The following is a 230,686-nucleotide window of genomic DNA, read 5'->3' on the forward strand; positions in this document are numbered from 1 at the left end:
GTGATCAACAGTAGACGGTCGGATGACCGCACTCTCCGTACCACCAGCAAGTACGGGCCAATGTCAGATCCCCGGGGACGTTAACGCTGGTTAGACGTATCAGGATTTTCCGTTTGACATCCTGATACCCCATACGCCTTGCCGGGGCCTCCGGAATAATGATGTTGAGTATCAGTGCCTCAGACCGCGCTCGGTCAGAAGCGCTCCGATGCGAGCAACAACGTCCGGTATGGTCAGCTCGGTTGTATCCAGAGTAATGGCATCACGAGCTGCCACCAGCGGTGCGACGGCGCGTTGCATGTCACGCTCGTCACGCGTCTGGATTTCCTTCAGAAGGTCTGGCAGGCTAGCATGACTGCCGCTTGATTGCAATTGCGCCTGGCGGCGACGCGCCCGCTCCTCGGCACTTGCCGTAAGAAATATTTTCAATGAGGCCTGAGGAAACACCACGGTTCCCATATCGCGCCCATCGGCTACCAGTCCGGGTGGCCTGGCAAAATCCCGCTGACGCTTGAGAAGGGCATCACGTACCGGTGGCATCGAGGCAACTTCCGAAGCCCATCCACCTACGTGTTCCTTGCGGATTTCGTGTGAAACGTCTTCTTCTTCCAGTAACACCTGCGCCCCGCCCTCGCATGGCAGGAAGGCGACATTCAGTTCACGTGCTACCTGCGCCAGGGCTGCCGTATCGGAAAAATTGACACCCTGACGTTCGGCAGCCAGTGCAGTGAGGCGATAGAGCGCCCCGGAATCAAGAAGATGCCAGCCAAGCTCATCGGCAACCAATCGGCTGATGGTCCCCTTGCCGGCGCCACCCGGCCCATCGAGCGTCAGCACAGGTACGTCGCTCATGAGTCCACCGTCTGTTCTTCCACCCGCAGCCCGATGCGATTGACCAGCTGCAAAAAATCCGGGAACGATGTCGCTACGTTGGCACAATCCTCGATGAGGATATCCTCCCCGGCACGCAGAGCTGCCACGGTAAAGGCCATGGCAATGCGATGGTCTCCCAGACTGTCGACTCGACCACCACCATAATGACCACCGGTAATATCAATGCCGTCTTCGTAGAGCGTATGTTCAACGCCCAGCACCGTCAGACCATCAGCCATCGCCTGCAATCGATCGGACTCCTTGACTCTCAGCTCGGATGCCTCACGCAGCCGTGTCACCCCTTCGGCATTGGCGGCAGCGATAAACAGTACCGGCAACTCATCAATCGCCAGCGGCACCTGATCCACCGGGATATCGATACCCTTTAACCTGGAGTGTCGTACCCGGATATCGGCTACCGGCTCGCCGCCGACCTCTCGCTGATCAAGGAGTTCCAGGTTGGCACCCATCTGACGCAGGATGTTGATGACACCGATTCGGGTCGGATTGATGCCGACATGCTCAAGCACCAGGTCGGCTTCCGGCGTAATAGCCGCAGCCACCAGAAAGAAAGCAGCCGAGGAAATATCTGCCGGCACATCGATTGGTCCTGCGGTCAGTCGGCCACCGCCCTCGATGATCGCCTGATCCCCCTCACGCCGCACCGGATAACCGAAACCGGTCAGCATACGCTCGGTATGATCCCGAGTCGTGGCCGGTTCACGCACCCGAGTCGTTCCTTCGGCATACATGCCGGCCAGCAACAGGCAGGATTTTACCTGGGCACTGGCCATCGGCATGTCGTAATCGATGCCGCGCAGCCCTTGTTTACCATGGATACTCAGTGGTGGGCGCCCACCTTCGGCAGTCTCGATGGAAGCGCCCATCAGTCGCAATGGCTGGGCAACCCGATCCATCGGTCGCCGGGTCAGGGAGGCATCTCCGGTCAGGGTGGTGGTGAAGGACTGGCCTGCCAACAACCCGGAAAAAAGACGCATGGCCGTACCCGAGTTACCAAGATAGAGCGCCCCGGCCGGCTGCTTCAGACCATGCAACCCCACACCATGAATGACTACACGCCCCTGGTGTGGTCCTTCAATGGCTACCCCCATTTCACGAAAAGCCTGCAGGGTCGCCAGACTGTCCTCTCCTTCCAGAAACCCTTCGACTTCAGTCACGCCTTCGGCCAGTGCTCCAAGCATGATGGCGCGATGCGACATCGACTTGTCGCCGGGTACCCGGATCCGGCCCTGCACCTTGCCTCCATGAGCCGCCCGATAGCGAATATTGCGTTGTTCCATGGCCTGATAGCTCTTCTGATTCAATAGCGTGTCGAAATAGTGTCGCGCATGACTCGCACGTGACAGGATACTCAGCATGGCGTCGCCATCGCCTGATTCGACGGCTTGACGTAATTGCTTTACCCCTGATTCGAATTCATTCAGCGCCGCAAGCACAGCATCCCGATTGGCCAGATAGATATCCCGCCACATTACCGGATCACTGCCGGCAATTCGTGTGAAATCGCGAAACCCGCCAGCCGCGTAGCGGAATATTTCAAGGCGCTCATCCCGTCGCGCCAGCCCATCAACCAGAGAAAAGGCCAGCAGATGTGGCAAATGACTGGTGCGAGCCAGTACAGCGTCATGGTGCTCAACGGAAAGCGTTTCCACCTCGGCACCACAAGCACGCCAGAGTTTCTCCACGCGAGTGACGGCCGTGGGCGCCGTCTGATCAACCGGCGTCAGAATCACGCGATGACGACAGTAAAGCTCAGCGTTGGCGGCACTGACACCGCTGCGCTCCGAACCGGCAATGGGATGACCGGGAACCAGCCAGGAGGGCATCTCGCCAAGTCGACGAATAATCGCCTCACACATGGCGCCTTTGGTACTGCCCACATCAGTCATGACCTGATCCGGTCTCACTGATGGGGCCAGGTGCCCCACCAGCTCCGGGAGCGTCATAACCGGTACGGCCAGCACCACCAGGGAAGCGCTGGAAAGCATGGCCTGTGGCTCGGTATGCCCTTCATCAATCAGCTGCATCTCAAGGGCAGTCGCTACACTGTCCTTGTCACGATCACAGCCAAGCAGCCGACCCTGGTAACCGTTTTTTCGAAGCGCGGCCAGCAGCGATGAGCCGATCAATCCCAAGCCGATGACCAGAATGCCCTGTTCATCCGGCAGCTTCACCGTCGTACTCCCGGAACTCAAAGCACCCCCACCGGATAGGAACCCAGCATGCGAATTTCGGCAGCACGCAGGCGCACCTCTTCAAGAGCCGCACGTACCAGTGGATCATCCTGGTGGCCCTTGAAGTCGATGAAAAAGACATAATTCCATACGCCGTGCCGGGAAGGTCGGCTTTCCAATCGAGTCATGTCGATACTGTGTCGATGGAAAGGTTCAAGCAGATCATGCAATGCGCCGGGCTGATTGCGCATGGCAGCCACCAGCGAGGTCTTGTCCTCTCCGCTGGGCGGCACATCATGGTTGCCGATAATCAGAAAGCGAGTCGAATTATCCGGCAGGTCTTCGATCTTTTCAGCCAGATGGCTGAGCTCATAACGCCGCGCCGCCATATCACCGGCAATGGCAGCACTGTGCCACTCGCTGCGCACCAGTCGCGCGGCCTCTGCATTGGAGGACACTGCTACACGCTCGGCATGGGGGTAATGGGCATCGAGCCACTTGCGGCACTGGGCCAGCGACTGAGCGTGCGAATAAATGCGCGAAATGCGATCGCGGCGGGTATTTTCACCCACCAGCAGGTGATGATGAATACGCAGCACCACCTCTCCGCATATGCGCAGCGAGGTATCCATGAAGGAGTCGAGGGTATTATTGACCACCCCTTCGGTCGAATTTTCGACTGGCACTACACCATAGTGAGCAGCCCCGGATTCCACCTCACGGAAGACTTCATCGATGGCCGGCAGGGGTATATCCACAGCACTGTCGCCGAAGTGCTTGAGCGCCGCCTGTTGAGTAAAGGTGCCTTCGGGGCCGAGATAAGCTACCCGGATGGGCTGCTCCAGTGCCAGGCAGGCGGACATCATTTCCCGAAAGAGGCGCGCCAGCTCCTCGCTGGGCAATGGGCCCGGGTTGAGCGCCATGACGCGCTTGAGCACCTGAGCTTCACGCTCGGGACGATAAAACAGGGCCTCGGGATCCTCGGCCAGCTTGACCCGGGCCACCGACTGAGCACATTGAGCACGTTCGCTGATCAGCCGAATCAGCTCGCTGTCGATATGATCGATACGCTGGCGCAGTTGCTCAAGGTTGGCCCCATCGGACTGCTCACCACTGGAATGATCGTGCATTGTCGGACTCCGCAGGCTAACCGTGGCGCTGCTCGAAATCGCGCATGAAATCGATCAGGTGATCGACTCCGGCTTCAGGCATGGCGTTATAGATACTGGCACGCATCCCCCCCACACTGCGATGGCCCTTCAGATTGAGCAATCCTGCTACTTCAGCTTTTTCAAGGAAAACCGAATTCAGCGATTCATCGGCCAGCACAAAGGGAACATTCATTTGCGAGCGATTGGCAGGAGCAATCGGGTTGCTATAAAAACTACTGGCATCGATGGCGCCGTAAAGCTTTGATGCCTTGCGTGCATTGACTTGAGCCATGGCTTCGACACCACCCTGCGCCTTCAGCCAGTCAAACACCAGGCCGGAAAGATACCAGGCATAAGTGGCCGGCGTATTCAGCATCGAACCATTATCAGCAAAGGCTTTCCATTTCAGCAGGGTCGGCGCTTCCGGGCAGGCCTGTTCGAGCAGATCATTACGTACGATAACGATCACGATGCCGGCCGGACCGATATTCTTCTGCGCCCCGGCATAGATGACACCATAGCGGGAAATATCGATCGGTTTTGACAGAATCGAGGAGGACATGTCGCAGACCAGCGGCACCTCGACTTCCGGAGTGTAATCCATCTGCAGCCCACCGATGGTCTCATTCTCACAGTAATGCAGGTAGGCGGCATTTGCGGAAAGAGAGAGCTCGGAGGGCGATGGCGCAGCCGTATAGCGATTATCGCTCGCGGAAGCGGCAACATGAGCACCACCGAGATGCTCTGCCTCGCGAATCGCCTTCTGCGACCAGATGCCGGTATCCAGATAGTTGCCGGTGCCGCCCTTGCCCAACAGATTCAGCGGGACACCGGCGAACTGCATTGTCGCCCCACCCTGCATGAACAGCACGCTGTAGTTGTCAGGCACCGCCAGCAGTTCACGCAGGTCGGCTTCGGCGCGCTCGGCAATGGCCATGAAGTCGCTGCTGCGATGACTCATTTCCATGACCGACAGCCCCTTGCTCTGATAATCGAGCATTTCGTGCTGTGCGCGTTCGAGAACAGCCGTGGGCAACATCGCCGGGCCAGAGCAGAAATTGAAATGTCGTGTCATGTGCAGTCGATCCACCGAAAAATCCCTGCCCGCTCTGCGGGCAGCTTCATTCATGCAGTACCGGCCGGGGCTGCCAGCCCCGGCACGCTATTACTCTTCAACCTCGCTGGCCTCGGATGCGTCACCTGCGCCTTCCGGAGTGTCGCTCTCTTCGACCGCCTCATCTACCAATGCTTCTTCGTCTTCCGCGGGCTCATCCAGGCGTACCGTGGAAACCAGTCGCTCCGCATCACTCATGCGAATCAGGGTCACGCCCTGAGTATTGCGCGAGCTGCGCGAGACTTCACCGACCCGGGTGCGTACCAGCGTTCCCCGGTCACTGATCAGCATCATCTCATCGCTCTCGCCGACCTGGATGGCTGCCACCAGCTCACCATTGCGCGTGGTGGTCTGCATGGCAATCACACCCTGACCGCCGCGGCCACGCAGCGGAAATTCTTCAAGGCGGGTCCGCTTGCCGTAACCATGGACAGAAGCTGTCAGGATATAGCACTCGCCTTCCTGATGGCCGTTGCCGGTTGCATCACTATCGTCGCTGGCGTCATCGTCGGCGGCTTCGTCGATCACGGTAGTGCGCGGGATAATCAGGCTGATGATCCTGGCACCATCGCTCAGGCGCATGCCACGCACCCCGCGAGCCGTACGTCCCATCGAACGTACGTCATTTTCATCGAAACGAATGGCCTTGCCATTGGAAGACAACAACATCACATGATCCGAACCACTGGTGACGGCAGCACCCACCAGCCGATCACCCTCATCGAGATCAAGTGCAATCAATCCGGCACTGCGAGGCCGGGAGAACTGATCCAGCGAGGTTCGCTTGACTGTACCGTTGGCGGTAGCAAAGAAAATGAAGCTGTCAGCACGATACTCACGCACGGGCAGTACTGCGGTTATCCACTCACCCTCATCAAGCGAGAGCAGATTGACCAGCGGTCGGCCTCGTGAACCACGGCTGGCCTGAGGCATTTCATAGACCTTGAGCCAGTAAACCTTGCCACGATCCGAGAACAGCAGAACGGTGTCGTGCGTGGATGCCACCAGAAGGTGCTCGATGACATCTTCGTCCTTCATGCTGGTTGCAGATTTACCGCGCCCGCCACGCTTCTGCGCATGATAGTCCGATAGAGGCTGACTCTTGGCGTAGCCCGAGCGCGATATCGTAACCACCATGTCTTCTTCGTTGATCAGATCCTCGATGGTCAGATCGCGCCGGCTGGCCTGAATTTCGGTGAGCCGGTCATCGCCGAACTGGTTACGAATAGCGTCGAGTTCTTCGCGGATGACTTCCATCAGCCGATCCGCTGACGCCAGAATGTGCGTCAGTTCGGCAATGGTATCGAGAATGCCCTTGTACTCTTCAAGCAGCTTCTCGGTTTCCAGTCCGGTCAGGCGATGCAGACGCAGATCCAGAATGGCCTGTGCCTGAGCGGGTGAAAGCTGATAAAGCGTCCGGTCTTCAGCAAGACCATACTGGGCTTCAAGCTCCTCGGGACGGCAGGAGGACGCACCGGCCCGATCAAGCATGTCGATCACCTGCCCTGGCGCCCACTGTCGGGCAATCAGCTGCTCTTTCGCTTCCGCCGCGCTCGGCGAAGCCTTGATCAGCTCGATCACTTCATCGATGTTGGAGAGTGCTACGGTCAGACCTTCCAGAATATGACCGCGCTCGCGCGCCTTTTTGAGCTCGTAAAGCGTGCGCCGGGTCACCACCTCGCGACGATGGCGAATGAAGGCTTCCAGCAGGTTCTTGAGATTGTGCGTCCGGGGCTGGCCGCTTTCGAGGGCGACAATGTTGATACCGAAAACCGTTTCCAGCTGGGTCTGGGCAAACAGGTTGTTGACGACGACATCGCCCGACTCACCGCGCCGGGTCTCGATAACCACCCGCAGCCCTTCCTTGTCGGACTCATCGCGCAGCTCGGCAATGCCTTCGATACGCTTGTCCTTGACCAGCTCGGCAATCTTTTCGATCAGCCGTGCCTTGTTGACCTGATAGGGCAGCTCGGTAATGACGATGTGATCGCGGCCGGTGCGGTCATCATGCTCGATGGTATGGCGCGCCCGTACATAAACCCGGCCACGACCGGTGCGATAGGCATCCAGTATGCCCGCGCGCCCGTTGATAATACCGCCGGTCGGAAAATCCGGACCGGGGATATATTCCATCAGATCATCGATGGAGAGCGTGTGGTCATCAATCAGGGCCAGGCAGGCATCGATGACTTCGCGCATGTTATGCGGCGGCACATTGGTCGCCATCCCCACTGCAATACCGGAGGCCCCGTTAACCAGCAGGTTCGGCACCCGGGTTGGCAGCACTTCGGGAATACGCTCGGTGCCATCGTAGTTGTCGACCCAGTCGACAGTATCCTTCTCCAGATCAGAAAGCAGTTCGTGCGACAACCGGGCCATTCGCACCTCGGTATAACGCATCGCCGCAGCACTATCGCCATCGATCGAGCCGAAGTTGCCCTGGCCATCGACGAGCACATAACGCATCGAGAAATCCTGCGCCATGCGTACGATGGTGTCATAGACCGCACTGTCGCCGTGAGGATGGTACTTACCGATGACATCGCCGACGACACGGGCCGATTTCTTGTAGGCCTTGTTCCAGTCATTGCCAAGCTCGTGCATGGCATATAGCACACGCCGATGCACCGGCTTGAGCCCATCACGGACATCAGGCAGTGCCCGCCCGATGATGACGCTCATGGCGTAATCGAGATACGACTGCTTGAGCTCGTCCTCGATATTGACTGGCAGAATCTCTCTGGCGATCTCACCCATGGGTCGTCAAATCCTGGTTCGGTGATCCAAGTAATTCGGCTGCCTGAAGCACAAGGTGCTTGAGCGACAGAGGCCGCTCGGAGGCGCTGACAGCGCACGGTATGCCGTCGGTATTTCGGGCAGGAACCGTTGCTTACAGCATTGCGATGGTAACACATAACACCTCCCGACCGGGCATGCTCCTGGGCAATGACATGGACCATCGATCAACGCCATCATGCTCGCCCCGAAGCGATGTGTTGTGTATCGTCACGCTGGCCCCGGCCACCCTCGTTGGCTCATAATGGGCGCTCTTGATGGAAGGACACCATGTGGTTCAAGCATTTACATCTCTATCGCCTGCACGAAAACGGCGCGTGGTCATTCGACGCCCTGCAGGACGCACTAACAGCACACGCCTTTGCGCCGGTTACGGCTCACCAGGCCCGCACACATGGCTGGACGGCGCCTGCCGGCCGCCACAGCGAACAGCTTCTACATGAGGTCAGTGGACATCGTCTGCTGAGCCTGATGCGTCAGGAACGTCTACTGCCGCCTGCCGTGATCAGGGAAACGCTGGAAGAGCGCGCTGCCGAACAGGAAGCCGCGCAGGGCTATCCCCCGGGGCGCCGGGAAAAACAGGTCCTCAAGGAAAGGATCATCGAAGAACTGCTGCCTCAGGCATTCACTCGCAGCAATCGCACTGATCTCTGGTGGGACACCCACCGCGGCCTGATCGGCATCAACGCTTCGAGCTCGAAACGCGCCGAACAGGCACTTGACGCCCTTCGCCAGTCACTCGGCAGCCTGCAGGTAACGCCCCTGGCCGTAGCGACACCCCCCGGTCGTACCATGACCGGTTGGCTGTCGGATCCCTCTGCCAGACCCGAGGGGTTACTGCTCGGTGATCAGATAGAACTGCGTTCAAGAGCTGATGACGATGGCGTCCTGCGTGCACGCAGCATCGATCCGGATGGTGAGGAGATACGAACCGCACTGGAAGTCGGTCGTCAGGTCAGTCGCCTGTCGATCGCGCTCGAAGGACAGCTGAGTCTGATTCTACAGGAAGATCTGGCACTGAAATCCCTGCGCTTTGATGATGCGCTCATCGACGAAGCCAGCGATAGCAGCGACAGTGATAATCCGATCATGAGCATGGAGACGGAATTCGTGCTCATGGCTCAGGTACTTTCCAATGCCGTTGAGCAGTTGACCCAATGGCTGGGCGGCGAAGCCGAGGCGATACCCGCGACATCATGACCGAACAGTTCGACCTCGAGGCCGATGTAGCCGAGAATTTCGACGCCATTCGTCCCTTCTACGACGATGAGGTGCCGGCCATACTGGCGCGGCTGACACACAACGACGAGTTCGTGGATACCGTCGCTCGCTACCGTCTGTCCAGACTGTTCAGACACTGCCGTCCGCTGGCGCGCTTTCTGGCGCGTCAGGGGCTGCGGCGAGCCATACGTGGTGTCAATTCCATCCGCGATTTCCAGCGTCATATTGCGGTCTACATGGATCGCATGATCGATCAGACGACCGAAACCTTTGAGGTGGCAGGTCTGGAGCAACTGGCAGATGACACCGCCTATCTTTTCATCGGCAATCATCGGGACATTGCCCTCGATCCGGCGTTCGTCAATTACGCACTCTATCAGGCCGGACGCGATACGGTGCGTATCGCCATCGGCGATAACCTGCTGCAGAAGCCGTTTGTCACTGACCTGATGAGGCTCAACAAAAGCTTTATTGTCCCACGCTCCTCCCGTGGCAAGCGTGAAATGATTGCTGCCTATCAACAGCTCTCCTGTTATATCCGCCATTCGCTGATCGCGGAGAACCATTCGGTATGGCTGGCTCAGCGCGAGGGTCGCGCCAAGAATGGAGTCGATCGTACCGATGCCGCCATCATCAAGATGCTGGGCATGGCCCGACGCCAGCGCAATCGTGACGCCCTGATCGGTGAGTCGATCCGCGAGCTGCGTCTGGTACCGGTTTCGATCAGCTATGAATACGATCCCTGTGACATGCAGAAGGCACGTGAACTCAAGGCCGTCAATGAGGGGGGACGCTATGAGAAGACTGCCTATGAAGACATTCTCTCGATTGCTGCCGGCATTACCGGTAACAAGGGACGGGTTCGACTGGTCTTCGGCACACCAGTAGGTACCGCTGAAGACACTCTGGAGTCACTGACTGCAGAGATCGATCGTCAGGTCATGGCTGGCTACACCCTCTTCCCCAGCCACTATCTGGCCCTGGAAGCTACCGGCCACGCGCCCGATCTGATCGATCACGCGGCCATCACCGACGCTGATCGTCAACGCTTCCAGGCGCGTCTGGCGGAAGTTCCTGCGGAGCTGCGTGACTACTGGCTGTGCCAGTATGCCAACCCGGTACTTAATCGCGCCGGTTACGAGCCTCTCTGATCCATTTTCATTCAGGCCGCTGCGATAATGATTATCGCGGCGGCCTTTTGGCATGTCAGCAAGCTGTCTGCAGGCCCGGGGATGTTCACTTGCGCCAAAAGGTCGGCGTCAACAGCACCAGTACGGTCAAAATCTCCAGACGGCCCATCAGCATACCGAGGCAGAGCATCCATTTGGCAGCATCAGGCAGTGAAGAGAAATTACCAGCAGGCCCTATGGTACTGCCAAGCCCTGGCCCCACATTGGCCACCGCGGTCGCTGCACCGGAAAGCGCTGTTACCAGATCCAGCCCCATCATGGCCAGGCCCAGGGTCAGCGCCCCCACGGTAAAGAAGAAGAAAAAGGAAAAGGCGATAACCGCTCGCACCACTTCATCGGTCAGCATCCGCCCATTATAGCGCTGGGCAAACACACCATTGGCATGCACCAGATGGCGCAACTGGTTGATCAGCATGATCAGACCGATCTGAAAACGAAAGATCTTCATGCCCCCACTGGTTGAACCCGAGCAGCCACCGATGAAGGTCAGATAAAAGAAGATGCCCACTGCAAACGGCCCCCACAGGGTGTAATCGTCCGAGGCATAACCGGTCGTGGTCACTACCGAAACCACGTTAAAGGCCACCGACGTCACTGCCTCGAAGGGCGGCACACCACGCATCATGCGATAAATACTCAACAGCGCAATTGAAACGGCCAGCAGCAGCAATAGTCCACGCACCTGCTGGTCCTGCCAGATAGCCAGCGACCTTTGGCGCAGCATCTGAATATAGAGCACGAAAGGCAGTGCACCGCAGAGCATGAAGATGACACCCAGCCAGAGAATCAGAGGCTGGTCAGCGTAGAGACCGAAAGAGGCGTCATAGTTGGCAAACCCTCCTGTGGCGACCGAACTCATGGCGTGCACCACAGCATCCAGCGGCGTCATGCCGGCGAGGAAGTAGCTGAATCCGGCCAGTAACGAAAATCCCAGATAGACCAGTCCGATGGCCTTGGCCACCGTGTTCGCTCGCGGCAGTATCTTGTCCGACCAATCCGAGGATTCCGTCTGGAAAAGTCGCATTCCCCCGACCTGCAGAAATGGCAGGATAGCGATCGCCATGACGATAATGCCGATACCGCCCAGCCACTGCATGAGTCCACGCCAGAGCTTGATACCATCGGAAAGATGATCGATGCCTACCAGCACCGTACTACCGGTCGTGGTAATGGCCGACACGGTTTCAAAAACCGCATCCGTAGGGGATAGATGGGTTGCGCCCAGCATCAGGGGCAGGCTGGCAAAGGCCGACAGCACCACCCAGCTCGAGGTCGTCAGGATAAACATCTGACGGGGACGCAACTCGACCGACACATGGCGGGTTGCAAAAAGCAGCAGCCCGGCCGTGCCGACAGTAATACCGAATGCTGTAACAAACGCCATCACATCCGGGCTGTGCTCCAGCACCAGCAGCACCAGCGGCAATAGCATGATGGCCGCCAGGACCAGTAACAGCACGGCCAGAATGCGCAAGACAGGTCCGATTCCGGTCGGATGGCGCAGCGAAAGCAGGCGCGACATGATTTTCCCCTGACAGCCTATATCGGGCCCCATCCGCCGCGCCACGGCGATCGGGCCGAGCCACTATACGCCCTCGCAGCGTCCAACGCAGCCCTGAAAGCCGGTACTGTTACACAACGTCAGCCCGCATCTTCCTGTGGTAGCAGAAGATTGAGCACCATGGCCGTCAATCCACCGGTTGCGACACCCGAGGAAAGCACATTGGCGATCATTTCAGGCAAATGCTGCAGAAATTGCGGCACCTGAGCCACACCCAATCCCATTGCCAGCGAAACCGCCAGGATCAGCAACGCACGACGATCCAGTCGCACCCCAGCCAGTATATTGATGCCCGCAGCCGCGACCGAGCCGAACATTACAATGGTCGCCCCACCCAGCACCGGTTCGGGCATCTGCTGGATAACGCCAGCCACCGGAGGCAGCAGGCCCAGCACGACCAGCATCAGTGCCACACACATGCCGACATAACGGCTGGCAACGCCGGTCAGTTGAATGACCCCGTTGTTCTGCGCAAAGGTGGAACTGGGAAAACTGTTGAGTGCCCCCGCTACCAGCGAACCGAAGCCGTTGGCCAGCACGCCACCTCGTATACGGCGCATCCACGAGTCACCTTCAACCGGCTCATTGGAAATGGCACTGGTGGCAGTAATATCGCCGATCGCTTCCAGCGAAGTGACGACATAAATCACCAGCAATGGCACAAACAGGCTCCATGAAAAGCCCAGTCCATAATGCAGGGGAAGTGGCCACTGCCACAGCGGTTGCTGTGCCAGGCCATCAAATGACAGCCGCCCCTGCCAGGCCGCCAGCACATACCCGACCAGTAGCGCAATAATGATGGCTCCGGTGCGCACCCAGGGCGAGCGCGATCGGTTGAGCAGTACGATAACGGCCAATACGGTACCCGAAAGCAGCAGATTACGCTGGGTGGCGAAGGTATCGCTATCAAGCGCCGCCTGCCCGCCACCCATGCTGATCAGCCCGACCCGGATCAGGGTCAGACCGATCAGCAGCACCACGATACCGGTCACCAGCGGCGTGATGACCCGTCGTAGCAATGGCAGAATGCGCGACAACCCCATTTCCACGAAAGAGCCCACCATCAGGGTGCCAAAAATAGCGCCCAGGACACCGGCCACCGATGCCCCGCCCTGAAGCATCGCGGTACCGGCACCGATGATCGGCCCCAGAAAATTGAAACTGGTGCCCTGGACGGTGAGAAGCCCGGAACCCAGTGGCCCGGGGCGCCAGCACTGTACGAAGGTTGCCAGCCCCGACACCAGCAGGGACATCGAAATGATCATGCCGGTGTCATGAGCCGGCACCTGCAAGGCCTGACAGATCAATAGTGCCGGTGTGATGATCGGCACGATGATCGCCATCAGATGCTGAATGGCGACCAGCAACAGCGCCGGAAGACGTGGACGATCCTCGAGACCGTACAGCAGCGATATGGGGCGATGCTGTTCGCTGTCACTGGCAGTATCGTGCAAGGCATGCTGAGAGTCGCTGTCGCGGGTCATGAGGCCTTCAATCCGTTGGCTACCGATGACGGAGAGACGCGCAGGGCGCAGCAACCGTCACAAAACGCGGCATTCTAGCGCTACACTGCTCACAACTGAATGGGCAATCCCCACCCGGGCTGATTGTTCAGCGCTTACCACTTTCACCAGCCGACAGAATTGCTCACAGGCCGACGACGAACAGCCGCCAACACAAGGCTCCTGGAAGCCATCACCGCTGTGCTATCGTCGTGCCCATTCATATTGAACAAGGACAGGAGCCCGACATGAGCAGCGAAATCCAGCTCAATCGCGAAATTCAGGAACTGCGCGGCTTCATCAAGAAGCTGCTGCAGGATCCCGCCATTCTCAATCGCTCCATGGAGATCGCCCGGGCACACTTTGGCGAAAGTGAAGCGGATGCCAGAATTGCCGATGAACTCTCCCGGGCAACCAGTATCAAGATCCCCCAGGATGCGAAGGATCACACACCTGCGGATCGACTCTTCCTGGAAGTGCTCAAGGAAGTGGTTGAAGAGGAAAAAGCGCTGTATTGAATGGAAAAGCCGGCATCAGCCGGCTTTCTTTCAATTATAAAATCAGGTGTCTGATGCTTGCTCACAACCTTTTGGCCTGTAATCTTGAGCTATATCTGTTGAACAGGACCAGCTCCCTTCAGCACTTCTTTCATACTCCAGTTTTTTGCCCTGGATATCAGGACTCACGCCACTGCTGGCAAAGGTAAATACCAGAGTCGCCGTATCACTAGGCCCCACAACCTTATCTGTAGGTGTAAAGGAAATGGTGCCCAGCTCATTGGCATCCTCTTTAATACCTAAAGTGCCTGAATCAGAACCATCAGTAAGACTAAGCTGCTGCCCTCGCAGGATCGTTTCTTCAGCACTGGTCTGAATGCCTCTCAAGGTAGCCAAACCGGAAGCTGCCTCCGATCTCGCCACATAATCCTGATAGCGCGGAATCGCAATGGCCGCCAATACCCCGATAATGGCCACTACAATCATCAATTCAATCAGCGTAAAACCGCCCTGACCGCGTTTCATCAATCCCTTCCCCTGTTGGTCAATATATGCCGTTTCCATGATGCGCCTGACAGGATAACGGTATAAGAACCTTCGACATCGCCTCCTGATGCCGGCGGTACACATCACCTGATAACGGCGGGCCTCGAGCGACCTTTAGCCATGCTGCATCCGGTCGATAACAGGGGAGTCACTTCACTGATTCGGCCGGATATTCGTTCATGCCCGACACATCCATTGCCTCAACTTCCCCACTGCGAGGTCTTGCACGACGACTGGTCGAGGATGGTCTGCTCAGCGAAGCAGCGGCCCGTCAGGCGCACGAGGCGGCCGATGCCGAGGAATGCCCGCTGCTGCATTACATCACTCGTGAGGGTCTGGTCGGGACACGCGAGGCCGCACTGGCGACAGCATGGGAGTACGGTCTGGCCTGCGTGGATCTGGAAGCGATTCCGCTTGTCAACCTGCCGGATCTGACCGGAATGAGCGAAAGCCTGCTACGCCGGTTGGGCGCGCTACCACTGGCTCGGCATCCGCACCGTCTGGTCATGGCCATCGATACACCCTCGGCCCTGCCCCGCCTCGATGAATTGCAATTCAGCACCGGTCTCTCGGTCGAAGCTGTACTGGCGCCGGTGGATCAGCTCGGCCGGTACCTGGAGCAGTACCTTGAACTGCATGGCGAGGGTGCCATGGCGCTGTTGGGTAACAGCGAATCGCTGGACGCTCTGACGCTGGAGGACGATCAGGAAAACGAAGGGGTGGATGCCGCAATTAGCGACAAGGACGATGCCCCGGTGGTCCGCTTCGTCAAACAGTTGATGCTCGATGCGATTCGGCGCGGTGCATCGGATGTGCACTTTGAGCCCTACGAGACCAGCTTCCGGGTGCGCTTTCGTATTGACGGGTTGCTCATCGAAGCAGCCCGGCCGCCGATCGGGCTGCGCAGCCGAATTACTACCCGACTCAAGGTGCTGGCTCGTCTCGATATTTCCGAACGCCGTCTACCGCAGGATGGCACGATCAAGATGCGGCTCTCGGCCAGGCGCAGTGTCGACTTTCGTGTCAATACGCTGCCCACCCTGTCAGGGGAAAAGATTGTTCTGCGCCTGCTTGATCCGGCCGAAGCCCGGCTGGGCATCGAGGCGTTGGGCTTTCTTCCGGAGCAACAGGCCTGTTATGAAGCGGCCCTTGCTCGCCCCCAGGGCATGATTCTGGTTACCGGGCCCACTGGCAGCGGCAAAACGGTCACGCTGTACACGGGCCTGAACATTCTCAATACCGAAGAACGCAACATCGCCACTGCCGAGGATCCGGTCGAGTTGCGTCTCGAGGGGATCAATCAGGTCAACGTCCAGCCGCGTATCGGGCTCGATTTCGCCAATGCCCTGCGTGCTTTTTTGCGTCAGGATCCGGATGTCGTAATGGTCGGCGAAATACGCGATCTTGAAACCGCCGAGGTAGCGGTCAAGGCTGCCCAGACCGGCCACCTGGTACTCTCTACCCTGCACACCAACTCTGCTGCAGAAACCCTGACACGCCTTCGCAACATGGGCGTGGCGGCTTTCAATATTGCCAGCTCGGTCTCGTTGATCATCGCCCAACGTCTTGCCAGACGCTTGTGTTCATACTGCCGTGAACCGGTGGAAATACCCGTGCAGGTACTTCGTGAGGCGGGCGCCAGTGATGAGGAAATCCATCAGGCCACACTCTATCAGGCGCATGGTTGCGATCGCTGTACCAATGGCTATCGGGGGCGCGTGGGAATTTATGAGGTCATGCCCATTTCTGCCACCATGAGCCGATTGATCATGCAGGAAGTCAGTGCCGCGGAACTGGCCGAACAGGCCCATCGGGAAGGAAGAGACGATTTGCGTCGCAGCGGCCTGCGCAAGGTACTGGCCGGCGAAACGACGCTGGAAGAAATCAATCGAATTACCAGCCATTGAGGAAGACGGCGTCATGACCTCTCGTACAGGCCAGCCCCGCGCACGAGCGAAGGACCGCCACCGCATCATCGTCTGGAAATGGCAGGGACGAAATACCCGCGGCAAGCGAATACATGGAGAGATGGCAGCCACCGAAGAGAACGAAGTCCGTCGCCATCTCGCTCAACAGGGTATCAGTCTGCGTCGAATAAGCCGCAAACGCTCGCTACCGATCATTGGCAATCGCATCCGCAGTGGTGATATCACCCTGTTTGCCCGGCAGATGGCCACAATGATTCGTGCCGGCATTCCTTTGCTGCAGTCCTTTTCAGCGGTTGCCAACAGTACCACCAACCCTGCGCTGCGCCATTTCATCGAAACCCTGCACCAGGACGTTTCCAGTGGCATGAATTTTTCCAGCGCACTGGCCAAACACCCCGGTCATATCGATGACCTGTTCGTACACCTGGTAGCCGCTGGCGAGCAGGCCGGGGCGCTGGACCGGATGCTGGAAAGAATTGCCATCTACAAGGAACGACTGGACACACTGCGCTCGCGGGTCATGAAGGCCATGTACTATCCTGCCTCGGTCATTGCTGTCGGGCTTGGCGTCACTGCCCTGCTATTGATCAAGGTAGTCCCGCAGTTCGAAACCATGTTTTCGAGTTTCGGCGCTGAATTGCCGATGCCAACGCAGATCACCATCGAGCTGTCGGAGACGGCGCAAGCCTGGTGGTGGCAGATCTGCCTCGCCCTGCTGGGCGGCGTCGTTCTGTTGCGCTCGCTGCTGCGTCGTTCCCCTGTGCTGGCCATGCGCCTGAGTCGGCTGGCGCTTGGATTACCGATACTCGGTGGCATTCTGGAAAAATCGGCCATTGCGCGGTTTGCACGTACGCTTTCCACCAGTTTTGCGGCCGGCGTACCCTTGATGGAGGCGCTCGATACCGCTTCCGGCGCCTGCGGCAATCAGGTATTTGCCCGTGCCGTGAGTGATATCCGCACTGACGTCAGCAACGGTCAGCAGCTCCATGCTGCCATGCGCAACACCAACCTGTTTTCACCCATGTCACTGCAGATGGTGGCCATTGGAGAAGAAGCCGGCTCGCTGGATGACATGCTTGACCGGGTCGCCGAATTCCACGAAGCCGAGGTGGAGAATCGCGTGGATACGCTCACCTCATTACTGGAACCCTTCATTATCGTAGTGCTGGGTACTCTGGTGGGAGGACTTGTGATGTCGATGTACCTCCCGGTCTTCGAACTCGGCAATGCCATCTGAGCCGCTATCCCGATAGCAACAGCATCTATCGGTGCTGTTCGAATCACTCGCTTTCGCTGCGGAGATCGCTTTTGACATCCCTGACGACACTGCCGCCCTGGCCGCTATTGTGTGTACTGATCCTGGTCGCACTGGCCGTGGGGAGTTTTCTTAACGTGGTGATTACACGCCTGCCAGTCATTCTGATGCGCGGATGGCGCGCCGAGGCGCGAGAAGCCCTGGAACTACCGCCGGAATCGCTCCCCCGCTTCAATCTGCTCACCCCCGGCTCTCTCTGCCCCCACTGTGAGCATCCCATTACCTGGCATGACAATCTCCCCTTGCTGGGTTATCTCAAGCGGCGTGGACGTTGTGCTCATTGTCACGGCCGGATCAGCCTGCAGTATCCACTGGTCGAGCTGACCACTCTGGCGCTGACACTGGTTGTGGTCTGGCAGCAGGGGCTGGGCATGGACAGTCTCGCCATTCTTGCAGCCTGTCTGATGTTACTGGTGCTGGGCGTCATCGATCTGCGCACGCAGCTGCTACCGGACATTCTCACCCAGCCACTATTGTGGGGCGGGCTGCTCTATCACCTTGTCTTTGCGCCTTCCGGATTGACGGAGGCCATCATTGGCGCCGTCGCAGGCTATCTGGTGCTATGGTCGCTGTACTGGCTGTTTCGGCTACTGACTCGTCGTGAAGGCATGGGCCAGGGCGACTTCAAGCTGCTGGCTGCGTTGGGCGCCTGGTGTGGCTGGCCCTCGCTCCCTCTGCTGCTGGTCATAGCCACTCTGCTTGGATCCATCTATGGGATCGGATTACAGCTGCTGCGCCCGGCTACGCGAGGTCAGCCTATTGCTTTCGGGCCCTTCCTGGTTATTGCCGGCTGGCTGATGCTGCTTTGCGGTCCGACGCTGATGGCGGCTTACATGAGTACGCTGGGCTTGTAGACTGCTCGCCACAATCGCTTGTGTCATGAGTTTCAGGGAGAAAGGCCCATGCTGATCGTGGGACTGACCGGGGGTATCGCTTCAGGCAAAAGTACCGTTGCTCGCCGCTTTGGAGAGCTGGGTGCTGCCTGGCTGGATGCAGACGACATTGCCCGCGAAATCGTGGCGCCCGGAGAGCCGGCTCTCGATGAGATCCGTGATCAATTCGGTGCGGGCATGATCAATGCTGAGGGCCAGCTCGATCGTGCCCGATTGCGCCAGTGCATCTTCAGGGACGAAAAACGACGCAAGGTACTGGAAGCCATTACACACCCAAGAATACGCGAGCGGATCGTGACCCGGCTGGAGCAGTTTCGTCAGAATGGCGCTGATTACGCCTTGCTGGTCTCGCCGCTGCTATTGGAAACTGATCAACATCGGCTGGTAAACCGGGTACTGGTCGTGGATGTTGACGAAGCGCTTCAGCTTTCACGAACCCTGCAACGTGACGGAGTCGATGCCGAGCATGTCCGGTCCATCATTGCCGCGCAGCTGCCACGCGAGACCCGGCTGGCCGAGGCCGACGATATTATCGACAACCGTGGTAACGAACAGACACTGGATGAGCAGGTAAAACGACTCGACACCCTGTACCGACAACTTGCCCACGATCTCTCTACGGCAAGCAGTGAATAATGATGTGGCACCTGAAGCCTCATCTGTCTCTACAGAGTGCAACAGAAAGGAAATAACGCCATGACACGTAAAACCCCCGACGGAAAACCCATTGTGACCTGCCCGCACTGTAGTCGTGAGGTGGTCTGGTCCTCCGAAAACCAGTGGCGTCCCTTCTGCTCCAAACGCTGCAAGATGATCGATCTGGGCGCATGGGCCGATGAATCCCATCGCATCGCCGGAGAACCAGCGATGGATGAAGCCAATCTGGATGCCCTGATCGATCAGCTCGAGCGAAGTGGAGAGTCGAATCGCTGATGCCGGGGTGCGCCTGCCATCAGGAGCGCACCGTATCCGGATACCAGTAATCCCGAATTGAAGCGATGCCCTGAGCACCCACCGCGCGCGCCCGATCACTATCATGTCGGGTCACTCCACCCAGCGCATAGACCGGCATCGCCGCATATTCCACCAGTTGCTGGAAATCATGCCATCCCATGGTAATGGCGCCCGGGTGGCTGGGTGTCTCGCGCAATGGGGACAGCGTAATGAAATCGCAGCTCACACGCGCGGCCTGCTCCACCTGTGCCTGATCATGCGCTGAAGCAGACAGCCACTTGTCAGCCGCAATCGGGCGCCGCTCAAGCCCAAGCAGCGCCGTACTGGGCAGATGGATGCCATCGGCATCGATCCGTTCGAGCAGTTCCGGGCCACCATTGAGAATCAGCCTTGCCCCGTGCTGACGGCAGAGCGCCAGCGCCCGCTCGGCACGCTCCTGCCAGCGATCAGCTTCCAGTGTCTTGGCTCGCAGCTGCACCAGCCGGATGCCATCCTCACCGAGTGCCCGAGCCAGTTTCCGCTCGAAGTGAGCATCCTCCTCCTCTTCACCGGTAATCAGATAGTAGCGAGGCAGCATCACTGACCGAATGATGGGATGGTTGGCCTCAGGAAAAGGATAACGCTCAAGATCACCTACCTCGACCCAGCGTACTGCCTGACCTTCCCGGCCCCAGGGCTCGCCCTCGTAATCATGGGTCTCCCAGACATCCAGCAGAATATGCTTATCGGGGTATTCATGATGCACACGAATCAAGGGCTGAGCACGCCCAATGGTGACGCCCAGCTCTTCGGCAAGTTCGCGTCGCAACGCTTCCAGACCGGTTTCGAATGGAGCCAGCTTGCCACCAGGAAACTCCCACAAACCGCCCTGATCGGCTATCGAGGGGCGCCTGGCGATCAGCACCTGACCCCGCTCGTTGAAAATGGCCGCTGCTGCGACATGAACCCGTCTTTTCGGCATGATCCCGATCTACCTGCCTGCTTGAACTGTTTTAAAATACGGAAGTGCCCAACCCGGGCCTGCCAATGGCGCCGTCACCGCTCAACTGCGGTAATCGGCGTTGATCGAAACGTAATCGTGCGATAGATCCGAGGTCCAGACCCGAGCCTTCTGATTGCCCCGACCAAGCCGGATGGTAATCACGATATCCTCCTTCGCCATCTCGGTAGCGCCTGCCTCTTCGGTATAATCCGCGGCACGCCCACCCTTCTCGGCGATGGTGACACCATTAAGATCGATCCCGATCCTCTCAACGTCCAGTTGCTCGACCGGTGCCTTGCCCACAGCCATCAAAAGCCTGCCCCAATTGGCATCACTGGCATAGAGTGCAGTTTTTACCAGCGGCGAATGCGCCACGCTGAAGGCCACCTCCAGCGCTTCCTCTTCGCTTCGGGCCTGTTCGACATCGATGGTTACGAACTTGGTAGCGCCTTCGCCATCACGCACGATGGCATGCGCAAGCGTCTGCAGCACCTTTATCAACGCGTCACGAAACGCTGCAATATCTTCCTCATTCAGGAGGGCCGAGCCGCACCCGGTAGCGACCAGCGTACAGGCGTCATTGGTCGAAGTATCGGAATCAATGGTAATCCGGTTGAAGGAGTGTTCTACCCCTTCGCGCAACAATTGCTGCAGCCGCACAGGCTCGATGGCAGCATCAGTGGCCAGAAAAGCCAGCATGGTGGCCATATTCGGGCGGATCATACCGGCGCCCTTGGCAATACCATTGAGGGTCACCGTGCCACTGCTCAGTGCCACCTGTGTCGTGGCCCCCTTGGGGCGCGTGTCAGTCGTCAGGATGCCCTCGGCAGCTGCGGACCAGCCACTGGCATTCAGCGCACTTAAAGCACCATCGAGACCACCGCGAATGCGTTCAACCGGCAGCGGCTCTCCGATGACGCCGGTAGAGTAAGGCAGCACGCTTTCCGGCAACACCTCAACCCGCTCGGCCAGAGCGGCGCAACAGTCACGAGCAGCAGCTATCCCGGCCTCACCATTACCGGCATTGGCATTACCGGTATTGATCAACAGATAGCGCGGCGTAGCCACGGTCAGATGCTGCTGAGCGACACGTACCGGTGCAGCACGAAATGCATTGCGCGTGAAGGTGGCCGCGGCGTGCGCACCCTCGCAAATTTCGATTACCACCAGATCCCGCTGACCGGGACGCTTGATTCCCGCCATTGCCGTGCCCAGACGGATACCGGCAATTTCGGGCATCTCCGGAAAGCGGGCTTCACCTGTGGCCATACTGTTTCCCCCTGGTTGACGCTCGGGCCACGCTCAGCTCAAGCGCCCGTGACACTGCTTGTATTTCTTGCCGGAACCACAAGGACAGGGATCGTTACGCCCCACCTTGGGAGTATCACGACGTACCGTCTGCTGACTGGCATCACCCACCTCGCCGGCGGCGGCAACTGCATCATTATTGAGGGGCACCTCGGCTTCTTCCTCGAGTGCGGCCAGAGCTTCATCCTCACGCGTCATGGCGCTACCGGCCTTTTCACGCTCAAGGGACTCACGACGCTCGCGTTCGAGCTCCTCGACTTCATTTTGCTGACGCACCTGAACATGGGAGAGGATGCGCACTACATCAGACTTGATGTTGTGCAGCAGAGTCTGGAACAGAGCAAAAGCCTCTCGCTTGTACTCCTGCTTGGGATTGCGCTGAGCATAACCACGCAGGTGAATACCCCGGCGCAGGTTATCCATTGCCTGCAGATGCTCCTTCCAGCGGGTATCGAGCACCTGAAGCATGACCTGCTTCTCGAAACGACGCATCATTTCCGGGCCAACGGCGACTTCCTTTTCGGCCCAGGATTTGCGCAGCTGCTCCTGTAGACGCTCGCGCAGGACCTCTTCGTGGAAACCATTTTCCTGTTCGGCCCATTGGGTCACCGGCGCCTCGAGCCCGAAATCCTGGCGCAGATGCTGCTCCAGTCCCTCAAGATCCCACTGTTCCGGCAGACTCTGGGGGGGCACAAAATCTGAAATCGCAGTATCAAGCACTTCCACACGCAGATTCTGCACGTTCTCCGAGATATCATCGGAAGCCAGAATATCATTACGCTGCTCGTAAACGACTCGGCGCTGATCGTTGGCAACATCGTCATACTCGAGCAACTGCTTGCGAATATCGAAGTTGCGTCCCTCAACCTTTTTCTGTGCACGTTCGACGGCATTGGAAACCATGCGATGCTCGATTGCCTCGCCCTTTTCCAGGCCCAATGCGCCCATCATGCGCTGTACCCGTTCGGAGCCGAACAACCGCATCAGGTTATCTTCCAGTGACAGGAAGAACCGGGTTGAACCGGGATCCCCCTGGCGGCCCGAACGGCCACGCAGCTGGTTATCGATACGCCGGGATTCGTGCCGTTCCGAACCAATCACATGCAGACCACCCGCTTCGAGTACAGCATCATGGCGACGCTGCCAATCGGCGCGAATGGCCTCGATCTGTTCATCGGAAGGGTTATCAAGCTGAGCCACCTCGTTCTTCCAGCTACCGCCCAGCATGATGTCGGTACCGCGTCCCGCCATATTGGTGGCGATGGTCACCGTCCCCGGGCGCCCGGCCTGGGCGATGATATCTGCCTCACGTGCGTGTTGTTTGGCGTTGAGCACGTTATGCGGGACCTGTTGCTGACGCATCATGCCCGACAGTATCTCGGAACTTTCGATCGAGGCTGTGCCCACCAGCACCGGACGATTCTCGGCCATCTTCTCCTTGATGTCCTCGATGATCGCCTCGAACTTTTCGGTCGTGCTCATGTAGACCAGATCATTGAGATCCTTGCGCGCCATCGGCCGATTGGTAGGGATCACCAGAACATCGAGTCCATAAATCTGCTGAAACTCGAAGGCTTCGGTATCAGCAGTGCCGGTCATGCCGGAAAGCTTGTCGTAGAGTCGGAAGTAATTCTGGAATGTCGTCGAGGCGAGTGTCTGACTCTCTTTTTGCACCTCGACGCTTTCCTTCGCCTCGACTGCCTGATGTAATCCCTCCGACCAGCGCCGACCAGGCATGGAACGGCCGGTATGCTCATCAACAATGATCACTTCACCGTTGTTGACCACGTAATCGACATCGCGATGAAAGAGGTGCCTGGCCCGCAGTGCGGCATGAACATGATGCAGCAGGCCGAGGTTCTGCGCGGCATAAAGGGACTCGTTCTCATCAAGCAGATTTTCGCGCTGCATGACCATCTCGACCGACTGGTGGCCACGTTCGGTCAGCTCTACCTGCTTTTGCTTCTCATCCATGGTGAAGTCCCCGGACTCGGGGTCTTCTTCGTCTTCGCAGGGCTTGAGCTCACCCACCAGGCGATTGATGACATTATAAAGAGTGGTGTCTTCTTCAACCGGCCCGGAAATGATCAGAGGCGTACGCGCTTCATCAATCAGGATCGAGTCAACCTCATCAATGATGGCGTAGTGAAGAGTGCGCTGAACCTTGTCCTCGAGCGAAAACGCCATGTTGTCGCGCAGATAGTCGAAGCCAAACTCGTTGTTGGTGCCATAGGTAATATCCGAGCCATAGGCAGCACGCTTCTCTTCGGAGTTCTGGCCCGAATAGATCACCCCGACACTCAGGCCGAGAAATTCGTAGAGTGGCCGCATCCAGTCGGCGTCGCGACTCGCCAGATAGTCATTGACGGTAACGACATGCACTCCGAGCCCGGAGAGCGCATTAAGATACACCGCCAGGGTAGCGACAAGTGTCTTCCCCTCACCGGTCTTCATCTCGGCGATACGCCCCTCATGCAGAGCGATCCCGCCAATCATCTGCACATCGAACTGGCGCATGCCCATGACGCGCTGACTGGCTTCACGCACTGTCGCGAAAGCTTCGGGGAGCAGCTTGTCGAGGGTTTCACCCTGTGCCAGCCGATCACGGAACTGCTGCGTGCGGCCCTGCAGATCGGCGTCGCTCAACGCCTGAAGCTCGGTTTCCAGCGCATTGATGCGCGTCACCATCTTGCTCATGCGCTTGACTTCGCGCTCGTTCTTGCTGCCGACCAGTTTGCGTACCAGTGTGTTCAACATCGAAAAAATGTCCTGTAATGACGTGACTCGATTGCGTAAAGGAAGAGGGCCTTACGAAACGAGTGGCGGCCCACGACGGCACAGGCAGTCACTATCCGCCGTCATGGGCAGTAAATGCATGGCAGCAAGGCGCGGTGGAATCAGACGGCGCAGGGAAGTCGGCAAACGCCGCAGCGGGTATCCTCGGCGACGCTGCACTGCCCGACGGCGAGACACTGCCCGAATGGCCGCGGGTGTATGAAAGCAGATGCGAAACAGTCGATCAGTAACCAGCTCGGTACGAGCCTGCCCCAACCCGATAGGCAGCAGGCAGCCGATGAGCAATCCGGCAAGCCACCATCGGGATAGGGAATGACGACGCGTACGTATCGTGCCATCGGGCCGTGTCATACTGTCTTTGAAACCATCGGACATGGTAGATTGAGCGGAACCTGAATCTGGTGCAGCAAGCAAGCCCATGAGTATAAAGGCTAAAGCCGGACGCGCCCAGTCCGCAGCAAATCTGTTCAGTCATCGCGGCTCTCTGGCACCGCTGATTCGCACGGCACAATTGCTGGCCGAAGCGCAGCAGCACCTCGATGCCCACCTTCCTGAAGAGTTGCAGGGCCATGTCGCTGTGGGGGGATACCAGGATGGCCGACTGACTCTGATGACCGATCGCGCCGTCTGGCTGACATGGTTGCGTTTCGAACAGCGCCGGCTACTGTCACTGCTGCAGCAGATACGGGGGCTGGAAACCCTGCAGGGGCTGCAACTCAAGGTACGCCCCATTCGACCGCTCTATCAGCCGGTTCATCAGCCTCGCCATCTTCCTGCCGAAGCCGCCGAACAGCTGCGCCTTTGCGCCAGCGATACCAGTGATCGGAACCTTCGCCAAGCGCTGGAACGGCTTGCCAGTCATGGCGAACAGGATAACGATCCCTGATAAGTTCTGATCCCGACATGAAAAAGGCGCCGACATAATGCCGGCGCCTGGTGGCAAGCACAGAACCCATACAATGACTTACATGGCCATGGCAGGCTCGGAGTAGGAAATCGGAGAGGTTTCACGATCCTCGAATGTTACGATTTCCCAGGCATCCTGATGTTTGAGCAGTGCTCTGGCCAGCTGGTTATTCAGCCCGTGGCCAGACTTGAAGCCACGAAACTCACCAATCAGGCTATGTCCCAGCTGGTAGAGATCGCCGATGGCATCCAGCACCTTGTGGCGGACAAACTCATCCTCATAGCGCAAGCCGTCCTCATTGAGGATGCGGTACTCGTCAACCACGATGGCATTATCCAGACTACCGCCCAGTGCCAGGTTCTGAGAGCGCAGGAACTCAAGATCGCGCATGAAACCAAAGGTGCGTGCACGGCTGACCTCCTTCACGAAGGAAGTCGTGGAAAAATCCACACTGGTAGACTGCTTCTGGGATTCGAATACCGGGTGATCGAAATCGATCGTAAAACTGACCCTGAAGCCATCATAGGGCCGAAAGCTGGCCCACTTGTCCCCATCGTTGACCGTCAGCTCGCGCTTGATCCGAATAAAGCGCTTGGCAGCGTCCTGTTCGGCAATACCGGCAGACTGAATCAGAAATACAAAGGGGCCGGCACTGCCATCCATGATCGGCACTTCCGGCTCGCTCAGTTCAACATAAGCATTGTCGATACCGAGCCCGGCAAAGGCCGACATCAGATGCTCCACTGTCGCCACCCGCGCGCTGTTGACCGATAGAGCCGTGCACATGGTGGTATCCTGCACATTGTCCGGATGGGCGGGTACTTCAACCATTGGTTCCAGATCAGTGCGCACGAAAACAATCCCGGTATTAACGGGGGCCGGACGCAGGGTCAGATAGACCTTTTTGCCGGAATGCAGCCCGACACCGGTCGCCCGGATAATATTTTGAAGCGTTCTTTGACGGATCATAGGTTCGCTGCCACGCAGGAAAGCATTCAAACGAATGTTTGTATAATAACAGCTGGCTGGTGCAACAACAACGAACAGTGTTCGATATTCAGTGATTAATTGTTATTGCCATAAAAACTCGGGGCCCCGGCAACGGGGCCCCGCAGCACTGCATATACCACGCTTCAGTCAGCCTGACGCCGCAGGAAAGCCGGGATATCGAGATAGTCATCCAGCTCCTGAGACTTGCGCCGCTTGTCTCGAGAGGCCTGCTGCTCGCGTGCCTGCTCCTTTTCACGCTGCTGCTGGCGCGCGACGGCCGGCTGCTGGGACAGCTTGCGGTAATCCGCCTGCTCACCACGCACACTCTGCGTTTCACGCTGGCCGGAACGTTCCACTCGGCCATCGAGACCAGCGGCTACCACAGTGACCCGAAGTTCGTCGCTCATATCCATGTCGATGGCAGTGCCTACCACAATGGTCGCGTCCTGAGAGGCGAACTCCTGAACTGTGGCACCAACGTCATTGAATTCGCCAATCGACAGATCAGGGCCTGCCGTAATATTGACCAGAATGCCGCGCGCGCCGTTGAGATCGATATCCTCGAGCAATGGACTGCGAATGGCCTTCTCGGCAGCTTCCCGGGCCCGGTTTTCGCCGGTTGCAGAGCCAGTACCCATCATCGCCATGCCCATCTCGGACATGACAGTGCGCACGTCGGCAAAGTCGACGTTAATGATGCCCGGAGAAGTAATCAGCTCGGCAATGCCCTGTACGGCACCAAGCAATACATCATTGGCTGCACTGAAAGCGGTCAACAGGCTGGCATTCTTGCCCAGCACCGTTAGCAGCTTCTCATTGGGGATGGTAATCAGCGAATCAACGTGCTCGGAGAGCTCTTTCATGCCCTCTTCGGCAGCACGCTGGCGCTTGGGCCCCTCGAACGGGAACGGTCGTGTCACCACCGCTACGGTCAGGATGCCCAGTTCCTTGGCGACCTGGGCCACCACGGGGGCGCCGCCAGTACCGGTGCCACCCCCCATGCCGGCGGTAATAAAGACCATGTCCGCGCCATTGAGCAGCTCGGAAATACGCTCACGGTCTTCCATGGCCGCCTGACGGCCGACTTCGGGATTGGCACCAGCCCCAAGCCCCTTGGTAATTTCGCTGCCCAACTGCAGTACCGTTTTGGCAGCAACTCGCTTGAGGGCCTGCGCATCGGTGTTCGCGCAGATGAATTCAACGCCCTCGATATTACTCTCGACCATATGGTTGACGGCATTACCGCCGCCGCCGCCAACGCCGATCACCTTGATAACTGCGCTGCTGGAGGGTGCGTTATCTACCAGCTCAAACATAATACCCATCTCCCGGATCGCGCATGACGCGACCTCATCAGAAATTTCCCCTGAACCAGCCCCGGATTCGCGACAGTGCCGAAGGCAGGGAATCCGTCATGTGGCGCTCGGAGTGACCGCGTCGAGAATGCTCATCCCCGCGCGACTGGGTAATTCCACGCGAGTGTGATGCGTTGTTCATGCCGTAGAGTAACAAACCCACCCCCGTGGAATAAATCGGATTGCGAACCACATCCGCCAGACCGCGCACATTCTGCGGGCAGGCGATGCGGACCGGCATATGGAATATTTCCTCTGCCAGTTCTCCGACCCCTTCCATTCGCGAGGTCCCTCCAGTCAGCACGATACCGGCTGCCACCAGATCCTCATAGCCGCTTCGACGCAGCTCTTCGCGCACCAGGGTAAACAGTTCTTCGTAACGCGGTTCAACCACCTGAGCAAGCGCCTGCCGGGAAAGATCCCGAGCCGGGCGATCTCCAACACTGGGCACCTTGATCAGTTCATCACTGCTGGCCATCTGTGTCAGTGCACAGGCGTATTTGACCTTGATGTCCTCTGCATACTGGGTAGGGGTGCGCAAGGCCATGGCAATGTCATTGGTCACCTGATCCCCTGCAATGGGGATAACAGCCGTATGACGAATGGCCCCCTCGGTAAAGACCGCGATATCGGTAGTACCTCCCCCGATATCAACCATGCACACACCCAGTTCCCGTTCGTCTTCGGTCAGCACGGCGTGGCTCGAAGCCAGTTGTTCGAGGATGATGTCATCCACTTCAAGACCGCAACGACGAACACATTTTTCTATGTTCTGAACTGCGTTGAGAGCAGCAGTAACCAGATGCACCCGAGCCTCGAGGCGCACACCGGACATGCCCAGTGGCTCACGAATACCCTCCTGGGCATCAATGGCATACTCCTGCGGCAGCACATGAAGAATACGCTGCCCTTCCATGATGGCCCGGGCACGGGCGGAATCGATGACCCTGTCAATATCCGAAGGCGTCACCTCACGTTCCTTGATCGCCACGACGCCATCGGAGTTCATGGAGCTGATGTGACTACCGGCAATGCCGACAAAAACGGAATGAATATCGCAGCCTGCCATCAGCTCGGCTTCTTCGACCGCACGCTGAATGGATTGCACGGTAGATTCAATATTGATCACCACACCCTTTTTCATTCCACGTGAGGGATGTGAGCCAATACCGGCGATCTCTATACCGCCATCATCGGTCGGTTGACCGACAATCGCCACGACCTTGGACGTTCCGATATCCAGCCCGACGACCATATTGGAAGCGTTGGATTGTCCTGCCATAGGTCGGGCCTACTCCTATTGATCAATCATTTCGAAAACGTGCATCAGACTTCCCATTGTCGTCCACGAATTACCGCAATGACATTGACGCAGGGACGTAAAAAGATTTTCCGAGAATACGGCCATTTGCCCTCGAAAGAAATACCTGTATGGCTCCCAACACATAAAGTTACAGCTGTTGCCAACCGTTAATTGCCATGAGTGTCATTGAGCATTGTTATCAGCATCGTCAACAGGGGCACTCTGACCATGCCAGGCAACGGCCAGGCCATTGGGATAGCGCAAATCAAGGTAACGAATATCGTCGGCTCGCTTCTTCAACCCTCGTTGCCATGCTGTCATGAAACGCAGAATGCGCTCATCACTGTCAGTGCGGCCTACCATGACCCAAAAGCTGTCATTAATCTGAAAACGCCATGCCCCACGCGCCTCGAGACGCAGCTGGGTAATCTGCACATCCAGAGGTGAGAGGGTCTTTTTCAACTGATCAAACCACGCCAGAACCTCGGGGCCACTTCCCCTGGGGCCGGCAAGATTGGGAAGGTCTCCTACCTGCCGTATCGGTCCAGCCCTGAAGGGATTACCTTCTGTATTGAGCAGCGAATCGTCATTCCACCAGGCCACGGGGCGCTGTTCATAAAGCTCGAAAGTCAGTGCATTCGGCCAGCGCCGGGTGACCCGGGCATCCCGAATCCAGGGAATCGCCCTGGCACCTCGACGCATTTGATCAAGATCCACTGACAACCAGGTCTGCCCCTGGATCAGAGGAGTAAGACGCTGTTGCAGATAGCGCGCTGAAACGTGATGCAAATCGCCACGGATCGACACCCGCTCGATCGGCGTATCCAGCCACAACCAGAGCGTACGCCCGCCTGCGCCAAGCAGCGCAATAATGAGAATCAGCCCCAGCAGGCGATTGGATGTACTACTCGCCATTGGGCAGTCCACCGGCATGATACGCGATCAGGATCGCCCTCCCCTGCCTGGAGTGACATCGCAACATCGCTGCTGTCATGCCAGCTCCAGACGCTCGAGATCGAGTTCGCAACCGGCCAGCGCAGCGCTGATCCCGCTGATGTCTCCAGCTCCCTGGGTGACCAGAATATCGCCCGGCAGCAGCACATTACCCAGTAGGGTAGCCAACGCCTGGCGACTCTCAACAAACAGTGGATCGACCTGACCACGCTGTCGAATCGAACCGGCCAGGGTACGGCTATCAGCTCCTTTCAGCGGCGTTTCTCCGGCACTGTAGACATCCAGCAACAGCAGAGTATCCACGCCGGAGAGTACACGCACGAAATCTTCGAACAGATCATGGGTGCGGGAATAGCGGTGCGGTTGATAAAGCATTACCAGTCGGCGCTGCGGCCAACCGGCACGAATGGCTCGAATCACCATATCCACTTCTCGCGGATGGTGACCATAATCATCCACCAGCATGACCGGCTCACTGACAGCATGCTCCCCGCGAGAAGTAGCATGGCTGCCGGAAAGTGAGAAATGTCCCTGCACCTGAAAGCGGCGGCCTACACCGGCAAAGCTCGCCAGTGCTCTGATAATGGCGGCATCAGCCACGCCGGCATCGGTGGCGACCGCTACTGCAGCCAACGCATTGAGCGCATTATGCTCACCCGGCATGTTCAAACGAATTTCCAATGGTGCGTGCCCAGGGGGGCGGCGAGCCGTAAAGCTGACTTCACCCCCCTGCTGACGGAAATTCTCAAGACGATAGTCCGCCTGGTCATCGAAACCATAGGTCACGAACTGACGCTGCACCCTGGGCAGCAACGCACGCACTATAGGGTCATCGAGACAGAGAATCGCCAAACCATAGAACGGCAGGTTATGAAGGAATTCCAGGAAGGTATCCTGCAGCCGAACAAAATCACCTTCATAGGTGCCCATGTGATCGGCATCGATATTGGTCACAACGGCCATCATGGGCTGAAGATGAAGAAATGAGGCATCCGATTCATCGGCCTCGGCTACCAGATATTCACCCTCCCCCAGACGGGCGTTGGTCCCGGCACTGGTCAGGCGCCCACCGATAACGAAGGTCGGATCCAGTCCACCCTCAGCGAGCAGAGTCGCGGTCAGACTGGTTGTTGTGGTCTTGCCATGCGTGCCGGCCACGGCAATCCCGTTACGAAAGCGCATCAGTTCCGCCAGCATTTCAGCGCGCCGAACCAACGGCACACGATGTTCACGCGCCCAGTTCACTTCGGGATTGGAAGTATCAATGGCACTGGACACCACAACCACATCGGCATCGACGACATTTTCGGCACGATGACCGATGGTGACCCGAACACCACATTGACGTAGATGAGCTGTTACCGGCGACTCCTTCAGATCACTGCCACTGACCCGAAAACCCTGATTGCACAATACTTCTGCGATGCCGCACATTCCCGCGCCACCGATGCCGACGAAATGAATGCCTCTGATGCGGCGCATACCGCTGCGGGCATGGGTCTCAATGCTCAAAGCCTATCTCCATACAGCCGCGGGTCATGATCGTTACCGCCTCCAATTGGGCTTTGTCGCGCGCCCGATGAGCCATACTGGCCAGAACCGATGGACACAACAGCTCCACCAGCAGGGCATACAATGCTTCTACACTCATATCCCGCTGCTGGATGAGTCGTGCACCACCACCGTCAACCAGATACCTTGCATTGGTGGTCTGATGATCATCCACCGCATGAGGAAAGGGCACCAGCAATGCAGGCTTACCGGCCGCTGCCAGCTCCGTCACCGTAAGCGCCCCGCTGCGGCAAATCACCAGATCGGCCCAGTCATAACACGCCGCCATATCCTCGATGAAGGCACTGACCTCTGCCTCAACCCCGAATGCGTCATAGCGTTCGCGGGTGGCTTCCTCCTTGTTGCGACCCGCCTGATGACGGATCACCGGGCGTATTTCAGGCGCAAACCGTGCTATTGCTTCGGGCAGGCGTTCATTCAACGCCACCGCTCCAAGCGAGCCCCCCATGACCAGAACATGCAACGGCCGGTTGTCCAGGTCGTGGCGTTCGCGCGGATGCTCACCTACAGCAGCAATCTCGGGACGTACCGGATTACCGATCACCTCGGGCGTCACTGCCGATGGAAAGGCACCCGGGAAGGCGGCATAAACCCGCTGTGCCAGACGTGCCAGGCAACGGTTGGTCATGCCTGCTACAGCATTCTGTTCATGAATGATCAACGGAACCCCGACCAATCGAGCAGCCAGCCCACCCGGCCCACTGGCAAATCCGCCCAATCCGACTACCAATCGAACATCCAGTTTCCGGATCAGTCGTCTCGCTTCCAGCACCGCCCTGCCCAGCCGTAATGGGGCCTTGAGCCAGCCGGCCACACCATTGCCACGCAGCCCCGACACGCTGACATGATGCAGCGGTATTTCCGCTTTCGGTACCAGGGTATTTTCAATTCCACGAGGCGTACCCAGCCAGTGCACCTCAACGCCTTCAGCCTGCAACGCCCTTGCAAGACTCAGTGCCGGTACGACATGGCCTCCCGTCCCCCCGGCCATGATCAGCACGCGCTGCGGTTCTGCTGCCGTGGTCATGATGCCCCCTCGGAAACGCTACGCTGCTGACGTTTCCGTGAAGCACGTCGACGGCCACGGTTTTCACCATCCACACGCAATAACAGCCCTGCCATTGCACCACTGATCATCAGGCTCGACCCGCCATAGCTCAATAGCGGCAGGGTCAATCCCTTGGTAGGCAGGATGCCGGCGTTGACTGCAATATTGATAAAGGCCTGCCCCCCGATGATCAATGAAAAGCCGTAACAGACATAAGCGGCAAAAAGCTGACCATTTTCCTCGGCGACCCGACCGACCCTGAAACCGCGATAAACCAGTAGTGCGAACAGTGCAACCACGGTCAGCGACCCCAGCATTCCCAGCTCTTCGGCCAGCACAGAGAATACGAAGTCGGTATGAGCCTCGGGCAGAAAGAACAGTTTCTGTACGCTATTACCCAACCCCAGACCGGTCCAGCCACCTCGACCAAAGGCAATCAGTGCCTGGGTGAGCTGATAGCCCGAGCTGTACTGATTCGCCCAGGGATCCAGAAAGCTGGTAATACGCTGCATGCGATAGGGTTCGGAAATGGCCATGAAGGCCCCCAGTGCAATCACCACTACCGAGAGCAGCAGAAAACGCCATAGTGACGCACCCGCCAACAGCAACATGCCCATGGCAGTGGCCAGCAGCACTACTGTAGTGCCGTAATCAGGCTCGAGGATCAGCAGCGCCCCCAGCGCAAGGGTGATCGACAGTGGTGCCAGAAACCCCCACCAGCTTCGTCGCAACCGGGTCAGGTGACGCTCCATGTAGCCGGCGACATAGATCACCATGCAGAACTTGGCCACTTCGGAAGGCTGTATATTGACCGGTCCAAGTGGTATCCAGCGGCGACTGCCATTGACCTCATGCCCGATCACCAGCACCACAGCCAGCAGAATCATGGCCAGCATCAGCAGCGCCGGCCCATTGCTGCGCCAGAGGGTGACAGGGAAACGCATGACGGTAAGCGCTACCAGTACACTCGCCAACACGAAAATACCGTGTCGGATACTGAAGTACCATGGATTGCCGGTCTGGCTGCTGGCGATCTCGGTCGAGGCAGAGGTCACCATGATCCAGCCTATGATAGGCAGGGCAATCAGTGGCAGTAACAGCCAACTGTCCAGCATATGGTGATCGGTAGATAAACGCTCCGACCAGGCGCGATCACCGGGCCGCAGAATCGACTTCATCGGACGTCTCCAGCGGACAGTTCGGGACGGGAAGACAGCCAGGCTCTGAAAGCCTCGCCACGAGCGATGTAGCTGGTGAACTGATCAAGACTGGCGCAGGCCGGCGACAGCAGCACCGCATCGCCCGCTTTTGCCTGTTGCCAGGCCTGCTCCATGGCTTCGTCCAGAGTCGCCACTTCAAGCACTGTCACCTGATCTGCAAGGGTATCGGCCATTAATGCGGCATCCCGACCGAACAGGATGGCGAGTCGACCATATTGCGCCATCACCGGTCCCAGAGGTGTGAAATCGGCCCCCTTTCCCACGCCGCCAGCCAACAGGATCAGGCGCCCTGACAGCGACGAACCGATCCCTTCAATGGCCGCCAGAGTCGCACCAACATTGGTGCCCTTGGAATCATTGATCCACTGGATGCCCTCATGCTCGACGACCCGTTCAGCGCGATGAGGCAAACCGGTAAAGCGATGCAGGACATGTCGCATTGCTTCAATGGCCCATCCGGCACGCGCGCCAATGGCCAGCGCCGCCAGCGCGTTGGCCAGATTATGACGACCCGGCATGCCGACTTCAGCAACGGGCATGATCGGCTCATCGCCATGACAGATCATCAACGCATCAAAACAGCGCAGGCCCCATTGTTCGGACGCCGGGGCAGCCAGAGTAAAGCTTGTATGGTCAGGTACCAACACGCCTGGAGTGGTCGCCGTATCATCCGCGTTATAAACGGCATGACCTGCCCCTTCGAAGATACGCTGCTTCGCATGGGCGTAGCCTGACAACCCGTCATGACGATCGAGATGGTCCTCGCTGAGGTTGAGATGACAGGCGATGTCCGCTCTCAATTGCGCGGTAGTTTCAAGCTGAAAGGAGGAGAGCTCCAGCACCATGACTTCGGCGTCGGGCGCCTCTCGCAGCAGATCGAGTGCCGGTGTGCCGAGGTTGCCACCGACCGCAGTCCTGCACCCTGCCTCGCGAGCCATCTCCCCAACCAGAGTGGTAACCGTGGACTTCGCATTGGAGCCGGTAATGGCAATCAGCAGCGGCGGCGCGGTCATGTTATCCAGCGCCCGCCGTAACAGCGTCATTTCACCGATGAGTCGATCGCGAATGCACGACAGGGCCGGCATACGAGGATCAACGCCGGGACTCAGCACAACCTCACGAAATCGTGCCATATCGAGCCGCTCCAGCGGACCGCAGTGAACGGCAACCCCGGGAAGCGCTGCTTTCAGCTCACCCAGCGCGGGTGGCACATCACGCGTATCGGCAATCTCGAACGGTTGTCGCAGATGGTGCAGGTGACGGGCAATGGCACGTCCGGAGAGGCCTGTCCCGATGACCAGTACCGGCGCGTCAGCGGTGCCTGTCATGACCTCATCATTCATGTCAGCGAATCTTCAGTGTCGACAGACCAAGCAGCACCAGGACTACTGTTACGATCCAGAAGCGCACGATTACGCGCGGTTCCGGCCAGCCCTTGAGCTCGAAGTGATGATGCAACGGGGCCATGCGAAAGACACGCCGACCGGTCATCTTGTAGAAACCGACCTGAATCATCACGGAAAGGGTTTCCATGACAAAGACTCCACCCATGATGAATAGCACGATCTCCTGACGAACGACCACGGCCACAACGCCCAACGCAGCCCCCAGAGCCAGCGCCCCGACATCTCCCATGAAGACCTGCGCCGGATAGGTATTGAACCAGAGAAAACCCAGTCCGGCCCCCATGATGGCACCACAGAAAACGGCCATTTCTCCTGCGCCCATCACGAAAGGAATATGCAGATATTCAGCGAATCGGGCATTACCGCTGGCATAGGCGAATACTGCCAGTCCCATGGCAACCAGCACGGTCGGCATGATCGCCAGACCATCAAGCCCGTCGGTCAGATTGACTGCATTGGAGCTCCCGACAATGACCAGATAGGTCAGCAGGATATAACCCAGACCCAGCTGGATCACGATCCCCTTGAAAAACGGCGCAATCAGACTCGTTTCCACTGGTGCTGCCGCAGTGAAATAGAGAATAACGGCAGCCACAAAGCCAATGGCGGATTGCCAGAAATATTTCCATTTTGCCGGCAGACCTCGAGGGTTCTTCTCGACAACCTTGCGATAATCATCAACCCAGCCAATGGCCCCGAAGCCCAGCGTCACCAACAGCACCAGCCAGATATAGTGGCTGGCCAGATCACCCCAGAGCAGTGTCGAGATAGCGATCGAAATCAGGATCATGGCGCCGCCCATGGTGGGCGTGCCTGCCTTGGAAAGATGTGATTGCGGACCGTTATCGCGGATAGCCTGACCAATCTGACGCTCGACCAATCGCCTGATCATCCAGGGGCCGATGATCAGACACAGCAACAGGGCTGTCAGCGTCGCCAGCACCATGCGCAGCGTCAGATAACCGAAAACGTTGAAGGCATCCTGGAAATTTGCCAGTAACTCGGCAATGAATAGCAGCATCTAAAGCGTTCACCTGATTATGTCGGTTCGAAGCGCGCTCACCAGACGATCCATGCCGGCACTGAGCGATCCCTTGATCAGGACACTGGCGCCTTCGGGTAGCCTTTCCCGAACGAACTCCGCCAGCGTCGACCACTGTTCAAAGTGGTGCCCCCCCTCACCAAAGGCCTCGCAGGCAGCACGTGCCGGCTCACCTACGGTCCCCATTACATCGATACCCAGCGCCCTGGCATGTTCACCGATCTCGCGATGCGCACTTTCACTGTAATCGCCCAGCTCACCCATCGCCCCCAACAGGCACCAGCGAGGGCCAGGGAGATCGGTCAGAGCCTCCAGGGCGGCCCTGACGGCGCCAGGATTGGCGTTATAGCTGTCATCCACCAGGCGACTGTTGTGTGGACCTGGCACCACGACCATACGTCTATTGACGGCCTCGGCACTTTCCAATCCCTGTTGCATGAGTATGGGGTCAATGCCCAGCGCATGAGCGACCGCAGCCGCGGCCAGCGCATTGAGCACGTTATGCCGCCCCATGAGCGTCAACTGTATGCGACCGCAATCCTGCCCATCGATAAAGAGCGTAAAAGCATATCGCCCCAGCGCATCACAGGCCATATCGCTGGCATATACCCGAGCGCGATCATCGAAGCCGAAATCGATGATCGTTGCTTCACCTGCCAACTGCTGCCAGATCGGGAAAAATCGATCATCACGATTCAATACCGCCACACCTCGAGTTCCCAGTCCGGCAAGAATCTCGCCCTTGGCCTGGGCAATATACCCCAACCCTCCGAACTCACCGACATGGGCGCCGGTCACATTGGTAATGACCGCCACATCAGGCCGCGTCAGAGCGGTGGTCCAGGCGATTTCACCCGAATGATTGGCGCCCAGTTCCAGCACCGCCCGCTGATGGCAGGATTTCAGTTCCAGCAGGGTCAGCGGTACACCAATATCGTTGTTGAGGTTGGCGCGAGTCATGTGAGTCGCACCGGCCAGCTGTAAAATGGCGCCGGTGAGAGCACGTACCGTGGTTTTGCCACTGTTACCGGTAATGGCGACCAGTTCCCTCCCCCAGTGGCGTCGCCGGGCAGCGCCCAGCATCCCCAAAGCGAGCCGGGTATCGGGTACGACCAGCTGTGGCAGATCGCTGATATGGTCATCGCGCCTATCCACGATCGCTGCCGAAGCCCCTCGCTCGAAAGCGGTCTGTAAAAACGCGTGACCATCGAACCGTTCACCGCGAAGAGCGAGGAACAGATCCCCCCGATCGAGTTGACGGGTATCGGTAATGATGCGCTCGATCACTTGCTCACCTGCCCCGTCGGGCACATCAGCACCCAGCGCAGTGGCCACTTCAGCAAGTGTGTTCAGACCGGTGTCGTTATCCATGCTGCTTTCGCTCATCGGCTGATGCCGAGTGCCAGAACTCGTTGACCACCTCCAGATCACTGAAAGGGTGTCGTACCCCTGCGATCTCCTGCCAGGTTTCATGCCCCTTGCCTGCAATCAGCACGACGTCTTCAGGGGCAGCCCGAGACAATACCGTGTGAATCGCCTGTCGACGATCACCAATTTCAAGCGCCTTGTCGGGATTCTGCAGCCCTTCCAGCATGGTCCGGCGAATATCCGCCGGGGACTCACTACGCGGATTGTCATCAGTAATAACCACATGATCGGCGAGCCGTTCGGCACAGGCAGCCATCAGCGCCCGCTTGCCGTCATCGCGATCTCCGCCACACCCTACAAGGCACCACAGCTGGCCACGGGCATGAGGACGCAGTGCTATCAACGCCTTTTCGAGTGCATCCGGCGTATGCGCGTAATCCACGACTGCCACCGGGGAATCGGGCACACTCAGACGCTGCATGCGGCCAGGCACTGGCGTCAATTGAGGCAGTACCGTTTCCAGCGCGGCCAGCGGCACTCCAAGACCATGAAGCGTAGCCGCTGCAAGCAATGCATTATCCAGATTGAAGCGTCCCATCAGAGGCAATGAAAGCTGCCACTCGCCTTCTGGTGTCACGACTTCGGCATGCAGTCCTGTCTCGTGCGGGTGCCAGCTGCGAATCCGGAAATCGGCGTTATCATTACTGCCCACCCGGAGAATACGCACGCCATCACCAACACCAGCCAGCATCAGCCCTGATAGCGGATCATCGCCATTGACCACCGCCAGTTCCAACTCCTCGCGCTGAAACAACCGGGCCTTGGCAGCCGCATAGGCCGCCATGCTGCGGTGATAATCAAGATGATCACGGCTGAGATTGGTAAACACCGCGGCACGCAACCGACAGCCTGAAAGTCGTTGCTGATCAAGCGCATGCGAGGAAGCCTCCAATGCAACCCGGGTCGCGCCCTGATCGGCCAGCCGGCGCAGTGTTGCCTGCAATGCAATCGCATCCGGCGTGGTCAAACCGGCTTCTCCCAGCTTGCCCGGGCGCCCCGCCCCCAGCGTACCGATCACACCAGCAGGCCGATCGAGCAGCTCCGACAGTACGGCGATATAGTGCGTTACCGAGCTCTTGCCATTGGTACCGGTCACCCCGATCTGTTCGAGTTCACAGGGAACTTCACAGGCCAGTGCCGCCAACCGACCAAGCTGGGCGTCCAATCCTTCGATAACTGCAATGGTCTCGTCACTGAGCGGCCAGGGCGCATGGGCCAATATCAGTTCAGCACCGTTCTCCAGCGCCTGAAGAATATAATCACGCCCATCGACCCGGGTCCCGGGGATGGCCACGAATACATCTCCCGGCTCAACCCGCCGCGAGTCCAGCCGAAGTCGGGCGGTGGGGCCAAGCGAAGGCCAGGTCCGCTCCGGCCACAGGCTCACCAGCGCTCGCTCGAGCGCGCTACCGGTTTGGACTGCAGTCATTTCAGGGTACCTCCTTTGCACCGGCTGCCTTTGCTGCCTTGACCCGTTCCTTCGGCGACCGCCAATCGGTGCGGGTCTGTTCATCCGGGGGCACATCCAGCATGCGCAGCGCCTTGCCGGCGACCCGCGAAAAGATCGGAGCCGCCACCAACCCCCCGTAATACTCCTCTCCCTTGGGATCGTCGATGGAGATTACGGTAATGATGCGCGGGTTGCTGACCGGAGCGATGCCGACAAAATTGGAACGGTAGGCTTCAGTCTGATAACCGGAATCTCCCACCTTGCGAACCGTGCCGGTCTTGCCGGCAATCCGATAACCATCGACCCGGGCACGCGAGCCACCACCATAGGGGCCCACGACGGTTTCCATCATTTTCAATACCTGATGGGCCGTCTTCGGGGAGACCAGTTGCTGCCCCTTTGGCGACTTGTCGATCTTGAGCAGGGAGGGTGGCACGCGGCGACCATCATTGGTAATCGTGGTGTACGCACTGGCCAGCTGCAGGGCCGATACCGAAACACCATAGCCATAGGCCATGGTCGCCCGCTTGGCCTTGGACCAGTTGTAGGGCGCAGGCAGGCTGCCCGACGCTTCACCCGGGAAGCCAAGCTGGGGTGACTGACCCAGATGCATTTTGTTGTACATGTTCCAGATGGTGTCCTCGGGCAGCGCCAAGGCCAGGTGAGTCATACCGATATTGGAGGACTTGGTGATAACGCCGGTCAGCGTCAGCATGCCGAAGTTGCGGACGTCACGGATGGTATAGCCATCCACCATCATCCAGCCGGGATTGGTATCGATCAGACTTTGGGGCGTGTACTTGCCATTGTGAAGTATCGCCGTCATAGCCAGCGGCTTCATCACTGAGCCGGGTTCAAAAGCATCGGTGATACCCCGGGCCCTCAACCCCGCAACATTCATGTTGGCGCGATTATTGGGGTTGTAGGAGGGAGAACTGGCCATGGCGAGCACCTCACCGGTGTGGGCATCCATCATGACCAGCGTACCGGCCTCGGCATGGTGCTCCTGCACCGCGGCCTTGAGCTCACGATAGGCCATGTACTGAATGCGCAGATTCAGCGCGAGTTTGAGCTCCCCGCCGGGGTGTGGCTCCTTGATCAGATGCAGATCCCGCACCAGATGGCCACGCCGATCCTTGAGCACCCGACGCTGGCCTGGGGAACCAGTCAGGTAGCGATCATAGGCCAGCTCCAGCCCTTCCTGGCCATGATCATCGATATTCGTGATACCGATCAGTTGGGCAACCACCTCACCTGCCGGGTAATAGCGCTTGTATTCATGGCGCCCGTAAACGCCGGGAATGTCCATGTCCAGCACCTTGTTGGCCGGCTGAGGCGTCACTTCGCGCCGAAGATACATGAACTCCTTGTCGCGATAGCGATTGACGCGATCAATGAACTTCGAGGCAGGTTCCCCCAGGGCCTGAGCCAGGCGGGTGAGCTGCACCGGATCCCTGGGTAATTGCTGAGGATTGGCCCACAGAGTGATAACCGGCGTCGATACTGCCAGAGGACTGCCCTCGCTATCGACGATCATCCCACGGTGAGCATCGATCTCTTCGGTGCGCAGTGTTCGCGCATCACCCTGTCCCTGCAGGAACTGGTGGTCCAGCACCTGCAAATAGACAATACGCCCGGCCAGCACCAGCATTCCCAGCAACACCAGAGCCACCATGACGCGAAAGCGCCACACGGGTGCCGCACTGACATGGCTGGCAGCCGACCGGGACTGGCGGGGCTCACCACTCTGACCACGACGCTCATTAACGCCACGACGCCTGGGTGTATTGCCTTCGCTCATGGACGCATGACCCGAGTGTTATCAACGTCCGGCACATGCATGGACAACCGATCACGCGCCAGATTCTCGATACGCGATGGCGTGGACCAGGTACTCTCTTCCAGCAACAGTCGACTCCAGGTGGCCTGCAACTGATCGTGACGACGCTCCATGTGCTGTAACCGCGAGTACTGTACTCGGGTCAGGTGAGCACTGGCGATGGCTGCCAGCGCACTGAGCACGACCGCCAATAACAACACGCCAATTACGACATGACCGGTTCTGAACCGAAAATGGAATGGCCAGCGCCCCCAGCGAGAGCCGGAGCGTCGATTACGAGAAGAGACAGCAGATCGAGCCGAGCGTTCGGTCATGATCGCTCCGTCTCCAGTTTGCGTGCGACTCGCATGACAGCACTGCGCGCGCGTGGATTTTCCGCGACTTCTTCCTCATTCGGATAACGGGCTCGCCCAACCGGCTCGAGACGACGGTCAAGCTGATCCTCACGCAAGGGCAGCCCCCGTGGCAGATGGGCATCGCCCCTGGACTGGTCACGGATGAAGCGCTTGACCAGCCGATCTTCCAGCGAATGAAAACTGATGACCACCAGATGACCACCAGGCGCCAGCGCTTCGAGCGCTGCTGTCAGCGCTTGCTCAAGCTGTCCCAACTCATCATTGATGTGAATACGAATGGCCTGAAAGGCCCGGGTAGCCGGATGACGCCCCTTCTCCCAGGCAGGATGCGCTGCCTTGAGCAGCTCCGCCAATTCAACGGTTCGGGTAATGGGAGATTGCTGACGTCGCTCAACCACCGCCCTTGCCAGTCGCCGGGCAAAACGCTCTTCCCCGAGGCGTTTGAAAACATCGGCAATCTCTCGCTCACCGGCACGCCCCAGCCACTGCGCGGCGCTTTCGCCGCTATCCGGATCCATGCGCATATCCAGCGGTCCATCGCGCATGAAGCTGAAACCACGACTGCCGTCATCAAGCTGTGGTGACGAGACACCGATATCCAGCAGGACACCGGCCAGCTTCCCGTGAACGTCATGACGGCGAGCTGCCTCTGTCAACTGAGCAAAGGAAGTACGTTCAATGACAAAGCGGGCGTCATCAATATCGGCTGCGGCTGCACAGGCCTCGGGGTCGCGATCGAGCGCCAGCAGACGCCCTTCGGAAGCCAGGCGGGAGAGGATGGCACGACTGTGGCCACCACGACCAAAGGTGCCATCAAGATAGGCGCCGCGAGGGTCATGAATCAGCGCATCCACCGCACCTTCAAGCAGGACACTGGCATGCGCGCGTGCCTGGTCGGCGCGTGGCTGTCGGGACATGAACGACTCGCGAGCTGTAAAAACGTAATGCCTGTAAATAGGTGGGAGTCGGCCTGTAAGCCGGGTTCTGTCAAGAACAGTCATTCCTCTGGGACATTCGTCACCGAATGCCTCAAGCAACCTACCCGAACCCGGTGCGGGCCACACCATGGGGTTCCTATTCGGTCTTGCTCCGGATGGGGTTTACCTTGCCACGACCTGTTACCAGGCGCGCGGTGCGCTCTTACCGCACCCTTTCACCCTTGCCGTCAGCGCTGTGCGCTGCTTGGGCGGTCTACTCTCTGCTGCACTTTCCGTCGGCTCGCGCCGCCCAGGGGTTACCTGGCATCCTGCCCTGTGGAGCCCGGACTTTCCTCCCCCGAATTCAGAAGAATTCGGCAGCGACTGTCCGGCCAACTCCCAGGCGCGCAAGAATATCAGTGCCTGCACGCCTGTCCAAGAGGATAACCCATTTTATTACGCCGCCTCACAAGCGGGCTGCAATAATTACAGAATGTCACACACTACCTTCGCGTAGCGTCAGCACTCGCTGATACCACTCCCCCTTGCGCCCTCCCATCAATCGGGAGGCGATGGCCGCCGCCTGTTTGCTGCCCACGCCTTCATCCAGCAGGGTCATCAGCAGTTGCTCCGCTTCCAGTGAAGCGTGCTCCTCATGTTTCCTTTCCGGGGCCGGCGCCACCATGACCACGAACTCACCCCGAGTCTGATTGTCATCGGACGCCATATGCTGCTGGAGCTGAAAAGCGCTTCCGACAAGAAAGGTTTCAAAGGTCTTGGTCAGCTCACGCGCCACAACCACCTCTCGCTCGCCGAAGATTGCCGCAATATCTTCCAGCAGCGCCACAATCCGATGGGGTGCCTCATAAAAGACCAGTGTGGCGGTCATGCCGGACAGCGCATTCAAGCGGTTGCGCCGCGTGCCGGAACGTGCCGGCAGAAAGCCCTCGAAAAGAAAGCGATCCGTCGGCAGGCCCGCGGCAGATAGTGCTGTTACCAACGCACATGGCCCGGGTATTGGCACCACTCGCAAACCGGCATCACGCAGGGCACGTACCACCCGATATCCCGGATCGGAGATCAGGGGCGTACCGGCATCACTGATCAGAGCCACTTGCTGACCAGCAGCCACAATCTCCCTGAGCTTTTCGACGCGCGCTGCTTCATTGTGGTCATGCAACGACATCAGACTCACCTGCAGTCCCAGATGGGAGAGCAGCCGCGAGCTATGCCGCGTATCCTCGGCAGCGACAAGATCCACCTGTCCGAGTACCTCGACCGCACGCGCAGAAAGATCATCGAGGTTACCAATCGGTGTGGCAACCACGTACAATGCGCCCTCACCAGGTTCAGACATGGTTGGCTTCCCGAGTTGAAGTGACTGAAAAAGAGCCTGATGGCAACGGACGTATCAGGATGCGCCCGAGACGAACCGACCCTGTCCGCGCTTGTGTGGTCAGGACAGGACGGCGGCCCCGCCGCCAAGGACAAGGCAGACAAGGGGAAACGACCCATGCGCACCTCGCTGCGACGCCTGGCCGGCGTCATGCTGGCAACCCTGCTGCTGGCCGGTTGCGCCAGCACCTCCTCGATCGTGGATCGTTTCAATGGACCATCGGCTGACACGCTTCTTCAGCAGGCACGCCAGCAACAGGGTGCTCAGGCTGCTGCCACTCGGCTACAGGCGGCGCAGATTCTAGCACGCCAGGGCGATAACGCGCAGGCGTTGCGCGTGGCCAACGAGCTTGATCGGCAACAGCTCGATAACAGCAAGCGCATTGAGTGGGCACTACTCACTTCCCGTATCGCTCTTGATCAGGAAGATCCGGGCAGCGCTCTGAAGGCGACATCACTGCTGGATGAGATCGGTTCTGCCATCAATGTTGATGATCGCAATACGCTACGTCAGCGACGCGGTCTGGCGCAGGCCATGCAGGGCGATGCCCGCTCGGCGGCCATGACACTGATCAGACTTCAGCAGGACACCGACAATACAGCGCTCAACGATACCATCTGGCAGCAGCTCTCTCGTCTGGATGCACGCCAGCTTGGCGAACTGGCCGAACAGGGCGGCCCGCTGGCCCGAGGCTGGGTCGAATTGGCTCAGCTACGACGCAGTCGCAGTGGCGATATCGCGGGACTGTTCAATGCGATCCAGCAATGGCAACAGGCCAATGCCAGCCATCCTGCCGCTCGTCGTCTGCCGACCGACCTGACCCAGCTACAGTCACTGAAAGGCAGGGAGATTCATCAGGTTGCCGTTTTCCTTCCACGCAGCGGTCCGCTTTCCACCGTTGCCAACGCACTGCGCGAAGGCATGGAAGCACGTGCCGCAACGGCGCGCACCGAAGGCGAACAGGTGCCAGAACTCTCCTTTTACGACAGTGCCAGCGCCAATCTTCAATCACTCTACGGCAAGGCTATGATGGATGGCGCTCAGGTCGTGATCGGCCCACTCGACAAGAGCAAGGTGTCACAGCTGGAGACCCGTAGCGACGTGCCGATTCAGACCCTGGCACTGAACTATGGCACCCATGATCACAACACGGCTTCCGGGCTCTACGAATATGGTCTATCGGCCGAAGACGAGGCGCGTCAGGCAGCTCATCAGGCACGTCTCGACGGTCACTCACAGGCCGGCATCATGGTGCCGGATAATGACTGGGGCTCGCGGGTACTGGATGCCTTTCGCCAACAGTGGCAGCAGGAAGGCGGACAGATCGCGTCCATCGTGAATTATGATCCAAAGGGCTCCGTCGCCAGCAGTACTCGCACGCTGCTTAAATCCGGCCAGAGCAAACCCGATATGCTCTTTCTGCTGGCCCTGCCCGACTATGCACGCCAGATACCGCCTACCCTGAAATATCTCTATGCCGGAGATCTACCGGTCTACGCGACGTCACATGCCTACGCGGGCACACCGCAGCCCCGGCTGGACAGCGATCTTGATGGTGTGAAGTTTGTCGATATTCCCTGGCAAATCCCTGATGTTGCTGCAGGTGGCGCAGACGCTGTGCCATTTGCCACGACCCGGCAACAACTGCTGCAGGGCAATGAGAACAATCCCGGGCTACTCAAGCTGCATGCCATGGGAGTCGATGCCTTCGAGCTGGCGCGTCGGCTACCCATCTTCAGCGCAACATCAAACAATGTCATGCAGGGTGCCACAGGCAAGCTCTCACCCCGGGATGATGGCCGCATTATCCGCACGCTCCCCTGGGCTGTTTTCCGCAATGGTGAGCCCGGGCTGCCGGGTCTATCGGGACTTTCGCCCGACACTGCCCGGTGAACGGACACCCCCCTTCACAGCGTCGCCGTCAGGGTCATGACATCGAAGCCCTGACGGCACGCTGGCTCAGTCAGCGCGGACTTCGCGAAGTAGCTCGCAATCAGCACGCCCGCGGTGGCGAGATCGATCTGATCATGCGTGACGGCGATACGCTCGTCTTTGTCGAGGTTCGCTATCGACGCTGCACACAATACGGCACGGCGCTGGAAACCATCACACCTGCCAAGCAGCGTCGAATCATCAGAGCCGCGCGTTTTTATCTGGCTCGCGAGCGGTTATCATGCGCCTGTCGGTTCGATGTAGTCGGCGTTACCGGAACGCCGGAGGCACTCGAATTCGACTGGATCAGCGCGGCTTTTGACGCCTTCTGATACGGCACGTCACCGCCATGCCCCCAACCTCTCATCGTGAGTCGTCATGGATTTCCAGGAACGCATCCTGCATCACTTCAACGACAGCATCGACGCCAAGACCTACGCCAGCGAGGTGCTGCCACCCTTCATCGAGGCCGCCAGCCAAATGATGGTTCAGGCCCTGATCAACGACGGCAAGATTCTGGCCTGCGGCAATGGCGGCAGTGCGGGTGACAGCCAGCATTTTTCCGCCGAGCTGCTCAATCGCTTCGAGCGTGAACGCCCCAGCCTACCGGCCCTGGCACTGACCACCGACACATCAACGTTGACGTCGATCGCCAACGACTACAGCTATAACGATGTCTTTTCGAAACAGATCAGAGCCCTGGGACAACCCGGTGATATCCTGCTGGCCATCTCTACCAGCGGTAATTCCGCCAATGTGGTACAGGCCATTCAGGCGGCTCACGACCGTGAAATGAGTGTGGTGGCCTTGACCGGTCGCGATGGCGGCAACATGGCTTCGCTGCTGGGCCAGGAAGATTGCGAGATCCGTGTTCCTGCAACTTCGACGGCACGCATTCAGGAAGTCCATTTGCTGGTACTGCACTGCCTGTGCGACCTCATTGACCATCAATTGTTCGGCAACGATGAATAAACAGCCATGACCATTTCACTGCCCAGGCATCTGCTGCTCATCTCACTGCTTGCATTGGCACCATTGACCGGCTGCTCGACCATTACCGGAGACCATGGCTACGGCTTTCGTCCTGCCTATGCCGTCGAACAGGACCAGACTATTGCCCAGACACTCTGGCAAAACATTGATGACAACCCGGCATTGGCTTCCGGTCATATCAATGTGGATGTTTACAACACGCGCGTATTGCTGACCGGGCAAGTGCCGGATGCAGCCGCCAGGGAGCAGGTGGAAAAACTTGCGCGTCAGATTTCACACGTGCGCGACGTTCGTGACGAACTCATGGTGGGTCCCAATACGTCGATGGGACAACGCCTGCACGATACCTGGCTGACCTCGAAGATCAAAGCCCGAATGGCCGCCAGCGAAAACATCGATGCCGATCGCATCAGGGTGACGACCGAGAACGGGGTGGTCTATCTGATGGGGCTGGTGCGCCCGGAGGAAGCCAATACCGTCGTCAGCATCGTGCGCGATGTCGATGGCGTACAGCGCATCGTCAAGGTATTCGAGTACATCTGACAGGACAGAGTAGAGAACAAAGGGCCGCAAAAGCGGCCCCGGCAGGTGTAATAACGCTCACTTGATGACGCGAAGCGACGGACGCCCCTTGCGAGGTGGATGATCATCATCCTTCTCTTCGTCACCAGCGCTCTCTTCTGAAGCACCACCCTCGATACTTTCAAGATGAGCGCCACCGCTTTCTTCATTCTCTCCCGAAGAATCATTTTCTTCAGGAGCCGGCATGACAGGCTCCTGCCCAAACACCATGCCGATGCCATTCTCGCGAGCATAGATGGCGATCAGCGCCTCGATCGGCACCTGCACATCCATCGGCTGACCACCAAAACGGGCATTGAAGGCGATCATGTCGTTTTCCATGAACAGATCGCGAATGGCGTCAGGATTGATATTGAGCACAATCTGACCATTCTGTACGAACTGCTCCGGTACAATGACCCCCGGCTGACGTGCGTCAACCACAATATAAGGTGTCTGGTCGTTATCCAGCAGCCACTGATACAGGGCTCGGGTCAGATAGGGACGACTGGAAAGCATGCGCCACCTCCTGTGGTCTTTTCCAATGCGCGTCGGTCGGCATTGCCATGCCTGCCGACCACGCTCGCTCAATCAAACGGGTTACAGTCGCTGCATTCGGCCGCAAACGATCATCAGGCGCGCAATTCCCGCTCCGACTCCAGCAGAGAAGTCCGAAATGCATCGCGGGAGAAAAGACGTTCCATATACTCCATCAGCGGCGCTACCTGATTTTCGGGAAGCTCAACACCCAGCGATGGCAAACGCCAGAGAATGGGCGCAATACAACAATCTACCAGCGAAAACTCTTCGCTCATGAAAAAAGGCAGATCCTCGAAAATGGGACTGATGCCGACCATGCTTTCACGCAGTTCCTTGCGAGCCTGCTCCACTTCCCGGCGATTGCTCTCGGAAGAGGTAATGGTGGTGACCATCGGGCACCATTCCCGTTCGATGCGATGCATCCACAGGCGGCTCTGTGCACGCGCCACCGGGTAAACAGGCAATAACGGCGGATGAGGGAAACGCTCATCCAGATATTCCATCATGACCCGGGACTCATAGAGCACCAGATCACGATCGATCAGTGTTGGCACACTGTTGTAGGGGTTGAGATCGGCCAGCTCTGCCGGATGATGCTCCTCATTCACTTCGAGGATATCAACAGCGATCCCCTTCTCGGCCAAAACGATTCTGACGCGATGACTGTAATGGTCGTCGCTACCTGTGTAGAAGGTCATCGACGAACGTTTGGCCACAACACCCATAAAACTGTCCTCACATGGATCCAGGCAGCGATAATAGCACGTACAAGGGAAGGCGTGTTCGGCCCGGAAGAGTGGATAATGGTCGGAGAGCCGGAAACAAAAACGCCCGGAGCAGAAAACCCCGGGCGCTGGTAACGGCGAAGCGGATCAGCGCTTGGAGAACTGCGGGCGACGACGCGCCTTGCGCAGGCCCACTTTCTTGCGCTCGACCATACGCGCATCACGAGTGACATAACCGGCGCTGCGCAACGGACGACGCAGCTCTTCGTTATAGTCAATCAGTGCGCGAGTGATGCCGTGGCGAATAGCGCCAGCCTGAGCCGAACCACCACCGCCTTCAACGGTCACGTAGATATCGAACTGTTCGCTCAACTCGGTGAGCTCCAGCGGCTGACGTACTACCATCTGAGCGGTGACGCGACCGAAATATTCATTCAGCTCACGCTGATTGATAGTGATTTTACCGCTACCCGGGCGCAGGAAAACCCGTGCGGTAGAAGTCTTGCGGCGGCCGGTACCGTAATATTGCTGCTGTGCCATGATCGATCTTCCTTAAAGAGAGAGAGCCTGAGGTTGCTGAGCGGCGTGCGGATGCTCGGCGCCGGCGTAGACCTTGAGCTTGGAGTGCATGGCACGACCCAGCGGCCCTTTGGGCAGCATCCCCTTGACGGCAAACTCGATAACGCGCTCCGGCGCGTGATCGATCATCTGCTCGAAGTTCATCGAACGCAGACCACCGGGATATCCGGTGTGGCGGTAATACTGCTTCTGAGCTGCCTTCTTGCCGGTCACACGGACCTTTTCGGCATTGATCACGATGATGTAATCACCGGTATCGACGTGTGGCGTATATTCCGGCTTGTGCTTGCCGCGCAGACGGCGGGCGATCTCGGTCGCGAGGCGACCCAGCGTCTTGTCCGTGGCATCGACGACATACCAGTCGCGTTCCACGGTCTGCGGTTTGGCGCTGAACGTTTTCATGAAAAAATCACTCTGGTAAATACGTGGCTCACAAGGCGGTCAACGCCGCAGCCTGTGGCCAATCCCTATTTTTCTTGGTTGGCAGCCGATCGACCGCCAACAGCGAGGAGCGCGCATTATACAGAGTCACCGGTCCTGCGCGCAAACGCATTACGGTTTGTGCGGTAGCGCCAGATACTCCTTCGACCGCATCTCCTGCAACCTGGAAACGGTTCGCTCGAATTCGAAGGCCAGATCCCCGCCGTCATAGAGTGATTCGGGATCACATTCGGCACTCATCAGAAGCTTGACGCCCCGATCGTAGAACTCGTCCACCAGATTGATAAAGCGCCGTGACTGATTCTCCTTCTGGCTGCCCAGCCGGGGAACGCCGGAGAGCAGTACCGTATGGTACTCCCGCGCAAGCTCGATGTAGTCATTCTGACTGCGTGGTCCATCGCAAAGCATGCCGAAATCAAACCATGCCACGCCTTCACGCAGTCGCCGTGCAGTCAGTTGCCTATTGTTGATGGTCATGACCTGATCGCTCAGGCCTTCGCCCCCGGCCAGTCGTCGAAAACTCTCCATCAATTGCTGCTCGGCCTGCTCATCGGCCGGAGTATGAAAGACCTCAACCTGTTCCAGAGTACGCAACCGGTAATCCACCCCCGAATCGACATTGACGACTTCACAGTGACGATTGAGCAGGTCAATGGCCGGCAGAAAGCGCGAACGCTGCAAACCGTCCCTGTAGAGTTCATCGGGCACAATATTGGAGGTTGCTACCAGAACAACGCCCTGAGCAAACAAAGCCTCGAGCAGATTCGCCAGGATCATGGCATCGGTAATGTCCTTGACGAAGAATTCATCAAAACAGATCACTCGCGCTTCACGCGCCAGATTAGCGGCAATCAGGGTCAGCGGGTTCTTCTTGCCCTTGTGTACTTCAAGCTCACGATGAACCCGTTGCATGAAGCGATGAAAATGAGTACGCAGCTTGTCCTCGAAGGGAAGGTTGTCATGAAAGGTATCCATCAGCCAGGTCTTGCCACGGCCGACCCCACCCCAGAAATAAAGCCCACGAATCTCCGGTAATGTTGGCTGCGACGGTTTCTCCTGACGCCGACCGAACAACCCCGACATCTTCGCCTTCAGACCACCGCTTTCGGGATCGGGGTCCGGAGACGGTGGTGGCGCAGCGACCAGCTCATCGTAAAGCCTTTGAAGGTGCCTGACCGCCTCTTCCTGAGTGGGGTCGTACTGAAAATCGTCACGCTCAAGATCGAGACGGTACTGCTCCAGAGGTGGGCGCTTGCCGGATGGTGCTGTCATATCGCTTCACTGTTCGCTTAAGGCTACGGTGATGAGCCGTTAGTATAAGGGGGTGCTGGCGCCCTGTCGTTCACAAGCACATGGCAACCAGCGCGTGCAAGAAGGTGGTGACCGTTTTACAGTGGCCGCCGGATTTATCGATGAGGTCAACAAGGAGTTGCTCGTGTCCGATGGTACTACCCTGTGGAGCATTGCCCTGCTGTGCCTGGTGGCCGGCATTATTATTGGTGTCGTCGCCACGGTGTTACTGAAACGTTCAGGCTCGGGACAACAGCGTACCCGCCGGCGTCTGGCAGAAACCGAACTTGAGCTTGATCGCGTGCGAGAGCAGCTGGACCGACATTTCAGCAGTATCGGTGAAATGGCCAGAAACCTGGAGCGCCAGAGCAATACCCTGAGGCAGCAGATCGATCAGAGCGCCGAAACATTGCGCAATCATCGACAGACCCAACCTCAAACCGGGCCGACTCCGGAGAACAAGGGAGATGAGGATAGTGCTCCGCTCGACGCTCCCCGGGATTATGCAGCCAATGCCCATGGCACGCTGGACGAGAATTACATCTCTCGAACGCGGGCTCGCCATGACCAGCAGCCCGATCAACCCTCTCAGCCACCCCGCTATTGAGGCGTCTGTTCAGACAGGGTTGTCGATCTCCACAAAACGATGCTCGAGCCCGTAACGGCCGGCCAGCCACTCCCCCAGTGCATGGATACCATCACGCTCAGTGGCATGGTGGCCGGCAGCGGCATAGGTAATGCCCATTTCACGCGCCAGATGAGTAGTCCGTTCGGAAATCTCACCTGACACGAACGCATCCATGCCGGCGTCCGCAGCTGTCTGGATCATGTCCTGGGCCCCTCCGGTGCACCAGGCGATCCGACGGATCGGGCGCCGATGACCTTCAATGACCAGCGGCTTGCGCGCCAGCGCCTGCTCCAGCGCATCACTCAGACCATCAGTGTTCAGCCCGCGGTCGGTATGCCCATGGAACAGCAACCCCTCTCCCATCGGGCCATCCAGCGTACCCTCGACCGACCAGTTCAACCGCTTGCCCAGAAGGGCGTTGTTACCCAGTTCGACATGAGCATCAAGCGGCAGGTGCCAGGCCACCAGATTGATATCATGTGCCAGTAGCGTGGCCAATCGACGCTTTTTCATGCCGACCACCTCGACCGGCTCGTTTTTCCAGAAATAGCCATGATGCACCATGACCATATCGGCCTGCCATTCGACCGCCTGATCCAGCAGTGCCTGACAGGCCGTGACGCCTGTCATTATCCGGGTCACTCGCTCACGCCCCGCCACTTGCAGTCCATTGACCGTAAAATCGCGAAAACGCTGAGGTGCCATGAGGGTTGTCATATCGTCGAGCAGATCGCTCAAGGCTACTTCAACTGTCATTGTTACCATGCCTCCCGGACAGAAATGTAAGTGCAATGATAGACTGTAGCTGCCGAGCGGCCTGCGGACCTGCACAGCAGGACACCCTGGCGCCCCGAACATGACTACAGCGCCCATCGGGCAGGATGGGCACATGATTTTCGTCAAGCCGTGGGAGATGTCTGCATGCGCCGACTGTTGGTGCCCCTGATATGGCCGGTGCTGTGTGGTGTACTTCTGGCCATTGTGCTACTGGACCATCTTCCCAATCTGGTCGACACACCGACATCTCACAACCGTTCGTCCGAGTACGACGCCGGACAACAACCCCGCCGGAACGCTTCAACGACAAGGGCTCATTCCGATCCTGTCTCACGGCAGCCGCCGCGCATTCAGACTGCAGCCCCGCTCAAACGCGGTGATGCCCCCGCAGGTAGCTATGCGGATGCCGTCGCCAGAGCTGCCCCGGCAGTCGTCAACGTCTACTCATCGCGGCTGGTTGAACAGAACAAGCACCCCCTGATGTCGGATCCCTTTTTCAAGCAGTTCTTCAAAAAAGGCGACTCCAATCGGCAGCGCATGCTATCCAGCCTCGGCTCGGGCGTAATCGTCAGTTCCGATGGCTATATCCTGACCAATAACCACGTCATCAGTGGTGCCGACGAGATCCAGGTTGCCCTGCGTGATGGTCGGGAGACGCTGGCAAGGGTCATTGGTACCGATCCGGAGACGGATCTGGCCGTCCTCAAGATCGATCTTGACAATCTACCGGTCATCTCTCTGGCCGATTCCGCAAAATTGCGGATCGGCGATGTTGCTTTGGCAATCGGCAATCCCTTTGGTGTAGGGCAGACTGTCACCATGGGCATTATCAGCGCCGTAGGTCGTAATCATCTGGGATTGAACGCCTATGAAGATTTCATTCAGACCGATGCCGCCATCAATCCCGGTAACTCCGGGGGGGCGCTGGTCAATGCCGATGGCGCCCTGGTAGGCATCAATACGGCCATCTTTTCGCGCACCGGTGGCTCTCAGGGTATCGGCTTTGCCATCCCCACCGATCTTGCCCGCGATATCCTCAATGATATTGTCACCAAAGGGCGGGTTGTCCGTGGTTGGCTGGGGATCGAAGCACATGAGGTGCCATCGGCGCTGGCCAACTCACTCAACATCAACGCACCTCGAGGCGTCATAGTCTCGGATGTCGTCAATGGCAGCCCGGCCGACAAGGCCGGAGTAAAGCCTGGAGATGTCCTGCTATCGGTCGATGGCAAAACAATGCTTGATGCCCAGAGCGCCATGGTGGATGTCGCCGAGCTGGATCCCGGCGAAAAGCTGCCCTTGAAACTCTATCGCGATGGCAAGACGATTCAGGTCACGGTGACCGTCGGGATACGGCCACCCAACGCCCCATCGGGCGCTGCCAGTGAGAGTCATGCGGATGGAAGCACCACCCCCTCTCCCGGAGGGCAGTCCGCTACCCAATGATTTCGGGGTCTTCAGTGATCCTCGTCGATCCGGTTTTCAGCAGAGCGTGCGTGCGCTGTCAGCGACTCACCCCGGGCCAGCACGGAAGCCACACGCCCCAGCCGCGACGCGCCCTCACGAGAGCACTGAATCAACGATGAACGTTTCTGAAAGTCGTAGACACCCAGCGGTGAGGAGAAACGAGCTGACCCCGAAGTAGGCAATACGTGATTGGGACCGGCACAGTAATCACCCAGTACCTCAGCCGTATAGCGTCCCATGAAAATGGCGCCCGCATGGCGGATATCCCCGACTATCGCCTCCGGCTCCTCCACGGAAAGCTCCAGGTGTTCCGGCGCTACTCGATTGGCCAGTTCAATCGCCTCTTTCTCATCGGTCACTTCAATCAGCGCACCGCGACGTTTCAGCGAAGCCGCAATGATGTCACGGCGCTCCATGTCAGGCAGCAAACGCTCGATACTGGCCTCGACCGCATCAAGATGATGCCTGTCCCAGCTGACAAGAATCGATTGGGCATCCTCGTCATGCTCCGCCTGGGAAAACAGATCCATCGCCAGCCAGTCCGGATCGGTACCACCATCAGAGATGACAAGAATCTCCGAAGGCCCGGCAATCATGTCAATACCTACCAGGCCGAACACCGCACGCTTGGCAGTCGCCACGTAGATGTTACCGGGTCCCACGATCTTGTCGACCCGAGGCACGCTCTCGGTACCGTAAGCCAGAGCCGCTATAGCCTGAGCGCCACCTATGGTCAGCACTCGATCCACACCGGCCACATGAGCGGCTGCCAGCACCAGCTCATTGATCACGCCATCAGGCGTGGGAACCACCATGACGACTTCACTGACACCGGCCACCCTGGCCGGCACCACATTCATCAGCACCGAGGAAGGATAAGCCGCCTTGCCACCGGGCACATAAACCCCCACGCGATCCAGCGGTGTGACCTGCTGCCCCAGCAAGGTCCCATCCTCATCGGTCCAGGACCACGAGCCTGCACATTGGCGCTGATGGTAATCACGAATGCGTTGCTCGGCGGTCACCAGTGCTTCACGTTCAGCCTGACCAAGCTGCTCGAAAGCCGAGCTGAGTCTTGTGGCCTCAAGCGTCAGCTGCCCCATGTCCCGGGCATCCAGTCGATCGAAACGGCGCGTATATTCCAGCAGTGCTTCATCGCCACGATGACGAACCCCATGCAGAATCTCATCTACTCGCTGCTGAATTTCGGCACTGGAGACACTCTCCCAGTCCAGTAGCGCTGCCAGACGCTCGTTGAAATCTTCATCACGAGTAGAGAGTCGTGCTGGCCCCACTGACACGCTTCGGGAAGCCTGGTTATCGGACATGATCGATTTCTCTCACAGCTCCGGTCGTAGCCGGAACATGAAATGGACAGGACAATTCAGCCCACGGCTGATGCATCCGGATTGCGTACTTCGACAGCATGGCGCAACTGCTCGATCAGTGGCATCAGTCGCTCGTGCTGCATGGTCATCGAAGCCTTGTTGACCACCAACCGAGTCGTAATATCGGCAATCAACTCCCGTGGCGCCATACCATTGGCACGGAGGGTATTGCCGGTATCGACGATATCGACAATCTCATCGGCCAGATTCATCAATGGTGCCAGTTCCATCGCGCCGTAAAGCTTGATGACCTCGGCCTGGATACCCTGCTCGGCATAATAGCGTCGCGCCACGTTGACAAACTTGGTAGCCACCCGGCGCCGAGCCCGCCCCGGTGCCTGCCCCTCGATACCGGCAGTCATCAACCGGCAGCGGGAAATACGCAGATCCAGCGGCTCATAAAGGCCATCAACACCGTGTTCAAGCAGGACGTCGCGCCCGGCAACGCCCAGGTCAGCAGCCCCCAGCTGCACATAGGTCGGCACATCCACTGCGCGGATCACGACCAGCTTGACGTTATCCAGATTGGTATCGAACAGCAGCTTGCGGCTTTTATCCAGCGGCTCCGCGGGCTCGATACCCGCATCGGCCAGCAATGGCAGGGTCTCTTCGAGAATGCGTCCCTTCGACAGGGCGAAGATCAGCGGCTTGCTCATGATCGCTTGCGAACCTCTTGTGGCATCAGCGCGGCACGCGGCGAATGCGCGCCCCAAGCAGTTGCAGTTTTTCCTCGATACACTCGTAGCCACGATCGATGTGATAAATACGATCGACTACGGTCTCTCCTTCAGCCACCAGCGCTGCAATAACCAGACTTGCGGAAGCGCGCAGATCAGTGGCCATCACCGGGGCACCAGAGAGTTGCTCTACTCCGGTCACGATCGCGGTATTCCCCTCGAGCGTGATACCCGCGCCCATGCGATTGATTTCCTGGACATGCATGAAGCGATTTTCAAAAATGGTCTCGACGACTCGCCCGGTGCCTTCCGCAATCGCATTAAGCGCCACGAACTGGGCCTGCATATCGGTAGGAAATGCTGGATAGGGTGCCGTGCGTACACTTACGGCACGCGGTCGTCGACCCTGCATATCGAGTTCTATCCAGCCATCGCCAACCTCGATCTCCGCGCCGGCCTCTTCCAGCTTGAGCAACACGGTTTCCATGATATCGGCTCGGGCATTACGTACCCGGACCCGTCCTCGTGTCGCCGCCGCTGCGACCAGGAAAGTGCCGGTCTCGATACGATCCGGCATGACATCAAAGTGACCACCGTGCAGTCGTTCAACGCCATCAATGACGATCGTCCCGCTGCCCTGCCCCTCGATATGAGCGCCCATGGCGATCAGGCACTCGGCAAGATCAACCACTTCGGGTTCACGAGCAGCATTTTCAAGAATGGTGCGGCCCTCGGCCAGAGCAGCTGCCATCAGCAGATTTTCGGTACCGGTAACCGTCACGGTATCGAAGACGATATGCGCCCCTTTCAGACGGCCATCGGTACGTGCCCGGATGTAACCGCCTTCGACCCGAATATCGGCCCCCATCGCTTCCATGCCACGAATATGCAGATCAACCGGGCGGGTACCGATGGCACAACCGCCAGGCAGTGAGACATCAGCTGTCCCATAGTGCGCCAGCAGCGGCCCCAGTACCAGGATTGAAGCACGCATCTTCTTGACCAGGTCATAGGGGGCATGACAGTCACGTACCTGCCCACCCAGCTGGATGCTCATCTTTTCACCCAGCACGGGCTCAATCCCCATGCGGCCCAGCAACTCGACCGTGGTGGTAATGTCCTGCAGATGAGGAAGATTACCGATGGTCATCGGCTCAACAGTGAGCAGCGTGGCAGCCAGTATCGGCAATGCAGAATTCTTGGCGCCTGACGTCCAGACTTCACCGTCCAGCGGCCGACCGCCGCTGATGATCAGTTTATCCATTCCTGTTATCCGCCACGCTCAGTTGCGACCGTTATCGAGCGCAGCCCACTGCTCAGGTGTATAGGTCTTGATGCTGACTGCATGCAGGGCGCCGCTGGCGATCTCGTCGGAGAGCGCCCCATAAATCAACTGCTGTGCTTTCACTCGTGATAGTTCTGCAAAGCGTTCACTTACGGCGGTCACCTGAAAATTGCACCCTTCACCCTGAATGTGAAACTCGCAGTTATCGAGCTGATCACTCAGGCGTTGCTGCACTTCCTCGGGTTGCATGTGCTCTCCTCCTGCCCTCTATTACCGGGCATATCGACAAAATTGGCGCCTATGGTAAATGAAAAACCGCATGGCATGCGACTCACGCGCCGCTTGCTGCTACAGGAAGGATGAATATGAAGCGATCGCACCGCCACACGGCGATGCAATCGAAAAGACGGTCGTCAGCAGGTCTCGCTTTCAACCGGAAAGACTTCGCTCAGATCAGCCAGCTCGACCAGCTCATGCAAGCGTTCCGAAAGCACAATCCTCTCGACCGTGAGTGACAGTCGTTGCGCAGCCCGCATCCACTCGAGCATGACCGAAAGCATGGCACTGCTGATGCGATGAACCCCGCAGGCATTGAAGGTAACGGCACAGCTCTGCTGCTCGAGCCAGCTCACGCCTGTTCGAGCCAGTTCGGCAGCATCATCGAAGTCCGGGAAACCGATGACACTCAGAACCCCGTCTTCAGCCTGCAGACGAACCTCCTTGCGCTCCAGCAGGGTTTCCATCAGCTATCGTCGCCTCCCTTCTCGAGATCGACATCTTCCGGCGACCAGTTACTGATGACCTTGTCATAATCGCGATTATTGTCGCGCATGGCCTGGTCAAACTGATTGCGATAGGTCAGGCCGAGATTGATACCGTTGACGACCACGTTCACGACCTTCCACTGACCGTCACGCTGTTTCAGTGTATAGGAAACCGGATAATGTTCGCCGCTGTCGGAGACCACATCCATCTGCACGGTGGCCTGATCCTGATAGCGCTGCTGATCATTATCGAGCACATTGATCGATTTGTAGTTGAAGGTGACCAGCCCCTGGGCATAGGTATCGATCAGGGTCTGCTTGAAAACATCGGCAAAGCGCGAGCGCTGTTCGGGCGACGCAGGCCGGAAATATTTGCCCATGACGCTGGCCGCAGTATAACGCCAGTCGACAATCGGTCCGATGGTCTGCTCAACCACCTGCCCGAGCTCATCTCCATGCTGGCTGTAGTACTGCTGACGATCATCGATTTTCGACATCAGCTGCTGCACGCTTCCGCGCACCACCTGCTCCGGCGACTCCTGCTGATCGGCAGCCTGAGCCGCCCCCGCCATCAAACCGAACGAGAGCAGCAGCGTGGTCATGCAGCTTTTGACTAACATTCTCATCAGGGTCTCTCCTTGTACCGCCCATGCGGCTGCTATTTCGACATGTTGGACACGAACTGCTGGATCAGATTTTCCAGCACCAGTGCCGATTGGGTGTCCCGAATCGTGTCGCCATCCTTGAGATTATCCGGCGCCCCACCTGTGGACAAACCGATGTACTGCTCTCCCAGCAGCCCCGAGGTCAGGATGGCAGCCGTGGAGTCGGATGACAGCTTGCCCTGCAGGGAGTCATCGATCTGCATGGTGACCCGGCCATCCAGCCATTTCGAGTCCAGATCGATATTGGTGACATGACCTACCGTCACGCCGGCCACGGTGACCCGGGAACGCTCCTTCAGGCCACCGACGTTGCTGAAATTGGCATGCAGCGTGAAAGTATCGTTGGCTCGGGACAGATTCAGCCCACTGACCTGTAACCCCAGGAATACCAGTCCCAGAAAGCCGGCCAGCACGAATACACCGACGCCGCATTCAATCCATTTGGTGCGCGTCATCAGAACTCTCCAAACATCAGCGCGGTAAGTATGAAATCCAGACCCAGAACTGCCAGCGACCCATAGACCACTGTACGCGTGGTCGCCCGGGAAATGCCCTCTGAGGTCGGCACCAGATCATAGCCCTGAAACACGGCGATCCATGTCACGACCAGACCGAATACCACGCTCTTGGCCATACCGTTGAGCACATCATCCACGAAGTTGACACTGGACTGCATGTTGCTCCAGAACGAGCCACTATAGACGCCCAGCCAATCGACACCGACCAGATAGCCACCATAGATACCGATCACACCAAATATGGCGGTCAATAGTGGCAGCGAGATAAAGCCGGCCCAGAGTCTGGGCGCTACAACACGACGCAACGGATCGACACCGATCATTTCCATGCTGGTCAACTGTTCGGTCGCTTTCATGAGGCCGATTTCTGCTGTCAATGCCGATCCGGCGCGTCCGGCAAACAGCAGCGCCGACACAACCGGCGCGAGCTCACGCAGGAGCGATAGCGCCACCATCTGGCCCAGCGCCTCATCCGCACCGAAACTGACCAGCACGATATACCCCTGCAGAGCGATCACCATGCCGATGAAGAGGCTTGATACCAGAATGATCGGCAGTGACAACACGCCCACAAAGTGCATCTGGCGAGCCCACAGCCGAAAACCTTCGCGCCTGGGCAGATGGAAGAAGGCCTGAGCAAGGAAAACGGCACTGCGCCCCAGCGAGGCCAGAATATTCAGCGCCACATGACCCAGCCATGCCAGTCTGTCGATCATGGGGCCTCCCGCGAACCCAGGATATCCGTCGCAAAATCGGTGGCCGGATAGTGAAATGGCACCGGCCCATCGGGCTGGCCATGGATGAACTGGCTTACTCTGGGATCAGCCTCGGTGTTGAGTGAGTCAGGCGTACCACGCGCCATGACTCGGCCATCGGAAATGACGTAGACATAGTCGGCGATCGATAGCGTCTCCTTGATATCGTGTGACACCACGATCGCCGTCATCCTGAAAGCGTGATTGAGTTCACGAATCAGCTTGACCAGCACGCCCATGGAAATCGGATCCTGCCCCACAAACGGCTCGTCATACATGATCAGTTCGGGGTCCAGCGCAATGGCGCGGGCCAGCGCCACACGACGCGTCATGCCTCCTGACAATTCTGCAGGCGAGAGATTGCGCGCCCCCCTCAACCCGACTGCCTGAAGCTTGATCAGCACGAGATCACGGATCATCCGCTCAGGCAGATCGGTATGCACGCGAAGCGGAAAAGCGACGTTTTCGAACACACTCAGGTCCGAGAACAGAGCACCGCTCTGAAACAGCATTCCCATACGCCGACGCATATCGAACAAGGCACGGCGAGAAAGCCGGTGCACATCTTCATCCGCGATCTGTACCCGCCCGCGATCAGGCGTCAGCTGCCCACCGATCAACTTCAGCAGCGTCGTTTTGCCAGTACCACTGGGACCCATGATGGCCGTGATTCGGCCACGCGGAATCTCGAGATCGACCCCCGAGAAGATGGCCCGGTCGGCTCGCGTGAAATGGAGGTCTTCGACCCTGACCAGCGTTGAGTCGGTCATGCGACTCCCGAATTATTTACCGAATTAGCGAACATCGTATCCGAATTACCGTGACCGTAGCCAGTACTGCCTTGCAAAGGCCTGATATGACAAGTCTAATGCAGAGTAGAACAAGAGCCGGCCGCATGTCGCATGCCCCTTTGGGGCGTGTCGGTCTGCACCAGATACCTCTTTCCTGTCCGCACTATTGCGCTGCCATGACCGAAGCCATGACTCCTGACCCTGACCACGATTTTCGCGCCAGTGCCCGGCGCACCCTGACGCTCGAACAGCAGGCCATCGGCGAGTTGATCCCTCGCCTTGATGAGGCCTTCGACACCGCCTGCCGCCTGATCCTGTCGAGTCAGGGCCGGGTCGTGGTTACCGGTATGGGCAAGTCCGGGCACGTGGCTCACAAACTGGCCGCTACGCTTGCAAGCACCGGGACCCCGGCCTTTTTCATGCACGCAGCCGAGGCCAATCATGGGGATCTCGGGATGCTGACCGCCAGTGATATTTTGCTGGCACTGTCAAACTCTGGTGAGAGTACCGAGATCACCTCGCTGCTACCGCTGCTCAAGCGCAAGGGTATCCCCCTGATCGCCATGACCGGCCGCCCGGAGTCCACGCTGGCAAGTCATGCCGACGCACACCTCGACAACGGTGTTACCCAGGAAGCGTGCCCCCTCAACCTGGCGCCTACGTCTTCGACCACGGCAGCAATGGCGCTGGGGGATGCGCTGGCCATTGCGCTGCTGGAAGCACGCGGGTTCAGCGCCGAGGATTTTGCCCTTTCACATCCCGGAGGCGCATTGGGACGCCGTCTTCTGCTTCGGGTCGAGGATCTGATGCATACTGGCGATCGACTGCCCCGGGTAGCGTTGGGAAGCCCACTGCGTGACGCACTGCTGGAGATCACCCGCAAGGGGCTTGGCTTTACCTGCGTACTGGACCAGGACGGCCGGCTTGCCGGTATCTATACCGATGGCGATCTACGTCGTACGCTGGACAACCACAGCGATCTCGGCCACCTGCTCATTGATGATGTCATGACCCGCGGCGGCCAGACCATTGCTCGCGAACTGCTTGCTGCCGAAGCAGTCCGGATCATGGAAGATCACCGTATTACTGCACTGGCGGTGGTCGATGATCAGCAGCGCCCTGTTGGCGCACTGCATATGCACGACCTGCTGACCAGTGGCGTAGTCTGAGCGCCTGTTTCCCACTTTCCCGGAGCCCTGTCGATGTCCCGAACCGAATATAATCCCAGCCCTGAAGTGCTTGAACGCGCCGCTCGGGTACGTCTGCTGGCGCTTGATGTCGACGGTGTCATGACCGATGGCGGACTCAACTACACGGGTGATCCGCATGAGCACAAGCGCTTTCATGTACGCGATGGGCTGGGGCTCAAGCTGTTGCAACGCAGCAATATTGAAATCGCCATTATTACCGGCCGGAACTCATCAGCGGTAACCACCCGTGCCGAAGAACTGGGTATCGAGCATGTCTACCAGGGGTGTGAAGATAAATGGCAAGCGCTGAGCGAACTCCTTACCAGGCTTCGGCTGGAGGCCGATCAGGCGGCTTACTGTGGTGATGATCTGGTCGATCTGGCGGCCATCCGGCAGGCCGGGCTGGGCGTTACAGTCAACGATGCCCCCGGTGAAATTCGCCAGCATGCCGATTATGTCACTCTTACCCCCGGCGGCCACGGTGCAGTGCGAGAGATCTGTGAACTGATTCTGAAGGCTCGAGGTGAATGGGATGCCATCGTGGCCGAGTTCGCCTCCTGCTGATGAGTCCCTCCATTGCGCCTTTCGAGTGCGTTAGAATTCATCGCATCATTTCAGCGCGGCCTCATGATGCGGCCGCGCACGTTCACGACAGTGGCACGAGCACATGATAGCGACTCTCAAACGCCTAGCTCCACGATTCTGGCTGCTGCTGCTGCTGGTGGCGCTCGGTATCGGGCTGACCCTGATTGAACAGCGAGGGCGCCTGATGTCACCGACATTCAACGCTACCAGCGATGGCGAACAACCGGACTATTATCTGGAGAACGTGGAATACACCCGCTTCAACGCCCAGGGAGAGGCCGACCAAACGCTCTCATCACCACGGATTGCGCACACCCCTGATGATGATGTTACCCGCGCCCGCAGTCCGAATGTCATGCTGCTTGATAGCAGCGGACGTCACTGGCATGCCACCGGTAAGCAGGCCAGACTGAGTGGCACTGATGACACGCTGGTTCTGACGGGTGATGCGCGTTTGTTCGAACCCGATCGCCAGTGGCGTCTGGAAACCGATACGCTGCATTATGATCGCAATGACCGCCATGCCTGGAGTAACAGCGAGTCGTATTTCCACCGGGGCAACCAGCGTACTCGTGGCAATCGTTTCGATGCCTGGCTTGATCGGAAGGAGCTGGTCATCGATGGCGATGTCCATGGTTACTTTCCGATGACCACTCAATCAGACACGCCGTAAGGGCGCCTGTCTTTCCTGACAAAACCGACAAGGAATCCGACATGAAGCGACGCCTGCTGCTCTGCTCTGCTGCCCTGACGGCCGGTCTGATCGCTGCCGCACCGGTAGCGGCACTGGAGGGCGATGCCGAGAAACCCATCCAGGTCTCGGCAGATCGGCTACAGCTCGACGACAAGGCCGGTACCGCCGTCTATACCGGCAATGTTCAGATGGAACAGGGGTCGATGGAACTCGACGCAGCTACGGTCACCATCCGACGAGGCAACAATGGCGGCGTTTCACAGGTCACCGCCAAAGGTGGCGGGGGCAAGCGCGCCTATATCGAACAGAAACCCAACCCCACCGACCCTCTGGTGCGTGGCTGGGGCGACACCCTGATCTACCACGCTGATAGCCGGCGGGTGGAAATGATCGGCGATGCCGAGTTGCATCAGGGTGATGACACCTTCAACGGCGGCTACGTCCAGTATCATCTCGACACCCGCCAGGTAGACGCTCGCGGACGACAGAATGCCGATCAATCCGAGGGTAGCAGTGGCAAGAACGGTCGAGTACACATGACCCTGACGCCAAACACCGCCAGCAGCAACGACGGGGGAAGCAGCGGTCAATGAAGACGCTGAACGTTACGCATCTCGCCAAGAGCTTCAAGGGTCGGCGTGTGGTGCAGGACATCAGCCTGTCAATCCGACAGGGTGAAGTCGTCGGGCTGCTAGGGCCCAATGGCGCCGGCAAGACTACTTCCTTCTACATGATCGTGGGACTGATTCGCGCCGATGCCGGCCATGTCTCGATTGATGAGCTTGATCTCAGTCGCGAACCGATGCATCGACGTGCCCGCTCGGGTATTGGTTATCTTCCGCAGGAGGCCTCGATCTTTCGCAAGATGACGGTCGCCAACAATATCCGGGCGATACTGGAAACTCGCAAGGATCTTGATCGCGCCGGCCGCCAGCGACGCCTTGATCAGTTGCTGGAGGAATTCAGCATCACCCACATTCGCGATAACGTCGGCATGAGCCTTTCCGGCGGAGAGCGCCGACGTGTTGAAATCGCTCGGGCACTGGCCACGGAACCGGCTTTTATCCTTCTGGATGAACCCTTCGCAGGGGTTGATCCCATCTCGGTGGGAGAAATCAAGGGCATCATCCGGCAGTTGCGCACGCGCAATATCGGTGTATTGATCACCGACCACAACGTGCGTGAAACACTGGATATCTGTGACAACGCCTATATCGTCGGTGATGGCAAGATCATCGCCGAAGGCGATGCCAGCGCCATTCTCGCCAATCAACATGTGCGTGATGTCTATCTGGGGCACGAATTCCGACTCTGATCACTGCCAGGCGTGGCATGGAATTTGCTTCAAAAACCCCTTGTGGCTCTTGCATGGCATGAAGGGGCTCGATAGCGTGTCGTCAATGTACCAGTGACGAGCCCGCCATCATGTCCATGATGAAACCCTCCATGCAGCTTCGAATCGGCGCCCAGCTGAACATGACGCCGCAGTTGCAGCAGGCCATTGCCCTGTTGCAGCTGTCGACGCTCGATCTGCGTCAGGAGATTCAGCAGGCGCTGGAAAGCAATCCCCTGCTTGAGCTCGAGGAAGACTTCGACGAGCTGGAGCTCAGTGATCCCCGGGACGAGGAATGGGCGGAAGACATTCCCGATGAACTGGCGCTGGATAGTCAGTGGGAAGATATCTATCCCGACGCCGTCGGTAACGGCAGTGACCAGGCGCCCGATTTCGAACGCAACACAGCTGCCGAAACCCTGCAACAGCATCTTGGCGCGCAGTTGGCGCTGCTGACGCTCGACGAACGCGATCACCAGATGGCCGAAACCCTGATCGATGCACTCGATGACAGCGGCTATCTGAGCGTAACGCTGGACGAGCTCTGTCAGGGGCTGCGGGCCCAGGGTATGGCTGGACTGCGTGTCAGCGAACTTGAGCAGCTGCTGGTACGACTCCAGCAGTTCGAGCCCAGTGGGGTTTTTGCCCGCGATTTGCGCGAATGCCTGTTATTGCAGTTGGCACAGTTGCCTTCCGACACGCCTCATCTACCTCAGACAAGACGCCTGATTCGCCATTTCCTCGAAGCACTGGGACTGGATAACCGCAAGCTGCTACGACGCCGGCTGGGGGTAGACGATGAGACGCTCACCACCATCATTGCCACCATCCGCACCCTGGACCCTCGGCCGGGGCAACGTTTCGAAGGTGCCGAGCAGGGCTATATTGTTCCTGACCTGATTCTTCGTCGCAGCCCTCGTGACGGCTGGCAGCTCGAACTCAACCCCGATGCCCTGCCCCGCCTGCGTATTCAGCCCGACTATGCGGCGCTGATACGTCGTGCCGACAAGAGCGATGACAACAGCTTTCTCAAGCAACATCTACAGGAAGCCCGCTGGTTGATGAAAAGCCTGTCAAGCCGTAACGACACACTGCTCCGGGTAGGACGGGAAATCATGCTGCATCAGCAGGCATTTCTCGAGCACGGCGAAGAGGCCATGAAGCCCCTGGTTCTGGCCGATATCGCCAGCGCCGTCGAAATGCATGAATCCACCATTTCACGTGTTACCACGCGCAAGTATATTCACACCCCTCGTGGTGTCTTCGAACTCAAACACTTCTTCTCCAGTCATGTCGGACAGGAAGGAGAAGGCCATGCCAGTACGGCGATTCGAGCGCGGATCAAGAAGCTCATCAGCGACGAATCCCCCCGCAAGCCGCTTTCCGATGCACGCCTGGTATCGCTGCTGTCGGACAGCGGAATTACCGTCGCTAGACGAACCATCGCCAAATACCGTGAATCCATGGGTATTCCTTCGTCGAGTGAACGCAAGCGACTGGCATAAGCAGGGTAGGCACCCGAGCCAAAAGGTTTACAATCAACTTGTCACCTGTCGGAAAGGAGCGTGTCATGCAGGTCAATATTACCGGCCATCACATCGAACTGACCGATGCACTGCGAGACTATGTTCATCAGAAGCTGGCCAGGATAGAGCGACATCACGACAACATTACCAATGTGCAGGTCACTCTCTCGGTGGAAAAATCACGTCAGCAGGCTGCCTGTACCCTGCATGCTTCCGGCGCGGAGCTTCATGCCAACAGTGAACAGGATGATATGTATGCTGCCATCGATGCCCTGACCGACAAGCTGGACCGTCAGTTGGTCAAGCACAAGGAAAAGGTTCAGGCACGCGCCCAGGGCAACGGCAAGAACTGAACACCCTTGCAGAACCGGCAAGGCACAAGGAAGTCATGTCCCGGGCGGAACTTCGGGTCCGCCCGGGCATTCGAGGGAACACAAGGCCTGTTAACACTGACAAGACTCGCCGCACTGCTGCCTCCTGACCGTTCGAGCAGGCGCGAGAAGAGCCATTCGGTGAGCCACCATGACCCATGAACAATACCGCAGCAGTGGTTTTCGCAAGTCCCCGGAAAAAATACAGGCCAATGTGCAAAAGAACGTTGCATTACGCTCATGCGGCCTGTTACACCGCACATACCGCGCCGGCGTTTGCAGCCCCGTTGCCTGCGGCGCCAGGATTTCGCAAGCGTTGACAGGCTCCCGCACATCATGACGCTCGATCAGATCCTCCCGCCGGAACGCACCATGTTCGATGTGACCGGTGGCAGCAAGAAACGGGTGCTGGAATTCTTCAGCACCCTGATCGCCCAGAATACCCCCAGCATTGACGCCCAGGAGGTGTTCGGCCGGCTGATCAGCCGCGAGCGACTTGGCAGCACCGGCGTAGGTAATGGCGTCGCCATTCCCCATGCTCGCAACCCTCATTGCCGCCAGCCACTGGCCAGTTTCCTGAGTCTGGCCGATCCGATCGATTTCGATGCCATCGACGGGGAACCGGTCGATCTGATCTTCGTGCTGCTGGTGCCTGAAACTGCCGATGATACCCACCTGGCATTGCTGGCCCAGATTGCCGAGCTACTCAACTCGGACGAAACTCGCAAGGCACTACGCGCTGCCGAAAGCCAGCCAGCGCTTTATGAGACCCTGATCGGGGCCATCCGCCAGCAAAACGAGCGCAACTGATCATGCAACTGGTAATCATCAGTGGCCGATCCGGCTCCGGCAAATCGATCGCGCTGCAGGCGCTCGAGGATCTTGGCTTCTATGCCATCGATAATCTTCCAGCCATGTTGCTGGCACCGCTGATCGATGAACTCGAAGCTGGCAGCCCACACCGACGTCGGGTTGCGGTCAGCATTGACGCCCGCAACCTGCCGACCGCGCTGGAACAGTTCCCGGGCCTGCTGGAATCACTGACCGGACGCGGACTTGATTGCCAGGTGGTCTATCTCACTGCAGAACCCCGGGTTCTACTGGAACGCTACGCGGCAACACGCCGGCGTCATCCGCTGACACGCGAAAGCGACATGACGCTGGCAGAAGCCATTGAATCCGAGGAGCAGTTCCTCTCTCCGATCCGTCATACCGCCGATCTGGTTATCGACACCTCGAACCTGACCCTGCACGATCTGCGTAGCCGGATCAGTGAGCAGGTCGCTCGCGACAATTCCAGCCAGATGACGCTGACACTCGAGTCCTTCGGTTTCAAGCGTGGCGTTCCGCTGGATGCCGATCTGGTCTTTGATGCCCGCTGTCTGCCCAATCCCTACTGGGACCCACGCCTGCGCGGGTCCACGGGACAGGAACAGGCCGTTATCGATTTTCTCGAGCAATACCCCGATGTCGAGGATATGTTCATCGATATTCGACAATGGCTGGATCGCTGGTTGCCCGCCTATACCGCCAGTCGACGCAGTTATCTGACTGTTGCCATCGGCTGTACTGGCGGGCAGCATCGCTCGGTCTATCTGATCGAGCGGCTGGGTGCTTATCTGGCCGAACGGTTTCCTTCGGTACGTATCCGTCACCGCGAGCTGACAGTGCAGCGTACCCTTGGCAGGGCAAGTGATGGCTCGGCGTGAACTCACCCTGATCAATCGCCGCGGGCTCCATGCCCGGGCCGCCACCAGATTGGTACAGTGTTGTCAGCAGTTCGATGCCAGTGTCACCGTCTGGCATGGTGAGCGCCGGGCCGACGCCGCCAATATCATGGCTCTGATGATGCTGGCAGCGCCCTGTCATACCCTTTTGATTGTCGACACCGATGGCCCGGAAGCCGAAGCGGCGCTGGAAGCCATTACCCTGCTGATCGAGGCTCGCTTCGATGAAGACGGATAACGTTCGCCTCGGCTGATTCGGTTCCATGAGCTCACGCAGTTAGCGAACAGTGGTGCTAAACTGGCGTCCGTTCACGCCGGCTCGGGAATCCTCACGCATGAGCATGCAACCGGAAACACTCCAGCAACGTCTGGAACGCCTCAATGCGGCCCTGGAAGAAGGGGCGACCGGTCAGGTCAGACGCATGCTCAATCGCGGTCTGGCAGCGGTAGATGTCGCCCAGTTGCTGGAATCGACGCCACCACGGGAGCGCGAACAGCTCTGGGCAATGATCGAGCCTGAACTGCAGGGTGAGGTACTGCAGTATCTGGTCGATGATATCCAGACCGAATTCCTGGGCCGCATGAGCGTGGAACAACTGCTCTCCATCTCACGGCAGCTGGATACCGACGACAAGGCTGACCTGCTGCAACGCCTGCCCAATACCATGATCCAGCACGTGCTTGCGGGCATGGGTACGGCCGAACGCGAGCAGGTGGAGATGGTGCTCGCCTATCCGGAGGATACTGCCGGCGGGCTGATGGACACCGAGACCGTCACTATTCGTCCGGAAGTCTCTCTGGCTGTGGTACAGCGCTATCTGCGACGACACGAGCGGTTGCCTGAATCTACCGACACGCTACTGGTCGTTACACGTCGTCGCGAGCTGATCGGTCATCTTCCATTAACGCGGCTTTTGGTCAGTGACCCGGATATCACGGTTCGCGAGATCATGGAGACCGATCTTGTCACACTGACAGCGCTGACGCCGGAGGAAGAAGTGGCCAGCGTTTTCGAGCGCTTCGACCTGATCTCGGCGCCCGTTTTGAGTATCGATGGCAAACTGCTGGGGCGTATCACCATCGATGATGTAGTGGATGTCATTCGTGAGGGCGCCGGTCATACGATGATGAGTATGGCCGGGCTGGAAGATGACGAAGATACCTTCGCACCGGTACTACGTACCGGGCGTCGTCGAGCTGTCTGGCTGGGGATCAACCTGATCGCCGCCACCGTGGTCTCGTTAGCGATTGGTTTTTTCGAAGACACCATTCAACGCATTGCCGCACTGGCTGTGCTGATGCCGATCGTCTCCAGCATGGGCGGCATAGGCGGCTCACAGACACTCACCGTCATGATTCGAGGCATTGCTCTCGGGCACGTATCACGCGCCAACCTGCGCTGGCTGGTCGTGCGCGAACTGCTGGCCGGCAGTCTCAATGGCGTGATCTGGGCCTGTGTCGTCGCGATCATCGCCATCGTTCGTTTCGAAGATCTCCAACTGGGCGCCATTATCGCGCTGGCGATGGTGATCAATCTGATGACTGCCGCCCTGGTAGGCACCCTCATCCCGGTGATGCTCAAGCGACTGTCGATCGATCCCGCTCTTTCCGGCGGTGTCCTGCTGACGACCACGACCGATATTGTCGGTTTTGTCGCATTCCTTGGTCTGGCAACCGCCTTCTATACCTGACTCATCAACAGTGGCCGGATCATCCGGCCACCATCATGTCATCAATCAGCCAGCTGCCGGTATGAACGCTGCCACGGGTATCGATATCATTACCGATCGCACGCAACCCGGCGAACATATCCCGCAGATTACCTGCGATAGTGAACTCCTCGATCGGCCCGGCCATTTGACCATCAATCACTCGGAAACCCGCCGCCCCACGTGAATAATCCCCCGTGACCGCATTAACGCCCTGCCCCATCAATTCAGTCACGATCACGCCATTCCCCATCATGTTGAGCAATGTCTGCCATGGAGTCAGTTCGGCTTGCAGACGTACGTTGCGCGCGCCGCCAGCATTACCGGTGGTCGCCATGCCCAACCGTCGGGCGCTGTAAACCGAGAGCATATAGCTTTCCAGTCGACCATCGCGAATATAGTCATTGTCCCGGGTATAAACGCCATCACTATCGAAGGCGGCACTGGCCATGGCCCGTGGTTCGCGAGGGCGCTCGCCAATGGAAAGCCATTCCGGAAAAAGACGTTCGCCCAGTGCATCACACAGGAAGGAAGCATTGCGATAAATGGCACCACCGGCAATGGCATTGAGAAAACTGCCGATCAGACCACTGGCCAGTTCAGGGACAAACAATACGGGCATTCGACCGGTTTCGGGACGGCCGGCATCGAGACGGGCCATCGCTCTTTCAGCGGCCTTGCGTCCGACTGCTTCGGGATCACGCAGCCTGCTCGGGTCCCGCTCGGCTGTATAATCGTGATCGCGCTGCATCCCCTGACTGTCTCGCGCAATCATGATGCACGAGAGGGAGTGCTGGGTCCCCAGTTGACTGCCGATAAACCCGTGACTATTGCCATATACCGTGACCCCTTCACTGCTCGACAGGGTGGCGCCATCGCTGCTGTCGATACCATTGACGGCACAACCGGCCTGCTCGCAGCGTCGGGCCAGTTCAATGGCTTCATCGGTGGACAGCGCCCAGGGGTGATACAGCTCGAGATCGGGCAGATCACGTGCCATGAGTTTAGCATCGGCCAGACCCGCCGCCGGATCTTCACCGGTATAGCGAGCGATTTCGCACGCACGATCGATGGCATCGTACAGTGCGCTCTCGCTGGCATCGCTGGTCGAGGCACTCCCCTTGCGCTGGCCGATATAGACCGTCACACCGATCCCCTGATCACGGGCCATTTCGAGCGTCTCGACCCGATCATGCCGAATCGCAACTTCCACGCCCTGCTGCACGCCGGCACCGATCTCGCAAGCGTCGGCCCCGCGCCGGCTGGCATGATCGATCGCCATGCGAACGCGTGCTTCCAGCTCGGCCCGCTGTGCCTGTGCGTCGAATGCCTGACTCATGTTCACTCCTTCATACTGATTCCGAATCCGGCGAGACTGGTATACTCCCGGATATGATCCCAACCGACTGAACCGACGCCTCATGACTGATCATTTGCCGGACGAAGAATCCGAATACGCCGTACGCCCCAACAAGTCGCAACTCAAGCGCGAAATGGCCGAGCTGAAAGCTCTGGGCGAACAGATCATTGCCATGTCGGAGCGACAGCGTGCCCGGCTGCCCCTGTCTCCCGAACTGCTTGCCGCCATTGACGAGTACCATCGCATCCCATCGCGCGAGGCGCGCCGCCGACATCTGCAATATGTTGGCAAGGTGATGCGCAGCGAGGATGTTACCGGCATCCGCGATACCCTGAGCGCCATGGAGCGTGAGCAGCTGGGACGCGAGGTACACCTGCAACGACTCGAACAGTGGCGTGAACGCCTGATCGAGGAAGGCGACCCGGCCGTCACCGAGTTTGTCGAGCACTACCCTGCGGTCGATCTGCCATCACTGCGTCAGATCATGCGCAATGCCCGCCGAGAGCGCGACCGCGGCCAGCAGGGCAATAGCGCTCGCAAGCTGATGAAACTGCTGCGTGAGGCCGCCGGTATCTGATTCGATTACTGCTCGGCAGTGCCACCTACCGTGATTTCATCCAGACGCAGGGTCGGCTGTCCCACGCCCACCGGGACCGCCTGCCCCTCCTTGCCACACACACCGATACCGGTATCAAGTGCCAGGTTATTGCCAATCATCGACACCTGACTCATCGCCTCGGGGCCATTGCCGATCAGCGTAGCGCCCCGGACTGGAGCGGTGATTCGACCATTTTCGATCAGGTAGGCTTCACTGGCCGAAAAGACAAAGCGCCCCGAGGTAATATCTACCTGGCCGCCACCGAAGCTGACCGCATAAAGTCCACGCTCCACGCTGGCAATGATTTCCTCGGGAGAGTGCTCTCCGGGCAGCATGTAAGTGTTGGTCATGCGAGGCATGGGCATATGAGCGTAGGACTCGCGCCGAGCGTTGCCTGTCGGTTGCATGCCCATCAGCCGCGCATTGAGCTTGTCCTGCATGTAACCGGTCAACCGGCCATCCTCGATCAGTGGCGTACAGGCACCCGGCGTGCCTTCATCATCGATTGACAGTGAACCACGCCGCTCATCCAGCGTGGCATCGTCCACCACTGTCACACCACTTGCCGCCACCTGCTCACCGAGTCGTCCGGCAAAGGCTGAACTGCCCCGACGGTTGAAGTCGCCTTCCAGGCCATGCCCTACTGCCTCATGCAGCAGTACGCCGGGCCATCCGTTACCCAACACTACGGGCAGCTGACCAGCCGGTGCCTCAACTGCTTCAAGATTGACCAGTGCCTGACGCACCGCTTCACGTGCATATTCCTCGGCCACATTACGATCGCGCAACTCACGCATCGAAAAGCGCCCTCCGCCACCGGCACTACCGCGCTCGCGTCGACCGCTGCGTACTGCAATTACCGATACATTGAAACGCACCAGTGGTCGAATATCCGCTGCCAGCGTGCCATCGCTGGCGCGTACCATGACGACATCATGGGTACCGGCAAGTGAAACACTTACCTGAGTGATGGCCGGATCCGCAGCTCGAGCAATCTGATCGGCACGCTTGAGCATGGCCACCTTTTCTTCGGCACTCAGCGAGGCAAGTGGATCTGCCTGACCATAACGCAGAGCATGATCGTGGGCATGTGCCGGTACAATTCGCTGACGTTCACCACTGCGCACGATACCGCGCGCAATACGCCCGGTCTCGGCCAATGCCTCGGCAGTGATCTGGTTGGAATAGGCAAAGCCGCTCTGATCGCCACTCTGGGAACGTACGCCCACACCGCCATCGATATAATAGCCGGCATCACGCACTTCCCCGTCTTCCAGCGACCAGAGCTCACGCCAGGTTCGCTGAAAGAACAGATCGGCGAAATCGATACCGGGCCCCATTGCGTGCCCCAATCCCTGATCGAGGGTATCGAGATCCAGTCCGCCCGGCGTCAGCAGGATCGACGCAGCCTGCTGGAGCCGATCCGCAGGGGCAGTTTGGAGAGTATCCGTCATTGCGCGTCTTCCAGTTTGATCTGCGGTGAGGCCCAGGGGCCCCACACATGATAATAGATACGTGAAACACGACTGAGCCATGGCTCGAAAAGCTCATGAAACAGCCAGAGTACGCCGCCTACCTGCGGGGCGCCAATGGCAACCGCCGCCAGCGGCAGATTCTGGGTGACCGGCACGGTAACACCAAGCTGTCCATCCAGAGTCCGCGCCATGAGATTCACCTGACCATTCAGGGTAAAATGGGTCGCCGATCCGGCTACCTGAATCGGCCCTCGCGTCTCCAGGCGCCCCTGGTAGAGAGTCGCGTCCCCCTTGAGCGATCGAAATGAAATTCCCGAGTGCGTTACATCGCTGAAATTCAGACGCAGACGTTCAAAAAGGTTATCAAGATTGAGCAGGCTGACTACCCGAGCCAGATCGGAATTGATGGCAGTGATCCGTCCGTTGCCCAGGTTGACATCGAACTGTCCGGTGATCGCCGGAATGGCGAACTGCCAGGGGGCACCGGGCCAGGCGAGTTTGGCGTTGGCCTGCCCCTGCTCGGTGTGAATGGCATCCGGTAGCGAGAATGACTTCAGGGTCTTTCCCAGATCCTCGGCGTTCAGCTTCAGACGAGCTGTAGTCAGACTACGATCGCTACCCGAAGCCTCCCAGTTGACCTGGCCGCTTACCGTGGCATCCGGCATTTGCAGAGCAATCGAAGAAAAACCGAGCCGTTGTTCGCTGGCATGCCACTGGGCCGATAGTTTACCCAGCAGGGTCTTGTCCATCAGCAGACGATCGATACTGATTCTGCCAGGCGGCAGATTCTTCAGCCCTGGGGCGTAGTTGGTGGCCTTTTCAGCTGCGCTGGCATCATCGTCCCTATCATCCTTGCTGCGTTCTCCCATGCGCAGGAAGGGAGAAATATCCAGCCGGGAGAGATGAACATGAATCGGCAGATTCGGCCGATCTCGCCAGTCGACACTGCCCTTGAGAAAGGACCCTTCCATTTCGGCGTGCCAGTCATTGCCCCGTGCAGTCGCTGTCGCGCCCATCGAACCAATACATTGTACGCCCATCGACAGACAGTCGGTTCGAACAACAATATGCTCGATGGGCGCCACTTTTTGAGCGGGCGCGCGAGTACGCATACTCGGTCCCTGACGGCTGCTCTGGTCACCCAGCCTTGAAATGGCAGTCTGCCATGCCTGTAAATCGATACGCTCGGCGCGCCAGTAGACCTCCCAGTGCTGGGCAGCAGGCCAGTCGCCGATGTTAGAAGGCCAATGCTGCAGCCACACCTGACCCTGGTGGCTATCATTGCGCCAGCGAGCCTTGACACGATCAGCCACCTGCAGGGTGCCGCTGCCCTTGCCCAGATTGACCTTCAGCGACAAGGGCGTTTCAAGATCAGGCGCCTTCTGAAAAGGCGGTGGCAATTGCAGGGAGAGTCCCTTCAGGGAGGTATGCACATTGACGATCGGCCCCCCTGCTTCCAGGTCCAGACTGGCGGTATAGTCCACACCACCACTGATTAGCGGGATAATGGTTTCAATACCCAGCCAGCCGGCTACCCCAGCGGCCATGGCATGACCATGTGCCGTAATACGATTGTTACCCAGATCGACATTCACGTGAGAGACACTATCGAACACATGGGCAGTCAGCTTACCTGTGACATTGCTCTGCTCGTTGCGATAGCGATAAGCCAGTCGACCACTGATATCGGTGACGGTCAGATCCGACTGACGAAAATACATGCCCACCTGATCGAGGCGGATATTGCCATCCACGCGGGCTTCTTCCGGTCGATCAAGTGGTACCGTGACATTGAGCATACCGATCAATGGCCCGTGTGCCCGCCAGCTGGCAATGGTATCCGCCAGGGAAGCCTCCAGCGGCGCTGACTTGAGCACATCCAGCATTGCTCCGGCATCCCCACCTACTGCAGCCGAAGCCGTCAGCCGATTATCGTTCAGGTGTACCCGGGCGCCTCGGGAAACCAGTCCGTTCAGAATCGCATGATCCAGTTTGGCATCAATGGTTTCGCCATTAATTTCCAGATGGCCATTGATGCCTGTCAGTGCCGGCCAGCCATCAAGGTAATCGACACTGGCGTTGCGCGCGTCCAGCGATACCCGGATCCGATCCTGACCGGAAGCCTGTCGCTTGTTCAGTATCAATCCCAGGTCAATGGTCGCGCGCGGGACGTCCGCCCGATGCAGATGTTGCGATAGCCACTGCCGTGCCTCGGGATCGAGCGCATTGAGCGGTAACCAGTTGCGTGGCTGGTCACCGTGGACATTACGCAGCTCAAGATCGAGATTGAAACGCCTGGGGCCTTCGGAGGGCAATAAAAAGGCAAAACTGCCCCGAGCCGTGGCCTGATCGCGTGTCACCTGCAGATCTTCGCCACGCAACGTATAGCCCGTATCATTCCTCTGCCAGGTCAGGCGGGTCTCGAGCTTTGATAACTGCCAGCGCACAGGAAAGACACCGGGCAGGTCGAAAGTAGCCCTTTGCCCTGACAGTGTGAACACACCCTGACGCGGTGTGCCTTCAAGCCAACCGGAAATCGGTCCGATACCGGGAACATTGTCATACCCATGAGTCGTGACATTGACCAGCCCTGCGCGGACGTGCCACTGACCGTCATAATCCAGTGCAATGCCATTGAGACTACCGGAAGGTTTGAGATGCGCCACCGCCTGATGGGTATCACCTTCAAGCGGCAACAGTGGCAGAAATCTATCCAGTGGTGCCAGATCAAAGCCGGCGATCCTGAAATGCCACGTATCCCACTTTGAACCCGCCTCCAGAGAGAGCCGGTTCGGCAACAGGGAAGCATTACTGTTGGTCGGTCTGGCCTTGAGCTGGTTGATCCAGCCGTGCCAGCGGTCGCTCTCATCGCGTACCAGCAGGCCCCGACCGGCCAGCGTTGTCAGGGTCAGATCATGATCACCACGCCCCAACGCAAGTGATTGTAGATCGAGATCGAAACGGCTCTCATCAAGAGCCCCCTGCTGCCAATTCGCCCAGAGGCGCAACTTTCCGGATACTTCATCGAGGTGCCATGGCGTCTCTTCAAAACCTGCCAACAGCCACTGCCCCAGCCTCCCGGCCTGCGCGGCATCGACTGTCAGCTGCAACTGCCCCGTCAGCGCCTGGCGATTGGCGAATTCACCTACGACACTCAGAGCTGCCTGATCCTGACCTGCCAGATTGGCGCTACCCTGAAGGTGAGCTCCCTGGCCGGGATGAGTAATCGTCAGTTGCGGCACCATCAGCGTCTGACGACGATCGCCATCATGGAAGGTGAGACGGCCCTCACGGAGCACGCCCCGCTGACCCAGCAACTGATCGACCCAGCTACTGAGCTGCTCCGGGGCCAGGCCACCACCTGAATGACTATCCTGACGACCGGGCCACCAGCCCCAGCCACCGCTCGGCAGCCGATAGAGATCTACATCGGCACCTCGAATCACGACATCAGTGGTGACCGGTTGCCAGCGCTGCAAAGAGGCGAGCGTATCCAGTCTGGCCTGCAGATGCGTCACGCCCAGCATCGGCCGACCATTATTCCGACGATCGGCAACCCGGGCATCCTCCAGGCTGATGATCACATCCAGGCCCTCAAGCGTGATCTCAAGGTCCTGGTAATGCACCATCAACCGATCGGGCAGACCAAGTGCCTCCAGCAGATGGCGCTGAAGCGCAGGCTGATTGAGCACACCCATACGTAGCGCCACCACCGTTGCTGCGAGCAACGTCAGGATGGCGGCGAGCAGCAACAGGCTCCATCGCGCAATCGTTCGCAGCAACACCATGGTTACATCAGTACGATATCGTACTGCTCCTGGGAATAATGATGATCCACCCGGAAGCGGATGGGCTTGCCAATGAAGGCCTCCAGATCGGCCACTGCCGTCGACTCCTCATCCAGCAATCGATCCACCACTCGACGAGAGGCCGTGACCAGATAGGATTCAGGCGCGTATGCCCGCTCTTCGCGCATGATTTCGCGGAAGATTTCATAGCATACCGTTTCCGGGGTCCTCAGTGATCCTCTTCCTTCGCATACCGGACAGGGCTCACAGAGCACATGCTCCAGACTCTCACGCGTGCGCTTGCGGGTCAGTTGAACCAGGCCAAGCTCGGTGACACCACTGAGCTTGTTGCGTGCGTGATCACGTTCAAGCGCCTTTTCCAGTACGCGCAATACCTGCCGCTGATGCTCGGGATCGAGCATATCGATGAAATCGATGATGATGATGCCACCCAGGTTACGCAGTCGCAGTTGCCGGGCAATCGCTGTCGCCGCCTCGAGGTTGGTCTTGAAGATGGTCTCCTCGAAATTGCGATGTCCCACAAACGCACCGGTATTGATGTCGATGGTGGTCATTGCCTCGGTCTGATCGATCACCAGATAGCCACCCGATTTAAGCGACGTGCGGCGGCATAGCGACCTTGCGAGTTCATCTTCGACGGAAAAAAGGTCAAAGATCGGCCGCTCGCCGGTATACAACTCGATGCGAGGTGCGACACGGGGCATGAAATCATGGGCAAACTGCAACAGGCGCTCGAAGTTCTCCCGGGAATCGATGCGGATGCGCTCAATGTCATCTCGCACCGTATCGCGCAGAGTACGCGAGGCCAGACAGAGGTCTTCATAAAGCAGTGCCGGAGCTGAACTATCGCGTCGACGCTGCTCGATGCGCTGCCACAGACGCAGGAGAAACTGCATGTCGCTGACCACCGACTCACGCTCGGCGCCTTCGGCGGCGGTACGAATAATAAAGCCACCGGCCATGTCGCTGGCGTACTCTTCGCGACAGGCTTCCACCAGGCTACGCAGTCGATCCCGCTCGGCCACATCCTCGATACGCTGTGACACCCCGTTATGAGAGGTGCCAGGCATATAGACCAGATAGCGTGAAGGGATCGATAGCTGGGTGGTCAGACGTGCCCCTTTGGTGCCGATCGGGTCCTTGACGACCTGAACTACCAGTGCCTGACCTTCACGAATCAATTCCCCAATGGGCACGGTCTCACTGTGCTGAGTGCCCGGTGGCATGATCTCCTGGGCGTGAATGAAAGCCGCACGCTCCAGGCCGATATCAACGAAGGCTGCCTGCATGCCGGGCAGCACACGGGCCACGATACCAAGATAGATGTTGCTGACGATTCCCCGACGCCGCTGACGCTCGATCCATGCTTCCTGCACTACACCACTTTCGATTACCGCAACCCGGGTCTCCATGGGTGTCATGTTGATGAGGATTTCACCGCTCATGCAGGCATCCTTGGTCGGAGCGTTTCACCGGCGCATGCGACGCCGACGCGGGTCAGGCCGATCGAGGGGGTTGCCAGATCGCGATGCCCTGACGAATCAGCAGTTCAGCCGTTTCACAAAGCGGCAGACCTACCACGGCCGAATAGCTACCGCTGAGTCTTTGAATAAAGGCAGCGGCCAATCCCTGAATGGCATAACCGCCGGCCTTGTCCTGTCCCTCACCGGTCGCCAGGTAGGCATCGATGCATGCTGCATCAAGCTCGGCCACGGTCACCTCGCTGATGACGCATTCGCTCAGCAGGCCTGCCGGCCCCGCTACAGCGACCGCCGATAATACCTGATGTGTCCGTCCTGATAGTGCCTCGAGCATCTGACGGGCTCTATCATCACCGCCCGGCTTGCCGAGAATGACGCCCTCGAGTGAAAGTGCCGTATCAGCGCCCAGTACCACACCATTCGGTGCTTTCCGCAACCCGGCTCGGGCCTTCTCGCAGGCCATGCGACGGACATACGCCATCGGCGCCTCATCCAGTTCGGGCGTTTCATCAATATCCATGGGCATGACCTGGCAGGAGACACCGATCGTTTCCAGCAGCATGCGACGCCGTGGCGAGGCGGAGGCCAGAATCAGCTGTTCTGACATGGCGTTTGCTCCCGAATCGGATACAGGATATCCATTAGCGGAAACGCCGTCGGACATGCTGCATCAACGTGAAGAACCAGGGCCACAGTACGCCCCCGATGACAGCGGCATAAACAAATTCCAGATGCAGACTCGCCACGTCGAAAACCACTCGCAGCCATTGATCGATCAACTGAATCAGGCCCAGCACAATGGTAATCAGCGCCGCCTGCTGCCACAACGAATAGACCCTTAACCGACTGTAAAGCAGCAGACACAACCAGGTGAGCAATGACATCAGCAAGGCATTCTGTCCCAGTGGCGACCCTTCAAGCAGATCCAGTAGCAAGCCGAAGATGAAGCCGTAAAAGACACCTACCCGCTGGGGCGCCACAATACACCAGAAGGCCAGCATCATGCCCAGCCAGTCGGGGCGCCACAACAGCCACTCTTCGGGCAGCGGCATCACCTGCAACAGTAATGCCAGTACCAGCGAGGCCCAGATGACAGGCAGCGACTCAGGGCGAACGGCCATCACTGCCTCCCGAGTGATCAGTACTGGGCTGGATGATTTGCAGGGCAATACTCACGGCAGCCGGGTCAAGCTGTTCATGCTGACGTTTGGGCACCGACCGAGCAAACAGCATCAGAAACTGGCGTGAACGATCAAGCCGGGCAATGGGCGCGGCTTCGACATGCGCAAAGGGGCCACCGGGGTTACGCCTGACCTCGCTGACCCGGGCTACCGGATAGCCCTCCGGAAAACGATCGGCCATGCCTGAGGTCACCAGCAGATCACCTTCACGAATGTCGGTGTTATTGGGCACATTCATCACATTCAGGGTATTGGACTGGCCAGCCCCCTGTGCAATGAAGCGCAGACCATTGCGATTGATCTGTACCGGCACGGCATGACTGGCATCGGTAATCAGCAATACCCGGCTGGTATAACGCGACACCGAGGTAACCTGCCCCACCAGACCGGAGGCATCCACTACCGGCTGACCGATATAAGCACCATCCACCCTGCCGCGATCGACCACCATCTGATGAAGAAAGGGGTCATTGTCGAGCGTCATCAGCTCGGCCGTCATCCAGGGGATGTTCTGGCGTGGTGTGGCATGCAGCAGCTGGCGCAAACGAACATTCTCAGCCGATAGACTGGCCATTCGCTGCACGCGTTGGGAAAGGGTCAACAGCTGGCGATGCAGCTGACGATTTTCCTCGATCAGCTCACTCTGGCTCGAAACGATTCGGGATGCCCAGTTAAGCCCACGCGATGGCAGGCTGACCACCCACTGAATCGGGGTGGTCACCGTTGCCGCGTGACCCCGCACACCATCCATCCAGTCGAAGCGATGATCGGCATACAAAAGCATCAGCGCCAGAAAGGCACACAGCAGCATCCGATAGCCCGGCGCAGGGCCGTGCGAAAACAGGGGTTTGATAGGCCATACTCCCGCGGGCCGACCGCCGGCAACGCCAGTCGGTCACCGCCGAACTCAGTCGGTCGACAATAGTTCGAAGGTATGCTGATCAATCATTTCCAGCGCCTTGCCGCCGCCACGGGCCACGCAGGTAAGCGGGTCCTCGGCCACGACTACCGGCAGACCGGTTTCCTCGGCCAGCAGCTTGTCGATATCACGCAGCAGCGCGCCACCACCGGTCACCACCAGCCCCCGGTCGGCAATATCCGACGCCAGTTCGGGAGGCGACTGTTCCAGCGCACTCTTGACCATGGCCACGATCGACGCCAGGGGCTCCTGGAGCGCATCAAGAATCTCGTTGGAGTTCATGGTGAAACCACGCGGCACACCTTCGGCCAGATTGCGCCCGCGAACATCGATCTCGCGCAACTCGCCACCCGGCCAGGCACAGCCAATCTCGTGCTTGATACGTTCGGCGGTCGCTTCACCGATCAGACTGCCGTAGTGCCGGCGAACATAGGCGGTAATGGCCTCATCGAAACGATCGCCACCGACACGGATCGATTCCGAATACACGACACCGGAGAGGGAAATGATGGCAATCTCGGTGGTACCACCACCGATATCCACCACCATCGAGCCCTGCGCTTCCTCGACCGGCAGGCCCGCACCGATGGCTGCCGCCATCGGCTCTTCGATCAGGAATACTTCGCGAGCACCGGCACCCTCGGCTGATTCCTTGATCGCACGCCGCTCCACCTGAGTGGACATACACGGCACACAGACCAGCACCCGGGGACTCGGGGTCAGGAAGGTACTCTGATGAACCTTGCGAATGAAGTACTGCAGCATCTGCTCGGTGACGGTGAAATCGGCGATGACACCGTCCTTCATCGGGCGGATTGCAGTAATGTTGCCCGGCGTGCGACCGAGCATGCGTTTGGCGTCATGTCCTACTGCAGCCACGCTTCGCATGCTGCCGGACTGACGGATGGCCACTACCGAGGGCTCATCAAGCACGATACCGCGACCGCGCACATAAATCAGCGTGTTGGCCGTTCCGAGGTCGATCGATAGATCACTCGAAAACAGGCCTCTTAAACGTTTGAACATGAAAGTCGTTACCTGGAGCAGACCGGAACCCTGTGCGGATGCAAACGGTATCATCGTGCCCCTGGCGCGGCAAGCAAGCCCGCTGCCATGCGCCTTCGCCATATGGTACCGTTTGCTCTTTCCGGCAGCGCCCTGCCAATCCAAATCCGTTCATTCGCGGCCTGTAGCGCGGGTGTTACCCCCGTCGCACTGCTTGCCGAATCAGAGGAACACGCTCATGGCAATTGAACATGAAGATGTCCGCCGCGCGGCGCATCTGGCCATGCTGGGGCTGGATGAGCGCGAGGCCGAACGCTATGTCACTGACCTGTCGCGCATTCTTGAAATGGTGGATCGCCTTCAGGAAGTTGATACCGAAGGCGTTGCCCCGCTGGCTCACCCGCTCGACACCACCCAGCCGCTGCGGGCCGATGAGGTAATTGAGCCAAACCGTCGCGATGCCCTGCAGGCATGTGCTCCGGCGGTCACCGACGGGCTCTACCTGGTCCCCCGGGTCGTGGAATAAGCCTCTCGCAGGCCTGAAAGCAATTTACAGGGAGCATTCACTCTCCATGCATGACAAGACACTTGCCGAGTTGGCACGCGGTCTGGCCGCAGGCCAGTGGAGCAGCCGCGACATCACTACGGCCCTGCTTGATCGGATCGAACGACTGGACCCGGCGCTGAACAGTTTCATCACCGTTACCGGTGATCAGGCCCTTCAGGACGCTGAAGCCGCCGATGAAGCCCGGGCACGAGGTCAGGCCGGTATCCTTGCGGGCGTTCCATTGGCCTACAAGGATATCTTCTGCACCGAAGGCGTACGTACCAGCTGCGGTTCACGCATGCTCGACAATTTCATCGCGCCTTATAACGCCACGGTGATCGACAAATTGCGCCAGGCGGGGACAGTCAGCCTTGGCAAGACCAACATGGACGAATTTGCCATGGGCTCGTCCAATGAAAACAGCCACTACGGGCCAGTGAAGAATCCATGGGATCATTCACTGGTGCCGGGGGGCTCGTCGGGGGGCTCGGCCGCAGCCGTTGCTGCCGGACTGGTGCCCGCCGCGCTGGGCACCGATACGGGTGGTTCGATTCGTCAACCTGCTGCCTTCTGCGGCATTACCGGGCTTAAACCAACCTATGGCCGGGTCTCGCGCTACGGCATGGTGGCCTACGCTTCCAGTCTCGACCAGGGCGGCCCGCTGGCCCGTACTGCCGAGGATTGTGCCTGGCTGCTCAACGTGATGGCAGGTCACGATGCTCGGGACTCTACCAGCGTTTCACGCAGTGTTCCCGATTACACCAGCGAGCTCGACAAGCCCCTCGATGGTCTGCGCATCGGACTGCCACGAGAGTACTTCGGCGAAGGACTGGATGAAGGGGTCGCCAGCGCCATCCGCGACGCCATTCGGGTCTACGAATCGCTCGGCGCCAGTGTGATCGACGTCAGTCTGCCGCACACCGAACTGGCGATTCCGACCTACTACGTCATCGCGCCAGCCGAAGCCTCGTCCAATCTGTCGCGCTATGATGGCGTTCGCTTCGGTCATCGCTGCGAGAACCCCGAAACGCTTGAGGATCTCTACAAGCGCTCGCGCGCCGAAGGCTTCGGCGAAGAGGTCAAGCGTCGCATACTGATCGGCACGCATACGCTCTCGGAAGGCTTCTTCGATGCCTATTATCGCAAGGCTCAGCAGGTACGTCGGCTGATCCGCCAGGATTTTCTCGATGCCTTCCAGCAGGTGGATGTGCTCATGGGACCCGCCGCTCCGACACCGGCATTCCCGCTGGGAGAAACGGCTGACCCGGTACAGATGTACCTGCAGGACATCTACACCATCGCCATCAATCTGGCCGGCATCCCCGGTATCAGCGTGCCAGCCGGATTCGTCGGACATCGTCCGGTCGGACTACAGATTCTCGCGCCGCACTTTGCCGAAGCACATCTGCTCAATGTGGCTCATGCCTTCCAGCAGGCCACCGACTGGCATCAGCGTCGTCCCGACGTCGACAGCCCCGATCCGAGATAAGTATCGATGAACACCGGTAGATATCAGCCGGATCGTCGTCATCAGGAGTCATGATATGCAGTGGGAAGCCGTGATCGGGCTGGAGGTTCACGTTCAGCTCGCGACCCAGTCGAAGATATTTTCCGGCGCCTCGACCGCCTTTGGCGCCGACCCGAACTCCCAGGCGTGTGCCGTCGACCTGGGCATGCCCGGCGTGCTGCCGGTTCTCAACGAGAATGCAGTAGCCATGGCCGTGCGCTTCGGACTCGCGATCAATGCCGAGATTCCCGAATACTCGGTGTTCGAGCGCAAGAACTATTTCTATCCCGATCTTCCAAAGGGGTACCAGACCAGCCAGATGGCGCATCCCATCATTGGTCGAGGGGAAGTCGAGATCACTCATGGCGAGGGCCATTCGAAACTGGTGCGTATCCATCACGCCCACCTCGAAGAAGATGCCGGCAAATCGCTGCATGAGGACTATCACGGCATGACCGGGATCGATCTCAACCGTGCCGGTACGCCACTATTGGAGATCGTCTCCGAACCCGACATGAGCAGCGCCGCTGAAGCTTCAGCCTATCTCAAGGCTCTGCACGCCATTGTCACCTATCTGGGTATATCGGATGGCAATATGGCTGAAGGGTCGATGCGCTGCGATGTCAACGTCTCCCTGCGTCCTGCCGGTAGCAAGACGCTCGGTACACGTGCCGAGATCAAGAACGTCAACTCTTTCCGCTTTGTCGAACAGGCCATCGCCTTCGAAATCGAACGCCAGACCGATATCCTTGAAGATGGTGGCCAGATCATTCAGGAAACACGTCTGTTCGACCCGGATCAGGGCGAGACTCGCAGTATGCGGCTCAAGGAAGAAGCCAACGATTATCGTTACTTCCCCTGCCCCGATCTTCTGCCACTGATGCTGGACAGTGCTTATGTCGATCATCAGCGCACTCTGCTGCCGGAATTACCCACTGAAAAGCGTCATCGCTTCATTACCGAACTGGGACTCTCCGCTTATGACGCGGGTGTACTGGTTGCTACTCGCCCCCTGGCAGAGTACTTCGAACAGGTTCATGCCGTCTGCGGCAATGCCAAGCTCGCTGCCAACTGGGTGCAGGGTGATCTGATGGGACGCCTTAACCACGACAACCTGAGTGTCAGGGAATCACCGGTCAGCGCCACCCAGCTCGGTGAGCTGTTGTTGCGTCTGGAAGACAACACCATCAATGGCAAGGGCGCCAAGCAGATTTTTGCCGATCTGTGGGAACGCAGGGGCGAAAGTGCCGATGAACTGATCGAGGCCCGCGGGCTCAGGCAGGTGACCGATAGCGGCGCCATCGAGTCCATGGTCGATGAAGTCATCGCCAATAGCCCGATTCAGGTGACCCAGTATCGTGAAGCCCCTGAAGACAAACGGGGCAAGATGATCGGCTACTTCGTCGGCCAGGTCATGAAGCTTTCGAAGGGAACGGCCAACCCACAGCAGGTCAACGCTCTGCTCAAGGAGAAGCTCGACGCCCTGCTGTAAGCCTGTACCGTAGCCGCCGGATGTGACCTCCGGCGGTGCGATTCACACCATTTTGTCGTGCCCCTTGCTCTCCGAGTGACGGGGCGTCCTCCGGGCTCTTCAAATGGAAAGCCTGACATGTCCGATGACGTTGGCGCACGCCTGCGTGCCTTGCGCGAGCTGCGCAATATTTCCCAGCGGGAACTGGCCAGACTCAGTGGGGTAACCCATTCGAGCCTTTCCCAGATCGAACAGGGACGGGTCAGTCCTTCGGTCAGTTCACTGAAGAAGATTCTGGATGTTATTCCCATCAGTATCGGCGATTTTTTTACCATGGACATCGAGCGGGCCGATCAGGTGTTCTATCAGTACGACGAACTGCCAAAGCGTTACAGCGGCGATATTCTTTACCGTCTGGTAGGGGCCGATCGTCCAGCCCGTGCCCTCTCCTTTCTGATTGAAACCTACCCGCCCGGTGCCGATACCGGTCGTGAGGTCGCTGCCCACCGCGGTGAAGAAACGGGACTGGTACTCGAAGGCGAGATCGAAGTCACTGTAGGCGGTCGAACCCGACACCTGGGCCCCATGGATACCTGGTATTTCGATACCAACATTCCCCATCGCTTTCGCAATACAGGGAACAGTCCGTGTCGTCTGATCAGTTGCTGCACCCCCGCCCAACCCAATATCTACCGCTCGGAAGCAGAGGAAGAGGGGGCTCCCGATAGTGAGCTGAAGTCGGATTGAGCGACGCCAGACTCGCATCCCGTGGCATAACCGTTACACTCTCTGACAATAAAGCAATGTCACATCGCGGCACAGTGGAATAATGCTATCCATCGAGACTGCCACTCGCTGGCAGGCCTGCGCCGGCGGCATTGCCAACCGCACCCCGTTGCCCGAGCCGGGTTCTTGCCCGGGCCAACGAAGCGCAGTGGTTCATTCTGGAGAGCTTCATGACCGGTCCATCCATGCTGGCCGATCCGACTGTCGAACACTCGCCCACCCTCTCGGTCAATAACCTGCCCGAAGCCATTCGCCATACCATGCAGTGTGCCGTCATGGTCGAAGCCGGTAGCGAGGCCCTGCAGCAGGCCATCGAGCATCATTTCCGTAATCCCGGGGGCTATCTGCGGGCCCGCCTCGGCTATCAGGCCGCCACTGCGTTGGGTCTCGAGAACGACAGTGCCATTATCGTCGCATCCATTAGTGAGCTTTTGCACAATGCCTCACTGATTCACGATGACGTTCTGGACCGGGATACCCGACGGCGGGGCCAGGCCAGTATCTGGCATCAGTGGAACGAGGGCGTGGCGATCTGTCTGGGAGATCTGTTCATTTCGGCTGCCTTCGGGTTGATTGCCGAACTGGAGCACTTCAATGCACAGCTACCCTCCCTGATCCGGCTGGTGCATGAGCAGGTGCGTGCCACCATTCACGGTCAAACACGCAGCCTCTCACCAGCCCTCCATGCCAGCGAACAATTCCGACAATATGCCGAAGCGGCACGTGGCAAGTCGGGCCCCCTTTTTGGCCTGGCGCTAGAGGCCCCGCTGGTATTGTCCGGTCACCCAAAAGCGTGCCCACTGGCCAGAAGCGCGACCGGTGCCTTCGCCACGGTCTTTCAGCTGGCTGACGATATCGAGGATTACAACAGCGATATGGCGCTTGATCCCGAGCATGGCGCGGGCAATATGCTGCGAGCAATGGAACGTATTGCCGATGATCCCCTGGTGCGCGCCTGGCGCTATGCTGATCTATTGCTGGCACGCAGCCAGCGGCTTGCCATGCGGCTACCCAATGCCTGCGGCGATCTTCTGATCAGCGAATGCGAACATCTGAGAGAACGAATCCGTCAACTGACCGGAGTCCCGGGGTAATGCGTACCATCGTGATTGGTGGCGGCTTCGGTGGCATGGCAGCGGCGCTGAGAGCACGCCGACGCGGCCACGAAGTGACACTTATCGAACGCTGCGATCAATTGGGTGGCCGTGCCCAGGTGTTCGAGGACCGTGGCTTTCGCTTCGATGCCGGCCCCACCGTCATCACTGCTCCTTTCCTGTTCGAAGAGCTCTTTGAGTTATTCGGTTGCCGACTCTCGGATTATGTCTCTCTGGTGGCCCTTGACACCTGGTATCAATTCTATTTTCAGGATGGCCGGCGCTTCAGCTACGGGGCTGACATGGCAGCGACCCTGGACAACATTCGCGCTTTCAATCCGCGTGATGTCGAAGGTTATCAACGGCTGCTGGACACGTCGCGTGAGATCTTCGAGATCGGTTTCGAACAACTGGCCGATCGCCCCTTTCATCGTTTCTCCACCATGGCCGCGCAAATCCCGGCACTGTTGCGACTGAAAAGCTACCGCTCGGTCTGGGGAATGGTCAGTGCGCACATCGAGGACCCTGCACTGCGCCAGGCCTTCTCCATCCCACCCTTGCTGGTCGGTGGCAACCCGTTCCGCACGACCAGTATCTATGCCCTGATTCCGTGGCTGGAACGCCGCTGGGGCGTGCATTTTCCGATGGGTGGTACCGGCGCGCTGGTTGCTGCACTGGAAAAGCTGATGCGCGAGCAGGGCATTACCATTGCCACCGGCACTACGGTCGAACGCGTGCTCTCTCAGGGGCGTCGTGCCACTGGCGTGTCGCTGACCACAGGAGAACGATTGCCGGCAGATCTGGTCATCAGCAATGCTGATGCAGCCCACCTTTATGCCAACATGGTTGATACCGTACCCGCTTCACTGCGTTTCAAGCTCGGGCGCGCACGCTACTCGATGGGATTATTCGTGCTCTATCTGGGCACCGATCGTCAGTTCCCGGACGCCGAGCACCACACCATCTGGATGGGACCACGCTTTCAGGAACTGTTGGAGGATATTTTCGAACGTCATCACCTAGCGGCTGATTTCTCACTTTACGTTCATCGACCCACAGCGACTGATCCTTCCTTTGCACCGCCTGGCGGTGACTCTTTCTACATTCTGGCACCAGTGCCCAATCTTCAGGGCAGGATCGACTGGCAGGAGGAAGGGGATCAGCTGGCCGATAGCATTATCGATGCGCTGGATCGTACGACGCTCCCCGGTTTGCGTGAGTCGCTGGTCACCCGTTTTCACATGACGCCCGAGGATTTCAGCCACCGTTATCTGTCACGTTTCGGTGCAGGCTTTTCAATCGCCCCGATCTTCCAGCAATCTGCCTGGTTTCGTTTTCACAATCGCAGCGAGGCGCTGGATAACCTGTTACTGGTCGGCGCGGGTACTCACCCGGGTGCCGGTGTGCCGGGAGTGCTATCCAGCGCCCGGGTGCTTGAACATCTGTTACCTTCTGTCTGACACCCATTCTGACAGGACAATTCATGGATCCGGCTCGACAGACCCTGGCATTACACGGCAAGTCCTTCTGGTTCGCCAGCCGCTTCATGGAGCGCCGCGACGCCGATGATGCAGCGCGACTTTATATGGCCTGTCGCGAACTCGATGATCTTGCCGATCAGGAGCTGCCCGATCAGTACCAGAATGAACGCGCTCGTGACCGCCTGATCAATATCCGCCGTGAAATTCAGGCCCGTCGGGGGCACGACCCATCAAGCCTCAACCTGCTCGATCTTTCGGCGCGGCGCGGGGTCGATCTTGATGCCGCCACGGCAATGATCGATGCGCTGATCCGTGATGTCGATCAGCCCGCCATGATCGAAACGGAAGCCGAATTGATCGACTACTGCTATGGCGTAGCCGGCACGGTCGGCGTCATGATGTGTGCCGTTATTGGCGCGCGCCCCGAAGCCAGTGCGTATGCCGTCGACCTGGGTATCGCGATGCAGATGACGAACATTGCACGCGACGTGCTCGAAGATGCTGCTCAGGGCCGGCGCTATCTACCCGGTGAATGGATCGATCATCGCAGTGCCACGCAACTGGCCACCTCCCATCAGGAGGATCACGCACCGGTGGCAGCTGCAGTCGAGCGGCTGCTCAAGCTGTCGGAAACGTACTATGTCAGTGCCGCCGATGGCTTTCGCTATATCCCGCGCCGTAATCGACGTGCCATCCGGGTCGCCGCGGAGGTTTATCGTGGCATTGGCCGGCGTCTGGCCCGCTCGAATCATGCCTGGCATGAAGGCCGGGTGTTCGTGCCTATGCGGGGCAAGCTGTGGCTGGCGACCCGGACCCTGGCAGGCCAGGGCGAGATTCATGCGCCAGGGCGCGCTCGCCACGATGCCGCACTGCACCGTCACATTGCGCATCGTCCGGGAGCCGATGCCGGTTTATCCGAATCATCATGAAGCCACGCCAAAACGAACAGGAGTCTTCCGTTCCACTGCTGATCCTCGGGGGAGGATGTGCCGGGTTGAGCCTCGCTTACCGTCTGGCACGCAGTCGCAGGTCACCTCGAACCATCATTATCGAACCACGTCAGACCTATAGCGATGACCGGACCTGGTGCGGCTGGGCGCTGACCCCCCATCCATTCAGCGATCTGGTAGCCGCACGCTGGAAGAGCTGGTGGATTCACACCGACCGAGGCAGCCAGCATGTAACTGGAAGCCCCTGGCCTTATGAAATGCTCCATTCGGCAGCGTTCTACGAACGCACCCTGGCAGCCATTGACGCCAGTCACGAGATTGCTCTCTGGCGTGGGCAGCGAGTAAGTGCCCTCGAGGATCATACCGATGGGGTACAAGTTACCCTGGAGAGCGGACAGCGAATCCATGCTCGCCATGTGGTGGATACCCTGCCACGGCCCGAGCGTCTGGTCGCGCCCTGGGCATGGCAGGACTTCGCCGGACTGGAGATCGAGGCCGAGGCCATCGATGACACGTCTCCCCCGGATCTGATGGATTTTCGCGTCGCTACCCGGGATCAGCTGGATTTCATTTATCGCCTTCCCCATGCCCCCGGTCGTGCCCTGTTCGAATGGACCCGCTTCGGTCGTCCAGCCTCCAATCCCCATACCCTGCGCCAGGCACTGATCGAGCATCTTGATACCCGATTGCCCGAAGGCTATCGCATTCTGCGCGAAGAGATGGGTTCCCTGCCAATGGCCCCCCCGGCAGCAACATCTCACGGCAACCGCGTGGTAGCAGGAGCCTATGCCGGCTCAATGCGCGCAGCCACCGGCTATGCCTTTCATGCCATTCAGCGCTGGGCCGATGATTGCAACGCTGCCCTGCTGGCCGGCAAGCCGCCCTGCCCACCTCGGCGTCGACCATGGCTGGAACGCCTTGACCGGGTCTACATGACGGCCATCGGGCAACATCCCGATGAAGCCCCCGAGTTTTATCGTCAGCTGTTTGCCCGGGTACCGGCAACCTCCGTGGTTCGCTTTCTGGCCGGCGTCCCACACTGGCGCGATACCCTTGCCATCATGCGCAGCCTGCCCTCGGGACCATTTTTGCGCGCGGCATGGCACAGCACCTTCCCCTTGCCAACCCAGGGCGATTCCTCTTGAATGGAAACGACTGACAGAGCGTCGCTCGCCTGGGCACAGGACGCTTTGTGCTTCATCTTCACCCCCATCAGCATGGCGTATCATTCCGGTAGCCATGGATAGGCAACAGGATCAATTCCCATGGTTGACGACATGCCCGACGATGAAGCGACCCGCTTTCTCGCGGCTCATCCTGATGCCACTCATATCGATCTCCTGATCAGCGATCTCAATGGCGTGATTCGGGGCAAGCGCATCCCCAGAGACAATCTGCAAAAGGCCTGGCAGGAAGGTATTCATCTACCAGCCTCGCTGTTTGCACTGGATATCTCCGGTAATACCATCGAGGAGACCGGACTGGGTCTGGAAACCGGCGATGGCGATCGGCGCTGCGTCCCCGTGCCCGGCACGCTGACCCTGGCGCCCTGGCAGCGCACGCCCACCGGCCAATTGCTGATGACCATGCTCGATACCGACGGCTCCCCTTTCGAGGCCGATCCCCGTCAAGTACTGAACCGGGTACTGACACGTTTTCTTGCACGCGGTATACGGCCGGTCGTCGCGCTGGAGCTGGAGTTTTACCTGATCGATCTGCAGCGCGACGAGCACGGTATGCCACTCCCCCCCTGTTCACCACTCACTGGTGAACGGGCACGCCAGAGTCAGCTCTACTCGATCTCCGAACTCGATGAATATCAGGCTTTTCTCGAGGATATCGCCAGCGCGGCCCGGGCGCAGGCGCTACCACTGGATACCGCACTCAAGGAGTGCGCCCCCGGACAATTCGAGATCAATCTGCTGCACGGCGACAATGCCCTGCGTGCCTGTGATGATGCCGTCATGCTCAAGCGACTGATCAAGGGGGTTGCGATCAATCATGGCTTCGAGTCCACCTTCATGGCCAAGCCCTGGGGAGAAGAAGCCGGCAGCGGGACCCATGTGCATATCAGCCTGATCGACAGTGTCGGCAACAACCTGATGGCGGATGGCGATGCTCCGCTGGGCAGTCAACTACTGCATCAGGCTGCGGCCGGTATGCTCGAACTGATGCCGGAATCCATGGCGATTCTGGCACCCAACCTGAACTCCTACCGACGCTTTCAACCTGAGCTTTACGTCCCCATGGCGCCAACCTGGGGTTTTGACAATCGCTCGGTAGCGGTGCGAATACCGGCCGGACCACCCGCTGCCAAACGACTCGAACATCGCGTCGCCGGTGCCGACGTCAATGTGTATCTGCTGATGGCCGTCCTGCTGGCCTCCATTGAATACGGTATTCATCATGAGCTGACGCCCCCTGCCCCCATCGAAGGCAATGCCTATACCAGTGTCCCTCCCGGTTTGCCGGACAGCTGGGGCAAGGCACTCGATACCTGGGCAAGCAGCACTGTTCTACGTGAAGCGATGGGTGAACAGTTCCACCATGTTTATCTGACCAATCGTGAAGCTGAGCGCGCTCAGGCACGCCAGGCAGTCAGTGCGCTGGAGTACGAGTGGTATCTGCGTACGGTCTGAACAACGAGCGCTTCAGTTCAGTCGCATTACTGCAATGCCGACAAAAATCATGGCGGCGGCCATCAGCCGCCCGCGACCAAGCGGCTCTTTCAACCACAGCGTGGCCATCAGTAGCGCAAACAGCACGCTGGATTCACGTAGCGCCGCCACCAGCGCTATCGGTGCCCTGCTCATCGCCCAGATGGCAATACCATAAGCCAGCAGCGACATCGCCCCGCCACCCAGCCCAACACGCCAGTAGCCACCCAGAGTGGCCAGCGCATGTCGACCGCGCAACTTCCAGAGCACGCCGCCCATCACCAGCCCATTAACCGCAAAAAGCCACAATGTATAGCTCAGCGCATCACCATTGGCGCGGGCGCCGACGCCATCACTCAGGGTATAGGCGGCAATGAAACAGGAGGTCATCAGAGCACATCCAACCGAGCGGCGATCAATACGTGCCGCACCATGTCGCCCACCGACGAACGCCATGGTGACAATCCCACCTACCAGCACCAGCACGCCGGTCACCTCCCCCAGCGTCAGCGGTTCACCAGGCCACAGTGCACTGACCAGCGTCACCAGCAATGGCGCTGCACCACGTGCAATGGGATAGACCTGCCCCAGATCGCCAATGCGATAGGCGCGCGCCAGATAGACGTTGTAGCCGATATGCATGAGCGCCGAGAGCGTGATCCAGGGCCAGGCAGCGAAGGCTGGCACAGGCACGAACGCCAGTCCGGCAAGCGCCAGTACCCCTGAGCCGATCTGGATCAGGGTTACAGCCAACAGGCGATCGAGATTGACGCGTACCAGTACATTCCAGCCGGCATGCAGAGCGGCTGCGATCAGAACGGCGAGAAATACCGAAGTGGTCATGAGCTTCCGGTTTCAGCAGGAATTCATGACAATAGCATGATGATGTCATGACACAACTCCGGCCGTGTGCAACCAGGCTGCTACATGCCCAGCCGGTCACGCAGTGCGTAATACCAGGCCCCCAGCGCCGACAGCGGTACCGCAAAGCGTCGCCCACCGGGGAAAGGCAGGTGAGGAATCCCGGCAAAGGCATCGAAGCGCGCACCTTCGCCACGAATGACCTCTCCAATCAGCCGCCCCGCAAGATGAGAACAGGTCACTCCGTGACCGGAATAGCCCTGCGCATAGTAGACATTATCGTTAAGTCGGCCGAACTGGGGCAGCCGGTTAAGCGTCATCAGAAAGGTGCCACTCCAGGCATGATCGATGCGAACATCGTGTAAATCCGGAAAGGTTTTGAGCAGCTTGGGTCGAATGGCGGCTTCGATGCTCGCCGGGTCACGCCCGCCGTAGCTGACCCCACCGCCATAGATCAATCGACGTTCACGCGAGAGTCGATAATAATCCAGCAGATAATTGCAATCCTCGACGCAACGGTCGGTCGGCAATAATGCTCGTGCACGGGACTCATCAAGCGGCTCGGTCGCGATGACCTGAGTACTGCAGGGCATGCTGCGCTGCAGCAATTCGGACACACTGCGCTGTCCCGGATGCTGACCGAGGTAAGCGTTACCGGCAATCACTACCCGCTCGGCATGCACATCACCTGCAGGGGTGCGCACCACCGCGGGTTGACCGTGGCCCAGCTCGGTCATTGGCGAATGCTCAAAAATCCTCCCGCCCAGCGACTCCAGCGCCCTCGCCTGGCCCTGCACCAGATTGAGCGGATGCAGGTGTCCACCGCTGTAATCGAGCAGTGCACCGCAGTAGCGGTTCGAGCCAATTTCGCGACGGTATTCGTCCGGACCCAGCAGTTCGAGCCGACCATGACCGTAACGCTCCCAAAGCTGCTGATGCTCGCGTAGCGCCTCGAACTGGCGCTCATTGCAAGCGGCAAACAGATTGCCGTCCTTCAGATCGCACTCGATGGCGTACTGCTCGATACGTTCGCGAATGATGCGATTACCTTCAAACGCCATATCGCCCAGCGCTTGCGCGGTCTCCACGCCGTAACGCGCCTCGATCACATCCATGTCGCGGCTGTAACTGTTGACGATCTGCCCGCCGTTGCGCCCCGAGGCACCGTAGCCGATCCGTACCGCTTCAAGCACCACCACCCGGTAGCCCTGCTCGGCCAGATGCAGGGCCGCAGAGATCCCGGTAAAGCCGGCGCCGATCACGCAAACATCCGCGCTGGTCGTGCCGCTGAGCGCCGGGCGCTCATTGCGATCATTCATCGAGGCGGCATACCAGGAACCGGTATGGCCGTTATCTGCTGCCTGAGCCATGATGCTTCCGTTCACAAACCATGATGAACACTGATACCAATGCTAGCGGCTGCGTACTTCGGTCCAGAGCTGCTGAACAAACTGCAGATCCTCACCGGAAAGCGCTGGCGTTACGCTCAGCCGCTGACGTGTCGCCTCATTCGGCAAGGCAGGTGGTTCACGCAATGTGGCGTTCAGCTTCGATAACGCATCCCGATTGGGTGTGGTGTAACCGGTATAGTTTGAAATGCGGGCAGCGATGCCCGGCTGTAACAGATAGCTGATGAACTGCCGTGCCAGCTCGGGATGTGGCGCATGCTTCGGAATAACCATACTGTCCACCCAGCGCTGGGAGCCCTCTTCGGGCACGAAGAACCCTACCTTCTGATAGGCTTCTCCCCCCGTGGCAACCTTATGTACATAATCGCCATTGTAGGCAATACCTACCTGGATGATCCCGCGGGCCACCTGGTCGATGGCGGCCAGACCGTTGACGAAACCACTGAAATTGGGCCGATCCATGGTCGAGCGCGCCGCCTTCGCAGCGGCCACCCACTGATCGCGCTCGGTACAGTCGAAACCATGCCCCTGCCAGGCACAGAGAGTCGCCAGACTGAACTGACCATCCCCCTTGAGCAGGGCAAAGGGCTGATCGGGATTGACCTCGGGGTCATAGAGCGCATCCCAGCTGTGCGGCAGATTCGGCATCGTCCTGGTGTTATAGACGATACCGGTATCACCCCACTGATAGGGCACACTATAGCGGGCACCGGGGTCATAGGAAGGATCGCGAAACTCATCAAAGAGATGGCCGCGTCCGGTAATCCCCTCGCCCAGCGGCTGAAGCAGATCGGCACGGATCAGACGGGTCACGAAATAGTCGGTGGGAAACACGACATCGTACTGACGATCGCCACCCGAGCGCAGCTTGGCCAGCATCTCGGCATTGGAGCTGTAGTAACTCTGCACAACATCAACATCGTATTGCTGCTCAAAATCCCGAATGACATCGGGCGGCATGTAGTCGGCCCAGTTGAACAGGTAGAGCTTGTCAGCTGCCTGCACCATGGCACTGACCGCCAGCAGCGTTACTGCCATGAAAACCCGGCCTATCGGATGCTGCATGCTTTTCTCCCCAGGCCCCGACGAGGGGCATCCTGTGACAGGTATTGTTGTGAGTTCCCGCCGTGTGACCAATGCTAGACTCGCAGCAACAGATGCTCCCGTTCCCACGAACTGATAACCCTGAAATAGGCCTGATGTTCGGCACGCTTGACCGCCAGGTAGCTTTTGACAAATCGCTCACCCAATACATCGGCCAGGGCCTCGCACTCACCCAGCAACGATAACGCCGGGCCTACGTCATTGGGCAGAGTGAATCCCGACGCCCATGCTGATCCGGACAGCGGCGGACGTGCATCGGCCCGGGTCATCATGCCGAGATAACCACAGGCCAGCGACGCCGCCATGACCAGATAGGGATTGGCATCGGCCCCGGGTAAACGGTTTTCCACCCGCATGCTTTGTGCCGAACCAACGGGTACTCTCAGTCCGGCGGTTCGATTATCGAACCCCCATTCGACATTGACGGGTGCCGAACCACTGCTCTGACTCGGCATCAGACGCCGATAGGAATTGATGTTGGGGGCAAAGAAGGGCATGGCCGCCGGCATGTACTGCTGCAGCCCCCCTACATAGTTCAGAAACAGCTTGCTGGGCTCGCCTCCCTCGTCAGCAAACAGATTGCGCTTGCCTTCACTGTCCCAGAGGCTCTGATGAATATGCATGGCACTGCCGGGCTCATTGGCCATCGGCTTGGCCATGAAGGTGGCATACATGCCGTGTCGCAGCGCGGTTTCACGCAGGGTACGCTTGAAGATCACGACCTGATCGGCCAGCGCCAGCGGGTCCCCGTGCTGGAAGTTGACCTCCATCTGCCCGGCGCCCTCTTCATGAATCAGGGTATCGATATCGAGCTGCTCGGCCTCGCAGAAGTCGTACATCTCCTCGAAAACGGGATCGAATTCATTGACGGCGTCGATGCTGTAGGACTGGCGACCGCTTTCCTGTCGTCCCGAGCGTCCGACCGGAGGTTCCAGCGGATAGTCCGAATCGACATTGGTCTTGACCAGATAGAACTCTACCTCGGGTGCCACCACGGCCCGCCAGCCACGCGCCGCATAGAGTTCCAGCACCCGCTTGAGAACGTAACGGGGGGCCACTTCGACCGGTTCACCATTCATGTAGTAGCAGTCATGAATGATCTGGGCCGTTGAATCCTCCGCCCAGGGGACGGTATAGACCGCCGCCTGATCGGCCACCAGTTGCATGTCGAGCTCAGCCGGATTCCAGAAGCGCAGCTCATCATCTTCCGGATAACCGCCGGTGACGGTCTGAATGAAGATGGAGTCCGGGAGCCGTGGCCGCCCGCCATGCAGATACTTGGCAGCCGGCATGATCTTGCCCTTGAGAATGCCGGTCAGATCACTGACCAGACACTCGACCTCGGTAATACCGTGCTCGTTGAACCAGGCGTTCATGTCAACGCCTTTACGTGTCACCGTCATAACGGCTCCTGATGCGACGTCCCCGAATCCCCGGGTAAGCCCCGGGCGCGGACAAATCGCTGGTCCACACCCGAGCCCATCGTATGGGGAAGCTGACCGACGGTGCCGGGACCTGCGTCACGGCGCCCCATTCAGCGCGACTTCACCTCATTCCAGATCTGCTGGAAAGTCTGCAGTTTCTGCCCATCAAGACTGGGGGTGAATTTGAGCTCGGCCATCTGCTCTTTCGTCGGCTGTGCCGGCGGTCCCTGCAGATCTTCATCCAGATAGGGAATGGCAGCCTTGTTGGGGGTCGAATATCGATTGTAATTCGATAGCTGAGCGCCGATTTTTGCATCCAGAATGAAATTGATGAACTTGTGGGCCAGCTCCGGATGTGGCGCTCTGGCCGGAATCATCATGGCATCGACCCAAAGCTCCGACCCCTCTTTTGGCAGCATGAACTTCAGATGCTCATACGCCTCGGGATTTTCCGACTTGTTCAGCAGATAATCGCCATTATAGGTCAGCCCGACCTGAGAAACGCCACGTTCGAGCTGCTGCAATACCGGCGTCCCATCGGCAAAGCCGGTAAAATTGCGCCGCCCCTTGGTTTTCAACAACAGCTTCGCGGCATCCACCCAGGCCTGCCGGTCGGTGCAATCGTAACCCTGACCCTGCCAGGCACAGGCCGCGCCCATCATGACCTGCCCATCCGTCATCATTGAAAAGGGCTGGGAGGGATTCACATCAGCATCAAACAATAGTGACCAGCTCTGCGGGGCATCGGGAAAGGTCTCGGTATTGTAGACGAGCCCGGTCGTTCCCCACTGATAAGGCACGCTGTACTGCGCCTGGGGGTCATATGCCGGATTCTGAAAACGCGCAAGAACATTATCGAGATTGGGAATCTGCGACTTGTCGAGCTTCTGTACCAGGCCGGACTGGATCAGGCGGGGGATGAAGTAATTCGAAGGCACGATCACATCATACTGGCTATCGCCACCAGCCTGCAGCTTGGCGTACATCTCGGCCAGCGAGCCGAAGTAGCTCTGGACCACATCAACATCATAACGCTGCTCGAATTCGCTGATGATGTCGGGGTCCATGTACTGGGTCCAGTTGAACAGATACAGCTTCTTTTCTGCCGCCTGAGCCGTGAACGTCAACAGCGCGCTCCCAATCCCCAGCGCCAGCAGCGCTGCTGCCCTTCGCTTGTTGGCCATGCTCATGTCAGTGATCTCCCTGCGTTGGTATTGGTGTTGGATGTCATGGGATGAATGGCCCCTTCTACTGCCGCTGCGACGAACGCCGCCAGGAGAGCGCCAGACTCAGTAGTGCGGCAACCGCTACCGCACCAATCATCAGTGTGGCAATGGCATTGATCTCGGGCGATACCCCCTTGCGAATGGCGCCCCAGATGTAGATCGGCAGTGTGGTGCTCTCCGGACCAGAGGTAAAAAAGCTGATCACGAAATCGTCGATCGACAGCGTGAAGGAGAGAAAGAACGCCGAGATCAACGCGGGCTTGATGGCCGGGATGATGAAATGACAGGTGCGTTTAACCGGCCCGGCATAGAGGTCACGACTGGCATCGAACAGCGTTGGATCCATGCCCACGAACCGGGAGTAGAGAATCAGCGCTACAAAGGGGATCTCGAAGGTGACATGGGCGATAATCATGGTCCCCAGCCCCGGGCTGAGTAGACCGGTCAGTTGATTGAAACGCACGAAGAAGGTCATCTCCGAGATACCGAAGACGATATCCGGCATCACGATCGGCAGATAAATCAGGGCGATGATCCAGCCCAGCCGACGGCGCCCGCGATGGCGATACATGCCATAACCGATCAGCGTTCCCAGGAGCACGGCAATCACCGAAGAGATCAATGCCAGCAGAATACTGTGCCAGAAGGCATCGATGATCTGCGGATTGTTGAACAGCCGGTGATACCAGCGCAGGGAAAAGTGGGCGAAGTTCGCCGCGCTGTTGACCGAGTTGAAGGAGTACAGCACGACCACCCCGAGCGGGAGGTAGAGGAAGACCATGACGACCCACCACAGTACGGCCAGTGGTCTGCGAATCCCCCGGGCGCTCATATCACCACCTCCTCGCCGCCGCCGAAACGGCGTCCCAGCCGACGCAACAGAACGATCCCCACCAGGGTCGCGATGAGCATCAGGATCGAACCCGCCGCTCCCAGGGGCCAGTTGGAGCCTTCGGCAAATTGCGCCGCGACCAGGTTGCCAATCATCATCGAACGCCCGCCCCCCAGCAGCTCGGGGATGACATACATGCCAAAGGCAGGGATGGCCACCAGTACAATACCTGCCAGCAGGCCCGGAAGCGTCTGCGGGAAGACTGCCGCGAAAAAGGCTCGAACCGGTGAGGCATAGAGATCCCGAGCGGCCTCTACCAGTGAAACATCGAGCTTCTCGAAAGCCGCATAGAGCGGCAATACCATGAAAGGCAGAAAGTTGTAGATAAGCCCCAGGGTGACGGCGAAGGCAGAAGGAAACAGTCCCAGATGTTCGGGAATGAAGCCCAGCTCGGCGGCAACATCGGACAACCAAGTATCCGGCGCCAGTAGGTTCATCCAGCCAAAGGCGCGGATGACCTGGTTGGTCCATGAGGGTACGACCACCGCCAACAGCATGATGGGCCGCAGTTTCTCACGACAGGTGGTGATGTAATACGCCAGTGGATAGGCCAGTACCACGACCATGGCCGTAGAGAGTACGGTCTGCCACAGAGATCGCAGTAGCGTGTAGAGATTACCCGGACTCCAGCCGAGAAAACCGAAGCCGGCCAGCTGCCGAAACGCATCCAGTGACAAGGGCAGCTGCGGCTGACCGTAGGCGCCATTGGTCATGAAGGCCATGGACACCAGGTAAAGACTCGGCAGGATCAGAAAGATGATGATCCAGAGCGAGGCCGGCAGCGTCGTCCACAACAGATGACGGGTCTCACGCCACAGACGCACGGTATCGGAAGAGGAAACCTGTGACATCGGCCTTTCCTTTAACGTGCCAGAGTAACCAGGTCTTCGGGCCAGACGCACATGGGTACGCGATCGCCGACCTGAAACAGACGCTGCCCCTGATTACTGCTCAGTGCTGTCATGCGCATGCCATTGACGTCCAGGCGATATTCAATATGACTGCCCCGGTAAAAGAATTCGCGTACCTCGCCTTCGAAACGATTGAATTCGGAAGACACTTCACTACCCAGTTCCAGCGCTTCGGGACGGATCATGACCAGTTCCCCCTCGTTATGCGCCTCGACCTTCAGCCACCCCAGCGCGGCGGTACGAATGTACTCCCCCTCACGGGATTCGATATCGAACAGGTTCTCATGTCCCATGAAGGAAGCCACAAAGCGATTGACAGGCTTTTCATAGATTTCCCGTGGTGAACCGATCTGCTGGATGCAGCCATCATTGAGCACAGCGATGCGATCGGACATGACCATGGCTTCCTGCTGATCATGAGTGACGAACACGAAGGTCATGCCGAGGCGCTTCTGAATACGCTGCAACTCGACCTGAAGCTGACTGCGCAAACCGGCATCGAGTGCTGACAGCGGCTCATCGAGCAGCAGCACATCAGGCTCACATACCAGTGCCCGCGCAAGGGCAATACGCTGCCGCTGGCCACCACTGAGCTGATCGACGCGGCGATCGATCAGGCCACCAAGCTTGATGAAATCGGCAATCTCCCCTACTCGCCGCTGGCGTTCGCTGTTACCAACGCCACGCATTTTCAAACCAAAGGCGATGTTGTCACGCACCGACAGGTGCGTGAACAGGGCATAGGACTGAAAGACAGTATTGACGCTGCGTTTGTGGGGAGGCACTTCGGTGACATCCCGACCACCGATCTCGACGTGACCATCATCGGCCAGTTCCAGACCTGCCAGCAGGCGCAGCAAGGTGGTTTTGCCACACCCTGACGGCCCCAGCAGAGTGAAAAATTCTCCCGGACGAATATCGAGATCCACGCCGGCAAGTGCGACAGCGTCAACGCCAAAGCTCTTCTTGAGGCGACGCAGGGAAATCGACGAGGCCTCACGCGGCGCCCCCTCATGGGCCGTGTCGGCGCTCGCCACACGGTCAGGCATGTCCGACTGTGCGGTGGACTGCGTCATGTCAGCGTCTCCCAGAGTCATACATCATCACGCGGACAGGCTGGGCCAGCCGTCACAGTTGATCACGCAATTTCAGCAACGAGGTCGCCATTACCAGCAGCGGCGTACGTAAATAGGCGCCACCGGGAAAGCGGGCATGTCTGAGGCGCGCAAACAGATCAAAACGCTCGGCCTGACCGGCGATCGCCTCGGCCAACAGTTTACCCGACAGACCTGCCAACGCCATGCCATGACCCGAATATCCCTGTACGAACAGGATATTGCCCTGCAGTCGCCCGAAATGCGGGGCTCGATTACGGGTAATGGCCACCGAACCGCCCCAGCGATAGTCGATGCTCACGTCGCGCAACACAGGGAACAGCTGCGCCATTTTCAGCTCCATGTGTCTACGCAGCCCTCTCGGCTCACGGCCGGTGTAACTGACCTGGCCACCATACAGCAAACGTCGATCAGCGGAGAGACGATAATAATCGAGCACAAAGTTGGCGTCGGACACCGCATCGTTGCGAGGCAACAGTTCCCGGGTCTGCGTCTCGCTCAATGGCTCGGTAGCAATAATATAGTTGGCTACCGGCATGATTCGGGTTTCGAGCTCGGGCAGCAACCGACCAAGATAGGCATTGGCCGCCACCACGACATGATCAGCCTGTATTTCACCTTCCGGAGTCGTCACACGTGCAGGTGAGCCCGCTTCAAGCTTCGTCACCCGACTCCAGGGATAGAGCTCGGCCCCCGCCTGCTCGGCGGCCCGTGCCAGCCCCAGGGTATAATTGAGAGGATGCAGATGCGCCCCTTCGGTATCATCCAGCCCACCCAGATAGGCTTGTGACACCACGCGCTCACGAAAACGCTCAGGTTCCAGCCACTCCAGACCATGATAGTCATAACGCTGTGCCATGGTGTCCTGCCAACGGCGCATCTCGCGCACATGACGCGGTTTAATGGCAGCGTGGAGATAACCCCGGGTGAAATCGCAGGGAATGTGGTGTCGTTCAATCAGTTCGGCGGTCAGAGCGACGGCTTCACGGCTGAGTTCCCAGATGGCACGCGCATCCTCGAGGCCCAGCTGTTTCTCGATGGTGTGCATGTCGGTGCCCAGTCCGGGCAGGATCTGTCCCCCACTGCGTCCGGAGGCGCCAAACCCGATCGGTCCGGCTTCCAGCAGAGCGACCCGGTAGCCGCGTTCAGCAAGATGCAATGCCGCGGAGCAGCCCGTGACCCCACCGCCGATCACGCAAACATCCACGCGCCGTTCACCTGCCAGTGGCGATGATGCCCGTAGCGTCACGGCAATGGTGTCACGATAGTAGCTGCTTTCCGCTGACGTCATCCGACTCTCCATTCAGCCAATATCATGAAGATTACGGCAAGCAACCGTAATGTCGGCTCGGCATCCCTGAGCGCATCAGTCGCTGAGTGCAGCTACCCATCGATCAGCGCACACCGGACAGTTCGGGTCTCGACGGACGCCAAGGCGACGCCATTCACCCTGCAAGCCATCGAACGTTGCCAGCCCCTCATGCGCTTTGCCGACCCTGCCAATCAGCTTGAGCGCCTCCAGTGCCTGGAAGGCGCCGATAATACCCACCAAAGGCGAAACGACACCATTTTCAGCGCAACGCAACTCATCGTCATCGCTCCCGTTTTCCCCATAGAGACAGGCGTAACAGGGCGCCTCCTCACGGCGTAGATCAAACACAGCCAACTGTCCCGAGAAACGTATGGCCGCACCCGATACCAGCGGCGTCTGCGTCGCGACACAGGCTCGATTGATGGCAAAGCGGCTGGAGAAACGGTCGGTACAGTCAAGGACCACGTCTGCCTCTGCGACCGCTTCCAGCAATGCCGCATCGGCCAACTGTTGCTCGATCACCCGGGTTTGACAGTCGTGGTTGATGGTCGCAATTCGCCGAGCGGCCGACGCCGCCTTGGGTGTATCGATATCAGTCTCGCCATGAGCGATCTGTCGCTGAAGATTGGAAAGATCAACCCGATCGTGATCGGCAAGGGTCAATTGTCCAATACCGGCGGCTGCCAGATACAGTGACGCGGGTGATCCCAGTCCGCCCAGTCCGATGATCAGGGCATGGCCCTGCTGCAGGCGCAACTGCCCCGCGTAATCCAGCTCCGGCAGCATGATCTGACGGCTGTAGCGGAGCAGCTGCTCATCACTGAAGGTTTCGATCATTTGCGGAAGCTCCCGCCCTGGCCAGAGAACAGCCAGAAGCGTTCAGGGGTCGGGTTCATTCAGCTCATCAGGATCAGGTACGTGTAACGAGAAGTCTTCCTTGACCTCTTCCATGACGACGTAACTTTTCGATTCCTTGACGCCAGGCAGCCGTAATACCACATCGCCCAGCAACTGACGGTAGGCCGACATCTCGGGGATCCGGCACTTGAGAATATAGTCGAACTGCCCCGAAACCAGATGGCACTCACGTATCTGCGGTAGCTGTAATACCGCCTGACGAAACTCGTCAAAGGCGGTCGGCGACTGATTTTCCAGACTGATCTCGATGAAGACCATAAGATTCGAACGCAGGGCTTTCGGATCAAGCAGTGCCCGATAGCCCCGGATAACTCCAGTGCGTTCAAGTCGTCGTACCCGTTCAAGGCAGGGCGTGGTCGAAAGCCCTACTCGAGCGGCGAGATCGACATAGGAGATGCGTGCGTTTTCCTGCAGACAGCGCAGGATATCAAGATCAATGCGGTCCAGGGTTCTGGCGCGCTGCTTGCCGGTCATGCTGATCTCTCCATCCCTCGGCCGGTCATCGTGGGGTCATGATCTTCTGCAGTCTGATAGCGTCCCAGACTCACCCTGGGACGCCCACCCAGATCATCATGGGTGGTAATCATGTCGTATCCTGCCTGCTCGAACAGTGCTCGCACCATCGCCCCCTGATTCAGGCCATGCTCCAGTAACAGATAGCCGCCGGGCAACAGATGCGCGGGTGCCTGACGAATCAGGCGCGACAGGTCTGCCATGCCATCCTCCGCAGCCACCAGTGCCGAACGTGGCTCAAAACGCAGGTCACCACGCGTCAGATGGGGATCGCTGTCACTCAGATAGGGGGGGTTGGATACGATGACACCGTAGCGCTCTCCTGCCAGTGCCTCAAAATAATCGCTCTGACAGAAAGTGACATTGGAAACCCCGAGAGAGCGGGCATTGTATTCAGCCAGCTCAAGCGCCTCGGCACTCAGGTCCACACCGGTAAATCGCCATTGACGTCGGGCTGAAGCCAAAGCCAGCACAATGGCACCGCTGCCAGTCCCCAGGTCCAGCACATCCCCCCCTGCCTCGGCCGGCATCAGTGCCAGCGCCTGGTCGACCAGCAGCTCGGTATCCGGGCGAGGGATCAGAGCCGCCGGGGAGAGTTTCAGCTCAAGGCCATGAAACTCGCGCCGTCCAAGCAGGTAGGCAATCGGCTGCCCTGCCGTTCGGGCTGCCAGCAGCTGTTCGAAGGCAGCCTGCTGCAAGGTATCAAGTGTGCGATCGCCCCAGGTGTAGAGCCAGGTACGATCCCGTCCGCAGGCATGCGCCAGCAACAATTCGGCGTCCAGCCGAGGAGTATCACTCCCCCCCTGAAGCTGACAGGCAGCTCGTACAAGCCAGTGGTCGATGGTTATCATTGCGTCCTTCAGACCGTACTGGCTTCAGCCGAAGAGAGCGCCGCCAACTGTTCGGCCTGATATTCGTGAACCAGTGGATCGATGACATCATCGAGTGCACCCGTCATGACCTCGGAAAGCTTGTAAAGGGTCAGGTTGATGCGATGATCGGTCACTCGCCCCTGCGGGAAATTATAAGTACGGATTCGCTCGCTGCGATCACCCGACCCGACCAGCGAGCGTCGAGCGTCGGCCTGCTGCTGGCGCTGACTGTCCACGGCCTTCTGCTTGAGCCGTGCGGCCAGAAACGCCATCGCCCGCGCACGATTCTTGTGCTGACTGCGCTCGTCCTGACACTCCACCACCAGACCTGTGGGTAGGTGAGTAATCCGTATGGCCGAATCGGTCGTATTGACGTGCTGACCACCCGCCCCGCTGGCACGAAAGGTATCGACGCGCAGATCGTTGCTGTCGAGTTCGACCTCACCTACCTCATCGGCTTCAGGCAGAATGGCCACGGTACAGGCCGAGGTGTGAATGCGCCCCTGCGATTCGGTCGCCGGCACACGCTGCACGCGGTGCACACCGGACTCGAACTTGAGGCGACCGTAGACGCCATTGCCGGCCACCCGGGCAATCACCTCGCGAAAACCGCCATGTTCGCCGTGACTGGCACTGATGGTCTCGATCCGCCAGCCCATGGATTCAGCATATCGGGTATACATGCGAAACAGGTCACCAGCGAACAGCGCCGCTTCATCACCGCCGGTACCGGCACGAACCTCCAGAAAGATACTGCGTGAATCATCGGGGTCCTTCGGTACCAGTAACCGCTTGAGTTCGCCTTCCAGGCGCTCGAGTGTGTCCTCGGCCTCGGCCAGTTCCTCCTCGGCCATGGCACGCATATCAGGATCACCATCATGACGCATCTGCTCTGCTGTATCGCGATCCGCCTCTACCTGACGGTAGCGATCCCAGCTTTCGACCAACTCCTCGAGATCAGCGTATTCGCGTGAATAATCTCGAAAACGCTTCTGATCTCCGATGACATCCGGTTCGGAAAGCAACGCCGAGAGTTCCTCGAAACGTTCCCGAAACCCATCGAGCTTTTGTCGCAACGACGCCTTCATGATGGTGTCCGCTCGGATTCCAGCGCTGGTGTCGGCGCGTCGAGCAGAAGTTCTTCTGCAGCAGCAACCAGATCCTGCCGCTGTGCGCCGGAGGCTTCACGCAAGCGAAGAGTGGTGCCATGCAACAGCCGATTGGTAAGCTGCTGCGAGAGTCGTCGTATTACCGTTTCCGGATCCTGTCCCTGAGCCAGCTGAGCCAGCGCCTGAGCTTCTGCTTCCTCGCGCACGCCCTCGGCCTGCTGCCGATGACGCCGAATCAGATCACCGGCACCGCGAATGCGACGCTCGTGCTGCCAGGCTGAAACATTGGAAACGATAATTTCCTCTGCCTGCGCCGCTGCGCTTTCGCGTGAGCGCCGATTCTCGCTGATCACTTCATTAAGATCATCGATGGTATAGAGGAAGATATCATCGAGCTCGCCTACCTGAGGCTCGATATCACGAGGTACAGCAATATCGACCATGAAAACGGGACGATGCTTGCGCGCCTTGAGCGCCGTCTCGACCATTCCCTTGCCCAGCATCGGCATGGGACTGCCGGTCGAGGAGATAACGACGTCAGCACAGACCAGCGCTGACTGCAGCTCATCGAGACCGATAGCCACACCATCGACTTCATCAGCCAGTGCCTGGGCGCGCTCGCGAGTTCGATTGGCGACGATGATGCCCTGGATACCGGCCTTTTTCAGATGGCGCGCAACCAGCTCGATGGTTTCGCCGGCGCCGATCAGCAAGGCGCGTGAACGACGGATATCATCAAAGATACGCCCGGCCAGATTGACCGCCGCATAAGCGACCGAAACGGGATTCTCACCGATACCGGTCTCACTGCGCACCTGCTTGGCCACTGCAAAGGTATGCTGGAAAAGCCGCTCCAGATCGCTTCCCAGACTCTGCTGCTCACGTGCACGATGATAGGCCTCTTTGAGCTGACCAAGGATCTGTGGCTCACCCAGCACCATCGAATCCAGCCCACAGGCGACGCGCATCATGTGGCGCGCAGCCTCCCCCTCACGATAATGATAGGTACACTCTCGCAGGGCCTCGATGGGCAGGCGATGAAAGCCGGCCAGCCAGTCGAGCACGGTCTGCTCGCTGCCACCATGCAAGACACAGTAGAGTTCGGTACGATTGCAGGTAGAAAGGATCGAAGCCTCGAGCACGCTCGGTAGCGAACGCAATTCATCAAGCGCTACACCGAGCTGAGCCGAGCCGAAGGCAACCTGCTCACGTACGGCAATTTCAGCAGTCGTGTGATTGATGCCGAGTACAAGAAGCATCGTGATTCCGTGTCAGAAACGTGTATCCGAAACTGTTCGGAGAATGCCGACACCACCGGCACATCCTGTTCGGATGCTCTACCGACAGTGCCTGTCAGGGTCCTCTGCCGCGAGGATGCATCAGCCGTAAAAGCCAACGGAGGTACGCGTCTTTCTCTGTATCGGTCAGGATGGAAAGACGATCGAACTCCCTGTCGGCGTGCAATGACGTACGGATCAGGCATTCACCCTCGCGGATTACTGATCGACATCCTAACATAACCGTTCCTGTCATGGGGATGTTGCCCCACACGGCGCAGAGGTTATGCTGATGTCTGCCCGTATTGAAGAGGATGGCATGCGCCCACGCTCATTATTCTTTTTAATGGTGGCGATTCTGATGGGTTCGGGCGCACTCGCCGGCTGTCAGTCGTCTCCCACTCCCAGGCCGTTCAGCGAAGATCCGCTATCCCGCGCACCGGCCATCAAGAGGGGCCTGGACGCTCAAGGTCTGGCGGCCCTGCTCGAAGCCGAGTTTGCCGGCCACCGGGGCGACTTTACTCGCGCAGCCCGCGGCTATCTGTCACAGGGAGAGCGCTATCATTCATCGGCGCTGGCCAGCCGAGCAACGCTCGCAGCCCAACTGGCCAGGGACGATGAGTTATTAACCCGTTCAGCGCTGCTCTGGAGTCACCTGCAACCCGATGCGCAGGAGCCTCGCCAATTGCTGGCCGAGCGAGCTGCCGCAAACGGAGACTGGCAGCAGGCCCTGACACAGCTGCTGGCAATTGATGCGCGTGGCGGTGATGCCGAACTGGAAGCTTTCGTTCAGGAAGCTGCCGATGCCGGGGCGGATATCTCTGCCATGCTCGAACGTCTGCAAGCGCATGCCGTCAACCACCCCAACCAGCCTGCCGCGTCAATTGCCGCAGCACTGCTGTACGCACGGCAGGGAGAATTCGACACTGCCGACACTACTCTTGATGGGGTCGCGCAACGCTTCAGCAACACGCCTTCCCTGTGGCTCGCCCGCAGCCAGGTCGCCATGGCACGGCAGCACTTTCAGGATGGACTGAAAGCAGCACAGCACGGCCATCGGCTGGCGCCCGGTGATGCCCGTTTTCTGCTGGCAATGGCCCAGGCGTATCTCGCTCTCGGCCGGTCTGAACAAGCCGAGCAGCAGTTTGACCATCTGCTGAATCGCATGCCCGACAACAGTAACCTTCGCCTCTCATTGGCGCGGCTTTATCTGCAGCATCATGCAGAAGCGCAAGCCGAGCGTGTCCTTGCACCACTGCTCGAACAGGAAAAGCCAGTACCCGAGGCGCTGTTGCTTGCTGCCCTGACGGCTGAACGTCGTGGCCAGACAGACCAGGCGGTATACTTCTACGAGCAAGTCCCCCCTGGCGAGCACTTTCCTGGTGCCCGGGCACGCGCTGCACATCTACTGGTCGAGCATCAACGTCTCGAAGAAGCGATACATATGCTCGATCAGGACCGCAATCGTTACCCGGAGCAGAACGCGGAGCTGCTGGAGCTGGAACTCTCACTGCTGGACAGCAGCGGTCAGTCACAGCGCGCCGATCGGATACTGGATCACGCCATTGCTCAAAGTGCGCCCGATAATGACGCACTACTGTTCATGCGGGCCATTCGGTCACTGAACTCGCAAGACCTGAGCGCCATGGAGCAGGATATGAAAACCCTGCTCGAACGCGACCCCGATGACGCGATTGTCCTCAATGCCTATGGCTACACCCTGCTCGAGCACACCCATCGCTATCGGGAAGCCCTGGACATGATTCAGCACGCCCATCGTCTGGCGCCCGACAACCCCGCGATTCTCGATAGCCTCGGGTGGGCCTGGTTCAAGCTGGGCCAGTTCGACAAGGCCTCGCATTGGCTGAATCTCGCCTGGCAGGCCCAGCCCGATGCAGAAATCGGTGCCCACTTCGTCGAAGCCCTCTGGCGAAACCAACAGCACGACCAGGCCCGGCAGCTGGTCAGTGAAATGCTCGAACGCCTTGATCACCATCCCGAACTTGACCGATTACTGGAACGCTATCCCGGTCTTGAATCGACGACCCACCCATCGACATCCGAGACAGAGAACCCATCTTCATGATGCAAGTGACCCTTTCCCGGCCCACTAATCGCCACCTTGCCCATCTGTGGGTGACCTTTCTGTTCGTTGTGCTGCTTGCCGGCTGTGCCGGTCAACCCCCACAACCTGACATGGCTCGCAAGCCCGGAGACTGGAAAAGCCAGCATGAACGACTGACAACGCTGAGTCGCTGGGATATTGCAGGCAAGGTCGCCATACGAACCCCCGAAGACAGCGAAAGTGCCAACCTCGACTGGCAACGAACTCCTGATCACTATCGAATCATGGTCAGCGGCCCCTTTGGCGCAGGGCGTAACACCCTGGAAGGCAATAGCCGCAGCGTCACGCTGACCAATGGCGACGGTACCTTCCGCGCGGCGACACCAGAGGCGCTGATGGAGGACCGCATGGGCTGGTCCCTCCCGGTTTCGGCACTCGACTACTGGATCCGGGGGCTACCTGCACCCGGCACGCCTCACCGGGTCAATCGTGATGACACCGGTTTTCCCGAGGTCATGCACCAGAATGGCTGGACCATTCAGTATCGGGACTGGACCCGCGCCGACGGTCTCTGGCTCCCCCGCCGGCTGATCATGGATTATGGCGAGCTGCATTCGGTGCTGGTACTTAATCAGTGGCAACCTAGTCCATCTGCCAAATGAACAATGCGCTGATTCTGCCAGCTCCGGCGAAACTCAATCGCATGCTTCACATCACCGGGCGACGTGCAGATGGCTATCACGAACTGCAAACGCTTTTTCAGTTCCTTGAATACGGTGACACGCTGCATTTCCTGCCTCGAAGTGACGGTCAGACAAGGCTCCATACCGAGGTAGCGGGTATCGGCCATGATGACAATCTGATCGTTCGCGCGGCTCGCCGGCTGCAGTCTCTGAGCGAACGTTCATGCGGCGTCGATATCACTCTCGAAAAACGCCTGCCCCAGGGGGGCGGCCTGGGCGGCGGCAGCTCGGATGCGGCGACCACCCTGCTGGCGCTCGACCGCCTCTGGCACCTTGATCTGGGAGAAGATCGGTTGGCTGCAATCGGGCTCGAGCTGGGCGCGGATGTGCCGGTCTTCATACGAGGCTTTGCCGCATGGGGAGAAGGTATCGGGGAGCGGCTGCAACCCGCCCCTCTGGACAGGCCCTGGTTTGTCGTCATTCACCCCGGGGTCAGTGTTTCGACCGGCGCTCTGTTCAATCACCCTGAATTGACACGCCAGACCCCCTCTATTAGTATGGCGCGCGCCCTGCAGGGAGGACACAATGACTGCGAGCAGGTCGCTCGTAGCTTGCAACCCTGCATCGGTGAAGCCATAGATTGGCTGAAGCACTTTGGATCTGCCATGATGACGGGAACGGGATCCTGCGTATTCTGCCCACTGTCCGATCGTGAAAAGGCTCTGCGGATCATGCAGGCAACCGATCGAAAGTATCCACAGTGGCAGACATTTGTAGCGCAGGGGTGTAACATCTCTCCCCTTCATGCCGCTCTGAAGTAGAATGACTATGGCATTCAAGCCTGGTCAATCGTCACTGGGGTATAGCCAAGTGGTAAGGCACCGGTTTCTGGTACCGGCATTCCCAGGTTCGAATCCTGGTACCCCAGCCATATTCTTCGTGTCGACGAGTACCCGACCGGGTCGTCAACCGCCTCGATATCCCACAAGCGTCCGTAAGGTGGAAGCGCGTGTCTAAACTGATGGTCTTTGCGGGGAACGCCAACCCCGAGCTGGCCCGTAAGGTCGCCGAATGCCTCGACAACCGGCTTGGGCACGCCACGGTCGGCCAGTTCAGCGATGGAGAGATCGCCGTCGAGATCAATGAAAACGTCCGCGGCAAGGATGTCTTCATCCTGCAGTCAACCTGCGCCCCCACCAATGACAACCTGATGGAGCTGATCCTGATGGTTGATGCTCTGCGCCGGGCCTCGGCGACACGTATTACGGCTGTCGTCCCCTACTTCGGTTATGCCCGCCAGGACCGCCGCGTGCGATCCGCTCGTGTACCGATTTCCGCCAAGGTTGTTGCCGATATCATGGTCAAGGCCGGCGTTGACCGGGTGATGACCATGGACCTTCATGCCGATCAGATCCAGGGCTTCTTCGACGTACCCGTTGACAACGTCTATGGTTCGCCGATCCTGCTCGACGATATCGAACGGCAGAACTACGACGATGTCGTTATTGTCTCGCCCGATGTAGGCGGTGTGGTTCGTGCTCGAGCCATTGCCAAGCAGCTCAATGCCGATCTCGCCATTATCGACAAGCGTCGCCCTCAGGCCAATCAGGCCCAGGTGATGCACATCATCGGTGACATCAAGGATCGGACCTGTGTACTGGTCGATGATCTGGTAGATACCGCTGGCACACTCTGCAAGGCAGCCGAAGCACTCAAGGCCCACGGCGCACGCCGCGTACTGGCCTACTCTACCCACGCCATCCTGTCAGGGCCGGCCGTAGACAATATCGCCGATTCGAATCTTGATGAACTGGTGGTGACCGACACCATTCCGCTGGCAGAACATGCACGGCGCAGTGGCAAGATTCGCCAGCTCTCTGTCGCCGGCCTGATTGCCGAAGCGATTCGCCGCGTCAGTAACGAAGAATCCGTTAGCGCCATGTTCCACTAGTTTTATCAGCACAATCGGTCAGCAGGCGCTGACCCGAAGGACATTTCAAATGCCCTTCATCATGGAAACGATACCGACCTGGTCGCGGGCGGTATCGTTTTCTTTCATTGACCAACGAGGGTCCAACCCATGAAACACCAATACAACCTGACCGCCAATGTTCGCAGGGCGCTGGGGAAAGGTGCGAGCCGCCGCCTGCGTCGTGAGAACACTCATGTGCCTGCCATTGTCTATGGTGGCAGCGCCGAGCCGCAGCCGATCGCCGTCGAAAAGTCGGCCTTCTACAAGGCAATGGAAGACGAAGCCTTCTTCTCCTCGATTCTCGATATCGATGTCGAGGGCAGCAAGGAGCAGGTGGTCGTTCGCGATCTGCAGCGCCATCCTTACAAGCCGGTTGTCGTACACGTCGATTTCATGCGTGTGGATGCTACCCATGAACTGACCATGACCATCCCGCTGCACTTCGCCAACACCGAAGAGTGCAAGGGCGTCAAGGTTGAAGGTGGTGTGTTGCACGTACTGCACAACGATGTCGAAATCACCTGCCTGCCCTCCGACCTGCCCGAGTACCTCGAAGTCGACGTACTCAATCTCGACATTGGCGACACGCTGCATCTCTCCGACATCCCGCTGCCGAAGGGCGTAACACTGACCGCTCTGAGCCACGGCGATGGCTTCGATGCCGGTATCGTCAGCGTCACCCATCCGGACCGCGGCACCGATGAAGCCGAGGGCGAAGGTGAGCCGCCGACCGATGTCGATCACACCGATGCCGAGCAAGGCAGCGCCGGTGAACCAATCAACGACAGTGAAGACAAGGGCGACTGACCCTTACCTGTCGTGAAGATCCGGCCGGTCACCCCTTGCAGTTTCTGCAGGGGCTGACCGGCCGTTTCATGTCGGGCCCTGTAAAACCGGCCCGACCCATCATGCTTTCATCGAATGGATCGACATGAACGAACTGCACGCGATCATCGGTCTGGGCAACCCCGGCGCACGCTACGAGGCGACCCGCCATAATGCCGGCTTCTGGCTGCTTGAGGCACTGGCACGCGAGTGCGGCGTCTCGCTGCGCGAACAGCGCAAGTTTCTCGGCAATTATGCCAAAACCACGCTGGAGGGTCGGGATATCCATCTGCTCGCACCAACCACGCTGATGAATCACAGTGGTCAATCGATCGGTGCGCTGTGCAAGTTCTTCAAGCTCTCGCCCGAACAACTGCTGGTCGTGCATGATGAACTCGATCTGCTTCCGGGCGTCGCTCGCTTCAAACAGGGTGGCGGGCACGGCGGTCACAATGGTTTGCGTGATACCATCAGTGCACTGGGAAACAGTCGTGATTTCCACCGTCTGCGTCTTGGCATCGGCCATCCCGGTAGCGCCGCACAGGTCGTCAATTATGTCCTGAGCGCCCCGGGCAAGGCGGAGCGCCGCGCCATTGACGAAGCCATCGAGGCCTCACTGGAGCAGCTTCCTCTGGCAGTCAAGGGTGACTGGGCACGTGCCATGAATCACCTCCACAGCGCGCGCGACTGAGCTTTCGAATATTATCGGTCCATTCGTTCACCCTTATCAACGCAGGAACGCGCCATGGGTTTCAACTGCGGAATCGTCGGTCTGCCCAACGTCGGCAAGTCCACGCTGTTCAATGCCCTGACCAAATCGGGCATCGATGCCGAAAACTTCCCCTTCTGCACCATCGAGCCCAATACCGGTATCGTCCCCATGCCGGATCCGCGTCTCGATGCACTGGCCGCCATTATCAAGCCGGAGAAAGTCATTCCTACCACGATGGAGTTCGTCGATATTGCCGGGCTCGTGGCTGGTGCTTCGAAAGGTGAGGGGCTGGGAAATCAGTTTCTGGCCAATATCCGCGAGACTGATGCCATCGCTCATGTGGTGCGTTGTTTCGAAGATGATAACGTCATCCACGTCGACAATCGGGTCGATCCCAAAGGCGACATTGAAACCATCAATATCGAGCTGGCACTGGCCGATCTCGATACTGTCGAGCGCGCCATTCAGCGGCTCACCCGGGTCGCCAAGGGCGGTGACAAGGAAGCCATCGCGACCAGAAGCGTACTCGAACGCATGCAGCCCCATCTGGCCGAGGGTCAACCACTACGCAGCCTGAAACTCGATGACAACGAGCGTCAGCTGATCAAGGGCTACGGGTTTCTGACTCTGAAGCCGACCATGTATATCGCCAACGTCAACGAGGATGGTTTCGACAATAATCCTCACCTTGATACCGTACATACCATCGCCGAAGAGGAAGGTGCAGTGGTAGTGCCGGTCTGCAACAAGCTCGAAGCCGAAATCGCCGAGCTGGAGGATGAGGAGCGCGCCCTTTTCCTCGACGAGATGGGCATGAGCGAACCGGGTCTTGATCGCGTGATTCGCGCCGGCTACGGTCTGCTCGGGCTGCAGACCTACTTTACTGCAGGACCAAAGGAAGTGCGCGCCTGGACGATCCCCATCGGCGCCACCGCGCCACAGGCGGCCGGTGTTATTCATACGGACTTCCAGAAAGGCTTCATTCGTGCCGAAGTTGTCTCTTACGAAGACTTCGTTCACTACCAGGGCGAGAGTGGCGCCAAGGAAGCCGGTCGGTGGCGACTGGAAGGCAAGGACTATGTGGTCAGCGATGGTGACGTCGTGCACTTTCGCTTTAACGTCTGATCCTTATCGATGACCTGCCCTTTTCCGCATCTGGCAGGAACTTCGTGCGGGAAAGGGCTTGACGGAAAAAGGAGGCATCTTTAATATTCGCCTCCGTTGAACGGCTACGTAGCTCAGCTGGTTAGAGCACATCACTCATAATGATGGGGTCCCCTGTTCGAATCAGGGCGTAGCCACCAGAATACGGAAAAGCCCCGGCATCACATGATGTCGGGGCTTTTTGCGTAAAGCGGCATCAATCAAGATACGAGCGATTGCAGAAAGCCGTCAGCGCGCGAATCAGATAGTCCGGATCCATTGCACCACTGGTCTCACGGATCGAGTGCATGGCCCACTGCGCCAGACCGATATCCAGCGTCGGTAACCCGGTAGTGGTGGCCGTCAATGGCCCAATGGTACTACCACACGGCATATCGGCACGGCTGACAAAGGTCTGTACCGGCACACCTGCCTCACGACAGATATCACGAAATAATGCACCAGTAGCACTGTTGGTGGCATAGCGCTGGCTGCTGTTGACCTTGATGACAGGCCCACCGTTGAGTTGCGGTGCATGCTGAGCATCATGCTTGTCCGGCCAGGCAGGGTGACGCGCATGGGCGTTATCACAGGAAATCAGTCGCGAGCGCTGAATCATTCTGACGCGACACTCCTCAAGCCGGCCTTCCGACCCGGCCTCGTACTCGGCCAGACGACCCAGCACATCACCGAGGAAGGTACCCTGCGCCCCGCTGGAGCTGCCGCTACCAATCTCTTCGTGATCGTTGGCGATCAGCAACGCACCCTGGCGATGATCGCTATCGATCAATGCTTCCATGCTACAAAAGCAGGAGAGCAGATTATCCAGCCGTGCACCGCTGAGCATTTCACCATTCATTCCGACCCGGGCTGGCGGTTGGACATCGTAAAAACCCAGCTCGAAATCGACCACGCTTTCGAAATCATCCCCGGCGTGCTGCTCACGCAACCATTGTTCGATCAATTGCTCCAGTGAAGAGACGTTCTCATCGCTATCACTCTGATACAGCACCGGCGACATCTGAGTCTGGGCGTTGATGGCGCGCCCCTGATTGGCCTCACGATCAAGATGAATAGCCAGGCTGGGGATAACCGCCATGGCACGATCAATATCAAGAAGCCTTGGCGCCAGTCTGCCCTCCCGGGTGCGGACATGGACCCGGCCGGCAATACCCAGATCGCGATCAAACCAGGGCGCCAACAGAGCGCCTCCATACACCTCGACACCCAGTCGCAACCAGTCCGGCCCCTTTAACAGCCCTTCGCGCTTGATACGCAGCATGGGACTATCGGTATGCGCACCCATGATACGCAATGATAGCGGCTCGGATTCGGGAAGTTGAAAAGCGACCAGCGCTGAACCATTGCGTGTGCAGTAATAACGTCCACCGGGTCGCAACGACCAGCGCTCTGTTTCCTCAAGATGTTCGAAACCAGCGGCCTCGAACCGCTCAATCATGCCGGCCGTGGCATGCCAGGCCGTCGGCGATCGCTCAAGAAAATGCAACAATCGCTCAATGCTTGAAGACTGAAACATGCTTTTCCCTGTCAATGCTTATCGTGGATGACATCGTCGGCCTGCTACAATCGGAAGCCTGTATGTCAGACTGGTACGTCATCCATCCCTCATGAAGCATGGCCGACACGGTCGAAGAATCGGAAGTACCTGAATCATCAGGTGTCAGTTTACATGAAACCGGGAGAGCCTCATTGATGAGCCCGTTTGCTATGGTGCGACAGGCGGTGGTTTTTGCGCTGTGTGTCGTGATGGCCCTGCCCACCCTGGCCGCCGAGCAGGACAGGATTGTCCCTACCGATATTGGTGAACAGACCGCCCAGGAAGTCGCACAATCGCTGCGCTATGGTCACTATGAAGATGTCAGCCTGGATCAGCAGTGGTCCGAAAAAGCCTGGCAGCGCATGCTGGATATGATCGACCCTCAGCATGCCTACCTGCTGGAGGATGATATCGAGCAGTATTCGGATCTCGGCCGGCATTACAGTGACTCCCTTGAAAAAGGGGATCTTGATCGGCTCTATGCCTTTTACAATCTTTATCAGCAGCGCATCGAAAATCGTCTTCAATGGCTACTCGATCAGCTTGGAAAGACGCAGCATTTCGATTTCGATGGTCAGGGTCGCCTGGCCACTGATGACGAGGATCGCGAGTGGGCCTCTTCCCCTTCCCAGCTCGATGAGCTCTGGCACAAGCGACTGAAAAACGCAGCGTTACAGCTGGCCCTGTCAGGCGCCTCCGAAGATGAGTCTGCTTCCGAACCAGATGAAGAACGTCAGCCCGACATCCCTGGCAAGCCCTCTCGAAATGAGACTGCGGCCCCCCAGGGCCATGATCAGAGCGATCAGGACAATAATCACGATCTTCGCATGATGGATGACAGCGCCATCATCAAGCAGCTCAAAAAACGTTATTCCAATCAGCTTGAACGAGTACGCCAGACCAACAGCGAGGATGTGCTCAGCGTCATTCTCAATGCTGCGGGCAGTTCCATCGACCCGCATACCGAATACTTTTCCCCAAGCCGCAGCAAATCCTTTGATATCCAGATGAAGCTGTCACTGGAAGGGATCGGTGCCCTGCTTCAGCAGGATGGTGAATACGTCAAGATTTCCAGTCTGGTGCCCGGAGGTCCGGCCGAGAAGAGCGGTCTGCTCAAGCCGGCCGATCGCATTGTCGCTGTCGGTCAGGGAGAGAGTGGAGACCTGACCAGCGTCGTGGGTATGCGCCTGGATGAAGTCGTGGACCTGATCCGCGGGCCCAAGGGCTCCACCGTGCGATTGGAAATCATTCCGGCCAAGGCGGTGGATACGACCCAGACCCGAGTGGTCAGGATTACAAGGGATACCGTCAAGCTGGAAGATCAGGCTGCCAGCAGTCAGGTTATTGACATCAAACGTGGCAATCAGCAACACCGCATTGGTGTTATCAAGGTTCCCATGTTCTATGTTGACTTTCAGGCCGAGCAGGAAGGCAGAAAGAACTACCGCAGTACCACACGCGATGTTCACCGGTTGATCGACAAGCTCAAACAGCAGAATGTCGAGGGGATCGTGCTGGACCTGCGCGGTAATGGCGGTGGTGCGCTTCAGGAAGCGAATTCGATGATCGGACTGTTCATCGACCGAGGTCCCACGGTGCAGGTACGTGATGCTCAGGGTCGTATCAGTCTGCTGGGAGACACCGACCGGGGCGTTGCCTATAACGGGCCATTGGCAGTACTGGTCGATCGGTTATCAGCTTCGGCATCGGAAATCTTTGCCGGCGCCATTCAGGATTACGGTCGTGGATTGATCCTGGGTAATCAGACCTTTGGCAAGGGTACAGTACAAACACTGGATGACCTGGATCATGGCGAGCTCAAACTGACGCGTGCCAAGTTCTATCGTATTACCGGCGCCAGTACCCAACTGCGCGGCGTCAAGCCGGATATCAGCTATCCCAGTCTGGTCGATCCTGATGAAATAGGTGAAAGTGCGCTCCCCAACGCGCTGCCATGGGATACGGTCCGTCCGGTCAGTTATCGGGAATATGGCAACCCTCAACGTTACCTGCCGCAGTTGCGTCAATCGCATGAACGGCGCGCCAGCGAAGATCCCAACTTTCATTACCTCAAGCGTGAGGCGGAGCTGGCACACAAGCTGCGTGAGCAGAACAACAGCGTCAGTCTCAACATCCACCAGCGCAAGCGGGAAATGGAAGCTCAGGAGGCCGAGCAACTGTCATTGGAAAACCAGCGACGCAAGGCCCTGGGCGAAAAACCGATCGAGAGCTGGGCTGACGCCCGAGGCGCCGATGAGGATCAAACGCCCATTGATCAGGCGCAGCTAAGGGAGAGCGCCAATATTATGCTCGACTATGCGCATCGTCTGGAACAACAGTCAGGTTCATGAGTCCCGATTGAAACAGGACTCATGATATGGCAACGGCCATGCCCTGATCGGGCATGGCCGTTTTTTTCACCATCTCATCGCTTTCACGACGCATGAATGGTGAGCAATCGGCAAGAGAAACCACGTATTGATAACGCGACTCAGGCTGCGTCCGTTTCCTGTCGCATCCGATTGAGCAGCTCGACTGTATCTGCAACGCTCATCTCGTAATCGGAGAGCAATCGCTTGAGCGCCTGACGCAGATGTTCTTCGGTATCAGGCCGATTATCAAGCCCACGCAGCATTTCCCCCAATTGATTGTCCAGTGCCCACTTTTCCTTGATGGACAAAGTACTGTTACGTGCCATGTTATTCCTTTTGAGCCATCTGATGCGTTCGGTCACACGAGACGGATAACGACATGTCGTAGCCGAATCGATACAGTCGCTTGCCAGAAGGTGGAAAAGGTCGAGCCCTGCCCTGATTGAAGCTTGAACCCGTGACGATCTATATCATTCGACATGACGCACGATTGAATAAATCAGGAAAGAAACGGACCTGTTGATCAGCGGGCTACCAGATTGCCCGCACCACCCGGAGCTCATGGTCCCGGGTCGGTATAAACGCCTGAAAGGCGGGAAGAAACCATACTCTTTTAGCAAAGCTACCGGCTACTGTCAATGCGTTAAACCTGCAAGACAGCGCTCAAGTATCAAACGGCACCACAGTGAAAGGCTGTTTCAGGCAGTAGCATGGACGTCTTCGTCTGAACGGGGAATACGCATATAACGTCATGCAGTGATAACCGACAACGGAATATGGCTCCCCGAGCAGGACTCGAACCTGCGACCCAATGATTAACAGTCATTTGCTCTACCAACTGAGCTATCGGGGAATATCCGGATTGTCGGTTCAGAGGCGGGAGTTGGCTCCCCGAGCAGGACTCGAACCTGCGACCCAATGATTAACAGTCATTTGCTCTACCAACTGAGCTATCGGGGAATGCCCTGAACACGCGGCGTAGTATACGCACAGAAAAAAAGACGTCAACCCATTGCGGGCCATGAAATGTGGCGGGACGAATGCGTCCCGCCATCAGCGCGACACTTACTGCAATGAAGCGCGCACCGCTTGCAGCCCGGGCTGCCCCTCAACAGTGGTCACCCCTTTCAACCAGCCTTCGAGCGTGTCGGGATGAGCGTTCAGCCATGCACGCGCCGCCGCCATCGGCTTACGTCCCTCATCCATGATATCGCCCATCAACTCGTTTTCCATCGGCAACGTAAAGGTCATCTGCTTAAGCAGTTTTCCCGCATTGCTGCACTCGTTGACATAACCGCCACGGGTATTGGTGTAAACCGTCGCGCCACCATAGTTCGGCCCGAAATAATCATCGGCACCACTGAGGTACCCCATATCGAAACGTGTGTTCATGGGATGCGGTGCCCAGCCAAGGAATACTATCCATTCCTTGTTGCGGGTGGCCGTTTTGACCTGGGAGAGCATGCCGGCCTCGCTGGAAGCCACCAGATTCCAGTCCCCCAGCCCGTCAAAATTCTGATCGATCATCTCCTGGATGATCTGATTGCCATCATTGCCAGCTTCGATGCCATAAATCTTCCCATCAAAGCGGTCACGATGCTTATCCAGGTCCGCTACCGAGGTAATGCCTGCATCAATAACATATTGAGGAACAGCCAACGTATATTTGGCACCTTTCAGATTGGCCGTCAGGCGATCCACCTGCCCCTTGTCGATATAGGGATCGCTGATAGAGGCCATCGAAGGCATCCAGTTGCCCAGAAACACGTCCAGATCGCCGGTCTTGAGCCCCGAGTAAGCTACCGGTACCGAAACCGTATCCGAGCGTGTATCGTATCCAAGTCCTGCGAAAACAGTGCGAGCCAGTGCTGTCGTGGCGGTGATATCAGTCCAGCCCACCTCTGCAAAGCGAACCGTCTGACAGGATTCCGGAACATCCGCCATTACATTGGCCGACATGCCCGTAACACTGATCAGCGCCATCATTGCCAGTGTTTTACCGGAAAGCGGCAGCGCTCCCTTACCTTGCGTTTTCATTGATCATTTCCTTGTATTATTCAAATAGATAGTCAGTGCAATGAAAGTCGCTCTCGCAAGAGCGGGTCACGGCAATTATCATCAAGGATTATTGCAGAGCTGGAACTATAACACTATTTTTTATTGATTGACCGTTCAATAAAAAAAGCTACAATGCATCGACACGCACGGTGTCGATAGGCGAGGAGAGACACGTGCCAAAGCTCGGAATGGAGCCGATACGCAGGCAGCAGCTGATCGAGGCCACCATGGCGGCCATTGATGAGGTCGGTCTGGCGGATACCACGGTGGCGGTCATTGCTCGCAGGGCGGGTGTTTCCACCGGAATCATCAGTCATTACTTCGGTGGCAAGGACGGCCTGCTGGAAGCCACCATGCGTCGTATCCTAGGAGATCTGGGCGAGTCCGTCCGTCAGCGTCGCGTCATTCTCGAGCAGAATACGGCACGAGGCCATTTGCGAGCCATTGTCGAAGGAAACTTCGATCGCAGTCAGGTCAGCCAGTCAGTCATGAAAACCTGGCTGGCCTTCTGGGCAACCAGCATGCACAAGCCGACGCTGCAACGGCTGCAATATGTCAACGACCGACGACTTCACTCCAATCTCAGTTACCAGTTTCGACGCCACATGGATCGTGACAGCGCACGACGCGCTGCCAGTGGGCTCGCAGCACTGATAGACGGATTGTGGCTGCGTGGCGCGCTGGCACCCGAAGGCATCAATATCACGCGTGCCGTGGCCCTGGCCCACGAGTACGTGGACGAACAACTGGCCGGCACCACTGCTGCGGCCCAATGATCAACGTGAACGCTCGGGCGTTCGACCATACTGTTTCTACATCCTTATAAAAGGAGCCTTGTCATGGCCGAATTCGATACTCAGCAACTGTTCATCGGCGGCACTCGCGTGGATGCCACATCCGGGCAAACCTTTGAGTCCATCAACCCCTGGGATGGCAGTGTCCTGGCCGATATCCAGCAGGCCAGTCAGGCCGATGTCGATCGCGCCGTGGCAGCTGCACGTGAAGGACAGAAGGTCTGGGCAGCCATGACTGCCATGGAACGTTCCCGTATTCTGAACCGTGCCGTGGCTCTGCTGCGCGAGCGCAATGACGAGATTGCCCGGGTAGAAACCCTGGATACCGGCAAGCCGCTGAGTGAAACGACTGCGGTAGACATCGTGACCGGCGCCGATGTGCTGGAATATTACGCCGGTCTTGCAATGTCGGTCGAAGGTGAGCAAATCCCTCTGCGCACGGACTCCTTTGTCTATACCCGACGCGAACCACTGGGGGTGTGTGGTGCCATCGGCGCATGGAATTATCCGATTCAGATTGCCTGCTGGAAATCGGCCCCGGCTTTGGCCACCGGCAATGCGGTCGTTTTCAAGCCCAGTGAAGTGACTCCGCTGACCACCATGATGCTGGCTGAAATCTTCTCTGAAGCCGGTCTGCCTGATGGTGTGTTCAACGTCGTTCATGGCGATGGCAGCGTTGGTGCGATGCTGACCGGCCATCCGGGTATCGACAAGATCTCCTTTACCGGTGAAGCCGGAACCGGCAAGAAGGTCATGAGCGCCGCGGCATCTTCGTCGCTCAAGGATGTCACCATGGAGCTGGGGGGCAAGTCACCGCTGATCGTATTCGCCGACGCCGACCTCGACCGAGCCGCCGATGGCGCGATGATGGCCAATTTCTACTCATCCGGTCAGGTCTGCACCAATGGTACCCGGGTCTTCGTTGAACGCTCGGTAAAGGCCGAATTCGAAGCCAAACTGCTTGAGCGGGTGGAACGCGTACGCGCTGGTGACCCCATGGACATGGCGACCAACTTCGGTCCACTGGTCAGCTTCGAACATCTTGAAAAGGTCACCGAGTACCTGGAAATCGGCAAACAGGAAAATGCTCGCCTGCTGATCGGGGGTTCGCGCATGACCGAAGGCGACTTCGGCAAGGGCGCGTTCGTGGCTCCGACCATCTTCACCGATTGCAGTGACGACATGCGTATCGTCCGCGAAGAGATTTTCGGACCGGTCATGTCGGTGCTCTCCTTCGACGATGAGGCAGAAGTCATTCGCCGCGCCAATAATACAGAATATGGCCTGGCCGCCGGAGTTTTCACCGAAGGGCTCAACCGCGCTCACCGGGTAGTTCACCAGCTCGAAGCCGGCATCTGCTGGGTCAACACCTGGGGGGACTCCCCGGCCGAAATGCCGGTAGGCGGTTACAAGCACTCCGGAGTCGGCCGCGAAAACGGCATGTTGACACTGGATCATTATACCCAGGTCAAGTCGGTCCAGATCGAGATGGGGCCTTTCGAGTCCGCTTTTTAAGAGGTTTCCACTGTACGTCATGGATGCCATCGGCGATGGCATCCCCTCCCCGATTCCACAACGGTCAAAAACATGACCGCGATAATAGCCAGGAGGGCCCATGGCTCAGATCCGTGAATACGATTATGTGATCATTGGTGCCGGTTCTGCCGGTAACGTGCTGGCCGCCCGCCTCACCGAAGATGAAGGTGTCACCGTACTGCTACTGGAAGCTGGCGGGCCCGACTATCGCTTTGATTTTCGAACCCAGATGCCTGCCGCACTTGCTTATCCGCTCCAGGGCAAACGTTACAACTGGGCGTTCGAAACCGATCCCGAGCCACACATGAACAATCGCCGCATGGAGTGCGGTCGCGGCAAGGGACTGGGAGGTTCATCGCTGATCAATGGCATGGCCTACATTCGCGGCAATGCACTGGACCTGGAGGGGTGGGCCGAGCAGCCGGGGCTGGCAGACTGGCGCTACGGTAACTGTCTGCCCTACTACCGCAAGGCTGAAAGCCGCGACATCGGTGGCAACGAGTATCATGGGGATCATGGTCCGGTCAGTGTGGCAACGCCCAAACCGGGCAACAACCCTCTCTATCGAGCCTTTATCGAGGCCGGGGTGCAGGCCGGTTACGGTGCCACCGACGATCTCAATGGCTACAAGCAGGAAGGCTTCGGGCCAATGGATCGCACCACCACCCCCAACGGCCGGCGCGCCTCCACGGCCCGCGGCTATCTGGACATGGCACGCGAACGTGACACCCTGACCATTGAAACGCATGCCATGACCGATCGCATCCTGTTCGAGGGCAAGCGTGCCATTGGTGTGGCCTACTCGCGCAAGGGAGAACCCCGGGAAGTACGAGCACGCCGCGAGGTGCTGCTATGCGCGGGTGCCATTGCGTCGCCGGCGATTCTGCAACGCTCTGGCGTAGGCGATCCCGAATGGCTGAAGGAAGCCGGTGTCGAGGTCATTCATGAACTGCCTGCAGTCGGTCGCAATCTGCAGGATCACCTGGAAATGTATATTCAGTATGAGTGCAAGCAGCCTATTACGCTCTACTCGGCACTGAAATGGTACAACCAGCCGCAGATCGGCGCCGAATGGCTCTTTCAGGGCAAGGGCATCGGTGCCAGTAATCAGTTCGAAGCAGGGGGGTTCATTCGTACCGAAGAGGGCGAGGCCTGGCCGAATCTGCAATATCATTTCCTGCCCTGCGCGATCAGCTACAACGGCAAGAGCGCCGTGCAGGCACATGGTTTCCAGGCCCATGTCGGCTCGATGCGCTCCAAGAGTCGCGGTCGTATCCGCATCCGCTCGCGTGATCCCAACGAGGCGCCCAGCATCCTGTTCAATTACATGAGCGAGGCGCGTGACTGGCAGGAGTTTCGCGATGCCATCCGCATAACCCGGCGGATCATGGAGCAACCGGCCATGGACCCGTATCGCAAGCGTGAAATTTCGCCGGGGCCGGAAATACAGAGCGACGAACAACTGGATGAGTTTGTACGTGATGAAGCGGAAACCGCCTATCATCCCTGTGGCAGCTGCCGGATGGGGGAAGGGCCGGAGACGGTGGTCGATGGTCAGGGCCGGGTACATGGTATGGAAGGATTGCGGGTCATCGATGCATCGCTGATGCCCATCATTGTCACCGGCAATCTCAACGCGACGACCATCATGATGGCAGAAAAGCTGGCAGATCGAGTACGCGGCCGTGAACCACTGCCGCCATCGAAGGCTCCCTTCCATACCGCTCACGGCAAACAGCAGAATGCCCGTTCAGCAGATCCGTCTGATACACACGAATAACGGCTTTGGCAGGGACATTGCTGTCATCCTGTAAAAGGGCGACCTGCGGGTCGCCTTTTAACTTGCCGGGGCTCAAGCGCCTTGCGCAGTCAGGTCAATTGAAACAATCCGACCGGGCGTGCGCCTGATCCGTTGAACCCGGCATCATCGGTCGACTGTCCATATATCAGTCATCCTTCAGGTAAAACTCTTTATCGCAACACTGGCGATGCTATGCTTTGCCGCTTGCACCGGTAGCCGTGATACAACCCCGAAGAGTACACACTCTTTCCATAATCCAGCCCGGAAGACCGGTTATGCTGGAATCACTTCGGATCCCCGGACCAACCGCATTGTCACCGGCCGATCGGCCATGGTTTTGCCAATACAGTATGAAGGCTCATGACAGAATCACCCCGGAAACATCGCAAGCGCTGGTTGATTGCCCTGCTATTCCTGATGGTCATCGCGGCTCTGGCCATCGGCTGGTGGCTGACACATGACAGCAGTCCAAAGGAGTCCAGCTCATCATCCGCAGGCCCGGGGCAAGGCGGAGGTACTACCTCGGTAGCGGCCATCGCTGCTGCCAGGGAGGATTTTCCGGTTTATCTATCTGCGCTCGGCACGGTCACTTCCCTGCATCGCATTGAAATCCGCCCCCGCGTGGAAGGTGAACTACTGTCGGTCAATTTCCATGAAGGTGACCGGGTTGAAAAGGGCGATGTACTGGCTCGTATCGACCCACGCACCTACCAGGCGCAGCTTGATCAGGCCAAAGGCCAGCTGGAACAGGATCTTGCTCAATTGAAAACGGCTCGTCAGAACCTTGAACGCTACCAGAAGCTGATCCGGACCAATTACATTTCGCGTCAGGATCTGGATGAGCAAAAGCAACTGGTGCAGCAATATCAGGGCACGGTATCGGCAGATCGAGCCAATGTGCAGAATGCCCAGGTAGAACTGGACTACACCTCCATCGAGGCGCCCATTTCCGGACGCATCGGCATTCGCAATGTCGACCCGGGCAATATCGTCCAGCTCGGCGATGAAGAGCCCATTGCCACATTGACGCAGCTATCTCCGATTTCGGTCATCTTCTCGATGCCCTCGCAATATCGGGCCCCCATCCAGCACCGGCTTAACAGTGATGGCACACTGAACGTACAGGCGCTCGACAGTGATGAATCCACCGTGCTTGCCCGTGGTGAACTGGCCAGCATCAATAGTCAGATTGATACTGCAACGGGCACGGTGCGCATGCGGGCACGCTTTGACAATGACGACCTGACGCTGTTTCCCAGCGCCTTCGTCAATGTGCGCCTGCGGCTGAAAACCATCCCCGATGCGATCGTGATTCCCCTGACGGCTATTCAGAACAGTGACGATGGCAATTTCGTCTATGTCGTTGATAACGATAATACGGTGCGGCGCCAGGCTGTCGAAATCGCCGCCAGTGACGATCGTCACACCGCCATCACCTCAGGCGTCGAAGCCGGCCAGCAGGTGGTGGTCGATGGCGTCGACCGGCTGCGCGATGGCGCCCACGTCAGAGTGGTCAGCCACAGCCTCCCCGGTGAAAGCAACAGTGATGAAGCCTCGCCCGGCAGTGCTGCGGCCACTCAGGATGAGGATGGTACAGCCAGCCCTCAGGCAGAAGAAACGACTGATCACCGAAACGGTAACAACGCGAATTCATGAATCCATCGCGCCTGTTCATACTTCGCCCTGTTGCCACCTCGCTGGTCATGATGGCGATTCTGATCGCCGGCATTCTCGCTTATCGTTTACTGCCGGTCGCATCGCTACCGCAGGTGGACTACCCCACCATTCAGGTCAGAACGCTTTATCCCGGGGCCGGTCCGGATGTCATGCTCTCCAATGTTACCGCCCCATTGGAGGATGAGCTCGGCGAGATTTCAGGGCTGGAAGATATGCGTTCGACCAGCACCGGGGGGGCTTCGGTCATTACGCTGCGCTTTGGTCTGGATACCGACCTGGGCGTTGCCGAACAGGGGGTACAGGCTGCCATCAATCAGGCGGATAACCTGCTGCCGGATGACCTGCCCATGCCGCCCAGTTACAGCAAGGTCAATCCTGCTGACGCACCGGTCATGACGCTGGCAGTCCGATCCGACTCACTCCCGCTGACGCGGGTCTACGACCTGGTCGATACCCGCATGATTCCAAAGCTTGCTCAGGTCTCCGGCGTCGGTCTGGTCTCGCTTGCCGGAGGGCATCAGCCAGCCGTACGTGTCCGGGTCAACCCTCGCGCCCTGGCGTCACGCGGGCTCGATCTGGAGGCGGTACGTGAAGCGATTGCCAGTGCCAATGTCAACCAGGCCAAGGGCAGCATCAATGGCCCCTATCGGGCATTGAGCATTGATGCCAACGATCAGCTGACATCAGCCGATGAATATCGCCAGCTGATCCTCAAGTCGAACGATGACGGTGCCGTCGTACGCCTGCAGGATGTTGCCCGCGTCACCAATGGCTCGGAAAACGCCTGGTTGGCCGCATGGGCCAATCGCGACAAGGCAGTCATCGTCAATATTCAGCGTCAGCCTGGCGCCAATGTCATCAGCGTGGCCAATGCCATCAAGCAGATGCTGCCGAATCTGGAGCGGTCGGTGCCGGGCAATATCGATATCCGGGTCTTGACCGATCGCACCACAACCATTCGTGCCTCGGTCCATGATGTCCAGTTCGAACTGGTGCTGGCGGTCGCGCTGGTGGTCATGGTGACCTTCCTGTTTCTGCGCAATATTCCTGCCACCCTCATTCCCAGCCTGGCCGTACCGCTCTCGCTGGTGGGCACCTTCGCCGTCATGCATCTGGCCGGGTTCAGTCTCAACAACCTGACGCTGATGGCACTCACCATTGCTACCGGTTTCGTGATCGACGATGCCATTGTGGTACTGGAAAACATCATGCGTCATGTGGAGCGTGGCGAACGGGCGCGCGATGCCGCGCTGCGGGGCTCCCGGGAAATCGGTTTCACCATCGTGTCGCTGACGGTCTCGCTGCTCGCCGTACTCATTCCACTGCTGTTCATGGGCGATGTGGTCGGGCGTCTGTTCCGCGAATTCGCGATTACGCTGGCCATAGCCATTGTGATCTCGGCTTTCGTCTCGCTGACCCTGACCCCGATGCTCTGCTCGCTCATGCTGCGACGACGCGGCGAGACGCCCGCCAGAGAGGAAGAAGATGACGTCGAAGCATTGATGCGTCAGCGCTCGGGTCTGTTCGGTCGACTGCACGGTGGCTACGATCGCGCCCTGCGATGGGTGCTGAATCACCAACGCCTGACCCTGTTGGTGGCCGCTGCAACCTTCGTGGTCACTGCCGGGCTGTATCTCTCCATCGCCAAGGGACTCTTTCCGACCCAGGATACCGGCGTCATACGCGGGATTTCGGAAGCCGAACAATCCACCTCCTTCAAGGCCATGGCACACCGACAGCAACAGCTGGCCGATCTCATCCTCAAGGATCCGGCTGTCGAGAGCCTCTCCTCCTACATCGGCATTGATGGCACCAACAACACCCTCAACACCGGTCGCTTTCAGATCAATCTCAAGCCGATTGACGAACGAAAAGCCAGTGCTACAGAGATCAGCCGGCGGCTGAGTGAACAGGCACGGCAGATTGCCGGGATCACCCTCTATCTCCAGCCGATTCAGGACCTCACGCTGGAAGACACCATCAGTCGCAATCAGTATCAGTTCACCCTGACCAATGGCGATCGCCAGCAGCTCGAAAGTGTCGTACCGGCCATGCTCCATGAACTGCGACAATCACCCGCCATTGCCAGTGCCACCACCGATTTGCAGAATAATGGTCTGGCGCTGCGCCTGAAGGTCGATCGTGACCGCGCCAATCGACTGGGCGTGACCATGGCCGATATCGATGCCACCCTCTACGATGCGTTCGGCCAGCGCCTGATATCGACCATTTTCACCCAATCCAATCAGTACCGAGTGGTGCTGAGTGTGTCGCAGGCACAGCAGGATGGACCTTCCGCCATCGATCATCTCTATGTCACCAACGATAATGATGACCAGGTGCCATTATCGACGCTGGTCTCCATCGACACACGCCCCCGAGCACTCTCCATCCAGCGCGAGAATCAGTTTCCAGCGGCCCTGATCTCTTTTGATGTGGCACCGGGACACTCACTGTCGGAAGCCTTCAATGCCATCGATCAGGCGCGTCAGGATACAGCGCTTACATCGGACACACGGCTTGAATATCAGGGCTCAGCGCGCAGCTTTGCCGGCTCCACCAGCAACACCCTATGGCTGATTCTGGCCGCCATCGTCACCATGTATATCGTGCTGGGGATCCTCTATGAGAGCTTCATTCATCCGCTGACCATTCTGTCTACTCTGCCCTCGGCGGCCATCGGCGCCCTGCTGGCACTGATACTGACCGGCCATGAACTCGGTATGGTCGGCATCATTGGCATCATCCTGTTGATCGGTATCGTCAAGAAGAATGCCATCATGATGATCGACTTCGCCCTGCAGGCGCAGCGGCATGATCACATGCCTCCGCGGGAAGCGATCTATCGGGCCGCCCTGCTGCGTTTCCGGCCGATCATGATGACGACCTTTGCAGCGTTGCTGGGGGCGGTCCCACTGATGCTGGCTTCCGGCTATGGTGCCGAGCTGCGTCAGCCGCTGGGGCTATCGATGGTGGGTGGGCTGCTGGTCAGCCAGCTGCTGACCCTGTTTACCACACCGGTGATCTATCTCGCCTTCGAGCGGCTGGCGCCCCAGCGCATCGTGAGCGATGCCACTCGCCAGGATGGCGCCTCGTGAGTCTGTCGGAACCCTTCATCAGACGACCGATTGCCACCGCCCTGTTAACGCTGGCGGTGGTGCTCTCGGGCATGCTGGCCTACGTACGTCTGCCGATCGCGCCCCTGCCCGATGTTGCCTTTCCGAGTATTGTGGTCAGTGCTCAACTCTCGGGCGCCAATCCGCAAACCATGGCCTCGACGGTGGCTACACCGCTGGAGCGATCGCTGGGCCAGATTGCCGGCATCAACCAGATGTCTTCGTCGAGTTCACGCGGCACGACGCGCATCACGATTCAGTTTGACCTCGACAAGGACGTCAACGAAGCCGCTCGCGAGGTGCAGGCCGCCATCAACCGGGCCGAGCCGCTGCTACCCAGCGCCATGACCAGTTCACCGACCTACAGGAAGCTCAACCCATCAAGCGCGCCGATCATGATTCTGGCATTGACCTCGGATGCCATCAGTCAGGGAGAACGCTATAACCTTGCCGATGACGTTATCGCCCCCCGTATTGCCCAGGTCGAAGGTGTGGGTGATGTCAATGTCGGCGGCAGTTCCTCACCCGCCGTACGGGTCGATCTCGACCCTCGGTCACTGGAGCATGCCGGACTGGCTCTTGGCGATGTGCGTCAGGCAATTACAGCGGCCAACAGCAATCGTCCCAAGGGCTTCATCGACGGCGAGCGCCACCGTTTCATGCTCGACAGTAACAGCCAGTTGTTCGAAGCTTCGGACTATCGCCAGCTGATACTGCGCAGCGACGACAGTGGTCATGTGCTGCGTCTGGGTGATGTTGCCAGAGTCACCAACGGTGTCGAGGATGAACAACGCATCGGCTTTCTCAATCATCAGCCTGCGGTACTGCTGGTTATCAGTGCCTCTGCCGGTGCCAACATCATTCGTACCATCGAAGGCATTCGCGATCGCATGCCGGCCATCGAACAGGCCTTGCCGGGCGATGCCCATCTCGATGTCGTACTGGACCGTTCCCCGGGCATTCAGGCGTCACTCAATGAAACCCAGCTGACCCTGATACTGGCGGTCGTGCTGGTGGTACTGGTTGTCTTCGTATTCCTGCGCAGCGGACGCGCCACCCTGATCCCCTGCGCTGCCATTCCGGTCTCGCTGATCGGCACCTTCGGCATCATGCATCTGCTGGGGTATTCACTGGATACGCTATCGCTGATGGCACTGGTGGTCGCTATCGGCTTCATTGTTGATGATGCCATCGTGGTGGTCGAAAACATTGCCCGCCATCTCGAGCGCGGTGAGGCGCCCTTTCAGGCGGCGCTCCAGGGAGCACGCGAAGTCGGCTTTACCGTGCTATCGATGAGCCTGTCATTGATTGCCGTCTTCATTCCCCTGTTATTGCTGGGGGGGCTGATCGGTCGCCTTTTCCATGAGTTCGCCATGACGCTGGCCATCGCGATCATGGTGTCACTGCTGATCTCGCTCACCCTGACGCCGATGCTGTGCGCTCGCTGGCTTCGGGTGACGGATGAACGTCAGCATACCCCCCTGTGGAAACGCATTATCGAACGCAGCGGCAGCCTGATCACTCGGGCATACGCGCGCAGCCTTGATTTTTCGCTGCGCCATCGCCGTCTGACACTGCTCTCGCTAATCGCTGTCATCGTCCTTAATGGCTATCTCTATACCGCTATCGACAAGGGCTTCGTACCTGATCAGGACACGGGTCGATTACTGGGGTTTGCTCGTGGCGATCAAAGCCTCTCCTTTCAGGCCATGAGCCACAAGCTCGATCACATGCGAGACCGCCTGCTGGCAGACCCGGACGTCAACCGGGTGCTGGGATTCATCGGCGGCGGCCGGGATGGCAGCAGCAGTGAAGCGACCCTGTTCATCACGCTCAAGGACAATCGCAGCGCCAACACCAGTGCAACAGCCAATCGGCTGAGCGCCATGTTCCGCGACACGGCCGGACTCAATGTTTTCATGTTCGGCCTGCAGGATCTGCGTGCGGGCAGTCATGACAGCAGCAGCGGCCAGTATGAACTGACACTGAAAAGTGATGACCTTGCGCTGCTGAGGAAGTGGGAACCCCGGGTCACCCAGGCGCTGCGGGGACTTGACGACATCACCGGGGTAGACAGCGACAGTCGTACCAGTGGTCAGGCGATGATGGTGGTCGTGGACCGTGACAAGGCGTCACGGCTGGGTGTGAACATGCAGGCTGTCGATGAGGTACTGCAGAACTCCTTCAGCCAGCGCAAGGTCTCCAGCGTTTACCAGGGCACCAACCAGTACTATGTGGTCATGGAGGTGGGCAAGGCCTGGCAGAACTCCCCCCAGGCACTGCAAGGCATTCATGTTATCGATGGCGATGGCGAGCGCATTCCGCTCTCTGCCATTGCTCATCTCAAGCGCAGCACGACCCCGGTGAGTGTTCAGCACGAGGGCCAGTTCGCAGCCACCACTATCTCCTTCAATACCGTCACCGGCGTTACTCTCGATCAGGCGACTACTGCCATCAGCCGACAGCTGGATGAGCTCAACCTGCCGATCGACATCCAGGCTGACTTCGGTGGCAGTGCCGCTTCCTTCCAGAGCGGTGTTGCCGCCATGCCGTGGCTGATTCTTGCCGCCCTGCTGGCGGTCTATCTGGTACTGGGTATCCTTTATGAGAGCTATATTCATCCGCTCACCATCCTCTCCACCCTGCCTTCGGCCGGCATCGGTGCACTGCTGGCACTGATGCTGCTGAACAAGCCCTTCACGCTGATTGCCCTGATCGGCATCATTCTGCTGATCGGCGTGGTCAAGAAAAATGCCATCATGCTGGTGGATTTTGCCCTCGACGCCGAACGCTCCCGCGCTCTGAGCGCCCGGGAAGCCATTTACGAAGCGGCCATGGTCCGCTTTCGTCCAATCATGATGACCACCCTGGCCGCCATCCTGGGTGCCATTCCCCTCACACTGGGGACCGACGAAAACGCGGCGTTACGTGCGCCACTGGGCATCTCGATCATCGGCGGGCTGCTGGTCAGTCAGCTGCTGACGCTCTATACCACCCCCGTGGTCTATCTCTACCTGGATCGTTTGCGACGCCGCTGACACCGTTCATTGATCCTTTTGTCATCCTGCCTTTCTCCCTGCCCAGGGCGCTTCAGCCAGCGCCCAAAGCGTTGTTCAATATCGAGCAGTGTTCATTAAATTGTGACGTTAACTTGACATCCATAACCTCAAATTATAAAAAGCATCAAACTTCACAATAAAATACATTCTTTCAATACAACGATTGGGGAACGCAACGTGACCAAAGCGACTTTTCGGACGCTGGCCATCGCCCTTGGCGTGTCCAGTACCGCTCTGACGGCACCCTACGCCTTTGCTGAAAGCAGCAGTGAACAACAAACCATTCAGCAGCTGCGCCAGCAGCTTGAGCAGATGCAGGCCCGCCTGGAACGACTGGAAAACCAGCAGGCGCAGTCCAGCGGTAACGCAGGTACTACCGGTCAGGGCGAAACAGCACCGGGCAAAAGCGCAGAGAGTCAGCAGTACAGCAGCGCTCAGCAGAATCTGGCTGAAAAGAACAGCTCGATTCTCGAGCAGATGCAGCAGACCCAGATCAGCGGCACCTTCGAGCTGGCACACAGCTACAATGACTGGGATGAGCAGGACAAGGATACCGGCGGGGATATTGATTTCGGCAAGTTCATCCTCGGCATCGATGGCCAGGTCGATAATTACATCTACTCCTTCCAGTATCGCTTTTATGACGGCTACCGGTTCCTCCACCATGGCTGGCTGGGTTATCAGCTGAACGACAACGATACCGTCAAGGTGGGTCTGGTTCAGACGCCGTTTGGCAACATGGATTACGGCTACCTGGGTTGGTACGGAACGCTACCCTATCTTGCCGGGTTCAACGACAACCAGAACGCCGGTATCAAATGGCATCACGAAGACGGCCCCTGGACCACCGATCTGGCCTTCTTCAAGAGCGATCAGCTCGGTAGCACCAACGAGAGCTATGGTGCCAATCCGCCCGGTGGCACGACCGCGGCGACCTACGATGACAACGGCGACCTCGATACCCGTGGCGATCAGGGCAACAAGTCCGAAAACCAGGTGGCAGCACGGGTCGGTTATACCTTCGGCCATGGCACCGACTACACCACCGAGGTCAATTTCTCGGCCAAGGGCGGCCAGCTCTACAACGAGCAGACCAACGACAGCGGTGACAACTGGGCGGCCGCACTGGGTCTGAACGGCAACTATGGCAACTGGAGCGTGCTGCTGCAGGCGACCCAGTATGAGTACAACGCCAAGAATGCCGATGAAGACGACACCGGCATTTCCGACAACGTCATGCAGGTTGGCGCTTTCAACTTCAATTATCTGATTCCGGCTGAAGGCCAGATGTACAACTTCAGCCTGGCCTACAGCATGGATGTCAACTGGGGCCCGATCGATAACGCCTATTTCTATAACGATTACAGCTATATCAGCGCAGATGGCGACTACTCGCCCATCAACGGTGGCTTTGGCAGCATGAATGATCCTCAGCTCAACGACATCGGGATCAAGCTGACCGCAGGACCGTATTATGCCTGGTTCGACATCGTGACCAACAAGAACGGGCTGAACTACTTCGGCTCACCGGTCGACGATGACTGGCACACCAGTTATCAGACCCACTTCGGCGTCAATTTCTGATTATCCGGCAGGACTCGGGAAGCCGTTATCGGCTTCCCTATTCAACCCCGCTTGAACGAGCGGGGTTTTTTATGTCGCTGAAATGAGACAAGCGGCTCAACCAGGCCTCTGCACTTATCCGGTTTCGGAGGATTCCAATCCGGTGACAAAACGCTGCTTGTAGTCCTCAAAAAGCTCACTGTCGCGTTTGAAAGCGCGCTTGACGGCCTCGGTATTGAAATCGACAGTTTCCGGAGCCTCCATGAGCCGATGAACACCGGCACGCTCATTGAAACCAACCCGAGCCCCTTCATCGGAAAAACTCCAGCGGGTAAAGCCAAATGTCTTGAAGAAGGCTTCAAGATGCGGCTCACGAGTCGTCACGCGCATGGCGGTCGTCGCAGTAAGCCGGGTCACCAGCTCACGGGCATAACCATTGCCACGCAATGGTTCGGGAGTTGCCAGTAACCTCAGCGATAATCCACGCCCTTCGATGTCGAGCACCAGTAACGCCAGTGATACCGGACGGTCGGTATCATCTGTCAACGCCACGATGCGAGCACTCTCCTGATCGAGCAGACGATCCAGACCGGCAAATTCTATCAGTGGTGTCAGGCCTGCCTGTCGCCCGTAAACGGCAGCGCATAGATAGGCCAGACACGCGTCCCGCCGTTGATCATTGATATAGGCCAGTTTCAAAATCATGCACTCCTGAATCTGTCTTGCGCCGGGGCGACGCTGCACACATCCCCTTCTTGTGTCAGACCCGCCTGTCACAGGATGGAAAATGCGTTTCAATGCATCCTGCGTACGCTGCAGTTTTCTATACTACTATCGTTTCATTCATTATCAGGGATCGAATCTTCATGGAGCTGCCTCGTCTGATTGCCCATCGTGGCCTGTCACATCGCGCGCCCGAAAATACGCTTTCGGCCATCCGAGCTGCGCATGAGGCCGGGCTGACCTGGGTTGAACTCGACGTACAGTGTCTTGGAGATGGCACACCGGTGATCTGGCATGACGCACATGTAGTGCGATGCAGTGATGGCCAGGGACTGCTTCGCGAGTACACCCTGAGCGAAGCAAGACGCCTTGATGTGGGTGACTGGTTCGATGAGCGTTTCGCCGGTGAGCGCATCGCCACACTGGAGGAAACGCTGTCACTGATCAACGAGCTGGGACTGGGACTCAATCTCGAACTCAAACTGAGCGCCGGCCATGACCCGCATCTGCTGGCTGAAAGCGCTCTACCACGGGCGCTGGCGGCACTGTCCCGAGACCGGCTGCTGGTGTCGAGTTTCAGCATGGCAGCACTGGAGCGAGCCCGCGAGCTTGATAAGCACTGTGCCCTCGGCATTCTCTATGAGGATGGGCCACCACGCGGCTGGGCCAGTGATGCCGAGCAATTGGCGGCCTTCAGCATTCATCCTGACTGGCAGAGCCTCGATCCCGACCGGGCCGAGGAAATTCGGCATCATGGCCAGCGTCTGATCTGCTATACGGTCAACGACCCGGAACGTTTCCAGCAGTGGTGGTCGCATGGTGTGGACGCCATCATCACTGACCGGCCGGAACTGTTCGATAATGATGATTTCGATCCCGTCGAAGCGACCGAGTTCACCTGAGTGATACGAGTACGCCTGCTCCTGGTCAGGAAATAAAAGATGTGCTGCTACCAGCGGGTGAATCAAAGAAGAGTTCACGCAGGGCAGCACCCGGCTCCTCCTCACGCATGAAGCGCTCTCCGACCAGGAAGGCATTGACGTTCTGTTCACGCATGCGCTGAACGTCACGATGCGTGGCAATGCCGGATTCGGTGACCACCGTGACATTATCCGGTACGTGAGCCAGCAGCTCGAACGTGGTATCCAGACGCGTTTCAAAGGTGCGCAGATCGCGGTTATTGATGCCCACCAGAGTGAGATTCAGCGCCAGAGCACGCTCGAGCTCTTCCTGATCATGCACTTCCACCAGTACATCCATGCCCAGCTCATGGGCCAGCTGATGAAGTTCGCGCATACGGCCATCATCCAGCGCCGCCACGATCAGTAGAATACAGTCGGCCCCCATGGCGCGAGCTTCGAAAACCTGCCACGGGTCTACCATGAAATCCTTGCGCAGCACCGGCAGACGACATGCGTCTCGTGCTGCCGCAAGATAGGCCTCTTCCCCCTGAAAATAGTCGCGGTCGGTCAAAACTGATAGACAGGCCGCGCCCCCTGCCTGGTAACTCTGCGCAATGGCAACCGGATCGAAGTCCGGACGAATCACGCCCTTCGAGGGAGAAGCCTTCTTGATTTCGGCAATGATGGCCGGATCGCCGGCGAGAATTCGGGTATCCAGCGTGGTCACGAACCCACGTGGCCGACCGGCATTTTCTGCGCGTGCGCGCATTGTAGCCGTATCGATTTCTCGCTTGCGTACTTCAATCTCTTCATGCTTGCGAGTAATGATGCGCTGCAGAATGGTTGGCAGTTCACTCATCGGCACTCTCCTTTTTCGGGGTCAGCCTACTGTTGACCCGATGCCATGCCATACCTGATTGATAAACGAATTCAGCGCCGCTCACCGGAGAGCAACGAAGCTGAAAAGCTGGCCAGGGTGTGCAATCGGTCAAGCGCCTCACCACGGCTCAGCGACTCGCGTACCCGTGCCACCCCTTCGGCAATGCTGCCCACCAGATCGGCAGCATACAGTGCTGCGCCGGCATTAAGCGCAATCATGTCAGCTTCAGGCCCTTTGCCGGCAAGCGCCGATTGCACCAGCGCAAGGCTCTGCTCGGTATCGTCAGCCCTCAGCGACGACAGCGGCTGCCTTTCGATACCCAGCTCTTCCGGCGTGATGACATACTCTTCAATATGGCCGTTATTCAGCTCCGCCACATGGGTAGGCGCTGCCAGCGAAATTTCGTCGAGCCCATCGGCTGAATGCACCACCAGAACATGGCGACTGCCCAGCTGCCGCAGTGCTTCCGCCAGCAGCGGCACCAGCGAACGATCGTAAACCCCCAGAACCTGTCGCGTTGCACCAGTCGGGTTGGTCAACGGCCCCAGGATATTGAACATGGTTCGTACGCCCAGTGCTCGCCGCACCGCTACAGCATGTCGCATGGCGGTATGATGATTGGGCGCGAACATGAAGCCGACACCGACCTCCTCAATGCAACGTGCGATCTGGCTGGGATCAAGCTCCAGCGATATGCCCGCTCTTGCAAGCAGATCAGCACTTCCGGAGGAGCTCGAGACACCCCGTCCACCATGCTTGGCCACATGGGCCCCACAGGCAGCGGCAGCAAAACTGGCCGCGCTCGAGACATTGAAAAGACCCATGCCGTCACCGCCGGTGCCGACAATATCCACCACCGGGTCGACATTGACATGCACCGGATGCATCAGCTCACGCATGACCTGTACCGCCGCGGTGATCTCATCCGCCGTCTCGCCCTTCATGGCCAGCCCCATCAGGAACCCGCCCATCTGAATGGGATCGGCCTCGCCGCTCATGATGGTCGACATGACCGCACGCATCTCTTCCAGTGTCAGATCGCGGCGTGCGTGGACAACGCGAATGGCATCCTTGAGTTCCATGATAGGTCAGTTCCCGTGGGCAGCCGATAATTCGCGCACTCAGGCCGGCGCCGTCTCTTTTCGCGACGCTTCGGCAGGCACGCGCTTGAGGAAGTTGGCCAGCAGCTCATGCCCCTGGCGCGACAGGATGGATTCGGGGTGAAACAACACGCCCTCGATATCGAGCTGACGATGCCGGAAGCCCATGATCATTCCGGGAGTGACATCATCATCGACGGTACGCGCCGTGACCTCAAGACACTCCGGTAGCGTTTTGTCTTCGACCATCAGAGAGTGATAACGGGTGACTTCCAGCGGGTTTTCCAACCCTTCGAATACCCCTTGCTGATGATGCGCAATCATAGAGGTCTTGCCGTGCATGACCTTATCGGCACGCACGACTTCCCCGCCGAAGACCTGACCGATCGCCTGAAAGCCCAGACAGACCCCAAAAATCGGTACACGCCCGGCAAAACGCTCGATAACGGCAAGCGAAATACCCGCTTCGCTGGGACTACAGGGCCCCGGAGAGATCACCAGGTGTGAAAAATCACGCTGTTCGATCTGTTCCAGCGTCAGCGTGTCGTTCCGAATGGTATCGACTTCTGCACCCAGCTCACCCAGATACTGGACGATGTTGTAGGTGAAGCTGTCGTAATTGTCGATCATCAGCACACGTGCGCTCATAAGCCCTGCCACTTCTGTTGAAACCCGGGATACGGGAATTGCCGATTCCGAATCGATTGATCACTCATCTCGAGCAGACAATCGGGCATGGAGACAGCCATTACCTGTTCCATGCATTTTACCTTACGCCTTGCCACCGTGACCACGCCCGTCGCCCATGGTGACACTGCATCGCCTGATGATGGGCAACACCCCGCCGGAGGTCGACACCCTCCGTCAAAAGGACGGAGATGACCGGATGAAACCTTCAGTCCAAAGGCGTATGCCTGCGGTACGGAAAGGGTTCATACCTTTTAGGGAACCCACCGTGCGCGAGACTGAATTTGCAAAATGAGCATGGACGCTCGCCTCATTCGCAAGGATAGTGTCAGCATCATCTGCCCGAGGAGACAGAGCGTCACTCAGGGAAGAAAGAGACGCAGCTTCCATGGACGGAAGAGTGATCGGCAGCATGATGACCATTCAGATAAAGCGGCCTCGGCAGGGACACCGAGGTCGTTTTTTTTATGGGTTCAGCCTATCCGGACCATGGTAGCGGTCGTGGCCGAACCGCCCTGCATCGGATAATAAAAAGCCGCCCCGGGAAGGGGCGGCACAAGGACCGTGACTAGCTTGATGAGGAGATAACCGGAAACGAAGCCTGACCTCAACGAATCCGATCATGTGGTAAATGACGATTACCACGATGAACACTCTATGCACATGCAAATGAAAAGTCAAAGCAAATGATAAATATTTTCATTGGCATGCATCGCCTGAATTTTTCTTCTGACTCTGCCGAGTCTTGTGAAAAACAGCCGCTCGGTAAAACCGGAGCGGCTGCCATGTTTCTTTCGTGACGCTTGCAGAAAGTCAGTCGAGGTGATCGAGCCCCTTTTCAGCCATGGCGACAGCACGAAACAGCGCACGACGCTTGTTGAGCGTCTCGTGCCATTCGGCATCGGGATCAGAGTCGGCCACGATCCCCCCGCCTGCCTGTACATGCAGTTCGCCATCCTTGAGTACGCCGGTACGAATGGCGATTGCCATATCCATGTTGCCCTGCCAGGAGAGATACCCCACCGCACCGGAATAAACCCCACGCTTGACCGGCTCGAGTTCATCGATGATTTCCAGTGCCCGAATCTTGGGCGCACCGGAAAGGGTCCCTGCCGGGAAAGTCGCCCGCAGCACATCCAGTGGACCCAGCCCGGGTTTGAGCTGACCGGTAACGTTGGAGACGATATGCATGACATGCGAATAACGTTCGATGGTCATGGTATCGGTCAGATCCACCGTGCCATCCACCGAAATGCGGCCAACGTCATTGCGGCCAAGATCAATCAGCATGACATGCTCGGCCCGCTCCTTGGGATCATTGAGCAGATCTTCTTCGAGCGCCCTGTCCTCCTCCTCGGTACGACCTCGATGCCGGGTACCGGCAATCGGCCGCAGCGTGACCTGATCACCTTCCAGCCGAGCCAGAATCTCCGGCGAAGCTCCAATGACATGGTGATCGCCCAGGTTGAAGAAGAACATGTAAGGCGAAGGATTGAGACTGCGCAATGCCCGATAGAGATCCAGTGGCGGCGCCGTATAGCGCGTGGTCATGCGCTGCGAAGGCACGCACTGCATGACATCGCCGGCACGCACATATTCCTTGATACGCTCGACGGCATCCTTGTAACCCTGCTCGGAGAAACTGGCGAAAAAATCATCCTCGGCGACATTATCGCGACCGGTGCCAGGACTGTAATGGGTGAGCGGCGTATCACGCAGTGCTCGCTCAAGCGCCTCAAGACGCTGATGCGCCCGCTCCAGGGCCCGGGGCGTCTCGGGATCGGCATGCACCAGCAGGGTCAGACGCCCTGACAGGTTGTCGAACACCACCAGCTCATCTGCGACCAGCAACAGAATATCGGGAACATCGATGGGGTCGGGCTTTTCGACACCCCGAAGACGCGGCTCGATCAGACGAATGGTCTCGGAACCGAAATACCCGACCAGTCCACCATTGAAGCGCATTTCGGGCTCCAGCGGTGGCACACGAAATCGGGTACGAAACTGGTCGATCCACTCGAGTGGGTCCTCCGCCTCGGTCGCACCAATCGGCTCGTCATCGCGAAAATGACGGACCACATGGCCCCGCACCTCAATACGCTCCCGGCAGGGAAGCCCAATGATCGAGTAACGTCCCCACTTCTCGCCTCCCTGCACCGATTCAAGCAGAAAGGTCCAGGGCTGATCAGCCAGCTTGAGATAGGTCGAAAGAGGGGTATCGAGATCGGCCAGAATCTCGCGGGAAACCGGAATCCGGTTATAGCCGGCGTCACTCAGTTCAGCAAAACGCTCGGGGGTCATCATGATCGGTATTTCCTGTTCGGCATTTCACAAGGCGCTGTAGTGCGGACGCCCGATAGGGGCAGGGAAGATCCGCCTTCAAACGGCGGTCACCATCGCCAGCGCCGCAGGGCATGGGCGCGACGGCAGTACAACAGGAAAATCCGATCGGCAGGCATGGGCAGATCCAGTATCAGGCGAGCGTTTTGTAACACTCGCAGCTCAGTGTTCAGAGGTCATCAACCGGCGCCCGAAAACCCTAAATGAGTCCCTTGAGTGAATCAAGCAGATAGTCGGGATGGCTGGCGGCAATGGGTTCACCATGATTATAGCCCCAGCTTAGTGCCAGTGTTCGAAAACCGGCCGCCCTGCCGGCTTCAATATCATTGCGAGAGTCCCCGATCATCAACGCTTTTTCAGGCAGTACGTCCAACACGCTTGCCGCATGCAGCAGCGGCGCAGGATCGGGTTTTTTCTGCGACAGCGCATCACCCCCCAGAGTCAGGTTGAAATACTGCTCAATCCCAAAGGTGCGCAGAATGGGGGCAATGAAGGCTTCCGGCTTGTTGGTGACCAGCGCCTGCTGCATCCCCTGGCGCTGCAAGGCAGCAAGGCAATCAACCACCCCGGGGTACAATCGGGTATCCACACAGGGCGCCCGACGGTAATACTCCAGAAAATCGGCATGGGCCGCCGTCAGCGTCTCGTCATTCGGTACCTGGCCTGAACTTGCCGTCAGCGCCCGCTCAACAAGCTTGCGCGCGCCATTGCCGATCCACTGTCTGACATTATCGAGGCCCGCTGTTGGCAGACCCCGTTCGGCAAGTACCGCGTCTACTGCCCGGGCCAGGTCCGGGGCCGAATCAATCAGTGTCCCATCGAGATCCCAGCAGATCAGTGCCCTGTCCTTGAGTGCTGCATGCATCGTCAAACTCCGAAACCGCTTGATTCCATTGAACGTCGCGCACGACCCATTGTCCGAAGGACGGGCATATCCATGATAATGGCGCGCCTGCTAGAGTATTGTATTCACTGCCATCCAGCATGCTCCGCTCGATTTCGCAGCACCCGGAGCGCTTGCGCGACATGATAGGTCTCATGTGGGGCAAGTGCCTGATGCATCGTATAATCCTTTTTCTGTTCTGTTCCTGCCAGGGAAGCCTGTCATGTCATTACCCCGCATTGTGGTGGTCGGCGGCGGCGCCGGCGGCTTTGAACTCGCCACCCGACTCGGCCGCAAACTGGGTCGGCACAACAGGGCCGAGATCATCCTGGTTGATCGCAACCCCACGCATATCTGGAAACCGTTACTACACGAAGTAGCCACCGGGGCGCTCGATCAGGGACTTGATGAAGTCTCCTATCAGGCGCATGCACGCAGTCATGGCTACCGCTATCAGTTGGGCACGCTGAGTGGCCTGGATCGCGAAGCACGCCATATTACCCTGGCGCCGGTACATGACGAGAAGGGAGAGACTGTACTGGGTGAACGCACCCTGAGGTATGATTACCTGGTACTCTCCGTCGGCAGTGTTTCCAATGATTTTGGTACGCCTGGTGTTGCCGAGCATTGCTATTTTCTCGACAGTACCCGTCAGGCCGAAGCCTTTCGCCAGGCCATGCTCAACACCTTTCTGCGCTACAGCGATCCGGCCCATCGCGAAAAATCGCACCTGTCGGTGGCCATTGTCGGTGGTGGCGCAACCGGCGTGGAACTCTCCGCGGAACTTCACAATGCTACCCAGATGCTCAACAGCTATGGGTATTCGGAGATCGATCGGGACCAGCTGCAGATTCATCTGATCGAGGCGGCGCCGCGTATTCTGCCGGCCCTCCCGGAACGCATTGGCGAGTCGGCTCGCCGCGAGCTCGACAAGCTCGGCGTTCAGATTCACACCGATACCAAAATCACCTCTGCCGACAGGCGTGGTTTCGATACGGCCGATGGCAGCCGCATTGATGCCGATCTAACCGTCTGGGCAGCCGGTGTGCGCGCTCCCGAAGTGCTCAGCGAGCTGGGGCTCTCCACCCAGCGCAATCATCAGATTCGCGTTCATCAGACCATGCAAAGTGTGGATGATGAGCGCATCTTCGCTCTTGGCGACTGTGCAGCCTGTCCTCAGGGAGAGGACAGGATGGTCCCCCCACGCGCCCAGGCAGCGCACCAGATGGCCAACACCCTTTATGGCAATCTGGTGGCAGCCATGAACAACCGGCCGCTGAAGAAGTTTCACTACCGTGATATGGGATCACTGATCTCACTGGCTCATTTCGACGCAGTGGGCAATGTCATGCGCGGTGCCTCGGCACGCGGTCTGTTTGTCGAAGGCGCTCTGGCCAAGCTCTTTTATGCTTCGCTTTACCGCATGCATCAGCGCGCCATCCATGGCAGCTTTCGCACAGCACTCAAGATCATGGTCGATCGGCTCAACAACTGGCTGCGGCCGCGCCTCAAGCTGCATTGAGCCACCAATAAGCTGCCCCGCACTCAGAACCGCTGCCCCGGGGGCGGCGGTTTTTTCATGCTCGACAACAGGCTTTCAATCTTCGCCTTTCGACCAGGCACGTGTAGTCCTGCGACATGGCCTGCCGCCAAGGTCCAATGGGCAGACTCGGCCGACTGCTTCACTCTTTTTCCGCATTACGCCGCGCCATTTTTTGGGAACGTTCCCAAAAAATGGCCTTCATCGCGGAGAGCGCATGTCCTCGGATCACACTTGCTCCGGTCAATCACGGCCCAACCGTCAGCGTCGCCCTACCATCCATGATGTTGCCCGGGACGCCGGTATTTCCAAGACCAGTGTCTCGCGCTACTTCGGTACCGAACGTGCCTTGCTTTCGGAATCGATGCGTACCCGTATCGAAGCGTCCATCGAGCGGCTGGGGTTTCGTCCCGACCGAATCGCCAGCAGTTTGCGAGGTCGTCGCACCGGCCTGATCGGCATGCTGGTAGCCGACATGCGCAATCCCTACACCGTCGCCATGGTGCACGGGGCGGAACTCGCCTGCCGGGAGAACCGATATTCGCTGGTAGTCTGCAACACCGATAGTGACGACGCGCTCGAGCAGCGCCACCTGGAGGTCCTGCAGGGCTACAGCATCGAGGGACTGATCGTTCACACCCCGGGACACAACGCCACGACCCTGAGCGAAATGCTCGAGGCCGGACTGCCGATGGTACAGGTGGACCGCCGTCTGGAAACACTGGAGTGCGATATGGTTGGACTCGACAACGAGCAGGCCATGTCGCTCGCCATCGGGCATCTGGCCGAACAGGGCTATCGCGAAGTTTTCCTGATCAGCGAGCCTGCGGCTGCCATCAGCTCTCGTGAAGCTCGTCTGGCCGCATTCCAGCGTGAGATAAGCCGACACGCACTGACAGGCCAGGTACATCAGCAGGCCTTTACCCCCGAGCCTGATGAGGCCGAGCTCGATCACTATCTTGCTACCTGTCTCGCTGACGCCAGGCACAATCGGCGAGCCGTGCTGTGCGCCAACGGGGTGGTGACCCTGGCGGTCTGCCAGTCCCTTTATCGGCACAGCGCTACCCCCTTTGCCCATATCGGGCTGATGGGCATCGACGAGCTGGACTGGTGCGCCCTGGTCGGTCCGGGCATTACTACCATCGCCCAGCCGGTCGGTGAGATCGGCCGTCTCTCCTTCAAGCGCCTGCTGGCGCACATCGAAGGAGAGCCGACATCGGCCAGCGACTACACCTTCCCCGCCACGCTGAATCCTCGTGGCTCCACGTCAGGAACGTGTTGATGAGATCCGCCAGCGAATGGAATTCGTCTTTTTTGGGATCGTTCCCAAAACGCAGCAGGAGCACTGCATGGGTCCGGTAATGATCTGTACTTCGGCCTTCGGGGCCGAGCATGTTACTCGTCATGGCCAGGGCGAGATGATCGCCCACATCATCGCCGCCGGCGCCGATGGCATCGAGCTGCGAGAAGAACTCTTGAGCTGCCATGACCATCCCCTCGAAGCGCTGCGATGCAGGCTGGCCGAGAGCGGCCTGTCCGTCGTCTATTCCGCCGCTACGCCGCTGTTTGATGCTCAGGGTGACCACGACAGCGAAGCCATCGGCCGCTCACTGATGCGAGCCGAAATGCTGGGCGCCACGCGGATCAAGTTCGCGCTGGGACAATGGCCCGCGAATACCGCCTCACCTGAACGGGCACTACAGGCACTGCTGGCACGTTTCGAGCGCACACCGCTGGCGATCACGATCGAAAATGATCAAACCGTCCGTGGCGGCGACCCCAGGCATCACTTGCAGCTTTATCACAGCCTGCAACAGCTGGCCCCCGACTCGCCGCGTATCCGCGGTCCACAGGCACTTTCCTCTACCTTCGATCTCGGCAATGGCTACTGGAGCGGTCATTCGGTAGTCGACGGACTCAACGCACTGGCATCGCGGATCGGCTACGTACACTGCAAGCATGTCCGCAATGACATGGACGGGCTTCACGCCTGCCCGCCCGACGATAACGCGTTACAGCAATGGTCCCGGCTCTGGTCCGTTCTGCCATCCAATCTGCCACGAGCGCTGGAATACCCTGTCCCGCCCGGCGATCTGCCTGATCTGCGCCGACAGGTCGAGCGACTGCGCCACCTGCCTCTGAAGGAGTCCCGTTGATGACCATCCTCAACAGTCACCCACCCGCTCATGACATCGTCACATTCGGTGAGACGATGGCCATGCTGGTTGCCGGGGAAACCGGACCACTCAGCCATGTCACCCATTTCACCAAACGCATTGCCGGCGCCGACAGCAACGTCGCCATCGGCCTCGCCCGGCTCGGGCTCGAAGTGGCCTGGATCAGTCGCGTAGGTAACGACAGTCTCGGCCGTTTCATCACCGACACCCTGATCGGCGAGGGAATCGATTGCAGCCGTGTCCTGATCGATGACGAATACCCTACCGGATTTCAATTCAAGTCACGTCGCGATGATGGCGGCGATCCCGAAGTGGAATATTTTCGTCGCGGGTCGGCTGCCAGTCGGCTGGCGCCACACGACCTGCCCCGGGCACTTTTGCAGAGTGCGCGCCATCTGCACTGTACAGGCATCCCGCCTGCCCTGAGCGACGCTACCCTCGCACTGACCCGACATGCCATGAGTACCATGCGTGAACTGGGCGGCACGGTCTCCTTTGATCCCAATCTGCGTCCGGCACTGTGGCCAGACACCGCCACCATGCAAGCCGAGATCAACGCCCTTGCTGCCATGGCGGACTGGGTCATGCCGGGGCTGGAAGAGGGCCGAATATTGACCGGGCTCGATACTGCCGAAGCCATCGCTGATTTCTACCTCGAGCGCGGTGCTCGTGAGGTCGTGATCAAGCTTGGTGCCGACGGTGCCTGGTGGCAGAACCGCGATAGCAGCCTGCACTGTCCTGCCCAATCCGTTTCCCGAATTGTAGATACCGTCGGCGCCGGCGACGGCTTTGCCGCCGGTTTCATCAGTGCGCGTCTTGAAGGGCTGTCCCCCCGAGACTGTCTCGAACGTGCCAACTTCATCGGTGCCTGTGCTCTTGGTGTCGCCGGTGACATGGAAGGGCTACCCCGACGTGACGAGCTCGACGTCGGCACTCACACAGCCCGCACGTCTTTCTGACGAGCTCTTATTCACTCACACGCCGGCAGCCTCCCAGGCATCACCCGGCAAGGAGCATACACATGGCAACGCGGCTGCCCGTTCGGCGCTGGTGGTATCTGATGCCGATCGTTTTCATCACCTACAGTCTGGCCTACGTCGACCGGGCCAATTACAGCTTTGCCGCTGCCGGTGGCATGGCCGAAGATCTGCATATCACTTCGGCGATGTCATCACTGCTCGGCTCACTATTCTTCCTGGGATATTTCTTCTGCCAGATCCCCGGCACCATTTATGCCGAAAAACGCAGTGCTCGAGTCCTGATCTTCTGGTGTCTGCTTTCATGGGGCGTATTGGCAACCCTGACCGGCATTGTCCCCAATGCCTATGGTCTGATCGTGATCCGCTTTTTACTGGGCGTCACCGAAGCTGCCGTCATGCCAGCCATGCTGGTCTATCTCAGTCACTGGTTCACGCGTGCCGAACGCTCACGGGCCAATACCTTTCTGATTCTTGGCAATCCGGTCACGGTATTGTGGATGTCGGTGCTCTCCGGCTACATCATCGACAATACTGACTGGCGCTGGATGTTCATTCTCGAAGGCGCGCCGGCCCTGATCTGGGCAGTATGCTGGTGGTTTCTGGTCGATGACCGCCCTGAACAGGCAAAGTGGCTCAAGCAGGATGAAAAACAGGCACTGGCCGATACCTTTCAGGAAGAGCAGCGCGACCTGAAACCGGTGGCCAATTACACGACAGCTTTCAAAACACCACAGGTCATACTGCTCTGTCTGCAATACTTCTGCTGGAGTATCGGCGTCTATGGCTTCGTACTCTGGCTGCCCTCAATCCTGTCAAAGGCGGGTCAGATCGATATCGTCGAGACCGGCTGGCTCTCCGCAGCGCCCTATCTGGCGGCAGTAATCGGCATGTTGCTGGTATCCTGGGCCTCTGACAAACAACTCAATCGCCGTCATTTCGTCTGGCCGCCGCTGCTCATCGCCGGACTCGCCTTCATGGGCTCTTATATGCTGGGCGCCCACCACTTCTGGTGGTCCTATGCCCTGCTGATCATTGCCGGATTCGGCCTTTATGCCCCTTACGGGCCCTTCTTTGCCATCATTCCGGAACTGCTGCCGAGCAATGTCGCCGGCGGAGCGATCGCACTGGTTAATTCCTGTGGTGCATTGGGCGGTTTTCTGGGTGCCTATGGCGTAGGCTATCTTAATGGCCTGACCGGTACGCCTGCCGCCTCTTATATCGCCATGGGTGGCTCGGTACTGCTATCGGCCCTGCTGATCCAGTTTGTGCGCCCGGTCACCGAACAGGAGCCCTCCCGGCCCACCGAGGCGGCCGCGCACTCCTGATGCCGAGGGTGCGCCGAGGGGCGCACCTTTACTACTCCCTGCCAGACAGGAGAACGCTGCATGTCCCGCAAGACGGTTCTGGTTTATCAACGTCCGCTCAAGCCAGCTCTGCATGAGCGACTGACACAAGAGTGCGAAGTCCTCGATTTCACGGACAGGAAGGATCTACACAACGATGCCGATTTCCGCGAGGCACTGAAGCGGGCGCACGGCCTGATCGGTTCCAGTGTTCCCATGGATCGGAACCTGCTGGCCGAGGCAGAAAACCTGGAAGTTATTTCAAGCATTTCAGTTGGTGTCGACAACTACGATATCGACTACCTGACCGAGCGCGGCATAGTGCTGTGCCACACCCCCGATGTGTTGACCGAAACGACCGCCGACACTGCCTTCCTGCTGGTTCTTGCCACCGCCCGGCGCGGGGTCGAGCTGGCCAACATGGTGCGCAACGGCGAGTGGACCAGCAGTATTGCCGAACCTCACTTCGGCGTCGACGTGCAGGGCAAGCATCTGGGTATCGTCGGTATGGGGCGGATCGGCGCGGCCATCGGCCGACGCGGCAGATTCGGCTTCAACATGACTGTCAGCTATCACAACCGCTCGCGTCATGAGGATTTCGAGCAGGAACTTGGCGCCAGCTGGCGAGAGCTTGATGATCTGTTACGCGAGTGCGACTTCATCGTCGTTACCGTACCGCTCTCCGAAGCTACCCGTGAGATGTTCGGCAAGCGTGAGTTCGAACTGATGGGCGATCAGGCGATCTTCATCAATATTGCACGCGGTGGTGTGGTCGATGAGCCAGCCCTGATCGAAGCGCTGAAGAATGGCACGATTCGTGCAGCCGGACTCGATGTATTTACCACCGAACCCCTGCCGGGCGATTCACCGCTCGCCCGAATGGATAACGTGGTTGCCCTGCCTCATATCGGCTCGGCCACGCATGAAACCCGCTATGCCATGGCCGAGCTGGCAGTCAACAATCTGCTGGCAGCACTGGCAGACCAGAAACCCCAGGCCCCCTACAACTGGGAGCAGCTCAAGCGCTGAACGAAAACCTGTCTGAGGCGCCCCGCCAGGGGCGCCCTGGCACTAATACGTCGCCATCAGTGCATCGATTTCATCATGTCGCCCCGGGCCATCCACCAGGGCTGACTGACACAGCGCCCGCTTTCTGGCAGCTGACCAGCGCTTGATGGCGGCTTCCAGACGCAACGCGTCGGAGTGGGCCCCCACCCGGCGAGAATAGCGCAGGATCAGTGGCCCCTTGCCACGCAACGCACGCGCCCCTCGCCGGCCACCGGCCCGGTGTTCGGTCAACCGCCGCTCAACATCGGTGGTAATGCCGGTATAAAGCCGGCCATCTGCCATCTCGATGATATAAAGCCACCAGCATGGGGGAAACGTATCAGCGTCCGAGGCCACGACGCATGGCGCCAATGATGGAGTCATAGCGATGCGGATCATCGTCGCGACGCGCCTTGAAGATCGAGGAGCCGGCCACGAAGGTATCCGCCCCGGCCGCGGCGATCTCGCCGATATTGTCGGCATTCACGCCGCCGTCAACCTCAAGACGAATATCACGTCCGCTGGCCTCGATGCGCTCACGCGCCTGGCGCAGCTTTTCCATCGTATGTGGAATGAAGGATTGCCCACCGAACCCGGGGTTGACGCTCATCAGCAGAATCATGTCGACCTTGTCCATGACATGATCAAGCCATGTCAGGGGCGTGGCAGGATTGAACACCAGTCCGCAGCGCAGGCCGGCATCACGAACCAGGGAGAGCGACCGGTCGATGTGCTCACTGGCTTCGGGGTGGAAGGTGATATCACTGGCGCCGGCCTCGATGAAAGCGTGGATCAGCTCATCCACCGGCTTGACCATTAGATGAACATCGATCGGCGCGGTAATGCCGTAATCGCGCAGTGCCTTGCAGACCGGCGCGCCGAAGGTCAGGTTGGGGACATAATGATTGTCCATGACGTCAAAGTGAATCATGTCGGCACCACTGGCCAGCACATCGCTGACCTCATCACCCAGTCGGGCGAGATCGGCAGACAGGATCGACGGGGCAATCTTCGGTTCAAGTGCAGGCACGAACTTTCCTCCAGACAGCGCAACGATATTCCCGGCAGTCTAACAAAGCCGCCCTCATCGCGCTGCTTCCCGAACAAGGTCGCCATTCTCTGCCAGACTGGTTGAGGTAGTCATGACACAACAAACGGACTTTCTCATGAAACGAACACTATGCCGACTTCTGCTTGTAGTAACGCTCGGCACCGTCTCGTTCGGCGCCCTGGCCGACACCGACGACGCTCCGATTCTGGAAGGCGAGCGCTTCAATCCCGTGATCGGCCAGCACGGCATGGTCGCGACAAGCAATCAGCTGGCAAGTCGAATCGCGCACCAGGTGCTCTCGGAAGGTGGTAATGCCGTGGATGCCGCGGTAACCGCTGGTTTCGCGCTAGCTGTTACCCAGCCACGTTCGGGCAACATCGGGGGTGGGGGCTTCATGCTGATTTCCGATGAAAAAAGCGACAAGGTCATTTCCATCGACTATCGCGAGAAGGCACCTTCAGGCGCCTGGCGTACCATGTTTCAGGATGAGAATGGTGATGTGGTCGAGCAACGTTCGCGCTTTTCTGCCAACGCTTCAGGCGTACCCGGCACGGTCGCGGGACTGGCACTGGCACTCGATCGCTATGGCACCCTGAGTCTTGCAGAAGCCCTCAAGCCGGCCATTCGACTGGCACGAGACGGCTTTGTGGTCGTGCCGCGTTTTGCCGACGGCCTGCAGGCGGCGGCCGAGCGACTCAGGCAATGGGATGCTACCCGGAACAAGTTCTACAAGAGTAATGGCGGTTTCTACCAACCTGGTGATGTTTTTCGCCAACCCGAACTCGCGGATACCTTGCAACGTATCGCCGATCATGGCGTCGATGAGTTCTATCGCGGGAAAACTGCCGATCTGATCGTAAAGACCATTCAATCCCACGGAGGCATAATGACCCGTGAGGACCTGGCCAACTATCAGCCTGTGGTCCGTCAGCCGGTTCATGGCACCTACCGCGGTTATGATATCTACTCGATGGGCCCGCCCTCCTCCGGCGGCGTGCATATCGTTCAGATACTCAACATCATCGAAAACGATGACATCGGCGCCATGGGCTTCAATTCGGCTGCCACCATGCATCTGATGAGCGAGGCGATGAGCCGTGCCTATGCCGATCGCTCGAAATATCTCGGCGACCCTGATTTTGTTGACGTACCGGTACAGGCACTGACCTCAAAGGCCTATGCCAGGTCGCTGCGTCAGCAGATCGACATGCATCACGCCACGCCGGCCAGCGACCTCGGCCCGGGCAATCCGACCCGTTATGAGTCGAATGAAACCACACACTTCTCGGTGGCCGATGACTCCGGACTGGCGGTCTCCAACACCTATACACTGAATTTCAGCTACGGCTCGGGCCTGACCGTCGCCGGTGCCGGTTTTCTGCTCAACAACGAAATGGACGACTTTTCCTCCAAGCCCGGTGTTCCCAACGCCTACGGCCTGATTGGCGGCGAGGCCAACGCCATCGAGGGCAACAAGCGCATGCTTTCTTCGATGTCGCCGACCATTGTCAAACACGACGGCCGCAATTTCCTGATTACCGGCAGTCCGGGCGGATCGCGCATCATTACCACTACCCTGGAAGTCATCAGCAACGTGATCGATCATCACATGAACGTGCAGAGCGCGGTCAGCGTTCCCCGCTTTCATGATCAGTGGCTGCCCGATGAGATCCGTATTGAACAGGGCATCAGCCCCGACACCATCGAACGGCTGGAAAGCATGGGTCACAAGGTCGTGAAGAAGGATGCCATGGGCGCCAGTCAGTCGATTCTGATTCGTGATGACGGTACCTTTACCGGCGGGGCCGATCCACGTCGATCGACCTCCTCGGCGATGGGGCTATAACCGCAGACGGTCAGGTCCCGGCCTGCCCGGGACCTCGCCTGACAAGACGCCACAGGTGCTCGCACATGCCCCGCTCCACATCCTCATCCGAGCGCAGCCATTCGCATCGGAAGTTGGCCTCGAACAGGCGGCGCACCTCATGTTCATCCACGGCATAAGGCGGCCCCTGGGCAGGGCCGCCAGCATGCGTCAGTGCAATCAGTAGACCTGCCGACCCGGGCGGCATCAGCTGAGCCAGATGCAGGGCATAACGCTGTCGGGTTGGCGGGGGGAGCGCTATCAGTGCCGCACGATCGTAAAAGCCCGATAATTCCCCTGCCATGGCCGGACGGAAGCGAAAGAAATCACCCCCATGGAGTGTGATACGGCCCTGTTTCCAGCGCTCGAAATCACCCTCACGGGTGTACTCGACCGGTAGGTCGCCTTCGGCCACAAAGGCTTCCAGCGCCTCGGAGGCCAGTTCCACACCGATCACCTCATGCCCCTGCGCAGCCAGCCAGCGCATATCGGGTGTTTTTCCGCACAGGGGGACCAGTATTCGCGTGCCCTGCGCCAGTCCCAATCCGGCCCAGTACCCGATCAGTCGAGGGTGGGGCTCGGCGAGATGAAAGCCGATTCGCCCTTCCCGCCAGCGCGCCAGCCATTGTTCATGCGGATCGCTCATGCGCTCACCCCTGTCCTGTCATCAGAACCAGCGGTCGCGACGCTTGCGGCGTCGCGGCAGATGCGGCACCAGCAGCCCCAGTACCAGGCCGGCCCCTGCGACACCACCCCCATAGAGAAAATAGCGCATCAACAGATCGTTACGCTCGGTATCGAGCCGGGCTCGGTACTTGCGCATTTCGCTCTGAGCGCTGGTCAACTGTTCATTGAGTGAATCATTGGTCTTTTGCAGTTCGTCGATACGACTCTGACGCGCCTCGAGCGTCGCCTTCATGCTGGCAACCCGGTTCTGCCATTTCGAATTGATGCCATCCAGTTGACCGGTCAGATCTTCAACCTTGCTCTGAAGGGCCGGCAAGCGCTTTTGAACACTCGGCTCGGACTGCAGGTCAGCACTCTTGATCCAGACTTCATCGCCATCGTTACTGCGGATATGACTGTAATCTCCCTGAGTCTCCAGCAGGGTGACCGGATCGCCGGAATTGACTGTTCCCACGATACGGTAGTTATCACTCGGCCCACTGCGTACCCAGGTCGATAGATCATCGCTGACCCAACGATCAGGTGCCGCCTGCACCACGCTTGTGGTGGCACCCAGTAGCAGGCCGAGAAAAATACATCCGAATTGTCGTCGCATGATTGTGTCGCTGTCTGTTGATGAATGGGGGTGCAGATCGCATGTGTACCGCAGAGTGATGAGTCTCCGGCCCCGACATCCTGTTCGGTGCCGCCCCGTTCGCTCCCCGAAGCCTCTTCATCCACACATTCTGTGGATAACTCCGAGGACAACTGTCCTGGAAATGTCATCCGGCCACCGACACGGCCGGCAGTGACACATTTTGTTCAAAATCTGACCGCCGCTACACTACCGTTCGTTACTCACTGCGTGGCGGCCACTGGTTATTACCGGGAAAGGCGGTCACATTACCCTCTGCTTTTGTTGCGCGTGGCGTCCCTTCCCGTTCGACCTCATCAATGCGCACCACGGCATTGATGGGGAGATAACTGCGCGAGACCCCTTCAAAAGCGCGGCGTAACCGCTCGGTGCTCGGGTCTACCACGACCTTTGAAGCATCACCGAAAACGAATCCCTCTATTTCCAGAAATCCCCATAGCTCGCTCTGATAAATATCGCGGGCGTAAAGTTCCCAGAGCTCTCCCTGCTGCAGGAATATCACTCGATATAGCGGGCTGGCTGCCATGGATGCACTCGGTCCGGTTGTTTCGTTTACTGTTTCTGCCATCGGCATGCTCCGCCACGGCAGTGCGATCAGCCCGCGAGTCTAACACAACCGTTTCGGCTGCCCACGAGGCCACAACGCTGGTCGTTACCGACTGTGGTCCGTATAATGCGCACCATTTCCTCGTGACTGATCTCTTCACCGGCCGTGTGCTCAATGCGCCACGGACGTTGACGAGCACGACCGATCACGCACCGATTCAGAGTGGCGGACATGGCGAAGAAACTCTTCATCAAGACTCACGGCTGCCAGATGAACGAGTACGACTCGGCGCGCATGGCCGATCTGCTCGGCGAGTCTCATCAACTGGAGCTCACCGACAACGAGCAGGAGGCCGATGTCATCCTGCTCAATACCTGTTCGATCCGCGAGAAAGCGCAGGAGAAGGTGTTCCATCAGCTCGGCCGCTGGAAACAGCTCAAGGCTGACAATCCCGATCTGGTGATCGGTGTCGGGGGCTGTGTCGCCAGCCAGGAAGGCGAGAATATCCGCAAGCGGGCACCACATGTCGATATAGTCTTCGGCCCGCAGACACTCCATCGCATCCCCGATATGCTCGATGCCCGCCATAGTGGCGGTCGTACCGATCGCATTTCGATGGTCGATGTTACCTTTCCCGAAATCGAAAAATTCGATCGGTTGCCGGCACCCAGCTCCGATGGCGTGACATCCTTTGTCTCGATCATGGAAGGCTGCTCGAAGTACTGCAGCTTCTGCGTGGTGCCCTATACGCGAGGCGAGGAGATTTCCCGACCCTTCGAAAGCGTAATGGATGAGGTCGCGCATCTGGCGGATCAGGGAGTGCGCGAAGTCAACCTGCTGGGGCAGAACGTCAACGCCTATCGCGGTTACAACGAGGAAGGCGAGGAGATTGATCTGGCCGAGTTGATCGCCTGCGTGGCAGCGATCGATGGCATCGATCGCATTCGCTTCACTACTTCTCATCCGGTCGAGTTCACCGACTCTCTGGTGGAAGCCTACGCCGAGATTCCCGAACTGGTCAGCCACCTGCATCTGCCGGTGCAGTCAGGCTCGGATCGCATTCTGAAAGCGATGAAGCGCGGTCACGGCCGAGAGGCGTATATCGAGAAGATGGAGCGCATCCGCGCCAACCGGCCGGATATCAGTTTCTCCTCGGATTTCATCATTGGGTTCCCGGGTGAAACCGAACAGGATTTCCTCGACACCATGGAGCTGATCGAGCGCATCGGTTTCGATCACTCCTTCAGTTTCATCTACTCGAAGCGCCCGGGCACGCCGGCCGCCGAGCTGGAAGACAATACGCCCGAGGCCGTCAAGAAAGAGCGCCTGAAGATCCTGCAGGATCACATCAGCAATAACGCCATGCGCATTTCTCGTCGGATGGTGGGTACCACCCAGCGCATTCTGGTTTCCGGTTTCTCGCCTCGTGATCCAGGTGAACTGTCCGGTCGAACCGAAAACAATCGTGTGGTCAACTTCCGAGCCACCGATCCGCTTGCTCTGATCGGCAGCTTCGTGGATGTGGAAATCACCGAAGCCTACCCCAATTCATTGCGTGGTCGACTTCAGGAAACGCTCCCTGAAAGCGCCTGACTCGATCGCAGCTTTATTATCCTCCGTTCAGCGATGCGCCCGTGCCGGTGATCTCAATGGTCATCGGCGCACCGGATTGCCCAGCAGTGCCTACTGCTGCATTGCGACGCCCGTCCCCGGCGCAGTAAGCTGAGTTCACCATCAGGGCCAACGCAGGAATCAGATTACATTGAGTCAGCATTCCGCCAATGCGCACCGCGTGCTCCAGCTGACCCTGGAGCCCAATGACCCCATGAGGCTGGCCAGTCTCAGCGGTCAACAGGATGAACATCTTCGACTGATCGAGGAACGCCTGGGGGTCACCATCCGCAACCGGGGCAATGCCTTTCAGCTGGCCGGTACCGGTTCCCAGGTCAAGGCCGCCGGCAATATCCTCGAGCATCTGTATCGCGAAACCGAATCAGCCGAGCTCTCGCCCGACATGGTGCACCTCTATCTGCAGGAAGCCGGCATCGAGGCCATTGTCGAAGAGGATACGGCGACGGGCGAATCTGCTGACGGGTCCCTGATCCGGACACCCAAGGTGATGATCAAGCCGCGCGGTGCCAACCAGCAGCGCTATGTCGGCTCGATCCACCAACATGATATCAATTTCGGTATCGGGCCGGCGGGCACGGGCAAGACCTTTCTGGCAGTCGCTGCTGCGGTCGAAGCGCTCAATCAGCAGCAGGTCAGCCGTATCCTGCTGGTCCGCCCTGCGGTGGAAGCCGGTGAAAAACTCGGCTTCCTGCCCGGGGATCTTGCTCAGAAAATCGATCCCTATCTGCGTCCACTCTATGATGCGCTCTACGAAATGCTTGGCTTCGAGCAGGTCAACAAGCTGATCGAGCGTCAGGTCATCGAGATCGCCCCGCTGGCCTACATGCGTGGGCGTACGCTCAATAACGCCTTCGTAATTCTCGACGAGAGTCAGAACACTACGCGTGAACAGATGAAAATGTTCCTGACGCGTATCGGTTTCGGCTCGACTGCCGTGATCACCGGCGATATCACTCAGGTCGATCTGCCCAAGGGCACTCAATCCGGTTTGATCCACGTCCTGCAGGTGCTCCGGGACGTTCCCGGTATCGGCATTTCCCACTTCGACTCGCGTGATGTGGTCCGCCATCCACTGGTGGCCCGAATCATCGAAGCCTATGACGCCTGGGAGAGCGAAGAGGATCGCAGCGCATGAGTGAATCGATCGTCGACTGCCAGATAGCAGTCGATTTCCCCACTCTGCCGACCCAGAACGATCTGGAGCGCTGGACAACAGCTGCGCTTGCGCGAGCCGGTGAGCACTCGCGCCATGAACTGACCATTCGGTTTGTCGATGAATCAGAGAGTCGAACGCTCAATCGCGATTATCGCGCTCGGGACAAATCGACCAACGTACTCTCCTTTCCCTTCGAGGCACCCTCCAATATCGAGCTGCCCCTGCTGGGGGATCTGATCATCTGTGCTGCAGTGGTTGAACGCGAAGCCATCGAGCAGGCCAAGCCACTGATGGATCACTTCGCCCATATGGTGGTCCATGGTACCTTGCATCTGCTGGGACATGACCATATCGAGGACGATGAGGCCGAACGCATGGAGGCTCTCGAACGAGAGGTGCTGGCCTCACTGGGCATTGATGACCCTTACGCGGAGCGCACCGTTTCACCGGATGCCCCGGCCGGGGAAGGCGGGGCTGGCGAGGACGAGAGACCATACGCATGAGCGATGACCGATCGGGAAGCCATAATGGCAGATCCTGGCTGGACCGACTTATCAACGCCTTTGGCGGCGACAGTGATGAACCCAGCAGTCGGGACGAACTGCTGACCTTCCTGCGAGAAGCCGCTACCCGACTGAAGATCGATCAGGATGAGCTCTCGATTATCGAGGGCGCTTTCAATATCGGCACCATGCAGGTGCGCGATATCATGATCCCCCGTTCCCAGGTAGTCGCCATTCGGGCTGATCAACGCCCGGAACAGTGTCTGCCGATCATTCATGAAACCGCCCACTCCCGCTATCCCGTCATTGACGACAGCCTCGACGAGATTCTTGGCGTGTTGCTGGTCAAGGATATGCTGCCTCTGATTCTTCAGAATGAAGCGCAGCGCAGCGCATTCTCGTTGCGTGATGTCCTGCGCCCGGCCGTTTTCGTGCCGGAATCCAAGCGCCTGAACAGCCTCCTCAAGGAATTTCGTGACACCCGCAACCATATGGCGATCGTGGTCGATGAATACGGCGGTACAGCCGGGATTGTCACCATCGAGGACATCCTTGAACAGATCGTGGGTGATATCGAGGACGAACACGATATCGAGGAAGAGGATGACATTCGCGATCTCGGCGATGGCAGCTATGCCGTCAAGGCACTGACACCGATCGAAGATTTCAACGAACGCTTTGGCACCCAATTCTCCGATGACGAGTTTGACACCGTCGGAGGGCTGGTGATGCAGCGTTTCGGGCACCTGCCCGGCCGCAATGAATCTACCGAGCTCGACAACTGGCGTTTCACGGTCATGAACGCCGACAATCGCCGGATTCGCTGGCTACAGGTCAGCCCGCTTGATGGCGCCCTGAATCTGTTGACTCACGACCGCGTCGCCTCCTGATCCTGCCGGAGCACCGATGATGGCCGGCGGCCATTTGCCTGCTGCCGGCCAGCCCTACCCGATTCAAGGAAAACGTCATGATCTCCCTTGTGCAACGCCCCTGGCTGGGCCATCTGGCGGCGCTACTGGCTGGTGCACTGACTACTCTGACCTTTGCTCCCTTCAGCCAGTGGTGGATCGGACTCATCACCATGGCTGTGCTGTTCGGCGTGCTGGGGGGATGCGGGGTACGCCGTGGAGCGCTGCGAGGCTGGTTATTCGGTGTTGGGCTGTTCGGCACCGGCACCTCCTGGGTCTATGTATCGATCCATGATTACGGCTATACCAGTATCCCGGTAGCGCTGCTGCTGACGGGACTGTTTGTCGTGACGCTCGCACTGTTTCAGGCAGCCACCTTTGCCTTGTACCGGCTGATTTCCCCTTCCAGGCTGGATCCGCTGAGCTTTGCCGGCATGTACACTCTGGGTGAAGCCTTTCGCAGCTGGGCCTTTACCGGCTTTCCCTGGCTCTATCTGGGCAGTGCCCACGTTGAGTCACCGCTGGCGAGTCTGGCCCCCCTGGGAGGGGTCTATCTGATCTCACTATTTGTAGCGCTGTCGGGCGCTCTGATCTGGCAACTGGTACTCAAGCGTTGCTGGTGGTGGATACCGGCCCTGGCAGCACTTTGGATGATCCCCATGCTGCTGCCCAGACTGTGGGTCTCTCCCGAAGGCAATCCGATAACCGTTGCACTGGTACAGGGTGATCAGCCCCAGCTCGAGAAATGGACACGGGACGGTCAACGCAATGCAGCCAACACCTATGCCGGGCTGACGCGTCAGATCACGGATGATCCGCGCCTGGTTATCTGGCCGGAGACGGCACTGCCCCTGTTTGCAGATCAGGCCATGCCTTTCCTTGAAAGCGTCCAGGCCACCCTTCCTGCCAACTCCACCCTGGTGACCGGCATCCTGCAACGTAAGCAGGATCGTTACTACAACAGCGTCATGGCGCTGAACCAGCCCGGGGAAGCTTATCGCAAGGCACATCTGGTGCCCTTCGGTGAATATCTGCCACTTTCCGGCCTACTGCGGGGCATTGTCGGTTTTTTCGATCTCCCAATGTCGAACATGTCCGCCGGCGATGCCGCACAACCTCCGTTACAGGTTGGTCCCCTGCGCCTGGGTGTCGCAATCTGCTATGAGATCGTTTATCCGGATCTGGTCCGGCAACGGGCTGAAAACGCCAATGTTTTGCTGACGGTCTCCAATGATGCCTGGTTCGGCCACTCCATCGGTCCGTTGCAGCACATGCAGATGGCACAGCTGCGAGCACTGGAGAACAATCGGTATCTGCTCAGGGGGACCAATAACGGCATGACAGCCATTGTGGGGCCCGATGGTCGTGTCACGGCGCAGGCACCTCGCTTCACGCCCGCCGTACTTGAAGGCAGCATCCGCCCGATCCGCGGAGAAACGCCCTTTACCCATACTGGCAGCTGGCCAACGCTGGTCGGCGCCCTGCTATTGGCAGTAGCCGGTGGAGTCATGACTCGACGCAGGAGTAATGTCTGATGCCTGACTGGATACAGCATCTGGTGCTGCCTCCTGGCGGCTTGCTGGTGATGGGCCTGCTCGGTATTGCCCTGATCCGACGCTGGCCACGCACAGGGCGCAATATAGCGCTGGCTGCCATGGCAGCATTATGGCTGCTCTCCACCAACCGGGTATCCAGCTGGCTGATGCAACCACTGGAAAACAGCGTGCCAGTGGCGACGTCCGAACAATGGACCAATGCTGGTGCCATCGTCGTACTTGGGGGAGGACGTCTGTTCGGCCAGCCCCAGCTGGGCGGGCGTGACGATGTCACGCCAATGGCGCTGCAGCGACTGGCCGATGCAGCGCGTATTCATCGACGCACCGGGCTCCCCATCCTGACTTCCGGTGGCGGTGGCCAACGGGGCACCGATGACCCGCCGGAAGCCGACCTGATGGCGTGGCGGCTACAGCACTCCTTTGGCGTGCCAACCCGCTGGCGTGAAATCCAGAGCCACGATACGGCCCACAACGCCAGGTATAGTGCTCGCATTCTCGGGCAGGCGGGAATCGATACCGTTGTGCTGGTCACCACGGCCTGGCACATGCCGCGCGCGGCGCGCAACTTCCGTCAGCAGGGGTTGAAGGTGTTGGCTGCACCGACCGGTTTTACGGCCAGATCCGGTTATGGCCTGAGCAGTATTGTGCCCAATCCGCGGGCGCTGCGTTACAGTTTCTGGGCGTTGCACGAGTATCTCGGCCTGCTTGCCGGACGCTGAACGGCCAGCACTGGCCGCCCCTGTCACAATTGCATCCCCGCATGTCGCCAGTGACCAGGAGCATGTCGTAACCACGGCATGCTTCGCTGCGACCCAGGGCTAAGGTATGACCTTTCCACCTTCGGAGGAAAGGTCATGGTCTCTGCCGCCAACAATAACAACGGCTCTCCTGACACCACGGTGGCGCCTGCCATCCTGCATCGTGTCATCACCGCCTCGGCTATTGGCAATTTCATCGAGTGGTTCGATTTTGCCATCTACGGCTTTCTGGCGGTGACACTGTCACAGCACTTTTTCCCGCCCGGCGAGCCATCGCTGGCGCTGCTGCAGACCTTCGCCGTCTTTGCCGTTTCCTTTGCCCTGCGGCCACTGGGCGGCGTGGTGTTCGGTATGCTGGGGGACCGCATCGGTCGCAAGCGCGTGCTCTCCCTCACGGTGCTGCTGATGGCCGGAGCCACTACCCTGATCGGGCTGCTGCCCACCTGGCAGAGTGTCGGCATGGCGGCACCCCTGGCATTGGCGCTGGCACGCTGTATTCAGGGCTTTTCGACGGGTGGCGAGTATGCAGGGGCCTGTGCCTTTGTCATGGAGCATGCGCCCCGCAGGCAGCGCGGTCGCTATGGCAGTTTCATTCCGGTATCGACCTTTGCTGCCTTCGCCCTGGCTGCCGTACTGGGGTTTACCATGAATGCCCTGCTCTCCGAAGCCAGCATGCAGCAGTGGGGATGGCGTGTACCCTTTCTGATTGCCGCACCACTGGGGCTGATCGGACTCTACATGCGCCTGAGACTTGATGAATCTCCGGCCTTCAAAGCCCTGCGCCAGCAGGAGGGAGTACCACACGCGCCCCTGAAGGAGACCATCAGGAGCCATGGCGCCGTCATTCTCTGTCTGAGCGCCTTCATCTCGGCCACGGCGCTCTCGTTTTACATGTTCACCACCTATTTTGCGACCTACATGCAGGTTGTCGGTCATGCCTCGGAAACCACCGCCCTGCTCGCCAGTCTGGGGGCGCTGATCTTCGCAGCCCTGCTATGCCCGATCGTGGGTCTTTATGCCGATCGGGTGGGCCGCCGCCGTACTATCATGACAGCCTGCTTCAGTCTGATCATGGCCGTCTTCCCGGCATACTGGCTGGCGGGCAGCGGCAATTTCCTCGAATCGCTGATCGGTGCCGCAATGATAGCCATCGGCGCAGTCATCTGTGGGGTGGTGACCGCCGTGCTGCTTTCAGAGCAGTTTCCAACACGAGTGCGCTATACGGCCTCGGCGCTGTGCTATAACCTGGCCTATACGGTGTTCGGGGGTACCGCTCCGCTGATCGCCACCTGGCTGATCGATGTCAGCGGCAGCAATCTGGCGCCGGCCTGGTATCTGGTCGTGATTGCACTGCTCGCACTGGCGGGTGGCATGCGCCTGCCCGAAACCGCTCACCGGGTTCTGGAGGAGGAGGACGTCGAATCTGATACACCACTGGCACAGGCCGGCATATGAGCCAGCGCCAGACGCGGTAAGTGAAACGGGGAGCGATACGCTCCCCGTTAATGGCGCTTGCGCAGAATACTCAGCGAATCGGCGTGGTATCGCGACGGAACCAGCGATGACCGCAGGCCGGACAGGGTCCCAGACGCTGACGCTGACCCAGGGTGGTCTGCTCGCCACAATGTACGCAGGTCATGCGACCCGGAGCAGCAATTTCTCCCTCGCAATAGTCTGCCTGAGCCGCCTCGAGATCTTCCTCGAACCGTAGCTGATCGATCGGCGTTCGATCGGCAATCGAAAAGAGCCCGTTGCGCAACCGCGCCGACAATACATCGAGATCGATGCCCAGCCAGTCGGCCACGGTACTGCCACCACTGCCCAGATAGCGCCTTAATTCTCCGAGATCACGTGATACCCAGGCGCGCAGCAGAGCCAGTTCATCCCGGGTAAATTCTTCGACATCAGCTTCAAACTGCACTGCTTCATCGAGTTCGCGCTGCAGCCCTTCACGGGAGAGATGATCCGTGCGATCGCTGAAGCGGCCAATGATTCGGTCATAGGCATTGCCAAGGCGGTCATTATCGCGCTGATCGGCATGATCTTCGGAAGAAGACGTCTCATGTTCACGGGAATCGCGCATTTCTACTCTCCTGTCGATGCATCGGCAGTCCGCGACCCGGCTACGGACCTATCTGTCACCGGTTGACTCGGGTATCCTTGGGAACCCGCTGACTCCGGCGGCTGCCATGGCCATTTGATCACCATGTGCAAAGTATGACGGGCGCTCCGGGCTCCGTCCAGGTGGCCCGCGAAAGCGTGTATTCCTGCACGTTTTCGCGGGCGATCTGCAACGAGTCGGCATCTTCAACGGCCGGATGCCCGCCATGGCATCCGGTCCGCACTATCGGATTCTGGATCAGGATGATGGACGCACAGTACTCCCCTTTCGAGATCGAACGCAGTGCCCAGCAATACTGGGAAAAGAACCGCTGTTTCAAGGCCGTCGAGGATGCCAGCCGTGAGAAGTTCTACTGCCTGAGCATGTTCCCCTATCCCAGCGGCAAATTGCACATGGGCCACGTGCGCAATTACACCATTGGTGATGTGATCAGCCGCTTTCAGCGCATGCAGGGCAAAAACGTACTGCAACCGATGGGATGGGATGCCTTCGGGATGCCGGCAGAGAATGCCGCCATCAAGAATCGGGTACCCCCCGGTGACTGGACCTACCAGAATATCGACTACATGCGCTCCCAGCTCAGGGCACTGGGTTTCGCCTATGACTGGGATCGCGAATTTGCCACCTGCGACAGCGATTACTATCGCTGGGAACAGTGGTTCTTCGCCAGGCTGGTGGAAAAGGGGCTGGTTTACAAGAAACTCTCGACCGTGAACTGGGATCCGGTGGATCAGACTGTTCTGGCCAATGAGCAGGTCATTGATGGTCGTGGCTGGCGCTCGGGCGCACTGGTCGAGCGGCGCGAAATTCCGCTTTGGTTCCTGCGTATCACTGATTACGCCGAGGAGCTGCTGGCCGATCTCGAACATCTCGACTGGCCCGAACAGGTCAAGACCATGCAGCGCAACTGGATAGGCAAGTCGCGTGGCGTGGAGCTGACCTTTGATGTCGCCGATGCCCCCGAAGGGGGTGAACATCTCACTGTGTTCACGACCCGTCCGGATACCCTGATGGGGGTCACCTACATGGCAGTGGCCGCCGATCATCCACTGGCCGAAGCAGCCAGTGCCCGGGTAGAAGGCCTGGAAGCGTTCCGTGGCGAATGTCGGCGTGGCATGACCTCCGAGGCCGATATGGCCACCATGGAGAAAAAGGGCATGGATACCGGCTATCGGGCCATCCATCCCCTGACCGGTAATACCATACCGATCTTCGTGGCCAACTTCGTGCTGATGGAGTACGGCACAGGGGCCGTGATGTCGGTTCCCGGCCATGATCAGCGTGACTGGGAGTTTGCGACCCGATATGAGCTGCCGATTCAGCCGGTGATCGCCGATGAGCACGGCAAGGCGCCGGATATCAGCGCCGGTGCCTGGACCGAACATGGCGTATTGATCAATTCCGGCGAATTCAATGGGCTCGATTTCGATGCCGCTTTCGACACCATTGCCGGACGACTGGTTTCAATGGGACGCGGCGAAGTCAAAACCAACTTCCGCCTGCGTGACTGGGGCGTGGCCCGTCAGCGCTACTGGGGAGCGCCCATTCCGGTCAAATATGGCCCGGCCGGTGAAACCGTTCCGCTGACCGATGAAGAACTGCCGGTCGAACTGCCCCGCGAAGTGGAAATCGATGCCACCGGCTCGCCGCTCAAGCGTATGCCCGCCTTTTATGATCTGGGCGACGGCTGGACCCGGGAGACCGACACCTTCGATACCTTCATGGAGTCGAGCTGGTACTACGCCCGTTTCTGCTGCGCCGACAATAACGAGGCCATGCTCGATGAACGTGCCCGTTACTGGTTGCCGGTCGATCTTTATATCGGCGGGATCGAGCACGCCATCCTGCACCTGCTCTACGCTCGGTTCTTCCACAAGCTGATGCGTGATTTCGGGCTGGTCGACTGTGACGAACCCTTTCAGCGCTTGCTCACTCAGGGCATGGTGGTCGCCGATACCTTCTATCGCCCGCTGCCCGCGGGTGGCCGTGACTGGTTCAATCCACAGGAAGTGAGTGTCGAGCGCGATGAGCGTGGGCGCCCTGTCAGCGCTCGGCTCGAAGCAGACGGTGAGCCGGTCGAAATGGGCGGCATCGAAAAGATGTCGAAGTCCAAGAACAACGGGGTCGATCCCCAGGCCATGATCGACCGCTTCGGTGCCGATACGGTGCGCCTGTTCATGATGTTCGCCGCGCCTCCGGAGCAATCGCTGGAATGGTCGGATGCCGGAGTCGAGGGCGCCCACCGCTTTCTGCGACGTTTCTGGAAGCTGGTCGCCGATCATCTGGCCGCAGGGAAACCGGGCACGCTCGATCCTGCAGGTCTGACGGAAACGCAGCGCGATCTGCGACGCAAGGCACACGAAACGCTGGAGAAAGCGACCGACGATGTTGGGCGGCGGATGACATTCAATACCGCTATTGCCGCGGTCATGGAGCTGACCAATGCCCTCGGCCGCTTCGATGATGTCAGTGCCGAGGGACTGTCTGTCGCCCGCGAAGCCATCGAGTTCTGCGTGCTGATCCTGGCACCGATCACACCCCATGCCAGTCATGCGCTATGGCAGGAGCTGGGCCATGATGAGCCGGTCATCGATGCCCGCTGGCCGCGAGTCGATGCTGCAGCGCTCAAGCGCGAAACCCTGGAGCTCGGTGTTCAGGTCAATGGCAAGCTGCGTGCTCGCATTGAAGTGGCTGCCGATGCCGATCGCGATGATATCGAACAGCAGGCACTGGCCACCGAGAATGTGCAGCGCCACCTGGAAGGCGCCACGGTACGCAAGGTCATTGTAGTCCCGGGCAAACTGGTCAATATCGTCGCCGGGTAGTGATTCAATCATCATGGACAAGGAGAGAGGCGTGAACCGACGAAGTCTTCTGGCAGCGCTGGCGGTCGGCGCTCTCACGGCAGGCCTGGCCGGCTGTGGCTTTCAGCTGCGCGGACTCGGCAGCGGTGGCGAGCTCGATCTTCAGCGCATTGCCCTGTCCAGCGCTGAAAGTGGCCCACGGGACCATCTGACCCGAGAAGTCCGCCAGGCCCTGACCGAGGCAGGAGTCACCATCAGTGACCAGGCCCCGCGTCGACTCAATCTGGGCAAGCCGGATCAGCAGGAAACCGAGCTGACCTATGGTGATGCTGGCAATCAGGAACGTCAGGTGACACTGACGCTGCCCTTCTCGGTCCAACGTACTTCGGATAATGCCTATCTGCTCAGTCAGCAGGAAGTCTCGGTGGATGGCACCTACTACACCAGTGAGGATCAGCTGCTGGCACGCGACGAACAGCGCCACCAGCTCGAGCAGCAATTGCGCCGCGAGCTTGCCCAGCGTCTGATCGATCGTCTGCGCGCACTTGATGACAAGGCCACACCCTGAACCGGGGTTGAACCATGCGAGTCTATCCCGACCGTCTTGATGACCAGCTGCGCAAGGGCCTGTCGCCGGTGTATCTCGTTTCCGGCGACGAACCGCTGATTCACATGGAAGCCTGTGATGCGATCCGTCAGAGTGCGCGAGCGGCCGGTATCGAGGAACGGGAAATCCTGCACGTCGAGAACGGCTTCAGCTGGTCCACACTACTGGAAACCAGCAGCAATCTCTCACTGTTTGGAGATCGTCGGCTCGTGGAGCTGCGCCTGGGCAGTCAATCACCCGGTCAGGAAGGCGGACGGGCGATCGAGACCTGGGTACAACGTTCGCAGGACAGCGATGATGTGCTGTTGATCAGCGCTGCCAGGCTGGATCGCAAGGCTCAGCAGAGTCGCTGGTTCAAGGCGCTGGATCGCGCGGGTGTCCACGTGCCGGTCTGGCCGGTGGATCATGACCGTCTGCATTACTGGATCCGTGATCGGGCCGGCCGCCATCAGCTTGACCTGGCACCGGATGCTGCTCGCCTGTTGGCCGATCGCATCGAGGGCAACCTGCTGGCCGCCGATCAGGCACTGATGCGGCTGGCACTGGTCCACCCTGCCGGCACCCGACTTTCTGCGGATGATGTTGCCAGTGGGGTGGAAGATAGCGCCCGTTTCGATGTCTTCACGCTCAACGAGGCCTGTCTGAGGGGCGAGCCGGAACGTGCGGTACGCATTGTCAACGGGTTGCAGGGTGAAGGCGTGGAGCCGCCCGTTATTCTATGGGCTGTCACCCGGGAATTGCGTCTTCTTATCTCGATCCGCCAGCATCTCGATCAGGGCCAGACACTGGAACACGCCTGCAAGTCACAGCGCCCGATGATTCCGGACAAGCGTCGCCCCCACTATCAGCAGGCACTGCAGCGCCTGCCGATCAAGCGACTGCAAAAGCTGCTGCTATTCGCCCAGCGCCTTGATCTGTCGGTCAAGGGTGGTGCCGTGTTGCCGGTCTGGCCGGCAATCACCGATCTGGCGCTAACATTGGCCGGTAGCCGTGGCCCATTGACCGAATGGCCCGATGCCTATCGGGTCGACCCCTGATCCTCTCCAGGACTGTTCATTCTTCACATGCTGACTTCGTTTGCACTGCCACAATGGTTACAAACACTCTGGCAGCGGCTTGCACGCTATCAAAGATTATGGCCACTGATCAGTTTCGGCAGTGGTATTTTCAGTTTCCTGCTGGTCAACCGTCAGCAATCGCTGGGAGCCTGGCTGGCAGTAGCTCTGCTGGCCACCTGGCTGGGCCTGACCATCGAAGCGCTATGGCAGTGGCGCAAACCGGGTAACGCGCGCTCGAAGCTGCCCAGGATGGTGACCACCTTTCTGGCTCAGATGACCCACCAGGAGACACTCTTCTTCTGCCTGCCCTTTTTTCTTGTTACCACTGTCTGGACCAGCCCCCAGGCCCTGTTTACCAGTCTTCTGCTACTGGCCGCATTGATCTCGATTCTCGATCCCTTCTATTTTGCGCTGGCCGAACGTCATCGCTGGCTTTATTTCGCCTTTCATGGCCTCTGCGTGCTGGTCCTGATGCTGGTCTCGCTTCCACTGCTGATCCATTTAACCACCGGTGAAAGCCTGCTGCTGGCGGCACTGGCCATTCCATTGGTCAGTTTGCCCAGTCTCGCCAATCTGTTCCGTCCACGGGGAGTCGCCAGCTGGCTGGCACTGATTGGACTGGCCACACTACTGGGTGCAGGGACCTGGCTGAGTCGTGGATGGATCCCCCCAGCCACCCTATGGATCGATGCCAGCGCCCTGTCGCCCGGCTTCAACGAATCAGCCCGTACACCCCAGGGCCGGATACCACTGACAGCAGAGGCTGTTCGCAATCACGGCCTGTACGCTTATACCGCCATTCATGCCCCTCGCGGGCTCAATGAGCGCATCTTTCATGTCTGGCGCCACAATGGCGAGGTAGTCGATCGCATTGCCCTGACCATTCGCGGCGTACCGGGCCACGGTTATCGTGCCTGGTCGCACAAGCAGAATTTCGGTCGCGACATCACTGGACGCTGGCGTATCGACGTGGTGACCGATGCCGGCCAACAGATCGGCGTGATCCGCTTTCAAGTGGGCCACGACCGCGCCAGGGTTGAACAGGCAGATGGCCATCTTCGCCGTACGGCCGGTATTGGCTGGCTGCATCCGGCCGGTATCGAAAGCCGTCGTGACGTGTCCGAAAAGAGCCAATAAAGCAATTTCCTGTATGGATCGGTACTGTTGACTTGCAAGATCGCCGTCTGATTCGTGACAATTGGGTTCCTATCATCAACCAGCCGACCCCTGATGCACGAATCCCTCTGCCTTAAACTTTCGCGGGTCCCTCGCGTATGGCGAGCCATCATCGATCAGCGCCTGGCCCCGCTCGGCATGACCCAGACTCGCTGGGTTACGCTGTATCACCTGCGTCGTCATGGCGATGGCCAGGCCCAGTGTGATCTGGCACGGACCATTGGGGTGGAAGCGCCGTCATTGGTGCGCACACTGGATCAGCTCTCCCAGCAGGGCCTGATCGAGCGTCGCTCCTGTGATGAGGATCGACGCACCAAACTGGTCTATCTGACCGAACAGGCTACCCCCCTACTGGAACGTATTGAAGTCGTTGTCAATGAAGCACGTACCGCCATGCTTCGGGATATTACCGACGAGGAGCAAACGCAGCTCGAGGCGTTACTCGATCGGATCGAACAGAACGGTCAGCAACTGCTGTCGCGTCCCTGCGACACCTGATGTCCGATTCGCGGTCATGCGCTGGTGACGTATTGCCGCATTGCTGTATGGTCTGATCCATCCGATACTCGCGTTGCGACCCACTCGGGTGTCGCAATCGTATTCAGGGCCGAGCCTGGCCCAATGGATGGACAGCAAGGGGGAAATAGCGATGAGTCAGGATTATCACCACATTCTGGTGGCCGTGGACCTGACCCCGGATTCGAAACGGGTATTGGAACGCGCCCTCCCGGTCGCCCGACGCAACGATAATGCCAAAATATCCATCATTCATACGCTGGAGCCGCTGGGTTTCGCCTACGGCGGCGACATCCCGATGGATCTCACCAGCATCCAGGATCAGTTGGATGAACATGCCCGCGAACGACTCGCTGAGGTGGCAGATCCCTACGATATTCCGCGCGAAAACCAGCATGTCGTAGTCGGCATGCCGGATGCGGAGATTCATCGTTTTGCCAAGGCCAATGATGTCGATCTGATCGTGGTAGGCTCACATGGCCGCACAGGCTTTGCCCTGCTGCTGGGCTCCACTTCGACGGGGGTACTGCATGGTGCCTGCTGCGACGTGCTGGCCGTACGGGTCGGTGCTGAAGGGGAAGCGGCAGAGTAAATACCCGGTCCTTTAACCGATATGCGCCCCGGCCCTCATGTCGGGGCGCAATCATCTGGATCAGGACTCCTCGCGCTGAGCCTCAAGTGTCATCCAGCGTTCCATTGCGGCATCCAGCTCGCCCTGCTTCTCGGACAATACTGCCAGGCGGGCAGTAATCACGTCGCTCTCCTGCTGATAAAAGGCAGGCTCTCCTACCTCTCTTTCCAGTTCGGCCACCTCGCGCTCCAGCTGTTCAATGGTCGCTGGCAATTGATCCAGTTCACGTTGCAGCTTGTAGGAGAGCTTGCCGGAGCTGCCCCGCTTCCGACTGGTTGTTGATGATGCGTGCGAACCGGCTGCATGAGCCGTGTCCTGTTCCTGTGTCGGTTGCGAGGTGGCTTCAGTGGTTGTACCACGACGATCGAGTTCACCCGGTGCCGGTGGCAGGCGGCCACCCTGGCGGACCCAGTCGCTGTAACCACCGACATAATCACGCACCTGCCCCTCACCTTCGAAAGCCAGCACGCTGGTCACCACGTTGTCCATGAAATCACGATCGTGGCTGACCAGTAGCAGAGTGCCTTCGAACTGCAGCAGCAGCTCCTCCAACAGTTCCAGGGTTTCCACATCAAGATCGTTGGTAGGTTCGTCCATCACCAGCACGTTGGCCGGCTGAGTAAACAACCTGGCCAGCAGCAGCCGGTTGGCTTCACCACCGGACAGTGCTCGCACCGGCTGACGTGCCCGCTGCGGAGAGAACAGGAAATCCTGCAGGTATCCCATTACATGGCGATCCCGCCCCCCCACTGTGACATGATCCCGTCCACCGGCCACGTTATCGAGCACGCTGGCATCCATATCGAGTCCGGCGCGCAACTGATCAAAATAGGCGACCTGCAGGTTGGTGCCCATACGCACCCGCCCTTCGGTGGGCTCGAGCTCACCGAGCAGAATCTTCAGCAGGGTGGTCTTGCCGGCGCCGTTACGTCCGATCAGGCCAATTCGATCACCCCGCTGAATCTCGAGCGACAGATCACGTATTACCCAGTCATCGCCGAATTGCTGACTGACCCCCTCAAGCTCGACGACTCGCTGACCGGAGCGCTCACCGCTGTCGAGCTGCATACGTGCACGTCCCTGTCTTTCGCGACGTTCACTGCGCTCGCTGCGCATTTGCTGCAGGGCACGTACACGCCCTTCATTACGCGTGCGCCGCGCCTTGATGCCCTGGCGAATCCAGCGCTCTTCGGCCGCCAGCTTCTTGTCGAACTCCTCGCGCTCGCGTGCCTCGATCTCGAGTTCGTGATCCTTTTGTTCCTGATACCGATCATAGTTGCCCGGATAACGACCCAGTCGTCCCCGATCCAGCTCCAGAATGCTGGTGGCCAGTCGCTTCAAAAACGCCCGATCGTGAGTAATGAACAGCACCGCACCGCTAAACTGCAGCAACTGTTCTTCAAGCCACATGATGGTATCGAGGTCGAGATGGTTGGTCGGTTCGTCCAGCAGCAGTACATCAGGGTCGGCCACCAACGCACGCGCCAGTGCCACACGACGCCGCCAACCGCCGGAAAGCCCTTCCATCGACATGTCAGCCGGTAATCCGAGCCGAGTCAGCACCGTATCGATGCGCTGGTGATACGACCAGCCATCCATGGCTTCGAGCTCCGACTGCAGCGCTGCCAGCCGGTTCATGTCGGGTTCGTTCGATTCGATCAGACGCTGATATTCTGCCAGCAGGCGACCGGTTTCCGGCAGTCCTTCGGCGACAACATCAAAGATATGTCGACCCTCGGCATCAGGCAGCGCCTGTTCAAGCGTGCCGACACGCAATCCCGGCATGCGCCAGATGCTGCCTCCGTCCGGCTGGGTCGTGCCGGCAATCAGCGACAGCAGTGTTGATTTGCCGGTACCGTTGCGTCCGACCAGCGCCAGTCGCTCGCCACGTTCCAGAGTGAGATCGGCACCATCCAGCAGGACCTGCGTGCCATAGGCGAGTTGCAGGCCTTCCAGTTTCAGCAGCATGCGTTACGTCCACGGTCACAGTAATATGGGCAACCCATTGTAGCGTATTGCCCGATCGGATTGGCGGCATCCTGCAGCTGACACTTTTCGATCGATCAGCCAGGCTGCACGCCATCACCCAGAGAAGAGTTGCCATTCATCCAATGGAAAAGTCCATGCTGCCCGACGCCCTGCAATTCACTTCCCCGGCGCCGCTGGTCGATATTGGCGCCAACCTGACCCATGAAAGCTTTGAAGCCGATCTGGAGGACGTCCTCACCCGCGCTCGGCAAGCCAATGTCACGACGCTGATCCTGACCGGCACCGACCGCGAGCACATCCAGGCCGCGTTAACGCTATGCGAACACGAGCATGACGGGGTCGAACTGTATACCACGGCCGGTGTGCATCCCCATCATGCCGATCAGTGGGACGCCAGCATGGCTGAATATGTACGTCAGGTACTGGCTCAGCCGAGTACGGTGGCTGCCGGCGAGTGTGGACTCGACTATCATCGGGATCTGATGCCGCGCAGCGTGCAGCGTCGTACCTTCGAAGCGCAGCTCGAGCTGGCAGCTGAAAGTGGTCAACCCCTGTTTCTGCATGAGCGTGAGGCCGGTCATGACATGCTCGAGATGCTCAGGTACTGGCGTGATGATATCACCAGGGCCGTCGTACACTGTTTTACCGGTGAACGCGCCACGCTGCATGGTTACCTGGATCTTGATCTGCATATTGGCCAGACAGGCTGGCTGTGTGACGAGCGCCGGGGGCAGCATCTGCGTGAAGCAGTCAACGATATTCCACTGAACCGGCTGATGGTCGAAACCGACTGCCCCTATTTGCTCCCGCGTAATCTGCCGGCCAAACTCAAGGGACGACGCCACGAACCGGCGCTACTGCCCTGGATTGTGCGCGAAATTGCCGCCTGCCGCGGCATGGAAGAAGCGGAGCTGGCAAGCGCCACCACGAAGACGGCACGACGTTTCTTTGGTCTCGATGAGGTTATCCCCCATGGATGATACTGCCCTGAACGCCGATACCGGCGCCCCCGATATTGATCTCCCCGGCTTTCTGGCGATCGAGGCCGGCGACGGCGAGCTGCCGGTGGCCATCGCCTGGTCACTACCGGATGGCCGCATCAAGCAAACCCTGATTCAGCCTGATCCGGGCTGGCTCGAGGATGACAGCGTCAGTTTCGGTGACTACAGCGAAGAGCAGCTCAACACACTTGGCCTGACCACCGTGGAGGTCATCCGGGAACTTGAAGCGGACTACCATGGCGCCACGCTGCACACCCCCGGCGTCGTCGACGAGCAGGCCATCCTTTCCAGCTTGTTCGCCAGCTGCGGGGTCGAGCCATTCGTCGAACTGATGCCCGCTGAACAGCTCTACGAGGAGCTGCCTGGGGATGAGTGGCGCGAGCAGCGGGGCGAACTCTTCAATGAACTGGGGCTGGAACCGCTGCGTGCCGAAGATGAACTGCAGGTCATGCTGACCCTGCACATGCGTTTTCAGGACGAAAATGACAGCGGCGCCCTGCCCGGTGCCGGCTTTGGGCCGGATGCAGACGAGGAGTAGCGCCGGACAGGACTAACGCTGGCTGTCGAGCCAGTACCCGGCGTCACGCGCTGCCTCCCGGGGCGGCGTGTCCTTGCGAAAGCAGGCCGTCAGCGCCCGATGGAAGGCGGCGGCACGCAATGGCAGGCCCTCGCGGCTGTAGCGCTCGGCGCGCGCTTTTACCTGTTCGGCGAACGCTGCTCGATCCACCTCGGCACTGCCATCAAGATTATCCACGCTGACATTGAAACGTCGCTTACTGGCCTCACAAAACAGGCTTTCAAGTGCCTGCGGCGCCACCTCTGCCTGCTCGAAAGCCTGCTGGGCGGCCTGATCGCGTCCATCCGGAAGATACCAGTAACCGTAATCCTCCAGCTGACGCCGGCGGGAGCCGGCTATGCACCAGTGACTGACCTCATGCAAGGCACTGGCAAAAAAGCCGTGGGCAAAGATGATCTCGGCCACCCTGTCGCCTGAGGGCGGGCGATAAAGTGGTTCTTCATCGCCACAGAGCAGTCGGGTGTGATAGCGCGCTTCGAATAATGTATTGAACAGCACCATGAGCTGCTCGGCTTCCGGTTCGGGCAGTATGGTGGTAGTCATCGTCTCGGACGTCGGGGAGCTGTTACTGAAGTGATTCATGCGGCGTTCGATGGTCTCGGTAGACAGGCTGCGCTCTGCTAGACTCTGCGTCCCCACTTTGCCGGGAAAGCGTCGTGTCCTCATCTTCACTGATTCAGCGCAGCCGTGTCGAGAGCGGCCAGCTTTCCAGACTTGCCCTGCCGATTCTCGGGGCTCAGCTGGCCCAGGCCGGCATGAGTACAGTAGATGTCCTGATGGCGGGTCAGGCCAGCGCTACCGACCTGGCGGCCGTCTCGGTAGGCGCCAGTCTATGGGTCCCGCTGATGCTGTTCATGACCGGGACCCTGATGGGCCTGACCCCTATCGTGGCACAACATCTGGGAGCCACCCGTCACGGTGCCATTCGTCCCGCTGTCCATCAGGCTCTGTGGGTCGCTCTGACACTCGGGCTGATGAGCGCCACGCTACTTTATCTTCTGGCTGAGCCGATTTTCGAATTCATGGCCGTCCCCGTCGAAGTTTCCGGCCTCTCTACAAGCTATCTCCATGCGGTAGCGCCCGGTCTGCTCGGCATGGCGCTGTATCAGACCCTGCGCGCCTTTTCCGATGGCATGAATCACACTCGCCCTGCACTACTGATCAGTCTGGTCGGCCTGCTGGTCAACATTCCCTGTAATTATCTGCTGATTCATGGCGGTGAAGGCGCAACAGCCCTGCTTGGTTCAGCAACACCGGGATGGCTGCAGGCATTGCCGGCACTGGGAGCCATCGGCTGCGGTGTGGCGACTTCCATTGCGATGTGGGTCATGTGTCTGACCATGATGTGGTACACCCACCGCGCCCGGATCTTTCATTCCGTAGCCTTGTGGCGTACACCTGCGTGGCCGAAATCGGACAGGATCCGGGAATTATTGCGGGTTGGCCTGCCAATTGGCGTCGCTATTTTTACCGAGGTCACCCTGTTCACGCTGATCGCCCTGTTCGTCGCCGGCTTCGGCAGTATCGTAGTCGCTGCCCATCAGATTGCCCTGAACTTCACGTCGCTTTTATTCATGGTCCCGCTATCTCTGGGCATGGCACTGACCGTAAGAGTCGGAAATGCTGTCGGACGCGAGGCGCCAGAACAGGCGCGCTTTGTCGCTTTCAATGGTGTGGGTTGTGCACTGTTGGCGGCTCTGCTGATTGATCTCGTTCTACTGTGGGGCGGCCCCGCGGTGGTGGCACTCTACAGTGACAATACCGAAGTGCGTGCGCTGGCAGGCCAGCTGGTTCTGCTGGCCACCCTCTATCAATTCTCCGATGCACTTCAGGTCAGCATGGCCGGTGCTCTACGAGGCTACAAGGACACCCGTATCATCATGGGCATCACCCTGTTCGCCTACTGGGTGGTAGGCCTCGGTGGCGGTCATCTGCTGGGCCGGGGCTGGGCCGGCCACTTCAGCGGGCTGGGCGTCTATGGCTACTGGCTGGGCCTGATTGCAGGTCTCAGTGTCGCGGCCCTCCTGCTGGGCTGGCGTCTATGGCATACCTCGCGACGGGCCATTATCAGGCTGAGCGAGGCGCAGAGCGCATGAATAACGAATACAACACGGGCATAAAGGCGCTTAACTTTTCGGTCGACGCTGTGCTAATAGTGCAGATGTGGGTTGCCTGAATCCCGGACTGTTGCTTCAGCCTGCGATGAGCGGTGAAGAGGCAGGCGTCCGGTCGAGGTGGTCATCACAACTCCGACAGTCGACAAGGAGGCTTCTCATGAGCCAGGTAATGTCCTCTTCGCGGCCGGCCATCATTATTGACATGGCAGCCATGCGCGAACGCCTGCGAGCCTCTCGACGCATCGTGCGCCTGGCGCCCGAGCTGGATGGGCTGGAAATGCTCTATCGGCTCTCTACCGATGAGGAAGCCCTCTACGCCATGCCGGTGCTGGCCTGGGCTATACGGGGCAATGGGGAAGTGGTGGGCATGGTACCGTGGCTGAACACGTTACGTCCCTGTCATGAGCTCGACGATCCCGAGCATGGCTGCTTTGTCGGCTACCGTGATCCGGAAACGGAAGAGCTGCTGGACTCCCCTCCGACTCACAAGCTTCAGGAGCTGGAACACGCAGCTGCCTACTTCGATTATGAGCCATGTGAAGAGGGCATTGCGCTGCAGCTGCTACCCGATACACAAGGCACGCACGCGCTGTGTTACGAAGAGGACGAGGGGCCGTGGCAACTCAAGCAGGTGCATGGTTGGCAGCTCAGAAGCGATGGACGTATCGAGGCACTGCTGCTCGATGAGTCATTACCGATTCAGACGCCCGTGCTGCCGGGAGATGATTGCCTCTATGCTGCCGAAGAGCGACATCGCACCGTATATTTCTTTCAGCGCGCCATCGCCAATCGTATTCGGGAGCAGGATCCGGAAACACTTGAAGCACTCGCCATGATGGTCGAAATTGCCTGAAGCAGAACCATACCAACTGTTCGAGCGGGTCTGACAGACTCGCTCGACCTGCTATTCGGCCAGGCGGATGTAATAACGGTACTGCGTCTCTTCATCGGCACGATGAATCAGTTCATGACCGAGGAAGCTGCAGAATTTTGGAATATCCCGCGTAGTCGCCGGATCCGTAGCCAGTACTTCAAGAATCTGACCAGGACTCATGTCCCGAACCTTGTTATGCATCATCATGATTGGCTCGGGACAGTAAAGACCACAGGTATCCAGGGTGGCATCGTATACTGGTTGCTCACTCATCGGGTTCTCCGTAACGTTCCGGATCATGACTGCTGCGCTGAATCAGGCTCCACCAGTACCGTGACCTCTTCTCGATCATGGTACAAATGGCGACACCGAATCATGGCCTGAATCCTGTTTTCCTGCAGACGCTGTTCCAACAGATCAAGCGCCTCCCGTACATGCGGCCAACGCTGCTTCATCGGCAGTTTCAGATTGAATACGGCCCACTGACACCAGCCTGCGATCAGCCAGTCTCCCATCAGAACCGCGACCCGGGAAGGTTGCTCCACAATATCACAGACCAGCCACTCCACGGGGTGCGGCGGCTGCCAGTGAAAGGCATCCTCGCGCAAATGCTCGATCTGACCGGTGGTTAACAGTGCGTTATCCATGGGGCCATTATCGATGGCATAAACCGACATGCCACGCTGCACCAGCTGCCAGCTCCATCCCCCCGGCGCCGCCCCGAGATCGACTGCCCAGCAGTGCTCACCAAGCACCTCTGACCAACGCTCTGGCGCAATGAAGGTATGCCATGCCTCTTCCAGCTTGAGCGTCGAGCGACTGGGTGCACCGGCCGGGAATCTGAGATGACGGATACCACCGGGGTGGTCACTTCGATTACCGGGAAAGCTCAGCGCGATCTGAACCTCGTTACCTTCAGTCCAGCACAGATGCAACCAGCGCTTGCCTGCCCTGCGCCGCAATGCCCCGCGTTTTTTCAACACGCTTTCCAGTGGTTTCTGCAATGAGCGCATCAAACCACTCAATGCTCTCGCTTCATTGGTATCGGGAGTTTCCTGGAGCAGCCGTTCGAAACTCCAGCCACTGGCCACTACATACTCCACGATCGCGGTAATGCGATCCTCACGTGACAGCTGCTCAAGCGGCGCCAACGCCAACAGTGACTGTCGGGCAAACACCAGCCGGACAAGCGGAATGGCACGCTGCACCTCATTGAGTTGCTCTTGGCCTGTATGACACCAACGCACCAAACCACTGTCCGAGCGAGCAATGGGATAACCGCTATATCCCCTGGCAGCCAGCTTTTCACTCAGCTCTGAAGCCAGATCCTGCTCGAAACCAATACGACAATAAAAGAGTAATTCGCTGGCAATAGTGCTCATTCAGCGCTCATATGGGTAGAGAACCTGTTACGGATCATCGCTTGTCCAACGAAATTTCGGAAGGCTTTCCATGTCTGGCCAGTATGAACCTTCTCTTATTGCGAGAAAGAGAAAAGGCATACAGTAGCCGATGACTGAGTCGCATAAGAAGATCATATTGCCTGAGGGTCCCTGCCAGCAGGCTGACCTGACATTTTTACGCTACCGCTGCCGGCTGTCATCCGGACATGAAAAAGCCCCGACCATATGGCCGGGGCTTTCTCGGAAAGGGTGCCTGACGATGACCTAGTCTCGCATGGGGAAGCCCCACACTACCCTCGGCGCTGAGCGGTTTCACTGCCGAGTTCGGCATGGGATCGGGTGGGACCCGCTCGCTGTGGTCGTCAGGCAATTCGGTGGTCGAATCGCCCGCAGGCGCTTCGACGGATTCGTGGATCATGCTGCGTGCTGCGTCTCGCGTATCCGGCACGTGTCATCACAGACCGCTTGGGCGTTATATGGTCAAGCCTCACGGGCAATTAGTACGCGTCAGCTCAATGCGTTGCCGCACTTACACACCGCGCCTATCGACCTCGTCGTCTTCGAGGGCCCTTCAGGGGGCGCAAGGCCCCGGGGAAGTCTCATCTTGAAGGGGGCTTCCCGCTTAGATGCCTTCAGCGGTTATCCCGTCCGGACCTGGCTACCCGGCGATGCCACGGGCGTGACAACCGGTACACCAGAGGTCCGTCCACTCCGGTCCTCTCGTACTAGGAGCAGCACTTCTCAAACTTCCGACGCCCACGGCAGATAGGGACCGAACTGTCTCACGACGTTCTAAACCCAGCTCGCGTACCACTTTAAATGGCGAACAGCCATACCCTTGGGACCGACTTCAGCCCCAGGATGTGATGAGCCGACATCGAGGTGCCAAACACCGCCGTCGATGTGAACTCTTGGGCGGTATCAGCCTGTTATCCCCGGAGTACCTTTTATCCGTTGAGCGATGGCCCTTCCATACAGAACCACCGGATCACTAGAACCTGCTTTCGCACCTGCTCGACGTGTCTGTCTCGCAGTCAAGCACCCTTGTGCTCTTGCACTCACTGCGCGATTTCCAACCGCGCTGAGGGTACCTTCGTGCTCCTCCGTTACGATTTGGGAGGAGACCGCCCCAGTCAAACTACCCACCACACACTGTCCTCGCACCGGCTCACGGTGCGGAGTTAGAACGCCGATGATGCAAGGCTGGTATTTCAAGGTTGGCTCCACCGCGGCTGGCGCCACGGTTTCACAGCCTCCCAGCTATCCTACACAAGCAACATCAGCGTCCAGTGTGAAGCTGTAGTAAAGGTTCACGGGGTCTTTCCGTCTGGCCGCGGGTACACAGCATCTTCACTGCGATTTCAATTTCACTGAGTCCCGGGTGGAGACAGCGTGGCCATCATTACGCCATTCGTGCAGGTCGGAACTTACCCGACAAGGAATTTCGCTACCTTAGGACCGTTATAGTTACGGCCGCCGTTTACCGGGGCTTCGATCAGGAGCTTCACCCCCGAAGGGGCTGACACCATCACTTAACCTTCCGGCACCGGGCAGGCGTCACACCCTATACGTCCGCTTGCGCGTTGGCAGAGTGCTGTGTTTTTAGTAAACAGTTGCAGCCACCTGGTCTCTTCGGCCGGTGTCCGCTCGAGCCGCAAGGGCTGTCACGGCCACCGGCGCACCTTCTCCCGAAGTTACGGTGCCATTTTGCCTAGTTCCTTCACCCGGGTTCTCTCAAGCGCCTTGGTATTCTCTACCTGACCACCTGTGTCGGTTTGGGGTACGGTCGCATGTGATCTGAAGCTTAGAGGCTTTTCCCGGAAGCGTGGCATCAGTGACTTCCACCCCGTGGGGTGTTCGTCTCGCATCTCGGCCGATGAGCGATCGGATTTGCCTGATCGCTCGGCCTACCTGCTTTCACCGGGGCAACCAACGCCCGGCTCACCTGGCCTTCTTCGTCCCCCCATCGCAATCACATCCGGTACGGGAATATTGACCCGTTTCCCATCGACTACGCCTTTCGGCCTCGCCTTAGGGGCCGACTCACCCTGCTCCGATTGACGTCGAACAGGAACCCTTGGTCTTCCGGCGGGGGAGGTTTTCACTCCCCTTATCGTTACTCATGTCAGCATTCGCACTTGTGATACCTCCAGCATGCCTCTCGACACACCTTCACAGGCCTACACAACGCTCCTCTACCGCGTGTCCGAAGACACGCCCGCAGCTTCGGTACCCGGTTTAGCCCCGTTACATCTTCCGCGCAGGCCGACTCGACCAGTGAGCTATTACGCTTTCTTTAAAGGATGGCTGCTTCTAAGCCAACCTCCTGGCTGTCTGAGCCTTCCCACATCGTTTCCCACTCAACCGGGATTTGGGGACCTTAGCTGGCGGTCCGGGTTGTTTCCCTCTTGACAACGGACGTTAGCACCCGCTGTCTGTCTCCCACGCTGTACTCACCGGTATTCGGAGTTTGCCTCGGTTTGGTAACCCGGGATGGGCCCCTAGCCGAAACAGTGCTCTACCCCCGGTGGTAATACGTGAGGCGCTACCCAAATAGCTTTCGAGGAGAACCAGCTATCTCCGGGCTTGATTAGCCTTTCACTCCGATCCACAGCTCATCCGAGTCCTTTTCAACGGACCCCGGTTCGGGCCTCCAGTCAGTGTTACCTGACCTTCACCCTGGCCATGGATAGATCGCCCGGTTTCGGGTCTGTATCCAGCGACTGCGCGCCCTGTTAAGACTCGGTTTCCCTGCGCCTCCCCTATGCGGTTAAGCTCGCCACTGAATACAAGTCGCTGACCCATTATACAAAAGGTACGCGGTCACCCTCCGAAGAAGGCTCCCACTGCTTGTACGCACACGGTTTCAGGATCTGTTTCACTCCCCTCACCGGGGTTCTTTTCGCCTTTCCCTCACGGTACTGGTTCACTATCGGTCAGCCAGGAGTATTTAGCCTTGGAGGATGGTCCCCCCGTCTTCAGTCAGGGTTTCACGTGCCCCGACCTACTCGATTTCACGACAATGGGATTTCGACTACGGGGCTGTCACCCGCTATGGCGTGCCTTTCCAGACACTTTGTCTATCCGTCATGCCGCTTAAGGGCTGCTCCCCGTTCGCTCGCCACTACTTGGGGAATCTCGGTTGATTTCTGTTCCTCGGGATACTTAGATGTTTCAGTTCTCCCGGTTCGCTTCCATGAGTTATGTATTGGCTCATGGATACTCATCTGATGATGAGTGGGTTTCCCCATTCGGAAATGCCCGGGTCGCAGGTTATTTGCCACCTCGCCGAGCCTTATCGCAGGCTGTCACGTCCTTCATCGCCTCTGGCTGCCTAGGCATCCACCGTGTGCGCTTCATCGCTTGACCATATAACCCCAAGGGGTCTGATCAGGATGACATACGATTCGCCGGATACGCTTGAGACGTATCACGTTTTGTCCGGATCGGCGGTCACGACACGAAGCGTGTGCTTCGGTGTTGCCGCCGACCGGAACAGTCAGCATGATCCACATTGTTAAAGAGCGTACTGTCGCAAAGCGACAGTCGGAAATCGGCTCGATGCTGTCATCGAATCGACTTGCGACTGTGCTTTCCTGCATATTCGGGTCAGTGGTGGAGCCAGGCGGGATCGAACCGCCGACCTCCTGCGTGCAAGGCAGGCGCTCTCCCAGCTGAGCTATGGCCCCTCTGACAATGCAATTCGTTTCTCGCGCGAAAGAAGGTATCGACGCATGGCCTGCCATGCGAGATGGCTTCTGACAATGCGAGAGACGAATTTGGTGGGTCTGGGCAGACTTGAACTGCCGACCTCACCCTTATCAGGGGTGCGCTCTAACCAACTGAGCTACAGACCCGAACAGTCTTCGCTCTATCCGATCAGGTAATTTGTTGTGGGCGCACTGGCTCACGCGGGCGGTTTGCGTTTAAGGAGGTGATCCAGCCGCAGGTTCCCCTACGGCTACCTTGTTACGACTTCACCCCAGTCGTGAACCACACCGTGGTGGTCGCCCTCCCGAAGGTTGGGCTAACCACTTCTGGTGCAGTCCACTCCCATGGTGTGACGGGCGGTGTGTACAAGGCCCGGGAACGTATTCACCGCGCCATTCTGATGCGCGATTACTAGCGATTCCGACTTCATGGAGTCGAGTTGCAGACTCCAATCCGGACTGAGGCGAGCTTTACGGGATTGGCTTCACGTCGCCGCTTCGCAACCCTTTGTACTCGCCATTGTAGCACGTGTGTAGCCCTGCCCGTAAGGGCCATGATGACTTGACGTCGTCCCCACCTTCCTCCGGTTTGTCACCGGCAGTCTCCCCAGAGTTCCCGGCCGGACCGCTGGCAAATGGGGATAGGGGTTGCGCTCGTTACGGGACTTAACCCAACATTTCACAACACGAGCTGACGACAGCCATGCAGCACCTGTCTCTGCGTTCCCGAGGGCACCCCGGAATCTCTTCCGGGTTCGCAGGATGTCAAGGGCAGGTAAGGTTCTTCGCGTTGCATCGAATTAAACCACATGCTCCACCGCTTGTGCGGGCCCCCGTCAATTCATTTGAGTTTTAGCCTTGCGGCCGTACTCCCCAGGCGGTCGACTTAGCGCGTTAACTGCGCCACCAGCCTCTCGAGGAGGCCAACGGCTGGTCGACATCGTTTACGGCATGGACTACCAGGGTATCTAATCCTGTTTGCTACCCATGCTTTCGCGCCTCAGCGTCAGTGTCAGTCCAGAAGGCCGCCTTCGCCACTGGTATTCCTCCCGATCTCTACGCATTTCACCGCTACACCGGGAATTCTACCTTCCTCTCCTGCACTCGAGCCTGCCCGTTCCGGATGCCGTTCCCGGGTTGAGCCCGGGGCTTTCACACCCGGCGTGACAGGCCGCCTACGCGCCCTTTACGCCCAGTAATTCCGATTAACGCTTGCACCCTCCGTATTACCGCGGCTGCTGGCACGGAGTTAGCCGGTGCTTCTTCTGCGGGTGATGTCCTTCGTGGCGGGTATTAACCGCCACGCCTTCTTCCCCGCTGAAAGTGCTTTACAACCCGAGGGCCTTCTTCACACACGCGGCATGGCTGGATCAGGCTTTCGCCCATTGTCCAATATTCCCCACTGCTGCCTCCCGTAGGAGTCCGGGCCGTGTCTCAGTCCCGGTGTGGCTGATCATTCTCTCAAACCAGCTACGGATCGCAGCCCTGGTGAGCCGTTACCTCACCAGCAAGCTAATCCGACATGGGCTCATCCGATAGCGCAAGGTCCGAAGATCCCCTGCTTTCTCCCGTAGGACGTATGCGGTATTAGCCCGGGTTTCCCCGGGTTATCCCCCACTACCGGGCAGATTCCCATGCATTACTCACCCGTCCGCCGCTCGCCGGCACCCCGAAGGGCCCGCTGCCGCTCGACTTGCATGTGTTAAGCCTGCCGCCAGCGTTCAATCTGAGCCATGATCAAACTCTTCAGTTGAAAGTCATGCGATCCTGACCGATGACCGAAACCATCGTGGCGGATCAATCCTGGCTCGAAAACGAAAACTCGCGATTTGACGAGTCGTCTGTTTCCGATGATGCTGTGCCGCACCGTCGTGAACCAGACGCCCACACAAATTACCTGATCGACTTGTTAAAGAGCGTTCCCGCCGTGGCCTGCGCCGTTTGCGAGAGAGTGAGCATTCTACTCACCGCCACCGAAATGTCAATGCCGATTTCGGTGGATGCTGCCGAAGCGAGGCTTCGGGGAACAACCGATCGATTCGCAAAAACTTCAATCGAATCAGCTGTCTGCAGCTGCCGGCCCGGGTGGCTGTTGCCCTGTCCGTTGCCAGCGGATGCGTACTCTACGCCTCGCCGGCCGACCTGACAACCCCCGACGTCAGAAAAAATTGCAGAGGCAGAATTCAGCCTCGTCATGAGCGGTTTTGAGCATTCATGCAAATGAACGCAGGGAAACATGCAAATAGCAGGGCCCTGTCAGGTCATGCGACGCCGTGAGATCGGCGTGCGTGCGTCTCCATCATCCAGTGCCATGGCATAACGCTCGGCCACCGTCTGACGCGCTGCCGTAATGTGACGACGCATCAGCATTTCAGCCAATTCCTCGTCCCCAGCGGCAATCGCATCAACAATTCTGTGATGCTCGACAAAAGCTCGCTGGGGTCGGGCACCTCGGGCACTGTACTGGGTTCTATAAAGACGCACGAGATAGTAGAGATCATCACAGAGCATGTTCATCAACATACGATTGTGACTACCGCGAGCAATCAGGTAATGGAAATCCAGATCACCTTCGCGCTGATAGTAAGCCTCGCCCTGATCAAGCCCGGCCTGCCCCTCATGGGCACTGAGCACATTCCGCAGGGAATCGACCTCTTCAGACGTCATGTTACGTGCGGCCAGACGCGCTGCCATGCTTTCCAGCGACTCACGCACGTCAAACAGCTCGAGCAACTCACGCATCGAGAGTCGAACCACCCGCGCTCCGACATGGGGCTCTCGCTCGATCAGGCGATGCACTTCAAGCCGGCGCATCGCCTCTCGCAATGGCCCGCGAGAGATGCCATAGGTCTGCGCCAGACCCGGTTCGGTGATGCGGGTCCCCGCCGGAAGCTCACCGCGGACGATGGCATCCTGTAATTGCTGAAAGACTCGCTCTGCCAGTGTACGGGCTTCCGGTGGCAGGGTTTCGTTATCCTGAGGGGATGAATCGCTCATGCAGGCTTTGTCGACAATGCTGAATTGGCTTCACCATAACCGATGGTCGCCCGGAATCAAGCCGGCAGTGTGCTCTGGCCACCTACCCCACCCCGCCATGATGATGGCCTCGCTCTTCATTCAATGTGGCATTATCCGGCCATGTTATGCTCCCACCACGACTGGCTGACGCCACTTCGACGCACCGCACCAACAGGACTTTCCGCTTCGGAGTCTCATTCATGACGCGTCTTCTGACGATCACTCCCCTTCCCTATTACAGTGACCCCGGAACCTATTTTTACAGACTGAGGCAGCGTCCGGACGCCATATTGCTCGACAGTGGCCAGCCCCAAAGCCCTTCAGGCCGCTATGACATTATCTCCAGTGACCCACTTGCCACGCTGACCATCGATCAGACAGGCCAGATACACTGCCCTGCCATTTCCGGTTTGAGCAATGATCCACTAAAGGCACAACAGGAGTTACTGACACACCTCGACATCGAGGCGCCGGCCACCGAGCTCCCCTTTACCGGTGGAGTGATTGGTTACTGGAGCTACGATTTTGCTCGCCTGCTGGAACAGCTACCGGACCGGGCTGCCAACGACATTGGATTACCGCTGGCGAGGCTGGGGCTCTACGACTGGGCATTGATTCAGGATCATGAACGTCATGAGAGCTGGCTGATAGCCGATAGCGCACGCCGTCGTGAAATAGAGCGCTGGCTTGCCGGGCCAGCCCCCCGGGAGAAGCCTTTCAGACTCGCATCCCCTTTTGTCGACGAACTCCCTCGCAAAGACTACGGCGAGCAGTTTGCTCGGGTTATGGCACATCTGAATCATGGCGATTGCTATCAGATCAATCTCGCACGCCGTTTCAGCACCCGCTATAGCGGAGATCTCTGGCAGGCCTATCAGCGTTTGCGTGCTGCGACTCCCATGCCCTATGCCGGCTTCTGGCAATGGCACAATGAGCAGACCGGTACACATCAGGCGCTACTCTCGGTATCTCCCGAGCGCTTCCTGGAAGCTCGAGCGGGGCATTTGCACACTCGCCCCATCAAGGGCACCCGCCCCCGCGGCACAACCATTGAGGAAGATGAGGCACTGGCCCGCTCACTAAAGGAGAGCCCAAAGGATCTCGCCGAAAACGTGATGATCGTCGATCTGCTTCGCAATGATCTCGGGCGTGTCTGTCGTCCCGGTAGTGTCAATGTCCCCTCGCTGGCAAGCCTCGAGAGTTATGCCAATGTCCATCATCTGGTCAGCGTCATCGAAGGAGAACTGGCCCCCGGCTTTCATTCACTGGATGCGTTGATGGCTGCCTTCCCGGGCGGCTCCATTACCGGGGCGCCCAAACATCAGGCCATGACCCTGATAGATGAACTCGAGCCAGTGCGACGCAGTGCCTGGTGCGGCAGTCTGGGCTATGTCGACATTCGCGGCCGACTGGATAGCTCCATAATGATTCGCACGGTTGTCGCGGATCGTGACCATCTGTACCTGTGGGGAGGTGGTGGTCTGGTCGCCGATTCTCGCGAGCAGGAAGAATTCGAGGAGATCGATGCCAAGGTGGGTCGGCTGATGCATGCCCTGTCAGCTTCGGACTGACCTGCCCTTTCTGACAGCACAAGCGCTGCTGTCGTCATTGATGGCACTCTGATGGTTCACCATGCCATGCATCCGGCGCTAAGCATCAAACTTCCAGCTATTGGTTACGCATCGTTTTTTTTGCCAGGTTAGCTCCCCATCTGGAAGTCTTTTCTGTCACTTCATGGAGACGACGATGTCCATCGATATCGAAGCTGCCAACCGGGACCTCGGTCACGATGCCGAAGGCCTGGTCAAATGGGCCCTGTCTCAGGGTCTACCCGCTATCTGCACGACCAACTTCCGGCCTTTCGAAGCTGTGATCCTGCATATGGTCACACGAGTTCAGCCTGATATACCGATCGTATGGATGGATACCGGCTACAACACACCGGCCACCTATGAGTTCGCCGATTCGGTCAGCAGGCAGTTGGAACTCAATCGCACCATTTATCTGCCGCTACGCTCCAGGGCGCATCGCGAAGCCGTTGAAGGTCCTGCCCCGGCGCTGGATGATCCACGCCATGAAGCCTTTACCAGAGAGGTGAAGCTCGAACCTTTTGAGCGTGCACTGAATGAAATGAATCCCGGCCTCTGGTTCACGGCACTACGGGCCAGTGATACCGATAATCGTGCCGGCATGCAGCCAATCAGCCGTAATCAGGATGGCATCATCAAGGTAGCGCCACTGCTTCACTGGTCGAGCAAGGATCTCTACGACTATCTGGTCGCACACGATCTGCCCAATAACTTTGACTATGTCGATCCGACCAAGGGCGAAGCAAACCGCGAGTGCGGTCTTCATTTGCAGCACTGATCAATGAGGCCCGAACCCCCTCTCAGGGCGTGTTCGGGCTCAGCGTATCGGCAGCTCGATACCTTCGAATAACGCCTGCTCACCATTCGGGCCGGCTACCATGGCGGCCTCCACCGTATCCCGATCAAGGTGAGTCGCCAGCCGTTGCAGGAAATCAAACATATAGCTGCGCAGGAAAGTGCCACGGCGGATGGCAATGCGGGTAATCGAGCTTTCGAACAAGTGCCCGGCATCAATGGGTACCAGGTCATGATCCATCACCGGATCGACTGCCATGTGCGCCACAATACCGACTCCCAGCCCAAGCCGGACATAGGTTTTGATGACATCAGCATCAGCAGCAGTCAGTACCACATTAGGGGTCAGCCCCTGCGACTGGAACGCTTCGTCGAGTCGTGATCGCCCGGTAAATCCCAGCGTATAGGTGACCAGCGGATACCTTGAGAGTTCTTCCAGGGTCAGGGATTCGGTTCCTGCCAAAGGATGATCGCGCGGCACCAGCACACAGCGATTCCAGCGATAACAGGGAAGCAATACCAGATCGTTGAACAACTCCAGCGATTCAGTACAAATGGCGAAATCGGCCTGCCCTTCACACACCATTTGCGCGATCTGCCGTGGCGTCCCCTGCTGCATGTGCAGGGCCACATCAGGATAGCGCTGGGTGAAATCGTGTATCACTGGCGGCAGCGCATAGCGCGCCTGGGTATGTGTGGTCGCGATCGACAGGCTGCCGCGGCGCTCGTCACTGTGTTCCTGAGCGACATGACGGATATTATCGACCGTGCGCAACACCTGTCCGGAGAGGTCGATGATCGCCTGCCCTGCCGGCGTAATCCGGGTCAGATGCTTGCCACTGCGCGCAAATATCTCAACCCCCAGCTCGTCCTCGAGCAGACGAATCTGCTTGGAAATACCTGGCTGGGAAGTAAACAGGCTCTGAGCAGTAGCCGATACATTGAGATTATGCCGAGAGACTTCCCAGATATAACGCAGCTGTTGCAGCTTCAAGATGTCTACCCCCTGTCACTCGACCGACTGGCGCCATTTGCGCAGATATTTTAATGCTATCAAGCGATAAAATAATGAACAATCATTCCTTTCGGGAATATATGAACAGGCTTACAGTGCATGCCATTCATGCCCCCCTGGTTCACAAGGATAACGCGCAATGGAATGGCTGAATTTCCTGCTGTATGTCTGCGCCGGTGCCGGGGTCGGCATTGCCGTAGGCCTGTCCGGTATAGGCGGTGGCTCCCTCATGACGCCGCTATTGCTGATGTTCGGGTTTCCTGCGCATGTCGCTGTCGGTACCGATCTGCTCTATGCCGCTATCACCAAGGCCAGTGGTGTTTTCAGTCATCACCGCCAGGGTCATGTGGAATGGGCCATTGTCAGGCGCCTGGCAGCCACCAGCGTCCCGGCAGCTATCGTAACGCTGATCCTGTTGAATCTGCTTTTCGAAGGGTCGCATGGTTACAGTGATCTGATTACCGGCACGCTGGGCGTGATGCTGATCATCACCGCCGGACTGGTCATCTTTCGCACCCCCCTGCAACAACTTGCCCATCGCCGCAGCGACTGGGCCACCCGCTACAGACGTGAGCTAACCCTGGTAGCCGGTCTGGTGCTGGGCGTTTGTGTCACGCTTTCTTCGGTCGGGGCTGGTGTATTCGGTACGGCCGTACTGATGCTGCTCTACCCGGCCTTTCGCTCGGGCCGCATTGTGGGCACCGATATTGCGCACGCTGTACCACTGACACTGATCGCCGGGTTTGGGCACCTGCTGCTGGGCAATGTCGATTTCATGCTGCTGGCAGCCCTGTTGATCGGTTCGATCCCGGCCATTCATCTGGGCGCATGGCTGACCCGCTTCATGCCGGATCGACTGCTGCGCGGCGCTCTCACGCTACTCCTGCTGTTCATGGGTGTACGCTACGCCTTCTTTTAAAGGACCTGTCCATTGATGGTCTCAATGATCAATATCACGGCGCTGTATTTGCCTGCCATCGACTGGACCGCTAACATCAACGCATCACTGCTCAGCAGTCGCAACGATTGGAGAACGAAATGGCAAATAATGTCGATGTCACCAGTGCCAACTTTGATCAGGAAGTGGCGCAATCCGACAAGCCGGTACTGCTGAAGTTCTGGGCCCCCTGGTGTGGCCCCTGCAAGATGATGGCACCGGTGGTCGAGGAAGTGGCCGAAGAGCGCTCCGATCAGATCAAGGTGGTCAGCATCAACGTGGATGATGCTCAGGATATCGCTGCCGAACAGGGTGTTCGGGGCGTACCCACTGTCATGATGTTCAAATCCGGCAACAAGGTTGCCTCGCTGGTGGGTGCACAGTCCAAAACCCAGCTGGTTCAGTTCATCGATCAGAACGCCTGATTGTCAGTGGCAAATGCCGACTGAACCGGGGCCCGCCTCATGGAGGCGGGCCCTTCTTGTTGGCATCCGGCAGATCTAACGAGGCCGCTTTGGCATTTCATCCTGGCGACTGCGTTCGCGCCGCCGGCTGGTTGGCCCCAGCATGATGGAGAGCCAGCGCGTATCAGGATGACTGTCGAGTGCGATCTTCAACGACATCGTCAGTGGAACCGAGAGAAACATCCCCACCGGTCCGAATATCCAGCCCCAGAAGACCAGTGAGAGAAAGGCCACCAGGGTCGACATGCCCAGCGTCTGCCCCATGACACGAGGTTCGATCAGATTGCCCAGCACGAAGTTGATCGCCACATAAGCGCCAGCCAGTAGTAGCGCCTGGAACTCTCCCCCGCCCGGCATGGCCATGGTCAGCAGTACTGCTGGTATGGCTGCCAGAATCGAGCCGATGTTGGGAATGTAATTCAGCACAAAAGCCAGCACGCCCCAGAGCAGACCGAACTGCACACCCAACGCGAAACAGGAAAGCGAAACCAGAGCACCGGTCACCAGACTGATCACCGTCTTGACCAGTAGATAGCGCTGCAGGGTAATCGAGAACTGCGTAAAACGGCGCAAACTGGCATCCGGGCGATTGATAGCCAGGGCCAGTTTGTTGGGAAAATCCAGTGTTTCGTAAAGTGTGAACAGAATCAGAATCAGAATGACCACGATATTGGTCAGCGCATTCCCGATCCCCCCCAGCAGTAATGGTACCAGGCTGGCCGCCGAAGCAGGATCGAACAGCTTCGACATACCTGCTGTTTCAATGGGCAGGCCCAGTCCCGCGACCCAACTGACAAGTCCCGAATAGTGTTCCCGGAGTGCCGTTTCCAGCTCGGGCAAAGCCGAACTGAATTCGCTCATGCGTGCCACAATCAGCATCGAAAATGCACCCAGCAGGATCAGCATGCCAATGATGACACAACAAACCGAAGTATTGATGCCCAGCCCGCGGTCATGCAGCCAGTTCACCGGGCGTGCACAGAGCACGGCAATGAACAGCCCCAGCAGGATCGGTACGATCAGTGTAGCGCCCAGCTTCAGCCCCCCGATGATGATCATCAGGGAAGCGATGGTCAGTACGACATGATAGGGAAAATGCTGCTTTTTCGAGCCGGAGTCCTGCTGATCATCCATTGACCACCTCCACTAGGCTTCAAAAACGAAGTTGCCTGAGGCCATCTCAGGATGAGGAACGATGCCCCGACACGGCACCGGCGCCGGCACCGGCGAGTACCCGTACCAGTAAATTGGCCATGAAGCTGGCCCCGACCATACCGATGACCATCGGCCATACACTGGCAATCTGAAGCCCACTGACCAATGCCCCGGCCAATCCGCCAGCAGTGAACTGCAGACAACCCAGTACAGCATTGGCCGTAGCGCTCATCCCGGGGAAATGATCCAGCATCGATGAAACCGCATTGGGCGTAATCAGTCCATTGACGCCCACGAACAGTACGATCAGTACAACCACCACCGGGATGACGTCCAGCCCGGCAGCAATGACTGCCACCAGTGCCAAACCGGCGCAGAGCTGAATGGCGAGGCCCGTACGCAGCAACTGACGCGGTGAATAGCGTGCAAGCAGCCGAATATTGATGCGGTTGGAGCTCGCCATGATGATGATATTGGCGCCGAACAACAGCGGATAGAGCGTCGAGGAGACGCCATAATAGCCCATGTAGACATAGGGCGAATTGGTAATGAACGAGAACATGCCGGCAAAGGAAAAGGCCACGGCGGCAATATACCCCAGCGCTTCCCGATGGGTCAGCACGGTGCGATAGTTGCGCAGTACCTGACGCATACCGGCAGGTTTGGATTCGGGGCGACGCGTTTCCGGCAGGAAACGCAAAATCAACAGAAAGAGCAGGCAGCCATAGAGCGCAAGAAAAACAAAAATGGCCCACCAGTCGAACAGCTGTAGTAACAGGCTCCCCAGCGTTGGCGCCACCAGTGGGGCCAACATCAGGATCATGACCATGGTGGAGAGTACCCGGGCAGCTTCGCGTCCAGAGAAGCAGTCCCGCACGATGGCAGAAGAATTGACGACACAGGCACCACCCCCCAGGGCCTGCACGAAACGCAACGCCCAGAGGGTATGAATATCCTGTACGGTAATAATGGCCAGGCTGCTGAGTACGAACACGGTAATACCGCCAATCAGAATCGGCCGCCGGCCAACACGATCGGAAAGTGGCCCGAAGATCAACTGTCCCAGCGCGATGCCGAGCAGAAATACGCTGAGTGAAAGCTCGGCCAGATGCACATTGGATCCGACATGCGCCGCGATACGTGGCAGCGCAGGCAGATAGGCATCGATGGCAAACGGCGCCAGTGCCGTATTGGCGGCTACCAGTAGCGCCAGCCGTCTCGCCCCGATCGATGACAAGGTCACCTCCAGACAGTTGTCATATGATGGCTGTCGCTCGCTGTAGTTATACCGCCAGCCTGACCAACTTCAGTGGCTCTGATGCTGGGATTCCAGTAGCTCAACCAGCGGCTGAAATTCCATGCGATTATGTTCGCTCATCTGCATCAGCGTGCGATGTGCTTCGAGAATACGGGAGCGTAATTCCTCTTCCCCCGATTCCATGGCTGGCAATTCATCGAACCGATCAGGCTCGCTTCCGGTTGCCTCCACGATGGTGACGTATTGCTGAAAGCCCATCACCTCGAGCATCTGCAGCACATCCGGGTGCTCAACCATGACCAGCGGCTGATTGGGCAAACGTTCGCGGACAGCCAGAGCGATCTTGGCCAGAAATCCAAGTGCAGTGGAATCCATGTTGACGACGTCACGCAGGTCAACAATCACCCGCTCCAGTCCCGGCAGTTCGGCCAGGGGCTCGACCTGCTGGTCCAGCGTCGCGCACAGTGTCAGGCGGACATCTCCCGAAAGCTTGAGCACGAAGGTGCCCTCTTCGAAAGCAGCCTGAATGCGTCCTTCATTCATGCCGGAAACCGGTTAGTGTCAGAAATGAGAGATCATCGGGCAACGCGTCAGCCAGAGCCAGCATCGTTCTGAGCTCGGCGATCGTGTCGACCTTGCCAATACACTGGCACAGCGCCTCAAGCCGTTCGTCCAGCCCCTTCCCGGGCAGACAGTCCAGTATTCCGTCGCTGCACAGCCACAATGAAAAACTTTCCGGCAACGGATACTGAAGTGCCGGATATTCGATATCGGGAAACAGACCCACTGCCGGCCCCTCGCCAGGCAACACACAAGTGCCCTGGGAAGTTTTCAGTAACGGTCGTGGCAGTTGGGCGCCCAGAGAGTAATGCAACATGCGGGTTTCACGATCGATAACCCCCACAAAGATAGCCGCGTGCTTGCCGACACCGAGGCTCAGCAATTCACGATTGAGCCGTGCCAGCCAGCGTGGCGGCAGGTTTTCCGGCGCACGGGCATTCCAGCGTGACAACCAGCGCTGAAAAAGAGCCTTGAGCAACACCGTAACCAGAGCCGATGAAGCTCCATGACCCGCAATATCGGCAAAGCAGAACATTGTATAACGTTCGCTGTGGGCCTGATAGTCAAGAAAATCGCCCGATACATAGAGCGAAGGCGCCATCCAGTAGTCTGCCGCTACCCCATTGAGCACCTGGCCCTGAGGGGGCAGAAAACGCCGCTGTATCTGCCCACCCGCCTGAAGATCCTCACGCAGTATGGTCAGATGTGTTTCCAGCTGCTCGTTGAGGTGCTCCAGACGATCACGCTCATGCATCGCCGCCTGACACTGACGATGCTGGCCCAGTGCGCGAAACAGTATCCGATGCAACAGCATCACATGCTGCAAGGGGTCGATCATGTAGTCGACGGCCCCGGCGTCCACCGCTGCCAGCATGGTGGCCTGATTGCGTTGTTCGGCAATCACGACTGTTGGCAAACGGCTCGTCAGCGCTTCCCACTGCGCATGTTCAACACAAGCGCTGTCCGCCACCAGTACATCCAGCCTTTCCGGAAGCCGGTCTGTTGATTCGATCAGACGCACCTCGCAATCGCCGAGACGCTCAAGCGCCTCGGCAAGCTGAAGACGACGATCATTACGGCTATCCAGCAGGCCGATCAGTGCCGCACGAGGATACATGTCCACTCCTCCAACCACATGCCGCGGTCGGTCGGATTACTGGGTGTCGGAGCGACTGCTTTCGAAATCGCTGTCATCGAAGTCGAAATCCCCTTCAGCGAAGGGATCCTTGCCGGCCTTGCCGTCATTGAGCAGATACTGGCGACGCTGTAGATAGGTATCGCGAATGAAGCTGTAGCGATCGCCATGGATCAACTTCTCCTGATCAAGATACCCGGCCCGGGTATCGACCAGGTCCAGGGCGCGCAGCCCCCACCGGGTTCCATCATCCTCGATGTAGGTCACCGGATCGGTGTACCAGTCCACTGGCAGCCCGGCCGTCGCTCGGACGGTACTCGGCCCCAGGAAGGGCAGCACCAGATACGGGCCCTGCCCTACGCCCCATTGTGCCAGGGTCTGACCGAAATCTTCCTCGTGCCGGTTGATACCCATTCGCGAAGCCGGGTCGAGTAACCCACCCAGCCCAAGCGTGGAGTTGATCAGAAAACGTGCCGTGGAGGTCCCGGCGTGAGTCAGCTTCCACTGCAGCAGACTATTGAACGAGTTACCGATATCGCCGAGGTTGCCAAAGAAGTTGCCTACTCCCTGCTGCACCGGTGTCGGGGTGACATAATCATACCCCTGCGCCACGGGTTTGAGGGCATATCGATCGATCGTATCGTTGAAGGCGAATACGCCACGATTGAATCCTTCCCAGGGATCGGCCGGATTACCGCCGCCCTGAGTCTGATTGCCGGCACAACCCGCCAGCATGCCTGTGGCAACCAGCGTGCCTGCCAGTGTGCTCCATGCTCTCATTTATTCACCTTGAAAAATCCCATCAATCACCGCCTCGACGCAGGTGTAACACCATCTGCGTCCCCCGAAAGCGGCCCTTGCGTATTCGAGCCAGTCATGACCAGCCCGATCCTTATACTGAGGACGTCACCGCTCTCGAATGTTCTCGATCCGGCATCGGGTATGCGCGGCATTGTCTGCCCATTCGGCAATACTGTACAGAGTCAGCTCATGCGTACGATGCAATGAGCACGAAAATCAATCCAATATTCAGACCGCCACAAGCTCCTGCCAGCGTCGCTCAAGCCTTTGAACCGACACCGGCGCCAGCGTGCCCAGTTGCTGGGCAAACAGCGAGACGCGCAGCTCCTCCAGCCACCAGCCGAAGGTTTCCAGTTCAGGATCGCGTATCCCACCGTTTTCCTGCCGCGCCCGGCGCTCATCCAGCCGGGTCTGGAGAGCATTGACCTCATCCATCGACAGCTGATCGCGTCGGGGCTCACGCGGCGCCTTCTCAAGCCGAATCCCGGCCGCCTCCATGTACCTGGGATAGTGCCTGAGCCACTCTTCCGCCAGACTGATGAACCCCGGGTGTACCAGGCGTTGCATCTGGCCTTTTACGTCCGACCAGCTACGCGCCAGGTTGAAACTCACACGCCCCTTGAGCATTTTCGAAACCTTCAGATGCCCCTCCAGAGCCGCTTCAACCCTGGCCAGCAGAGTTTCGCCCACCTCGCCAATTCTTCCTCGCTCGGCATTGAGTCGGGCTTCGAAAGCCTCGGCATCACGGGGCAAGGGATCAAAGGCAAATACCTGTAAAAAAACGGCAGCAACAAAGTCATCGATCAGATCGCGACGGGAACCGACATTGGCAAACAGCAGGACGCTGCGCTCAAGACCTGGAATATCTCGCGACAGCCAGCGCACCTGATCCGGCAATCGCCGCATGGCCAGTCGTTTGATGCCGTGACGATGCTGATAGTGCGCCCTGGCAGGATGATCGAACAACGCGACACCCAGTGTATCCCCTTCATCCACCAGTGCCGGCCATGCTTCAACGCGAATACCGGCCTGATCGCGAACATGCGACTCTGGCAGCTCTCCTCCGGGGAACCCGGTCAGGCCACTACGAGAGAGCTCATCACCAGCCATCGCTCGGGCGCCTTCACGCGCATCGGCCTCGAAGCGCTCGATCAATGCATCGAGATCGCGCCCCTGCCCGAGAGTGTGCCCCTCATGGTCGACCACTCGAATGTTCATGTGCAGGTGCTCGGGCAACTGTTCCGGCTGCCAGGCGTCGGCCGGCAATCGAATACCGGTACGACGTCGCATGAACTCGCCCAGTGCCACATGCAGCGGCGTATTGTCCGGTGTCACCGTTTCCAGTGCCGCATCGACCCAGTCGGGGATCGGAACCACCTGACGACGATACTGCTTGGGCAGCGATTTCATCAGCGCAATGGCCTTGTCGCGCCGTAACCCCGGCACCAGCCATTCCAGGCGCTCGCGTGGCAGGGTCGATAGCATCGCCGCCGGCACCGTCAAGGTCACGCCATCATCCTCGGCCCCCGGTGCAAAGTGATAGGAGAGCGGGTAGCGGCGACTGCCGGTACCGGGCGTGCCCAGTTCCAGTTCATCCGGGTATTGTTCAACGGTCACTTCACTGGCCTCGCGAGCCAGTAGCGTCTCCCGATCAAGGAACAGCAGCCGCGGTTCCTGGGCTTCGGCCTGTGAACGCCAGCGCTCGAACCCCTTCACCGTATAGATGTCTTCCGGCAGACGCTGATCGTAAAAATCGACCAGAGTCTCCTCGTCTACCAGAATGTCGCGCTTGCGTGCCCGATCCTCGAGATCCTCGACCTCGTCGATCAGCGCCCGGTTATGCTCGAAAAACTCACCTTTTGTGGAAAACTGCCCTTCCACCAGCGCGCTGCGAATGAAGATATCGCGCGCCTCCTGTGGTGCGATCGGCCCATAATGCACCTTGCGCCGTGCCACGATAGGCAGACCGAACAGGGTGACCTGCTCGAATGCGACGACCTGCCCCCGTTTCATCTCCCAGTGCGGCTCACTGACACTGCGCTTGACCAGATGACCGGCCAGCGGCTCGATCCATTCCGGCTTGATGGCCGCTACTTCACGGGCAAACAATCGGCTGGTTTCCACCAGTTCACCCGCCATCACCCATTTCGGCGAACGTTTTGCCAGTCCCGAAGCCGGATGAATCAGGAACTTGCGGTTGCGGGCACCCAGATATTCACGCTGCTCATTGAGCAGACCGAGATTGGAGAGCAGACCGCTCAACAACGCCTGATGCAGACGCGCCACATCTGCAGGCTCGCTATTGAAGCCGAGCTCCAGCTCGCGTGCCAGCTGACGCAGCTGGCGATAGGTATCATGCCATTCACGCAGACGCAGATAGCTCAGGAACTGATCACGACACCAGCGACGCAACCGGCTACCGGTCAGCTCTTCGCGTTTAGCTTCAAACCCTCGCCACAGATTGATCCATGCGGCGAAATCGGAATCCTTGTCCTGCCATTGGCGATGCGCCTGATCGGCAGCCTCACGCTTGTCCGCTGGCCGCTCACGCGGGTCCTGAATCGACAGTGCACTGACCACGATCAGGGTCTCTGTGAGGCTGCCATATTCCGCTCCGGCCAGCACCATGCGCCCCAGCCGGGGGTCGATCGGTAGCCGAGAGAGACGCTGGCCACTGCGTGTGAGGCGATTACGCTCGTCCACTGCCCCCAGCTCAAACAGCAGCCGAAAGCCATCCTTGACGAAACGCCCATCCGGCGGATCAATGAACGGAAAGTTGCTGATATCACCCAGCTTCAGCGACAGCATTGCAAGAATCACCGAAGCAAGATTGGTACGCTGAATCTCCGGCTCGGTATAGGTCGGCCGCGACAGATAATCCTCTTCGCTGTAAAGACGAAGACAGACGCCTTCCGCCACACGACCACAGCGCCCGCGCCGCTGATCGGCGCTGGCCTGACTGATCGGCTCGATCGGCAGTCGCTGCACCTTGGCACGGTAGCTGTAGCGGCTGATACGTACCAGCCCGGGATCGATGACATAACGGATGCCGGGCACTGTCAGTGAAGTCTCGGCGACATTGGTCGACAGCACGATGCGCCGGCCGGTATGTGACGAGAAGACCCGGTTCTGTTCAGCATTGGACAGTCGGGCATACAACGGGAGCACTTCGGTATCACGCAACTGGGCACGTCGCAGGGTATCGGCAGTTTCGCGAATTTCGCGCTCCCCCGGGAGAAAGATCAGGATATCCCGCGGGCCGGTAAACCAGCGATGCTCTCGCTCAATGGCAGTTACTTCTTCGACGGCCTGCAAAATGCCTTCCTGCAGCGTCAGATCTTCCTCATCGCTCTCCTGGCGCACCAGTGGCCGATAACGGGTCTCAACCGGATAGGCCCGGCCCGAGACCTCGATCACCGGGGCAGGCTGCGATTGACTACCGAAGTGTTGCGCAAAACGATCAACATCGATGGTCGCCGAGGTGATAATCACCTTGAGATCGGGTCGACGATCGAGCAGCCGGCGCAGATAGCCGAGCAGGAAATCGATATTGAGACTGCGTTCATGCGCCTCATCGATAATGATGGCTTCATACTGCCGCAGGTCAGGATCATGACGGGTTTCCGCGAGCAGAATCCCGTCGGTCATCAGCTTGACCCGGGTCTGCTCTGCCGTCTGATCGGTAAAACGTACCTGATAGCCGATGGCGCCACCCAGAGGGGTTTCCATCTCCTCGGCCAATCGTGAAGCCACCGAGCGAGCCGCCAGACGACGCGGCTGGGTATGACCAATCAGTCCTCGCGCCCCCAGACCAAGCTCCAGGCAGAGCTTGGGTAACTGGGTGGTCTTGCCGGATCCGGTCTCGCCAGCCACGACAACCACCTGGTGCTCGGCAATGGCGCGGCTGATGTCTTCCCGCTTCTCGACGACCGGGAGCTCGGCCGGATAGTGATACCCCAGCGGCTGGGCCAGGCGGGTTTCGACCTGGGCAATGGAACGATCGAGACGCGTTTGCACATCACTGATGGCGCGATCAATCGGCTGACCGCGACGCGCACGCGCTTCCAGCCGTTCAAGGCGACTGCCCTGATCATGGGCAACACTCAGGGTGGTCCGGGAGAGCCGCTCACGCAGCGTCTGCAACTGTTGCCGGGCATCGGTTGCGGTATCGCTCAAGACAGCCTCATTACCATGCAGGTCCGACGCCCTGCCAGCTTCCAGCAGGCAGGCGTCGAACCAAAATCGGTGACAGGAAAGTCATTATTGTAACGTGCCCCCGGGGCAGGCGGACAGCCCACACCGACAGCCATTACAGGGACTCATCGCGCAGTGACCGACGCAGTATCTTGCCGACATTATTACGCGGTAGATCATGACGAAATTCGAAGCTGCGCGGGACCTTGTAGCCGGTCAGACGTTCACGGCACCACTTGCGCAGCGTCTCGGCGTCCAGCTGATCGCTGCGGGCAACGATATAGGCCTGCACCCGCTCACCGCTCTCTTCATCCGGCATGCCGATCACGGCGGCTTCACTGACCTGGGGATGGGCAGTCAGAACTTCTTCCACTTCATTGGGATAAACGTTGAAGCCCGAGGTCACGATCATATCCTTCTTGCGATCGACAATGCGCACAAAACCATCGCGAGAGAGAACAGCAATATCGCCGCTGTGCAGCCAACCATCAGCATCGAAGGCCTTTTCCTCCTTGCAGCACCAATAGCCCGCCATGACCTGAGGTCCCTTGACGCATAACTCGCCCGGCTCATCGTAGCCCAGCGTTCGGCCCTCATCGTCAACCACGCGCAAAGAGGTATCCGCCACCGGTCGGCCAATATAGCCGGGACGCATATCATCCGGCGGGTTCACACATACCACCGGGGATGTCTCGGTCATGCCATAACCTTCCAGCACCCGGCAACCCGTGGCCTGCTCCCAGCGCTCGGCAACGGTGTTGTTGAGTGCCATGCCACCGGATACCGAGAGTTTGAGACGAGAGAAGTCGAGCTGACAAAATGCCTTCTGGCGGCATAGCGCCGCAAACAGGGGGTTAACGCCAATGAACGCCGAGAATGGCTGTTTCTTCAGAGTCCGGATAAAGCGCTTCATATCGCGCGGGTCAGGAATCAGTACGCTGTGGTTGCCGGTCTCACAGCCGAACATGCAGTTCACCGTAAAAGTATAAATGTGGTAAACCGGCAGCGGCGCAATAATGACTTCACGGCCGACTTCCAGCACATCGGAAAGGACCTGACCGGTCTGACGCATGTTGGCGATCAGGTTACGATGCGTCAGGATGGCGCCTTTGGGCGTTCCCGTGGTACCGCCGGTGTATTGCAGCACGGCGGGGTCATCACCACGCCCCCAGCATGGCTGCTCCTGACTCGCAGGACGGTCGAGAGCGCCACGCAGCGTATGTCGCATCGACACGCTGCCAGGAATGGCCGGTTCATGACGACCGCGCGCCTTCCATCGCATGCCTAGCTGCAGAGCCCAGCGACGTGGCGTCTGATGCAGATCTGCAATTCCCGTGGTCACGACACAGGCCAGCGGTCGCCGCTCCAGCACCTGGCGCACGCGGTTGAGCATACCTTCAAAGACCAGCACACCGCGCACACCGGCATCCTCGAACTGGTGATGCATTTCGTCTGCGCTATACAACGGATTGGTATTGACGATGACCAACCCCGCACGCAAGGCGCCGAATACCGCCACCGGATATTGCAGGATATTGGGCAGCACCACGGCAAAGCGATCCCCGGGTTCCAGCGGAGTTTCCTCGATCAGCCAGGTCGCAAAGCGGCGCGTCAGGCGATCCAGTTCACGGTAATACAGTGTACGTCCCAGGCAACTGAAAGCTGCATGATCGGCAAAACGCTCACAGGCATGCTCGATCACTTCAATGATCGAATCAGCCTGATCCGTTGTTTTCAGCGCAGGCCCTTCCAGCAGGGCCTTTGAATCATCATCCCGACTCATTCACTCTCCCACACATGGTGATCGGGAGTATCAAACTCCGCCGACCCAGCCCCGAATGGGCGTTACTCTAGCATGATAGTCAGCACACGTCGGCGCACATGAAACTGCTAGGATTGAGCCACAGGCAGTCCTGATAAACCTGTCTCGTCAGACGGGACATCGTGTGGAGCAAGAGCATGAGCCAGATTTTCGAAGACAATTCCCGTTCGATCGGCGGGACCCCGCTGGTGCGCATCAACCACCTCTCCGCCCATCCTCGACTCTATGCCAAGATCGAGGCACGCAATCCCGCCATGTCGGTCAAATGTCGAATCGGGGCCAACATGGTCTGGGACGCCGAAGAGCGCGGAGCGCTCAAACCCGGCATGGATATCCTGGAACCCACCTCCGGTAATACCGGCATCGCACTGGCTTTCGTCGGTGCTGCCAGGGGTTACAAGGTAACGCTGACGATGCCCGCCTCCATGAGCCTCGAGCGGCGTCAGATCCTCAAGGGACTGGGCGCACAACTGGTGCTGACCGAGCCGGCGAAAGGCATGAAAGGCGCTGTCGACAAGGCCATCGAGATGCGTGATGCCGACCCCGAACGCTACTTCCTGGCCGGTCAGTTCGAGAACCCGGCCAACCCCGGGATTCATGAGCAGACCACTGGCCCGGAACTATGGGATGCTACCGATGGCGACCTTGATGTATTGGTGGCCGGTGTGGGAACTGGCGGCACTATCACCGGGATATCCCGTTACTTCGAAAAAACGCAGGGCAAAACACTCCATTCGGTCGCCGTCGAACCGGCCGAATCGCCAATCATTGCTCAGCGCATGCGGGGGGAGACCATTACCCCGGCGCCTCACAAGATTCAGGGTATCGGGGCCAACTTCATCCCCGATAACCTCGATCTGTCGCTGGTCGATCAGGTGGAAGCCGTTTCGAGTGAGGATGCCATGGCCATGGCCCGGCGACTGATGGCTGAAGAGGGCATCATGGCCGGCATATCCTGCGGTGCTGCCATGGTTGCAGCGCTGAGACTGGCAGAAGACCCAGCCTGGGCGGACAAGGCCATTGCCGTGATTCTGCCGGACAGTAGTGAACGCTATCTTTCGACGGCCATGTTTGAAGGTATGTTCACCGAGCAGGAAACACAGCAATAACGATCATGCCTGACGCAGCCTGGCCGCAAGAGAGGCTGCATCAGGCATGTTATGGTCTATAAATGAGGCTCGCGTCGTCGCCGGCGTCGACGGCGCTGGCGTTGTCGACGATGCAGCAGCAGAAACAGCCAGGCCATTGCCAGGGCAGCCGCCACACCCCAGGACCACGGCTCCCGTCCCCACTCGGTCAACTGCTGGCGTGCTGCAGGCCACTCACTCCCGATGCGTGACCAGAGCGATTGCAGCCATGCTTCCGGACCGGAGGTTGTTTCGGTAGCTTCCTGGTCGGAAGACGCCATTTCACGAGCATTGATGGCACTCCGATCGAGCTGCGCACCAGCAACCCCGACCGCAGCATCCCTGTTGAGCCATACCGGCGGCAGCGGTATCTCACGGGTGGCATCATCCAATCGCACCCGGGCGGAAAGCTCTACCGGTACCGAGGTTTCAGGCAATGTGTCTGGCAGATTCGCTCGCCAACGCTGCGCGTCCAGCGTCTCAACCGGAAGCGATTCGCCCTGGAGGGTGGCGGTCAATGTAGTGTTACTGCGATCAAGTCGATCGTACGCCGCCTGCAACACAATCGATGACTGATTTTCGGCCAGGGTAGCCGAAAGCGCTGGCGCGACATCCACGCTCTGTTGACGCAGACGAGTGAATCCTTCACCGCGCGCCTCCAACCGCAGGCGGGCATTACCACTGATGCCTCCCGGCTCGATATGCCCACGAAAATGGCCATCCTCCTCGCGAGTCAGTATGGCACTGTCGATCAGTGTGCCCTGCTGGCGCAGCTCAGCCGTAATGGCAGTTGCTCGAGCATTACCTTGTCCACCATCGAGCCAGGCTTCCAGCGGGGTCTCGAAATACTGATACAGTGTGGCTGGCAGTTCGGCTCCAGCCAGCTTCAGCGAAGATTCGACAAGAATCCGACTCCCCGGCCCGACATTGCCGTTGATCTGCCAGCGACCTTCTGCAGGAGATGGCACAGTAATCAGATCAAAGCGATCATCGTGGCGCCAGCGAACATTCGGAGCGCCAGCTGAAAGCGTGCTGCTCTGCGGCGTACTCAGGGAAATCGGCGGCTCGTTGCGGTCATGAAACAGCAATGCCGTAAAGCTGTCGATTCGATCATCGATATCGAAATGCCCCTGCTCAAGCGGTACTTCCTGACGGGGCACTACCCGCCCCAGTACATCAAGAAAGGAGCGCAGCAATTCCTCGGGCGTTTCAGCCACGGAAGCCAGACCGCCGGTCTGCTGGGAAAGACGGCGCAGCAGCGGTATATCGGCATTGCGGGAGAGAGCAATGGTATCAACCACCACATTGCGGTCGGCCAGTTCGGGGGCAAGTTGATCGAGAATCCGCTGCCGTGAAGCAGCATCCCGTGCCGGCTTGCTGCTACTTCCGGCCGGTATATCGACCATGCCATCGGTCAACAGGATGATGTGTACCGTCCCGTCTTCACCAGGCGCGCGGGTCGCCTCCCGCAGAGCCGTCTCGATATCGGTAAACTGCTGGTACTCGGTGAGTCGTGGGAGCACCGACAAAGCATGCTCTCGCCACTGTTCATCAACGGTGCCCAGCGCCAGCGGATTGGCGACTCGATCACCGAAAGTCCAGAGCCCGGCTCGCATATTCGTGGGCAGAAGCTCTACCAGCAGGCGAATACCATTGGCACGCAGGTTGCTCGGATCATTGCTCTTCATGCTGCCGGAGACATCCAGCACCAGTCGAACCTCGCCCTGCCGCGCTGCCATGGCGGGCAGCGACAGCATCAGCAGCAGAAGACAGAACAGCATCCCGATACCCGGTCTGATGTTCCGGTTACCGCTCCCGGCCTCTTCGTATGGCATTCGCTGCTTCATGCACGTTACTGCCCCAGAGAAGGTTCGCGACGTTTCGAGGAGGGCCGCGTCTCACCCGCGACAGGGCGTGTTCGCTGATGACCCCGTCGTGAGGGTGCTTCTTCACCGTGACCCGATCCGCTGTCATCACCATCATGGCGCCGTCGCAGCGCAAACCAGCCAAACAGTGCGCCCAGCACGATCATCCCCACCAGCATCCAGAGACCTGCACCCAGTATCTGCCCTCCGTGGTGCTGCAGTACCCCGACAACGGTGACGATCAGTGCCGGCGCCCAGCCGGAATAACCCAGCTGTTCCTTTGGTCCGGGGATGGTGAAGTGCGCTGGCATCAGCAATGCGCCGGCCACCAGCCCCACCAGCACCCAGCGCGGCAGACGTGGTAGAAAGGAAAAGGCAAAATAACCCGTGACCAGTACGATCAGGGCCAGCACGATATAACACAGCCATAGCAGCGGCAGGGAATCCGAAATCAGCACGCCAGAAGTCTCCCGGAAGATTCAGTCGAACATGTTACACTTCATGCCATGAAAGCACAGCCGCCAACGCCCCCTCTTGACGCCAATCATCCCGTCGCCCGCTACCATCGGCACAACGATCCCGACTGGCACTGGCTGGAAGATCGTGATGACCCGTCCGTCCGTCGTTTCCTGAACGACGTCAACGATAACTTCGAGCAGTGGTTTACGCCGCTGGCTCCGCTCTACCAGCGCCTCTATCACGGTCATCTGGCACGCCGCGAACTCGCCGTGACCAGCCTGGCCACCCCACTCGATCATTACGTCTACTGGAGCACCACAGCCAACGACGCCGATTACCCCGTTTTCTGGCGTCATCCCATTGGCAGTGAGCAAACACACGAGTGTCTACTGGACCTTCAGACACTCTCGCGGGAATCGAGTTTTCTCGAACTCGGTGACATGACCCCCTCCCCCGATGAGCAATGGCTGGCCTGGACCGTGGACACCCGAGGAGATGAATTCTTCGACCTCTACGTACGCCAGTTGCCCGATGGCACTGCCCGATTGCTGGAGAGCGGCATTGCGCCCGATGTCTGCTGGGCCGAGGATGGTCGCACGCTGCTGTTCAGTCGCTATGATGATACCCAGCGCCCGGCCAGTGTCTGGTGTCGCCCGTTCGACAGCGATGAAGCATCCTGTCTTTTCGAGGAGAGAGATGCCGAGTTCTGGGTAGGTTTCGGCAAGACCCGGTCACGTCTGTGGCTGGTCATCGAAACCGCCTCCAAGGACACATCAGAGTGTTATCTGCTGCCGGCGCATCGTCCGAATGCCACCCCCCATTGTGTACGACCACGCGAAAGTGGTGTCGAATACAGCCTCGATCACCGACCGGGCACCTTCTATATCCATCACAATCGGGATGCCGTGCATTTTCGCCTGGATCGAGTAGCAGAAGAGGCGTTGCTCGAAGCCGAAGCAAACGAAACCGTGGCCTGGCAGACGCTGATTGAACATCGAGACAGCATTACGCTGGAAGGTGTCGATGCCTTCAGTTGGGGCCTGGTACTGACCGAACGTGATCATGACCAGGCTCAGGTCCAGCTTCGATTACTGGAGTTCGATGAGCATCACGTCAGCACTCGCGATGAGTGGCTGCCACTGTTCGAATCACCGTGTAGCCAGGCACTGGGTGACAACCCACACTTTACGGCACGCAAACTGCGACTTCGCGAGGAATCCTTTACCACGCCACCGCGCTGGGAGGAGATCAACCTCGACAACGGTGAACGACAACTGCTACGCCAGCAGCCGGTGCATGGCTCCCTGAGACCCGAACAGCTCATCTGCAAACGCCTCTGGGCCACTTCCTTCGATGGCGAGCGAGTCCCGGTGTCGATTGTCGCCCGCGCCGACCATTTCGATCATACGCCCCTGCCCACCCTGCTCTATGGCTATGGCGCCTATGGACAGGTGCTCGACCCATGGTTTTCGATCTCACGGCTGGAACTGCTGGAACGTGGTGCTGCCTTTGCCGTCGCGCACGTCCGTGGTGGTGGCGATCGAGGAGAGCCCTGGTATCTGGCAGGCAAGCTGGAGCACAAGCAGAACAGCTTTCGCGACTTCCTGGCCGCACGCAACGCTCTGGTCGATGACAGCCTTGCCGACGGAGAACGTATTGCGGCCTATGGCGCCAGCGCGGGCGGTCTGCTGGTGGCGGCTAGCGTCAATCTCGAGCCACATGCCTTCTGCGCAGCGGTACTCGATGTCCCTTTTGTGGATGTGCTTCGCACCATGGAGAACCCCGAGCTGCCACTCACCACGGCGGAATACACGGAATGGGGCAACCCGGCCGAACCCGATGTTCGGCGTCGTATCAGCGATTATTCTCCGCTGGACAACCTGGCTCCTGCGCCCTGGCCTTCGGTCTATCTGCAGGGCAGCTGGTTTGATACGCGTGTCCCTTACTGGGAACCGGCCAAGCTCTATGCGCGTCTGACAGAACTGGCCAGTGCACGCGGACCAGTGTTACTGCGTACGGACATGGAAGCCGGCCATGGCGGTGCTTCCGGGCGCTTCGAAGCATGGCGCGATATCGCCCGGCAGGACGCCTTCATTCTCTGGGCACTGGGGCTTTCGGGAGTCACCACGCCCATGGATGAACGGACCACAACGCCGGAACCGGGCTGATTCAGCTGCGGTCGTCGATCGGCAGTACGGCGATGATATAATCCTCGAGCTCCGCGTCGGCGACCTCCTCTTCACTGCGCACCTGCCCACTCACACTAATGCCCAAACGATGCACCGCCATGGCATCGTGGCTGATCAGCGGATGCCAGTCAGGCAGTGACCGACCTTCATGAACCCGGCGATAACCACAGGTTTCCGGCAGCCACTGGAAGGCCGCTGCCCGCTCCGGTGTAATGCGGGTACAGCCCGGTACACGTTCAAATCGATTGGCGTAATCACTGCAGCTGCATCCGTCGGTGTCCAGCAGCCGACAGGCAACGGAGAGCGTCGCGATATCACCACTCTCTTCGTCTTCCAGTTTGAGCAGACAACACTGGCCACAACCGTCGCACAGTGCTTCCCATTCGGCATGGTCGAGCGCCTCCAGTGGAAAGCGCTCCCAGAATCGTTCGCGCATCCTCTGCTCCAGGCTGATTATTCAGCGTCATCATCTTGGAGGGTGGGGCCAACGAAAAAGGCGAGATCCCGCTCCTGAGCGTTACCATTCGGTGGCATCTGCAGATAGTAGCCCTGACTGCGAATGGATTCGATCACTCGGCTGACATCTGCACGTGCCAGGGGACGCTCATGGCTCAGCAGCAATGTCACTGCCCTTTGCGGCGATCCGAACTGCTGGAGCAGCGCTTCAGGCACATCCTCCAGTCCACGGGCGCGCTCGACATAGAGATACATTTCCTCTCGACGCGAACTGCGATAGATATCACACAACAAACCCTTCATTGGCGATCTCCCTCTCGCAGTTGCGCCAGGGCGGCACGCAGTTCTTCATTCAGCAGATGCCCTCGCCAGTCGTCGGACTCTGGAGCGGCCACTGCATGTCCTGCCATATCAGCCATCACCCAGCTTTCCAGTTCGCGACGCCGCGCCAGCAGCTCAGGGGCCAGCGACAGCTGTTCGGCGTGCGCCTGCACGACCCTCTTGAGCGCTTTCATGCGTTTTTTCCAATCTGATGAAATGGGTGATGGTAATGGCTCGGGTAGCGACGGCTCTTCCAGCTCCCTTGCCTGTCGAACGGCTGCCAGCAAGGCATCGCCATCCCGCTTGATCATGGTAGGTCGGATACCCTCGATCAACGACAGCTCATGGCGATTGCGCGGCATGGCTTCGGCCACCATGAACAGGAGCGCATCACTACACAGGCGGTTGCGCGGCTGATTACGCTCGCGGGCAGTCACTTCTCGCCACGCACAAAGCCGTTGCAACGCTGCCAGCTGACGCTGCCCAAGCCGCCACGCATTGCGATTGCGAAGGTAAAACTGCATGTCATCACGAACCGTATTGGCTGCTTCCACCAGTCTCGCACAATCGGCATACAACCATTCCAGTCGACCCTGGCGCGCCAGAACGCTCTTCAGCTGTGACCAAACCCTGGGCAACCAGGCAACATCCTGAACGGCATAATGACACTGACGCTCGTTCAGTGGGCGTGCCAGCCAGTCCGAGCGGGTTTCTCCCTTGGGCAGCTCGACTTCACACCAGTGCGCCACCAGGCGCTGATAGCCGAGGGTGGGCTCCCCTCCCTGCAAGGCATGCGCCAGCTGAGTATCAACCAGCGGTTGCGGCAGCGCTCCCAGCCAGCGAATAAACACCTCAAGATCTTCGCTGCAGGCATGCAGCAGCTTGAGCGGCCCTTTCGGACCAAGCAGCGAGCGAAGAGCCTCGGAAGGCGACAGTACCGTCGGGTCGATGAGATAAACGATCTCCTCATCGCCGAGCTGAATCAGCGCCGGGATCGGATAAAAGGTCGTCTCACGCATGAACTCGGTATCCACACCGAGCACACTGCGCCGGGCAAGCACCTTGCAGGCCTCGTCGAGCTGTTCCGGAGTATTGATGAAATGCCAGGGCACGCTCGAGGTCATATCACTCCGAATCCATCGGCTGCAGTGAAGGGAAGAATGGCGACATTAATCGCTGAAGGATTGACGACCCAGAAAAGCGCGCGACAGCGTACCGCTATCAACGTATTCAAGATCGCCGCCCATGGGTACACCATATGCCAGACGCGACAAACGCACTCCCAGGGGGCGAAGCTGTTCGGCAATATAGTGGGCACTGGCTTCTCCCTCGACGGTAGGATTGGTCGCCAGAATAACCTCCTCGGGTGACTCTTCCTGCACCAGGGTTTCCAGTGCATCAAGCCCGAGATCTTCCGGTCCTATCCCGTCCAGCGGTGAAAGATGACCATGCAACACGAAATATCGCCCCTGATAACCGCCAGCCTCCTCGATAGCCATCAGATCGGCCGGGGATTCCACCACACAGATAATGCGATCGCTGCGGCGGCGCTCTTCACAAATGCTGCATAGCGGCTGCTCGGTCAGATTGCGGCAACGGCGGCAATACCCCACCCGATCCAGCGCCTCGGCCATGATCTGCGACAGGCGCATGCCTCCCTCACGATCACGCTCGAGCAGATGCAGCGCCATACGCTGTGCCGTGCGCGGTCCGACACCCGGCAGGACGCGCAGGCTTTCCAGCAATTGTTCAACCAGTGGCGAAAAGGTCATCGACAACTCGAGCGCTTCAGAACGGCAGCTTGAAACCGGGCGGAAGATTCATGCCTTCGGTCACTTCTTCCATGCGCGATTTCGATGTCGTCTCTACCTTGCGCACAGCATCGTTAACGGCAGCAGCCAGCAGATCCTCGAGAAACTCCTTGTCCTCTTCCATGACCGAGGGATCAAGGGTGATGTCGGTGACATCGTGACGCCCGTTCATGGTGACTTTCACCATGCCGGCGCCCGCCTCGCCATGTACTTCGGTCTGTGCAATTTCTTCCTGCACCTTCTGCATCTTTTCCTGCATTTCCTGGGCCTGCTTCATCATGTTGCCCATGCCACCCTTGAACATATCATTCACCTCTTCGGTAAAATTTGCCGGCGGGGAGAGTGCGCGTCACGGTAACGTCATTCGGCCTCGAAGGAGCGAACACTGTTATCCAGTAAACGGGCATCAAAAACCTGTTCCAGCTCCCGGATATGCGGGTCGTTGCGCAATGCTTCAACCGCTCGTTCGCGTTGTTCGGCCTTGAGTCGATCACTGCGTGCCTTTGGCGTTTCCATATGGGCATCAGGTTCGCCTACCTCAAGACTGACGCTACGGGCATATCCGGCAGCTTCCAGTGCTGCCACCAGCCGCTGCTGATGGATCTCGGCATTCATTGCCCCTTGTGACGGGTGCAGTCGCAGAGTCAGATGATGACCGTCATCGTGTTCAACCACGCAATGCGCAATCAGATTGCGCGTCATGCCTGATAACGCCAACTGCGGAAAGAGCGTCAGCCAGCCAGCCTGAGTCAGATGCTGATGATCGGCCTCAACCGGTGCATGAAAATCACTCGGCTCTGACGGGGACGCATCGGAGGAGGCTTCACCTGCCGAGGAAACGGCCACCTCTTCACCAGCCCCCCACGCTTCATCGATCGACGCATTATCAATGGACGTGTCATCAACGGGCTGCGGCTCATATCCCTCGTTTTCCGGGGCTGACCAGACCTCCGGAGGTAGCTGCATCGCAGCCTCACCATCAGTATCCGTATATTCTTCGACAACCTCGTCGAGATTGTCGGCTTCCGGATAGAAAGCCTCTTCCACCTGGGGGGCAGTGGCATTATCGAACCGAGGCGGCTCGCCTTCTTCCCGAGGGTGCCCCGGCGTTTCGGCCTGACCCGAATCGGGCCCCTGCCAGCCCGGATGGGCAGGCGTATCGGGCGGCGGCGGCTCATCGGAAGCAGCAGTCGTAGTGGATTCCGCTGCCTGAGCGGGTGGCGACGACGCCGAAGCATCTGACACTTTCGCTACCGACCGGCCGCTGTCATGGGGCTCCCCACCGGTGCCTCCGCCTCTCATCGGCAGCGGTGTATCCGCCGGGCGAGGCACCCCCTGGGGCCGGAAAGCCAGCATTCGCAACAGCACCATCTCGAGCGCGCTGCGTGGCTCGGGCGCCTGTTCCATGTCGCGACGACCATTGAGCGCCATCTGATAGTACAACTGGACATCTTCGGCCGTGAAGCGTCCAGCCAACGCCAGTAGCAACTCGCGGTCACCGTGCGCATTATCCAGCGCCCCCGGCACCATCTGGGCGATCGCCAGGCGATGAAAGATGCCGCACAGCGAGTCGAGGATATCGGCAAAATCGGGCCCCTGCTCTGCCAGGCGCGCCACCGTATCCAGCAGCGCCGGGGCATCGGCGGCGGCCAGCCCTTCGGCCAGAGCGATGACATGCTGATGATCAAGCGTGCCCAGCATGGCCGCGACATCAGTATGCTCCACTCGCCCTTCACCAAAGGCGATGGCCTGATCGGTCAGTGACAGAGCGTCACGCATCGACCCATTGGCTGCGCGACCGAGCAGCCATAGCGCCCGCTCTTCGAATTCGACCTGCTCACTGTTCAACACCTGCCCGAGATGCTCGACAATGCGCTCGGGAGTCATCTGCTTGAGCGCGAACTGCAGACAACGCGATAACACCGTCACCGGCAGCTTCTGAGGATCAGTGGTCGCGAGCAGGAACTTGACGTGCGGAGGCGGCTCTTCGAGGGTCTTGAGCAGCGCATTGAAACTGTGCGTCGACAGCATGTGTACCTCATCAACAAGGTACACCTTGTAGCGCCCCTGGGTCGGGGCATACTGCACGTTTTCAAGCAGCTCACGCGTATCCTCGACCCGGGTGCGCGAGGCCGCATCGACTTCGATCAGATCGACGAAGCGTCCTTCATCGATGGTCCGGCAGGTATCACACTGACCGCAGGGCGTCGATGTGACGCCCTGCTCGCAGTTCAGACACTTGGCCAGTATCCGGGCCAGCGTGGTCTTGCCCACACCTCGGGTCCCGGTAAACAGATAGGCATGATGAAGCCGGCCCTGATCGAGCGCATTGATCAGGGCACGACTGACGTGCTCCTGACCGACAAGTTCATGAAACGTGCGCGGCCGCCATTTGCGGGCCAGTACCTGATAGCTCATGCAGCTGCCGGGGAATTTCCTGGGGTCCGTCGTTCATCGAAGGACATGGAGTGTTGAACGTCGCACCAATATCACTGAAATACAGTTGATGCCGATGAGCCTGCACCGACTGTATGCTTATTCTATCGACTGGGCATGACGGCGAAAAGCGACGGACCTTCAAACCGGGAGAATAATGTTGGCTCGCCTCCACATTTCGTCTGGGCGACGCAGATGACATGGAACGCTAAGCTTTGGACATCATTCAAGGAGGGGGCCGGACATGAAGCGAGCCTCATGGATACTACTGCTGTTTCCGCTCGCCACTCCTGTGCTGGCTGATGACATTCATGAGTTATTCTGCCAGACCGAAAGCAAATTCGCCGAGCGCATGGCTCATGACCGCGATGCAGGGATACCGCTGTCCGAAGAAATCCTGATCGCAGATGAGCTGGCGCAGGATTTGTTTCAGACCATTGAAACAGCCGATCACCAGCAATATTCCGATACCGATCGGGCTGCCCTTACCGCTCGCTCCAAGGCCTGGTACAGCAGAAAGTATCGATTGGTCATGGCACTGATCTACTCCAACCCGGACTACGTCCGTGCTTCACCAGCGCAGATCGCCACCATCTACCGCAAGCAGTGTCTTGAGCATTACCGCGGCCAGCCCTGAGGTTTTTACTGACCGCCATAGCGGGGCCAACCGGTCATCGGGGATATATCATGAGGAGAGACAATATCGAAGGGTGGCGACCCTCATCAGCCACATCCCGGCACACGGCTCCATCGCTACCGTTGCTCCCTTCCGGGCCTGGCGGGGTTCGCGATTTCGCGTTGCGGGAGGACCGACAAGGGCCACCATAACCGGCCTTTTTTAACTACACGAAAGCGCTTTTACTGTTAAATCAGTGACTTGACGCTTTGCCTTGGTAGTCCTGCAAAAACCGAGCGAGCATCATACCAGTGCCCGAAAGGCTCGACAAGCGCTACCACTTCTTCCCGGCTATCGAGACGCGTCATGCTTCACGGGCGGACAACGCCAGCGCAGCAGACCCCGCATGGCCAATGGCGCCAGCAGGACCAGCACCACGACTCTCACCAGCTGGTGGAAGGTCACGAACAGAGGATCAATGTTCAACGATAGTGCGACCAGCGCCATCTCTCCCAGACCGCCCGGAGCCAGGGCAAGAATGGCTACATCCCGATCCACCTGCAGCCACTGGTGCATCAGCTCGGCAAAGCCGACCATTATTACCAGTACAATGATCGATGCGATCAGCGTCTGGCCAGCGTAGCGTAACAACAGGCGCAGCGCCAACCCACGAAAGCGTGAACCGATAGCGCAACCCAGCATCCACAGCATGAGATTCATTGCCCAGTCTGGTGGCTGAAAATGCACGACACCCAGTACCCCCAGCAATGCCGCGCATAGCAGCGGGCCCAGCAATGAGTATTGCGGCAATCGCAGCAACCGACCCAATCCGATCATCAGTGGCAACAACAGTACCAGCCAGACGCCTTCGGTAGCCGGATACCCTCGACTTGCCCCTGCTGTCGCTTCGAAGTGCCAGAACAGTGCCGGCAGGGTCAGAATCACGATCAGCACCCGCAACGATTGCGATACGGTAATGCGTTGAGGATCGCCACCGGCGCGCTCGCCCATCAGAATCATGGCGGTCATTGCCCCGGGCGTGGATGAATACAGGGCACTGACTCGATCGAAACCACAGCCTCGTCGGTACCAGAGCGCTACCACGGCTGTACTTGTGCATACCCCGACAATCAACAGCAATACCGATGCGGGCCATGCCAGCGCCTGCTGAACGAAAGCCGGCGTAATACGCCCGCCCAGCACCAACCCCAGCACGCCCATGAAGACCGCTCGACAGCGTTCCGGCACCGCCACCGGGACACCCCCGATAGCTACCAGCAAATTGGCACATAGCGGTCCCAGCATCCATGCCAGTGGCAACTGGGCGAACGAAAACAGTACACCGCCCAGAGCACCAATGGTCAGCGACAGCGCAAGCTGTGCCGGCCACTCCTGAAACCGGCGTGAACCGGCTAATCCCTTCATGCCTGCTCCCATGAGTGCTGGATAGCAACAGAACTGCTCCGTCTGGCGCGCGCATCCTGCGCCAAACCCGGGCAGCGGCTGCTACCGGAGTTGACATCCGGTGCCGGGCCCGGATCATCGCGTAACGAATCGCAGCAGTGTAGCTCAGAGCACGGGCGCGATAACACGCCGGAGGTGCCACTTTTGATCAAACATGATGCATCGAGGACTCGCCACCCATGGCGCTTGCACTGATCGAGGACGATGAACTGCTGGCTGACACCCTGCAGACCCTGCTGAGCCAGCAGGGATACCCTGTCGAACTGATCACTCGGGGAGATACCGCTCGACAGCGATTCAGTGCTGATACAAATGTCGACCTGATCATCCTGGATCTCACCCTGCCGGGCTGCAGTGGTCTTGAGGTACTGGAGACACTACGCTGCCATGATCGCTCTACCCCCGTACTGATCCTGACCGCGCGGGCCTCGGTCGAAGATCGGGTGCGCGGACTCGACCTCGGGGCCGATGATTATCTCACCAAACCTTTCTCACTGGATGAATTCGAGGCCCGGATTCGTGCCCTGCTGCGTCGACAACCTCACAGTGGTGTCGGCGAGACATTGCGTATGGGAACAGTGAGCTTCGATACGCGCACCCAGCGAGTCTTCATTGAGGAGCAATCGGTCGCATTGCCACCCCGGGAACTGCGCCTGCTGGCCTGCCTGTTACGTCATGGCGGAGATGTCGTCGAACGTGCCCGGCTCAACGAAGAAGCCTTCGGCTGTGAAGAGGCGATTGCCGATAATGCACTCGAAGTCTATATCCATCGTTTGCGCCGCCGCCTGGCAGGAAGCGATCTCACGCTGCGCACAATCCGTGGCATGGGTTACCGCCTTGAGCAGGGCTGAGTCATGTCTGTAACCACCAGCCTCTATCAACGCCTGCTGAGTCTGATGGTACTGGCCATGATCATCCTTGGCGCCCTGCTGCTGCTCCAGGCAAGTCACGGCGCTCACCAGGGCGCCAATCGAGCCTACGACCGATTGCTGGATGCTGCATCACGGGTGCTTGTCGAACAGGTCAGTTGGCAATCCGATCAGTTATGGTTTGATGTGCCCGCCTCGGCACTGGAAATGCTGGCCCCCAATGGTAACGAACGAGTGTTCTATACCCTGGTCGATGCCGAAGGCACCCCCATCAGTGGTAATGTCGATCTCCCCCCCTTGCCGAGCGATACCGAAGCGCCCCTCCCTGGCGACAGGGATACAGCCTTTCGGGCTGCCACCGTGCAGTGGCATGGCATGACCCTGAGACTGGGCGTGCGCCACGCACAGCTGGCCGGCTGGCAGCGCCATGATCACTTCGCAATTCGTGTAGCGCACACGCTGGAGGCACGCAACAGACTTGCCGATCAATTGCTCAAGGGCAGTATGTTGCGTCTGGCGGGGGTGGCACTGCTGATGCTGGCGCTGGTTACCGGGGCAGTAGCCATGGCGCTGGCACCACTACGCCGGCTGCGCCAGAATCTGCGCAATCGATCTTCCGGCGATCTTTCACCACTTGTCATCCCCGTACCTCGCGAACTGCGTGAGCTGGTTGAAGCCCTCAATGATCTGCTGGCTCGTCAGCGACGCGTCAATGCCCATCAGCAGCGCTTCATTGGTGATGCCTCACACCAGTTACGCACGCCGCTGGCCGGCCTTTCTTCACGCGCCGAACTGGCGCTGCGCAGTGATGACCCCCGACAGTGGTACAGCGCTCTTGAATCAATGCAGCGCAGCGCTGCAAACGCGGCCCGTCTGGCCAGTCAATTGCTCTCGATGACTCGACTGCAATCGCCCGATGCACCGATCGAACAACATCCTCTCGATCTGATCCAGCTGGCCCGGGGCAGCATGCGTCAGGCACTCAATCGCTATCCGGGGGCCACGATCGATCTCGGTATTGAAGCTCCCGATAGTCGCATCATGGTGAGCGGTTCACACTGGCAGCTCGAAGAAGCACTGACCAACCTGATCGATAACGCCATGCACTATGCCCGTACCAGAGTGACTGTACGTGTTGAGGCGCACCCTCCGACCCTTAAAGTGGAAGATGACGGACCCGGTATTCCAGAGCAGCAGCGAGCTGATGTCCTGCGCCCCTTTCATGGTGAGCGGCATAATGGCTCCGGCCTGGGGCTGGCCATCGTTGCGGGGGTCTGTCAGGCGCATGGTGGCCGACTTGTCCTTGATGAATGCACTCCGCCCCCCGGGCTCAGCGCCGCCATGGTGCTGATCGAGCCTTCGGTATCGGAACAGCGCACATGCTGAAGATCATGCGAGCATGTCTGCTCATGCTGCTGGGGTGCCGGCTGCTGATGGGGAGCTTACCGGCATGGGGAGGCACCACCTCGGCCACCGAACCCACCCTGACGCTGTCCGGCGATCCCGGTGGACCCACCCTGGTCATTCAGGGGGTGCTGGACCCAGACATCATGCACACGATACTGGTGGCTTTTCACCAGCGCTACCCAGCCATGACACTGCGCTATATCGATGTATCAGGACGTCCCAACCGGAGCGCTACAGGTACTGCCCGGGGCTTCACCCCCGATCTCACCATGTCATCGGCCATGCCATGGCAGTATCTTCGTGCCAATAATGGCCATGCCATGTCGCTGGGGGAGCATACCCTGCCCGACGACTGGCCTGTGGCTTCACGATGGCGCAACGAACTGGTTGGCCTGACCGCGGAACCGCTGGTGATCGTGTATCGACGTGAGTATGCGCAACGCTTCGGTGTGCCGCGCGATCACGCTACACTGCTGCAACAGCTCAGGCAGCATCGCCAGGCTCTGGATGGGCGAGTGGTCACCTATGATCCAGCGTGCAGTGATACCGGATTTACCTATCTGGCAGAGGATGCGCGCCAATCGGTACAGATCTGGTCACTGGTCGCCGCCCTGGGAGCAGCCCATGCAGAACTGACCGACAGTACCGGCGCCATGCTCGAAGGCTTGCTCTCCGGACGCTATCTGGTCGGCTACAATCTGATCGGCTCCTATGCCATGCGTCTGGCCCGCCACCATCCCGAACTGGTGGTACAGGTCCCCGAGGACTATGCCCTGATCATGCAACGGCTGGCCCTGATTCCACGCAACGCGCCGCACCCGGACCATGCCAGACGTTTTCTGCATTTTCTGACAAGTCACGAAGGACAAAAGCTACTGGCTCAAAAGACCGCTCTGGGCACGTTGCGCCCGGCAGACAAACCCGGCAATGACATGAACGTAGCCGATCACGCAGCGCACTTCATTCGCCCCGGGCCGGGGCTGCTGGCACTGGTCGATCCTCTCAAGCGAAGCAGCCTGCTGGCGCGATGGCAGCAGTCCTTCAATCCCAGCCCCCGAAACGATCAGCGCTCGCGCAAGACCCTTTGCAAGGACCCAGCCTCACCATGAAAAGAGCCGATCAACTACTGGTCAGCCAGCAACTGGTACGCTCCCGGACGCGCGCCCAACGCCTCATTCGCAGCGAGCGCGTTTTCATTGAGACCGGGCATGGCCGGCAGCTCGTGCAGCGGGTCAGCGAGAAGCTACCGATCGACACCCACTTCATGATCGAACCGGACCCCGAAGAGCGCTACGTCTCCCGAGCAGGCCTCAAGCTCGAAGCATTACTGCAAGCCACCGATGTCTCCCTGAAAGGCGCCACCGTGATCGATATAGGTCAATCCACGGGCGGTTTCACCGATTGTGTCCTGAGCTTCGGCGCCACCAGGGTCATTGGTATTGAAGTCGGACATGATCAGCTTGATGCTCAGCTCCGGGATGATCCCCGAGTTGAATGTCTTGAGGGGGTCAATGCTCGCGCCCTTCCCGATGACATATTGCATGCTCTGGCACCGGGCGGATTCACCGTCGCGGTCATGGATGTCTCCTTTATCTCGCAGACCCTGATCCTGCCGGAAATTGCCCGCCTGCTGCCCCCGGGCGGCACGCTGTTCTCACTGGTCAAACCACAATTCGAACTTTCGCCGGAACGTATTGGTAGCGGCGGACTGGTGAAAGCGAGCAGTGACTACACCACTGTGCGCACCCGTCTGGAACAGGCCTGCCAGGACAGCGGGTTCGTCATTCATCACTGGCAGGAAAGCCCGATCACAGGCGGCGATGGCAATCGCGAATTTCTGCTTTATGCCAGCCGCAGTGATCAGTGACCTTTTTCCTCATCGGCTGAAGCAGAGGCTGTCTCCGGACTCGAAGGGATGGCCCCCTCCCCCAGCCAGCCTTCTACATAAAGACGCTGGATGAGCACCATACCCAGGGCCGTCAGTGGCGCAGCGACCAGCAGCCCAAGGATACCTGCCAACAGACCGAGTGCCAGTTGCACTGCAATCAGTAGTCCCGGCGGGATTTCCACCGCCTCCCGTTGCACCCAGGGCGTCAGCAGATAGCTCTCGACAAACTGAATACCGGTATAGAGCACTGCTACATGCCATAGCGCCTCGGGGTCCTGGGAGAAAGCCACCAGCAGAGCTGCCCCGGCCGCCAGTAGTGGACCAAAGTTGGGAATGAACTCCATCAGTGCGGCCAGCAATCCAAGCGACAGGGCCAGTGGAATGCCGAGCAACCAGAGCCCAATCCCTGTCAGGATGCCGACCACGGACATCGATACCAGCTGTCCGATCAGCCACCAGCTCAGCTTGTTGCGCACTTCCTTCATCAGCACACGCGATCCCTGACGGCGCTGCGGCGGAATCAGCGCCAGCACACCCTTGCGATAGGTATCCGGTTCGATCGCGATATATAAACCGATAAAGATGACAACCACGGTATTGATCAAGGCGCCAAAGGTAGAAGAGAGCACCGTCTCGACCCGGGTAAGCCAGCTGCGTAACAGGTCACTGGCAGAACCATGCTGTTCGAGATGGCTGACCAGCCTGTCCCCGAACGGCCAATGGCGCATCTGCTGCTCCAGATGATCGATTGACTGCGGCAATACCTGAGACATTTGATGAAACTGCTGCAATGCGTTGGTGGCAAAATTCATCATGAATGCTGCCAATAGCGCAATCAGACCGCCGATTACAACCACCAGTGACCAGCGTCGCGATAAAAAGGTATGACGACAAAGCCAGTCCGTAGGCAATGAGATCAGCAGGGCCATCAGCAATCCGGCAAATATCAATAGCAGGATTTCGCAACCCAGAAACAGCAGGGTCAGAACAATAATGACCGATGCCGCGATAAGCGCAGCGATCCATACACGCCTGGTATAAAGACTGGGATGACGGGGCTCCGTCGAACGTGACAAGACAACACTCCCTGTTGGTCAGCTGCCTGTGCAATCATCCCTGATTGCGGCAGTAAAATGGCATTCATTGTAACCGCAACCTTCAGTGAAGATCATGACTCATGTAATGAGACGTGCGCGTCACAATTCCCGCCGGTCATGCATATCTGGCTCTCCACCTGCAAGGTGGTGTGTGTCAGCCCGAAATGCGTTTTCAGACATGACTGGGCTCGCTTCATCAATTCATCGCGGTCACTTTGCGCATCGGCGACCAGGTGCGCACTGAATAATGGCGATTGAGCCGTCAGCGCCCAGACATGAAGATCGTGTACCTCTTCAACACCCTCGACCTTCATCAGTTCTCGGCGGATGGAAGCGATATCGACACCTTCCGGTATCCCTTCCAACAGCACATGCGTCGAGCGGCGCAGTACCTTGACCGCCGAGTTCAGAATCAAGGCGGCAGCCAGCAGGGAGAGCAGTGGGTCAGCCAGCGTCCAACCCGTCAGCATGATAATCAGAGAGGCTGCAATGGCAGCTACCGACCCCAGCAGATCACCGATAACATGGACCAGCGCACCGCGCAGATTGAGATTAGCCCGGTCACCATGATGCAAAATGAAAAATGCCATCACATTCACCACCAATCCCAGCAGGGCGATTACCAGCATGAGTTGTGATCCGACCGGCACTGGCATGAACAGCCTCTTTATGGCAGTGACCACAATCCAGCCAACGACAGCCAGTAACGCCAGTGCATTGACAAAGGCGGCCAGCACCTGAAAGCGCTCGTAACCATAGGTACGCCGATGATCGGGTGATCGTCTCGCCAGCCTGAAGGCGACCAGGGCCAATAACAGTGAGGCACTATCGCTGAACATATGGCCTGCATCGGCCAGCAACGCCAATGACCCCGACCACCAGCCCCCCACGACTTCGGCAAGCATGAACATGCCGGTCAGAATCATGACGCGCACGACTCGGCGCTCATTGTCAGCGCCGACATGGTCATGCTCGTGCTGATGCGCTCCATGAGAGGAGGGGTGTTGTGTTTGTTGCCTCATTGCTTCTTCCTGTTCGCACCGGGTCATTCCGGACGCTCCTCGCGATCACTACCCGATTATTGTTTTACGCCGAATGGGTGATGCGTTTTTTCCACGCCTGCTTCTTCAGCATGTTCATCTGCCAAACGTCCATGGTCATGATAAGCTGCCCTCCTTAACGTTGTTGTGGAATGCGTGTACTCATGGCCTTCATCCTTTCTCGTGCCTCACTGCCCCTGATGACCGCGATCACCCTGCTGGCGATGTCCGGCCTTGAACCCGCCGGTATGGCGCGGGCGGATGATCAGCCTCGCAGTGCCCAGCCCGCTGTCGATCATCAGGAGACCGACGCGTCGGTTGAAGCCAACCGGGCGCGCAAGGCCGAACTCGAGAAACGTGCCACTCGCAATCCATTGGCCATCACCGTTTTTCACCGCAATTATCTGATGCCCTGGGCCTATAACTTCACGCCCGATGGCGAGAGCTTCAATGAAATAGAGTCAGGCAGCGGTGTGGATCGTGCCGAGGTACAGTTTCAGCTCAGCTTCAAGGTGGGTATCGCCGATGATATCTTCGGTAACAACGGTGATGTCTACTTTGCCTATTCACAGCGATCATGGTGGCAAGCTTACAATTCCGATGCTTCTTCCCCTTTCCGGGAAACCAATTATCAACCCGAAATCTTTATCAGCTTCGATAACAATCAGCATCTTTTCAACTGGATCAATTCAGCCAATCGAATCGGCCTGATGCACCAGTCCAATGGGCGCTCCGATCCGCTATCGCGCAGCTGGAATCGCATTTACCTGGCCTCTGTTTTTCAGCAGGGTCCATGGGGCCTTGAAGTCATGCCCTTCTGGCGCATTCCGGAATCCGACAGCAATGATGACAATCCTGACATCGAGGATTACATGGGCTATGCGGACTTCACCCTGAGCTATACTCGTAACAATCAGGAATTCACCTGGCTGATTCGCGGCAACCCGGGACAGGGCCATTTCGGTAATCAGGTGGATTACTCCTTCCCGCTCTTCGGCAAGATTCGGGGATTTGTGCAGTACTATAACGGCTATGGTGAAAGTCTGATCGATTACGATCACTACAACCGACGAATCAGCCTCGGTTTCAGTCTGAACACCTCTTTAGCAGGCATTCCGGATACTCTCTGAACACGACATTATCCTCGTTTTTTGCCATTTCGACTGAAGAACATACTGCAAACAGGCGGTTCGGCGTTGAAGGCAGCTCATCGACTGCTATGATGAAACTGCCATCAATATCAATGGAGGATGACAACCATGGCCATGCAGCCCGTCGAGCGCAACGCACGCGATGTCAGCAAGGAACAGCTCCGCGAGGACCTGCGTCAATTGTCGCAGACCGTGGAAGAGCTGATGAACGCGACCGCTGATGATTCCCGGGAAAACGTCTCTCGTCTGCGGGCCCGGGCCGAGGAGCGGTTGCGCGAAACACGGGCACGGCTGAGCGCACAGGGTGAGCGCGTTCGTACCCAGACCATGGATACCGTGGAGTGCTGCGAGCACTATGTGCGCGAAAATCCCTGGCAGAGTCTCGGCATCAGCGCCGCCGCTGGCATGGTGGCCGGATTACTGATCGGACGTCGCTGATGGCTCGTCAGGAAGGCGCCAGCGGCCCGGCGGAAAAGGTCATCAGCGCCGGGCGCCAGCTGTTCACCAGTGTCATCACCGCCGGCGAGACTCGTCTTCGCCTTGCCGTGGTAGAGCTGGAGGAAGAGCGGGCCCGGTTGTTTTCGATGCTGCTGCTGGCCGGGCTCGCTTTGCTTCTGATCGGGTTCGGTGTCGGCATGCTCATGCTGCTGGTCATCGTGGCCTTCTGGGAAGACCACCGATTGCTGGCTATTGGCATCGCCTCGGCAGTGTTGCTATTGACTGGCGCATTGATCGCACTGCGTGTACGCAGTATCGCGCGCGAGCCCAATCTGCTGCGTTCAACCATGAATCGGTTTACCGAAGACCGACAGTACCTGGAGCGCCATCACGATGTTTCGTGATCCATCCGTGCGCCGGCGCCAGCTCGAAGAGCAGGTGGTGCAGGATCGGCTCAATCTCGCCACCGCCGTGCGTGACTGGCGAGAAGCCACGGCACCGATCGATCACGCATGGACACAGGTGATGCGTTACCGTGGTCTGATTGCGCTGGGCCTCGGTACCTTCTTCGCCCGCAAGGGCAAAAGGAGAAATACGAGCACAGGCGGTCTGCGTCGCTGGATCCGTCGCGGCACCATGGCTTATGCCATTGGCCGGCGGGTACGTACTGCCATGCGACACTGATGATGTCACGACAGGGCCGGGCGCTATCCGGTCCTGTATTGTTTTGCCCGAACTGCAGACACAGCCACGTTTCAGAGTGCCTGACCGCACGCAACGCCTGACGCCCAGGCCCACTGGAAGTTATAGCCACCCAGCTGCCCCGTCACATCCAGCACTTCTCCGATAAAGCAAAGCGCCGGCAGATCATGAACTTCGAAGGTCTTCGAGGATATGGCCTCGGTATCTACACCGCCCATCGTCACCTCGGCAGTACGCCAGCCTTCGGTACCGGTCGGGGTCAGTTGAAACTGCTGCAGCGCCTCGGCCACTCCAGCCAGATCGGTATTACTATAGTTGGCCAGCGCCCCTGAATATCCCAGCCATTGACTCATCGCACGCGCCAGCCGACGAGGCAATCGTTCCGAAAGCCAGGCATCCAGTTGCCGCTTCGGATACTGGCGACGACTCTGATGCAATGCACCCTCGACATCCTCTTCCGGCAACCAGTTGATGCACAACGCATCACCGGGCTGCCAGTGTGATGACGCCTGCAACATGGCCGGGCCGGAAATACCCCGATGCGTCATCAGCGCAGGCTCACGGTAGCACCCATCCCGACAGCGTACTTCCACCGGCGTTGAAACGCCCGAAAGCTCCGCCATGCGCTCCTTCCAGGGCGAACCCAGGGTGAAGGGTACCAGCGCCGGACGAAGTGGTGTCACCTCAAGACCGAATTGACGCGCAATCTGATGGCCAAAATCGGTCGCCATGGAGGGAATCGATAACCCACCGGTGGCCACAACAACATGACCTGCCGACAATCGGCCCATGGAAGTATCCAGCCGCATTGCCGAGCCTTCGCGCTCGATTCGATCCACTCGGGTTCTGGTCGCCAGCGTTACGCCGGCCCACTCGCATTCGGTCAGCAGCATATCCACGATAGGCTGGCTGGAATCGGCACAGAACAACTGTCCGGGTGCCTTTTCCACCGGTTCGATACCGTGACGTTCGGTCAGCTCGACAAAATCCTGTGGGGTATAGCGCTTGAGCGCCGAAATGCAGAAATGCGGATTGGCCGAAAAAAAGTGACGCGGACCAGTATCCAGATTGGTGAAATTACAGCGCCCTCCCCCTGACATCAGAATCTTGCGGCCCACACGTCTGGCCTGTTCGATCAGCAGTACACGACGACCTCGATATCCCGCTGTCAGAGCACACATCATGCCAGCCGCCCCGGCACCGATGATGACGACATCCCACGGTTTCATGCCTGTCACCCCATTGGTGTTAACCGGCTCACAAAGATACAGGCCGCACCCGGTGGATGCGGCCTGCTCAATACAATCGCCGCTGTTGTATCAGCGATCGATAGTGCTTCAGTCGCCTGAGGCTTCGGCATGCCCACCGAACTGCTTGCGCATGGCTGACAGCAGTTTCTCGCCATACGTATTGTCGGTGCGCGAACGGAAACGCGTATAAAGCGCGCTGGAAAGCACATTGACCGGCACGGCCTCCTCAATGGCAGCCTCGATCGTCCAGCGGCCCTCGCCGGAATCACTGACCTGGCCGGAGAACTCGGAAAGCTCGTGATCTTCGGTCAGAGCAATGGAAGTCAGATCCAGCAGCCAGGAGGAGATGACACTGCCACGCCGCCAGACTTCCGCAATATCGGCCAGATTGAGATCGTAGCGCTCATCCTCGGGCAGCTCTTCCTTGTCGCGGTTGCGCAGGATATCGAAGCCCTCGGCATAGGCCTGCATCATGCCGTACTCGATACCGTTGTGGACCATCTTGACGAAATGTCCAGCGCCGACCGGTCCACAATGCAGGTATCCGATCTCGGCCCGTTCATCGAAATTCTCGCGTCCCGGTGTTGTCTCGATATCCCCACGCCCTGGTGCCAGGGTATGAAAGATGGGATCGAGTCCTTCAACCACCGACTTTTCACCACCAATCATCAGGCAGTAGCCGCGCTCACGCCCCCAGACTCCCCCGGAAACGCCGACATCCACATAATGCAGCCCTTTCTCGCGCAGCCTGTGTGAGCGACGTACGTCATCCTTGAAGTAGGCGTTGCCACCTTCGATAACAGTATCACCCTGCTCCAGTAGCGTGCCCAGGCGATCAATGGTGCCTTCGGTGATTTCGCCGGCCGGCAACATCAGCCAGATGGCGCGAGGTGCCGGCAGACGCTCGACCAGCGCTTCGAGCGAGTCACACCCTTCGGCGCCATCGGCAGCCACGGCCTTGACAGCCTCCGGGTTGGCATCGAATACGACACATTCATGATCGGCGTCCATGAGTCGGCGCGCAATATTGCCACCCATGCGGCCGAGACCGACGATTCCCAGTTTCACTGACTACTCCTTGCCCGCACTAGGGGCGCCCTGGATGAATTGGGACGAAATATCGGAAAGTTTAACAAAAACGATTGGCTCGCGCCCTACCCGACCTTTATCGATTGGCCGAACCCACACCGGGATTCGCCACCTGGCTACGCCTTAAGATCTCGCGGGCGACAGGCGTAGCAGCATAGTTTCACCTGTAGAAGAAACCACTGACTCGTTAGGCTGTGTGTTATGACGCCACTTAACGTTCTGTCACATTCTGAAACAGACGTATGCTCGGAGGCATTTACGCCATGACGCGCGAGAAGTTCGTGGCACTGGACTGGCTACGTTTTGCACTGGCCATGTATCTGGTGCTGTTCCATACCTTCAAGGAAGCCTATGCGCCGATTCGTGAGTGGCCGATAGTACACAGCCTGCTGAGCATCGGTTTTTTCTCGACCAGTACCTTTTTCGTCCTTTCAGGCTTTCTGCTGACGCACGTCTATCTGCGTTCGGTACATCATGAACATCAGTTCCGGCTGAGTACCAGCAAGGGCATGTTCTGGCTCAAGCGTTTCGCCTCGCTTTACCCGATCCATATTCTCGCCTTGCTGCTTGCCCTGCCGTTGATGATGTCCAGTTCGGGCAACATGGGAGAGATCATGGTGACTCCCAATACCAATGTCTGGGGACCGGATAAGCTTGATGGTGTCGAGCGCGCCCTGGACCTGCCTGCCCTGCTGACCAATCTGGGGCTGCATCTGACGCTGACGCACGCCTGGAATCCGCTTTATACCGCTTTCAATTCTCCCAGCTGGTCGCTCTCGGCTCTGATGTTCTTTTATCTGGTCTTTCCCTTTGCAGCGCCAATGATTGGTCGCCATCGTCGTCCGATACTGTTGTTGGCAGCATTGCTGAGCCTTTATCTGATTCCGGCACTGATCATGTTCTTCGGTTACAGCAATTCGGTCATCGGTCATGGACTGCTCCATCGCAATCCATTGATCAGGCTGCCGGAGTTCCTTGCCGGAATGACACTGCATCGCATCTGGTTACTACATCGTACATCCCTGCGACAGTGGCTCGAGGCGGGCTGGCTACCCGTGGCACTACTTGTGATAGCAGGGAGTTTTGCCACTGCTACCTGGGCCCATCTGACGGTGCGCGGCCCCTGGTATTATCTGTTCCATAATGGACTGTTGCTGCCTTCGCAGTTGATGCTGGTTCTTCTATGTGTCCTGTATCAACCTGATTCGGAATCGAGGCTCTCACGCGCAGGGCAACGTCTGGGCGTCGCTTCACTGTCGATCTTTGCGCTTCACATTCCCCTTAACATCATTGCCTCTCGCGCCGAGAAATTGCTGATGGGGGCTATCGATGTCATGACCAGTGATGCGCCGTGGTCGATGCTGATTCCACTGGCCAGTGAAGCCAGCCGCTCCATCTGGCTTTACCCGGTATTTCTGATCGTCATTGTGGCCGCAAGCGTGCTGTTCCAGGAACAGTTGGTCAATCGAATGCGAGGCTGGATAGTTCGCGCAGGCAGTCACAGACGGCAAGCCGCGCTGGTTGCAGATGACCATTATCACGAACCTCAGGGATCCTGACAGGCGAGCTTTCGCAGCAGATTTACCATCAATAAGCATAACAATACGTTTACGTCGGCAAGGCTGGACTATGCTGAATTGTAATCAGGACGTTTTTTATCAATATCGGGTTACCCACTCCGCCCGACGGGACTGACGCCACGTCCCCATAAAAGCGTCGCTGGGCGACGACAGGCACATGGCACAATGCGTTACCCATGCTGGACCAATCGTGGCCATCGGTGGTGCAGAGGATCGAACCTCCGATCTCGAGATTCTGAAACAGGTTTTCAGGCTGGGGCATCGGGATAATACCGAGGTGGCCGTTATCGGCACGGCCAGCGGTATTCCCGATCAGATCCTCCCTACCTACGAGACCGCCTTCACGCGTCTCGGTGCTGCTCATGTTCACACGCTGGATATCCGTACCCGTGAGCAGGCAGGGGACGCTCATAATGTGCGCCTGATTCAGCAAAGCGGCATCATCTTCTTCATCGGTGGCGATCAGTTGCGCCTGACCAGCATTCTGGGCGGTTCTGCAACATTCAGGGCAGTACGTGAGCGTCTTGCCAACGGCGCCGTGGTAGCCGGCACCAGTGCCGGGGCAGCCGCCATGCCTGGCACCATGATTTATAACGGTGCAGCAGCAGACGCCCTGCGCAAGGGCGCCGTTAACATGAGCTTCGGCCTTGGGCTCGTGCAGGGGTTGATCATCGATAGCCACTTTCTTGAACGAGGCCGTTTTACACGGCTGATGGAAATTGGCACGACCAACCCCGAACAACTCGGGGTCGGCCTCGGTGAGGATGCAGGTGTCATTATTCATCCGAATCGCATTCTCGAAGCCATTGGGCCGGGCCATGTCATCCTTATTGATAGCCGCAAGCTGGCCAGTACCAATATTGCCGAACTATCAATGGGGGGTGCAGTTGCTCTCGAACACATGATTCTTCACGCCCTGGTCAGCGGCCATGGGTTCGATATCGACGCACGACGCTACCTCCAGCCCGGTGAACTATCCCTTTGCAAGGGAGATCGTCGATGAACATTCTCGCGCATCGCGCCCTGCGTGGACCGAACTATTACAGCCACTATCCGGCCATCTACATGCGACTGGATATCGGTGAACTCGAGCAACGCCCCAGCGATACGATTCCCGGCATTGTCGAACGGGTCACCGAGCTGCTGCCTACCCTCCATGAGCACCGCTGCTCCGTGGGTCGACCCGGAGGTTTTCTGGAACGGCTGGCCCGCGGCACCTGGGCCGGCCACGTCGTCGAACATGTCGCAATCGAGCTGCAGAATCTCATCGGCTTTTCGGTCGGCTACGGCAAGACGGTGGATTCCTATGAGACCGGCATCTACAACGTCGTCTATCGCTACCGCGACGAAGCCTGCGGACTGGCAGCCGGGGAGGCAGCTGTCGAAATCGTCGAGCGTCTTTTTAATAACGGCGACATCAATCTCGCGGAAATCATATCCCGTCTCAAAAGCATTCGTGATGAGCACATGCTGGGGCCCTCTACTGCCTCGATCGTCGCTGCTGCTCAGGCCCGCGGCATTCCCTGGCAGCGGCTCAGCGAAAACAGCAGCTACATCCAGCTTGGCCATGGGCACCGACAGCAACGCATTCAGGCGACGGTAACAGGGCGCACCGACCTGATCGGCTACAGCATTGCCGATGACAAGGAGTGGACCAAACAGATTCTTGGCGATGCCGGCATCCCGGTGCCCATTGGCCAGGTCTGCCATTCTCTGGATGAAGCGCTCGAAGCGGCGACGCTTATCGGTTATCCGGTGGCGACCAAACCGCTGGTTGGCAATCATGGCCGTGGCGTGAGTACGGACATTCAGGATGAATCGACGCTAAGAGATGCCTTCGCTGTCGCCTCGCGTCAGCATGATGCCATCATTGTGGAGCAATACATTAAAGGTGAAGATCACCGTCTGTTGGTCATTGATGGCAAATTCGTTGCTGCCGCTCGAAGGCGGCCAGCTCACGTTACCGGCGATGGTGTGGCCACCTTGCAAATACTGCTGGATCGGGAAAATCAGGACCCGCGACGAGGTATTGGCCATGAAAACCTGCTGACACAAATCCATTTCGATGAGCAGTCACAACGTCTGCTCGAGCAGCAGGGACTGACGCTGCAGAGTGTCATCCCCGCCGGCGAAATGGTTTTTCTTAAATCAACGGCCAATCTGAGCACCGGGGGCACGGCCACTGACGTAAGCGACGAGGTCCACCCCGAAGTGCGTTATGTGGCAGAACGTATCGCGCGTCTGATCGGACTCGATATCATTGGCATCGACCTGCTCGCCGAAACCCTGACACGACCACTTGAAGAGCAGTCTGCCGCCGTGGTTGAGGTCAATGCCGGCCCCGGATTTCGCATGCATCTGTCGCCCACCCACGGCGAAGGGCGTGATGTAGGTCGCCATGTCATTGACATGCTCTTCCCGAACAGCGAAGACAATGCACGCATTCCACTGGCTGCCATCACAGGCACCAATGGCAAGACCACCACGGTACGTCTGCTCTCGCACCTGTTGCGTCAGGCCGGCCGCAATGTCGGTATGGCCTGTACAGGTGCAATCGAAATCGATAACCACATCATCATGCGCGGAGATTACAGCGGCCCCCAGGCGGCCTCCATCGTATTACGCGAACCCACGGTCGAATGTGCAGTGCTCGAAGTGGCCAGAGGCGGCATCATGCGCCGCGGACTCGGCTTTGACGAGTGTGATGTGGGCGTCATGCTCAATATCGCCAGTGACCATCTCAACGAACACGACATCCATACCCTGGATGAACTGGCGCGCTGCAAGAGCGTGGTCATCGATGCCGTTCGCGAAGGAGGCAAGGCTGTACTCAATGCCGATGATCCCAGGGTATTGGCCAGCCGCGAATGGTCCCGGGGCGAGATTGTGCTGTTCACCCTTGACCCGACATCGGCGACAGTCCGTGAACATGTCGAACAGCACGGCGTGGCCTTTACCATCAATGACGAATGCATCGTGATGCGTCAGGGTCGTGTCGAAGCGGAGATTATTCCGGTGATCAATGTCCCGCTCACCTTCGAAGGGCATGCCCGATTCAACGTGGCCAATGCCCTGGCTGCCAGCGCCGCCGGCTATGCGCTGGGTTTGAGCATTGCCGATATCCAGATGGGGCTACAGACCTTTCATCCCACCATGGGTCAGAACCCCGGCCGTACCAATCTGGTTGAGGCCGAAGGCATGAAGGTACTGATCGATTATGGTCATAATGTACCGGCCCTCGAAGCCCTCTCCGAACTTATCATGGGCATTCCGGCCCGGCGCCGTCTCAGCGTAGCCAGCGCCCCGGGCAACCGTCGTGATGAGGACCTGTTCGCCCTGGGAGAGCAACTGGCCCGGATGCACGATGTGGTGTTTCTTTACGAAACCGATCCGCGCGGTCGCACCGAAGGCGAAACTGTTGCCCTGCTACTCGCCGGTGCCCAGTCGGCAGGCGACACCTGCCATGTCGAGGTCGTCATGGATGAAAGCCGTGCAGTTGAGCGCGCCTTCGAAGAAGGTGGCGAGGGCGACCTGCTGGTGTTGCTGATTGATGATATCGACAGTGCCATCGAGCGTCTGCGTGGGCGTCGCTTCTCCGGCCCCCCACCAACCGATTCAGCGCAGCCTCGGCCATGAATCGCCACGACGACCGCCCACCGCGCTTGCTGACCCTGTTACGGGTCAAGGGTATTCATGCTCCGGAAAAGCTCAAGGTACGGGAGATCCTGATTGCCGATGGCCGTATTGCAGCGCTTGGAGAAGATCTTGATGTACCGGTCCACTGGCCTGTTCATCGGGTTGAAGCACAGGATCTGATCGCAGTCCCCGCCTTTATCGATCAGCATGTCCATGTGACTGGTGGTGGCGGCGAAGGAGGATTTGGCAGTCGCTGTCCGGGTATTGGTGCGCAGGAAATCGCCGCCATGGGCATCGGTACGGTGGTCGGCGTACTGGGCACCGACTGTATCAGTCGTTCACCGGCGGATTTGCTGGCTGCAGTACGTGGACTCAAGTCAGAAGGTATTGCCGCCTATATGTATACGGGCGCCTATCGCGTACCGCCCCCCACCCTGACCGGCGATATTCAGCGCGATCTGGCCTGGATTCCCGAAGTGATCGGACTGGGTGAAATTGCCATTTCGGATCATCGTTCCAGCCAGCCGCGTCAGGACGAGCTCGAGCGACTGGTCAGTGAAGCGCGAGTCGGTGCCATGCTCGCTGGCAAGCGCGGCATCTGTCATTTTCATCTGGGCGATGGCAAACGCGGGCTGGAGCCACTGCGTCGTCTCTTGAGCGAAACCGAAATGCCCGCTGAACAGATTATTCCCACCCATGTCAATCGACATTCGGCGCTGCTGGAAGAGGCCGTGGATTATGCGCTCTCATTCGAAGCCTGCATCGATGTTACCGCCTTTGAAATACCCGGCGATGGGCTCAGCGCCTTTGATGCGGTCGCCCATCTGCTTGAACAGGGCGTCCCTGCCGAGCGCATCACCCTGAGCTCGGATTGCAATGGCAGCCTGCCCGAGTTCGACCAGCGGGGCAACTATACCGGCATGCGGGTGGCGCGTAACACTGCTCTCATCAGCGACTGGCAGCGCCTCGTACAGGAACACGTACTGCCGCTGGATACCGCACTGGGATTGATTTCGGGCAATGTCGCCCGGGTACTGGGGCTACATCACTGCAAGGGGCGCCTGGCCGTCGGCTTCGATGCCGATATCACCCTGCTGGATGAAACGCTGCAACCGCGACAGACGTTTGTTGCCGGACGACGCATTCATGGTGGCGAATAGCCTCCGCCAAAGGCGTCAGGGCTTTATCCCGGCATCTGACAACTACAAGGGCGCATGAATCAGTAATGACTGCCAGTCGTGCGTAGAGTGCCCGACAAAGCCGGGATATGGTCCGGCGAACCCTTTTCCAGACATGAAAAAACCGGCCATTGGGGCCGGTTTTTGCAATTCGTGGCGGAGAGGGAGGGATTCGAACCCTCGAAGCCTTTCGACTTACACACTTTCCAGGCGTGCTCCTTCGACCACTCGGACACCTCTCCGCATTGTAGTTTCAAGGGGTGCCCCCTCGAAACGGCGCACAGTCTGTCATGGCATGGCTGAAATTGCAACCGCGCGTCCGAAGGCTACTGGCGGGTAAGCCGCAGTGCCTCGGGAGGCTGCTCGCCGGGCGTGGCCCGCCACGGGTTGATATCCAGCCCGCCACGTCTCACATAACGCGCCATGACCAGCAGTCGTTCGGGATTGGCCTCGCGCATGATGTCGGTAAACATCCGTTCCACACAGTGTTCGTGGAAATCCTGGTGATTGCGAAAGGACACAATGTAGGCCAACAGACCGTGGTGATCGAGCACCGGACCCCGATAGCGAATCAGCACACTCCCCCAGTCCGGCTGACCGGTGACCGGACAGTTGGACTTGAGCAGATGTGAGTGCAACGTCTCCTCAACCACTTCGTCCCCGGTGATCAGAAATGCCGGTTCGGGCGTAAAGGTATCGATCTCGATATCCAGCTCATCAAGACACTGCCCGGGCATTCTGGCAGGTGCCAGCGCCGCATCATCCACCCCGAAAAGAGTCACTTCGACTTCAGCGCCGGCCGCTTCGGAGAGATCGCGCTTGAGGGCTCGACGTACTTCAACCGAGGAAGCGAAACGCTGCTGGTTGAAACTGTTGAGATAGAGCTTCCAGGACTTGGATTCGATCAGTCGCGGTGACTCCGCCGGCACCCGGAATCGGGCAATGGCCACGACCGGTTTACCCCGCGGCTCAAGCCAGGAAAGTTCAAATGCCTGCCACTCGTCCTCCCCCTCGAAGGGCAGCTCATCCTCATCAATATCCAGTGTCTCGCGTGTGACAGCGCGCTCGATGGGATAAAGCAGGGCCGGATCATAGTGATCCGGATAAGCCGATGACTGCCCCAGTGGGGCGCCTTCGAGGAGTTCGTCGCTCATGTGTTCAGCTCCGCAGCCCCTTGCCTCGCTCAAGAAGTTTCAGCCCTACGACAAAGAACACCACGATGAATGCCGCGATGGCCAAAACCGCCCAACCGACGTCGATGTCGGAAATACCCAG

General features: G+C 58.6%; 201 protein-coding genes, 7 tRNA genes, 3 rRNA genes and 2 other RNA genes (1 of these 213 only partly in view). 97 read left to right on the forward strand and 116 right to left on the reverse strand.

The window, feature by feature from the left end; genetic code table 11:
* Nucleotides 1-171 precede the first annotated feature (171 nt).
* The 5 genes from cmk to gyrA all read right to left on the reverse strand — a co-directional run bounded on the left by cmk (nucleotide 172) and on the right by gyrA (nucleotide 8,090).
* Nucleotides 172-852 (reverse strand): (d)CMP kinase, encoded by a 681-nt coding sequence (gene cmk, locus FY550_RS09785; protein WP_070977746.1) that lies wholly within the window; start codon nucleotides 850-852, stop codon nucleotides 172-174.
* The gene (locus FY550_RS09790) at nucleotides 849-3,062 is read right to left on the reverse strand and encodes a bifunctional prephenate dehydrogenase/3-phosphoshikimate 1-carboxyvinyltransferase (protein WP_070977908.1); all 2,214 of its coding nucleotides are present in this window, start codon (nucleotides 3,060-3,062) and stop codon (nucleotides 849-851) included. The genes cmk and FY550_RS09790 overlap by 4 nt, the downstream gene beginning before the upstream one ends.
* Nucleotides 3,063-3,085: 23 nt before the next feature.
* Entirely contained in the window at nucleotides 3,086-4,198 is a 1,113-nt protein-coding gene (pheA, locus tag FY550_RS09795) for a prephenate dehydratase (protein ID WP_149054502.1), read from the reverse strand.
* A 16-nt stretch (nucleotides 4,199-4,214) separates the two neighbouring features.
* Nucleotides 4,215-5,294 (reverse strand): 3-phosphoserine/phosphohydroxythreonine transaminase, encoded by a 1,080-nt coding sequence (gene serC / locus FY550_RS09800; RefSeq protein WP_070977909.1) that lies wholly within the window; start codon nucleotides 5,292-5,294, stop codon nucleotides 4,215-4,217.
* 90 nt (nucleotides 5,295-5,384) lie between these two features.
* Nucleotides 5,385-8,090, reverse strand: a complete 2,706-nt coding sequence (gene gyrA, locus FY550_RS09805) for a DNA gyrase subunit A (protein WP_070977748.1) — start codon at nucleotides 8,088-8,090, stop codon at nucleotides 5,385-5,387.
* A gap of 309 nt (nucleotides 8,091-8,399) precedes the next feature.
* Between gyrA and FY550_RS09810 the strand changes: the two genes are divergently transcribed.
* Nucleotides 8,400-9,329, forward strand: a complete 930-nt coding sequence (locus tag FY550_RS09810; protein WP_070977749.1) for a recombination-associated protein RdgC — start codon at nucleotides 8,400-8,402, stop codon at nucleotides 9,327-9,329.
* Nucleotides 9,326-10,501 carry a 1-acyl-sn-glycerol-3-phosphate acyltransferase gene (locus FY550_RS09815; RefSeq protein ID WP_070977910.1) on the forward strand — a complete coding sequence of 392 codons (1,176 nt, stop codon included), beginning with the start codon at nucleotides 9,326-9,328 and terminating at the stop codon, nucleotides 10,499-10,501. Before FY550_RS09810 ends, FY550_RS09815 begins: the two co-directional genes overlap by 4 nt.
* Before the next feature lie 85 nt (nucleotides 10,502-10,586).
* Here the strand turns inward: FY550_RS09815 and FY550_RS09820 are convergent, their stop codons facing one another.
* Complete coding sequence (locus tag FY550_RS09820; protein ID WP_070977750.1) at nucleotides 10,587-12,062, reverse strand: TrkH family potassium uptake protein; 1,476 nt, start codon at nucleotides 12,060-12,062, stop codon at nucleotides 10,587-10,589.
* 119 nt (nucleotides 12,063-12,181) lie between these two features.
* Nucleotides 12,182-13,585, reverse strand: coding sequence for a uracil-xanthine permease family protein (locus tag FY550_RS09825; RefSeq protein ID WP_168169301.1), 1,404 nt, complete (start codon nucleotides 13,583-13,585; stop codon nucleotides 12,182-12,184).
* Nucleotides 13,586-13,851: 266 nt separating this feature from the next.
* On the opposite strand from FY550_RS09825, the gene FY550_RS09830 reads away from it, so the two are divergent.
* Entirely contained in the window at nucleotides 13,852-14,121 is a 270-nt protein-coding gene (locus tag FY550_RS09830; protein ID WP_070977751.1) for a hypothetical protein, read from the forward strand.
* A gap of 42 nt (nucleotides 14,122-14,163) precedes the next feature.
* Here FY550_RS09830 and FY550_RS09835 read toward each other — a convergent pair whose 3' ends face one another.
* Nucleotides 14,164-14,625 carry a pilin gene (locus tag FY550_RS09835; RefSeq protein WP_070977912.1) on the reverse strand — a complete coding sequence of 154 codons (462 nt, stop codon included), beginning with the start codon at nucleotides 14,623-14,625 and terminating at the stop codon, nucleotides 14,164-14,166.
* A 200-nt stretch (nucleotides 14,626-14,825) separates the two neighbouring features.
* Between FY550_RS09835 and pilB the strand changes: the two genes are divergently transcribed.
* The 5 genes from pilB (at nucleotide 14,826) to yacG (ending at nucleotide 19,715) form a co-directional block, all read left to right on the forward strand.
* Complete coding sequence (gene pilB / locus FY550_RS09840; RefSeq protein ID WP_070977752.1) at nucleotides 14,826-16,553, forward strand: type IV-A pilus assembly ATPase PilB; 1,728 nt, start codon at nucleotides 14,826-14,828, stop codon at nucleotides 16,551-16,553.
* A 13-nt stretch (nucleotides 16,554-16,566) separates the two neighbouring features.
* Nucleotides 16,567-17,811, forward strand: a complete 1,245-nt coding sequence (locus tag FY550_RS09845; RefSeq protein WP_070977753.1) for a type II secretion system F family protein — start codon at nucleotides 16,567-16,569, stop codon at nucleotides 17,809-17,811.
* Between the two features lie 71 nt (nucleotides 17,812-17,882).
* On the forward strand, nucleotides 17,883-18,743 hold the full coding sequence (locus tag FY550_RS09850; RefSeq protein ID WP_084388034.1) for a prepilin peptidase: 861 nt from the start codon (nucleotides 17,883-17,885) through the stop codon (nucleotides 18,741-18,743).
* 48 nt (nucleotides 18,744-18,791) lie between these two features.
* Nucleotides 18,792-19,418, forward strand: coding sequence for a dephospho-CoA kinase (gene coaE / locus FY550_RS09855; RefSeq protein ID WP_168169302.1), 627 nt, complete (start codon nucleotides 18,792-18,794; stop codon nucleotides 19,416-19,418).
* A 60-nt stretch (nucleotides 19,419-19,478) separates the two neighbouring features.
* Nucleotides 19,479-19,715 (forward strand): DNA gyrase inhibitor YacG, encoded by a 237-nt coding sequence (gene yacG, locus FY550_RS09860; protein WP_070977754.1) that lies wholly within the window; start codon nucleotides 19,479-19,481, stop codon nucleotides 19,713-19,715.
* 19 nt (nucleotides 19,716-19,734) lie between these two features.
* On the opposite strand, the gene FY550_RS09865 is transcribed toward yacG, so the two are convergent.
* The 3 genes from FY550_RS09865 to secA all read right to left on the reverse strand — a co-directional run bounded on the left by FY550_RS09865 (nucleotide 19,735) and on the right by secA (nucleotide 24,783).
* Entirely contained in the window at nucleotides 19,735-20,697 is a 963-nt protein-coding gene (locus FY550_RS09865; RefSeq protein ID WP_070977755.1) for a Nudix family hydrolase, read from the reverse strand.
* A gap of 81 nt (nucleotides 20,698-20,778) precedes the next feature.
* Complete coding sequence (argJ, locus tag FY550_RS09870) at nucleotides 20,779-21,987, reverse strand: bifunctional glutamate N-acetyltransferase/amino-acid acetyltransferase ArgJ (RefSeq protein WP_070977756.1); 1,209 nt, start codon at nucleotides 21,985-21,987, stop codon at nucleotides 20,779-20,781.
* A gap of 33 nt (nucleotides 21,988-22,020) precedes the next feature.
* On the reverse strand, nucleotides 22,021-24,783 hold the full coding sequence (gene secA / locus FY550_RS09875) for a preprotein translocase subunit SecA (protein WP_149054503.1): 2,763 nt from the start codon (nucleotides 24,781-24,783) through the stop codon (nucleotides 22,021-22,023).
* 457 nt (nucleotides 24,784-25,240) lie between these two features.
* On the opposite strand from secA, the gene FY550_RS09885 reads away from it, so the two are divergent.
* Nucleotides 25,241-25,708, forward strand: a complete 468-nt coding sequence (locus FY550_RS09885; protein WP_070977757.1) for a DUF721 domain-containing protein — start codon at nucleotides 25,241-25,243, stop codon at nucleotides 25,706-25,708.
* A 78-nt stretch (nucleotides 25,709-25,786) separates the two neighbouring features.
* Here the strand turns inward: FY550_RS09885 and lpxC are convergent, their stop codons facing one another.
* The 16 genes from lpxC to rsmI all read right to left on the reverse strand — a co-directional run bounded on the left by lpxC (nucleotide 25,787) and on the right by rsmI (nucleotide 43,967).
* Nucleotides 25,787-26,698, reverse strand: a complete 912-nt coding sequence (gene lpxC / locus FY550_RS09890; RefSeq protein ID WP_070977758.1) for a UDP-3-O-acyl-N-acetylglucosamine deacetylase — start codon at nucleotides 26,696-26,698, stop codon at nucleotides 25,787-25,789.
* 164 nt (nucleotides 26,699-26,862) lie between these two features.
* Nucleotides 26,863-28,035, reverse strand: a complete 1,173-nt coding sequence (ftsZ, locus tag FY550_RS09895) for a cell division protein FtsZ (protein ID WP_070977759.1) — start codon at nucleotides 28,033-28,035, stop codon at nucleotides 26,863-26,865.
* Nucleotides 28,036-28,072: 37 nt separating this feature from the next.
* A complete protein-coding gene (gene ftsA / locus FY550_RS09900; RefSeq protein WP_070977760.1) occupies nucleotides 28,073-29,356 on the reverse strand; it encodes a cell division protein FtsA in 1,284 nt (427 codons plus the stop codon).
* Nucleotides 29,357-29,560: 204 nt separating this feature from the next.
* Nucleotides 29,561-30,292 (reverse strand): cell division protein FtsQ/DivIB, encoded by a 732-nt coding sequence (locus FY550_RS09905; RefSeq protein ID WP_149054504.1) that lies wholly within the window; start codon nucleotides 30,290-30,292, stop codon nucleotides 29,561-29,563.
* 75 nt (nucleotides 30,293-30,367) lie between these two features.
* Entirely contained in the window at nucleotides 30,368-31,813 is a 1,446-nt protein-coding gene (gene murC, locus FY550_RS09910) for a UDP-N-acetylmuramate--L-alanine ligase (protein ID WP_070977916.1), read from the reverse strand.
* A gap of 19 nt (nucleotides 31,814-31,832) precedes the next feature.
* On the reverse strand, nucleotides 31,833-32,930 hold the full coding sequence (murG, locus tag FY550_RS09915; protein ID WP_070977761.1) for an undecaprenyldiphospho-muramoylpentapeptide beta-N-acetylglucosaminyltransferase: 1,098 nt from the start codon (nucleotides 32,928-32,930) through the stop codon (nucleotides 31,833-31,835).
* Nucleotides 32,927-34,129, reverse strand: a complete 1,203-nt coding sequence (ftsW, locus tag FY550_RS09920) for a putative lipid II flippase FtsW (RefSeq protein ID WP_084388035.1) — start codon at nucleotides 34,127-34,129, stop codon at nucleotides 32,927-32,929. Before ftsW ends, murG begins: the two co-directional genes overlap by 4 nt.
* Nucleotides 34,126-35,514, reverse strand: coding sequence for a UDP-N-acetylmuramoyl-L-alanine--D-glutamate ligase (murD, locus tag FY550_RS09925; RefSeq protein WP_233350193.1), 1,389 nt, complete (start codon nucleotides 35,512-35,514; stop codon nucleotides 34,126-34,128). The genes ftsW and murD overlap by 4 nt, the downstream gene beginning before the upstream one ends.
* A 1-nt stretch (nucleotide 35,515) precedes the next feature.
* Complete coding sequence (mraY, locus tag FY550_RS09930; protein ID WP_070977762.1) at nucleotides 35,516-36,598, reverse strand: phospho-N-acetylmuramoyl-pentapeptide-transferase; 1,083 nt, start codon at nucleotides 36,596-36,598, stop codon at nucleotides 35,516-35,518.
* A gap of 9 nt (nucleotides 36,599-36,607) precedes the next feature.
* Nucleotides 36,608-38,005 carry a UDP-N-acetylmuramoyl-tripeptide--D-alanyl-D-alanine ligase gene (locus FY550_RS09935; protein ID WP_233350194.1) on the reverse strand — a complete coding sequence of 466 codons (1,398 nt, stop codon included), beginning with the start codon at nucleotides 38,003-38,005 and terminating at the stop codon, nucleotides 36,608-36,610.
* Nucleotides 37,983-39,476 carry a UDP-N-acetylmuramoyl-L-alanyl-D-glutamate--2,6-diaminopimelate ligase gene (locus tag FY550_RS09940; protein ID WP_070977763.1) on the reverse strand — a complete coding sequence of 498 codons (1,494 nt, stop codon included), beginning with the start codon at nucleotides 39,474-39,476 and terminating at the stop codon, nucleotides 37,983-37,985. The genes FY550_RS09935 and FY550_RS09940 overlap by 23 nt, the downstream gene beginning before the upstream one ends.
* 1 nt (nucleotide 39,477) lies before the next feature.
* Nucleotides 39,478-41,298, reverse strand: a complete 1,821-nt coding sequence (locus FY550_RS09945) for a peptidoglycan D,D-transpeptidase FtsI family protein (protein ID WP_070977764.1) — start codon at nucleotides 41,296-41,298, stop codon at nucleotides 39,478-39,480.
* Nucleotides 41,295-41,651, reverse strand: coding sequence for a cell division protein FtsL (gene ftsL / locus FY550_RS09950; protein ID WP_070977765.1), 357 nt, complete (start codon nucleotides 41,649-41,651; stop codon nucleotides 41,295-41,297). The genes FY550_RS09945 and ftsL overlap by 4 nt, the downstream gene beginning before the upstream one ends.
* Nucleotides 41,648-42,610, reverse strand: a complete 963-nt coding sequence (gene rsmH, locus FY550_RS09955) for a 16S rRNA (cytosine(1402)-N(4))-methyltransferase RsmH (RefSeq protein ID WP_070977766.1) — start codon at nucleotides 42,608-42,610, stop codon at nucleotides 41,648-41,650. Before rsmH ends, ftsL begins: the two co-directional genes overlap by 4 nt.
* A 40-nt stretch (nucleotides 42,611-42,650) precedes the next feature.
* Nucleotides 42,651-43,010: RNase P RNA component class A (gene rnpB, locus FY550_RS09960), an RNA gene on the reverse strand.
* 96 nt (nucleotides 43,011-43,106) lie between these two features.
* Nucleotides 43,107-43,967, reverse strand: a complete 861-nt coding sequence (rsmI, locus tag FY550_RS09965; RefSeq protein WP_070977767.1) for a 16S rRNA (cytidine(1402)-2'-O)-methyltransferase — start codon at nucleotides 43,965-43,967, stop codon at nucleotides 43,107-43,109.
* Nucleotides 43,968-44,123: 156 nt separating this feature from the next.
* Between rsmI and FY550_RS09970 the strand changes: the two genes are divergently transcribed.
* From FY550_RS09970 to FY550_RS09985, 4 genes are read left to right on the forward strand one after another with little or no spacing between them, the layout of a single operon-like run.
* Nucleotides 44,124-45,899: a penicillin-binding protein activator gene (locus FY550_RS09970; RefSeq protein WP_149054505.1), complete on the forward strand. Its 1,776-nt coding sequence runs from the start codon at nucleotides 44,124-44,126 to the stop codon at nucleotides 45,897-45,899.
* Nucleotides 45,896-46,270 (forward strand): YraN family protein, encoded by a 375-nt coding sequence (locus FY550_RS09975; RefSeq protein WP_070977768.1) that lies wholly within the window; start codon nucleotides 45,896-45,898, stop codon nucleotides 46,268-46,270. The genes FY550_RS09970 and FY550_RS09975 overlap by 4 nt, the downstream gene beginning before the upstream one ends.
* 46 nt (nucleotides 46,271-46,316) lie before the next feature.
* Nucleotides 46,317-46,910, forward strand: coding sequence for a phosphoheptose isomerase (locus FY550_RS09980; protein WP_070977769.1), 594 nt, complete (start codon nucleotides 46,317-46,319; stop codon nucleotides 46,908-46,910).
* A gap of 6 nt (nucleotides 46,911-46,916) precedes the next feature.
* Nucleotides 46,917-47,474, forward strand: coding sequence for a BON domain-containing protein (locus FY550_RS09985; protein WP_070977770.1), 558 nt, complete (start codon nucleotides 46,917-46,919; stop codon nucleotides 47,472-47,474).
* Between the two features lie 57 nt (nucleotides 47,475-47,531).
* Here FY550_RS09985 and FY550_RS09990 read toward each other — a convergent pair whose 3' ends face one another.
* From FY550_RS09990 to zapE, 5 genes are all read right to left on the reverse strand, one after another.
* Nucleotides 47,532-48,011, reverse strand: coding sequence for a ClpXP protease specificity-enhancing factor (locus tag FY550_RS09990; RefSeq protein WP_070977771.1), 480 nt, complete (start codon nucleotides 48,009-48,011; stop codon nucleotides 47,532-47,534).
* A gap of 113 nt (nucleotides 48,012-48,124) precedes the next feature.
* The gene (locus FY550_RS09995) at nucleotides 48,125-48,757 is read right to left on the reverse strand and encodes a glutathione S-transferase N-terminal domain-containing protein (RefSeq protein WP_149054506.1); all 633 of its coding nucleotides are present in this window, start codon (nucleotides 48,755-48,757) and stop codon (nucleotides 48,125-48,127) included.
* A 147-nt stretch (nucleotides 48,758-48,904) separates the two neighbouring features.
* Entirely contained in the window at nucleotides 48,905-49,297 is a 393-nt protein-coding gene (rpsI, locus tag FY550_RS10000; protein WP_070977773.1) for a 30S ribosomal protein S9, read from the reverse strand.
* Between the two features lie 12 nt (nucleotides 49,298-49,309).
* The gene (gene rplM, locus FY550_RS10005; protein WP_070977774.1) at nucleotides 49,310-49,738 is read right to left on the reverse strand and encodes a 50S ribosomal protein L13; all 429 of its coding nucleotides are present in this window, start codon (nucleotides 49,736-49,738) and stop codon (nucleotides 49,310-49,312) included.
* A gap of 150 nt (nucleotides 49,739-49,888) precedes the next feature.
* Nucleotides 49,889-51,049, reverse strand: a complete 1,161-nt coding sequence (gene zapE, locus FY550_RS10010; protein ID WP_070977775.1) for a cell division protein ZapE — start codon at nucleotides 51,047-51,049, stop codon at nucleotides 49,889-49,891.
* A 163-nt stretch (nucleotides 51,050-51,212) separates the two neighbouring features.
* Here zapE and FY550_RS10015 point away from each other — a divergent pair, with 163 nt between their 5' ends.
* A complete protein-coding gene (locus FY550_RS10015) occupies nucleotides 51,213-51,674 on the forward strand; it encodes a YhcB family protein (protein ID WP_168169303.1) in 462 nt (153 codons plus the stop codon).
* A gap of 9 nt (nucleotides 51,675-51,683) precedes the next feature.
* On the opposite strand, the gene FY550_RS10020 is transcribed toward FY550_RS10015, so the two are convergent.
* Nucleotides 51,684-52,451: a Nif3-like dinuclear metal center hexameric protein gene (locus tag FY550_RS10020; protein ID WP_084388036.1), complete on the reverse strand. Its 768-nt coding sequence runs from the start codon at nucleotides 52,449-52,451 to the stop codon at nucleotides 51,684-51,686.
* Nucleotides 52,452-52,616: 165 nt separating this feature from the next.
* Between FY550_RS10020 and FY550_RS10025 the strand changes: the two genes are divergently transcribed.
* Entirely contained in the window at nucleotides 52,617-53,918 is a 1,302-nt protein-coding gene (locus FY550_RS10025; protein ID WP_070977777.1) for a S1C family serine protease, read from the forward strand.
* Between the two features lie 11 nt (nucleotides 53,919-53,929).
* Here FY550_RS10025 and hisD read toward each other — a convergent pair whose 3' ends face one another.
* The 9 genes from hisD to FY550_RS10070 form a co-directional block, all read right to left on the reverse strand.
* A complete protein-coding gene (hisD, locus tag FY550_RS10030) occupies nucleotides 53,930-55,267 on the reverse strand; it encodes a histidinol dehydrogenase (protein WP_070977778.1) in 1,338 nt (445 codons plus the stop codon).
* A 56-nt stretch (nucleotides 55,268-55,323) separates the two neighbouring features.
* The gene (gene hisG, locus FY550_RS10035) at nucleotides 55,324-55,983 is read right to left on the reverse strand and encodes an ATP phosphoribosyltransferase (RefSeq protein WP_070977779.1); all 660 of its coding nucleotides are present in this window, start codon (nucleotides 55,981-55,983) and stop codon (nucleotides 55,324-55,326) included.
* A 25-nt stretch (nucleotides 55,984-56,008) separates the two neighbouring features.
* A complete protein-coding gene (murA, locus tag FY550_RS10040; protein ID WP_070977780.1) occupies nucleotides 56,009-57,268 on the reverse strand; it encodes a UDP-N-acetylglucosamine 1-carboxyvinyltransferase in 1,260 nt (419 codons plus the stop codon).
* An 18-nt stretch (nucleotides 57,269-57,286) separates the two neighbouring features.
* Complete coding sequence (locus FY550_RS10045; protein WP_070977781.1) at nucleotides 57,287-57,538, reverse strand: BolA family protein; 252 nt, start codon at nucleotides 57,536-57,538, stop codon at nucleotides 57,287-57,289.
* A gap of 164 nt (nucleotides 57,539-57,702) precedes the next feature.
* Entirely contained in the window at nucleotides 57,703-58,032 is a 330-nt protein-coding gene (locus FY550_RS10050; RefSeq protein WP_070977782.1) for an STAS domain-containing protein, read from the reverse strand.
* Nucleotides 58,032-58,679, reverse strand: a complete 648-nt coding sequence (locus FY550_RS10055) for an MlaC/ttg2D family ABC transporter substrate-binding protein (protein ID WP_070977783.1) — start codon at nucleotides 58,677-58,679, stop codon at nucleotides 58,032-58,034. The genes FY550_RS10050 and FY550_RS10055 overlap by 1 nt, the downstream gene beginning before the upstream one ends.
* Before the next feature lie 32 nt (nucleotides 58,680-58,711).
* The gene (gene mlaD / locus FY550_RS10060) at nucleotides 58,712-59,173 is read right to left on the reverse strand and encodes an outer membrane lipid asymmetry maintenance protein MlaD (protein ID WP_070977784.1); all 462 of its coding nucleotides are present in this window, start codon (nucleotides 59,171-59,173) and stop codon (nucleotides 58,712-58,714) included.
* Nucleotides 59,173-59,952 (reverse strand): lipid asymmetry maintenance ABC transporter permease subunit MlaE, encoded by a 780-nt coding sequence (mlaE, locus tag FY550_RS10065; protein WP_070977785.1) that lies wholly within the window; start codon nucleotides 59,950-59,952, stop codon nucleotides 59,173-59,175. The genes mlaD and mlaE overlap by 1 nt, the downstream gene beginning before the upstream one ends.
* Nucleotides 59,949-60,761, reverse strand: coding sequence for an ATP-binding cassette domain-containing protein (locus FY550_RS10070; protein ID WP_070977786.1), 813 nt, complete (start codon nucleotides 60,759-60,761; stop codon nucleotides 59,949-59,951). The genes mlaE and FY550_RS10070 overlap by 4 nt, the downstream gene beginning before the upstream one ends.
* A gap of 209 nt (nucleotides 60,762-60,970) precedes the next feature.
* Here FY550_RS10070 and FY550_RS10075 point away from each other — a divergent pair, with 209 nt between their 5' ends.
* The 11 genes from FY550_RS10075 to mgtE all read left to right on the forward strand — a co-directional run bounded on the left by FY550_RS10075 (nucleotide 60,971) and on the right by mgtE (nucleotide 69,899).
* Nucleotides 60,971-61,951 (forward strand): KpsF/GutQ family sugar-phosphate isomerase, encoded by a 981-nt coding sequence (locus tag FY550_RS10075; protein WP_139148676.1) that lies wholly within the window; start codon nucleotides 60,971-60,973, stop codon nucleotides 61,949-61,951.
* Nucleotides 61,952-61,984: 33 nt separating this feature from the next.
* Nucleotides 61,985-62,536, forward strand: coding sequence for a KdsC family phosphatase (locus FY550_RS10080; RefSeq protein WP_070977787.1), 552 nt, complete (start codon nucleotides 61,985-61,987; stop codon nucleotides 62,534-62,536).
* A 103-nt stretch (nucleotides 62,537-62,639) separates the two neighbouring features.
* Nucleotides 62,640-63,230: an LPS export ABC transporter periplasmic protein LptC gene (lptC, locus tag FY550_RS10085; protein WP_070977788.1), complete on the forward strand. Its 591-nt coding sequence runs from the start codon at nucleotides 62,640-62,642 to the stop codon at nucleotides 63,228-63,230.
* A 41-nt stretch (nucleotides 63,231-63,271) separates the two neighbouring features.
* Nucleotides 63,272-63,844: a lipopolysaccharide transport periplasmic protein LptA gene (gene lptA / locus FY550_RS10090; RefSeq protein WP_070977789.1), complete on the forward strand. Its 573-nt coding sequence runs from the start codon at nucleotides 63,272-63,274 to the stop codon at nucleotides 63,842-63,844.
* Entirely contained in the window at nucleotides 63,841-64,566 is a 726-nt protein-coding gene (gene lptB, locus FY550_RS10095) for an LPS export ABC transporter ATP-binding protein (protein WP_070977790.1), read from the forward strand. The genes lptA and lptB overlap by 4 nt, the downstream gene beginning before the upstream one ends.
* A 131-nt stretch (nucleotides 64,567-64,697) precedes the next feature.
* Nucleotides 64,698-66,089, forward strand: coding sequence for an RNA polymerase factor sigma-54 (locus tag FY550_RS10100; RefSeq protein ID WP_233350195.1), 1,392 nt, complete (start codon nucleotides 64,698-64,700; stop codon nucleotides 66,087-66,089).
* Nucleotides 66,090-66,154: 65 nt separating this feature from the next.
* Nucleotides 66,155-66,463 (forward strand): ribosome hibernation-promoting factor, HPF/YfiA family, encoded by a 309-nt coding sequence (gene hpf / locus FY550_RS10105; protein WP_070977791.1) that lies wholly within the window; start codon nucleotides 66,155-66,157, stop codon nucleotides 66,461-66,463.
* A gap of 354 nt (nucleotides 66,464-66,817) precedes the next feature.
* Entirely contained in the window at nucleotides 66,818-67,291 is a 474-nt protein-coding gene (gene ptsN / locus FY550_RS10110; protein ID WP_070977792.1) for a PTS IIA-like nitrogen regulatory protein PtsN, read from the forward strand.
* A gap of 2 nt (nucleotides 67,292-67,293) precedes the next feature.
* On the forward strand, nucleotides 67,294-68,190 hold the full coding sequence (gene rapZ, locus FY550_RS10115) for an RNase adapter RapZ (RefSeq protein WP_149054507.1): 897 nt from the start codon (nucleotides 67,294-67,296) through the stop codon (nucleotides 68,188-68,190).
* Nucleotides 68,177-68,446 (forward strand): HPr family phosphocarrier protein, encoded by a 270-nt coding sequence (locus tag FY550_RS10120; protein ID WP_070977794.1) that lies wholly within the window; start codon nucleotides 68,177-68,179, stop codon nucleotides 68,444-68,446. The genes rapZ and FY550_RS10120 overlap by 14 nt, the downstream gene beginning before the upstream one ends.
* A 97-nt stretch (nucleotides 68,447-68,543) precedes the next feature.
* Entirely contained in the window at nucleotides 68,544-69,899 is a 1,356-nt protein-coding gene (mgtE, locus tag FY550_RS10125; protein ID WP_070977795.1) for a magnesium transporter, read from the forward strand.
* Nucleotides 69,900-69,918: 19 nt separating this feature from the next.
* Here mgtE and pmbA read toward each other — a convergent pair whose 3' ends face one another.
* Complete coding sequence (gene pmbA / locus FY550_RS10130) at nucleotides 69,919-71,256, reverse strand: metalloprotease PmbA (RefSeq protein ID WP_070977796.1); 1,338 nt, start codon at nucleotides 71,254-71,256, stop codon at nucleotides 69,919-69,921.
* An 82-nt stretch (nucleotides 71,257-71,338) separates the two neighbouring features.
* On the opposite strand from pmbA, the gene yjgA reads away from it, so the two are divergent.
* Nucleotides 71,339-71,854, forward strand: coding sequence for a ribosome biogenesis factor YjgA (yjgA, locus tag FY550_RS10135; RefSeq protein ID WP_070977797.1), 516 nt, complete (start codon nucleotides 71,339-71,341; stop codon nucleotides 71,852-71,854).
* A 5-nt stretch (nucleotides 71,855-71,859) separates the two neighbouring features.
* On the opposite strand, the gene tldD is transcribed toward yjgA, so the two are convergent.
* The 7 genes from tldD to FY550_RS10170 are packed head-to-tail and all read right to left on the reverse strand — an operon-like array spanning nucleotide 71,860 to nucleotide 81,766.
* Nucleotides 71,860-73,329, reverse strand: a complete 1,470-nt coding sequence (tldD, locus tag FY550_RS10140) for a metalloprotease TldD (RefSeq protein WP_070977798.1) — start codon at nucleotides 73,327-73,329, stop codon at nucleotides 71,860-71,862.
* The gene (locus FY550_RS10145; protein ID WP_149054508.1) at nucleotides 73,326-77,138 is read right to left on the reverse strand and encodes a YhdP family phospholipid transporter; all 3,813 of its coding nucleotides are present in this window, start codon (nucleotides 77,136-77,138) and stop codon (nucleotides 73,326-73,328) included. The genes tldD and FY550_RS10145 overlap by 4 nt, the downstream gene beginning before the upstream one ends.
* A 2-nt stretch (nucleotides 77,139-77,140) precedes the next feature.
* On the reverse strand, nucleotides 77,141-78,604 hold the full coding sequence (gene rng / locus FY550_RS10150) for a ribonuclease G (RefSeq protein WP_070977802.1): 1,464 nt from the start codon (nucleotides 78,602-78,604) through the stop codon (nucleotides 77,141-77,143).
* A 52-nt stretch (nucleotides 78,605-78,656) separates the two neighbouring features.
* Complete coding sequence (locus tag FY550_RS10155) at nucleotides 78,657-79,247, reverse strand: Maf family protein (protein ID WP_070977803.1); 591 nt, start codon at nucleotides 79,245-79,247, stop codon at nucleotides 78,657-78,659.
* 34 nt (nucleotides 79,248-79,281) lie between these two features.
* Nucleotides 79,282-79,761: a rod shape-determining protein MreD gene (mreD, locus tag FY550_RS10160; RefSeq protein WP_070977804.1), complete on the reverse strand. Its 480-nt coding sequence runs from the start codon at nucleotides 79,759-79,761 to the stop codon at nucleotides 79,282-79,284.
* The gene (gene mreC / locus FY550_RS10165; protein ID WP_267902464.1) at nucleotides 79,745-80,674 is read right to left on the reverse strand and encodes a rod shape-determining protein MreC; all 930 of its coding nucleotides are present in this window, start codon (nucleotides 80,672-80,674) and stop codon (nucleotides 79,745-79,747) included. Before mreC ends, mreD begins: the two co-directional genes overlap by 17 nt.
* A 54-nt stretch (nucleotides 80,675-80,728) precedes the next feature.
* Entirely contained in the window at nucleotides 80,729-81,766 is a 1,038-nt protein-coding gene (locus FY550_RS10170) for a rod shape-determining protein (protein WP_070977922.1), read from the reverse strand.
* A 217-nt stretch (nucleotides 81,767-81,983) separates the two neighbouring features.
* Here FY550_RS10170 and gatC point away from each other — a divergent pair, with 217 nt between their 5' ends.
* The 9 genes from gatC to FY550_RS10215 all read left to right on the forward strand — a co-directional run bounded on the left by gatC (nucleotide 81,984) and on the right by FY550_RS10215 (nucleotide 92,220).
* Nucleotides 81,984-82,271 carry an Asp-tRNA(Asn)/Glu-tRNA(Gln) amidotransferase subunit GatC gene (gene gatC, locus FY550_RS10175; RefSeq protein ID WP_070977806.1) on the forward strand — a complete coding sequence of 96 codons (288 nt, stop codon included), beginning with the start codon at nucleotides 81,984-81,986 and terminating at the stop codon, nucleotides 82,269-82,271.
* A gap of 46 nt (nucleotides 82,272-82,317) precedes the next feature.
* Entirely contained in the window at nucleotides 82,318-83,781 is a 1,464-nt protein-coding gene (gene gatA / locus FY550_RS10180; RefSeq protein ID WP_070977807.1) for an Asp-tRNA(Asn)/Glu-tRNA(Gln) amidotransferase subunit GatA, read from the forward strand.
* 40 nt (nucleotides 83,782-83,821) lie between these two features.
* Nucleotides 83,822-85,291 (forward strand): Asp-tRNA(Asn)/Glu-tRNA(Gln) amidotransferase subunit GatB, encoded by a 1,470-nt coding sequence (gene gatB / locus FY550_RS10185; protein ID WP_267902465.1) that lies wholly within the window; start codon nucleotides 83,822-83,824, stop codon nucleotides 85,289-85,291.
* Nucleotides 85,292-85,408: 117 nt separating this feature from the next.
* A complete protein-coding gene (locus FY550_RS10190) occupies nucleotides 85,409-86,017 on the forward strand; it encodes a cupin domain-containing protein (protein ID WP_084388039.1) in 609 nt (202 codons plus the stop codon).
* Between the two features lie 209 nt (nucleotides 86,018-86,226).
* Complete coding sequence (locus tag FY550_RS10195) at nucleotides 86,227-87,150, forward strand: polyprenyl synthetase family protein (RefSeq protein ID WP_070977809.1); 924 nt, start codon at nucleotides 86,227-86,229, stop codon at nucleotides 87,148-87,150.
* Nucleotides 87,150-88,610: a phytoene desaturase family protein gene (gene crtI, locus FY550_RS10200; protein WP_070977810.1), complete on the forward strand. Its 1,461-nt coding sequence runs from the start codon at nucleotides 87,150-87,152 to the stop codon at nucleotides 88,608-88,610. The genes FY550_RS10195 and crtI overlap by 1 nt, the downstream gene beginning before the upstream one ends.
* 23 nt (nucleotides 88,611-88,633) lie before the next feature.
* The gene (locus tag FY550_RS10205; RefSeq protein WP_070977811.1) at nucleotides 88,634-89,560 is read left to right on the forward strand and encodes a phytoene/squalene synthase family protein; all 927 of its coding nucleotides are present in this window, start codon (nucleotides 88,634-88,636) and stop codon (nucleotides 89,558-89,560) included.
* Nucleotides 89,557-90,726 (forward strand): lycopene cyclase family protein, encoded by a 1,170-nt coding sequence (locus FY550_RS10210; protein WP_149054509.1) that lies wholly within the window; start codon nucleotides 89,557-89,559, stop codon nucleotides 90,724-90,726. Before FY550_RS10205 ends, FY550_RS10210 begins: the two co-directional genes overlap by 4 nt.
* A 120-nt stretch (nucleotides 90,727-90,846) precedes the next feature.
* Nucleotides 90,847-92,220 carry a glutamine synthetase family protein gene (locus FY550_RS10215; RefSeq protein WP_233350196.1) on the forward strand — a complete coding sequence of 458 codons (1,374 nt, stop codon included), beginning with the start codon at nucleotides 90,847-90,849 and terminating at the stop codon, nucleotides 92,218-92,220.
* 12 nt (nucleotides 92,221-92,232) lie between these two features.
* Here FY550_RS10215 and FY550_RS10220 read toward each other — a convergent pair whose 3' ends face one another.
* The 14 genes from FY550_RS10220 to hemA form a co-directional block, all read right to left on the reverse strand.
* Nucleotides 92,233-93,081 (reverse strand): EamA family transporter, encoded by an 849-nt coding sequence (locus FY550_RS10220; protein ID WP_070977813.1) that lies wholly within the window; start codon nucleotides 93,079-93,081, stop codon nucleotides 92,233-92,235.
* An 80-nt stretch (nucleotides 93,082-93,161) separates the two neighbouring features.
* On the reverse strand, nucleotides 93,162-94,469 hold the full coding sequence (locus tag FY550_RS10225) for an NAD(P)/FAD-dependent oxidoreductase (protein WP_070977814.1): 1,308 nt from the start codon (nucleotides 94,467-94,469) through the stop codon (nucleotides 93,162-93,164).
* A gap of 42 nt (nucleotides 94,470-94,511) precedes the next feature.
* A complete protein-coding gene (locus tag FY550_RS10230; protein ID WP_070977815.1) occupies nucleotides 94,512-95,573 on the reverse strand; it encodes an ABC transporter substrate-binding protein in 1,062 nt (353 codons plus the stop codon).
* A 74-nt stretch (nucleotides 95,574-95,647) separates the two neighbouring features.
* The gene (locus tag FY550_RS10235) at nucleotides 95,648-97,015 is read right to left on the reverse strand and encodes a glutamine synthetase family protein (protein ID WP_070977816.1); all 1,368 of its coding nucleotides are present in this window, start codon (nucleotides 97,013-97,015) and stop codon (nucleotides 95,648-95,650) included.
* Nucleotides 97,016-97,146: 131 nt separating this feature from the next.
* A complete protein-coding gene (locus FY550_RS10240; protein WP_070977817.1) occupies nucleotides 97,147-98,226 on the reverse strand; it encodes an ABC transporter substrate-binding protein in 1,080 nt (359 codons plus the stop codon).
* Nucleotides 98,227-98,284: 58 nt separating this feature from the next.
* Nucleotides 98,285-99,094 (reverse strand): ABC transporter permease, encoded by an 810-nt coding sequence (locus FY550_RS10245; RefSeq protein WP_084388040.1) that lies wholly within the window; start codon nucleotides 99,092-99,094, stop codon nucleotides 98,285-98,287.
* Nucleotides 99,091-100,005, reverse strand: a complete 915-nt coding sequence (locus FY550_RS10250; protein ID WP_070977818.1) for an ABC transporter permease — start codon at nucleotides 100,003-100,005, stop codon at nucleotides 99,091-99,093. Before FY550_RS10250 ends, FY550_RS10245 begins: the two co-directional genes overlap by 4 nt.
* 11 nt (nucleotides 100,006-100,016) lie before the next feature.
* Nucleotides 100,017-101,141, reverse strand: a complete 1,125-nt coding sequence (locus tag FY550_RS10255) for an ABC transporter ATP-binding protein (protein WP_084388041.1) — start codon at nucleotides 101,139-101,141, stop codon at nucleotides 100,017-100,019.
* 52 nt (nucleotides 101,142-101,193) lie between these two features.
* Nucleotides 101,194-102,471, reverse strand: a complete 1,278-nt coding sequence (locus FY550_RS10260; RefSeq protein WP_084388042.1) for an NAD(P)/FAD-dependent oxidoreductase — start codon at nucleotides 102,469-102,471, stop codon at nucleotides 101,194-101,196.
* 75 nt (nucleotides 102,472-102,546) lie between these two features.
* On the reverse strand, nucleotides 102,547-103,329 hold the full coding sequence (locus FY550_RS10265) for a HesA/MoeB/ThiF family protein (protein WP_149054510.1): 783 nt from the start codon (nucleotides 103,327-103,329) through the stop codon (nucleotides 102,547-102,549).
* Between the two features lie 42 nt (nucleotides 103,330-103,371).
* Nucleotides 103,372-103,884, reverse strand: a complete 513-nt coding sequence (locus tag FY550_RS10270) for an Lrp/AsnC ligand binding domain-containing protein (protein WP_070977820.1) — start codon at nucleotides 103,882-103,884, stop codon at nucleotides 103,372-103,374.
* Nucleotides 103,881-104,774, reverse strand: a complete 894-nt coding sequence (gene prmC, locus FY550_RS10275; protein ID WP_325062959.1) for a peptide chain release factor N(5)-glutamine methyltransferase — start codon at nucleotides 104,772-104,774, stop codon at nucleotides 103,881-103,883. Before prmC ends, FY550_RS10270 begins: the two co-directional genes overlap by 4 nt.
* A gap of 8 nt (nucleotides 104,775-104,782) precedes the next feature.
* The gene (gene prfA, locus FY550_RS10280; protein ID WP_149054511.1) at nucleotides 104,783-105,883 is read right to left on the reverse strand and encodes a peptide chain release factor 1; all 1,101 of its coding nucleotides are present in this window, start codon (nucleotides 105,881-105,883) and stop codon (nucleotides 104,783-104,785) included.
* Entirely contained in the window at nucleotides 105,880-107,163 is a 1,284-nt protein-coding gene (gene hemA, locus FY550_RS10285) for a glutamyl-tRNA reductase (RefSeq protein ID WP_070977822.1), read from the reverse strand. The genes prfA and hemA overlap by 4 nt, the downstream gene beginning before the upstream one ends.
* Before the next feature lie 310 nt (nucleotides 107,164-107,473).
* On the opposite strand from hemA, the gene FY550_RS10290 reads away from it, so the two are divergent.
* The 9 genes from FY550_RS10290 to FY550_RS10330 all read left to right on the forward strand — a co-directional run bounded on the left by FY550_RS10290 (nucleotide 107,474) and on the right by FY550_RS10330 (nucleotide 114,742).
* Entirely contained in the window at nucleotides 107,474-109,267 is a 1,794-nt protein-coding gene (locus tag FY550_RS10290) for a tetratricopeptide repeat protein (RefSeq protein WP_168169304.1), read from the forward strand.
* Nucleotides 109,264-109,908, forward strand: coding sequence for a lipoprotein insertase outer membrane protein LolB (lolB, locus tag FY550_RS10295; protein ID WP_325062960.1), 645 nt, complete (start codon nucleotides 109,264-109,266; stop codon nucleotides 109,906-109,908). Before FY550_RS10290 ends, lolB begins: the two co-directional genes overlap by 4 nt.
* Complete coding sequence (ispE, locus tag FY550_RS10300; protein ID WP_070977823.1) at nucleotides 109,905-110,750, forward strand: 4-(cytidine 5'-diphospho)-2-C-methyl-D-erythritol kinase; 846 nt, start codon at nucleotides 109,905-109,907, stop codon at nucleotides 110,748-110,750. Before lolB ends, ispE begins: the two co-directional genes overlap by 4 nt.
* A 35-nt stretch (nucleotides 110,751-110,785) precedes the next feature.
* Nucleotides 110,786-110,860: transfer RNA gene (locus FY550_RS10305), tRNA-Gln, on the forward strand.
* Nucleotides 110,861-110,938: 78 nt separating this feature from the next.
* On the forward strand, nucleotides 110,939-111,880 hold the full coding sequence (locus tag FY550_RS10310) for a ribose-phosphate pyrophosphokinase (protein WP_199287797.1): 942 nt from the start codon (nucleotides 110,939-110,941) through the stop codon (nucleotides 111,878-111,880).
* Between the two features lie 129 nt (nucleotides 111,881-112,009).
* The gene (locus FY550_RS10315) at nucleotides 112,010-112,708 is read left to right on the forward strand and encodes a 50S ribosomal protein L25/general stress protein Ctc (RefSeq protein ID WP_070977825.1); all 699 of its coding nucleotides are present in this window, start codon (nucleotides 112,010-112,012) and stop codon (nucleotides 112,706-112,708) included.
* Nucleotides 112,709-112,832: 124 nt separating this feature from the next.
* Nucleotides 112,833-113,417, forward strand: coding sequence for an aminoacyl-tRNA hydrolase (gene pth, locus FY550_RS10320; RefSeq protein WP_070977826.1), 585 nt, complete (start codon nucleotides 112,833-112,835; stop codon nucleotides 113,415-113,417).
* 54 nt (nucleotides 113,418-113,471) lie between these two features.
* Nucleotides 113,472-114,563 carry a redox-regulated ATPase YchF gene (gene ychF, locus FY550_RS10325; protein ID WP_070977827.1) on the forward strand — a complete coding sequence of 364 codons (1,092 nt, stop codon included), beginning with the start codon at nucleotides 113,472-113,474 and terminating at the stop codon, nucleotides 114,561-114,563.
* A gap of 102 nt (nucleotides 114,564-114,665) precedes the next feature.
* Nucleotides 114,666-114,742 (forward strand) — tRNA-Met (locus tag FY550_RS10330).
* A 56-nt stretch (nucleotides 114,743-114,798) separates the two neighbouring features.
* Here the strand turns inward: FY550_RS10330 and FY550_RS10335 are convergent.
* On the reverse strand, nucleotides 114,799-116,118 hold the full coding sequence (locus FY550_RS10335) for a M18 family aminopeptidase (RefSeq protein ID WP_070977828.1): 1,320 nt from the start codon (nucleotides 116,116-116,118) through the stop codon (nucleotides 114,799-114,801).
* A gap of 176 nt (nucleotides 116,119-116,294) precedes the next feature.
* On the opposite strand from FY550_RS10335, the gene FY550_RS10340 reads away from it, so the two are divergent.
* Nucleotides 116,295-118,490 (forward strand): carboxy terminal-processing peptidase, encoded by a 2,196-nt coding sequence (locus tag FY550_RS10340; RefSeq protein ID WP_233350198.1) that lies wholly within the window; start codon nucleotides 116,295-116,297, stop codon nucleotides 118,488-118,490.
* Between the two features lie 140 nt (nucleotides 118,491-118,630).
* Here the strand turns inward: FY550_RS10340 and FY550_RS10345 are convergent, their stop codons facing one another.
* The 4 genes from FY550_RS10345 to FY550_RS10360 form a co-directional block, all read right to left on the reverse strand.
* Entirely contained in the window at nucleotides 118,631-118,837 is a 207-nt protein-coding gene (locus tag FY550_RS10345) for a hypothetical protein (protein ID WP_149054512.1), read from the reverse strand.
* 451 nt (nucleotides 118,838-119,288) lie between these two features.
* Nucleotides 119,289-119,364 (reverse strand) — tRNA-Asn (locus FY550_RS10350).
* 31 nt (nucleotides 119,365-119,395) lie between these two features.
* Nucleotides 119,396-119,471, reverse strand: a tRNA-Asn gene (locus FY550_RS10355).
* Between the two features lie 105 nt (nucleotides 119,472-119,576).
* Complete coding sequence (locus FY550_RS10360) at nucleotides 119,577-120,494, reverse strand: choline ABC transporter substrate-binding protein (RefSeq protein WP_070977930.1); 918 nt, start codon at nucleotides 120,492-120,494, stop codon at nucleotides 119,577-119,579.
* Between the two features lie 248 nt (nucleotides 120,495-120,742).
* On the opposite strand from FY550_RS10360, the gene betI reads away from it, so the two are divergent.
* The 7 genes from betI to FY550_RS10395 all read left to right on the forward strand — a co-directional run bounded on the left by betI (nucleotide 120,743) and on the right by FY550_RS10395 (nucleotide 134,136).
* Entirely contained in the window at nucleotides 120,743-121,345 is a 603-nt protein-coding gene (gene betI / locus FY550_RS10365) for a transcriptional regulator BetI (protein WP_199287798.1), read from the forward strand.
* Nucleotides 121,346-121,408: 63 nt separating this feature from the next.
* Nucleotides 121,409-122,878: a betaine-aldehyde dehydrogenase gene (gene betB / locus FY550_RS10370; protein ID WP_070977830.1), complete on the forward strand. Its 1,470-nt coding sequence runs from the start codon at nucleotides 121,409-121,411 to the stop codon at nucleotides 122,876-122,878.
* A gap of 100 nt (nucleotides 122,879-122,978) precedes the next feature.
* On the forward strand, nucleotides 122,979-124,679 hold the full coding sequence (gene betA, locus FY550_RS10375) for a choline dehydrogenase (protein ID WP_070977831.1): 1,701 nt from the start codon (nucleotides 122,979-122,981) through the stop codon (nucleotides 124,677-124,679).
* A 381-nt stretch (nucleotides 124,680-125,060) separates the two neighbouring features.
* On the forward strand, nucleotides 125,061-126,356 hold the full coding sequence (locus FY550_RS10380; protein WP_070977832.1) for an MdtA/MuxA family multidrug efflux RND transporter periplasmic adaptor subunit: 1,296 nt from the start codon (nucleotides 125,061-125,063) through the stop codon (nucleotides 126,354-126,356).
* Nucleotides 126,353-129,475 (forward strand): multidrug efflux RND transporter permease subunit, encoded by a 3,123-nt coding sequence (locus tag FY550_RS10385; RefSeq protein WP_149054513.1) that lies wholly within the window; start codon nucleotides 126,353-126,355, stop codon nucleotides 129,473-129,475. The genes FY550_RS10380 and FY550_RS10385 overlap by 4 nt, the downstream gene beginning before the upstream one ends.
* A complete protein-coding gene (locus FY550_RS10390) occupies nucleotides 129,472-132,531 on the forward strand; it encodes an efflux RND transporter permease subunit (RefSeq protein ID WP_070977833.1) in 3,060 nt (1,019 codons plus the stop codon). Before FY550_RS10385 ends, FY550_RS10390 begins: the two co-directional genes overlap by 4 nt.
* A gap of 198 nt (nucleotides 132,532-132,729) precedes the next feature.
* Nucleotides 132,730-134,136: a hypothetical protein gene (locus FY550_RS10395; protein ID WP_070977834.1), complete on the forward strand. Its 1,407-nt coding sequence runs from the start codon at nucleotides 132,730-132,732 to the stop codon at nucleotides 134,134-134,136.
* 114 nt (nucleotides 134,137-134,250) lie between these two features.
* Here the strand turns inward: FY550_RS10395 and FY550_RS10400 are convergent, their stop codons facing one another.
* The gene (locus FY550_RS10400) at nucleotides 134,251-134,820 is read right to left on the reverse strand and encodes a hypothetical protein (RefSeq protein ID WP_149054514.1); all 570 of its coding nucleotides are present in this window, start codon (nucleotides 134,818-134,820) and stop codon (nucleotides 134,251-134,253) included.
* A gap of 161 nt (nucleotides 134,821-134,981) precedes the next feature.
* Here FY550_RS10400 and FY550_RS10405 point away from each other — a divergent pair, with 161 nt between their 5' ends.
* On the forward strand, nucleotides 134,982-135,740 hold the full coding sequence (locus FY550_RS10405) for a glycerophosphodiester phosphodiesterase family protein (protein WP_070977835.1): 759 nt from the start codon (nucleotides 134,982-134,984) through the stop codon (nucleotides 135,738-135,740).
* A gap of 25 nt (nucleotides 135,741-135,765) precedes the next feature.
* On the opposite strand, the gene trpC is transcribed toward FY550_RS10405, so the two are convergent.
* From trpC to FY550_RS10430, 5 genes are all read right to left on the reverse strand, one after another.
* Nucleotides 135,766-136,599: an indole-3-glycerol phosphate synthase TrpC gene (gene trpC / locus FY550_RS10410; RefSeq protein WP_070977836.1), complete on the reverse strand. Its 834-nt coding sequence runs from the start codon at nucleotides 136,597-136,599 to the stop codon at nucleotides 135,766-135,768.
* A gap of 71 nt (nucleotides 136,600-136,670) precedes the next feature.
* Complete coding sequence (gene trpD, locus FY550_RS10415) at nucleotides 136,671-137,702, reverse strand: anthranilate phosphoribosyltransferase (protein WP_070977837.1); 1,032 nt, start codon at nucleotides 137,700-137,702, stop codon at nucleotides 136,671-136,673.
* 39 nt (nucleotides 137,703-137,741) lie between these two features.
* Nucleotides 137,742-138,368: an anthranilate synthase component II gene (locus FY550_RS10420; RefSeq protein ID WP_070977838.1), complete on the reverse strand. Its 627-nt coding sequence runs from the start codon at nucleotides 138,366-138,368 to the stop codon at nucleotides 137,742-137,744.
* A gap of 852 nt (nucleotides 138,369-139,220) precedes the next feature.
* Entirely contained in the window at nucleotides 139,221-140,708 is a 1,488-nt protein-coding gene (gene trpE, locus FY550_RS10425) for an anthranilate synthase component I (RefSeq protein ID WP_070977932.1), read from the reverse strand.
* Between the two features lie 238 nt (nucleotides 140,709-140,946).
* Complete coding sequence (locus FY550_RS10430) at nucleotides 140,947-141,612, reverse strand: phosphoglycolate phosphatase (RefSeq protein ID WP_070977839.1); 666 nt, start codon at nucleotides 141,610-141,612, stop codon at nucleotides 140,947-140,949.
* A gap of 241 nt (nucleotides 141,613-141,853) precedes the next feature.
* On the opposite strand from FY550_RS10430, the gene FY550_RS10435 reads away from it, so the two are divergent.
* The 6 genes from FY550_RS10435 (at nucleotide 141,854) to FY550_RS10460 (ending at nucleotide 148,699) form a co-directional block, all read left to right on the forward strand.
* Nucleotides 141,854-143,152 carry an NAD(P)/FAD-dependent oxidoreductase gene (locus FY550_RS10435; RefSeq protein ID WP_070977840.1) on the forward strand — a complete coding sequence of 433 codons (1,299 nt, stop codon included), beginning with the start codon at nucleotides 141,854-141,856 and terminating at the stop codon, nucleotides 143,150-143,152.
* Between the two features lie 235 nt (nucleotides 143,153-143,387).
* Nucleotides 143,388-144,452 carry a LacI family DNA-binding transcriptional regulator gene (locus tag FY550_RS10440; RefSeq protein WP_168201483.1) on the forward strand — a complete coding sequence of 355 codons (1,065 nt, stop codon included), beginning with the start codon at nucleotides 143,388-143,390 and terminating at the stop codon, nucleotides 144,450-144,452.
* Nucleotides 144,453-144,519: 67 nt separating this feature from the next.
* Complete coding sequence (locus tag FY550_RS10445) at nucleotides 144,520-145,326, forward strand: sugar phosphate isomerase/epimerase family protein (RefSeq protein WP_168201484.1); 807 nt, start codon at nucleotides 144,520-144,522, stop codon at nucleotides 145,324-145,326.
* Nucleotides 145,326-146,306, forward strand: a complete 981-nt coding sequence (locus FY550_RS10450; protein WP_070977842.1) for a sugar kinase — start codon at nucleotides 145,326-145,328, stop codon at nucleotides 146,304-146,306. The genes FY550_RS10445 and FY550_RS10450 overlap by 1 nt, the downstream gene beginning before the upstream one ends.
* Nucleotides 146,307-146,368: 62 nt before the next feature.
* Nucleotides 146,369-147,652, forward strand: a complete 1,284-nt coding sequence (locus tag FY550_RS10455) for an MFS transporter (protein ID WP_070977843.1) — start codon at nucleotides 146,369-146,371, stop codon at nucleotides 147,650-147,652.
* Nucleotides 147,653-147,712: 60 nt separating this feature from the next.
* Nucleotides 147,713-148,699 carry a 2-hydroxyacid dehydrogenase gene (locus tag FY550_RS10460; protein ID WP_070977844.1) on the forward strand — a complete coding sequence of 329 codons (987 nt, stop codon included), beginning with the start codon at nucleotides 147,713-147,715 and terminating at the stop codon, nucleotides 148,697-148,699.
* Nucleotides 148,700-148,741: 42 nt separating this feature from the next.
* Here FY550_RS10460 and FY550_RS10465 read toward each other — a convergent pair whose 3' ends face one another.
* Entirely contained in the window at nucleotides 148,742-149,074 is a 333-nt protein-coding gene (locus FY550_RS10465; RefSeq protein WP_070977845.1) for a GIY-YIG nuclease family protein, read from the reverse strand.
* Entirely contained in the window at nucleotides 149,058-149,747 is a 690-nt protein-coding gene (rpe, locus tag FY550_RS10470) for a ribulose-phosphate 3-epimerase (RefSeq protein ID WP_070977846.1), read from the reverse strand. The genes FY550_RS10465 and rpe overlap by 17 nt, the downstream gene beginning before the upstream one ends.
* A 136-nt stretch (nucleotides 149,748-149,883) precedes the next feature.
* Here rpe and ggt point away from each other — a divergent pair, with 136 nt between their 5' ends.
* A complete protein-coding gene (gene ggt / locus FY550_RS10475; protein ID WP_070977847.1) occupies nucleotides 149,884-151,614 on the forward strand; it encodes a gamma-glutamyltransferase in 1,731 nt (576 codons plus the stop codon).
* Between the two features lie 10 nt (nucleotides 151,615-151,624).
* Here ggt and FY550_RS10480 read toward each other — a convergent pair whose 3' ends face one another.
* The 3 genes from FY550_RS10480 to FY550_RS10490 form a co-directional block, all read right to left on the reverse strand.
* Complete coding sequence (locus FY550_RS10480; RefSeq protein ID WP_070977848.1) at nucleotides 151,625-152,278, reverse strand: class I SAM-dependent methyltransferase; 654 nt, start codon at nucleotides 152,276-152,278, stop codon at nucleotides 151,625-151,627.
* Nucleotides 152,279-152,299: 21 nt separating this feature from the next.
* On the reverse strand, nucleotides 152,300-152,914 hold the full coding sequence (locus FY550_RS10485; protein WP_070977849.1) for a TIGR04211 family SH3 domain-containing protein: 615 nt from the start codon (nucleotides 152,912-152,914) through the stop codon (nucleotides 152,300-152,302).
* Between the two features lie 238 nt (nucleotides 152,915-153,152).
* On the reverse strand, nucleotides 153,153-153,479 hold the full coding sequence (locus tag FY550_RS10490; protein ID WP_070977850.1) for a DUF1820 family protein: 327 nt from the start codon (nucleotides 153,477-153,479) through the stop codon (nucleotides 153,153-153,155).
* A gap of 252 nt (nucleotides 153,480-153,731) precedes the next feature.
* On the opposite strand from FY550_RS10490, the gene miaB reads away from it, so the two are divergent.
* From miaB to FY550_RS10525, 7 genes are all read left to right on the forward strand, one after another.
* Nucleotides 153,732-155,093, forward strand: a complete 1,362-nt coding sequence (miaB, locus tag FY550_RS10495; RefSeq protein ID WP_070977851.1) for a tRNA (N6-isopentenyl adenosine(37)-C2)-methylthiotransferase MiaB — start codon at nucleotides 153,732-153,734, stop codon at nucleotides 155,091-155,093.
* Nucleotides 155,094-155,262: 169 nt separating this feature from the next.
* Nucleotides 155,263-156,267, forward strand: a complete 1,005-nt coding sequence (locus FY550_RS10500; RefSeq protein ID WP_070977852.1) for a PhoH family protein — start codon at nucleotides 155,263-155,265, stop codon at nucleotides 156,265-156,267.
* Nucleotides 156,264-156,791, forward strand: a complete 528-nt coding sequence (gene ybeY / locus FY550_RS10505) for an rRNA maturation RNase YbeY (protein WP_070977853.1) — start codon at nucleotides 156,264-156,266, stop codon at nucleotides 156,789-156,791. The genes FY550_RS10500 and ybeY overlap by 4 nt, the downstream gene beginning before the upstream one ends.
* Nucleotides 156,788-157,681: an HlyC/CorC family transporter gene (locus FY550_RS10510; RefSeq protein ID WP_070977854.1), complete on the forward strand. Its 894-nt coding sequence runs from the start codon at nucleotides 156,788-156,790 to the stop codon at nucleotides 157,679-157,681. Before ybeY ends, FY550_RS10510 begins: the two co-directional genes overlap by 4 nt.
* A gap of 77 nt (nucleotides 157,682-157,758) precedes the next feature.
* Nucleotides 157,759-159,234: an apolipoprotein N-acyltransferase gene (gene lnt, locus FY550_RS10515; protein ID WP_070977855.1), complete on the forward strand. Its 1,476-nt coding sequence runs from the start codon at nucleotides 157,759-157,761 to the stop codon at nucleotides 159,232-159,234.
* Nucleotides 159,234-159,974: a YdcF family protein gene (locus FY550_RS10520; protein ID WP_070977856.1), complete on the forward strand. Its 741-nt coding sequence runs from the start codon at nucleotides 159,234-159,236 to the stop codon at nucleotides 159,972-159,974. Before lnt ends, FY550_RS10520 begins: the two co-directional genes overlap by 1 nt.
* Before the next feature lie 135 nt (nucleotides 159,975-160,109).
* Nucleotides 160,110-161,468, forward strand: coding sequence for an MFS transporter (locus FY550_RS10525; RefSeq protein WP_070977857.1), 1,359 nt, complete (start codon nucleotides 160,110-160,112; stop codon nucleotides 161,466-161,468).
* A gap of 70 nt (nucleotides 161,469-161,538) precedes the next feature.
* Here FY550_RS10525 and FY550_RS10530 read toward each other — a convergent pair whose 3' ends face one another.
* Nucleotides 161,539-162,096, reverse strand: coding sequence for a zinc ribbon-containing protein (locus FY550_RS10530; RefSeq protein ID WP_070977858.1), 558 nt, complete (start codon nucleotides 162,094-162,096; stop codon nucleotides 161,539-161,541).
* A gap of 284 nt (nucleotides 162,097-162,380) precedes the next feature.
* Between FY550_RS10530 and leuS the strand changes: the two genes are divergently transcribed.
* The 6 genes from leuS (at nucleotide 162,381) to FY550_RS10560 (ending at nucleotide 168,888) form a co-directional block, all read left to right on the forward strand.
* Nucleotides 162,381-164,960 carry a leucine--tRNA ligase gene (gene leuS / locus FY550_RS10535; RefSeq protein ID WP_070977859.1) on the forward strand — a complete coding sequence of 860 codons (2,580 nt, stop codon included), beginning with the start codon at nucleotides 162,381-162,383 and terminating at the stop codon, nucleotides 164,958-164,960.
* 31 nt (nucleotides 164,961-164,991) lie between these two features.
* Nucleotides 164,992-165,507, forward strand: a complete 516-nt coding sequence (locus FY550_RS10540; RefSeq protein ID WP_070977860.1) for an LPS-assembly lipoprotein LptE — start codon at nucleotides 164,992-164,994, stop codon at nucleotides 165,505-165,507.
* Between the two features lie 14 nt (nucleotides 165,508-165,521).
* Complete coding sequence (gene holA / locus FY550_RS10545; protein ID WP_070977861.1) at nucleotides 165,522-166,583, forward strand: DNA polymerase III subunit delta; 1,062 nt, start codon at nucleotides 165,522-165,524, stop codon at nucleotides 166,581-166,583.
* A gap of 27 nt (nucleotides 166,584-166,610) precedes the next feature.
* Entirely contained in the window at nucleotides 166,611-167,741 is a 1,131-nt protein-coding gene (locus FY550_RS10550; protein WP_070977862.1) for a DUF5924 family protein, read from the forward strand.
* Between the two features lie 93 nt (nucleotides 167,742-167,834).
* A complete protein-coding gene (slyA, locus tag FY550_RS10555; RefSeq protein ID WP_070977863.1) occupies nucleotides 167,835-168,278 on the forward strand; it encodes a transcriptional regulator SlyA in 444 nt (147 codons plus the stop codon).
* A gap of 151 nt (nucleotides 168,279-168,429) precedes the next feature.
* Nucleotides 168,430-168,888 (forward strand): universal stress protein, encoded by a 459-nt coding sequence (locus FY550_RS10560; protein WP_070977864.1) that lies wholly within the window; start codon nucleotides 168,430-168,432, stop codon nucleotides 168,886-168,888.
* Between the two features lie 60 nt (nucleotides 168,889-168,948).
* Here the strand turns inward: FY550_RS10560 and FY550_RS10565 are convergent, their stop codons facing one another.
* The gene (locus FY550_RS10565; RefSeq protein WP_070977865.1) at nucleotides 168,949-170,895 is read right to left on the reverse strand and encodes an ATP-binding cassette domain-containing protein; all 1,947 of its coding nucleotides are present in this window, start codon (nucleotides 170,893-170,895) and stop codon (nucleotides 168,949-168,951) included.
* A gap of 155 nt (nucleotides 170,896-171,050) precedes the next feature.
* Between FY550_RS10565 and FY550_RS10570 the strand changes: the two genes are divergently transcribed.
* Both FY550_RS10570 and FY550_RS10575 read left to right on the forward strand, forming a co-directional pair.
* On the forward strand, nucleotides 171,051-171,896 hold the full coding sequence (locus FY550_RS10570) for a TatD family hydrolase (protein WP_070977866.1): 846 nt from the start codon (nucleotides 171,051-171,053) through the stop codon (nucleotides 171,894-171,896).
* Nucleotides 171,889-172,455 (forward strand): hypothetical protein, encoded by a 567-nt coding sequence (locus FY550_RS10575; RefSeq protein ID WP_070977867.1) that lies wholly within the window; start codon nucleotides 171,889-171,891, stop codon nucleotides 172,453-172,455. Before FY550_RS10570 ends, FY550_RS10575 begins: the two co-directional genes overlap by 8 nt.
* A 12-nt stretch (nucleotides 172,456-172,467) precedes the next feature.
* Here FY550_RS10575 and FY550_RS10580 read toward each other — a convergent pair whose 3' ends face one another.
* Entirely contained in the window at nucleotides 172,468-173,037 is a 570-nt protein-coding gene (locus FY550_RS10580; protein ID WP_070977868.1) for an elongation factor P hydroxylase, read from the reverse strand.
* Nucleotides 173,038-173,150: 113 nt separating this feature from the next.
* On the opposite strand from FY550_RS10580, the gene FY550_RS10585 reads away from it, so the two are divergent.
* Both FY550_RS10585 and FY550_RS10590 read left to right on the forward strand, forming a co-directional pair.
* Complete coding sequence (locus FY550_RS10585) at nucleotides 173,151-174,590, forward strand: MATE family efflux transporter (RefSeq protein ID WP_233350199.1); 1,440 nt, start codon at nucleotides 173,151-173,153, stop codon at nucleotides 174,588-174,590.
* A gap of 178 nt (nucleotides 174,591-174,768) precedes the next feature.
* Nucleotides 174,769-175,464 (forward strand): hypothetical protein, encoded by a 696-nt coding sequence (locus FY550_RS10590; protein WP_199287799.1) that lies wholly within the window; start codon nucleotides 174,769-174,771, stop codon nucleotides 175,462-175,464.
* Nucleotides 175,465-175,515: 51 nt separating this feature from the next.
* Here FY550_RS10590 and tusA read toward each other — a convergent pair whose 3' ends face one another.
* The 8 genes from tusA to FY550_RS10630 all read right to left on the reverse strand — a co-directional run bounded on the left by tusA (nucleotide 175,516) and on the right by FY550_RS10630 (nucleotide 183,595).
* Complete coding sequence (gene tusA, locus FY550_RS10595; protein ID WP_070977869.1) at nucleotides 175,516-175,758, reverse strand: sulfurtransferase TusA; 243 nt, start codon at nucleotides 175,756-175,758, stop codon at nucleotides 175,516-175,518.
* Nucleotides 175,759-175,781: 23 nt separating this feature from the next.
* Nucleotides 175,782-176,867, reverse strand: coding sequence for a 23S rRNA (cytidine(2498)-2'-O)-methyltransferase RlmM (rlmM, locus tag FY550_RS10600; RefSeq protein WP_070977870.1), 1,086 nt, complete (start codon nucleotides 176,865-176,867; stop codon nucleotides 175,782-175,784).
* Between the two features lie 272 nt (nucleotides 176,868-177,139).
* Nucleotides 177,140-177,255 (reverse strand): 5S ribosomal RNA (rrf, locus tag FY550_RS10605).
* Nucleotides 177,256-177,364: 109 nt separating this feature from the next.
* Nucleotides 177,365-180,257, reverse strand: a 23S ribosomal RNA gene (locus tag FY550_RS10610).
* 244 nt (nucleotides 180,258-180,501) lie between these two features.
* Nucleotides 180,502-180,577: transfer RNA gene (locus FY550_RS10615), tRNA-Ala, on the reverse strand.
* A gap of 91 nt (nucleotides 180,578-180,668) precedes the next feature.
* Nucleotides 180,669-180,745, reverse strand: a tRNA-Ile gene (locus tag FY550_RS10620).
* Between the two features lie 70 nt (nucleotides 180,746-180,815).
* Nucleotides 180,816-182,351 (reverse strand): 16S ribosomal RNA (locus tag FY550_RS10625).
* Together the 16S, 23S and 5S rRNA genes with 2 tRNA genes alongside form the textbook arrangement of a ribosomal RNA operon.
* A 503-nt stretch (nucleotides 182,352-182,854) precedes the next feature.
* The gene (locus tag FY550_RS10630; protein WP_149054517.1) at nucleotides 182,855-183,595 is read right to left on the reverse strand and encodes a GntR family transcriptional regulator; all 741 of its coding nucleotides are present in this window, start codon (nucleotides 183,593-183,595) and stop codon (nucleotides 182,855-182,857) included.
* Nucleotides 183,596-183,816: 221 nt separating this feature from the next.
* On the opposite strand from FY550_RS10630, the gene FY550_RS10635 reads away from it, so the two are divergent.
* Nucleotides 183,817-185,187: an anthranilate synthase component I family protein gene (locus FY550_RS10635; RefSeq protein ID WP_070978882.1), complete on the forward strand. Its 1,371-nt coding sequence runs from the start codon at nucleotides 183,817-183,819 to the stop codon at nucleotides 185,185-185,187.
* Between the two features lie 175 nt (nucleotides 185,188-185,362).
* A complete protein-coding gene (locus FY550_RS10640; protein ID WP_070978884.1) occupies nucleotides 185,363-185,983 on the forward strand; it encodes a phosphoadenosine phosphosulfate reductase domain-containing protein in 621 nt (206 codons plus the stop codon).
* A gap of 39 nt (nucleotides 185,984-186,022) precedes the next feature.
* On the opposite strand, the gene cysB is transcribed toward FY550_RS10640, so the two are convergent.
* A complete protein-coding gene (gene cysB / locus FY550_RS10645; RefSeq protein WP_149054518.1) occupies nucleotides 186,023-186,994 on the reverse strand; it encodes an HTH-type transcriptional regulator CysB in 972 nt (323 codons plus the stop codon).
* Nucleotides 186,995-187,154: 160 nt separating this feature from the next.
* Between cysB and FY550_RS10650 the strand changes: the two genes are divergently transcribed.
* Together FY550_RS10650 and trxA are read left to right on the forward strand one after the other, a co-directional pair.
* Nucleotides 187,155-187,934, forward strand: a complete 780-nt coding sequence (locus FY550_RS10650; protein ID WP_070978886.1) for a sulfite exporter TauE/SafE family protein — start codon at nucleotides 187,155-187,157, stop codon at nucleotides 187,932-187,934.
* Between the two features lie 107 nt (nucleotides 187,935-188,041).
* A complete protein-coding gene (gene trxA / locus FY550_RS10655; protein WP_325062961.1) occupies nucleotides 188,042-188,377 on the forward strand; it encodes a thioredoxin in 336 nt (111 codons plus the stop codon).
* A gap of 75 nt (nucleotides 188,378-188,452) precedes the next feature.
* On the opposite strand, the gene FY550_RS10660 is transcribed toward trxA, so the two are convergent.
* The 7 genes from FY550_RS10660 to FY550_RS10690 form a co-directional block, all read right to left on the reverse strand.
* Entirely contained in the window at nucleotides 188,453-189,550 is a 1,098-nt protein-coding gene (locus FY550_RS10660) for an AI-2E family transporter (protein WP_070978890.1), read from the reverse strand.
* 46 nt (nucleotides 189,551-189,596) lie between these two features.
* Nucleotides 189,597-190,808: a Bcr/CflA family multidrug efflux MFS transporter gene (locus FY550_RS10665; RefSeq protein ID WP_070978892.1), complete on the reverse strand. Its 1,212-nt coding sequence runs from the start codon at nucleotides 190,806-190,808 to the stop codon at nucleotides 189,597-189,599.
* A gap of 69 nt (nucleotides 190,809-190,877) precedes the next feature.
* Entirely contained in the window at nucleotides 190,878-191,372 is a 495-nt protein-coding gene (locus tag FY550_RS10670) for an STAS domain-containing protein (RefSeq protein ID WP_070978894.1), read from the reverse strand.
* The gene (locus FY550_RS10675) at nucleotides 191,365-192,507 is read right to left on the reverse strand and encodes a PP2C family protein-serine/threonine phosphatase (RefSeq protein WP_149054519.1); all 1,143 of its coding nucleotides are present in this window, start codon (nucleotides 192,505-192,507) and stop codon (nucleotides 191,365-191,367) included. Before FY550_RS10675 ends, FY550_RS10670 begins: the two co-directional genes overlap by 8 nt.
* 36 nt (nucleotides 192,508-192,543) lie before the next feature.
* A complete protein-coding gene (locus FY550_RS10680; protein ID WP_070978896.1) occupies nucleotides 192,544-193,305 on the reverse strand; it encodes an MlaA family lipoprotein in 762 nt (253 codons plus the stop codon).
* A gap of 249 nt (nucleotides 193,306-193,554) precedes the next feature.
* A complete protein-coding gene (hrpA, locus tag FY550_RS10685) occupies nucleotides 193,555-197,502 on the reverse strand; it encodes an ATP-dependent RNA helicase HrpA (RefSeq protein ID WP_070978898.1) in 3,948 nt (1,315 codons plus the stop codon).
* Between the two features lie 133 nt (nucleotides 197,503-197,635).
* On the reverse strand, nucleotides 197,636-199,303 hold the full coding sequence (locus tag FY550_RS10690) for an AMP-binding protein (RefSeq protein ID WP_070978900.1): 1,668 nt from the start codon (nucleotides 199,301-199,303) through the stop codon (nucleotides 197,636-197,638).
* Between the two features lie 176 nt (nucleotides 199,304-199,479).
* Between FY550_RS10690 and cysK the strand changes: the two genes are divergently transcribed.
* Entirely contained in the window at nucleotides 199,480-200,451 is a 972-nt protein-coding gene (gene cysK / locus FY550_RS10695; RefSeq protein WP_149054520.1) for a cysteine synthase A, read from the forward strand.
* A 56-nt stretch (nucleotides 200,452-200,507) separates the two neighbouring features.
* Here the strand turns inward: cysK and FY550_RS10700 are convergent, their stop codons facing one another.
* On the reverse strand, nucleotides 200,508-202,316 hold the full coding sequence (locus FY550_RS10700) for a VWA domain-containing protein (protein ID WP_084388118.1): 1,809 nt from the start codon (nucleotides 202,314-202,316) through the stop codon (nucleotides 200,508-200,510).
* Between the two features lie 5 nt (nucleotides 202,317-202,321).
* A complete protein-coding gene (locus tag FY550_RS10705) occupies nucleotides 202,322-202,792 on the reverse strand; it encodes a hypothetical protein (protein WP_070978906.1) in 471 nt (156 codons plus the stop codon).
* A gap of 48 nt (nucleotides 202,793-202,840) precedes the next feature.
* Between FY550_RS10705 and FY550_RS10710 the strand changes: the two genes are divergently transcribed.
* On the forward strand, nucleotides 202,841-204,961 hold the full coding sequence (locus tag FY550_RS10710; RefSeq protein ID WP_149054521.1) for a S9 family peptidase: 2,121 nt from the start codon (nucleotides 202,841-202,843) through the stop codon (nucleotides 204,959-204,961).
* A gap of 1 nt (nucleotide 204,962) precedes the next feature.
* Here FY550_RS10710 and FY550_RS10715 read toward each other — a convergent pair whose 3' ends face one another.
* Genes FY550_RS10715 through dnaX form a run of 6 tightly spaced genes read right to left on the reverse strand, consistent with a single transcriptional unit; the run spans nucleotide 204,963 to nucleotide 209,988 of the window.
* Nucleotides 204,963-205,418 (reverse strand): YcgN family cysteine cluster protein, encoded by a 456-nt coding sequence (locus tag FY550_RS10715; RefSeq protein WP_199287800.1) that lies wholly within the window; start codon nucleotides 205,416-205,418, stop codon nucleotides 204,963-204,965.
* A gap of 17 nt (nucleotides 205,419-205,435) precedes the next feature.
* A complete protein-coding gene (locus FY550_RS10720) occupies nucleotides 205,436-205,741 on the reverse strand; it encodes a YcgL domain-containing protein (protein ID WP_070978908.1) in 306 nt (101 codons plus the stop codon).
* Nucleotides 205,738-206,883, reverse strand: a complete 1,146-nt coding sequence (rnd, locus tag FY550_RS10725) for a ribonuclease D (RefSeq protein WP_070978909.1) — start codon at nucleotides 206,881-206,883, stop codon at nucleotides 205,738-205,740. The genes FY550_RS10720 and rnd overlap by 4 nt, the downstream gene beginning before the upstream one ends.
* Nucleotides 206,884-206,928: 45 nt before the next feature.
* Nucleotides 206,929-207,531, reverse strand: coding sequence for a recombination mediator RecR (gene recR, locus FY550_RS10730; RefSeq protein ID WP_070978910.1), 603 nt, complete (start codon nucleotides 207,529-207,531; stop codon nucleotides 206,929-206,931).
* Between the two features lie 16 nt (nucleotides 207,532-207,547).
* Nucleotides 207,548-207,874: a YbaB/EbfC family nucleoid-associated protein gene (locus tag FY550_RS10735; RefSeq protein WP_070978911.1), complete on the reverse strand. Its 327-nt coding sequence runs from the start codon at nucleotides 207,872-207,874 to the stop codon at nucleotides 207,548-207,550.
* A gap of 56 nt (nucleotides 207,875-207,930) precedes the next feature.
* The gene (gene dnaX / locus FY550_RS10740; protein WP_149054522.1) at nucleotides 207,931-209,988 is read right to left on the reverse strand and encodes a DNA polymerase III subunit gamma/tau; all 2,058 of its coding nucleotides are present in this window, start codon (nucleotides 209,986-209,988) and stop codon (nucleotides 207,931-207,933) included.
* A 262-nt stretch (nucleotides 209,989-210,250) separates the two neighbouring features.
* Here dnaX and FY550_RS10745 point away from each other — a divergent pair, with 262 nt between their 5' ends.
* Nucleotides 210,251-210,643: a hypothetical protein gene (locus FY550_RS10745; RefSeq protein ID WP_070978915.1), complete on the forward strand. Its 393-nt coding sequence runs from the start codon at nucleotides 210,251-210,253 to the stop codon at nucleotides 210,641-210,643.
* Between the two features lie 81 nt (nucleotides 210,644-210,724).
* Here the strand turns inward: FY550_RS10745 and ffs are convergent.
* Nucleotides 210,725-210,821: signal recognition particle sRNA small type (gene ffs, locus FY550_RS10750), an RNA gene on the reverse strand.
* A 152-nt stretch (nucleotides 210,822-210,973) separates the two neighbouring features.
* The gene (locus FY550_RS10755) at nucleotides 210,974-212,047 is read right to left on the reverse strand and encodes an AbrB family transcriptional regulator (RefSeq protein WP_070978950.1); all 1,074 of its coding nucleotides are present in this window, start codon (nucleotides 212,045-212,047) and stop codon (nucleotides 210,974-210,976) included.
* 218 nt (nucleotides 212,048-212,265) lie between these two features.
* Between FY550_RS10755 and FY550_RS10760 the strand changes: the two genes are divergently transcribed.
* The 4 genes from FY550_RS10760 to FY550_RS10775 are packed head-to-tail and all read left to right on the forward strand — an operon-like array spanning nucleotide 212,266 to nucleotide 216,229.
* Complete coding sequence (locus FY550_RS10760) at nucleotides 212,266-212,937, forward strand: response regulator transcription factor (protein ID WP_070978918.1); 672 nt, start codon at nucleotides 212,266-212,268, stop codon at nucleotides 212,935-212,937.
* A gap of 3 nt (nucleotides 212,938-212,940) precedes the next feature.
* On the forward strand, nucleotides 212,941-214,341 hold the full coding sequence (locus FY550_RS10765) for a sensor histidine kinase (RefSeq protein ID WP_070978920.1): 1,401 nt from the start codon (nucleotides 212,941-212,943) through the stop codon (nucleotides 214,339-214,341).
* Nucleotides 214,335-215,471 carry an ABC transporter substrate-binding protein gene (locus FY550_RS10770; protein WP_070978922.1) on the forward strand — a complete coding sequence of 379 codons (1,137 nt, stop codon included), beginning with the start codon at nucleotides 214,335-214,337 and terminating at the stop codon, nucleotides 215,469-215,471. Before FY550_RS10765 ends, FY550_RS10770 begins: the two co-directional genes overlap by 7 nt.
* Nucleotides 215,468-216,229, forward strand: coding sequence for a TlyA family RNA methyltransferase (locus tag FY550_RS10775; RefSeq protein WP_070978924.1), 762 nt, complete (start codon nucleotides 215,468-215,470; stop codon nucleotides 216,227-216,229). The genes FY550_RS10770 and FY550_RS10775 overlap by 4 nt, the downstream gene beginning before the upstream one ends.
* Here the strand turns inward: FY550_RS10775 and FY550_RS10780 are convergent.
* Complete coding sequence (locus tag FY550_RS10780; RefSeq protein ID WP_149054523.1) at nucleotides 216,223-217,326, reverse strand: AI-2E family transporter; 1,104 nt, start codon at nucleotides 217,324-217,326, stop codon at nucleotides 216,223-216,225. The two genes, FY550_RS10775 and FY550_RS10780, sit on opposite strands and share 7 nt — an antisense overlap.
* Nucleotides 217,327-217,418: 92 nt before the next feature.
* Nucleotides 217,419-218,369 carry a cation diffusion facilitator family transporter gene (locus FY550_RS10785; RefSeq protein ID WP_149054524.1) on the reverse strand — a complete coding sequence of 317 codons (951 nt, stop codon included), beginning with the start codon at nucleotides 218,367-218,369 and terminating at the stop codon, nucleotides 217,419-217,421.
* Between the two features lie 182 nt (nucleotides 218,370-218,551).
* Between FY550_RS10785 and FY550_RS10790 the strand changes: the two genes are divergently transcribed.
* The 4 genes from FY550_RS10790 to FY550_RS10805 all read left to right on the forward strand — a co-directional run bounded on the left by FY550_RS10790 (nucleotide 218,552) and on the right by FY550_RS10805 (nucleotide 220,660).
* Nucleotides 218,552-219,517: a phospholipase A gene (locus FY550_RS10790; RefSeq protein WP_168169325.1), complete on the forward strand. Its 966-nt coding sequence runs from the start codon at nucleotides 218,552-218,554 to the stop codon at nucleotides 219,515-219,517.
* A 129-nt stretch (nucleotides 219,518-219,646) separates the two neighbouring features.
* Nucleotides 219,647-219,976 (forward strand): DUF883 family protein, encoded by a 330-nt coding sequence (locus FY550_RS10795; protein ID WP_084388121.1) that lies wholly within the window; start codon nucleotides 219,647-219,649, stop codon nucleotides 219,974-219,976.
* A complete protein-coding gene (locus FY550_RS10800; RefSeq protein WP_070978928.1) occupies nucleotides 219,976-220,380 on the forward strand; it encodes a phage holin family protein in 405 nt (134 codons plus the stop codon). Before FY550_RS10795 ends, FY550_RS10800 begins: the two co-directional genes overlap by 1 nt.
* A complete protein-coding gene (locus FY550_RS10805; RefSeq protein ID WP_149054525.1) occupies nucleotides 220,370-220,660 on the forward strand; it encodes a YqjK family protein in 291 nt (96 codons plus the stop codon). The genes FY550_RS10800 and FY550_RS10805 overlap by 11 nt, the downstream gene beginning before the upstream one ends.
* A 71-nt stretch (nucleotides 220,661-220,731) precedes the next feature.
* Here FY550_RS10805 and FY550_RS10810 read toward each other — a convergent pair whose 3' ends face one another.
* Nucleotides 220,732-221,907 carry a BaiN/RdsA family NAD(P)/FAD-dependent oxidoreductase gene (locus FY550_RS10810; RefSeq protein ID WP_070978930.1) on the reverse strand — a complete coding sequence of 392 codons (1,176 nt, stop codon included), beginning with the start codon at nucleotides 221,905-221,907 and terminating at the stop codon, nucleotides 220,732-220,734.
* Between the two features lie 108 nt (nucleotides 221,908-222,015).
* Nucleotides 222,016-222,996 (reverse strand): phosphogluconate dehydrogenase (NAD(+)-dependent, decarboxylating), encoded by a 981-nt coding sequence (gnd, locus tag FY550_RS10815; RefSeq protein ID WP_070978932.1) that lies wholly within the window; start codon nucleotides 222,994-222,996, stop codon nucleotides 222,016-222,018.
* 284 nt (nucleotides 222,997-223,280) lie between these two features.
* Here gnd and FY550_RS10820 point away from each other — a divergent pair, with 284 nt between their 5' ends.
* The 4 genes from FY550_RS10820 to iadA all read left to right on the forward strand — a co-directional run bounded on the left by FY550_RS10820 (nucleotide 223,281) and on the right by iadA (nucleotide 229,393).
* On the forward strand, nucleotides 223,281-224,576 hold the full coding sequence (locus tag FY550_RS10820; RefSeq protein WP_168201485.1) for an acyltransferase family protein: 1,296 nt from the start codon (nucleotides 223,281-223,283) through the stop codon (nucleotides 224,574-224,576).
* A 178-nt stretch (nucleotides 224,577-224,754) separates the two neighbouring features.
* The gene (locus FY550_RS10825; protein ID WP_070978938.1) at nucleotides 224,755-225,600 is read left to right on the forward strand and encodes a cyanophycinase; all 846 of its coding nucleotides are present in this window, start codon (nucleotides 224,755-224,757) and stop codon (nucleotides 225,598-225,600) included.
* On the forward strand, nucleotides 225,597-228,233 hold the full coding sequence (gene cphA, locus FY550_RS10830) for a cyanophycin synthetase (protein ID WP_070978940.1): 2,637 nt from the start codon (nucleotides 225,597-225,599) through the stop codon (nucleotides 228,231-228,233). The genes FY550_RS10825 and cphA overlap by 4 nt, the downstream gene beginning before the upstream one ends.
* A complete protein-coding gene (gene iadA, locus FY550_RS10835) occupies nucleotides 228,230-229,393 on the forward strand; it encodes a beta-aspartyl-peptidase (protein WP_084388123.1) in 1,164 nt (387 codons plus the stop codon). The genes cphA and iadA overlap by 4 nt, the downstream gene beginning before the upstream one ends.
* A gap of 172 nt (nucleotides 229,394-229,565) precedes the next feature.
* Here the strand turns inward: iadA and FY550_RS10840 are convergent.
* From FY550_RS10840 to FY550_RS10850, 3 genes are all read right to left on the reverse strand, one after another.
* Nucleotides 229,566-229,653: transfer RNA gene (locus FY550_RS10840), tRNA-Ser, on the reverse strand.
* Between the two features lie 84 nt (nucleotides 229,654-229,737).
* Nucleotides 229,738-230,565 (reverse strand): NADPH-dependent 7-cyano-7-deazaguanine reductase QueF, encoded by an 828-nt coding sequence (gene queF, locus FY550_RS10845; RefSeq protein ID WP_070978942.1) that lies wholly within the window; start codon nucleotides 230,563-230,565, stop codon nucleotides 229,738-229,740.
* A gap of 4 nt (nucleotides 230,566-230,569) precedes the next feature.
* Nucleotides 230,570-230,686 carry the end of an ABC transporter permease gene (locus FY550_RS10850; RefSeq protein ID WP_070978945.1) on the reverse strand. The gene runs 657 nt beyond the window's last position, so only the last 117 of its 774 coding nucleotides appear in the window; its start codon lies off the right edge, out of view; its stop codon occupies nucleotides 230,570-230,572.

This window comes from Kushneria phosphatilytica (assembly GCF_008247605.1).
GTDB lineage: Bacteria > Pseudomonadota > Gammaproteobacteria > Pseudomonadales > Halomonadaceae > Kushneria > Kushneria phosphatilytica.

Excerpts from the sequence above, each read along its gene's own strand:
- FY550_RS10630 (WP_149054517.1), bottom strand. The coding sequence starts at position 183,595 with ATGAGCGATTCATCCCCTCAGGATAACGAAACCCTGCCACCGGAAGCC.
- FY550_RS10025 (WP_070977777.1), top strand. The coding sequence starts at position 52,617 with ATGCGCCGACTGTTGGTGCCCCTGATATGGCCGGTGCTGTGTGGTGTA.
- mraY (WP_070977762.1), bottom strand. The coding sequence starts at position 36,598 with ATGCTGCTATTCATTGCCGAGTTACTGGCAAATTTCCAGGATGCCTTC.
- FY550_RS10290 (WP_168169304.1), top strand. The coding sequence starts at position 107,474 with ATGTCTGCCCGTATTGAAGAGGATGGCATGCGCCCACGCTCATTATTC.
- FY550_RS10195 (WP_070977809.1), top strand. The coding sequence starts at position 86,227 with ATGACCGGTCCATCCATGCTGGCCGATCCGACTGTCGAACACTCGCCC.
- FY550_RS10485 (WP_070977849.1), bottom strand. The coding sequence starts at position 152,914 with ATGCGACGACAATTCGGATGTATTTTTCTCGGCCTGCTACTGGGTGCC.
- FY550_RS09815 (WP_070977910.1), top strand. The coding sequence starts at position 9,326 with ATGACCGAACAGTTCGACCTCGAGGCCGATGTAGCCGAGAATTTCGAC.
- FY550_RS10205 (WP_070977811.1), top strand. The coding sequence starts at position 88,634 with ATGGATCCGGCTCGACAGACCCTGGCATTACACGGCAAGTCCTTCTGG.
- FY550_RS10715 (WP_199287800.1), bottom strand. The coding sequence starts at position 205,418 with ATGCGCGAACGATTCTGGGAGCGCTTTCCACTGGAGGCGCTCGACCAT.
- FY550_RS09985 (WP_070977770.1), top strand. The coding sequence starts at position 46,917 with ATGACCATTTCACTGCCCAGGCATCTGCTGCTCATCTCACTGCTTGCA.
- FY550_RS10360 (WP_070977930.1), bottom strand. The coding sequence starts at position 120,494 with ATGGCGCTGATCAGTGTTACGGGCATGTCGGCCAATGTAATGGCGGAT.
- FY550_RS10265 (WP_149054510.1), bottom strand. The coding sequence starts at position 103,329 with ATGATCGAAACCTTCAGTGATGAGCAGCTGCTCCGCTACAGCCGTCAG.
- FY550_RS09990 (WP_070977771.1), bottom strand. The coding sequence starts at position 48,011 with ATGCTTTCCAGTCGTCCCTATCTGACCCGAGCCCTGTATCAGTGGCTG.
- mgtE (WP_070977795.1), top strand. The coding sequence starts at position 68,544 with ATGAGCATGCAACCGGAAACACTCCAGCAACGTCTGGAACGCCTCAAT.
- gatA (WP_070977807.1), top strand. The coding sequence starts at position 82,318 with ATGCATGACAAGACACTTGCCGAGTTGGCACGCGGTCTGGCCGCAGGC.
- cmk (WP_070977746.1), bottom strand. The coding sequence starts at position 852 with ATGAGCGACGTACCTGTGCTGACGCTCGATGGGCCGGGTGGCGCCGGC.
- mlaE (WP_070977785.1), bottom strand. The coding sequence starts at position 59,952 with ATGATCGACAGACTGGCATGGCTGGGTCATGTGGCGCTGAATATTCTG.
- prmC (WP_325062959.1), bottom strand. The coding sequence starts at position 104,774 with ATGATAACCATCGACCACTGGCTTGTACGAGCTGCCTGTCAGCTTCAG.
- FY550_RS10480 (WP_070977848.1), bottom strand. The coding sequence starts at position 152,278 with ATGAGCGATCCGCATGAACAATGGCTGGCGCGCTGGCGGGAAGGGCGA.
- secA (WP_149054503.1), bottom strand. The coding sequence starts at position 24,783 with ATGTTGAACACACTGGTACGCAAACTGGTCGGCAGCAAGAACGAGCGC.
- serC (WP_070977909.1), bottom strand. The coding sequence starts at position 5,294 with ATGACACGACATTTCAATTTCTGCTCTGGCCCGGCGATGTTGCCCACG.
- argJ (WP_070977756.1), bottom strand. The coding sequence starts at position 21,987 with ATGGCCACAGGTGAAGCCCGCTTTCCGGAGATGCCCGAAATTGCCGGT.
- ispE (WP_070977823.1), top strand. The coding sequence starts at position 109,905 with ATGAACAATGCGCTGATTCTGCCAGCTCCGGCGAAACTCAATCGCATG.
- FY550_RS10530 (WP_070977858.1), bottom strand. The coding sequence starts at position 162,096 with ATGCGCGATTCCCGTGAACATGAGACGTCTTCTTCCGAAGATCATGCC.
- coaE (WP_168169302.1), top strand. The coding sequence starts at position 18,792 with ATGCTGATCGTGGGACTGACCGGGGGTATCGCTTCAGGCAAAAGTACC.
- rplM (WP_070977774.1), bottom strand. The coding sequence starts at position 49,738 with ATGAAAACGTTCAGCGCCAAACCGCAGACCGTGGAACGCGACTGGTAT.
- yacG (WP_070977754.1), top strand. The coding sequence starts at position 19,479 with ATGACACGTAAAACCCCCGACGGAAAACCCATTGTGACCTGCCCGCAC.
- FY550_RS10675 (WP_149054519.1), bottom strand. The coding sequence starts at position 192,507 with ATGTATCCTCGTGCGGCACTGATCGGCCTGCTGGATAGCCGTAATGAT.
- FY550_RS10245 (WP_084388040.1), bottom strand. The coding sequence starts at position 99,094 with ATGAGCGCCCGGGGGATTCGCAGACCACTGGCCGTACTGTGGTGGGTC.
- FY550_RS10560 (WP_070977864.1), top strand. The coding sequence starts at position 168,430 with ATGAGTCAGGATTATCACCACATTCTGGTGGCCGTGGACCTGACCCCG.
- FY550_RS10680 (WP_070978896.1), bottom strand. The coding sequence starts at position 193,305 with ATGAGAGCATGGAGCACACTGGCAGGCACGCTGGTTGCCACAGGCATG.
- tldD (WP_070977798.1), bottom strand. The coding sequence starts at position 73,329 with ATGACGGATACTCTCCAAACTGCCCCTGCGGATCGGCTCCAGCAGGCT.
- rnd (WP_070978909.1), bottom strand. The coding sequence starts at position 206,883 with ATGACCTCGAGCGTGCCCTGGCATTTCATCAATACTCCGGAACAGCTC.
- FY550_RS09845 (WP_070977753.1), top strand. The coding sequence starts at position 16,567 with ATGACCTCTCGTACAGGCCAGCCCCGCGCACGAGCGAAGGACCGCCAC.
- mlaD (WP_070977784.1), bottom strand. The coding sequence starts at position 59,173 with ATGACGCGCACCAAATGGATTGAATGCGGCGTCGGTGTATTCGTGCTG.
- ftsL (WP_070977765.1), bottom strand. The coding sequence starts at position 41,651 with ATGACCGAACGCTCGGCTCGATCTGCTGTCTCTTCTCGTAATCGACGC.
- FY550_RS10250 (WP_070977818.1), bottom strand. The coding sequence starts at position 100,005 with ATGTCACAGGTTTCCTCTTCCGATACCGTGCGTCTGTGGCGTGAGACC.
- FY550_RS10490 (WP_070977850.1), bottom strand. The coding sequence starts at position 153,479 with ATGGCAGCCAGCCCGCTATATCGAGTGATATTCCTGCAGCAGGGAGAG.
- FY550_RS10775 (WP_070978924.1), top strand. The coding sequence starts at position 215,468 with ATGAAAAGAGCCGATCAACTACTGGTCAGCCAGCAACTGGTACGCTCC.
- FY550_RS10225 (WP_070977814.1), bottom strand. The coding sequence starts at position 94,469 with ATGGCTCAGGCAGCAGATAACGGCCATACCGGTTCCTGGTATGCCGCC.
- FY550_RS09835 (WP_070977912.1), bottom strand. The coding sequence starts at position 14,625 with ATGAAACGCGGTCAGGGCGGTTTTACGCTGATTGAATTGATGATTGTA.
- FY550_RS10800 (WP_070978928.1), top strand. The coding sequence starts at position 219,976 with ATGGCTCGTCAGGAAGGCGCCAGCGGCCCGGCGGAAAAGGTCATCAGC.
- iadA (WP_084388123.1), top strand. The coding sequence starts at position 228,230 with ATGAATCGCCACGACGACCGCCCACCGCGCTTGCTGACCCTGTTACGG.
- FY550_RS10700 (WP_084388118.1), bottom strand. The coding sequence starts at position 202,316 with ATGAAGCAGCGAATGCCATACGAAGAGGCCGGGAGCGGTAACCGGAAC.
- trpD (WP_070977837.1), bottom strand. The coding sequence starts at position 137,702 with ATGGAACTCAAGGATGCCATTCGCGTTGTCCACGCACGCCGCGATCTG.
- FY550_RS10445 (WP_168201484.1), top strand. The coding sequence starts at position 144,520 with ATGGGTCCGGTAATGATCTGTACTTCGGCCTTCGGGGCCGAGCATGTT.
- rsmI (WP_070977767.1), bottom strand. The coding sequence starts at position 43,967 with ATGTCTGAACCTGGTGAGGGCGCATTGTACGTGGTTGCCACACCGATT.
- trpE (WP_070977932.1), bottom strand. The coding sequence starts at position 140,708 with ATGACCCCCGAGCGTTTTGCTGAACTGAGTGACGCCGGCTATAACCGG.
- FY550_RS10220 (WP_070977813.1), bottom strand. The coding sequence starts at position 93,081 with ATGACCACTTCGGTATTTCTCGCCGTTCTGATCGCAGCCGCTCTGCAT.
- rlmM (WP_070977870.1), bottom strand. The coding sequence starts at position 176,867 with ATGAGCACTATTGCCAGCGAATTACTCTTTTATTGTCGTATTGGTTTC.
- FY550_RS09980 (WP_070977769.1), top strand. The coding sequence starts at position 46,317 with ATGGATTTCCAGGAACGCATCCTGCATCACTTCAACGACAGCATCGAC.
- zapE (WP_070977775.1), bottom strand. The coding sequence starts at position 51,049 with ATGACAGCACCATCCGGCAAGCGCCCACCTCTGGAGCAGTACCGTCTC.
- FY550_RS10335 (WP_070977828.1), bottom strand. The coding sequence starts at position 116,118 with ATGTTTCAGTCTTCAAGCATTGAGCGATTGTTGCATTTTCTTGAGCGA.
- FY550_RS10805 (WP_149054525.1), top strand. The coding sequence starts at position 220,370 with ATGTTTCGTGATCCATCCGTGCGCCGGCGCCAGCTCGAAGAGCAGGTG.
- FY550_RS10405 (WP_070977835.1), top strand. The coding sequence starts at position 134,982 with ATGGAGCTGCCTCGTCTGATTGCCCATCGTGGCCTGTCACATCGCGCG.
- FY550_RS10755 (WP_070978950.1), bottom strand. The coding sequence starts at position 212,047 with ATGAAGGGATTAGCCGGTTCACGCCGGTTTCAGGAGTGGCCGGCACAG.
- rsmH (WP_070977766.1), bottom strand. The coding sequence starts at position 42,610 with ATGTCCCGACAGCCACGCGCCGACCAGGCACGCGCGCATGCCAGTGTC.
- FY550_RS10055 (WP_070977783.1), bottom strand. The coding sequence starts at position 58,679 with ATGAGAATGTTAGTCAAAAGCTGCATGACCACGCTGCTGCTCTCGTTC.
- rpsI (WP_070977773.1), bottom strand. The coding sequence starts at position 49,297 with ATGGCACAGCAGCAATATTACGGTACCGGCCGCCGCAAGACTTCTACC.
- betB (WP_070977830.1), top strand. The coding sequence starts at position 121,409 with ATGGCCGAATTCGATACTCAGCAACTGTTCATCGGCGGCACTCGCGTG.
- murD (WP_233350193.1), bottom strand. The coding sequence starts at position 35,514 with ATGAATGATGAGGTCATGACAGGCACCGCTGACGCGCCGGTACTGGTC.
- FY550_RS10230 (WP_070977815.1), bottom strand. The coding sequence starts at position 95,573 with ATGCAGCATCCGATAGGCCGGGTTTTCATGGCAGTAACGCTGCTGGCG.
- FY550_RS10790 (WP_168169325.1), top strand. The coding sequence starts at position 218,552 with ATGGCCTTCATCCTTTCTCGTGCCTCACTGCCCCTGATGACCGCGATC.
- FY550_RS10385 (WP_149054513.1), top strand. The coding sequence starts at position 126,353 with ATGAATCCATCGCGCCTGTTCATACTTCGCCCTGTTGCCACCTCGCTG.
- tusA (WP_070977869.1), bottom strand. The coding sequence starts at position 175,758 with ATGAGTGAGCAACCAGTATACGATGCCACCCTGGATACCTGTGGTCTT.
- FY550_RS10235 (WP_070977816.1), bottom strand. The coding sequence starts at position 97,015 with ATGACGGTGACACGTAAAGGCGTTGACATGAACGCCTGGTTCAACGAG.
- FY550_RS10660 (WP_070978890.1), bottom strand. The coding sequence starts at position 189,550 with ATGGATGATCAGCAGGACTCCGGCTCGAAAAAGCAGCATTTTCCCTAT.
- FY550_RS10255 (WP_084388041.1), bottom strand. The coding sequence starts at position 101,141 with ATGACGCAGTCCACCGCACAGTCGGACATGCCTGACCGTGTGGCGAGC.
- FY550_RS09820 (WP_070977750.1), bottom strand. The coding sequence starts at position 12,062 with ATGTCGCGCCTGCTTTCGCTGCGCCATCCGACCGGAATCGGACCTGTC.
- FY550_RS10825 (WP_070978938.1), top strand. The coding sequence starts at position 224,755 with ATGGCACAATGCGTTACCCATGCTGGACCAATCGTGGCCATCGGTGGT.
- pth (WP_070977826.1), top strand. The coding sequence starts at position 112,833 with ATGAACGAACTGCACGCGATCATCGGTCTGGGCAACCCCGGCGCACGC.
- rng (WP_070977802.1), bottom strand. The coding sequence starts at position 78,604 with ATGAGCGGTGAAATCCTCATCAACATGACACCCATGGAGACCCGGGTT.
- FY550_RS10765 (WP_070978920.1), top strand. The coding sequence starts at position 212,941 with ATGTCTGTAACCACCAGCCTCTATCAACGCCTGCTGAGTCTGATGGTA.
- cphA (WP_070978940.1), top strand. The coding sequence starts at position 225,597 with ATGAACATTCTCGCGCATCGCGCCCTGCGTGGACCGAACTATTACAGC.
- FY550_RS10640 (WP_070978884.1), top strand. The coding sequence starts at position 185,363 with ATGTCCATCGATATCGAAGCTGCCAACCGGGACCTCGGTCACGATGCC.
- FY550_RS10215 (WP_233350196.1), top strand. The coding sequence starts at position 90,847 with ATGGTTGACGACATGCCCGACGATGAAGCGACCCGCTTTCTCGCGGCT.
- FY550_RS10020 (WP_084388036.1), bottom strand. The coding sequence starts at position 52,451 with ATGACAGTTGAAGTAGCCTTGAGCGATCTGCTCGACGATATGACAACC.
- FY550_RS09940 (WP_070977763.1), bottom strand. The coding sequence starts at position 39,476 with ATGACTGCAGTCCAAACCGGTAGCGCGCTCGAGCGAGCGCTGGTGAGC.
- FY550_RS10155 (WP_070977803.1), bottom strand. The coding sequence starts at position 79,247 with ATGTCAGAACAGCTGATTCTGGCCTCCGCCTCGCCACGGCGTCGCATG.
- FY550_RS10050 (WP_070977782.1), bottom strand. The coding sequence starts at position 58,032 with ATGGAAACCCTGCTGGAGCGCAAGGAGGTTCGTCTGCAGGCTGAAGAC.
- hisG (WP_070977779.1), bottom strand. The coding sequence starts at position 55,983 with ATGAGCAAGCCGCTGATCTTCGCCCTGTCGAAGGGACGCATTCTCGAA.
- pmbA (WP_070977796.1), bottom strand. The coding sequence starts at position 71,256 with ATGAGTCAGGCATTCGACGCACAGGCACAGCGGGCCGAGCTGGAAGCA.
- gatC (WP_070977806.1), top strand. The coding sequence starts at position 81,984 with ATGGCAATTGAACATGAAGATGTCCGCCGCGCGGCGCATCTGGCCATG.
- crtI (WP_070977810.1), top strand. The coding sequence starts at position 87,150 with ATGCGTACCATCGTGATTGGTGGCGGCTTCGGTGGCATGGCAGCGGCG.
- FY550_RS10745 (WP_070978915.1), top strand. The coding sequence starts at position 210,251 with ATGAAGCGAGCCTCATGGATACTACTGCTGTTTCCGCTCGCCACTCCT.
- lpxC (WP_070977758.1), bottom strand. The coding sequence starts at position 26,698 with ATGATCCGTCAAAGAACGCTTCAAAATATTATCCGGGCGACCGGTGTC.
- FY550_RS10100 (WP_233350195.1), top strand. The coding sequence starts at position 64,698 with ATGCAGCTTCGAATCGGCGCCCAGCTGAACATGACGCCGCAGTTGCAG.
- FY550_RS10550 (WP_070977862.1), top strand. The coding sequence starts at position 166,611 with ATGCTGACTTCGTTTGCACTGCCACAATGGTTACAAACACTCTGGCAG.
- FY550_RS09970 (WP_149054505.1), top strand. The coding sequence starts at position 44,124 with ATGCGCACCTCGCTGCGACGCCTGGCCGGCGTCATGCTGGCAACCCTG.
- FY550_RS10525 (WP_070977857.1), top strand. The coding sequence starts at position 160,110 with ATGGTCTCTGCCGCCAACAATAACAACGGCTCTCCTGACACCACGGTG.
- FY550_RS10650 (WP_070978886.1), top strand. The coding sequence starts at position 187,155 with ATGGAATGGCTGAATTTCCTGCTGTATGTCTGCGCCGGTGCCGGGGTC.
- FY550_RS10190 (WP_084388039.1), top strand. The coding sequence starts at position 85,409 with ATGTCCGATGACGTTGGCGCACGCCTGCGTGCCTTGCGCGAGCTGCGC.
- FY550_RS10170 (WP_070977922.1), bottom strand. The coding sequence starts at position 81,766 with ATGTTCAAACGTTTAAGAGGCCTGTTTTCGAGTGATCTATCGATCGAC.
- FY550_RS10670 (WP_070978894.1), bottom strand. The coding sequence starts at position 191,372 with ATGAATGAAGGACGCATTCAGGCTGCTTTCGAAGAGGGCACCTTCGTG.
- ptsN (WP_070977792.1), top strand. The coding sequence starts at position 66,818 with ATGACGCTCGATCAGATCCTCCCGCCGGAACGCACCATGTTCGATGTG.
- FY550_RS09825 (WP_168169301.1), bottom strand. The coding sequence starts at position 13,585 with ATGACCCGCGACAGCGACTCTCAGCATGCCTTGCACGATACTGCCAGT.
- FY550_RS09865 (WP_070977755.1), bottom strand. The coding sequence starts at position 20,697 with ATGCCGAAAAGACGGGTTCATGTCGCAGCAGCGGCCATTTTCAACGAG.
- FY550_RS10565 (WP_070977865.1), bottom strand. The coding sequence starts at position 170,895 with ATGCTGCTGAAACTGGAAGGCCTGCAACTCGCCTATGGCACGCAGGTC.
- FY550_RS10075 (WP_139148676.1), top strand. The coding sequence starts at position 60,971 with ATGACTCCTGACCCTGACCACGATTTTCGCGCCAGTGCCCGGCGCACC.
- FY550_RS10710 (WP_149054521.1), top strand. The coding sequence starts at position 202,841 with ATGAAAGCACAGCCGCCAACGCCCCCTCTTGACGCCAATCATCCCGTC.
- pheA (WP_149054502.1), bottom strand. The coding sequence starts at position 4,198 with ATGCACGATCATTCCAGTGGTGAGCAGTCCGATGGGGCCAACCTTGAG.
- FY550_RS10795 (WP_084388121.1), top strand. The coding sequence starts at position 219,647 with ATGGCCATGCAGCCCGTCGAGCGCAACGCACGCGATGTCAGCAAGGAA.
- FY550_RS10420 (WP_070977838.1), bottom strand. The coding sequence starts at position 138,368 with ATGAGCGCACGTGTGCTGATGATCGACAATTACGACAGCTTCACCTAC.
- ftsA (WP_070977760.1), bottom strand. The coding sequence starts at position 29,356 with ATGGCAGGACAATCCAACGCTTCCAATATGGTCGTCGGGCTGGATATC.
- lptA (WP_070977789.1), top strand. The coding sequence starts at position 63,272 with ATGAAGCGACGCCTGCTGCTCTGCTCTGCTGCCCTGACGGCCGGTCTG.
- mreD (WP_070977804.1), bottom strand. The coding sequence starts at position 79,761 with ATGGCCGTTCGCCCTGAGTCGCTGCCTGTCATCTGGGCCTCGCTGGTA.
- ggt (WP_070977847.1), top strand. The coding sequence starts at position 149,884 with ATGAAACGAACACTATGCCGACTTCTGCTTGTAGTAACGCTCGGCACC.
- FY550_RS10510 (WP_070977854.1), top strand. The coding sequence starts at position 156,788 with ATGAGCGATGACCGATCGGGAAGCCATAATGGCAGATCCTGGCTGGAC.
- FY550_RS09810 (WP_070977749.1), top strand. The coding sequence starts at position 8,400 with ATGTGGTTCAAGCATTTACATCTCTATCGCCTGCACGAAAACGGCGCG.
- lolB (WP_325062960.1), top strand. The coding sequence starts at position 109,264 with ATGATGCAAGTGACCCTTTCCCGGCCCACTAATCGCCACCTTGCCCAT.
- ftsZ (WP_070977759.1), bottom strand. The coding sequence starts at position 28,035 with ATGTTTGAGCTGGTAGATAACGCACCCTCCAGCAGCGCAGTTATCAAG.
- betA (WP_070977831.1), top strand. The coding sequence starts at position 122,979 with ATGGCTCAGATCCGTGAATACGATTATGTGATCATTGGTGCCGGTTCT.
- recR (WP_070978910.1), bottom strand. The coding sequence starts at position 207,531 with ATGACCTTTTCGCCACTGGTTGAACAATTGCTGGAAAGCCTGCGCGTC.
- FY550_RS10435 (WP_070977840.1), top strand. The coding sequence starts at position 141,854 with ATGTCATTACCCCGCATTGTGGTGGTCGGCGGCGGCGCCGGCGGCTTT.
- holA (WP_070977861.1), top strand. The coding sequence starts at position 165,522 with ATGCGAGTCTATCCCGACCGTCTTGATGACCAGCTGCGCAAGGGCCTG.
- lptB (WP_070977790.1), top strand. The coding sequence starts at position 63,841 with ATGAAGACGCTGAACGTTACGCATCTCGCCAAGAGCTTCAAGGGTCGG.
- FY550_RS10520 (WP_070977856.1), top strand. The coding sequence starts at position 159,234 with ATGCCTGACTGGATACAGCATCTGGTGCTGCCTCCTGGCGGCTTGCTG.
- FY550_RS09935 (WP_233350194.1), bottom strand. The coding sequence starts at position 38,005 with ATGAGCGAAAGCAGCATGGATAACGACACCGGTCTGAACACACTTGCT.
- ftsW (WP_084388035.1), bottom strand. The coding sequence starts at position 34,129 with ATGAAGTCGATTCTGCGGCCCGGTGATCGCGCCTGGTCGGAGCGTTTA.
- FY550_RS09885 (WP_070977757.1), top strand. The coding sequence starts at position 25,241 with ATGAGTATAAAGGCTAAAGCCGGACGCGCCCAGTCCGCAGCAAATCTG.
- pilB (WP_070977752.1), top strand. The coding sequence starts at position 14,826 with ATGCCCGACACATCCATTGCCTCAACTTCCCCACTGCGAGGTCTTGCA.
- murA (WP_070977780.1), bottom strand. The coding sequence starts at position 57,268 with ATGGATAAACTGATCATCAGCGGCGGTCGGCCGCTGGACGGTGAAGTC.
- FY550_RS09905 (WP_149054504.1), bottom strand. The coding sequence starts at position 30,292 with ATGGCGAGTAGTACATCCAATCGCCTGCTGGGGCTGATTCTCATTATT.
- ychF (WP_070977827.1), top strand. The coding sequence starts at position 113,472 with ATGGGTTTCAACTGCGGAATCGTCGGTCTGCCCAACGTCGGCAAGTCC.
- ybeY (WP_070977853.1), top strand. The coding sequence starts at position 156,264 with ATGAGTGAATCGATCGTCGACTGCCAGATAGCAGTCGATTTCCCCACT.
- FY550_RS10770 (WP_070978922.1), top strand. The coding sequence starts at position 214,335 with ATGCTGAAGATCATGCGAGCATGTCTGCTCATGCTGCTGGGGTGCCGG.
- yjgA (WP_070977797.1), top strand. The coding sequence starts at position 71,339 with ATGACTGATCATTTGCCGGACGAAGAATCCGAATACGCCGTACGCCCC.
- FY550_RS09945 (WP_070977764.1), bottom strand. The coding sequence starts at position 41,298 with ATGAGCGAAGGCAATACACCCAGGCGTCGTGGCGTTAATGAGCGTCGT.
- leuS (WP_070977859.1), top strand. The coding sequence starts at position 162,381 with ATGGACGCACAGTACTCCCCTTTCGAGATCGAACGCAGTGCCCAGCAA.
- FY550_RS10635 (WP_070978882.1), top strand. The coding sequence starts at position 183,817 with ATGACGCGTCTTCTGACGATCACTCCCCTTCCCTATTACAGTGACCCC.
- murG (WP_070977761.1), bottom strand. The coding sequence starts at position 32,930 with ATGACCACGGCAGCAGAACCGCAGCGCGTGCTGATCATGGCCGGGGGG.
- FY550_RS10340 (WP_233350198.1), top strand. The coding sequence starts at position 116,295 with ATGAGCCCGTTTGCTATGGTGCGACAGGCGGTGGTTTTTGCGCTGTGT.
- FY550_RS10570 (WP_070977866.1), top strand. The coding sequence starts at position 171,051 with ATGCTGCCCGACGCCCTGCAATTCACTTCCCCGGCGCCGCTGGTCGAT.
- FY550_RS10575 (WP_070977867.1), top strand. The coding sequence starts at position 171,889 with ATGGATGATACTGCCCTGAACGCCGATACCGGCGCCCCCGATATTGAT.
- FY550_RS10590 (WP_199287799.1), top strand. The coding sequence starts at position 174,769 with ATGAGCCAGGTAATGTCCTCTTCGCGGCCGGCCATCATTATTGACATG.
- FY550_RS10820 (WP_168201485.1), top strand. The coding sequence starts at position 223,281 with ATGACGCGCGAGAAGTTCGTGGCACTGGACTGGCTACGTTTTGCACTG.
- FY550_RS10430 (WP_070977839.1), bottom strand. The coding sequence starts at position 141,612 with ATGCATGCAGCACTCAAGGACAGGGCACTGATCTGCTGGGATCTCGAT.
- rapZ (WP_149054507.1), top strand. The coding sequence starts at position 67,294 with ATGCAACTGGTAATCATCAGTGGCCGATCCGGCTCCGGCAAATCGATC.
- FY550_RS10580 (WP_070977868.1), bottom strand. The coding sequence starts at position 173,037 with ATGACTACCACCATACTGCCCGAACCGGAAGCCGAGCAGCTCATGGTG.
- FY550_RS10810 (WP_070978930.1), bottom strand. The coding sequence starts at position 221,907 with ATGAAACCGTGGGATGTCGTCATCATCGGTGCCGGGGCGGCTGGCATG.
- FY550_RS10380 (WP_070977832.1), top strand. The coding sequence starts at position 125,061 with ATGACAGAATCACCCCGGAAACATCGCAAGCGCTGGTTGATTGCCCTG.
- FY550_RS10045 (WP_070977781.1), bottom strand. The coding sequence starts at position 57,538 with ATGCAACCCGAGGAAGTGCAGCAACGCCTGAGTGATCAGCTCGATAAC.
- miaB (WP_070977851.1), top strand. The coding sequence starts at position 153,732 with ATGGCGAAGAAACTCTTCATCAAGACTCACGGCTGCCAGATGAACGAG.
- FY550_RS10120 (WP_070977794.1), top strand. The coding sequence starts at position 68,177 with ATGGCTCGGCGTGAACTCACCCTGATCAATCGCCGCGGGCTCCATGCC.
- slyA (WP_070977863.1), top strand. The coding sequence starts at position 167,835 with ATGCACGAATCCCTCTGCCTTAAACTTTCGCGGGTCCCTCGCGTATGG.
- FY550_RS10080 (WP_070977787.1), top strand. The coding sequence starts at position 61,985 with ATGTCCCGAACCGAATATAATCCCAGCCCTGAAGTGCTTGAACGCGCC.
- FY550_RS10760 (WP_070978918.1), top strand. The coding sequence starts at position 212,266 with ATGGCGCTTGCACTGATCGAGGACGATGAACTGCTGGCTGACACCCTG.
- FY550_RS10450 (WP_070977842.1), top strand. The coding sequence starts at position 145,326 with ATGACCATCCTCAACAGTCACCCACCCGCTCATGACATCGTCACATTC.
- cysK (WP_149054520.1), top strand. The coding sequence starts at position 199,480 with ATGAGCCAGATTTTCGAAGACAATTCCCGTTCGATCGGCGGGACCCCG.
- FY550_RS10440 (WP_168201483.1), top strand. The coding sequence starts at position 143,388 with ATGTCCTCGGATCACACTTGCTCCGGTCAATCACGGCCCAACCGTCAG.
- gyrA (WP_070977748.1), bottom strand. The coding sequence starts at position 8,090 with ATGGGTGAGATCGCCAGAGAGATTCTGCCAGTCAATATCGAGGACGAG.
- FY550_RS10210 (WP_149054509.1), top strand. The coding sequence starts at position 89,557 with ATGAAGCCACGCCAAAACGAACAGGAGTCTTCCGTTCCACTGCTGATC.
- queF (WP_070978942.1), bottom strand. The coding sequence starts at position 230,565 with ATGAGCGACGAACTCCTCGAAGGCGCCCCACTGGGGCAGTCATCGGCT.
- lnt (WP_070977855.1), top strand. The coding sequence starts at position 157,759 with ATGATCTCCCTTGTGCAACGCCCCTGGCTGGGCCATCTGGCGGCGCTA.
- FY550_RS10720 (WP_070978908.1), bottom strand. The coding sequence starts at position 205,741 with ATGAAGGGTTTGTTGTGTGATATCTATCGCAGTTCGCGTCGAGAGGAA.
- FY550_RS10270 (WP_070977820.1), bottom strand. The coding sequence starts at position 103,884 with ATGACCGGCAAGCAGCGCGCCAGAACCCTGGACCGCATTGATCTTGAT.
- trpC (WP_070977836.1), bottom strand. The coding sequence starts at position 136,599 with ATGAGTGAACTGCCAACCATTCTGCAGCGCATCATTACTCGCAAGCAT.
- FY550_RS10400 (WP_149054514.1), bottom strand. The coding sequence starts at position 134,820 with ATGATTTTGAAACTGGCCTATATCAATGATCAACGGCGGGACGCGTGT.
- FY550_RS10070 (WP_070977786.1), bottom strand. The coding sequence starts at position 60,761 with ATGACCGACTCAACGCTGGTCAGGGTCGAAGACCTCCATTTCACGCGA.
- dnaX (WP_149054522.1), bottom strand. The coding sequence starts at position 209,988 with ATGAGCTATCAGGTACTGGCCCGCAAATGGCGGCCGCGCACGTTTCAT.
- lptC (WP_070977788.1), top strand. The coding sequence starts at position 62,640 with ATGATAGCGACTCTCAAACGCCTAGCTCCACGATTCTGGCTGCTGCTG.
- FY550_RS10240 (WP_070977817.1), bottom strand. The coding sequence starts at position 98,226 with ATGAGCATGGCCAACAAGCGAAGGGCAGCAGCGCTGCTGGCGCTGGGG.
- FY550_RS10785 (WP_149054524.1), bottom strand. The coding sequence starts at position 218,369 with ATGAGGCAACAAACACAACACCCCTCCTCTCATGGAGCGCATCAGCAC.
- FY550_RS10315 (WP_070977825.1), top strand. The coding sequence starts at position 112,010 with ATGAAACACCAATACAACCTGACCGCCAATGTTCGCAGGGCGCTGGGG.
- FY550_RS10735 (WP_070978911.1), bottom strand. The coding sequence starts at position 207,874 with ATGTTCAAGGGTGGCATGGGCAACATGATGAAGCAGGCCCAGGAAATG.
- hpf (WP_070977791.1), top strand. The coding sequence starts at position 66,155 with ATGCAGGTCAATATTACCGGCCATCACATCGAACTGACCGATGCACTG.
- FY550_RS09995 (WP_149054506.1), bottom strand. The coding sequence starts at position 48,757 with ATGGGTGTTGTGGCCAAACGTTCGTCGATGACCTTCTACACAGGTAGC.
- prfA (WP_149054511.1), bottom strand. The coding sequence starts at position 105,883 with ATGAAGGCGTCGTTGCGACAAAAGCTCGATGGGTTTCGGGAACGTTTC.
- murC (WP_070977916.1), bottom strand. The coding sequence starts at position 31,813 with ATGCGCCGCATCAGAGGCATTCATTTCGTCGGCATCGGTGGCGCGGGA.
- FY550_RS10690 (WP_070978900.1), bottom strand. The coding sequence starts at position 199,303 with ATGAGTCGGGATGATGATTCAAAGGCCCTGCTGGAAGGGCCTGCGCTG.
- FY550_RS10345 (WP_149054512.1), bottom strand. The coding sequence starts at position 118,837 with ATGGCACGTAACAGTACTTTGTCCATCAAGGAAAAGTGGGCACTGGAC.
- FY550_RS09830 (WP_070977751.1), top strand. The coding sequence starts at position 13,852 with ATGAGCAGCGAAATCCAGCTCAATCGCGAAATTCAGGAACTGCGCGGC.
- hemA (WP_070977822.1), bottom strand. The coding sequence starts at position 107,163 with ATGCTTCTTGTACTCGGCATCAATCACACGACTGCTGAAATTGCCGTA.
- FY550_RS10260 (WP_084388042.1), bottom strand. The coding sequence starts at position 102,471 with ATGACGTCAGCGGAAAGCAGCTACTATCGTGACACCATTGCCGTGACG.
- hisD (WP_070977778.1), bottom strand. The coding sequence starts at position 55,267 with ATGTCCGATAACCAGGCTTCCCGAAGCGTGTCAGTGGGGCCAGCACGA.
- FY550_RS10145 (WP_149054508.1), bottom strand. The coding sequence starts at position 77,138 with ATGGTGTTGCTGCGAACGATTGCGCGATGGAGCCTGTTGCTGCTCGCC.
- FY550_RS10455 (WP_070977843.1), top strand. The coding sequence starts at position 146,369 with ATGGCAACGCGGCTGCCCGTTCGGCGCTGGTGGTATCTGATGCCGATC.
- FY550_RS10460 (WP_070977844.1), top strand. The coding sequence starts at position 147,713 with ATGTCCCGCAAGACGGTTCTGGTTTATCAACGTCCGCTCAAGCCAGCT.